Annotated in this window: 206 protein-coding genes, 1 pseudogene and 1 other annotated feature (1 of these 208 cut by a window edge); of the genes and pseudogenes, 46 read left to right on the forward strand and 161 right to left on the reverse strand. The window is 39.7% G+C overall.

Going from position 1 to position 230,686, the window contains the following annotated elements; all coding sequences use genetic code 11:
- From I6N95_RS12675 to I6N95_RS12685, 3 genes are all read right to left on the reverse strand, one after another.
- Window positions 1-393, reverse strand: a 393-nt coding sequence (locus I6N95_RS12675) for a transposase (protein WP_245249483.1), incomplete at its 3' end; no start/stop codon positions are given.
- 152 nt (window positions 394-545) lie between these two features.
- Window positions 546-3,167: an HAD-IC family P-type ATPase gene (locus I6N95_RS12680; protein WP_209528513.1), complete on the reverse strand. Its 2,622-nt coding sequence runs from the start codon at window positions 3,165-3,167 to the stop codon at window positions 546-548.
- Between the two features lie 333 nt (window positions 3,168-3,500).
- Window positions 3,501-4,382 (reverse strand): SPL family radical SAM protein, encoded by an 882-nt coding sequence (locus I6N95_RS12685; protein WP_209528516.1) that lies wholly within the window; start codon window positions 4,380-4,382, stop codon window positions 3,501-3,503.
- A gap of 376 nt (window positions 4,383-4,758) precedes the next feature.
- Between I6N95_RS12685 and I6N95_RS12690 the strand changes: the two genes are divergently transcribed.
- Complete coding sequence (locus I6N95_RS12690; RefSeq protein ID WP_209528518.1) at window positions 4,759-5,463, forward strand: TIGR00266 family protein; 705 nt, start codon at window positions 4,759-4,761, stop codon at window positions 5,461-5,463.
- Between the two features lie 40 nt (window positions 5,464-5,503).
- On the opposite strand, the gene I6N95_RS12695 is transcribed toward I6N95_RS12690, so the two are convergent.
- The 4 genes from I6N95_RS12695 to guaD form a co-directional block, all read right to left on the reverse strand.
- On the reverse strand, window positions 5,504-6,562 hold the full coding sequence (locus I6N95_RS12695; protein WP_430727539.1) for a bifunctional transcriptional activator/DNA repair enzyme AdaA: 1,059 nt from the start codon (window positions 6,560-6,562) through the stop codon (window positions 5,504-5,506).
- Entirely contained in the window at window positions 6,555-7,316 is a 762-nt protein-coding gene (locus tag I6N95_RS12700) for an isocitrate lyase/PEP mutase family protein (RefSeq protein ID WP_209528520.1), read from the reverse strand. The genes I6N95_RS12695 and I6N95_RS12700 overlap by 8 nt, the downstream gene beginning before the upstream one ends.
- A 133-nt stretch (window positions 7,317-7,449) precedes the next feature.
- Complete coding sequence (locus I6N95_RS12705; protein WP_430727542.1) at window positions 7,450-8,790, reverse strand: uracil-xanthine permease family protein; 1,341 nt, start codon at window positions 8,788-8,790, stop codon at window positions 7,450-7,452.
- The gene (gene guaD / locus I6N95_RS12710) at window positions 8,786-10,174 is read right to left on the reverse strand and encodes a guanine deaminase (RefSeq protein ID WP_430727540.1); all 1,389 of its coding nucleotides are present in this window, start codon (window positions 10,172-10,174) and stop codon (window positions 8,786-8,788) included. The genes I6N95_RS12705 and guaD overlap by 5 nt, the downstream gene beginning before the upstream one ends.
- Window positions 10,175-10,382: 208 nt before the next feature.
- Between guaD and I6N95_RS12715 the strand changes: the two genes are divergently transcribed.
- Entirely contained in the window at window positions 10,383-10,634 is a 252-nt protein-coding gene (locus I6N95_RS12715) for a DUF3977 family protein (protein ID WP_209528526.1), read from the forward strand.
- Between the two features lie 25 nt (window positions 10,635-10,659).
- Here the strand turns inward: I6N95_RS12715 and I6N95_RS12720 are convergent, their stop codons facing one another.
- From I6N95_RS12720 to I6N95_RS12740, 5 genes are all read right to left on the reverse strand, one after another.
- Window positions 10,660-12,255, reverse strand: a complete 1,596-nt coding sequence (locus I6N95_RS12720; RefSeq protein WP_209528528.1) for an amidohydrolase — start codon at window positions 12,253-12,255, stop codon at window positions 10,660-10,662.
- A gap of 13 nt (window positions 12,256-12,268) precedes the next feature.
- On the reverse strand, window positions 12,269-13,345 hold the full coding sequence (locus I6N95_RS12725) for an ABC transporter substrate-binding protein (protein WP_209528530.1): 1,077 nt from the start codon (window positions 13,343-13,345) through the stop codon (window positions 12,269-12,271).
- 342 nt (window positions 13,346-13,687) lie between these two features.
- On the reverse strand, window positions 13,688-13,954 hold the full coding sequence (locus I6N95_RS12730) for a hypothetical protein (RefSeq protein ID WP_209528532.1): 267 nt from the start codon (window positions 13,952-13,954) through the stop codon (window positions 13,688-13,690).
- Between the two features lies 1 nt (window position 13,955).
- Window positions 13,956-15,101, reverse strand: a complete 1,146-nt coding sequence (locus I6N95_RS12735; RefSeq protein WP_209528534.1) for a hypothetical protein — start codon at window positions 15,099-15,101, stop codon at window positions 13,956-13,958.
- A 39-nt stretch (window positions 15,102-15,140) separates the two neighbouring features.
- Entirely contained in the window at window positions 15,141-15,641 is a 501-nt protein-coding gene (locus I6N95_RS12740; RefSeq protein ID WP_209528536.1) for an RNA polymerase sigma factor, read from the reverse strand.
- Between the two features lie 159 nt (window positions 15,642-15,800).
- Between I6N95_RS12740 and I6N95_RS27425 the strand changes: the two genes are divergently transcribed.
- Window positions 15,801-16,430: a DNA glycosylase AlkZ-like family protein gene (locus I6N95_RS27425; RefSeq protein ID WP_209528538.1), complete on the forward strand. Its 630-nt coding sequence runs from the start codon at window positions 15,801-15,803 to the stop codon at window positions 16,428-16,430.
- Window positions 16,431-16,450: 20 nt separating this feature from the next.
- Window positions 16,451-16,984, forward strand: coding sequence for a DNA glycosylase AlkZ-like family protein (locus I6N95_RS27430; protein WP_347340557.1), 534 nt, complete (start codon window positions 16,451-16,453; stop codon window positions 16,982-16,984).
- A 209-nt stretch (window positions 16,985-17,193) separates the two neighbouring features.
- On the opposite strand, the gene I6N95_RS12755 is transcribed toward I6N95_RS27430, so the two are convergent.
- Window positions 17,194-18,159 carry a ribose-phosphate diphosphokinase gene (locus I6N95_RS12755; RefSeq protein WP_209528540.1) on the reverse strand — a complete coding sequence of 322 codons (966 nt, stop codon included), beginning with the start codon at window positions 18,157-18,159 and terminating at the stop codon, window positions 17,194-17,196.
- Window positions 18,160-18,380: 221 nt separating this feature from the next.
- Between I6N95_RS12755 and I6N95_RS12760 the strand changes: the two genes are divergently transcribed.
- The 6 genes from I6N95_RS12760 to I6N95_RS12785 all read left to right on the forward strand — a co-directional run bounded on the left by I6N95_RS12760 (window position 18,381) and on the right by I6N95_RS12785 (window position 25,488).
- A complete protein-coding gene (locus tag I6N95_RS12760; RefSeq protein WP_209528542.1) occupies window positions 18,381-18,902 on the forward strand; it encodes a DNA-3-methyladenine glycosylase I in 522 nt (173 codons plus the stop codon).
- Between the two features lie 133 nt (window positions 18,903-19,035).
- Complete coding sequence (locus I6N95_RS12765) at window positions 19,036-20,238, forward strand: argininosuccinate synthase (RefSeq protein WP_209528544.1); 1,203 nt, start codon at window positions 19,036-19,038, stop codon at window positions 20,236-20,238.
- Between the two features lie 4 nt (window positions 20,239-20,242).
- Window positions 20,243-21,619, forward strand: a complete 1,377-nt coding sequence (gene argH, locus I6N95_RS12770; RefSeq protein ID WP_209528546.1) for an argininosuccinate lyase — start codon at window positions 20,243-20,245, stop codon at window positions 21,617-21,619.
- 124 nt (window positions 21,620-21,743) lie between these two features.
- The gene (locus tag I6N95_RS12775) at window positions 21,744-23,192 is read left to right on the forward strand and encodes an ABC transporter substrate-binding protein/permease (RefSeq protein WP_209528548.1); all 1,449 of its coding nucleotides are present in this window, start codon (window positions 21,744-21,746) and stop codon (window positions 23,190-23,192) included.
- 135 nt (window positions 23,193-23,327) lie between these two features.
- The gene (locus I6N95_RS12780) at window positions 23,328-24,773 is read left to right on the forward strand and encodes an ABC transporter substrate-binding protein/permease (protein ID WP_209528550.1); all 1,446 of its coding nucleotides are present in this window, start codon (window positions 23,328-23,330) and stop codon (window positions 24,771-24,773) included.
- Window positions 24,766-25,488 (forward strand): amino acid ABC transporter ATP-binding protein, encoded by a 723-nt coding sequence (locus I6N95_RS12785; protein ID WP_209528553.1) that lies wholly within the window; start codon window positions 24,766-24,768, stop codon window positions 25,486-25,488. The genes I6N95_RS12780 and I6N95_RS12785 overlap by 8 nt, the downstream gene beginning before the upstream one ends.
- Before the next feature lie 176 nt (window positions 25,489-25,664).
- Here I6N95_RS12785 and I6N95_RS12790 read toward each other — a convergent pair whose 3' ends face one another.
- Entirely contained in the window at window positions 25,665-26,750 is a 1,086-nt protein-coding gene (locus tag I6N95_RS12790; RefSeq protein WP_209528555.1) for an iron-containing alcohol dehydrogenase family protein, read from the reverse strand.
- Between the two features lie 230 nt (window positions 26,751-26,980).
- Here I6N95_RS12790 and I6N95_RS12795 point away from each other — a divergent pair, with 230 nt between their 5' ends.
- The 4 genes from I6N95_RS12795 (at window position 26,981) to I6N95_RS12810 (ending at window position 31,391) form a co-directional block, all read left to right on the forward strand.
- Window positions 26,981-28,438: an ABC transporter substrate-binding protein/permease gene (locus I6N95_RS12795; protein WP_209528557.1), complete on the forward strand. Its 1,458-nt coding sequence runs from the start codon at window positions 26,981-26,983 to the stop codon at window positions 28,436-28,438.
- A gap of 118 nt (window positions 28,439-28,556) precedes the next feature.
- Complete coding sequence (locus I6N95_RS12800) at window positions 28,557-29,702, forward strand: pyridoxal phosphate-dependent aminotransferase (protein ID WP_209528559.1); 1,146 nt, start codon at window positions 28,557-28,559, stop codon at window positions 29,700-29,702.
- A gap of 186 nt (window positions 29,703-29,888) precedes the next feature.
- The gene (ypfJ, locus tag I6N95_RS12805; RefSeq protein WP_209528561.1) at window positions 29,889-30,776 is read left to right on the forward strand and encodes a KPN_02809 family neutral zinc metallopeptidase; all 888 of its coding nucleotides are present in this window, start codon (window positions 29,889-29,891) and stop codon (window positions 30,774-30,776) included.
- A 336-nt stretch (window positions 30,777-31,112) separates the two neighbouring features.
- Entirely contained in the window at window positions 31,113-31,391 is a 279-nt protein-coding gene (locus I6N95_RS12810; RefSeq protein ID WP_209528564.1) for a helix-turn-helix domain-containing protein, read from the forward strand.
- Between the two features lie 77 nt (window positions 31,392-31,468).
- Here the strand turns inward: I6N95_RS12810 and tnpB are convergent, their stop codons facing one another.
- Both tnpB and tnpA read right to left on the reverse strand, forming a co-directional pair.
- The gene (gene tnpB, locus I6N95_RS12815; protein ID WP_209528566.1) at window positions 31,469-32,599 is read right to left on the reverse strand and encodes an IS200/IS605 family element RNA-guided endonuclease TnpB; all 1,131 of its coding nucleotides are present in this window, start codon (window positions 32,597-32,599) and stop codon (window positions 31,469-31,471) included.
- 161 nt (window positions 32,600-32,760) lie between these two features.
- On the reverse strand, window positions 32,761-33,162 hold the full coding sequence (gene tnpA / locus I6N95_RS12820; RefSeq protein WP_209528568.1) for an IS200/IS605 family transposase: 402 nt from the start codon (window positions 33,160-33,162) through the stop codon (window positions 32,761-32,763).
- Window positions 33,163-33,501: 339 nt separating this feature from the next.
- Here tnpA and I6N95_RS27825 point away from each other — a divergent pair.
- The 3 genes and pseudogenes from I6N95_RS27825 to I6N95_RS12835 form a co-directional block, all read left to right on the forward strand.
- A pseudogene (locus tag I6N95_RS27825) lies at window positions 33,502-33,903 on the forward strand (Rgg family transcriptional regulator); the annotation flags it as partial.
- Window positions 33,904-34,040: 137 nt separating this feature from the next.
- The gene (locus I6N95_RS12830; RefSeq protein ID WP_209528573.1) at window positions 34,041-34,874 is read left to right on the forward strand and encodes a helix-turn-helix domain-containing protein; all 834 of its coding nucleotides are present in this window, start codon (window positions 34,041-34,043) and stop codon (window positions 34,872-34,874) included.
- 30 nt (window positions 34,875-34,904) lie between these two features.
- Window positions 34,905-35,318 (forward strand): VOC family protein, encoded by a 414-nt coding sequence (locus tag I6N95_RS12835; RefSeq protein WP_209528575.1) that lies wholly within the window; start codon window positions 34,905-34,907, stop codon window positions 35,316-35,318.
- 95 nt (window positions 35,319-35,413) lie between these two features.
- On the opposite strand, the gene I6N95_RS12840 is transcribed toward I6N95_RS12835, so the two are convergent.
- The 7 genes from I6N95_RS12840 to I6N95_RS12870 form a co-directional block, all read right to left on the reverse strand.
- The gene (locus I6N95_RS12840) at window positions 35,414-38,584 is read right to left on the reverse strand and encodes a family 78 glycoside hydrolase catalytic domain (protein ID WP_209528577.1); all 3,171 of its coding nucleotides are present in this window, start codon (window positions 38,582-38,584) and stop codon (window positions 35,414-35,416) included.
- Window positions 38,585-38,604: 20 nt separating this feature from the next.
- The gene (locus I6N95_RS12845; protein WP_209528580.1) at window positions 38,605-41,130 is read right to left on the reverse strand and encodes a hypothetical protein; all 2,526 of its coding nucleotides are present in this window, start codon (window positions 41,128-41,130) and stop codon (window positions 38,605-38,607) included.
- Window positions 41,127-43,637 carry an alpha-L-rhamnosidase gene (locus tag I6N95_RS12850; RefSeq protein ID WP_209528582.1) on the reverse strand — a complete coding sequence of 837 codons (2,511 nt, stop codon included), beginning with the start codon at window positions 43,635-43,637 and terminating at the stop codon, window positions 41,127-41,129. The genes I6N95_RS12845 and I6N95_RS12850 overlap by 4 nt, the downstream gene beginning before the upstream one ends.
- A gap of 16 nt (window positions 43,638-43,653) precedes the next feature.
- Entirely contained in the window at window positions 43,654-44,259 is a 606-nt protein-coding gene (locus I6N95_RS12855; protein ID WP_209528584.1) for a YesL family protein, read from the reverse strand.
- Window positions 44,260-44,264: 5 nt separating this feature from the next.
- Window positions 44,265-45,152 carry a carbohydrate ABC transporter permease gene (locus I6N95_RS12860; RefSeq protein ID WP_209528586.1) on the reverse strand — a complete coding sequence of 296 codons (888 nt, stop codon included), beginning with the start codon at window positions 45,150-45,152 and terminating at the stop codon, window positions 44,265-44,267.
- Between the two features lie 11 nt (window positions 45,153-45,163).
- Entirely contained in the window at window positions 45,164-46,099 is a 936-nt protein-coding gene (locus tag I6N95_RS12865; protein WP_245249485.1) for an ABC transporter permease, read from the reverse strand.
- Window positions 46,100-46,245: 146 nt separating this feature from the next.
- On the reverse strand, window positions 46,246-47,886 hold the full coding sequence (locus tag I6N95_RS12870; protein ID WP_209528588.1) for an extracellular solute-binding protein: 1,641 nt from the start codon (window positions 47,884-47,886) through the stop codon (window positions 46,246-46,248).
- Between the two features lie 341 nt (window positions 47,887-48,227).
- On the opposite strand from I6N95_RS12870, the gene I6N95_RS12875 reads away from it, so the two are divergent.
- Entirely contained in the window at window positions 48,228-49,925 is a 1,698-nt protein-coding gene (locus tag I6N95_RS12875) for a sensor histidine kinase (RefSeq protein WP_209528590.1), read from the forward strand.
- Window positions 49,926-49,972: 47 nt separating this feature from the next.
- Complete coding sequence (locus tag I6N95_RS12880) at window positions 49,973-51,514, forward strand: response regulator transcription factor (RefSeq protein ID WP_209528592.1); 1,542 nt, start codon at window positions 49,973-49,975, stop codon at window positions 51,512-51,514.
- Window positions 51,515-51,772: 258 nt separating this feature from the next.
- Here the strand turns inward: I6N95_RS12880 and I6N95_RS12885 are convergent, their stop codons facing one another.
- On the reverse strand, window positions 51,773-53,677 hold the full coding sequence (locus I6N95_RS12885) for an endonuclease MutS2 (RefSeq protein WP_209528594.1): 1,905 nt from the start codon (window positions 53,675-53,677) through the stop codon (window positions 51,773-51,775).
- A gap of 502 nt (window positions 53,678-54,179) precedes the next feature.
- On the opposite strand from I6N95_RS12885, the gene I6N95_RS12890 reads away from it, so the two are divergent.
- Complete coding sequence (locus tag I6N95_RS12890) at window positions 54,180-54,440, forward strand: hypothetical protein (RefSeq protein ID WP_209528596.1); 261 nt, start codon at window positions 54,180-54,182, stop codon at window positions 54,438-54,440.
- Between the two features lie 1,716 nt (window positions 54,441-56,156).
- On the opposite strand, the gene I6N95_RS12895 is transcribed toward I6N95_RS12890, so the two are convergent.
- The 6 genes from I6N95_RS12895 to I6N95_RS12920 form a co-directional block, all read right to left on the reverse strand.
- On the reverse strand, window positions 56,157-56,678 hold the full coding sequence (locus tag I6N95_RS12895; RefSeq protein WP_430727541.1) for a YehS family protein: 522 nt from the start codon (window positions 56,676-56,678) through the stop codon (window positions 56,157-56,159).
- A 120-nt stretch (window positions 56,679-56,798) separates the two neighbouring features.
- Window positions 56,799-57,800, reverse strand: a complete 1,002-nt coding sequence (locus tag I6N95_RS12900; protein ID WP_209528598.1) for an LLM class flavin-dependent oxidoreductase — start codon at window positions 57,798-57,800, stop codon at window positions 56,799-56,801.
- Between the two features lie 134 nt (window positions 57,801-57,934).
- Complete coding sequence (locus I6N95_RS12905; protein WP_209528600.1) at window positions 57,935-58,423, reverse strand: GNAT family N-acetyltransferase; 489 nt, start codon at window positions 58,421-58,423, stop codon at window positions 57,935-57,937.
- 289 nt (window positions 58,424-58,712) lie between these two features.
- The gene (locus tag I6N95_RS12910; protein ID WP_209528602.1) at window positions 58,713-59,546 is read right to left on the reverse strand and encodes a Cof-type HAD-IIB family hydrolase; all 834 of its coding nucleotides are present in this window, start codon (window positions 59,544-59,546) and stop codon (window positions 58,713-58,715) included.
- 133 nt (window positions 59,547-59,679) lie between these two features.
- A complete protein-coding gene (locus tag I6N95_RS12915; protein ID WP_209528604.1) occupies window positions 59,680-60,531 on the reverse strand; it encodes a MurR/RpiR family transcriptional regulator in 852 nt (283 codons plus the stop codon).
- Window positions 60,532-60,601: 70 nt separating this feature from the next.
- On the reverse strand, window positions 60,602-61,432 hold the full coding sequence (locus tag I6N95_RS12920) for a MerR family transcriptional regulator (protein WP_209528605.1): 831 nt from the start codon (window positions 61,430-61,432) through the stop codon (window positions 60,602-60,604).
- 83 nt (window positions 61,433-61,515) lie between these two features.
- On the opposite strand from I6N95_RS12920, the gene I6N95_RS12925 reads away from it, so the two are divergent.
- Entirely contained in the window at window positions 61,516-62,547 is a 1,032-nt protein-coding gene (locus tag I6N95_RS12925) for an NAD(P)H-dependent amine dehydrogenase family protein (protein WP_209528607.1), read from the forward strand.
- Between the two features lie 50 nt (window positions 62,548-62,597).
- Here the strand turns inward: I6N95_RS12925 and I6N95_RS12930 are convergent, their stop codons facing one another.
- From I6N95_RS12930 to I6N95_RS12950, 5 genes are all read right to left on the reverse strand, one after another.
- A complete protein-coding gene (locus I6N95_RS12930; RefSeq protein ID WP_209528609.1) occupies window positions 62,598-64,883 on the reverse strand; it encodes a glycoside hydrolase family 65 protein in 2,286 nt (761 codons plus the stop codon).
- A gap of 106 nt (window positions 64,884-64,989) precedes the next feature.
- A complete protein-coding gene (locus I6N95_RS12935) occupies window positions 64,990-66,012 on the reverse strand; it encodes a LacI family DNA-binding transcriptional regulator (protein ID WP_209528611.1) in 1,023 nt (340 codons plus the stop codon).
- Window positions 66,013-66,094: 82 nt separating this feature from the next.
- Window positions 66,095-66,910 carry a carbohydrate ABC transporter permease gene (locus I6N95_RS12940; RefSeq protein WP_209528613.1) on the reverse strand — a complete coding sequence of 272 codons (816 nt, stop codon included), beginning with the start codon at window positions 66,908-66,910 and terminating at the stop codon, window positions 66,095-66,097.
- Complete coding sequence (locus I6N95_RS12945; RefSeq protein ID WP_245249487.1) at window positions 66,911-67,783, reverse strand: carbohydrate ABC transporter permease; 873 nt, start codon at window positions 67,781-67,783, stop codon at window positions 66,911-66,913. It abuts the gene before it with no gap.
- Window positions 67,784-67,912: 129 nt separating this feature from the next.
- Complete coding sequence (locus tag I6N95_RS12950) at window positions 67,913-69,295, reverse strand: extracellular solute-binding protein (protein WP_209528615.1); 1,383 nt, start codon at window positions 69,293-69,295, stop codon at window positions 67,913-67,915.
- 305 nt (window positions 69,296-69,600) lie between these two features.
- Between I6N95_RS12950 and I6N95_RS12955 the strand changes: the two genes are divergently transcribed.
- Window positions 69,601-70,131 (forward strand): GNAT family N-acetyltransferase, encoded by a 531-nt coding sequence (locus tag I6N95_RS12955; protein ID WP_209528618.1) that lies wholly within the window; start codon window positions 69,601-69,603, stop codon window positions 70,129-70,131.
- Between the two features lie 73 nt (window positions 70,132-70,204).
- Here I6N95_RS12955 and I6N95_RS12960 read toward each other — a convergent pair whose 3' ends face one another.
- From I6N95_RS12960 to fabT, 12 genes are all read right to left on the reverse strand, one after another.
- Entirely contained in the window at window positions 70,205-71,005 is an 801-nt protein-coding gene (locus tag I6N95_RS12960; RefSeq protein ID WP_209528619.1) for an acetyl-CoA carboxylase carboxyl transferase subunit alpha, read from the reverse strand.
- On the reverse strand, window positions 70,992-71,876 hold the full coding sequence (gene accD / locus I6N95_RS12965; protein WP_209528621.1) for an acetyl-CoA carboxylase, carboxyltransferase subunit beta: 885 nt from the start codon (window positions 71,874-71,876) through the stop codon (window positions 70,992-70,994). The genes I6N95_RS12960 and accD overlap by 14 nt, the downstream gene beginning before the upstream one ends.
- A gap of 272 nt (window positions 71,877-72,148) precedes the next feature.
- The gene (locus tag I6N95_RS12970; protein WP_209528623.1) at window positions 72,149-73,519 is read right to left on the reverse strand and encodes an acetyl-CoA carboxylase biotin carboxylase subunit; all 1,371 of its coding nucleotides are present in this window, start codon (window positions 73,517-73,519) and stop codon (window positions 72,149-72,151) included.
- Between the two features lie 3 nt (window positions 73,520-73,522).
- Window positions 73,523-73,951: a 3-hydroxyacyl-ACP dehydratase FabZ gene (fabZ, locus tag I6N95_RS12975; RefSeq protein ID WP_209528625.1), complete on the reverse strand. Its 429-nt coding sequence runs from the start codon at window positions 73,949-73,951 to the stop codon at window positions 73,523-73,525.
- A 45-nt stretch (window positions 73,952-73,996) separates the two neighbouring features.
- Window positions 73,997-74,455: an acetyl-CoA carboxylase biotin carboxyl carrier protein gene (accB, locus tag I6N95_RS12980; protein ID WP_209528628.1), complete on the reverse strand. Its 459-nt coding sequence runs from the start codon at window positions 74,453-74,455 to the stop codon at window positions 73,997-73,999.
- A 3-nt stretch (window positions 74,456-74,458) separates the two neighbouring features.
- Window positions 74,459-75,697 carry a beta-ketoacyl-ACP synthase II gene (gene fabF / locus I6N95_RS12985; RefSeq protein WP_209528630.1) on the reverse strand — a complete coding sequence of 413 codons (1,239 nt, stop codon included), beginning with the start codon at window positions 75,695-75,697 and terminating at the stop codon, window positions 74,459-74,461.
- Between the two features lie 30 nt (window positions 75,698-75,727).
- The gene (gene fabG / locus I6N95_RS12990; protein ID WP_209528632.1) at window positions 75,728-76,462 is read right to left on the reverse strand and encodes a 3-oxoacyl-[acyl-carrier-protein] reductase; all 735 of its coding nucleotides are present in this window, start codon (window positions 76,460-76,462) and stop codon (window positions 75,728-75,730) included.
- A gap of 29 nt (window positions 76,463-76,491) precedes the next feature.
- Complete coding sequence (gene fabD, locus I6N95_RS12995) at window positions 76,492-77,424, reverse strand: ACP S-malonyltransferase (protein ID WP_209528635.1); 933 nt, start codon at window positions 77,422-77,424, stop codon at window positions 76,492-76,494.
- Window positions 77,425-77,467: 43 nt separating this feature from the next.
- Window positions 77,468-78,433 (reverse strand): enoyl-[acyl-carrier-protein] reductase FabK, encoded by a 966-nt coding sequence (gene fabK / locus I6N95_RS13000; RefSeq protein WP_209528637.1) that lies wholly within the window; start codon window positions 78,431-78,433, stop codon window positions 77,468-77,470.
- Between the two features lie 291 nt (window positions 78,434-78,724).
- On the reverse strand, window positions 78,725-78,958 hold the full coding sequence (locus tag I6N95_RS13005) for an acyl carrier protein (protein ID WP_209528639.1): 234 nt from the start codon (window positions 78,956-78,958) through the stop codon (window positions 78,725-78,727).
- A 55-nt stretch (window positions 78,959-79,013) separates the two neighbouring features.
- Window positions 79,014-79,994, reverse strand: coding sequence for a beta-ketoacyl-ACP synthase III (locus tag I6N95_RS13010; protein ID WP_209528641.1), 981 nt, complete (start codon window positions 79,992-79,994; stop codon window positions 79,014-79,016).
- Between the two features lie 27 nt (window positions 79,995-80,021).
- On the reverse strand, window positions 80,022-80,462 hold the full coding sequence (gene fabT, locus I6N95_RS13015) for a fatty acid biosynthesis transcriptional regulator FabT (RefSeq protein WP_209528643.1): 441 nt from the start codon (window positions 80,460-80,462) through the stop codon (window positions 80,022-80,024).
- 277 nt (window positions 80,463-80,739) lie between these two features.
- Here fabT and I6N95_RS13020 point away from each other — a divergent pair, with 277 nt between their 5' ends.
- From I6N95_RS13020 to I6N95_RS13040, 5 genes are all read left to right on the forward strand, one after another.
- Window positions 80,740-81,492, forward strand: a complete 753-nt coding sequence (locus I6N95_RS13020; protein WP_209528645.1) for a DeoR/GlpR family DNA-binding transcription regulator — start codon at window positions 80,740-80,742, stop codon at window positions 81,490-81,492.
- Complete coding sequence (pfkB, locus tag I6N95_RS13025) at window positions 81,489-82,403, forward strand: 1-phosphofructokinase (RefSeq protein WP_209528646.1); 915 nt, start codon at window positions 81,489-81,491, stop codon at window positions 82,401-82,403. The genes I6N95_RS13020 and pfkB overlap by 4 nt, the downstream gene beginning before the upstream one ends.
- Window positions 82,404-82,414: 11 nt before the next feature.
- Complete coding sequence (locus tag I6N95_RS13030; RefSeq protein WP_209528648.1) at window positions 82,415-84,316, forward strand: PTS fructose transporter subunit IIABC; 1,902 nt, start codon at window positions 82,415-82,417, stop codon at window positions 84,314-84,316.
- A gap of 117 nt (window positions 84,317-84,433) precedes the next feature.
- A complete protein-coding gene (locus I6N95_RS13035) occupies window positions 84,434-84,769 on the forward strand; it encodes a PadR family transcriptional regulator (RefSeq protein ID WP_209528650.1) in 336 nt (111 codons plus the stop codon).
- 1 nt (window position 84,770) lies between these two features.
- On the forward strand, window positions 84,771-85,811 hold the full coding sequence (locus I6N95_RS13040) for a hypothetical protein (protein WP_209528652.1): 1,041 nt from the start codon (window positions 84,771-84,773) through the stop codon (window positions 85,809-85,811).
- A 179-nt stretch (window positions 85,812-85,990) separates the two neighbouring features.
- Here I6N95_RS13040 and I6N95_RS13045 read toward each other — a convergent pair whose 3' ends face one another.
- The 6 genes from I6N95_RS13045 to argC all read right to left on the reverse strand — a co-directional run bounded on the left by I6N95_RS13045 (window position 85,991) and on the right by argC (window position 91,871).
- Window positions 85,991-86,638: a restriction endonuclease gene (locus tag I6N95_RS13045; RefSeq protein WP_209528654.1), complete on the reverse strand. Its 648-nt coding sequence runs from the start codon at window positions 86,636-86,638 to the stop codon at window positions 85,991-85,993.
- A gap of 82 nt (window positions 86,639-86,720) precedes the next feature.
- Window positions 86,721-87,686, reverse strand: coding sequence for an ornithine carbamoyltransferase (argF, locus tag I6N95_RS13050; RefSeq protein ID WP_245249489.1), 966 nt, complete (start codon window positions 87,684-87,686; stop codon window positions 86,721-86,723).
- Window positions 87,679-88,821, reverse strand: a complete 1,143-nt coding sequence (gene argD, locus I6N95_RS13055; protein WP_209528656.1) for an acetylornithine transaminase — start codon at window positions 88,819-88,821, stop codon at window positions 87,679-87,681. Before argD ends, argF begins: the two co-directional genes overlap by 8 nt.
- A complete protein-coding gene (argB, locus tag I6N95_RS13060) occupies window positions 88,818-89,573 on the reverse strand; it encodes an acetylglutamate kinase (protein WP_209528658.1) in 756 nt (251 codons plus the stop codon). The genes argD and argB overlap by 4 nt, the downstream gene beginning before the upstream one ends.
- Before the next feature lie 20 nt (window positions 89,574-89,593).
- Window positions 89,594-90,790 (reverse strand): bifunctional ornithine acetyltransferase/N-acetylglutamate synthase, encoded by a 1,197-nt coding sequence (gene argJ / locus I6N95_RS13065; protein WP_209528660.1) that lies wholly within the window; start codon window positions 90,788-90,790, stop codon window positions 89,594-89,596.
- A gap of 49 nt (window positions 90,791-90,839) precedes the next feature.
- Window positions 90,840-91,871, reverse strand: coding sequence for an N-acetyl-gamma-glutamyl-phosphate reductase (gene argC, locus I6N95_RS13070; RefSeq protein ID WP_209528662.1), 1,032 nt, complete (start codon window positions 91,869-91,871; stop codon window positions 90,840-90,842).
- 359 nt (window positions 91,872-92,230) lie between these two features.
- Here argC and I6N95_RS13075 point away from each other — a divergent pair, with 359 nt between their 5' ends.
- Window positions 92,231-93,340 carry an NAD(P)/FAD-dependent oxidoreductase gene (locus I6N95_RS13075; protein ID WP_209528665.1) on the forward strand — a complete coding sequence of 370 codons (1,110 nt, stop codon included), beginning with the start codon at window positions 92,231-92,233 and terminating at the stop codon, window positions 93,338-93,340.
- Window positions 93,341-93,511: 171 nt separating this feature from the next.
- Here the strand turns inward: I6N95_RS13075 and I6N95_RS13080 are convergent, their stop codons facing one another.
- Window positions 93,512-94,906: a hypothetical protein gene (locus I6N95_RS13080; RefSeq protein ID WP_209528667.1), complete on the reverse strand. Its 1,395-nt coding sequence runs from the start codon at window positions 94,904-94,906 to the stop codon at window positions 93,512-93,514.
- A 186-nt stretch (window positions 94,907-95,092) separates the two neighbouring features.
- On the opposite strand from I6N95_RS13080, the gene I6N95_RS13085 reads away from it, so the two are divergent.
- On the forward strand, window positions 95,093-95,263 hold the full coding sequence (locus tag I6N95_RS13085; RefSeq protein ID WP_209528670.1) for an SPJ_0845 family protein: 171 nt from the start codon (window positions 95,093-95,095) through the stop codon (window positions 95,261-95,263).
- A gap of 209 nt (window positions 95,264-95,472) precedes the next feature.
- Here the strand turns inward: I6N95_RS13085 and I6N95_RS13090 are convergent, their stop codons facing one another.
- The 6 genes from I6N95_RS13090 to I6N95_RS13115 form a co-directional block, all read right to left on the reverse strand.
- Entirely contained in the window at window positions 95,473-95,913 is a 441-nt protein-coding gene (locus tag I6N95_RS13090) for a threonine/serine exporter family protein (protein WP_209528672.1), read from the reverse strand.
- Between the two features lie 45 nt (window positions 95,914-95,958).
- On the reverse strand, window positions 95,959-96,705 hold the full coding sequence (locus tag I6N95_RS13095; protein ID WP_347340559.1) for a threonine/serine exporter family protein: 747 nt from the start codon (window positions 96,703-96,705) through the stop codon (window positions 95,959-95,961).
- A gap of 176 nt (window positions 96,706-96,881) precedes the next feature.
- Window positions 96,882-98,207 (reverse strand): 6-phospho-alpha-glucosidase, encoded by a 1,326-nt coding sequence (locus tag I6N95_RS13100; RefSeq protein ID WP_209528674.1) that lies wholly within the window; start codon window positions 98,205-98,207, stop codon window positions 96,882-96,884.
- 24 nt (window positions 98,208-98,231) lie between these two features.
- On the reverse strand, window positions 98,232-99,812 hold the full coding sequence (locus I6N95_RS13105; protein ID WP_209528676.1) for a PTS transporter subunit EIIC: 1,581 nt from the start codon (window positions 99,810-99,812) through the stop codon (window positions 98,232-98,234).
- A gap of 91 nt (window positions 99,813-99,903) precedes the next feature.
- Entirely contained in the window at window positions 99,904-100,683 is a 780-nt protein-coding gene (locus I6N95_RS13110) for a MurR/RpiR family transcriptional regulator (protein WP_209528678.1), read from the reverse strand.
- Between the two features lie 7 nt (window positions 100,684-100,690).
- Window positions 100,691-101,548 (reverse strand): MurR/RpiR family transcriptional regulator, encoded by an 858-nt coding sequence (locus I6N95_RS13115; RefSeq protein WP_209528680.1) that lies wholly within the window; start codon window positions 101,546-101,548, stop codon window positions 100,691-100,693.
- Window positions 101,549-101,720: 172 nt separating this feature from the next.
- Between I6N95_RS13115 and gnd the strand changes: the two genes are divergently transcribed.
- From gnd to I6N95_RS13140, 5 genes are all read left to right on the forward strand, one after another.
- Window positions 101,721-102,623, forward strand: a complete 903-nt coding sequence (gnd, locus tag I6N95_RS13120) for a phosphogluconate dehydrogenase (NAD(+)-dependent, decarboxylating) (protein WP_209528682.1) — start codon at window positions 101,721-101,723, stop codon at window positions 102,621-102,623.
- A 13-nt stretch (window positions 102,624-102,636) separates the two neighbouring features.
- Window positions 102,637-104,136: a gluconokinase gene (locus I6N95_RS13125; protein ID WP_209528684.1), complete on the forward strand. Its 1,500-nt coding sequence runs from the start codon at window positions 102,637-102,639 to the stop codon at window positions 104,134-104,136.
- 97 nt (window positions 104,137-104,233) lie between these two features.
- Window positions 104,234-105,793: an ATP-binding cassette domain-containing protein gene (locus I6N95_RS13130; protein ID WP_209528686.1), complete on the forward strand. Its 1,560-nt coding sequence runs from the start codon at window positions 104,234-104,236 to the stop codon at window positions 105,791-105,793.
- A 47-nt stretch (window positions 105,794-105,840) separates the two neighbouring features.
- Window positions 105,841-106,305: a helix-turn-helix domain-containing protein gene (locus I6N95_RS13135; RefSeq protein ID WP_209528688.1), complete on the forward strand. Its 465-nt coding sequence runs from the start codon at window positions 105,841-105,843 to the stop codon at window positions 106,303-106,305.
- Between the two features lies 1 nt (window position 106,306).
- Window positions 106,307-106,852: a GNAT family N-acetyltransferase gene (locus I6N95_RS13140; protein WP_209528690.1), complete on the forward strand. Its 546-nt coding sequence runs from the start codon at window positions 106,307-106,309 to the stop codon at window positions 106,850-106,852.
- A 21-nt stretch (window positions 106,853-106,873) separates the two neighbouring features.
- Here the strand turns inward: I6N95_RS13140 and I6N95_RS13145 are convergent, their stop codons facing one another.
- From I6N95_RS13145 to I6N95_RS13155, 3 genes are all read right to left on the reverse strand, one after another.
- Entirely contained in the window at window positions 106,874-109,243 is a 2,370-nt protein-coding gene (locus tag I6N95_RS13145) for a hypothetical protein (RefSeq protein ID WP_209528692.1), read from the reverse strand.
- Between the two features lie 131 nt (window positions 109,244-109,374).
- A complete protein-coding gene (locus I6N95_RS13150) occupies window positions 109,375-110,334 on the reverse strand; it encodes a hypothetical protein (protein WP_209528693.1) in 960 nt (319 codons plus the stop codon).
- 308 nt (window positions 110,335-110,642) lie between these two features.
- Window positions 110,643-112,649: a beta-galactosidase gene (locus tag I6N95_RS13155; RefSeq protein ID WP_209528695.1), complete on the reverse strand. Its 2,007-nt coding sequence runs from the start codon at window positions 112,647-112,649 to the stop codon at window positions 110,643-110,645.
- Window positions 112,650-112,783: 134 nt separating this feature from the next.
- On the opposite strand from I6N95_RS13155, the gene I6N95_RS13160 reads away from it, so the two are divergent.
- The gene (locus I6N95_RS13160) at window positions 112,784-113,596 is read left to right on the forward strand and encodes a helix-turn-helix transcriptional regulator (RefSeq protein WP_209528697.1); all 813 of its coding nucleotides are present in this window, start codon (window positions 112,784-112,786) and stop codon (window positions 113,594-113,596) included.
- Between the two features lie 38 nt (window positions 113,597-113,634).
- Here I6N95_RS13160 and nifJ read toward each other — a convergent pair whose 3' ends face one another.
- The 24 genes from nifJ to ssnA form a co-directional block, all read right to left on the reverse strand.
- The gene (gene nifJ / locus I6N95_RS13165; RefSeq protein WP_209528699.1) at window positions 113,635-117,168 is read right to left on the reverse strand and encodes a pyruvate:ferredoxin (flavodoxin) oxidoreductase; all 3,534 of its coding nucleotides are present in this window, start codon (window positions 117,166-117,168) and stop codon (window positions 113,635-113,637) included.
- 120 nt (window positions 117,169-117,288) lie between these two features.
- On the reverse strand, window positions 117,289-118,704 hold the full coding sequence (gene gltA, locus I6N95_RS13170; RefSeq protein ID WP_209528701.1) for an NADPH-dependent glutamate synthase: 1,416 nt from the start codon (window positions 118,702-118,704) through the stop codon (window positions 117,289-117,291).
- A complete protein-coding gene (locus tag I6N95_RS13175) occupies window positions 118,688-119,533 on the reverse strand; it encodes a sulfide/dihydroorotate dehydrogenase-like FAD/NAD-binding protein (protein WP_209528702.1) in 846 nt (281 codons plus the stop codon). The genes gltA and I6N95_RS13175 overlap by 17 nt, the downstream gene beginning before the upstream one ends.
- 89 nt (window positions 119,534-119,622) lie before the next feature.
- On the reverse strand, window positions 119,623-120,066 hold the full coding sequence (locus tag I6N95_RS13180; RefSeq protein ID WP_209528704.1) for a flavodoxin: 444 nt from the start codon (window positions 120,064-120,066) through the stop codon (window positions 119,623-119,625).
- A 439-nt stretch (window positions 120,067-120,505) separates the two neighbouring features.
- Window positions 120,506-121,327: a selenium-dependent molybdenum cofactor biosynthesis protein YqeB gene (yqeB, locus tag I6N95_RS13185; RefSeq protein WP_209528706.1), complete on the reverse strand. Its 822-nt coding sequence runs from the start codon at window positions 121,325-121,327 to the stop codon at window positions 120,506-120,508.
- The gene (gene yqeC, locus I6N95_RS13190) at window positions 121,312-122,043 is read right to left on the reverse strand and encodes a selenium cofactor biosynthesis protein YqeC (protein ID WP_209528707.1); all 732 of its coding nucleotides are present in this window, start codon (window positions 122,041-122,043) and stop codon (window positions 121,312-121,314) included. The genes yqeB and yqeC overlap by 16 nt, the downstream gene beginning before the upstream one ends.
- Before the next feature lie 65 nt (window positions 122,044-122,108).
- Window positions 122,109-122,669, reverse strand: a complete 561-nt coding sequence (locus tag I6N95_RS13195; protein WP_209528709.1) for a nucleotidyltransferase family protein — start codon at window positions 122,667-122,669, stop codon at window positions 122,109-122,111.
- 17 nt (window positions 122,670-122,686) lie between these two features.
- On the reverse strand, window positions 122,687-125,263 hold the full coding sequence (xdh, locus tag I6N95_RS13200; protein ID WP_209528711.1) for a selenium-dependent xanthine dehydrogenase: 2,577 nt from the start codon (window positions 125,261-125,263) through the stop codon (window positions 122,687-122,689).
- 231 nt (window positions 125,264-125,494) lie between these two features.
- Entirely contained in the window at window positions 125,495-126,598 is a 1,104-nt protein-coding gene (locus I6N95_RS13205; protein WP_245249491.1) for an ABC transporter substrate-binding protein, read from the reverse strand.
- A complete protein-coding gene (locus I6N95_RS13210) occupies window positions 126,585-127,331 on the reverse strand; it encodes a Rossmann-like domain-containing protein (protein ID WP_209528713.1) in 747 nt (248 codons plus the stop codon). The genes I6N95_RS13205 and I6N95_RS13210 overlap by 14 nt, the downstream gene beginning before the upstream one ends.
- Window positions 127,331-128,110: an ABC transporter ATP-binding protein gene (locus I6N95_RS13215; protein ID WP_209528715.1), complete on the reverse strand. Its 780-nt coding sequence runs from the start codon at window positions 128,108-128,110 to the stop codon at window positions 127,331-127,333. The genes I6N95_RS13210 and I6N95_RS13215 overlap by 1 nt, the downstream gene beginning before the upstream one ends.
- A 26-nt stretch (window positions 128,111-128,136) precedes the next feature.
- Complete coding sequence (locus tag I6N95_RS13220; protein ID WP_209528716.1) at window positions 128,137-129,153, reverse strand: FecCD family ABC transporter permease; 1,017 nt, start codon at window positions 129,151-129,153, stop codon at window positions 128,137-128,139.
- A 21-nt stretch (window positions 129,154-129,174) separates the two neighbouring features.
- Window positions 129,175-130,176 carry an XdhC family protein gene (locus I6N95_RS13225; RefSeq protein ID WP_209528719.1) on the reverse strand — a complete coding sequence of 334 codons (1,002 nt, stop codon included), beginning with the start codon at window positions 130,174-130,176 and terminating at the stop codon, window positions 129,175-129,177.
- The gene (locus I6N95_RS13230) at window positions 130,160-130,540 is read right to left on the reverse strand and encodes a winged helix-turn-helix domain-containing protein (RefSeq protein ID WP_347340560.1); all 381 of its coding nucleotides are present in this window, start codon (window positions 130,538-130,540) and stop codon (window positions 130,160-130,162) included. Before I6N95_RS13230 ends, I6N95_RS13225 begins: the two co-directional genes overlap by 17 nt.
- Window positions 130,541-130,602: 62 nt before the next feature.
- Complete coding sequence (locus tag I6N95_RS13235) at window positions 130,603-131,175, reverse strand: nucleoside-triphosphatase (protein WP_209528721.1); 573 nt, start codon at window positions 131,173-131,175, stop codon at window positions 130,603-130,605.
- A gap of 148 nt (window positions 131,176-131,323) precedes the next feature.
- A complete protein-coding gene (locus I6N95_RS13240) occupies window positions 131,324-132,643 on the reverse strand; it encodes a nucleobase:cation symporter-2 family protein (protein ID WP_209528723.1) in 1,320 nt (439 codons plus the stop codon).
- A gap of 112 nt (window positions 132,644-132,755) precedes the next feature.
- Entirely contained in the window at window positions 132,756-133,133 is a 378-nt protein-coding gene (locus I6N95_RS13245; protein ID WP_209528725.1) for a Rid family detoxifying hydrolase, read from the reverse strand.
- Window positions 133,134-133,211: 78 nt separating this feature from the next.
- Complete coding sequence (arcC, locus tag I6N95_RS13250) at window positions 133,212-134,150, reverse strand: carbamate kinase (protein ID WP_209528726.1); 939 nt, start codon at window positions 134,148-134,150, stop codon at window positions 133,212-133,214.
- Between the two features lie 129 nt (window positions 134,151-134,279).
- Window positions 134,280-135,479 carry a knotted carbamoyltransferase YgeW gene (gene ygeW / locus I6N95_RS13255; RefSeq protein ID WP_209528728.1) on the reverse strand — a complete coding sequence of 400 codons (1,200 nt, stop codon included), beginning with the start codon at window positions 135,477-135,479 and terminating at the stop codon, window positions 134,280-134,282.
- 109 nt (window positions 135,480-135,588) lie between these two features.
- On the reverse strand, window positions 135,589-136,908 hold the full coding sequence (locus I6N95_RS13260) for a YgeY family selenium metabolism-linked hydrolase (protein ID WP_209528730.1): 1,320 nt from the start codon (window positions 136,906-136,908) through the stop codon (window positions 135,589-135,591).
- 4 nt (window positions 136,909-136,912) lie between these two features.
- Window positions 136,913-138,106 (reverse strand): diaminopropionate ammonia-lyase, encoded by a 1,194-nt coding sequence (dpaL, locus tag I6N95_RS13265; RefSeq protein ID WP_209528731.1) that lies wholly within the window; start codon window positions 138,104-138,106, stop codon window positions 136,913-136,915.
- Between the two features lie 90 nt (window positions 138,107-138,196).
- Window positions 138,197-139,579 (reverse strand): dihydropyrimidinase, encoded by a 1,383-nt coding sequence (gene hydA / locus I6N95_RS13270; protein WP_209528733.1) that lies wholly within the window; start codon window positions 139,577-139,579, stop codon window positions 138,197-138,199.
- Between the two features lie 71 nt (window positions 139,580-139,650).
- The gene (gene ygfK, locus I6N95_RS13275) at window positions 139,651-142,644 is read right to left on the reverse strand and encodes a putative selenate reductase subunit YgfK (RefSeq protein ID WP_209528735.1); all 2,994 of its coding nucleotides are present in this window, start codon (window positions 142,642-142,644) and stop codon (window positions 139,651-139,653) included.
- A 36-nt stretch (window positions 142,645-142,680) separates the two neighbouring features.
- Complete coding sequence (gene ssnA, locus I6N95_RS13280; protein WP_209528737.1) at window positions 142,681-144,015, reverse strand: putative aminohydrolase SsnA; 1,335 nt, start codon at window positions 144,013-144,015, stop codon at window positions 142,681-142,683.
- Between the two features lie 322 nt (window positions 144,016-144,337).
- On the opposite strand from ssnA, the gene I6N95_RS13285 reads away from it, so the two are divergent.
- Window positions 144,338-144,976: a helix-turn-helix transcriptional regulator gene (locus I6N95_RS13285; RefSeq protein ID WP_209528739.1), complete on the forward strand. Its 639-nt coding sequence runs from the start codon at window positions 144,338-144,340 to the stop codon at window positions 144,974-144,976.
- A gap of 120 nt (window positions 144,977-145,096) precedes the next feature.
- Here I6N95_RS13285 and I6N95_RS13290 read toward each other — a convergent pair whose 3' ends face one another.
- From I6N95_RS13290 to I6N95_RS13310, 5 genes are all read right to left on the reverse strand, one after another.
- Window positions 145,097-145,354, reverse strand: coding sequence for a hypothetical protein (locus I6N95_RS13290; RefSeq protein ID WP_209528741.1), 258 nt, complete (start codon window positions 145,352-145,354; stop codon window positions 145,097-145,099).
- On the reverse strand, window positions 145,348-145,713 hold the full coding sequence (locus tag I6N95_RS13295) for a hypothetical protein (RefSeq protein ID WP_209528743.1): 366 nt from the start codon (window positions 145,711-145,713) through the stop codon (window positions 145,348-145,350). Before I6N95_RS13295 ends, I6N95_RS13290 begins: the two co-directional genes overlap by 7 nt.
- The gene (locus I6N95_RS13300) at window positions 145,710-146,936 is read right to left on the reverse strand and encodes a hypothetical protein (protein WP_209528745.1); all 1,227 of its coding nucleotides are present in this window, start codon (window positions 146,934-146,936) and stop codon (window positions 145,710-145,712) included. The genes I6N95_RS13295 and I6N95_RS13300 overlap by 4 nt, the downstream gene beginning before the upstream one ends.
- A gap of 515 nt (window positions 146,937-147,451) precedes the next feature.
- Window positions 147,452-149,680 (reverse strand): InlB B-repeat-containing protein, encoded by a 2,229-nt coding sequence (locus I6N95_RS13305; RefSeq protein WP_209528747.1) that lies wholly within the window; start codon window positions 149,678-149,680, stop codon window positions 147,452-147,454.
- Window positions 149,681-150,208: 528 nt separating this feature from the next.
- Window positions 150,209-151,570 carry a C40 family peptidase gene (locus I6N95_RS13310; RefSeq protein WP_347340561.1) on the reverse strand — a complete coding sequence of 454 codons (1,362 nt, stop codon included), beginning with the start codon at window positions 151,568-151,570 and terminating at the stop codon, window positions 150,209-150,211.
- Between the two features lie 503 nt (window positions 151,571-152,073).
- Between I6N95_RS13310 and I6N95_RS13315 the strand changes: the two genes are divergently transcribed.
- The gene (locus tag I6N95_RS13315; protein WP_209528749.1) at window positions 152,074-153,171 is read left to right on the forward strand and encodes a DNA alkylation repair protein; all 1,098 of its coding nucleotides are present in this window, start codon (window positions 152,074-152,076) and stop codon (window positions 153,169-153,171) included.
- Window positions 153,172-153,524: 353 nt separating this feature from the next.
- On the opposite strand, the gene I6N95_RS13320 is transcribed toward I6N95_RS13315, so the two are convergent.
- From I6N95_RS13320 to I6N95_RS13330, 3 genes are all read right to left on the reverse strand, one after another.
- Window positions 153,525-155,306 (reverse strand): ABC transporter ATP-binding protein, encoded by a 1,782-nt coding sequence (locus I6N95_RS13320; RefSeq protein ID WP_209528751.1) that lies wholly within the window; start codon window positions 155,304-155,306, stop codon window positions 153,525-153,527.
- 139 nt (window positions 155,307-155,445) lie between these two features.
- Complete coding sequence (locus tag I6N95_RS13325; protein WP_209528752.1) at window positions 155,446-157,173, reverse strand: ABC transporter ATP-binding protein; 1,728 nt, start codon at window positions 157,171-157,173, stop codon at window positions 155,446-155,448.
- Between the two features lie 574 nt (window positions 157,174-157,747).
- On the reverse strand, window positions 157,748-158,473 hold the full coding sequence (locus I6N95_RS13330) for a TraX family protein (protein ID WP_209528755.1): 726 nt from the start codon (window positions 158,471-158,473) through the stop codon (window positions 157,748-157,750).
- Window positions 158,474-158,664: 191 nt separating this feature from the next.
- Here I6N95_RS13330 and I6N95_RS13335 point away from each other — a divergent pair, with 191 nt between their 5' ends.
- Window positions 158,665-159,504 (forward strand): helix-turn-helix domain-containing protein, encoded by an 840-nt coding sequence (locus I6N95_RS13335; RefSeq protein ID WP_209528757.1) that lies wholly within the window; start codon window positions 158,665-158,667, stop codon window positions 159,502-159,504.
- A 541-nt stretch (window positions 159,505-160,045) separates the two neighbouring features.
- The gene (locus I6N95_RS13340; protein WP_209528758.1) at window positions 160,046-161,089 is read left to right on the forward strand and encodes a glycosyltransferase family 4 protein; all 1,044 of its coding nucleotides are present in this window, start codon (window positions 160,046-160,048) and stop codon (window positions 161,087-161,089) included.
- A 19-nt stretch (window positions 161,090-161,108) separates the two neighbouring features.
- Here I6N95_RS13340 and I6N95_RS13345 read toward each other — a convergent pair whose 3' ends face one another.
- The 7 genes from I6N95_RS13345 to I6N95_RS27435 form a co-directional block, all read right to left on the reverse strand.
- Window positions 161,109-161,585, reverse strand: a complete 477-nt coding sequence (locus I6N95_RS13345; protein ID WP_209528761.1) for a GNAT family N-acetyltransferase — start codon at window positions 161,583-161,585, stop codon at window positions 161,109-161,111.
- Window positions 161,586-161,683: 98 nt separating this feature from the next.
- Window positions 161,684-162,505, reverse strand: a complete 822-nt coding sequence (locus tag I6N95_RS13350; RefSeq protein WP_209528763.1) for a C39 family peptidase — start codon at window positions 162,503-162,505, stop codon at window positions 161,684-161,686.
- 50 nt (window positions 162,506-162,555) lie between these two features.
- Entirely contained in the window at window positions 162,556-162,918 is a 363-nt protein-coding gene (gene fliS / locus I6N95_RS13355; protein WP_209528765.1) for a flagellar export chaperone FliS, read from the reverse strand.
- A gap of 36 nt (window positions 162,919-162,954) precedes the next feature.
- Window positions 162,955-163,287 carry a hypothetical protein gene (locus I6N95_RS13360; protein WP_209528767.1) on the reverse strand — a complete coding sequence of 111 codons (333 nt, stop codon included), beginning with the start codon at window positions 163,285-163,287 and terminating at the stop codon, window positions 162,955-162,957.
- A gap of 14 nt (window positions 163,288-163,301) precedes the next feature.
- Window positions 163,302-164,756 carry a flagellar filament capping protein FliD gene (fliD, locus tag I6N95_RS13365; protein ID WP_209528769.1) on the reverse strand — a complete coding sequence of 485 codons (1,455 nt, stop codon included), beginning with the start codon at window positions 164,754-164,756 and terminating at the stop codon, window positions 163,302-163,304.
- A 4-nt stretch (window positions 164,757-164,760) separates the two neighbouring features.
- Window positions 164,761-165,144 carry a flagellar protein FlaG gene (locus I6N95_RS13370; RefSeq protein ID WP_209528771.1) on the reverse strand — a complete coding sequence of 128 codons (384 nt, stop codon included), beginning with the start codon at window positions 165,142-165,144 and terminating at the stop codon, window positions 164,761-164,763.
- Between the two features lie 62 nt (window positions 165,145-165,206).
- Window positions 165,207-166,346 carry a flagellin N-terminal helical domain-containing protein gene (locus I6N95_RS27435; protein WP_209528773.1) on the reverse strand — a complete coding sequence of 380 codons (1,140 nt, stop codon included), beginning with the start codon at window positions 166,344-166,346 and terminating at the stop codon, window positions 165,207-165,209.
- 189 nt (window positions 166,347-166,535) lie between these two features.
- Between I6N95_RS27435 and I6N95_RS13380 the strand changes: the two genes are divergently transcribed.
- Entirely contained in the window at window positions 166,536-167,102 is a 567-nt protein-coding gene (locus I6N95_RS13380; RefSeq protein WP_209528775.1) for a YrrS family protein, read from the forward strand.
- A 47-nt stretch (window positions 167,103-167,149) separates the two neighbouring features.
- Here the strand turns inward: I6N95_RS13380 and I6N95_RS13385 are convergent, their stop codons facing one another.
- The 4 genes from I6N95_RS13385 to tyrP form a co-directional block, all read right to left on the reverse strand.
- On the reverse strand, window positions 167,150-167,485 hold the full coding sequence (locus I6N95_RS13385; protein WP_209528777.1) for a YerC/YecD family TrpR-related protein: 336 nt from the start codon (window positions 167,483-167,485) through the stop codon (window positions 167,150-167,152).
- Between the two features lie 154 nt (window positions 167,486-167,639).
- Window positions 167,640-169,043: a Na+/H+ antiporter NhaC gene (gene nhaC, locus I6N95_RS13390; protein ID WP_209528779.1), complete on the reverse strand. Its 1,404-nt coding sequence runs from the start codon at window positions 169,041-169,043 to the stop codon at window positions 167,640-167,642.
- 129 nt (window positions 169,044-169,172) lie between these two features.
- Window positions 169,173-171,032: a tyrosine decarboxylase gene (gene tdc, locus I6N95_RS13395; protein WP_209528781.1), complete on the reverse strand. Its 1,860-nt coding sequence runs from the start codon at window positions 171,030-171,032 to the stop codon at window positions 169,173-169,175.
- A 23-nt stretch (window positions 171,033-171,055) separates the two neighbouring features.
- Complete coding sequence (tyrP, locus tag I6N95_RS13400) at window positions 171,056-172,468, reverse strand: tyrosine-tyramine antiporter (RefSeq protein WP_209528783.1); 1,413 nt, start codon at window positions 172,466-172,468, stop codon at window positions 171,056-171,058.
- Between the two features lie 696 nt (window positions 172,469-173,164).
- Window positions 173,165-173,368 (forward strand) — a binding site (T-box leader).
- A gap of 59 nt (window positions 173,369-173,427) precedes the next feature.
- On the opposite strand from tyrP, the gene tyrS reads away from it, so the two are divergent.
- The gene (gene tyrS, locus I6N95_RS13405; RefSeq protein WP_209528785.1) at window positions 173,428-174,687 is read left to right on the forward strand and encodes a tyrosine--tRNA ligase; all 1,260 of its coding nucleotides are present in this window, start codon (window positions 173,428-173,430) and stop codon (window positions 174,685-174,687) included.
- A gap of 507 nt (window positions 174,688-175,194) precedes the next feature.
- Here the strand turns inward: tyrS and I6N95_RS13410 are convergent.
- From I6N95_RS13410 to flgB, 39 genes are all read right to left on the reverse strand, one after another.
- Window positions 175,195-176,154, reverse strand: coding sequence for a flagellin N-terminal helical domain-containing protein (locus tag I6N95_RS13410; protein WP_209528787.1), 960 nt, complete (start codon window positions 176,152-176,154; stop codon window positions 175,195-175,197).
- Between the two features lie 2 nt (window positions 176,155-176,156).
- Window positions 176,157-177,677: a flagellar hook-associated protein FlgK gene (gene flgK / locus I6N95_RS13415; RefSeq protein WP_209528789.1), complete on the reverse strand. Its 1,521-nt coding sequence runs from the start codon at window positions 177,675-177,677 to the stop codon at window positions 176,157-176,159.
- Between the two features lie 63 nt (window positions 177,678-177,740).
- Window positions 177,741-178,103 (reverse strand): flagellar protein FlgN, encoded by a 363-nt coding sequence (locus I6N95_RS13420; RefSeq protein ID WP_209528790.1) that lies wholly within the window; start codon window positions 178,101-178,103, stop codon window positions 177,741-177,743.
- Window positions 178,104-178,107: 4 nt separating this feature from the next.
- The gene (flgM, locus tag I6N95_RS13425) at window positions 178,108-178,380 is read right to left on the reverse strand and encodes a flagellar biosynthesis anti-sigma factor FlgM (RefSeq protein WP_209528792.1); all 273 of its coding nucleotides are present in this window, start codon (window positions 178,378-178,380) and stop codon (window positions 178,108-178,110) included.
- Between the two features lie 355 nt (window positions 178,381-178,735).
- Window positions 178,736-179,782: a flagellar motor switch phosphatase FliY gene (gene fliY / locus I6N95_RS13430; RefSeq protein WP_209528794.1), complete on the reverse strand. Its 1,047-nt coding sequence runs from the start codon at window positions 179,780-179,782 to the stop codon at window positions 178,736-178,738.
- Complete coding sequence (gene fliM, locus I6N95_RS13435) at window positions 179,779-180,780, reverse strand: flagellar motor switch protein FliM (protein WP_209528796.1); 1,002 nt, start codon at window positions 180,778-180,780, stop codon at window positions 179,779-179,781. Before fliM ends, fliY begins: the two co-directional genes overlap by 4 nt.
- Complete coding sequence (locus I6N95_RS13440) at window positions 180,777-181,187, reverse strand: chemotaxis protein CheW (RefSeq protein ID WP_209528798.1); 411 nt, start codon at window positions 181,185-181,187, stop codon at window positions 180,777-180,779. Before I6N95_RS13440 ends, fliM begins: the two co-directional genes overlap by 4 nt.
- Before the next feature lie 38 nt (window positions 181,188-181,225).
- Window positions 181,226-181,588 carry a response regulator gene (locus I6N95_RS13445; RefSeq protein ID WP_209528800.1) on the reverse strand — a complete coding sequence of 121 codons (363 nt, stop codon included), beginning with the start codon at window positions 181,586-181,588 and terminating at the stop codon, window positions 181,226-181,228.
- Between the two features lie 11 nt (window positions 181,589-181,599).
- A complete protein-coding gene (locus tag I6N95_RS13450; RefSeq protein WP_209528801.1) occupies window positions 181,600-182,196 on the reverse strand; it encodes a chemotaxis protein CheC in 597 nt (198 codons plus the stop codon).
- Window positions 182,189-184,186, reverse strand: a complete 1,998-nt coding sequence (locus I6N95_RS13455) for a chemotaxis protein CheA (RefSeq protein WP_209528803.1) — start codon at window positions 184,184-184,186, stop codon at window positions 182,189-182,191. Before I6N95_RS13455 ends, I6N95_RS13450 begins: the two co-directional genes overlap by 8 nt.
- Window positions 184,187-184,209: 23 nt before the next feature.
- The gene (locus I6N95_RS13460) at window positions 184,210-184,983 is read right to left on the reverse strand and encodes a CheR family methyltransferase (protein ID WP_209528973.1); all 774 of its coding nucleotides are present in this window, start codon (window positions 184,981-184,983) and stop codon (window positions 184,210-184,212) included.
- Window positions 184,974-185,987, reverse strand: coding sequence for a protein-glutamate methylesterase/protein-glutamine glutaminase (locus I6N95_RS13465; RefSeq protein WP_209528805.1), 1,014 nt, complete (start codon window positions 185,985-185,987; stop codon window positions 184,974-184,976). The genes I6N95_RS13460 and I6N95_RS13465 overlap by 10 nt, the downstream gene beginning before the upstream one ends.
- An 11-nt stretch (window positions 185,988-185,998) precedes the next feature.
- Complete coding sequence (locus tag I6N95_RS13470; protein WP_209528808.1) at window positions 185,999-186,481, reverse strand: chemotaxis protein CheD; 483 nt, start codon at window positions 186,479-186,481, stop codon at window positions 185,999-186,001.
- Entirely contained in the window at window positions 186,481-186,972 is a 492-nt protein-coding gene (locus I6N95_RS13475; protein ID WP_209528811.1) for a chemotaxis protein CheW, read from the reverse strand. Before I6N95_RS13475 ends, I6N95_RS13470 begins: the two co-directional genes overlap by 1 nt.
- A gap of 68 nt (window positions 186,973-187,040) precedes the next feature.
- Entirely contained in the window at window positions 187,041-189,101 is a 2,061-nt protein-coding gene (locus tag I6N95_RS13480; RefSeq protein ID WP_209528812.1) for a methyl-accepting chemotaxis protein, read from the reverse strand.
- A gap of 166 nt (window positions 189,102-189,267) precedes the next feature.
- Complete coding sequence (locus I6N95_RS13485) at window positions 189,268-189,978, reverse strand: cell division ATP-binding protein FtsE (protein ID WP_209528814.1); 711 nt, start codon at window positions 189,976-189,978, stop codon at window positions 189,268-189,270.
- Between the two features lie 93 nt (window positions 189,979-190,071).
- On the reverse strand, window positions 190,072-190,833 hold the full coding sequence (locus I6N95_RS13490; RefSeq protein WP_209528816.1) for a flagellar hook-basal body protein: 762 nt from the start codon (window positions 190,831-190,833) through the stop codon (window positions 190,072-190,074).
- Between the two features lie 9 nt (window positions 190,834-190,842).
- Entirely contained in the window at window positions 190,843-191,553 is a 711-nt protein-coding gene (locus tag I6N95_RS13495) for a flagellar hook-basal body protein (RefSeq protein WP_209528819.1), read from the reverse strand.
- A complete protein-coding gene (locus tag I6N95_RS13500; RefSeq protein ID WP_209528821.1) occupies window positions 191,550-192,260 on the reverse strand; it encodes a sigma-70 family RNA polymerase sigma factor in 711 nt (236 codons plus the stop codon). The genes I6N95_RS13495 and I6N95_RS13500 overlap by 4 nt, the downstream gene beginning before the upstream one ends.
- A 33-nt stretch (window positions 192,261-192,293) precedes the next feature.
- Window positions 192,294-194,384, reverse strand: a complete 2,091-nt coding sequence (gene flhA / locus I6N95_RS13505; RefSeq protein WP_209528823.1) for a flagellar biosynthesis protein FlhA — start codon at window positions 194,382-194,384, stop codon at window positions 192,294-192,296.
- A 60-nt stretch (window positions 194,385-194,444) separates the two neighbouring features.
- Complete coding sequence (gene flhB / locus I6N95_RS13510) at window positions 194,445-195,512, reverse strand: flagellar biosynthesis protein FlhB (protein WP_209528825.1); 1,068 nt, start codon at window positions 195,510-195,512, stop codon at window positions 194,445-194,447.
- A 10-nt stretch (window positions 195,513-195,522) separates the two neighbouring features.
- A complete protein-coding gene (fliR, locus tag I6N95_RS13515; protein WP_209528843.1) occupies window positions 195,523-196,281 on the reverse strand; it encodes a flagellar biosynthetic protein FliR in 759 nt (252 codons plus the stop codon).
- 36 nt (window positions 196,282-196,317) lie between these two features.
- Window positions 196,318-196,581: a flagellar biosynthesis protein FliQ gene (gene fliQ / locus I6N95_RS13520; protein ID WP_209528845.1), complete on the reverse strand. Its 264-nt coding sequence runs from the start codon at window positions 196,579-196,581 to the stop codon at window positions 196,318-196,320.
- Between the two features lie 56 nt (window positions 196,582-196,637).
- Window positions 196,638-197,384 (reverse strand): flagellar type III secretion system pore protein FliP, encoded by a 747-nt coding sequence (gene fliP / locus I6N95_RS13525; protein WP_209528847.1) that lies wholly within the window; start codon window positions 197,382-197,384, stop codon window positions 196,638-196,640.
- Window positions 197,381-197,755, reverse strand: a complete 375-nt coding sequence (locus tag I6N95_RS13530; RefSeq protein ID WP_209528849.1) for a flagellar biosynthetic protein FliO — start codon at window positions 197,753-197,755, stop codon at window positions 197,381-197,383. The genes fliP and I6N95_RS13530 overlap by 4 nt, the downstream gene beginning before the upstream one ends.
- 92 nt (window positions 197,756-197,847) lie before the next feature.
- Window positions 197,848-198,345: a flagellar basal body-associated FliL family protein gene (locus I6N95_RS13535; protein WP_209528851.1), complete on the reverse strand. Its 498-nt coding sequence runs from the start codon at window positions 198,343-198,345 to the stop codon at window positions 197,848-197,850.
- 18 nt (window positions 198,346-198,363) lie between these two features.
- Window positions 198,364-198,600 (reverse strand): flagellar FlbD family protein, encoded by a 237-nt coding sequence (locus I6N95_RS13540; protein WP_209528853.1) that lies wholly within the window; start codon window positions 198,598-198,600, stop codon window positions 198,364-198,366.
- A 34-nt stretch (window positions 198,601-198,634) separates the two neighbouring features.
- Window positions 198,635-199,537 (reverse strand): flagellar hook-basal body complex protein, encoded by a 903-nt coding sequence (locus I6N95_RS13545; RefSeq protein WP_209528855.1) that lies wholly within the window; start codon window positions 199,535-199,537, stop codon window positions 198,635-198,637.
- Window positions 199,538-199,627: 90 nt separating this feature from the next.
- On the reverse strand, window positions 199,628-199,798 hold the full coding sequence (locus I6N95_RS13550; protein WP_209528857.1) for a hypothetical protein: 171 nt from the start codon (window positions 199,796-199,798) through the stop codon (window positions 199,628-199,630).
- 232 nt (window positions 199,799-200,030) lie between these two features.
- Window positions 200,031-200,453, reverse strand: coding sequence for a flagellar hook capping FlgD N-terminal domain-containing protein (locus tag I6N95_RS13555; RefSeq protein WP_209528859.1), 423 nt, complete (start codon window positions 200,451-200,453; stop codon window positions 200,031-200,033).
- A gap of 24 nt (window positions 200,454-200,477) precedes the next feature.
- Entirely contained in the window at window positions 200,478-201,896 is a 1,419-nt protein-coding gene (locus tag I6N95_RS13560; protein ID WP_209528861.1) for a flagellar hook-length control protein FliK, read from the reverse strand.
- A gap of 26 nt (window positions 201,897-201,922) precedes the next feature.
- Complete coding sequence (gene fliJ, locus I6N95_RS13565) at window positions 201,923-202,357, reverse strand: flagellar export protein FliJ (protein WP_209528863.1); 435 nt, start codon at window positions 202,355-202,357, stop codon at window positions 201,923-201,925.
- A gap of 23 nt (window positions 202,358-202,380) precedes the next feature.
- Window positions 202,381-203,703 (reverse strand): flagellar protein export ATPase FliI, encoded by a 1,323-nt coding sequence (gene fliI / locus I6N95_RS13570; protein ID WP_209528865.1) that lies wholly within the window; start codon window positions 203,701-203,703, stop codon window positions 202,381-202,383.
- A gap of 12 nt (window positions 203,704-203,715) precedes the next feature.
- Window positions 203,716-204,534 (reverse strand): FliH/SctL family protein, encoded by an 819-nt coding sequence (locus I6N95_RS13575; RefSeq protein WP_209528867.1) that lies wholly within the window; start codon window positions 204,532-204,534, stop codon window positions 203,716-203,718.
- Window positions 204,518-205,522 (reverse strand): flagellar motor switch protein FliG, encoded by a 1,005-nt coding sequence (gene fliG / locus I6N95_RS13580; RefSeq protein WP_209528869.1) that lies wholly within the window; start codon window positions 205,520-205,522, stop codon window positions 204,518-204,520. Before fliG ends, I6N95_RS13575 begins: the two co-directional genes overlap by 17 nt.
- A gap of 8 nt (window positions 205,523-205,530) precedes the next feature.
- Window positions 205,531-207,165 carry a flagellar basal-body MS-ring/collar protein FliF gene (gene fliF / locus I6N95_RS13585; RefSeq protein WP_209528871.1) on the reverse strand — a complete coding sequence of 545 codons (1,635 nt, stop codon included), beginning with the start codon at window positions 207,163-207,165 and terminating at the stop codon, window positions 205,531-205,533.
- Window positions 207,166-207,189: 24 nt separating this feature from the next.
- Complete coding sequence (gene fliE, locus I6N95_RS13590) at window positions 207,190-207,519, reverse strand: flagellar hook-basal body complex protein FliE (RefSeq protein ID WP_209528873.1); 330 nt, start codon at window positions 207,517-207,519, stop codon at window positions 207,190-207,192.
- Between the two features lie 20 nt (window positions 207,520-207,539).
- Window positions 207,540-207,974: a flagellar basal body rod protein FlgC gene (flgC, locus tag I6N95_RS13595; protein WP_209528875.1), complete on the reverse strand. Its 435-nt coding sequence runs from the start codon at window positions 207,972-207,974 to the stop codon at window positions 207,540-207,542.
- A gap of 17 nt (window positions 207,975-207,991) precedes the next feature.
- Complete coding sequence (gene flgB / locus I6N95_RS13600) at window positions 207,992-208,384, reverse strand: flagellar basal body rod protein FlgB (RefSeq protein ID WP_209528877.1); 393 nt, start codon at window positions 208,382-208,384, stop codon at window positions 207,992-207,994.
- A gap of 444 nt (window positions 208,385-208,828) precedes the next feature.
- Here flgB and motA point away from each other — a divergent pair, with 444 nt between their 5' ends.
- Together motA and I6N95_RS13610 are read left to right on the forward strand one after the other, a co-directional pair.
- Window positions 208,829-209,599: a flagellar motor stator protein MotA gene (motA, locus tag I6N95_RS13605; RefSeq protein ID WP_209528879.1), complete on the forward strand. Its 771-nt coding sequence runs from the start codon at window positions 208,829-208,831 to the stop codon at window positions 209,597-209,599.
- A 14-nt stretch (window positions 209,600-209,613) separates the two neighbouring features.
- Window positions 209,614-210,336: an OmpA family protein gene (locus tag I6N95_RS13610; protein WP_209528881.1), complete on the forward strand. Its 723-nt coding sequence runs from the start codon at window positions 209,614-209,616 to the stop codon at window positions 210,334-210,336.
- A gap of 627 nt (window positions 210,337-210,963) precedes the next feature.
- Here I6N95_RS13610 and I6N95_RS13615 read toward each other — a convergent pair.
- From I6N95_RS13615 to murA, 3 genes are all read right to left on the reverse strand, one after another.
- The gene (locus I6N95_RS13615; RefSeq protein ID WP_209528883.1) at window positions 210,964-211,227 is read right to left on the reverse strand and encodes a type B 50S ribosomal protein L31; all 264 of its coding nucleotides are present in this window, start codon (window positions 211,225-211,227) and stop codon (window positions 210,964-210,966) included.
- A gap of 98 nt (window positions 211,228-211,325) precedes the next feature.
- Entirely contained in the window at window positions 211,326-212,618 is a 1,293-nt protein-coding gene (gene rho / locus I6N95_RS13620; protein WP_209528885.1) for a transcription termination factor Rho, read from the reverse strand.
- 102 nt (window positions 212,619-212,720) lie between these two features.
- On the reverse strand, window positions 212,721-213,983 hold the full coding sequence (gene murA / locus I6N95_RS13625; protein WP_209528887.1) for a UDP-N-acetylglucosamine 1-carboxyvinyltransferase: 1,263 nt from the start codon (window positions 213,981-213,983) through the stop codon (window positions 212,721-212,723).
- 586 nt (window positions 213,984-214,569) lie between these two features.
- Here murA and I6N95_RS13630 point away from each other — a divergent pair.
- Both I6N95_RS13630 and I6N95_RS13635 read left to right on the forward strand, forming a co-directional pair.
- Window positions 214,570-215,466, forward strand: coding sequence for an ROK family protein (locus I6N95_RS13630; RefSeq protein WP_209528888.1), 897 nt, complete (start codon window positions 214,570-214,572; stop codon window positions 215,464-215,466).
- A gap of 158 nt (window positions 215,467-215,624) precedes the next feature.
- Window positions 215,625-217,061: a glycoside hydrolase family 1 protein gene (locus I6N95_RS13635; RefSeq protein ID WP_209528890.1), complete on the forward strand. Its 1,437-nt coding sequence runs from the start codon at window positions 215,625-215,627 to the stop codon at window positions 217,059-217,061.
- Between the two features lie 38 nt (window positions 217,062-217,099).
- Here I6N95_RS13635 and I6N95_RS13640 read toward each other — a convergent pair whose 3' ends face one another.
- The 3 genes from I6N95_RS13640 to I6N95_RS13650 all read right to left on the reverse strand — a co-directional run bounded on the left by I6N95_RS13640 (window position 217,100) and on the right by I6N95_RS13650 (window position 219,418).
- Window positions 217,100-217,804: a DUF5105 domain-containing protein gene (locus tag I6N95_RS13640; RefSeq protein ID WP_209528892.1), complete on the reverse strand. Its 705-nt coding sequence runs from the start codon at window positions 217,802-217,804 to the stop codon at window positions 217,100-217,102.
- 111 nt (window positions 217,805-217,915) lie between these two features.
- Window positions 217,916-218,374 (reverse strand): hypothetical protein, encoded by a 459-nt coding sequence (locus I6N95_RS13645; protein WP_209528894.1) that lies wholly within the window; start codon window positions 218,372-218,374, stop codon window positions 217,916-217,918.
- Between the two features lie 168 nt (window positions 218,375-218,542).
- Window positions 218,543-219,418, reverse strand: a complete 876-nt coding sequence (locus I6N95_RS13650) for a VOC family protein (RefSeq protein WP_209528896.1) — start codon at window positions 219,416-219,418, stop codon at window positions 218,543-218,545.
- Between the two features lie 390 nt (window positions 219,419-219,808).
- Here I6N95_RS13650 and brnQ point away from each other — a divergent pair, with 390 nt between their 5' ends.
- Window positions 219,809-221,167, forward strand: a complete 1,359-nt coding sequence (gene brnQ / locus I6N95_RS13655; protein ID WP_209528898.1) for a branched-chain amino acid transport system II carrier protein — start codon at window positions 219,809-219,811, stop codon at window positions 221,165-221,167.
- An 11-nt stretch (window positions 221,168-221,178) separates the two neighbouring features.
- Here brnQ and I6N95_RS13660 read toward each other — a convergent pair whose 3' ends face one another.
- From I6N95_RS13660 to I6N95_RS13705, 10 genes are all read right to left on the reverse strand, one after another.
- Window positions 221,179-222,612 carry an APC family permease gene (locus tag I6N95_RS13660; protein WP_209528900.1) on the reverse strand — a complete coding sequence of 478 codons (1,434 nt, stop codon included), beginning with the start codon at window positions 222,610-222,612 and terminating at the stop codon, window positions 221,179-221,181.
- Window positions 222,613-222,858: 246 nt separating this feature from the next.
- A complete protein-coding gene (locus tag I6N95_RS13665) occupies window positions 222,859-223,869 on the reverse strand; it encodes a sugar kinase (RefSeq protein ID WP_209528901.1) in 1,011 nt (336 codons plus the stop codon).
- Between the two features lie 14 nt (window positions 223,870-223,883).
- Window positions 223,884-224,624, reverse strand: a complete 741-nt coding sequence (gene dagF / locus I6N95_RS13670) for a 2-dehydro-3-deoxy-phosphogluconate aldolase (RefSeq protein WP_209528903.1) — start codon at window positions 224,622-224,624, stop codon at window positions 223,884-223,886.
- A gap of 22 nt (window positions 224,625-224,646) precedes the next feature.
- Window positions 224,647-225,744 (reverse strand): DgaE family pyridoxal phosphate-dependent ammonia lyase, encoded by a 1,098-nt coding sequence (locus I6N95_RS13675; RefSeq protein WP_209528905.1) that lies wholly within the window; start codon window positions 225,742-225,744, stop codon window positions 224,647-224,649.
- Window positions 225,731-226,840, reverse strand: coding sequence for an amidohydrolase/deacetylase family metallohydrolase (locus I6N95_RS13680; protein WP_209528907.1), 1,110 nt, complete (start codon window positions 226,838-226,840; stop codon window positions 225,731-225,733). Before I6N95_RS13680 ends, I6N95_RS13675 begins: the two co-directional genes overlap by 14 nt.
- A 13-nt stretch (window positions 226,841-226,853) precedes the next feature.
- Window positions 226,854-227,936, reverse strand: a complete 1,083-nt coding sequence (locus tag I6N95_RS13685) for a DUF871 domain-containing protein (RefSeq protein WP_209528909.1) — start codon at window positions 227,934-227,936, stop codon at window positions 226,854-226,856.
- Window positions 227,933-228,208, reverse strand: coding sequence for a hypothetical protein (locus tag I6N95_RS13690; RefSeq protein ID WP_209528912.1), 276 nt, complete (start codon window positions 228,206-228,208; stop codon window positions 227,933-227,935). The genes I6N95_RS13685 and I6N95_RS13690 overlap by 4 nt, the downstream gene beginning before the upstream one ends.
- Window positions 228,209-228,289: 81 nt before the next feature.
- A complete protein-coding gene (locus I6N95_RS13695) occupies window positions 228,290-229,597 on the reverse strand; it encodes a PTS sugar transporter subunit IIC (protein WP_209528914.1) in 1,308 nt (435 codons plus the stop codon).
- Window positions 229,598-229,711: 114 nt separating this feature from the next.
- On the reverse strand, window positions 229,712-230,413 hold the full coding sequence (locus I6N95_RS13700) for a GntR family transcriptional regulator (protein WP_209528916.1): 702 nt from the start codon (window positions 230,411-230,413) through the stop codon (window positions 229,712-229,714).
- A 95-nt stretch (window positions 230,414-230,508) separates the two neighbouring features.
- A protein-coding gene (locus I6N95_RS13705; protein WP_209528918.1) for a hypothetical protein crosses the window boundary here: on the reverse strand, window positions 230,509-230,686 show its 3' end. The gene runs 1,328 nt beyond the window's last position; only the last 178 of its 1,506 coding nucleotides appear in the window; its start codon lies off the right edge, out of view; its stop codon occupies window positions 230,509-230,511.

A 230,686-nucleotide genomic window follows, 5' to 3' on the forward strand; every position in this document is an offset into this window, starting at 1 on the left:
TTCAATGGATTTCGAAATAAGCTGATCTAAAAAGTCCTCATTCTTTAAACGTAGGCGCCGAAATTTCGTGAGTGTGGTGGGGTGAATAACGTTGTCTTCCGGAGCCAAACCAAGAAAATATTTGAATGATAAGTCTGTAAATGCGCGAGAAACTAAATCACGGTCGGACAAATCATAAATGACTTTCAGTAGTAGATATTTAAATAATTGAACGGGATCAATCGCATTGCGTCCATCGTCTAAACAATAGTTATCTTTAACTTCATTGACAATAAATGAAAAATCCACAAGATTAGTTAACTTTCTAAGTAAATGATCTTCCTTTACCAAAATATCATACAAGCCTGAAAATGGGCTCACATCTAACTCATTTTGAAAGTTTAGCACAACCATCCCACCCTTTATTTTTTCTACCTATATTATCTCAAATTGAACGGAAAAAGTCTGTAAAATCAAAAAAAAGTTGTATAAAACAGCTATCATTTTATACAACTTTAATTATTTAACTTTTTCAGCAGCCTCCCCTTCGAGGAATCACTGTTTTTTTAGGCTATATCTGAGGCTTCCCTCAATTGACTAATTTTGCCCATCAACCATTTAGTGGTGGCTTTCTCAAGTTCAACTGTGATGAAGATAATTAAACCAATCGCTATGACTAGACCGTGTTGTTCCATCGTTAGTGCCGTTGTACCAATAATCTGCTGGGCCATTGGCACATAGATCACAATCATCTGTAAGCCCCCTAAGATCCCCAGAGACAACCAGATCGAACGATTTGTGAGCAACCCTTTATTCAAAGAGAAGTCAGATAACTCACGGCAGTTGATCATATAAAAGGCTTGTGAAATCGCAATACTCTGTAACAAGATCGTTTGTTGCACAGCTGCTGAGTCAAACTGATACATCAGCACAAAACCAAGGCCTGTGATCATTAAGGAGACATAGAAAATTCGAAAGACAGCATAAGCTGATAAGATATTCTCTTGAGGATTCCGTGGTGATCGATTCATCGTGTCCTTGTGAGCTGGCTCAAATCCTAAAGCATATGACAGCGTAATGGTCGTCACCATGTTTAGCCACAAGATCTGAATGGGACTTAATGGTAGTGGATGATTCGTTAGCAAAGCGACAATCACCACTAAGCCTTGAGCAACGGCTGTCGGTAAAAAGAAGTTGATCGTCTTTTTCAAATTATCAAAGACTCGCCGGCCCTCTTTAACAGCTTTAGAAATTGTGGCAAAATTATCATCGGCTAAGACCATATCGGCGGACTGCTTACTAACTTCGCTGCCCTTTATGCCCATAGCCACTCCGATGTCAGCCTTCTTCAAAGCAGGCGCATCATTCACACCATCACCCGTCATGCCTACGACCTCGCCGTTGGCTTGCAGTGCTGTTACAATTCGCAGTTTATGAGCTGGTGTCGTGCGAGCAAAAATGTCATGTGTTCTGACTTGTCGCTGGAGCTCATCATCGCTCATGGCATCGATTTGATACCCTTCCAAGCCGTTTTTCACATGTTTCAACCCAATTTGCTGACCAATTGCTGAAGCCGTGTCGATGTGGTCACCAGTAATCATTTTAACTTGGATACCAGCAGCCAAACACTCAGATACTGCTTGAATGGCGGAAGCCTTAGGTGGGTCAATAATTCCAGCAATCCCGACAATGGTCAGCTCTTTTTCAATGCTTTCATGAGTTAACTCACCACAGTCTGGCGTCAGTTTGCGATACCCAAAAGCCAGTACCCGTTGTCCCTGCTTCGCTAACTCACTGGCAGACTCCTGCCAAAATGCTTGACGGAAAGGCTTCGCTTGACCTGTTTCAGCATTTTCTTCTGAAGTAGCGAACCGAAAGAGAACATCCGGTGCGCCTTTAACAAATAACAGCTTTTCTCCTGCGGTTTGATGAACAGTGGCCATATACTTATGCTTGGAATCAAAAGGAAACTTGTTAAGCGTTGGCAGATGAGGCACTTGGTATTCCTTGGAAAAGTGCAACAATGCCATTTCCGTTGGATTTCCATTAACTGACTCCAGATCCTGCCCCTCATCCAATGTATCTTGACAATTCTCCATAATACTTAATAAACGGCCGTGATTCTGCAAGCGATTGTCTCGAACTTTCAGATTCTCAGTTGCAGTTATCACCGAGACTACCGACATTTCATTTTGGGTCAACGTTCCTGTTTTATCAGAACAAATCACCGTCATTGAGCCTAAGGTTTCGACTGCAGGCATACTTTTAACAATTGCTTGTTCCTTGGCCATCCGATTGACCCCCATTGATAAAATCATTGAGAGAACTGCCGGCAACCCCTCTGGGACAACTGCCACTATTAAAGCGATGACTGCTGAAACTAATAGATTCAGCTCCATGCCATAACGAAATGTGGTGAAGAAAATCAAGAAGACACTTAGAAAGAGCAGCCCTTTAAAAATTTGCTTATTTAACGTGTTCATCTTGCGCAACAAAGGTGTTTCCTGTTTCGGCACAGCTTGTAAGGCTTGATTAATTTGCCCGATTTCTGTCCCATCACCTGTTGCCACAACAATTCCGATACCTGTTCCTGATTGGATTTGCGTGCCAGAAAAGGCCATATTAACTTGATCGCCAGTCGTCGCCTCTTTTTCCAATCGTTGATGGCTTTTCTCAACTGGCAAAGACTCACCTGTCAAAATTGCTTCTTCAATTACTAACTGATGGCACTCGACTAAGCGGACATCCGCTGGCACAATATCACCAGATTTTAAGACGATTAGATCCCCTACTACAAGTTCTTCAGAGGTGATCGTTAACCGTTGCCCTTCAGATAAAACTGTCGCTTCTGCGCCTAAGAGCTGACTAATCCCATTAAGGGACTCCTCAGCCTTTTTCTCCTGCCAGTAACCAATCAAAGCATTGATAACAACCACCGTGAAGATGATGATCATCTCCGCATAATCACCTGTGATCGCCTTTAAAACACCTGCTACCATCAAAATGACCATCAATAAGTCTTTAAAATGCTTGGCAATTTTTTGCCACTCTTTAATGTCTTGTTTACCTGTTAATTTATTGTCACCGTTGGCGATTAATCGCTGCTCTCGCTCACTTCTAGTTAATCCTGTTGCAGAGCTGTTCAGCTTTTGATAAACCTCATTTACTTTCACTTGATACCACTTCATTTAATCCACTCCTCTTCTTAATGGTCCGTCGTCCCCTATGTCTAAATTGCCAAAGCAACTAGAATAATGGCTTTCTTTCCAACATACGCTTTTCGAGTCATCGTAGCTCTTATAGAAAAACAGAAAAGTTGAGGTGATCATCACGTCAATTTTTATCTTTTTCTGAAGAGCTAGCCTCCAAAGGTTGTTTTGATTACTTACTCAGTATAGTCTGGATTTTAAAATCATACGTTGCAACTTTTTCATACAGCTCTGCAAATTTTCAGGTTTTTATCATTCAGCTAACAAAAACTCACCCACGCCTTTAACCTCTCAATCAAAAAAAGAACAGCTTTAAAATAACTGTCCTTGTTCTACGTGATATTGACGTTGATAACCACTAATAATACTGGACATCGTCACAGACAAGCCTAATTCGTGACATAATTCCTTTAGCTTTATTGACAGTTCTTGATGATTCGGGCTGTCACAATAATACTGATTGCCATAAACCTTTTGATATAAACTTAATTTTTCTGGGTAATACGTTGCCAAAAAGGCATAGTAGTGATCCCGCTGGCGATCTCGTAACGTCATGCCAAACATTGGATAGACATATTTAGCGCCAGATTGAGATGCTTTCACAATGACTTCTTTAATACTTTGCCAGTTGTCCGTGATAAAAGGCAAGACAGGCATCAGCATAACCCCTGTATAGATGCCGGCTTTTGCTAGTTTTTCTAAGGCCGCTAGTCGATTTGAAGGAAGACTAACATGACGCTCAAGCTGTTTCCCCAAATGATCGTCTACCGTACAAAAAGACAAACTAATATTGACTGGCGAATGAGCCTGAATGGCTTGAAATAACTCTATGTCCCTGGTAACTAATTCACTTTTGGTTGCAAGTGACATCCCAAAGCCATGATGATGACACAGCTCTAGAGACTTTCTTGTCAATAATTCGCGCTTTTCACAATAATTATAAGGATCTGACATCGATCCCGCTCCGATCACGCCTTTTTCTCGTTTACTTTGAAGCTCCTGATTTAATAATTCACTGGCAAACCCTTTGCCCCGAACTTTATCGAACTCATCAATTTGATAACAATCACTTCGAGAGTCACAATAGACACAACCGTGATGACACCCTTTATATAAATTCATCGTATAATCCGTTCCGAACCAGTCTCTTGTCCTAGTCTTCATTAAAATTGATTTTGTTGGTATATAATCCATCTGATTCACCTCATCATTATCGTACACCCTCACACTGTGGTAGAGTCAATCATTCCAATGGTGATTCCCCCACCTGTTAATCGTTTTAACGATGGCAGACTCTTTGAGCAGTTTCCACAATCATTAACTCCGTGTCTTGCAACACTATTACGGTAGCCATAAAAACCGGCCACAACACCGCCTATTTAATATTCTAAGTGATTTAGGTCCGCTCTACTAGTCCGATAGAATAATTAGTCTTTTTTTAATGATAATACCTAAGACCGATTGTCATCCCCTTGAAGTATTGTTAAACTTACAATAAGCATTTGAAAGTTAAATAATGAGATGGATGCGTCTGAAAATAACCTTTCAGACAAGAAAGTGAGGCGTTAGGATGAAATACGAATTAACAGCAGGAACAGCATTTCCCTTAGTTGAAATCATGTTGGATCGCGGTGAAAAAATTAAACTAGAACGAGGAGCCATGGTTTATCACAATGGGCAAATTCATCTAGAAGGAAAGATGAACAGTAATGGTAAAGCAGGCATTGGCGGCGTGTTAAGCGCTCTAGGCCGTTCCATGACTAGTGGTGAAAGTTTTTTTATCTCCCAAGCTAGCGGTTTGGACGATCATGCCAAAATCGCTATCGCACCGCCATCAGTTGGCTCGATTCGTGAACTGGAAGTTGGCAATATTCACTGGCGTTTAAATACTGGCGTTTTCTTAGCTTGTGATGACAGTGTGACCTATAATATGAAGAAACAAAAATTAAGTGGCGCTTTATTTGGCGGAACTGGTGGCTTTTTCGTGATGGAAACCGCTGGCCGCGGTTCTCTTTTAGTCTCGAGCTTTGGTGATTTGGTTGAGTTAAACTTAGACGGTCAAATCCCCTTTATCATTGACAATGAACATGTTGTCGCTTGGGAAGATTCTCTTGATTACGATATTCGCGTCGCTTCTGGTACCTTTGGTTTTACTACTGGTGAAGGATTAGTTAATGAATTTCACGGTCGTGGTAAAGTCCTAATACAAACCCGGAATTTGCAAGGGTTAGCTGGTGCGCTAGCTAAATTCATTCCCTCATCAAGTGGCAGCTAATTCAAACACCTTCTGAGCTTTTCGCTCAGAAGGTGTTTTATTATGGTTTAATCATTTGTTTTTCCATCTTCAGCAACCATTCTTTTCGTTTTAAGCCACCACCATAACCGCCTAGTTGCCCATTGCTGTTGATAACTCGATGACAAGGAATCAGCAACGACAATTGATTGCCGCCATTCGCTCGAGCAACAGCTCGGCTGGCATTAGGATCTCCCATTCGAAGAGCCAATTCCTTATAACTAATAGTTTGCCCTATGGGGATTCGACATAACTCGGCCCAGACTCGTTGTTGATAGGCTGTGCCAAAGAATGTCAGCATAGGCGTTTTAAATTCTTTTAAGTTTCCCTCAAAATACCGCTCCAACTCTTCGGTTAGCTCCTCGATAATCGGGTTACTTCCCGGTACGATTGCCGCTTTTAATTTCTGACGAAGATTAGCGACTTCCTTTTCCAATCCTCGACGATCAACAAATTCCAACAAATAGACACCTTCATCGTCTGCTACTACCGTCATTGGCCCTAAAATGGTTTCAATCCAAGCCATGGTCAACACTTTAATCTGCCCGTTTTCCTTGGGCACTACACCCATAAAACTTGAAAAAGCATCACGAAAACCATTACCTGAATCAAACCCTGCTTCCAATTGCGTTTCAATGAGGGGTTTGCCATTGCGGATCTGCTTAAAGGCCAGCCCTAACCGGCGTGCTCGGGAATACTCGATAAAAGTCATGCCAAAATATTTTTTAAACTGGCGACGAGCAGTGTTCGCGCTAATTGCCAACTCGTCAAAATCACGATCGGTCCACTTCCGTTGCGGATTGGCTTCAATCGCCTGAATTAATTGCTTAACTTCTGGCGATAAGCTAGTTGGTGCGCTCAGGGGCTGACACCTTTTACATGGTCTGAAGCCAGACAAGGCTGCCTCTTGTGCTGTCTCAAAAAACTGACAATTTTCTTTTTTCGGTTTTTTGGCGGGACACGTCGGTCGACAAAAGACCCCTGTCGTCTTAACACCGACATAAAAGATTCCCTCATAAGCAGAATTTTTTTCAATCAGCATTTGGTAATAATCATCGATGAGGATTTTTTCGTTAATCAATTGACATCACCTCTGTTAGATTTTTTGCTAGGCGTTCCTGATTTGCTAGGTAAGTATGAGGGCCTGTACTCATGCGCTTCACCCCAATTTCACACCATTTTTTGCGAGCCACGGCGTCACCATCAATCATAATATTAACTGGCAAGGGAACCTCATTCACCACTCTTCGGACAATCTCTGAATCTAAGGTACCGGGAATAAAGAAACCATCAGCTCCCGCTTTAGCGTAGGCTCGCCCTCGTGCTATGGCTTCTACAACTGCTTGCTGGTGGTTGCGACTCTGAAAAAAAACATCCGTCCGAGTATTCAAAAAAATAGCCACATTCATTTTAGCGGCCACCTCTTTAATGAGGCGAATCCGTTGAACTTGTTCCTCAAGGGACCACCGCGTCACAGCCCCTGCTTTCACTAACTGATCTTCAAAATTAAAACCGCTAATACCGGTTTGTATCAGGCGCTCAGCATGGTTGCTAAGAGTCTCCAAACGCTGGGCATAAAGTCCTTCGGCATCAATAGTTACTGGCAAACTAGTAGCAGCTACTAAGCGTTCTGACAACACAATCAAGTCACTAAAAGGAACTGATTCTCCATCATTATACCCTAGTGTTTCAGCAAAGGCATAACTACTTGTCCCAATAACCGTCGCTCCTTTACTCTCCATGAGCTTCGCAGAGCCCACATCCCAACAGTTATAGATAAGAAGTGGCTTTTTTTGCTCATGATATTCTTTTAAACGATTAAACTGGTTTTCCATTACATTCCCTCATTTCCATTAGTCTAAGATGATCTTACTAAATTTCAGCGAGAGAAAAACCAAGAAAATTAACACCGATCTAAAAAAAGAGTACCGGGTGGAGATTCCCTCCACTCAATACTCAGTCACTATACTATTGAGCCACTTTTTCATTCGGCAAGACTTTATTCAGTAAAATAGCGGCAATTGAAGCAGTCGCCACCGGTGAACTTAAAAGATACTGTAAAAACTGAGGCAAGCTTGACACATAGTCCTTTGGTATAAAAGTCAATGCTAAGGTGATGATGATCGGAATCGCAATCACATAGGTCTCTTTCTCACCTAGGTCGATCGCCTTCATCACTTGAAAACCGCTAATGGCAATAATCCCGCAAACGACGACAAAAACTCCGCCAATTACTGCAGATGGGATAACGGAAATTAAGGCCGATAACTTACCAGAAAACCCAAACACGATAAACCAGACACCGGCTGCGGCAAATACTTTCCGACTAGCAACCCCCGTAATCGAAATGATACCAGCATTAGTTGAATAACCGGTAACAGGTGTTGACCCCAATAAACTGGCAATTAAACAACCTATGCCTTCACCAATAACCCCTCGATTCAATTGTTTATCTGTCAATTCTTCGTCACAGACATTACTGACAGCAAACCAAGTTCCGGTCGTTTCTGCCATTAGCACAACATAAATAATCAACATCGTAAAGATCGCAGAGGGGTTAAAGCTAAAACTAAAATCTTTAAAGGGAAGATGAATGAGCGAAAACCAACTAGCATTGCCCACTGCAGACAAATCCAGCATCCCCATAAAACTGGCCGTAATTGAGCCGATAATTAAAGCCAAGATGACGGAAGCAATTTTTATCAAGCGTCCTTGCTTGGGAAAGATCGAAGCCGCTAGAGAACAGACTACTAATACAACAGCAGATAAACTGGCTAAAATCAGATTCTGATTAATCGTTCCGCCGGCACCATTAAAAATATTATCATTTAGCGCCACAGGCATTAATGACAAACCGACAATAAAAATGATCGTTCCTCCGACAATTGGTGGTACAAATTGACGGATAATTTTATTAAAAACACCCGTAAACCCCAGCAAGGTAACCGCGACTGCACCGACTAAAGAAGCACCCAAAACACTAGACCAACCGGCAGCACCACTGCCATTCGCAAAATAAATACCGGCAACAGCCCCAATCGGAATAAAAGAGGGCCCTTGTGCCACTGGCAACTTCATACAAAAATAGGACTGAATGATCGTCGCAATCCCCGCAGATAAAAAGGTCGCTTGAATTAATGCTGAGGTATCCTTTGCACTCAATCCGATGATCGAAGCAATGATAAAGGGCACGACATAAACATCCATCGCCAACACGTGTTGAATCCCTAATAAAATGGCTTGAGGAGTGGAAACTGCCTCATTCGGTCCGACCGTTAGTCGGGAATTAGTCGTACTTGCTTCTTTAATTGTGGTTTCCATTAGTTTCTCCTTTAGTGTGCACAAGTTGACCTTGTACCCAAACTTTTCGTATATTTGCTCCTTGGCTCATGTAGATTAATTTTTGGAAAATATCCGTTAGCTCTTCCTTTTGATCAAAAATCGGTAGCCTTGCTTCAGGCACATCTGTTTTAAGAACCAACGCATCCCACGCATACCCTTTGACCAATTTGCCAATCGGCAATGACAATGCCTGACCGCCACCGGCTGTCGCGTGATAAAAAGCTTCGTTTAAGGTAATGCGTGATTTTGGAACACCTCGTTCGTGACTTGCTAGACGGGTATCAACCCCATCTTCCAAGATCCGTGAAGAGATAACTGCCTGTTTAATATTATCAAAAATACTCTTGGAGAACCCCCCACTAATATCTGTTCCTAAGCCAATCTCCACCTGGTAATCCGTTGCATACTCCTGCAAAGGGATGACACCATTAGCAAAATAAGCATTGGAAATTGGACAATGAGCAATCGCAGTCCCTGTATCTGCAAAAAGTTGAGCGTCTTCCTTTGTTAAGTGATTACAGTGAGCCATCACGGCTTTATCTGCCAACAAACCAAAGTCGTCTAAGGCAAAGGCGTCATTTTTACCAAAACGCTCTTTGACATATCCGTGTTCCCAATCACTTTCACTGCAATGGGATTGGATATGAACATCATATTTAGCCGCCAGTTCACCTAAACCTGCCAAAGCATCGTCTGTGCAACTTGGAATAAATCGTGGCGTCACCACAGGGTAAACCCCTTGTCTTGTCCGTTTATGTAAGTCTTGCACCCGTTGAATAAATGTCTCGGTTTCAGCTAAAGCCGCTGCTGTTGAAGCATCACGGTAATACTCAGGATTTTGCTGGGGATCGTCCATGACAACTTTACCGACTAAACCACGTTGACCTTTTGTCGCACAAATTTCCGCCAAGCGATAACTGGCTTCCTGATGAACCGTCGCAAAATATAAGGCGGTGGTTGTACCAACACTTAACAATTGTGAGACTAGGTCAGAGTACACGCGATTAGCGTACTCTAAATCGCTGTACTTGGCCTCTAGGGGAAAGGTATAAGTGTTTAGCCAATCCGCTAGGGGAATATCTAAAGCCGTTCCTGATTGAGCCCACTGTGGTGCATGAATGTGTAAGTCAACCATACCAGGCAATAAGTATTCTGTTTCACTTAATGCCTGGTAGTTTTCGGATTGTTCGTATTTTGCCAACATATCCTGATATGATGAATCACTACTTTCGATGACTTCAGCAATCACTCCTCGATCATCAATAAAAAAGAGGGCCTCTTCCAAAATTGCGACCTTTTCTCTGTTATAACTAGTAAATCCTGTTCCTTTAACTATTAATGAATAGCTCAACTTAACGGCTCCTTTGTTGTTCGAATTATGACTTGTAGTGCTCATTATACGACAAGACAAAACTAAAAATCAAGACTAAATACGTAAATACCACAACTAAAAGTAACTAACGTTCGCCTTTCGCTTAAAAGAAGTAAATTTAATAACATGACTGCTAATCTTATGGTAATATTTATTTAAGACAATTCACTTCAGAAAGGATATTAACTTGAAATACATCGAATTTGGTATCGGTAATACTTGGTTAGTGAGGACAGAATTTGAAGATGATGAGGGCAATGAATATGAGGTTCCAGGTATTTCAGGTTCCGTTTACCCTGTTGGTTATTATTTTCGGATTTGGATCGGCAAAAGGGTGCTGATTCTCAGCACAAATAACGGCGTTAAACTGACTAAGAAAAACCGCCGCACAATTAAACTCCTTTTTGGCATTCAATCCACCTTAAAGAGGGGCAATTAGTCTTTTCAACTAATCGCCCCTCTTTTTAAGTTACTTTTTGACCACCAACATAGGTGGCAATAATTCTGGTCTTCTCTAAAGCATCTGGGCCATCGTCTAAAATATTATGATCCAAAATCACAAAATCAGCTAATTTGCCGACACCTAATTGACCAATATCAGTGCGACTCATTGCTTTAGCAGCTCCCAGAGTGTGTGCCGTTAAGGCTTGAGGAATCGTCAACGCTTCCTGATAATTAACCCCTTCAACAGGTAAGCCATCCATCCCTTTACGAAAAACCGCATAATAAATACTTTCAAGGGGTGTGACATCCAAGACTACTGGTGTGTCAGTACCAAACCCTAAAATAGCATGGTTTTCGATAAAGCTTTTAAAGGCAAACATATAAGGCAAGCGTTCCGGCCCTACTTCAGCCACCAAGCTTTCATAGCCAACTAAGACGTGACTTGGTTGCACGGATAACACCAGTTGAGGCTGCCCCAACCGACTAAAATCAGTTGGGTAAACACATTCCAAGTGCTCTAAAGTGTTATACTTCCCCTCTGAAAGCGGGTGCCGTTGATAACTTTCTGCATAGTAATCCAAAGCCAAATGGGTCGCTCGGTCTCCCACAACGTGGATTCGCATTGGTAAATCCAAGCGATTGGCTTCTAAAATATAGTCTCTCAGCCGTTCTATCGGGATTAAAGACTGGCCAATTTCTCCTGGAAAATTAGGATCAGGATAATCTGCCATCATCAAAGCCGTTCGGGTACTCGTCACCCCATCAAAAAACTGCTTGACTCCGCCTAAAGTTACAAAATTACCAGTCAAGGTTTCTTTCATTGCTAAAATCCGCCTCGTATCTTCTCGCATGGCTGGGTACAAACTGACTCTCATGGTTGGTCTGGCTTTCACTTGGAGCTGCTGATAAATCTCTGGATAAATTAAATCATCCCCACTATCTCCAGTTAACGCAATGTCCGTACAGCTCGTAATACCAAATTGGTTTAAATAGCTCATATAAGAACGGTAGTCCTGAACGCTATCATGACGATAATCAGCTAAAATCTGGCCTAAATAATAAATAGCCAGCGCCTCAAAAAAAACACCTGTCAATTGCCCATTTTCCACGACTGCCTCACCGCCGATATCAGTGGGAATGGTTGCTGGCCCAATAGCTAATTTGTCCATTGCAGCAGAGTTTAACCACAAGGTATGGGCATCCCCTGATACCATCGCACAAGGTCGCTTGTCAAAATAATGATCCAAAGTGGCTTTGGTCGGCAACTGATCAACTTCCCAGTCGCTGCTATACCAACCGATCGCCACTGTCCAACCTCGGTAAGCTGAAAAACGACTCGCTTCTTCTGCATAATCATTTTCAGAGGCAGTAACTAATGGCCAAATCTTTTTTTGATGAATCAGAGCTGATAGAAAAAAATGAGTGTGGGCATCGATAAACCCCGGTACGATCATTTGTTGACTGTAATCTAACAACTTAGCTCCATTCGCAATAGCTAGCTGAGCCGCTCGTTCCGATAAAATAGCGGTAATTCGCTCACCCTCAACTTTTAAGTATCCTGAAAAGGTCGTTCCCGCGAGACTGTCAAAAATATGATGACTTTTTAGAATAAGCATATTGTCCTCCCTCCTATTGAGCCATCTTCAGTGTTAAAAATAACTCATTGTAACGTTCTAATGTTGGCTGATCTAATAAATTGTAGTGTTCCATTTTGACGAGTTGCTCATGAGGCAAATACATCCCTTGATCTGCTGTTAATTCTTTTGGTAAAAGCATACGGCCGGCTTCATTTGGTGTGGCATAGCCGACGTATAACGAATTACGAGCAGCATGATCCGGCTCCAGCATAAAATTAATAAAGGCATAAGCCGCTTCTGGATTACGACTACTTTTAGGAATCACCAAGTTATCCGTCCAAATATTACTTTGGTTATGTGGAATCACATAACGAACATCGGGATTTTCGGCCATGACCGCCCCGGCATCGCCTGAATAAGCGACAGCCAGATTAGCTTCATTGATTTTCATATAAGTTTTAATTTCATCTGTTAAAATCGCTTTAACGTTTGGCAATAACTGTTTTAATTTTTCATAGGCAGCTTGAAGCTCTTTTTCATCCGTGGTATTACTTGAATAGCCCAAAGTCTGTAAGGCGATGCCAAAAGTTTCTCTAGCCCCATCAGAGAGCAACAACTGATTGTTGAACTCAGGATTCCATAGATCTTCCCATGTCTTGAGTTTAGCGCCATCAATTTCTTTAGCGTTATATAAAATTCCAAAGCTCCCCCAAAAATAAGGAATAGAGTAGGTGTTTTCAGGGTCAAAATCACCGTCTAACAAATAACTGGAAACTGTCTCAAGTCCTTTTATCCGACTGTGATCCAAAGGCAATAATAATTCTTCTTTGGCTAATTTTTCCACCATAAACTCACTGGGAACAGTAATATCGTATTGCGTCCCCCCTTGTTTCAACTTGGCTTCCATGGCTTCATTTGAATCAAAGGTTTCATAGATCACGCGATACCCTGTCTGCTCTTCAAATTCTTTAATTAACGCCGGATCGATATAATCTCCCCAGTTAAACATCACCAATTTGGTTTTTGGATCACTTGACTGAGGTGCCGCGGCATTTAATAATTGATTACTACCAAATAAAATAACAATAATCACACTAATACTTCCTAGAAAGATGGTTAATTGCTTCACTGTCGTTCCCCTTTGCTAAATAGATTGGTATTGCAAAAAAACAATACACGTAATCTTAATAATTTTTCAGTAAAAATGCAATAGGAATGCCGAAAAAATATCACGATATAGTCCCTATCTAGTTCCCATTAAATAATCATCCTTTCCCGTTAAACTTTCAGCCAGAAAAAAGCTGAAAGTACCACTCTTGGCGGATGATTATGCGCATTATCCAATGGAACTATCTGTTTGATTATTTAACAGGATGTATATATTAATAATCCAAAGAAACGATCAGTCTGATTAAACAACACGCTGTCTATTATTTGCCATTTTTGAAACAGCAGTAATTGCCAGGCTTCATTATACCAGTGAGGCGAGATACAACAACAAGACAACGACTGGAAAAGCCGCACTCCATAGAAGTGATGAGCTTTGCTTTTTTATCCCTAAATAAAGATGCCCTCCTGTCAATGTAAGCAACATAACCGGTAAAACCACCTGATAACCAACGCTATAATAACGATCAATTGCGTTGGTTCCAACAATCACTGATTGAAGATACACCAACACACCAATGCTGATTAATTTAGACCCCCAACTAAACCCACTGATTAGTCTTCGACTCATTTTATTCACTCCCTATGGTTGCGTAATTCCAGTTAGTCATTTCCTGAATTTCAACCCGCATAATGTCATTTTTGTTCGCCGTTAACCACTTGCTTAGCTCTACGCCAGTACCTGTAAGGGTCACTGAGTTATAAGTAATCCCATTTTTTTGCAGATAGGTAAGTTGCTCAGCGAAATAAGCAGTGTCACGGGGCAACCCTTCTTCAATTGTATAAAAATCAAAAGGACTATCTGCCAGCTGAAATAAAGCACCACCATATTCTTGCTGATTAGTCACTTTTTCTTTAATTTGCTCAGCAGACGGTTGCTTTAAGTTTTTAGGGTTGTCCAACAACAATTCACCAAAGTCTTCATAATGATCGCTTAAATACGTGAGACGATCCAGAAAGACCTCTTCGGAAATCTGTTCGTATCCCTGATAGTTGTGTTCATAGGCTGGATAACCAAAACTCATCATTGCTGAGGAGCTTCCAATCCCTGAGACACCGTACCGCAATAACTCCAGCTCCCCTTTTCCCGGCCCCCAACTGTTTTTAGCCAAATCAAAATAGCTATCGATTGTTTCACGACTTTTTGCTACTTTAAACAATACCTGAACATTGATAACCGTGTATTCCCCCTGTCCCTTTATCACTGCAATTAAGTCATCCAAGGAGATACCAGTCAGCGGCCTGTTCATATTTAAAAGACGGGCCAATTGATTATCTTCATTTTCATAATTGTCAATCTCAATTGACCGTAATTGACCGAACACATAATGTTCTGTCACCTCTGCCACCTTCATATTTTGAGCACCAACTTGTTTACTTACCAAATAAGATGATTCTTTCCCAAAAGGGGCCATTTTTTCTTGATTCATGATTGGGCTATAACGCTTATTAGTTTGTGTCACTTCAAACCAGTACTTGCGATATTTTTCACGCTTAGAATAAGACACTAATCCTTCTTCCGAATAATCTGGCACCTTGTCTTTTTCGACAATCAACCTTTCGCCATCCATTTTAGCATAATAAAAATGAGGCGCAACATAACTAAAAACATAACCTGCCAACAAGATGAATAGTACCAGATAAACCACACTTGCATATAAATTAACTTTGGAACGGCGTGCGGCCTTTTGAATGTGTAAATACTCCTTTTTATCCATATGATTTTCCTCCTTAATACTTAGTCGCTCCGAGTTATCTTATGAGATTTGACCATCCGACCTAGCATTTTTCCACTGCTTTAAACTTTCCCTGCCCCGTCGAACTTGAGATTTGAGTGTATTGACAGGGATGTCTAACATCTCACTCACCTCTTCATATGGAAATCCTCTAATATGAACAAGAGCAATCGCCTTCTGCTGTTGACTTGGTAAACGCTTTAACATTTTTACCGTTGCCATACTCAGTTCAAGTTGGTCCAATCTTTCCAAAGACGCGACAAATGGTTGTCTTTCAAAAAATTCAGCTTCTTTAATGACAATTCGTTTTTGCTTTTTATAGTGATCGTACATCGTATATTTGGCAATCGTCATTAACCACGCTTCAAGGTTATCAGGAATGTTAGTCTGTATTGCCAAAAAGGCTTTTAAAAATGTTTCCTGTAATAAATCTTCTGCCGTGTAATGATCACCTGTGTGTAAAAGTAGGTACCGATACAACCCTTGACTGTGTTTCATAATATAGCTTTCTAACTCATCCATCCCTTCACCTCCAAGACCCTAACACTAAGTAGACGATCTTCTCTAAAAATAGTTGCCTATGATGGTTACTTTTTTTATCCTTTACACGAACGCTAGTTCCCTGTACAATTAAAGCAGATAAGCCATCATCTTAATTATCAAACTAAAAGGAGAACTATCATGACTCTTTCGTATCACCTGACTAACCAACAAGCGCGCCATCTAATCTTACTTCGACAGGGGTTAATCGGACCAAAAGACTATCAGGGGAAAACAGGAACCCTGAATTTTATTCGTGAGATTGGTTCATTGCAATTTGACCCCATCGATATTTGTGGGCGCAATGCGGATCTCACTTTGTTGAGCCGTATCGCAGGATATCGCAAATCTGATTTAGAAGAACTCCTTTATACCGATCGTCGGCTAATCGATTATTTTGACAAAAATCTAGGAATATTTCCAATCACAGAGTTTCAATCCTTTTATTACCACAAAAAGTGGTTTCAAGAGCGCTCACATAGTATTGACGATATTGACACTATTCGCGCGCTTATCACCGCTGCCATCAAAGAAAAAACATACGTCGCCGCTAATGATTTTGATATGAATCAAAAAGTTGATTGGGATTGGGGGCAAAATAAATTATCCCGAGCTGCCTTGGAATACTTGTACCATAGCGGAGAATTGTTGATTCATCACAAAGATAATACTCGTAAATACTATACGCTGCCCGAAATGGTACTATCTGATCTTGAATTAGTCGCCCTCAAAATCCATTCCCATCGCAACGAGCGTCTTACACTTGGTTAGTTCAACGCCGAATCTCCAATGTGGGACTTCTTTGGAATAAAGCGTCTGATGCTTGGTTAGGAATTCCTGCTTTTACAGCAAAAGATCGCAAGGCGAGTTTTGCGGAGTTAGTGGCGCAGAATTTGTTAATTGAAGTGATCGTTGAAGGTCTGACTGTTCCTCTTTATTTGCTGACAAAAGATCAACACTTTCTCGACGCCGTCTTGACCACTGAGCATTTTAAACCAAGACTTGAATTTATCGCCCCATTAGATCCGTTATTATGGGATCGGCAATTAGTTAGAGAGCTGTTTGATTTTGACTATAAATGGGAAATTTATACGCCTGTCAACCAACGGCGATTCGGTCATTATGTATTGCCAATTCTCTATGGCACTCAATTCATCGGTAGAATCGAGTTAAAAAACAAACGACAAGAAGGCCATTTAGAACTAACAAATTACTGGTTGGAAGCTGGCATAAACCTAACGGCTGCACTTAAGGGTGAACTAAATTCGACGCTGAAACAAATGGCCGAATTTAATGGTTGTTTAACTTGGGATTCTTTTAATTGACACTAAGAAAAGGAAACGGGCAACGGGCCAAATCTTTAAAAGGTTTTTCCTCCAATTAGTTTGGCACAGACAGGGGCCATTAGCGCAATCGCGGCTAACACTCCCAAGATATTAACGAATCTATTAAAATCACTTCAGGCAAGAATAGGACCCTAAAAAAAACGATTGCCAGAGGGGTTCTCCAGCAATCGTCTTGTATGATGACTTATTTAAGCGCGGTAACCAAATAACGGGCTCATCGGTGTGTTTTCATGGATGCGTTTTAGCGCATCTCCCATTAATTCCGAACAAGTGATAATATCCAAATTAGGCAATTTAGCCGCTTCTGGTATATCAACCGAGTCAGTCACGCAAATTTTCTTAAATGGAATAGCGCCCAACAACTCCGCTGCATTAGCAGAAAAGACACCATGGGAAGCACAGGCATAAACTTCTTTTGCCCCAGCTTCTAATAAAACATTGGCGGCTATTCCCAGCGTTTCGCCAGTGTTGATGATGTCGTCAACTAAGATACAAGTTTTGCCGGTTACATCGCCGATCACATAGCCACTGCGAATCTCAGCTTCGCGATCTGTTTGATCCACGATGGCTAAGGAAGCGTCCAAGTACTTACTCAAAACCCGGGCTCGCGCAACGCCACTATTTTTCGGTGAGACAACTACGATGTCTTCCCCCTGCAACTGACAGTCTTGATAGTGCTTAGCAAACAAAGGCATCGTAAATAAATTATCAACGGGAATGTCGAAGAAACCTTGTAGTTGAACGGTATGCAGATCAAGTGTTAAGACTCTCGTCGCACCAGCCTTTTCTAAAAGATCAGCTACTAGCTTAGCCGTAATCGGTTCTCTCGGTTTAGCTGTCCGATCCTGACGGGCGTAGCCATAGTATGGCATGACAATATTAATCGTCTTAGCACTTGCCCGTTTTAAGGCATCAATCATAATCAATAATTCTAGTAAATGGTCATTGACTGGGTAACTAGTCCCTTGAATGACGTAGACCTCATCGCCACGGATGCTTTCTTCAATGTTAATGGTCATTTCGCCATCACTAAATTTTTGGACACTACTCTTTCCTAATTCTACTCCCACAACTGCCGCTATTTTTTCCGCAAGTGGCTTGTTTGAGTTCAAACTAAAAATCTTTAAACATGGATCTTCATAAGATTCTGGCATAACGTCCTCCATTTAACTATTTTAGGGTATTTACCCAACTTTATCCTTAATCTCTTCTATTCTAACAAAGTTTTTGTGAAATTACATCTAGAATTGCTTTCAATTGGGAAATATCGGCAGATTGCCCATAACATTGCTTAGGTTTGGTGATTTTTTATCATCAAACTGTGATATATTAGAAGAAATCAACTTCAATTAAAAAGTGAAAGGATGACCGTTTGATGTCAAAAGAAACACCTAAAAAAACCGCTTGGTATTCCGCTCAGTGGGGCACTCCTACTTATGATGACAACCGCTTATTTGAACTTTTAACTGTCGGCACTTTTCAAGCTGGCCTTAGCTGGAAGGTGGTTGTCGGGAAACGTCCTGTTTTTCTGCGGAATTTCGCTAACTTTGATCCTAAGATAGTCGCAGGCTTTATGCCTGATGATTTAGAACGAATCATCAATGATCCGGAAATGATCCGCAACCCTCGTAAAATTGAAGCGACGATTAACAATGCCCAAGCGATTACCAAAATTCAAACAGAATATGGTAGTTTTGCTAATTTTTTATGGGACTTCGTGGGGAATCGTCCACTTCAATTTGAATACATAGAAGCTGGCGATGTTCCAAACCACAGTGCTCTTTCGGCCAAGTTAGCTAAAGAATTAAAAAAGCGGGGCTTTAAATTTGTGGGTCCCATCATCACTTACATGTTTATGAAAGCCAGTGGTCTTGTCCAGGATATCGTTTTAGAATAACACTTGTTAGTATCTTTCAGATTTTGAAAGATGCTTTTTTTTTGCACTAAAGTGAATATTTATTCTTTCAAAACTTGTTTTTATGAATATTTAGTGATAATATAGATTGAAATTGCATATGGAGGGAAAGTTTATGAAAGAAAAAATAATTTTAGCTTATTCAGGTGGTTTAGATACATCAGTGTCAGTACAGTGGTTAGTTGAAAAAGGATATGATGTGATCGCCTGTTGTTTAGATGTTGGCGAAGGTAAAAACTTGGAGGCTGTCAAACAAAAAGCCTTGACCGTCGGCGCTAGTCAATCTTTTACCATTGATGCCAAAGAAGAGTTTGCCCATGATTTTGCCTTAGTCTCACTACAAGCTCACACCATGTATGAAAATAAATACCCATTAGTCTCTGCTTTATCTCGCCCGTTAATCGCTAAGAAATTAGTGGAACTAGCTCATGAAGTTGGTGCTACAACAATCGCTCACGGCTGTACAGGTAAAGGAAATGATCAAGTTCGTTTTGAAGTAGCTATCGCAACGCTTGACCCAAACTTAAAAATCATTGCCCCAGTAAGAGAATGGAAATGGTCACGGGAAGAAGAAATTAACTATGCTAAAGAAAAAGGCATTCCGATTCCGATCGATTTAGACAGCCCCTACTCTGTTGACCAAAATTTGTGGGGACGAGCCAATGAATGTGGGATTTTAGAAGACCCTTGGGCGACTCCTCCTGAAGATGCTTATGACTTAACCGTCAGCTTGGAGGCAGCACCGGATACAGCGGATTACGTTGAAATTGCCTTTGAACAAGGGATTCCCGTCTCCTTAAATGGCGAAGCTTTAAGTCTGGCTAACTTGATTTTAACTTTAAACAGCCTGGCTGGTAAACATGGCGTTGGACGAATTGACCATGTGGAAAATCGTTTAGTTGGCATTAAATCACGTGAAGTTTATGAATGTCCAGCTGCCATCACGTTATTAACAGCACATAAGGAACTAGAAGATCTGACGTTGGTAAGGGAATTAGCCCACTTTAAGCCAATTGTTGAACATCAATTAAGTCAAGTGATCTATAACGGGTTGTGGTTTAATCCATTAACTGACGCCTTAATCGCTTTTATAAAATCCACTCAGGTTTATGTCAATGGCAAAGTTCGTGTCAAACTATTCAAAGGACATGCCATTGTTGAGGGACGGACATCGCCTAATAGCTTGTACAATGAGAATTTAGCGACTTACACATCTGCTGATACCTTCGATCAAGATGCCGCCATTGGTTTTATCAAGCTTTGGGGCTTACCATCACAAGTTCACGCAGAGGTTCAAGCTTCACTGGAAGGGAACTAATCCCATGGAAAAATTATGGAGTGGTCGTTTTCAGGCCCAAAGTGAAGAGTGGGTCAATGGCTTTGGCGCCTCAATTCCTTTTGATTATCAATTAGCCCATCAAGATATCGCCGGCAGCATCGCCCATGTGACGATGCTTGCTACATGTGGCATCATCGCTCATGAAGAAAAAGATCAGATTATTGCGGGTTTGCAAACCATTGAACAGCAAATAGAACAAGGTCAATTCGCTTTTTCATTGGCTCATGAAGATATCCACTTGAATATTGAAAAAGCCCTACATGATCAAATCGGTCCAGTAGCTGGAAAACTGCATACGGCACGTAGTCGAAACGATCAAGTCGCTACGGATATGCATCTCTATTTAAAACAACAAGTCAACCTGATACTCGAAAAGCTAGTCAACTTGCAAAAAGTTTTAGTGGCTAAAGCCAATGAGCATGTCGAGACGTTAATGCCTGGCTACACTCATTTACAGCACGCTCAACCGATTTCTTTTGCCCACCATCTGTTGGCTTACTACAACATGTTAAGCCGCGATGAGGCACGTTTGCTAGAAAGTATCAAACGTATCGATATTTCACCTCTGGGCTGTGCCGCTTTAGCGGGCACAACCTTTCCGATTGACCGCCAACAAACAGCTGACTTGCTCGGTTTTTCCGCTATTTACGATAATAGCTTGGATGGTGTCAGTGATCGTGATTTTATCATTGAGTTTTTAAGCAATAGTTCTCTGATCATGATGCACCTCTCCCGCCTTTGCGAAGAGTTAATTCTTTGGAGCTCCTTCGAGTTTCAGTTTATTGAAATGGCTGATCAATATGCCACCGGTAGCTCGATTATGCCTCAGAAAAAAAACCCTGATTATGCGGAACTAATCCGCGGCAAAACAGGTCGCGTATATGGCAATTTATTTGGCTTACTCACTGTTTTGAAGGGCACACCACTAACCTACAATAAAGACTTGCAAGAAGACAAAGAAGGCATGTTTGATGCCGTTAAAACTGTTTCAGTTAGCCTAGATGTCATGGCTGGCATGATTGAGACAATGGTTGTTAAAGTGGAGACGATGGAAAGATCGACTGAAAAAGACTTTTCGAATGCCACGGAATTAGCTGATTACTTAGCCAATCAAGGGATTCCCTTTAGAGAGGCCCATGAAATCGTTGGTAAACTTGTCTACAACTGTATTCAGAAAGGTATTTTTTTACAAGAGGTTAGTTTAAGCGATTATCAGGCAATCTCTCCAACCATCAATGCTGATATTTATGAGGTATTGGCTTCACGAACTGCCATGAATCGCCGAAATTCTTATGGCGGAACTGGCACTCAACAAGTCAAAGAGGCGATTCAACGAGCTCAATCAGCCTTAGAGAAATAACACTGCTAACCAAAAACGAAAGATTTCCCCTTCGTTTTTGGTGTTTTATTTTCACACACATTAACGTGAACTTAATAAATTATTTGAGGAGTTGTCTCAATCTAAATCCTATTGGAGGAGAATTATGTTAATCAAAAAAATGAATGTTGTGATCGTTTGTCTATTGTTATTTGCCTTTTCAACAACCACAGTCGCCGCTGTTGAAAGCGATCCTTACCATGACAAAGTGATGGATAGCGGGGAGTTAGTGGTAGGACTCTCTGCTGGCTATGCCCCTTACGAATTTCACGCCACAGTCAATGGCAAAGACACCATCGTAGGGTTTGATATTTCGATTGCCGAAAAAATCGCCAAAGATCTAGGCGTTAAACTACGAATTGTGGAACTGAATTTCGATGCCTTATTAGGTGCCTTAAAAACTGGCAAAATCGATGTGATTATCTCAGGTATGTCCCCTACCCCAGAGCGATTAAAAGAAGTTAACTTTTCCCATTCCTATATGGAGGTGGAGCAAAAGGTCCTGATCCGCAAAAAAGATCAAGCTACCTTTAAAAGTGTCGATGATTTTGATCAAATCAAAGTCGGTGTCCAAAAACAATCCACCCAAGAGGCTTTAGCTGAAAAAGAATTGATCGGCAGTCAATTGGTCTCCTTAGCCAAGGGAGCCGACGTGGTGCTTAACTTGCAAAACCAAAAAGTCGATGCTGCCGTTTTGGAAAGCGTTGTGGCGGAGGCATATGCCTCTCAAGATTCCAGCTTACTGGTTTCAGATATCGCCTTTGCAGACGGTCAAAAAGAAACTGCCATCGCCATCCCTAAAGAAGCCCCCGTCCTAGAGGCTAAAATTAATGCGTCCATCGATCAGATCATCTCTGAAAATTTATTGCCTGGCTATCAAAAAGAAGCCAATCAACTGATGTTCCAAAGCGAAAGCTTTTTTAAGAAGTACTACTCTTACTTTTTAAAAGGGACTCTGACAACAATTTTGTTAGCACTTTTTGGGGTACTAGTCGGTTCAGTTCTGGGTTCACTTTTGGCTATTATGAAATTAGCTAAAAATATAGTCCTTCGCGGCATCGCCAATGTTTACATTGAATTTGTCAGAGGCACACCATTGTTAGCTCAGATTTTCTTAGTGTATTTTGGCTCAACAGTCTTCGGCTTGGAACTAAGTGCCTTCACGGCTAGTTGCGTCGCCTTGGCTCTCAACAGCGGCGCTTACGTGGCCGAGATCATTCGAGCTGGCTTGAATTCCGTCAATAAAGGTCAAACCGAAGCCGCTCGCTCATTAGGAATGGATAGTAAGCAAACCTTACGCTTTATTTTATTCCCACAAGCGGTCAAAAATATTTTACCTGCTTTAGGAAATGAGTTTGTGACGATCATTAAAGAATCTTCGGTTGTTTCAGTGATTGGTGTTTCCGAATTAATGTTCCAAGCAGGGGTAGTTCAAGGGGCAAGTTTTAAACCCTTCTTGCCAATCTTATGTATCTCTTTAATTTATTTTGTGTTAACCTTTACCCTATCTCGCTTGATCGGTCTCTTTGAAAAAAAATTGGCTTTAAGTGATTAACCCTCTCTGCTCTGTTCAATTCTTCGGCTAATGACTAACGCAGCAGAATGACCAAACGTCTGAGAATATCTTGCATATTTTTTCATTTCGTCATATAATACCTTATATTTAAACATTTTAGATAGGGGTATACGAATGAAAACAAAATTAGTTAGCTTCATGCTAACACTGGCGATAATTGCCTTTGGTGGGACTACTGTCTCAGCAGCTGAAAGCGATCCAGTATTAGATCGAATTAAAGAAACTGGCAAGTTAACCATCGGATTGTCAGCTGATTATCCGCCATACGAGTTTCACGCGACCGTTAATGGTAAAGACCAAGTCGTTGGTGCTGATATTTCCATGGGTCAAAAGATTGCCGATGATTTAGGCGTTGATTTGGCCATTGAAGAACTCGGGTTCGACGCCCTCTTAGGCGCCTTAAAAACTGGCAAGATTGACTTGATTATTTCTGGAATGTCGCCTACGCCAGAACGTCAACAAGAAGTCAATTTCTCAGACTCCTATATCACCATCAATCAAAAAGTGGTCGTACGTAAAGCAGACAAAGATAAATTTACGACTGTCACTGATTTTGACGGCTTAAAAGTGGCTGCTCAAAAACAAACCACCCAAGAAGAACTGGCCAAAACAGAATTAACAGGGGCCAAGGTGGTTTCTCTGCAAAAAGTAACAGACATTGTCTTGAATCTCCAAAATAAAAAAGTTGACGGTGCTGTCATTGAAGGTCCGGTTGCCGAAGCTTATGTTTCTCAAAATCCAAGTTTAGCTTTAACTGACATTACTTTTGAAAATGGACAAGCTGATATGGCCATTGCCGTGTCTAAAGAAGCCCCTGTCCTCCTACAACGAGTCAATGAAACCGTCCAAGTGATTCAAGACGAAAAGTTAATGGACGAGTATAAAAAAGAAGCCGGTAAATTGATGTTTAGTGACGAAAGCTTTTTCAAGAAATATGGTGGCAACTATCTAAAAGGGGCCGGTTATACCATTTTCTTAGCGTTTGTTGGCGTTTTAGCAGGTGCTCTGATCGGTGCTGCTCTAGCTTTAATGAAGTTATCTAAAACCAAACTATTTAAATGGGTCGCTGTGATCTACATAGAATATGTGCGTGGTACCCCCTTGTTAGTCCAAATTTTCTTGGTTTATTTTGGTTCAACTGCCTTAAATTTAAACATCAATGCCTTAACAGCTGGTTGTATCGCCTTAGCACTCAATAGTGGCGCCTATGTAGCAGAAATTATTCGCGCTGGGATTAATGCTGTTAATAAAGGGCAGTTAGAAGCCGCCCGCTCGCTGGGAATGAATCAGATGGAAGCCATGCGCTTTATCATCATGCCACAAGCCATCAAAAATATTTTACCTGCCTTGGGAAATGAATTTGTGACAGTGATCAAAGAATCTTCGGTTGTATCCGTGATCGGTGTGTCAGAATTAATGTTCCAAGCAGGTGTGGTTCAAGGCGCTAGTTTCAAGCCATTTTTACCGATTGTTCTCGTATCAATGGTCTACTTTGTGTTAACATTTACCCTCTCGCGTTTAGTTGGGGTAGCTGAAAGGAGAATGAGTACAAGTGATTAAAATTTCTAATTTACATAAAAGCTTTGATAAAAATGAGGTGCTAAAAGGCATTGACTTAACGGTTAATGCTGGTGAAGTAGTGGTTATCATCGGCCCTTCTGGTAGTGGTAAAAGTACGTTCTTACGTTGCTTGAACTTGTTGGAAGAGCCAACAAGTGGCACAATTGAATTTGAAGGACAAAACTTAACGGATAAAAAGACCGATATTAACCAATTACGCCAAAAAATGGGCATGGTCTTCCAAAGTTTTAATCTTTTCCCTCATAAAACGGTCTTGGACAATTTGACAATTAGTCCGATTCAAGTCAAAAAACAAACGAAAGAAGCCGCTGAAAAAAAAGCGACTGACTTGCTGGCAAAAGTTGGCTTACAAGACAAAGCCGCTAGTTTCCCAAGCAGCTTATCCGGTGGACAACAACAACGGGTGGCCATTGCCCGAGCTTTAGCGATGGATCCTGATGTGATGTTATTCGATGAACCAACTTCTGCTCTCGATCCCGAAATGGTCGGTGAAGTATTGGCGGTTATGAAGTCACTTGCTGAATCCGGTATGACTATGGCGATTGTCACCCATGAAATGGGCTTTGCCAAGGAAGTGGCTGACCGAGTGATTTTTATGGATGCAGGCATTATTCAAGAAGAAGGCACACCAGAAGAAATCTTCGGTAACCCGCAAAACCCTCGAACACAAGATTTCTTAAGTAAAGTCTTATAAAAAAGTCAGTGAGTCGCTAACTTCAAGCGCGACTCACTGACTTTTTATTCTATATAGTTCCCTTTAAATAATCATCCAATGGAACTATCTGTTTGATTATTTAACAGGATGTATAATATGAAAGTAGCAAACTTTCTGTTTGGCTCTTGTTTCACCTCTCGTTCAACTTTTCCTATTTAACCAGCTCTAAATTTTTCCAAACCATAAATCGCTTCACTGACGACCTCTGGCGTTATTTCTTCTTTCATAAAATGGATGGGTTCACCAATTTCAGCAGTCTTCTGGCTCACTAATTCAACTTCTTCAATCGTTAAATCCAAACCAAGTTCATGGAGTGACGTTGGCAAGCCTAACTCTTCATAAAATGGGATTAACTCTTCTAACTCATCCCATTTACCTTGAATCAACAATTGAACGAGAATACCATAGGCCACCTTCTTACCGTGTAATTGTTTGCTCGACTCTGGAAGATAGGTCAAAGCATCATGAATCGAATGAGCACCAGAAGAACGGCCATACTCATCGCCAAAGCCACCAACCATCCCGGCTACCATGATAATCGTTTCAATAACATCTACAAAAGCTTTATTTAATGTTTGTTTTTCTAAAGCCTCAACTGCCTCACGACCTTTAGCCAATAATACATGTTGACATTTTTTGGCAGCAAAGTGGGCTACTTCAACCTCTAGAGGCAAATTTCTACGATGATTAATAATAGCATCAGCTTCGTACCATTTAGCTAAAGTATCGCCGATCCCTGCTACCAACAACTCCTTCGGGGAATCCAAAATCACTTCTGGAGCAACTAATGTCAAGGCAATCCCCCGGTTATAATAATCCATTCGTTTTAAACTACCCTCTTCGTCATAAATCACACTTAAAGGAGTGTACGCAGCACAAGTTGAGGCTAAGGTTGGTAACATGATGACTGGCAATAATAATTTAAAGGCCACCCCTTTTGCTAAGTCAGAGACTTTGCCACCCCCAACAGCCAAGATACCATCTACCTTTTGAGCGGTCGCAATTCCTTCAAAATACGCAATATTTTCATCTGTACATTTTTTACGGTAATCGTAAAACACAAATTCAACGGTTGAGTCCATAGGAAAATATTTTTTTGCCACTTCCCAGGAGGCTTGTCCATGTAAGACCAGCACTTTTTTTAATTGTCTTTTAGTCAATTCTTCTGTTAATATTTGCCACACACCTACTCCACAAATAAATTCTTGTGGGCCGCTTTTAACACTTAAATAATCTTTCATATACCTGTGACCTCCGCCTTCATCTATTTCCAATTTATTCATTTAATACTTATCAAATTATATTATACCGTTTATTCTACTATTTTTCATTAATTTCGCAACGTTTTTTTATTCATATCGTAAATACTTGTTGAATATTTATACAAAATGAGATACAATCAGTTTTATAGTTAATTGGTACCTCACTTATTAGAATTAGGTATCAGCCAATGGAAAAGGAGATTCACTTTATGAAAAAGAATGCATATAAATTTTTATCAATTATTATCTTCGCTATTATCTTATTTATCAGTTCAGGCTCTGTGCAAGGTGCTGAATCAGATGCCTATTACGATAGTATTCAAAAGAAAGGCGAGTTAGTCGTTGGCTTATCTGCTGACTATCCTCCATATGAATTTCACGCAACTGTCGATGGCAAAGATACGGTGGTCGGGTTTGATATTGCCATCGCCAAAAAAATCGCCGATGACTTAGGTGTCAAATTAAAAATCCAAGAACTTGGGTTTGATGCCTTACTTGGTTCTCTCCAAACTGGTAAAATAGACATTATCATCTCTGGTATGTCACCTACTCCTGAGCGTTTGAAAGAGGTCAATTTCTCTGACACCTACATGTATGTCCAGCAGAAAGTGGTCATTCGAAAAGAAGATAGTGATAAATTCAAAACGACAGCAGACTTTTCTGGAGTTGGTGTAGCCGCCCAAAAGCAAACGACTCAAGAAGAACTGGCCCAAACAGAATTAACAGGTTCAAAAGTAACGTCCTTACAAAAAGTGCCAGAAATGATTTTAAGTTTACAAAATAAAAAAGTCGATGCTCTAGTCTTAGAAGGTCCAGTTGCTGAAGCCTATCTGCTACAAGATAAAAATCTAGTGGCCAGTGATGTTGAATTCGAAAATGGCAATAAAGAAACGGCTATTGCCTTGCCTAAAAATGCTCCTGTTCTGGAAGGAAAAATCAACGATACCTTAGCTGATATCGAGAAACAAGATTTAATGCCTGGCTACATCGAAGAAGCCAGCAATCTGATGTTTAACGAGGAGAGTTTTTTCCAGAAATACGGCTCCTATTATGTCAAAGGCGCAGGTTTCACCATTTTAATTGCCTTTATTGGCGTACTATTCGGATCAATCGTCGGCGGCTTTTTAGCCCTTCTAAAACTTTCTAAAAATAAAGTGTTGCGCTTTATCGCCATGGCATACATCGAGTATGTCCGGGGAACTCCCCTTTTGGTCCAAATTTTCTTGGTTTATTTTGGCTCAACGGTCATTGGCCTTGAACTGAATGCCATTATCTCAGGTTGTGTTGCCATGGCCCTTAACAGCGGCGCTTATGTAGCCGAAATTATCCGTGCTGGGATTAATGGTGTCCCCAAAGGACAAGTCGAAGCGTCACGTAGTTTGGGAATGAATCAGCGACAAGCTATGCAATTTATCATCTTACCCCAAGCTATTAAAAATATTTTACCTGCCTTGGGGAACGAATTTGTCACCATTATCAAAGAATCCTCTGTGATGTCGGTAATCGGAGTATCTGAATTAATGTTCCAATCAGGAGTGGTTCAAGGTGCCAGCTTTAAGCCCTTCCTACCGATTGTCATTGCTTCACTGATTTACTTTGTCTTAACCTTTAGTCTCTCACGTTTATTAAATGTCTTTGAGAAAAAAATGAGCGCTAGTGATGCTTAAGGCCAACTTGCTGATTGAATAGAGAAAGATCAACTTGCTCCAAATCATTCAGCTCCCGCCTCACGATTTGCGACACTTTTTTTATTATTTAACAGGATGTACAGAAAGGATTTTTATTATGTTTATCGAAGTTGCCAAAAAATTTCAAGAACCAGAACAAAATTTATTAATGGAAATTGCCACCTTGGCAAAAGCAACCCCCAATTTGATTGACTTGTCACTTGGAGATCCAGATATCACCACCGATGAAGCAATTATTAACGCCAGTCTGGCTGATGCCAAAGCTGGTCACACTCACTACACAGCGTCTGATGGCAGTCAAGAATTCTTAGAAGCTGTCGTTAATTTTTATCAGAATCACTATGGGCTTGATTTTCACATTGATCAAGTTCGTGGAACAGTTGGGGCCCTTCATGGCATGTATTTAACCATGCAAGCCCTCCTTAATCCAGGAGATGAAGTCATCATTCACGAACCATACTTTTCTCCTTACAAAGATCAGATTGTCCTAGCAGGTGGTCGGCCTATTATCGTGCCTACCTATGAAAAAGATGGCTTTCAATTAGATTTAGCGCTACTGGAAAAAGCGATTACGCCTAAAACAAAGGCGATTATTATTAACACGCCAAACAATCCGACAGGGGCTGTGTTCTCCGATGACATCTTAACAGGTATTGCCGAGTTGGCGATTAAACACGATCTCGTTATTTTGGCGGATGAAGTCTATGAAGCCTTTTGTTATGAACAACCATATAAACCTATGGCCGCATTCGCGCCGGATCATACAATTACCTTTAGCAGTTTCTCAAAAACATTCGCCATGACTGGCTGGCGCATCGGCTATATGATTGCTCCCGTCCATGTCAATCAAGTGTTAAAGCAAATCAATGAAAGTGTCACCTACTCAGCTCCTACCTTGTCTCAACAGGCTGGTATTTATGCCTTAAATCATTATCAGACATTTGCCGAAAAAAACAAACAACTTTTTTCTGAGCGTCTATCTTATATTGAAGAACGCATTAGCTCCATTCCATTTCTTTCATTAACACCTGTTAAAGGCAGTATTTATGCCTTTGTCAACATTGAAAAAAGTGGGTTAACGTCTGTTCCCTTTACAGAAAAATTAATTAAGGATACCCAAGTTTTAGTCATACCTGGTGAAGCTTTTGGTGACTCCGGCAAACACTACGTGCGGATTGCTGCAACTCAAGATTTAAAACAGCTAAAAGAAGCCTTTGATCGCATCTCACAATTGAGCTTTTAACTTACAAGCCACTAACTCCTCGGTTAGTGGCTTTTTTAAGAACACTCTTCTCAATCCAAATTACTACAGTAATAGATCAAACTCTTGTATAATATAACTAATAAGCCCGATAATTATCAATTGGTGAATGATTAGCAATAGATTACTTGGAGATGAAATAGATTAAAGATTGTTGAGGTGTTTGATATGAGATGGCGTGGTGACAAACAAAGTAAAAATATTGATGATCGAACTGGAAGTAGTGGTGGTAGTCTGCCTAGTGGCAATTTAATTAAAGGTGGTGGAATTGGTACCATCATCGTCTTAGCTTTAGTTTTTCTTTTTAGTGGTGGAGACTTGTCTTCCGTTTTAAGTACTCTCTCCCCTTCAAATGACATGCCGACAGTGGCGCAACCCCAATCGGAAGAAATGGTGGAACGAAAAGAATTTGTTTCCGTTGTTTTTGCTCATCTAGAAGATTTTTGGGGAACAGAGTTTGCTGAGGCTGGTAAAAGCTATCAGCAACCGACAATGGTTTTCTTTTCAGGGAATGTTCAAACAGCCTGTGGCCCGGCCACATCAGCAGTAGGCCCTTTCTATTGTCCAGGAGATCAGGATGTTTATCTCGATCTTTCCTTTATGGACGAGCTGGCAACTGACTTTGATGCAAGTGGTGACTTTGCAATGGCCTATGTCGTCGCTCATGAGGTAGGCCATCATGTCCAGCAACAACTTGGCGTCTCAAAACAGGTCCAAGCCTTGCGAAGTAAATTATCGGAAAAAGAATATAATCAGTATCAAGTACGCATGGAATTACAGGCCGATTATTATGCCGGAGCCTGGGCCAAATATATCGAAGGGCAAACATTTGAAGGACAGCCTATTTTAGAAATAGGCGACATTGATGAAGCCTTAGTAGCAGCGAATAGTATCGGCGATGATACCCTTCAAATGAAAGCACAAGGTTACGTCGTGCCAGAAAGATATACCCACGGGACCTCGCAACAACGTAAAAACTGGTTTGCTCGCGGTTATCAATATGGTGACTTTCAGCATGGTGATACCTTTAATGCGCAGGATTTAGATTTAAAATAGACGCAGCAATTTGAAACAAAGATGCTGCACTGGAAGGTGTAGCTGACCATTCGTCAGCTACACCTATTTTCTGTCAAAAAAATGGGAACAGATGACTTTTAGGGAATTGACAAACAAGCCTTGACCTTTTAAAAAGTCAGCTGCTGTGCTGATAAAACTGATCATAATTTAACTAGAAACCGTCACATAATTTCTCTCCATTCTAGCCATGATACTTGATAACACTTTTCTGCCAACAAATTATTTATAACGAACTTTTTTTAAAAGTTTAAAGGAATCATATATGTTCTTTCATGTCGTAAAAATGTATAATATGACATAAAGGAGGAAGTGAAAATGGCTATATCAGAAACCTTACAGTATTTTAGAGAAGGAATGCTACTGTCAAAAAAAGAATTTTGTGAAGGAATTTTATCGTCATCCTATTATTCTAAAGTGGAAAGCGGCCATAGCAACATCTCAGCTGATTTACTATTAGAATTATTAAGAAAAAATAATATCTCTAGCACTGAGTTCTTTTTAAAAGTCAACAACTCCCAAGAAGACCAATTTATTGTTTCTTTTGAACCTCTCATGACTAAAGTCACAAGATTCTTGGGAAGAAAGCATACTTGATAGCGTATTTCTTTACTATCAGCGGTGTCTTTTATTTACCAAGCTATCCCCGCAGTTCCTACGGTTATTGAGTTTATCTAGGCTAATCTTAGACCTTCGGTCAAGATATTGACACTGGCATTAATATCTCGATCGTGATGAGTATGACAAATAGGACACGTCCATTCTCTCATTTCAAGAGATTTCTTGCCGTCTTTATGGCCACATTCTGAACAAATTTGACTAGATGCAAACCATTTGTCTACTTTGATTATTTCACGCCCATACCAGTCAGCCTTGTATTGTAAGTTAGTCACAAAACTGGACCAAGAGACATCGGATATACTTTTGGCTAGCTTATGATTACGCAACATCCCTTTTGTACTTAAGTCTTCAATACAAATAATATCGTGATTTTTGATGATTTCTGTACTCAACTTATTTAGAAAGTCACTGCGTTGATTCATTACTTTTTCAGACAGTCTAGCTACTTTTCGCTTTTGTTTTTGATAATTTTTAGCTTCAAACAACTTAATCCCGTTCTGTTTAGCTAATGATGCCCGTTTTGATAACTTCCGTTGTTCACGCTTTAGTTTCTTTTCCATTTTAGCTGCGAATTTATTGTTAGTGATTTTTTGACCATTAGAAAGAATCGCAAAATCTGTAATACCTAGGTCAATCCCCACTGTTTTGTTTGCTGTTGGGAACTCAGTTATTTCCTCTTCACATTGTAACGATACGAAAAATTTACCACTGGCATTTCTACGGACAGTGGCACTTAAAATACGACCATTAACGTCACGACTCTTAGAAAATTTAACCAATCCTAGCTTAGGTAATTTCACCTTATTGCCTATTATAGCCACATTATTGTTTGTGTTTTTTGTGGTATAACTTTGAACAGGATTTTTCTTGCTTTTAAACTTAGGGGATTGAGTTTGTTTGTTGAAAAACCGATCAAATGATTCAGCTAAATTCTTAATAGATGATTGTAACGCGATACTATCAACTTCTTTTAACCATGATGTCCCTTCTGATTTTTTCATAGAAGGCAACATGGCAGAACACTTGCCATAAGATAAACCTTTACCCGTTTCCTTAAAGGATGTCTTCCAAGCATTTAACATATAATTATAGACAAATCTAGATGACCCGATTGTTTTATTGATTAAGATTTCCTGCTCGACGTTCGGGTACACTCTAAATTTATACGCTTTATGGCGTAACATTGCCATTCACCTCTTTTGCTACTATATAGTTCCCATTAAATAATCATCCTTTACCGTTAAACTTTCAGCCAGAAAAAAGCTGAAAGTACCACTCTTGGCGGATGATTATGCGCATTATCCAATGGAACTATCTGTTTGATTATTTAACAGGATGTATATAGTTATTTCTTTTTTTGATGTTGTATGTAGTGTCTAATTTGCTCGTCTGTATTTTCACTAACTGTCGCGACAAAGTAGCTAGGATTCCAAAGATGACCACCCCACAGACGCTTTTTAAGTTCGGGATACTCTTTCAACAAGAATCGTGCAGACACGCCTTTAAATGCTTTCATTATATTAGGAATATAATGTTGAGGTTTGCATTCAATAAGTAAGTGAATATGGTCTTTATCTGACTCCATTTTAATGATTTGACTATCATTATCCAACGCAATCTGGTTTAATAATTTTTTAACATATGTATCGATATCTCCGTGCAAAATATTATCTCTATACTTCACACACCAAACTAAATGATACTGTATAGAATAGACATACCCACGACCATGATGTACTTCTGACATGAAAAAACCTCCTTGGAAATAGTTTAACATATGTCATCGTTAAATTCCAAAAATATTTTAATAGATATGATATCGGCTGTTCAACATAGCTAAAGCTATGCCACAACTGAAGCCGATTCATCTACACGACTAAAGTCGCGAGTGTTCTCGGCTATTGCATAAAAAAGTTAGACAAGCTTATTACAACGAGGACCTCACAACCTACTTAAATTGAAAGAACAACTAGCGACCAACCGATCTATATAACCCTTTGATCACCTTACTGGTTCAAAAATTTAAAAATAAACCGCTTGATATCACAGAACAGAGAAAACTAAAAAACAGCCTGTTAATCGTTGGAGAGAATATCACCTATTATTGTTCGCGCTTTCAACGACTGTTTTATCTTCAAGGGATTTAATTTTAATTTCTTCCCTCTTATTAAAATCAATTCATGAAACAAGTGCCGATACTATCTATGAAAAAGAGATCGTCTTAGCCATATTGAATATCATTTACGCTTGCTTGGAATCTGATCAAATTGATGAAGCTAGTTATTATTTAATGATCGCGCCGCAGTTTATGAATGAGCCCCTATATCTATACGAAAAAATTGTTTTGGATTTCTATAAAGAATTAATCGCAAGTCGAAAATCCCTAACCATGAAAAAAAACTTTATTAAATGTCATAACATTCTGGACATTTTAAATACCTACGGCTTAGCAAGTACAGTCAACGCTTTAAAGAAACTGTTAGTTTAACACGTTTATTTGTTCATTCAACTGCCTCTTCATTATCATTGAAATGTACCATTACTAGTTTGCTACCTGTAATTCTAAAAACTAGCTATTGATAAATAAAAAACAGCCGTCAGCCGATTGAAGAAAGGAGCTTTTTAATGTTAGCTAATCAGATTAACGACTATCAAGGAACTGATATCCTTTATCGTGATAAACATAATTTAATCCTTTCGCCTCATGATGCCTTAAGACCCTATATTGCTAATTACACTTTTTCTAATCCGATAAAAATGCCATCTGGGCAAACTATTTTGCCTTCGGCTAGCACAACCCTAGTCTATTCCATTAAAAATAATCGTATTAACAGTGGACTACGAGGCGTTAGTACAAAGTCAACTAGAATCGACAGATACGCCACCCAGTTTGACGCTCTATTTCTGATTGAGTTTCACGCAGGAGGCTTATTTCCTTTTACGTCGATTCCTCAGCATATACTCAAAGATGAAAACTATGCCTTCGACAGCTTAAATACGGTTCTTGATCGAAAAATTATAGAAGCTTACACGTCTGCCCTATCTATTACAGCGTTAAAGAAGGAAATGGATACCCTTTTCCTAAGACAAATCGGCTCATACACTGATAACCAATACGTCCGCTACTCACTGACTAAAATCATCGAACAAAAAGGTGGTGTTCGTGTCTCTGATTTGGCAAAAGATACTTGCTATAGTGATAAACAATTGAACCGTCTCTTTCAACAATACATTGGAACTGGCGTTAAAACATTTTCACGAATAGTACGGATGAAGCATGCCATAGAATTATTACCAGCTGCTAACAACTTGTCATCCTTAATCGAGCAAACAGACCACTACGACTCTGCTCATTTTGTCCACGACTTCCGAAAGCTGTACGGCATCACGCCTAGTCAGTATTTAGCAAACATGTCCCTTTTTTACAATGACAGATTTAAATTAGACTCCTATACTTAAACATAATCAAATGAAAAGGAGAATTAACCAATGATTATGCCATATTTGAGTTTTCAAGGAAATTGTGAAGAAGCCTTCTTGTGGTACCAAAAAATATTTAACGGACAAATTGAACATTTAGCTCGTTACGAAGAGATTGGCAATAGTCTTGAGCTAACAGCTGATCAAAAAAAGCAAATTATGCACGGCCAGTTAAAACTGACTGATACAGGATATATTAGCGGTTCCGATTCTTTTCGGCCAGTCAGTGCAGGTAACACCTTGACCATCCACGTCCACCTGCCAGATGAAAAAAGTGCGAATAATGTTTTTGACGCCCTCGCAACAGAAGGAGTAATTTTAAGTCCCCTGGCCACTAATCCTCCACCTGATAATCATGGGATCAGTGGCAGTGTCACAGATAAATTTGGCTTTACTTGGATTGTGTCAGCTTTAAAAAATTAGTTCTGATTTTAGGGAAATTAATATCTTGAGAAACCCGTCTGTGATAAACATAAAAGAACGAAGCTAGTAAAGAGTCCCGCTCCGTTCTTTTAGCGTTAGACAAGAGGCTCTACACAACTAAACTGATAATCCCCTGCTTCTGCAATGATAATCGTTTCAGAGGCTTCGTAAATAGTCTTTTTCACCCCTTGAATCTCATTTGACAGAGACTTGCCATCCAGTTGAATGGACGTTTCACCAAAGGGGAATACGACCTGAGCAGAGCTGCCAAAAGGAATTGTAATGTGACAAAGTAACTTATTAGTGTCTAAGCGTTGCCAAGCTACCACTAATTTGCCTCTAACAGTGTCGATTTCACAGGTAACATGCTCTAACGCTATACTAAATTCTGGTTTGATAATCAGCTTCTCGTAGCCATTTTTGATTTGTTGAATTCCTGCTAAATGACTATAAAACCACTCATCATATGTTCCCAAAAAGTAATGATCATATGAACGCGTCGTTTTCTCCCACATCTCCCATGTTGAACTTGCCCCATTGGCCACCCAATATCCCCAACTAGGATACGTTTGCTTATTGGCAATTCGATAAGCTAATTCTGAGTAGCCGTAGTTACTTAAAACAGGTAACAAATAACGAGTTCCCACACACCCTGTATCAAGATGCTCCCCTTTTTCTTGAATATCTGCCACTAAATGAGCGACAACCCTTGAGCGATGGTTCTCTGGAACCAAATCAAATGCAAGTGCCACCAAATTATCACTTTGGCGATAGCGAGTTCTCCTACCAATTTGATTCCAAGTATTCGTCTGGTAACGCCCTAAATCAGCTTTGTAGTATGCCTGTTGAAAGGCTTGATATATTTTCCGACGAATATCTCGATAGTAATTCATGTCTCCAACCAAATTCATCTTTTCTGCTAGCTGTTCCATATAACCGATCACACCATAAATCATAGCTGTTCCTGTAATTCCAGAACCCTCAGAGGTATTTTCATTATAAGCTACTGCTGGGTCACTCCCACCAATTGGAGCAACCCAATCTCCCAATTCATCCGCTGGCCATATCCAGTCATTTTTTCTTAAGACATCGATTTGCCCCAGTGTATACCGACTCATCACTGGGTATTGCCGTATCACATAATCTGATACGCCATAATGCTTTTCTAAATATTGAACACCGTACACAAAGAGAGAATTCCACACAACGTAATTTTCAATCCCCCAATTGGCAGTAGGAGCAACTAGTGGCACAATGCCATATTTATCAAAACCATCAGCCATGGTTTCCAACCACCCTATTAGAGAGCCCCGCATATCGTAATTAAACATCAAACAGTCTAAGGAAACGTTGGCATCACCCGTCCAGCCAATTTTTTCAATCACTGGATCACAATGATCCCCATGAAAATTATTAGCCATGGCCCGTTTCATCATCTGGTGTAAGTGATTAAATAACTCATTCGATGAATCAAAATAAGATATCGTCGCAATATCATTTGTTGTTCGGAAAATTGTGATGTTTTCTTCGGTCAACTCAGTTGTTAGCCCCTCTATTTGAATATATTGATGTCCTTTATAACTGTATTTAGGCTTAAACTGTTCTTTTCCACCACCTTTACAAATATACTTATCTTGTTGGAGATATCTGTGAGGCCACCAAAAAGCTATTTCACCATCAGCTCCTCCATAACGTTTAACGGTGCCATCTTCATTTAATGATTGCCCATAAGTTATGGTAATCTCCGTTCCAGCCACCTCATCAATTTGGCTAAGCTCCAGCCATCCTGCTACCATTTCCTGTCCGCTAATAAGGTATGATTTGTCTGCCAATCTTTGAATAGCCTTTGGCTTAAAGCTCTCCATTTCTCTGACAGGCGCTTTAAGCTGAGCTCTTAATGGAGCTGGTTCTTTTACGGCTTTAGCAAAATGCCATTTTGAATCATCATAGGAAGCGTTATTCCAATCCCTTTGCTCCTTTCTGGCATCATATATTTCGCCATAGTAATAACTATTATCAGTTATTGGACCATCAGTGGAAACTTTCCACGACTCATCTGTTGCCACCGTTTCAGAACTACCATCACTGTAATAAAGCTCCAGATTTAAACGAGCCTTCGGATTATCGCGCCATGAAGCTGTCGCCCAATTCCAAACACCGCCAATTTCGTTGTAAAAACCATTTCCCAATTCAATCCCAATGGCATTTTCACCCTTTTGAACGAGATTGCCGACGTCAAATGTTCGATACAAGACCCGGCGATCAAACTGACTATTAAACGGGTTCATCACTGAGTTGTCAACTTGTTGACCGTTAATAGTCAAATCGAAAAATCCTAATCCGCAAATAGAGACATAGGCCGCATTGAGCTCTTTTGTTGTATGAAACACCTTACGTAAACGAACGGCTGCTCGATTTCCCTCAGATTCTAAACTGATATTATCGCCCCATTCACCTTCACCAAAAAGTCCAAGCTGTGTTGCCCTTTGCCACTCTCCAGCTTTTTCAACAAAACTAAGTTCTTGCCAGTCGTCAACACATTTGTTAGAGACTTGCCAACTGTCGTCACTGACTAATGTTGACATCGTCCCATCACTATATTCAATTTTGACTTTCACAATCACCCCGTCTGGTCTTGCAGGCGTCCTTTGAGCTAAAATGGCAATAAGATTCTCTTCTGAATTGAGCAATTTCGTCACATCGTATTGAACTCCCGTATAACGGTAAGCTTGAGTTCCCAAGATTGTCCCATTGACGTACAAGGTTACTGTATCATTTCCTTTAAGACCAATGGTCAATCGTTTGATGGCTTTATCCGCAACGGGAAGTCTCTTCCGAAAATAAGAAGTTTCAGCTCCTGATGACATGCCAATCCAATTTGCACCAGCTAATGATAGGACATTTCGTTCTTTTTCACCTATCCAAACACCTTCCCATTCATCTTGTCTAAAAATACCCGTTCGAAATGATTCAACCTGACTCTTTTGAACCCGCTCACCACAGTACACAATCACCTGCCAAAAATAGTTGGTTTTTGAGCGCAAAGGCTTACCACCATAAGGCACTTCTGTAAACACTGAGGAAAGCACTACTCCTGAATCCCAAACATCTCCTTCTTCAGCTAAAACTAGTTCATCTGTTGATGAAATGATTAAGCGATAAGCAGATTGCGCATCTCCTCGTTTTTCAATCGTTGGAATCCAACTAAAAACTGGCGGAATATCAATCCCTAATGGAACATTCATATGGCACACACTTGTTTGCATGACGCCCTCACAACTCCTTTTCATTTTAATAGCATAACCTTCCCAAGTAATCCTGATGGCTCTTGGGGCCAATACCGGTCATAAATATTAGTGTGGTTTGCTTTAACCAACGTATTGGTGACCTCAATAACTAATTCATTTTTCCCGTCTAGTTGTTTTTCTGAAGGAAGGACTACTTCGTAAGGCGGACAAATCAGACGAGAAATCTCCTGACCATTCAACAGCACGCGTACAACCTCATAAACACGTCCCATATCTAACAGTAACTCACTTCGCCTCTCATTAGTGAAATGCGTTTTATAGCGGATTGTTCCAGAAAAATCGGGATACCAATCAGGCGCTGAAAAATTTCGTAGCTTTGTTTCCGCCAGTGAACTAAAGGTTGTCTCATCAAATGATTTTAACGAAATCTCCCACTGATCCAGCTCGATAAATGGCGCCACCTTGCGTTCTTTCACTTGTTCTAAGTCTTTTTTTTCAGAAAACATGATAAACATGCTTTGATAAGGTTTTAAGCTAACAGCAATTTTACGCTTCCCAGCGGTCACTGTCTCTTTAGGCGAAAAACTCACATTATTTAACGGATCGTAGAGATAACAAGGACCTTTTTGCTCAACCGTTAACCAACCATTAACCTGGCAATCACGCTGTTCATTCACTAAAAAATAGCAATGTTGATCATCTTTCAGATAGTGCCGATAAGAAAGTCCTTGCAGCTTTCCTTCGCCTGTTATATCAGCCAGATTTGTTAAAACACTTGGCAACTCCTCTAGTAAAACCCGTTTAAACCCTGTTTTATCAAAGGGATAGCCGCCGTATAATCGAACTGGATACTCTTGGCAAAAGTAAACTGGTATCCCTGCCTCTGCAATTTTCTTAAGCTTGTCTACTAGGTCTTTAGGCAAATACTCCGAATAAGGAATGACAATCGCCCTAAAAACCATCTCATTAATCATCACCGTCTGCTTTTTTATTACTGATTGATGAATAAGATGGTCACAAGAAATGACGGTACTATCAATCAAATTTTCCATTAACGCTTTGACGACGGCTTCAAAAGGCTGGGCCTGCCCTCCCCATTGCGCTTCTGCATGGTAGAGAACCGCAATTGGAGTAATCGCTCGCCCTTCTGACAAATTCTCACACACTCGATTGGCATAATTAGACCAAATATCAAAAAACGGCCATTGAGGATTCATACCTCGAGCATAAAAATGAGGAGGACAGTCTAAATCCGGATACTCTTTAGGTGAAAAGGCATGTGGCGTAATAATAGTGATGCCCCTTACGCATAAAACATCTGTGATCCATTTCATGGTTTTCAATCCTTCACTCCAACCATAAGCGCCAAAAGCTTCGCATAATGCACGACCTTTTTTGTTTTTATCTAAACTGGCTACTGAACTGGTCAATTTAGCAAGTCCCCAATGATTAAAAGTTCCATCAAAATAATTAAAATGTGTCTTATAATGCCCTTCTCTTTGACCTGGATACAGGTTACAGACATTATCCATTCCTGCTATATCAAAACCTGACATTCCGCGGAAGAAATGACCTGGCCCGTAACCCAAACGGCTATGGGCGCCATTTTCCTCAATGAGATGACCGATTAATTCAACTTGCCGTTCGTGGCACCAATCTTGAATTTGGTTAATAAAACATTCTGAAAATAATTTACTAACCAGATCCATATACAAATAGCGAACATCTGGCGTCGTTTGATCTCCTTGATACCAGAGAAGGGGGAGTTTCGTTAAGAGGGAAACGCCCTTAAGAGATTGCTTGTTTAGTCCTTGAAAAACCTCTTCAGACCATGGTAACACCCTCGATTCATCACCTAGTTCAAACTCATAGCTAACGGCATTTCCAAAACGCGGCTCATCTGAGAAAAATCCCGCAATCGTTTGACCAAAATCATCTTTAAAATAACGGTAATGAGGTTCGTAAATAAATTCAATAAACTTACTGACGGCCTTCATCGAAACTGGGTTAACATAACTTCTCGTATGTGGTTCACCGCCATCACGAGTATTAACGAGAATAAACAAACGCCAACGACCCTCTGGCACCTCCCAATACAAACGGCCATTTTGTATCATCGATGTAATATCTTGGAGCGTTTCCTCCTCAATAATTTCCGTCGAGCCTACTCGTTTACCTGCAATAACAGAAACTAGTTCTTCGCCTTCATAAACCCAATCGCCAATAAGAAAACTAGCATCCAACAATGGGCCGTGGGCATCTAAAGGTCGAACTGCTAAATATCGTTTACAGTGTTCTGGACAGCTCGCTTCAATTAATCCATTGGCATAACCACTGGGGTAATCCGAATCATCAAAAAGCCACACTTTCATCTCACGCTTTTTAGCTTGATCAATGATAATAGTTAAGTCTTCCCACCAACCAGCTGCTAAATAATCAGGATGAGGTCGAGCTTCAACAATAAATGAATCGATCCCAACTGATTTCATCTTATCAATTTCCTCACGTAATACCTCTGCTGATTCGTGGTGTTGCCAAAATAATGGTGTCAAATAACTGTTCATATTAACTCCTTCTCTAGCTCAAAAATATGACGACCAGATGTCAAGGAATACTCCCTTGTACCATCATAGCTACGATACCCTTGCGGAATGATAAATGATGCTTCGATATTTGCGGGAATATTTAGTTGAACTGTTTTAGTGGTGCCACCATCAATGCTCACTTCAATCACCCCTTGAGGCGTTTCTTGAACGACTGAAATAGTATCCAATTCATCAATGAACGCTGGCAATATCTTGACACTGCTATACCCAGCAGATGTCAATTGAACTCCTGCAATATATTTAAACAAATAGTCAGAAACACTGCTGAACATATGATGATTACGGGAATGAAAACCGCGCCAAGTCTCCCACATTGTCGTGGCACCCATCTTTTGCCAATACCCATATCCTGGATATTCAGGTTGAGTTAACAAGTGAAACGCAAGAGCGGCCTGATTATTTTCAAAAAGAACAGGGAATAAATATTTTGTGCCTAAAATACCACAATCAATCCGCTTTTGATTGTGTTGAATCACCGTGACTAAGTTTTCCAACGCCTGCGGTTGTTCACTTTTTTCAAACAACTGAAAATACAAGGCAGTCGCATAGGCTGTTTGTGTATCACTTTTGATAGTTAAATCTTTCAGATTAATAAAAGCCTTGCGAAATGCCTGTTTAACAGTTGCCCCTAATTGCACATAATCTCGCTGACTTTTTTGACCGAGAATATCATAGATTTTCGCCATCTTAAGACAACAGTCATATAAAATTGCCGTACTCGTAATAGCAGTTGGACAGCGATATTCGTCTTCATTTCCCGAGAAATTTGGCGCACACCAGTCCCCCAAACCATAATCAACAAGGCCACTGTCACTTCTACCAAGCAAATAGGTCATATAACGTTCCATTGCCGGGAGTAATTGTCGCAGCATGGCTTTCCCCCCTTTATGACGATACATCTCATAAGGCAAATTAATAATCACACTATCCCAAGCTGGGCCCACACTGTATCCCCAACCAGTTGTCGGCACAATTCCAGGAAGTTCACCACTTGGTCGCTGAGCATCTTGAAGATCGTTCAGCCACTTGGCTAAGGCTTGTTCGCTATCAAAATTCCGTAACATCTGCTCACATGACAGATTCACATCACCGGTCCAACCATTTTTCTCTCGTTGAGGGCAATCAGTTGGAATACTGTGATAATTACCTAAGGTTGACGCAACTGCTACCTCCTGAATCCATTTTAACGTCGTGTTTGTCGTGTTAATCTGTGTCAATTGAGGTAAGTCCGTATGAATAAACCACCCTTGCACCATTTCCTCTGTCAAGGTAGCCACACCTGTTACTTCCACATATTGAAACCCATGATAAACAAAGTATGGATGCCATTTCCCCCCATGACCTGCTGTTTGCAATTTATCGGTTTGGAACTCCCCACTAAACAAAAATTTAGCAATGTCTCGTTGATCCAACATTCCTTCTTCACTTAATTTTTCACCGTAACGTAATGTAATTTCCGTGGGAGTATGCTTATCTGGTAAAGTTAACTCACACCATCCTGAGATAATCCGACCAAAATCGACTAAAAAACGTTTATCCCAGATTTTTTTTATTGAAACAGGCGCTAGCTTCGTATCCAGTCGAATGGGTGGTAGTTGATTCAACTTCAGATAACCTCCCGGCGGATCGACAATACTAACCGTATCACTCAATAGCTTATCTTCAATAGCTGGCCACTGAAAGGCTGGATCAGTGCCATCCACGTGTTCTCCATTACGCAACCCATCAAAGCGAATGGCACTTTTCCCTGTTAAACACTCACTATCTGATTGATAACAATCCTCCGTCCCATCTTCATAACGTAATACTAACTCAAACAATAGTTTAGGCGGCTTTTTCCAAGCAACTGTATCAAAATTCCAAGCATCTTTTGCAAATGAATTGTACCAACCATTACCTAACAGAACATCTAATTTATTTTCACCGATTGTCAGATAATCTGTCACTGTCCACGCATCAAACAGAGTCGTTTTATCATACTGCGTAAAGGCTTGATTTAATAAGCTATGGCTAAAATTTTGATTATTTATCCGACATTCATAAAATCCCAACCCACTAATAAATAAAACGGCTTCGACGAAAGGTTTCTCCACCAACAGCTTTTTCCGAAACATCGGTGCCGGTAGAGGATTAGTTTGAGTCGTCCCCCCTTGAGGATGACCAAGCCACTTTCCTTGCCAATCGCGATAGCTACCACGAACAATCGTTTCTTCGACTTCAACCTCACCAGTTTCCAATACTTTTGAGACTTGAAAAACATAACGGGTATCGGTTTGTAACGCCTCTTCAATTTCAACCTCTTGCCACAATTGAGCTCCCTCGTAGGCTTGATTCACCAGTAGAGCAGTCGGTTGATTTTCTTGCCAGACTTTTATGTCTGCCCTTAATTGTCGCTGATTAGCCTCCCAGCTAACTTTTACAGGTTGCGAAATGCAGGTTGGTGTCGCGTATCCATTTAATTTCATACAATCTTCCTTTACATTATTTTTTCTTTGCCTTTACCTTAGCCAGCGCACGATTCAACTGGTGATAAACAAAATTAAGATAAAGGCTTACCAGACAAGTTCCTACTAAAAATGGCAATACATAACCTAAATAACTAAAAGCAAAAAGAAGAATCACAGCTTTCAATGTCGTCCACGGAGAAAACAGTAGGAGATAACTCATGTTCTGTCGGACTTCTTTCCCCTTTATGCCATATCGTTCATACAAAAATGATTGAACCATCACCATCACTAAATTAATCATCAACATCCCAATTAATACCGGGCGATACTGATTAAAATCTGTGGTGTGGCTCCATTGAATTACCAATAACGTGTACACCATCAACACAGACAATAGGATATTGTATAAACAAATCCGATTGATGGTAATAAAGTTTTCTTTAAAGCTCTTCACTTGAACCTTAACAGCCTCTACGAAATTCAACTCCTGCTCACTAACCGCAACCGTCGCGACCATTAGCGGACCCACGCCAAAAATGCCTAAGGTTATGACTAACTCGATAATCGCCAGCATATTTAAGACCACAATTTTTAGAATTTTATCTGAGAGACTATTCAATCCTTTCAGTGACCATGTCATTGTCATTACCCCTTCACACTTCCAACTGTAATTCCCTTAGCAAAATATTTTTGCAAAAAAGGATAGACGCATAAGATTGGCAATGCACCTAAAAAAATTTGCGCTGACTGCATTGTCTTATTGCCAATTGCTGACAACTGCTTAATTAATTCTGGATCAGTGGCATCTTTGATTAAAGAAGATGCTTGGATCATATTTTGTAAATAAGTCGCTAAAGGGTAATTAGCAGTGTCGTTCATGTATAATAGTGGCGCAAACCAATCATTCCAATGCCCCACCATAGTAAACAGTGTAATCGTTGCAATTGAAGCGGTGCTTAACGGGAGATAGACTTTAAACAATATCGTCCAATGACTGGCCCCGTCAATCAGGGCTGCTTCCTCTAAAGCTTTTGGAATCCCTCTAAAAAAATTAAGCATCAAAATAATATTTCCTGTTGCAACAGCCCCTGGAATGACCAATGCCCAAATCGTATCAATAAAGCCTACCTGCTTAACAACCAAATAAGTTGGAATTAAACCACCGTTGAACAACATGGCAAAAATAAAAATCCAAACATAGTATTTGCGTGCTTTAAAGTCATTGTTTTCTTTTGATAGCGGATAGGCACATAAAATGGTGGTTCCCACGCCAATAATTGACCCCAGTATCACCCGTTTAACACTGACCAGTAATGACTGCAAAAATTCAGACTTGGCTGCTAAATATTTATACGCTTCAAACGACAACTCTTTTGGAAAAAAAGTTACAGCTCCACTGTTTGCCGCTGCGTCTGAACTAAGAGAAATCGCCAAGACATGGACAAATGGTAAAATACAAATTAAAGCGACCAAGGTCAGAAACAGATAATTAAAAACTTCAAACACTCGAAATGACTTACTTACTTTCTTCATACTGTTCCCTCCTAAAAAATTCTGAAATCACTAAACTTATATGCAAACCAGTATGACAATGAGGTCAAGGCCAAAGAGATAACTGATTTAAACAGCCCAATTGCTGTTGAAAAACTATATTGAGCCTGCTGGAACCCTAGTCGATAAACAAAGGTGTCTAAAATATCACCAGTCTTGTAGACAGAAGGATTGTATAAGTTAAAAATTTGATCAAACCCTGCGTTAAGAATATTACCTAAGCTAAGGATCGTCATGACAACCACAATTGGCATAATTCCCGGCAAGGTAATATGCTTAATCTGCTTCCACTTATTTGCACCATCTATTTGAGCCGCTTCATACAGCGATCCATCTATGCCTGTCAATGCAGCGAAATAAATAATCGTATTGTAACCAAAATTTTTCCAGACATCCGTCGCAAAGATCGTTCGTCTAAACCACTCATTATCCCCTAGGAAAAAAATAGGTTTATGGCCAAACGCTTTGACGATTTCGTTAATCAATCCTGAAGAAGGTGACAATAAATCGATAAAAACGCCACCTAGAATAACCCAAGAGATAAAATTAGGTAAATAGATAATCGTTTGAACACCTTTTAAAAACCATTTTTTTCGTACTTCATTGATCAATAAAGCAAAGATAACCGGAACAATTAAATTAAGCACAATTTTTACAGCGGCTATATACGTCGTATTAAAGACAATTTGGCCTGTATCAGGAAAATTCATGATATCCCTAAAATTAGCTAAACCAACCCAATCCGATCCCAAAATACCTCTGGCAGGACGGTAATTTTGAAAAGCCATCACAACACCAAACATCGGCAAATAATTAAAAATTAAAAGGATTAACAATCCTGGTAAGATCATCAGATGTAACGGGGTATTTTTATTAAAGAACTTTGCAAAAATCGATTTTTTTTTCTTAGGCAACTCCATTTCCTTCATCTCCTCCTATCCTATAAAAAAAGTTTCGCGAATATAGAGAGAAAGTTTTATACTTTCTTCTATTCTAAGAAAAGACTGTGGAATAGACAGACACCACAGTCTTTTTCTTTGGCCATTCTGTTAGTGATTAACAGGCAAAACCATGATTATTTCAAATTAGGATTGGCTTTAAACCATGTATTTAATTCTTCCACAACTTGATCACCACCATTTTTCTGCCACTCTTTAACATAATTATCAAAGCTATCAATGGGTTGATTGCCAGTAATAATATTCATAAAATTATCCAATTCAATTTTTTCAAGAATACTTTGTTTGATTTTGATCGTTGGTGAACCAAATCCTTGATTGTAATTATAAGCATAATGATCGCCATCGGCATATTTTCCTAAGGCAACACCTGGTCCAGTTGGCGATGTTTCCCACTCATTTAACATTTCCAAAGGCGTTCCTTTGCCTTCCTTGGCAAATTTAAGGGCATTTTGAATCTTCGTTTCTTCCTCTGGATCAACATCCTCAGAATACTCACCCGTCTCTTCATAGTGCTTACGTTGCACTGGCCAGCGCAAGGTCGCTTCGGGAATGCCGCCAATTGGAAAACCGTGAAAACCAGATTGTCCCGTTGGTGAATTATAGTTGTACATCCCAAACTCATCCAAGGTTTTTAAAGAATCCCATTTTTCCAGAGTGAAATTCAATAATTTGAATAAGGCTTCTGGATTTTTAGCACCTTTTTTAACTACCCAAAAATCGCCTGCTGTTGTTGGCATTTCTTGACTGGCAACTGAGCCATCTGACATTTGAATGGGGACTGCAATAAATTTCGCTTCGGGATTACTCGTTAATACTGGCTCGATAACACCTGCGTTAGCTCCCGTTCCACTGAACCAAATACCAGCTTTACCACCCTTTAATTCTTCATTAACTTTTTCGTTGTCCTTAGCAATAAACTCCATGTCAATGACGCCATCTTCAAATTTCTCATTCATCACTGCTAAGGCTTTTTTCATTTCAGGCTGAATACTAGAATATTCTAACTCACCTTTGTCATTGACTTCATAAATATTTCGATGAGCTCCATAAGCCGAAGCAATAGCACCAACTTGACTTAAGGTCTTATCCATCGGAATGCCAATCGTGTTTTCGCCGCCTAATTTATTCTTTTGAAAAGCTTCCGCAATTTCCCAAACTTCTTCGATTGTTTCAGGCGCATCTAACTTCACTTTGTCTAACCAATCTTTACGAATCATCACAACTGTCCGTGACGCCTGCTCGTTCCCCGCAATTGGAACACCATAAATTTTTCCGTCAACCATACTACCTTCTAAAGCCCGTTTTCCATTAGCCTCAGTAAATGTTTTAAGACGATCGGAAGCAAACTTATCGTAAATATCTGTAATATCCGCTAACATATCATCCTCTATCAATTGCTCCAACATATTGTTCGGCACCTTGAATAAGTCAGGTAAGTCATCTGAAGCAATCAACGTATTCAACCGCTCTGGATAGCTAGAAGAAGCAATAACTGCTTTAACGTCCAATACCACATTTAATTCATCCTGATAAGCCTTTCCCCATGCCGTCTCGGTAAAAGGTGTCTTAACTTTTCCGAAAGGGTCAGAGATAACCATCGTTGTCGTAATTGCTTCTTTGTACGGTGCTCCTGGTTCAACACTAACATCTGAGGCTTTAACCGGTTTCTCGTCGTTGCCTTCCTTTGTCCCACATGCAGCTAATGCCACACTACCCAACACTAATAAACACAATAGAAGTCTGCTCTTTTTCATGTCTTTCCTCCTTTGATTGATCACACCCAAAGTATACGTTTTCTTTTTTTGGTACAATAGACTATTTTTTTAAGGTCTTATACAATAATCTTAGATAATTGTCATTATTTTACTTATTTTAACTAATCCGCAATTTCTTAGCCTGTCCTTTATTATAAACATCCTCCACTATTTTTCCAGACTTCCCGTCGATTCGTTCTAGTCGTCATGGAAGCTCTTTTTAATAATCAAGGCAGTTCTTTTCTTTCTGAGATTGACAGACAAAATTTCTATTGCTATGATTTAACTAATTTCAGATGACTGCCAACACTCAATTATAGTGAAAGAAAGGACAAAAATTCATGGAAAATAAAACTTTTTCTCGAATATATGCAGCAATCTTCACTATTTTTGCAGTTGCTATCATTATCGGTACCCTATTATTTTTCAAACAAATATCAAATGCGATTGATAATGAAAAGGAAAGCCTCACCAATGAATTAGAAATACTCAACATTTCAATAAATGATAACTTAGATAAACTGTCCCAATCTGCATTTCTGATTTCTAAAAGTAATTCACTACTTGAATTTGAAATTGATAGCTCCAGATATTCACCCGAACAGGCGTATCAATTATTACTGGCTAAGAATTTTGAAGATGTCCTACAAATACAGAGTTTTTCCATTAAGATGATGAACAATTTTGAAGTCTTTTTTCCAAAGACACAGCAAACACTTGGCACCTCGGCGCCATATAAAAATTTAACAGATAAAAAAGTCATTTTATTTAGAAATTGGTTATATGAAAAAAATCAATCCGGCGCGCTACTTTCCTACTACACAAATAATCTCAATAGTAAAAACTTGGAATCAACAAATAAAACCGATTACATCGTCAGAGTCTCAGTCGACCCCAATCAGTTGCTCGCTCAAAATATGCGTTCTTCCGATGGTGTGGCCTTGATTATTAACAACTCGATTTATACAAATAATCTATTCAACGATGCCAATAAATTTTTTTATGATAAATACGCCAATGGCAATACCGATAAAAACAGTTTTATCACATTTAAACACAATAAAATTTATTTGATGTCTCGTTATCAAGATGATCAAACACCCCTTTTTACACTTGCCAGTGTTAAGGATATTACCCATATCATGCCCAATATCATCTTATCCATTATTGCTTTTTTAACCGTTATCTCCATTCTAACTGCGGTTATCTTCTACGCTCTGTCAGTGATTCGACGAAAAATTCATCAACCCTTAAGAGAAGTTACCTCTGGGCTGTTGGAATTTCAACAAAGTAACTACGATTATCGAATTAATTCGCACGCCGAAAGTGAATATCAATATATCATTAAAAACTTTAATCTCTTAGGCCAAAAAATAACCACACTCATTCAAGACGTCATCGATGAACAAGACCGAACCAAAAGTGCCGAATTAAAGCAATTACAGTTACAGATGAACCCACACTTTTTATACAATTCTCTGTCATTTATTGCCAGTGCCGCTAAACTAAATATGACCGATGACGTGATAGAGATGTGTTACTCATTATCTGATTATTACCGTTATATCCTTTCGAAAAGTAATGGGGATAACACGATCAAAATGGAAATGGATGCGATTCTAACCTACTTACATATCTTTGAAATGCGCTCTCAGCGTCTAAACTATCAGATGGCAATCAATTCTGACCTTTACGACATCAAGTTTCCACCTATGTTGTTGCAACCAATCGTTGAGAATTCCATTAAATTTGGGATTGAAACATCTGAGGATAACTTAGAAATAAACATCAAAGGGTTTATTCAACAAGAGGAACTTATTTTACAAGTGGAAGATAACGGCAAAATCATCACGCCAAAAGAAATCACCTATATTAATCAGGTGATTTTACAAGGTGATGATCAAACTCATATTGGTTTAATTAATATTAAACGTCGCCTGCACTATAATTTCGGCAAAACAACTTCTTTAAAAGTATCGCAGAATACACCACGCGGTCTTGTAGTCACAATAAAAATTCCAGTCGCCTCGTTGGTATAACCAACGCCATTGACCTTTATCTAATATGATTTCAGGAGGAAAAACAGATGAAACTACTTCTTATTGATGATGAACCATTACTGATCAAAAGCATGTTACTAATTGACTGGAGAACTCACGGATTCAGCCAAGTATTCACTGCCAATAAAGCCTCTGTTGCTTTAGATATCGTGCAAAATAATGAAATCGATTTACTGATTTCCGATATAAAAATGCCTGGGCTGACTGGTCTCGACTTGTATGAACAAATCTTAATTCATTTTCCTAATATGTTGTGCATTTATATTTCAGGCTATGAAAAATTTTCTTACGCTAAACAAGCAGTCAAACTTCATGCCGTTGATTTTCTTACGAAACCCGTTAAAGATGACGAGCTATTAGCTGCCGTCGGCCGTGCCACTGAACTTATTCAACAGAGGGAAGACTCTCCTGAGGACCAATTTGCCGAAAGAAAAATCATCAATCGCTTTTTAAATGGCAAGCTGTCAACAGACGAAATTGAGAAAATAGCTTTCTTTAAAGAAGGGGCAACATACTCTGAGTTTCAGTTGATCGCGATTGAATACAGCGAGACAGATATTTCATTAGAAAACCTGATTCGCTCAGTCTCACAATTAATCAAAAAAAGTTCACAAAAATACTTAGAAGCTTACTTTATTTACAACAAAAAAAATTGCCTCTACTATGTGATAAAGAAAAAAAATAAAGTAAAAAAATCATTATGGCACTTGAGTCTCGATAACATTCGCTTAATCATTCATCAAACCTTATTTTTAACTGTCAGAGTTTATTATTCAGCCGAAAAATTGTCGCTTGCTCAATTAGTTCAGCACCTTAGATTTATGAGAGATCAACTTTATAATATGCCGCTATCTCAAAAGTCGGTCATTGAAGTTAGTCCTCAAATAACAGAGGATTCGTTCTCATTTTCCATCCAAGAACTACATAAAAAACCAAGTTTTCAACAATTATTTGAAATTGAGAATTTTGAAGAAATCTATAAAAAATTAACATTAATTGAGGTAGAGGTTTCCAAAAACACCTCAGACTCACACGCCTTACAAGACGAATTACTCTTTACCTTTATCAATAGTTTTTATTATCTCATCAGCATAAAAAATAGCACCATTATAAAAAATATGCGAGACTCGCTTATTCGTCTTAACTTGGAACGAAGCTATTCCTCCTTTTCCGAATTAATTATTTTCCTAAGAACCATGACTCAAGAATTTCAAGAAGAAAGTCAAAAGTTGAATTCATTCTCTTTAATCGATAGAATTAATCATTTGATTTATAAAAATACTGAAAAAAATATTACTGTTTCCTGGATAGCAGAAGCACTCAACTATCATCCGGCATATATTTCTAAAATCTATAAAGAAAAGACAGGCCACAATTTGAAAGATATTATTTTCCAAGAAAAAATGCAATACGCTACTCGTCTTCTGAGGAATCCTGAATTAAGAATTTACGAAATCGCAGAGCTAGTCGGCTTTGCCAATATCTCCTATTTCTCTGCACAATTTAAAAATACCATTGGCATGACCCCTTTGGATTATCGTAATTCCATTCGTAGCCAGTTGATTTAACTCAGAGTTAATAATCAGGCCGATTTCCAAAACCATCGTAACTCTATTTATCACGACAGACTAACATATGTTGACCTCTGTTCAGACTATGCTTTTCATTAATTACAATTTTTCTCTTTCTAGCACATAAGATTAAAGAAAATGCGGAATGAAAGACACACTCTCCATTCATTAGCTTTGTAAAATCACTTATCAGTTCTATTAATCAAGGAACCAAAAAAACAGGAATCTTCTGATAAGAATGATTCCTGTTCGTATTTACAGCTGTTCCCGTCTAGCTCGCATTTCTTTTTGGAGTTTTTTGTGAGCCTTCTTTGAGCCCCGTTCTAAGTCTCGTTTTTCCTTACGATAATGATAAGAAGTAAACAAACTATCTAAGTCGTAATCTGAGGGGTACAACTGTGTCGCTGGTATTTCAAGTTTAAGGCGCTTTTTAGGTACCTCCACGAGCTCCTCGTTCGATAAAATTACCACGGTTTGGCGTTTTTCATCTTCAGCAAAGACAATTGCCTGCTGACCATTTTCCAAATAAAGCACACGATCGCCTTTCGACAGAGGGACCGATTCTTGTACTTCCCTTGCCACAACGACATGTTTCGGCTGTCGTTGAGTTCTTTTTTCTAAATGATACTCACGATTGTCCAGATAGCTCTGAGCTTTCGCCACAACTTGCTCATTAAGTGCCATTTTATTGGCAATCCAAAAGGCATTACTTTCTCCCGTCTCGCCCATAATCAACTGGTAACGTGGCGATAAGGTAGCAGCGTCAAAGGCCATGGCGGCTGTAACAAAATCAGGGTGAAGAGTTGAATACCGTTTAATTTCTCCATAATGAGTTGTCGTTACCACCGTACAACCTTTTTGATAAAATGCTTCCATGATGGCAATGGCTAACGCAGCGCCTTCGTTTGGTTCTGTTCCGCTACCCAATTCATCTAGTAGAATTAAACTGTTAGCCTGAGCTTCTTTCATAATAGCAGAAATATTGCTCATGTGTCCTGAAAAAGTACTCAAGGCATTCTCAATACTCTGTTGATCACCGATATCCACAAAAATTTGATCGTACAAAGCAATTTCAGTCGGTTCGTCTGCCATGATCTCCATGCCAATCATCACTTGTAAGGTGATCAATCCGAGGGTTTTAAGCACCACGGTTTTGCCTCCTGCATTAGGGCCGGTAATCGTTAAGGCATGATGATCTTTACCTAAGGTTAGATTAAGGGGGACCGCTTGTTTCCCTAATAAGGTATGTTTGACATTCACAAAGTGAGTGTAACCTTCTCTATTAACCTGAGGTTCTCTTCCACCAATATCTCGGCTGTATTTACCACGAGCAAAAATTGCGTCATATTCAGCTATGATGTCAATGTTCAACTTAACAGTTGTCATCTGTTCGGCAATCATCCCCGTCAAAGCAGATTGAATTTGATAGACTTCAGCACTCTCCGCTAATTTCAACCCGTATAACTTATCATTCAGTTTTGTCACGCCGGCAGGTTCAATAAAAACCGTTGTTCCTTTACTTGAAGCATCCACGATAGTACCGCTTATTTGATTTTTATATGTTGCCTTAATTGGCACTGTAAATCGTTCATTTTTCTTGACGATAATAAACTCTTGAATTTTACTTTTGTTGCCACTACTTCGTAAAAACTTACTTAGTTTTTCTTCTATCTCACGTTCACATTCTTGAATACTTCTACGAATTTTGCGTAATTCTCGACTAGCTTCAGTGTCGATTTGATTGTTACGAATTGTTCGATAAATATCGTCTTCCACATCGCTAAACGTTTGGATCGCCAAACTATAATTAGCCAACAGCGGCGAGAGACTTTTATTTTTTTCCATAAAGTTTTGAATCAAACGACCGCTGCGCAAAAAGTCAGCATAATCAATCAATTCATGAGGGTCTAAAATGAAGCCTTTCTCCACTTGATTCGTTAAATGCTCAATGTTGCTTAATCCCATAAATGGAACATGGAGATTAGCTAATAATAAAGCCTTTGCTTCAGCAGTTTCTCTCAGTCTATTTTTTACCAGTGCCAGATTGCTACTGGGTGTTAATTCTTCGATGCGTTGTTTTCCATAAGAGCTAATTGCATACCCTTTTAAACGCTCGATTACTTGGATAAATTGTGTTTTTTCAATTGTGTCTTTATTCATGTTGTTCTCCTCAATCATAATGATAGCCTATGTTGCTACATTCTTTATCTCTATCTAGCTGCTACCATCTTACAGTTTTATTTATATTGTCACATTTCTCTAACTAAACAATTCCCCTAGCTAAGATACTCATTTTATTTTGAATGAGCCATTTCGTGATATCAAAAAGAGCCAAGGATAAATTCCCTAGCTCAAATAAACTATTAAAAAAATAGTCCTTTTTATTGAGTAAGTTCAGTATCTTTTGAGGTCACCAAATAAATGTTCTGACGAACAAAATTTATTCAGTCTTTAATTACCTAGTTAGATACTGTTACACTCACAAAAAGCACTCCTGATTGATTTATTTAACATTCAAAATAATAACTCCAACAAAATTATACAATGATTCTTAGCTGACGTCAAATTGAACTGGTTACTTTCACTAACTTTAGCCTCCTAATGCTTATAAAAGCTGATTTTCCCGATTTATGTTATACTAATTTTAAGGAGATGATCAATTATGGCCCGCAAAGAAAGATCGATTGTCAGTATTAAAAATGATATTTTAGCATCTAAGCTATATGTTGAAGACGGTAAACTGATCGTGATTCAAAATAATTCTGAACGAATGGTTTACGAAGGAGTTGATTTTTTCGATCTTACAATTGAAGGAACTACCTTAATCTTAAACTTTTCCGTGTTGGACGAATCAGAAAAATACGACCACTCTCTTGACTTGTCATTTGTGAATAATGTTAATCAAGTGAATGTTCAGATGTAGCAATAACTCAAGGAGACAATGGACTTCCGTCCATTGTCTCCTCTTTGGGCAACTATTCGCTATAAATCTCTGTTGTTTCAATGCTTTCATCTACAGCAAGTTGTTGTTTCGTCATCATTCCATGGCCTTTGCTCTGCCATTTTTCCTCTACATTCTATCTTGAATGATTCTTTTTGTTCTATTACAAACCAGCTGTTGAATCTAGCTTACAGAATCATTAATTAATATTTCAAATTGTTTAAGAATAGAACAGCCATGTCGGGTTTAACCCGACACTCTAAAATCACTTTTTCGTTTTGTTAAACAAGTTAATCAGGTTGCTAAAACACTGTTTTCATCATGAAACCCACTCTTAAAACGTTATTTTCATTAATCCTGTTAAACCCGACATACTGCTCGAAATATTACTCACTTTTGTTATGGATACCCCCTTACTAATGAGGCTATCTGAATCCTCGATGAGTCATTGTCAAAGTTTTATCAGATCGTTATTAAATTTTTCAGAAAAAAAGTGGTCATGTCGGGTTTAACCCGACACTCTAAAATCGCTTTTTTGTTTTGTTAAACAAGTTAATCAGGTTGCTAAAACACTGTTTTCATCATGAAATTCACTATTAAAGTGTTATTTTCATTAATCCTGTTAAACCCGACATACTGCTCGAAATATTATTCACTTTCGTTATGGATACCCCCTTACTAATGAGGCCACCTGAATCCTCGATGAGCAACCGAAAAAATTTCATTAAATCGTTATTTAATTCTTCAGAAAAAAAGTGGTCATGTCGGGTTTAACCCGACACTCTAAAATCGCTTTTTTGTTTTGTTAAACAAGTTATTCAGGTTGCTAAAACACTGTTTTCATCATGAAAGCCACTCTTAAAACGTTATTTTCACTAATCCTGTTAAACCCGACATACTGCTCGAAATATTATTCACTTTTGTTATGGATACCCCCTTACTAATGAGGCCATCTGAATCCTCGATGAGCAATCGAAAGAATTTCATCAAATCGTTATTTAATTCTTCAGAAAAAAAGTGGTCATGTCGGGTTTAACCTGACACTTTAAGATCACTTTTTGTTTGGTTAAACGAGCGAGTCAGGTTGATAAAATATTTTTTCTACTATAAGCACTTTTCTCAAAGCGTTATTTTCACTAATCCTGTTAAACCCGACATACAGTCAAAAGGAGCGGGAAAAATTTTTTATCGCAGTTACCTATAATAAATCTCCCTTTCGTAATACTTGACACTATGCACAATCCGATATCTTGATAAATGGCATGCTTACTCCGATTTATACCACATTCACGCATGATCGTCTAAGTACTAATTTCCTTGAATATCAGTTAATTTTTCAGAAACGAAGCGAATCTTCCAATGTTATTCCGTATTATGAGGAAAATTCTACCACCAAAGAAAAAAAGTGATCCTTTAGTGAAATTAGTGGTAGAAATTGAAAATTAATCACTATACATTAGCCATAACATGACTAATTTTACTACACAATGTCAAACACGGCTTGGGATAATGTTATGCGCTACCTGTTGTGAATTAGATAGGCAACAAAAACACTGACTTTTTCTGTCAGTGTTCATAGAAAAATCTATTATGGCTCAGTTTATAACTAAATTACTAACTCTAATCAGAAACTGGCAATCAGATAATCGGCTTAATAGAGGACGACCAAATTGGTAAGCTATCGATCCTTATCCTTTGTTATTCTTTGCGGTAAGTTAACGCAATTCCCTTAATAAAATTACGGGCAAAATTATCGCCACACATTTGATAGTTACGGTGGCCTTCTTTTCTTAAAATCGCGCCTAATTCACTTTCGGTAACCGTTAGCCCAGCTTTGCCAATAATCTCAACCATCTCTGTGCTAGTTAAGGCCAAAGCAATTTTCAGCTTTTTCATCATGACGTTATTGCCATTTTGATGTGTCATCCCCAATGGTACAGGTTTTTCGACTTCCCCTGGTTTTAAGGGACGCTTCCCTCTCTTAAAAGTAATTAAACCATTATAAAACATCTCCAAGGTCTTATTATCAATTGTCGTTTCATATAAGTTTTCAGGGTACTTCTCTGTTTCTGTCGCCGGATTAGGCACTCGCTTTAAAAACAGTGCCACTTCCTCTTTGGTCAGTTTTAAACCACCTAACTCAAATATTTTGACCAGCTCTGCGTCTTTAATATCAAGGGCATATCTCAACCTGACAAGTTTATCATTGTTATTCATCATCATACCTACCTCATAAAGTATTATCAGTTGCTCTTGCTTTAACCCACTCACGAGCAAACGATTAATTATCTCTGTTTTAGTATAATACGAATGACACAAGAATGCATCTTTAATTACGACCTATAACAATTCTTTTGCTAATAAACGATACGTTTGCAGTCTTTTTGCTTGACTGTGTGTAATACTGACAATCATCGCCTCATCAAACCCAAAAAGTTCTCCCTCTTGGCTGATCTGATCTCCGACGATTTTGGGCGTTCCAACTAAGTGACGATATTTTCGATCTTCTGTTAACTTTATCTTGTCCATCTCCGTCAAACGACGCTTAACATCTTGAGCTCCTTCTGGTGTCAAGAAATCCAGTTTCCCACCTTTTGTTAACATCAGACGATGAATTTCAACAGGACCAGCCTCATAATCAGCCTCTTCTTGAGTTTCGGCGACGGTCGCCATATAGGCCACATTGATAGCCGGTTTCTCAGCGTAGTAAGAAGGCTCAAAAAAGTTGCGATAAGTCTCAAAGATCTCTTTACTCATTCCACCCATAAAAAATTGAGCAAATGAATAATTAATGCCCATCCGGCCGGCTTCCATCGCACTATTGCCACTAGAACCTAAAAGCCAAGCTTCTGGTAACCGAACATTAACTGGTGAGGCCAACGTCTCTCGATAAATGAGGTCAGCGGGACGCTGATCGCGTATCAATTCTAAGGTGGTCAATAATTTACCATACATGTCATCATGCTTCACTTGATTACCAGATGCCAATGCTTTTGCAGACCGCATATCTCCTCCTGGTGCTCGTCCTACGCCAAAATCTATGCGGCCAGGTGCTAAGGCACTCAATGTTTTAAAGACTTCGGCCATTTTCAGTGGCGAGTAATGCATCATCATTGTGCCGCCAGTTCCCAAACGAAGTCTTTTAGTAGCCGCCGCTACATAAGCCGTGATAATTTCAGGTGCCGAACTGGCATAGCTCGCTCCTCCATGATGCTCTGCAAACCACATACGTTCAAATCCTAGCTGATCAGCCAATTGAGCCAATTCGATGGTTTTTTCAATCGCACCAACGGCTGTCTGGCCTTCAGTTACTGGTAATTGATCCAATACACTTAATTTCATCTGATCCTCCTTAAATTTGTTCTTCTACTATTATAACTAATTTAAAGTAAGAAAGATAACAATCAGTTTGAAAAACTCACGGGAAAGCCAAACTAATTGGCAACCTGCTTTAATAACCAGCCTAGAGAATTACCTCAAAAATTCCTAGCTAGCTCAATTTCTACTGAAGTCGTTTGCCATTTTTCTGGTTCTTCAATCTGAATGATGGTGTTATACCCCAATGAAACCCAAAATACTAATCCCAAATAATTGGCACCTGATACTAACAACTCCGATCGACTGATTCCTTTTGCACGATAAATCCTATCAAAAGCCAAGACAGCCGCTTTACCGATGCCTTTTCGTTTAAAATGATTGCCGATATAAAAATGTAAAATGTAATAATAACTAGTCGGCTTTTCCAACAACCAAGCATACCCAGCAATCATCGTGTCCGCATAAATGGTATAACAGATAACTTGCTCTCCTTCAGGTGGGTCACCAATAAGTCCTGTGATATCATCTAAAGGTTTGAGTGGTGGTCTTCCCTCGACTTTCTTAAAATGAGGACAGGCCTCTTGATAAAGCTGATTAAGTCGTGCCCTTTCTCCTTCAACTGATACTGACACTTCAATATTATTCAAATGATCTCCTTTATTATTCAGTCTTTTTATTTATTGGTCCACACTTGTCCATCATTACTGCTGACCTGCTATCGGTGACATTCAAACAATCAACAACATGACCATTTTCCTCTAATAACCCATCCGTTATGACAAACTTCCGCTACAACATACTTGTGACAATTTATCAACAAATCACTTCTAGAGAACAAAAAAAGACGGTTACTGCTGATGTGGACCGTCAACGTTACTCGTCTCTTCTCAGTATTTACAACAATTTTATTAGCATCATGCTAGCAAGAACAGCATATTATAAAAGCTCGTTCAGAATATGGGCAATGCCATCATCATCATTTGATAAGGTAACGTGAGTGGCAATATCCTTTAATTCCTGCACGGCATTTTCCATCGCAATCGAAAATCCCGCGTACTCTAGCATGGATCGATCATTATGACCATCGCCGACCGCCATCATTTCTGCCGGTTCAATTCCCATTGGTTGCAAAACTGTCGCTAAGGCTTGCGCCTTGTCAACATTTTTCGCAGTGAACTCAAAATAAAAATCAGCTGTAAACATCGCATTTAAGGTCTGTTCAAAAGGTGCCATCATTTTTTTGTGATTTTCTGCTAAATAATCTGAATCGGCTGCTGTTAATATTTTGCTTAATTCATGGTCTAAAGACTCAGCCAAATCGGCTTGCTCACAAAGTAAAAAATTGCCCCCACGAGCCTCATATTCAATAATATTAATTTCCGTCCCACGATACATCAGGTGATCGGCGAAGACATTGTTTACGTACATATAATTACCCTTATCAATCATCACCTTGACATCAAATTGTTTTAAGTGTTCCAGTACCGCCTTCCCTTCTGAGACCGTCAAGCCTCGACTGTATAGTTCTGCCATCGTTTGACAATCAATCACCTTGGCACCGTTATAGGAGACTAATAAGCCATGATGTTTTGCCATCTCAAGTTCCTCGGCATGTTGAATCATTCCCGTAGTTGGTCGACCAGAAGCCAACACTAATTTTATGCCCTTTTGTTGCGCGTCAATCAATGTCGCTTTGGTCTTTGGGCTTATGTTCTTTTCACTGTTTAACAAGGTACCATCCAAATCCAAAATTATCGCTTTTATCGTCATACTCTCAGCACTTCCTTCTCTTTATAGGTCTGTCAATCTCATTGTATCATCACCCCCGAAAGAATATGCCTGGTCTAGCAAAGTTGATACTATTTTTTCAGATAGTTGATACCTGTCTGCTATTTTTGAAAAATTATATCAATTTTTTATTCATTTTCTGATAGTTTTCTAATTTATAACTCAAATTTTTATCGTAGTTACGGTTAAAATAAATGGCATAAAGTGTATCAAAGACTGTTAATAACGACAAACGCGTTGAAAATGATGAGACTTTATCATAATGATTTTCAACGGAAGCCAAATAAAGCTTGTGAGTCGCAAATTCGAGCAACGGATTTTCTTGAATTGACGTAATTAGAATAATCGGCACCTCATTTTCCTTCAACAATTTAACTACTTCTCGTGTGGTTTGGCCTCGGCCGCCATACGACACAACGATTGCCACATGACGGTGATCACTATTTGCTGCTGACAGCCTTTGGATATAATCCTCCTCAGGGACATTGATCAATACACCGATTTCTTGCATCTGAAATTTAAAATTTTGAGCAAAAAACAAATTGGCTGACGCGGCATAAACATCAATGGTTGTCGCCTGCAATAATAGTTTTCCAACTTCCACTAACTCATCAGGATTAGCATAGCCAACGGTTTCATCAATGGTATAGGTGTAAATTTTATTTAAATTACTCATGATCTGAAAGGGCGTATCTGACTCGACAATCGGATAATCATAATCAATCCCAGCGTCTTTATCAAGAGTTCTCAAGCTTGATGCTAGCTCAATTTTTAGTTCTGCAAAACCTGCCAAACCTAACTTATTTATCAGTCTATAAATCGTTGATACTGAAACAAATGCCGCAGCTCCTAGCTCAGCCGAACGAAAATTGATGACCTCTCTAGGATGAGCGACAATATAAGTGACCAACGTTTTTTCATTTGCCGTCAACTCTGTTAATTCTGACATTTTAGTAACAATATTCATCATTCATTCTCCTTCAACAACCTTTCATTCTACTATTACCCATTATATCATGAGTCCACCAGAAGCTGATTCAGATAACCGGAACTTGCATTCGAATAAACATATTGCGCTGATTGTCATTTAGCTTGGGCACTTCATAAATCACTTCACAAATATAATCACCCATAACTTGCAACCCTTGGACCTTAATCATTTGATAAAATTGATCTAAACGTTTCAATTCATCCGAAAAGGAATGGCAATAATAAACCGCATAATTTCCAGCAGGCAAACTAATTGTCGGTACCTCGCTGATTTTTTTAGGAACAAACATAAAGAGTTCTTGAGAAAGAAACACCTGTTTGACAAAGTTCTCTCGTTGGATGGTGGAGCCGATGCGATTGAAATCTGCTCGCTGGAAACCTTTTCCAACTAAGTGCTGCTTAAATTCACGTAAATGGTATTCGTATTCCAACTCAGACATTTGATAAATATTTTTCCTTAGGGGGTACGTCAAAATATGCCGCTTTGGAAACTTCTTGATTTCCATACTGTCTTTATTTTGGTTCAGCTGATACTCGAACATATTTTCTTGGAAGCTATCCAATGAATTAATTCGCTTTTCTATCCGTTTTTTTTCTGCGATTAACGCTTGATGTTTTTCCTGAATTAAGGTTTCTAACAAAGATAAGTCATCGGACTCCTCTAGTAAAACTTTTATTTCATTTAATGAAAACTCAAACCCCTTAAGAAATTGAATAATATCAACACTTGCAGATTGATTTAAGTGATAGTAACGGTAATTTGTCTCGGAATCGATATAAGCCGGAACAATTAGACCAACTTTTTCATAATAACGTAACGTCTGGATAGAAATACTGTTCAATTCAGCAAAATCGCCAATTTTCATTTTAGAAAACATTTTCAAAACTCTCCCTTGACTCTCTAGTTACTATAGAGATTATACTATGATTGTGAAATAAAAATCAATTAGGAGGAAAAAAGATGATGAAACAAAAAATTAAAGTTGTCCAGTACGGATGCGGCAAAATGGCTGAGGTGATCATCAGAAACTTGGTCGCACACGGAGCGGAAATCGTCGGTGCAATTGACAGCAACCCGGCTCTTATTGGCATGGATATCGGGGATTTTGCAAAATTAGGCTATAAAACCGGCGTCAAGATATCGCAAGATGCGGAGGAGGTTTTCAAAGAAGCGGATGCTGATATTGCACTGGTTACTATTTTTAGCTATATGCCTGAAACTTATCAATTTTTTGAAACTTGCTTAAAACATGGCGTAAACGTACTGACCACTTGTGAAGAAGCTATCTATCCTTGGAATACGTCACCATCTGAAACAAACCGTCTAGATCGCTTAGCTAAAGACAATCAAGTCACCATCATGGGAACCGGGATGCAAGACATTTATTGGATTAATATGCCGACACTAATGATGGCAGGAACTAATAAGCTCAAAAAGATTAAAGGAGCTGTCAGTTACAATGTGGAGGACTATGGATTAGCACTGGCTGAGGCTCACGGAGCTGGCTACGATTTAGCTAAATTTGATAGAGAAATTGCTCAAGCGGAAAGTTTCCCTTCCTATATGTGGAATGCCGCTGAAGGTATCTGCTCGAAAATGAACTGGACAATTAAATCAATTGCGCAGAAGAGTGTGCCTTTCACCCTTGAAGAGGATGTTTATTCTGAAACACTTGGCCGAACGATTGAAGCTGGTCACGCCATCGGCATGTCTGCAGTCACCACTATTAAAACGCACCAAGGCGTTGAGTTAGAAGTGGAATGTATTGGTAAGGTTTATCGAGAAGTAGATGGTGATATGTGTGACTGGGAAATCACTGGTGAGCCAAATATGCGTTTTTCACTCGAAAAACCCGATACGGTGGCCCATACTTGCGCCACGATTGTTAACCGAATTCCTTCGGTCATACAGGCACCTGCCGGCTTTATTACGGCAGAAAAAGTTCCTAGTTTTGACTATTTAACTTACCCAATGCATACATATTTAACGTAACAATCTCAAAAACCTAGCGAGGAATAATGAGTTTATTCCTCGCTAGGTTATTAAATCATCGGTAATTCCAAAGTCGTCTGATTCACGTGATAGTCTTTTCCATAGAGTTTGATTAAAACGTCCTTGCCATCAATTACTCTAAACTGACTGCTTTCCTGACCAACTAACACTTCAATTAATTGATCTTGATACGTAATCGTAAAGCGATAACTTTGCCATTTGGGTGGGATCATCGGTGCCATCACTAGTCGATCACCGTCTGTTCTAACGCCACCAAAGCCATAAACAATGTTCATCCAAGCCGCTGCAATCGAGGTGGTGTGAAGCCCTTCTCGGGTGTTCCGATTATAATTGTCCAAGTCCATGCGTGTGGCAAATCCAAAAAAGTCATAAGCTTCTTCTTTTTTTCCTAACTCCGCGGCTAAAATAGAGTGAACAGACGGCGACAAAGAGGATTCGTGAATTGTTTTAGGTTCATAAAACTCGTAATTGACTTTTTTTGACTGATCGGAAAAATCTTGATTGTGCAAAAATTGAAACATCAGTACATCTGGTTGTTTAATCATATCATTGCGATAAATACGATCATATGACCAGTGGTTGTACAAAGGAAACTCCTCAACAGGTATTTCATTTATTGCCACATGAGGCAAATCAAAAAAGCCATCGTGTTGTTCAATTAAACCTGCTTCATCCACTATCAGCAACGTGTTTTCAGCACAATTTTGCCAGTTCTGCTGCTCTTCATCACTTAAAGCTAGCTCTTTTTGCAGGGAGCGATATCTTTCCGGTGCAGTCTGCTTAATTTGATTGACCACTTCCAAAGTGTACTCGAAGGTCTTTTTTGCCATGTAATTGGTATAGGCATTATGATTGACCATCATTTGAAACTCATCAGGTCCCATAACACCGTAAAAGCCGAATTGGCCTTTAGGACTCCAGTCACCTCGCGAGGCTAAGAAACGTGAAATTTCAATTAGCATTTCAACACCGTGTTCAAAGACAAAGGCCTGATCTTGAGACACGTTGACATAATGCCAAATCCCGTATGCTACCCCAGTACTCGGTTGAAATTGCAAGCTGGCATGTTGCCATAAAGCACTAGCTTCATTTCCATTGAGGGTCGCAATGGGATAACAAGCTCCTTGACAATCCAACTCTTTAGCCCGTTGACGGGCTTGTTCCAGCGTCGCATAACGAAACTCCAGTAGATTGCGAGCAGCCTTGAGATTTGTTAATAAGTAAAAAGGGAGACAACTGGTTTCCGTATCCCAAAAAGCGTGCCCACCATAGGCTTCGCCTGTCAGACCTTTGGCTCCTATGTTATTCTCAGGATTTTGCCCATGATAGGTTTGCTGCATTTGGAAAATACAGTAGCGAATCCCTTGTTGATTCAAGTCATCTCCAGCAATTTCGATGTCGTATTTCTGCCAAACATCTGACCAATAGCTCTTTTGGAGGGTCACAGCATTGTCATAGCCTTCTGCCAATTGATCTTCGAGGCTCTTTAAACCTCTTTGCCAAAGCAGATCAAGATCTGTTTGCTGCTTATCAACAATATTGGTAATATATTTATGAATATAGACAGTTTTCCCCTCTTCAAGTTTAACGTTTAACTTACGACCGATAAATTTATCCCTTTCGATGATTTCTGATGAAAGGGCTGCTGAGGTTTTGATTTCAAAACCACTAAAAATTTGTTGTTGAGTCGTTAACGTTTTACCGATGATCGCACCGCCACTAGCTGTTGCCTCTTTGATTTCCTCGGTCCAAAAATTGCTCATTTCCGATTGATGAATTGTAGCAAAATCGAGACCAAGTTCCACTTGAATCTCCCCTTGAAAATTCAGCGCTTCAAATTCTAGCTTTTGATAACTGTAATAAACGGACTCCATATGAAGAAAACGCACTAAGCTAATTTTAATGCGCTTCCCGCCAAGGGTTGTCCAAACAAACGATCGCTTCAATTGGCCCGTTTTAAAATCTAGCTCTCGATAGAACTCCGTTATGTTTGCATCGGCAAGATCTAATCGTTCTCCTTCTAGTTCGATTTTTGTTGATAACCAATCAACAGCATTCACCATAAAGTGACTTCGCTTGATAATGCCTTTATATTGGGCTTCGTGCTCTTTTACACTGTTCTCATAAACCCCATTAAAATAACTTCCTAATAAACTAGCGCTGCCATATCCTTCTTCAAAATAACCACGAACCCCTAAATATTCATTGCCTAATGAAAATATCGACTCGGATACTTCATTACGGGATGAATCAAAACCAACTTCGCTGACCTTCCAGGGACTCACTTGGTAATATAAATCTGCTATTTTCGCCATCTACATCTCTCCTACATGAAAGAACCACTGCAGTCATTCCCCCATCAATAGATTGCCCAAACCATTTGGGAACCTCATGGTAGAATCGTCCATGGTTCTATTTCTCTTAATGATGTTGTACAACTGTCTCTCTGACAATCAAACTGCCATATAATTGTGTAATTTGTTGAGGATCTTCTTCCTTATCAATAATATCAGCCAATAACTGCATGGCCTGTTCGCCCTTACTTATTTGATCTAACCGAATAGTTGTTAAAGGTGGATCATTTAAGGCCGCATACTTGATATCATCAAAACTGATAATAGAAACGTCTTCCACTTCATAATGACCTGCTTGCTTAAGAAAATAAATAAACTCCATTGCTAAATAATCAGCTGAAACTAAGACAGCACTATAGTCTTTTCGTTTACTTAACATCTCTTGAAAATCCGACTTGTTAAATATCAGATGTTCTTGCCAGCTTAATTGATTGATTTCCAGCGCTTTTTTATAACCCAAAAAACGTTGTTGGATAACCCCTGGATGACTGTCGTCAAACACATGGGACAAAAAGGCAATTTCTTGATGCCCTTTTTCAATTAAAAAACTAGTTGCCGCATAAGCTGCCTGAAAATCATCTGTATTAATAAAGTATCTTTTCGGATAGTCTTCTATATGGTCATAAACCCGTGCCTCTAAATGAGTATCAATAAAAACAATCGGACTTTGAACCGCCTGATTGATTTCTTCAAACAACTCTTGAGAAAAACCAACAGCGATAAACCCCTCAAATTTCCAATTTTTTTGAACTGCCAAAATATCGTGTTTAGAAATAACATTATGAATCAACGTAAAGAAACCAGCTTCTTTTGTTTTTCGCTCGATCCCTTCTAAAATTTCGGTAACAAAGGGATCGGAAAAGTCTAACCTTGGGGTATCAGAAAAATAAAGTAAACCAATTAAGCGTGAGGAAGACTGAACGAGAGCTCGGGCGTTCATATTAGGCGAATAATCATATTTTTTGATGATTGCCTCAATAATTTGACGCTTTTCCTCAGATACACGATGAGCTTTATGATTAATCACATTTGAAACGGTCGTCAAACTGACACCTGCTTCTTGCGCGATTTGTTTAATTGTTACGTTCATTCCACTCACCTAACCTCTTTCAGATTTTGTCGTTAAGTCGACAGATAGTACTATTATAACAGTATTTTTAAAGGCTTCCTACTTATTTTACAGAGCCGCTCGCAACGCCAGCGATAAATCGTTTTTGGAAAACGAGGTAGATAATAATGACAGGAATAATCGAAATGGAAGTAGCAGCGAATAAGCCACCATAGTCTGTCCCGTATTGCCCGTTAAACATGCGTAGCCCCACTGACAACAGTTGTTTGTTTTCATCGTTAATCATCAAGTATGGCCAGAGGAAATCTTCCCAGCTCCAAAGAAACTGGAAAATGGCCAAACTAGAAATCGTATTCGTTGACATCGGCAAAATAATGCGATGAAAAATGTAAAAATCACTCGCCCCATCTACCCGTGCAGCTTCTAACATTTCATCTGATATTTGACTGATTCCTTGGCGAAACATAAAAATCCCAAACCCACTGACCATCGAGGGAATAATCAAGGCTTTATAAGAATCAAGCCAGCCAAAGTCCACCATCATCTCATATTTTGGAATAATTGTCACTGCCCACGGCAACATCATAGTACTTAAAACGACGCCGAACAACACATTTTTCCCTTTAAAATCAAATTTGGCAAAAACGAAGCCCACTAGCGCACTCGTGTAGATGATAATCGTCGTTGATAAAACGGAAATAAACAAGCTGTTTAAAAACATGCGCATAAAATTAAATTTTTCTTGCACACTGGTGTAATTACTGAATGTCGTTGGCATGGGAAACAGCGACCCGCCAATTTTGACAATGTCACTATTCGGTGCAAAAGACGAAAGCAACATCCAAATAAATGGCACAATGGTCACAAATGCTAAGGCCAACAACATCACAGTCAATACAATTGACTTCGTCCGCTTCATCTACTTCACCTTCCTTTCCCCAGTTACTTTGAACATCAGAACTGTCAGTATACCAATAATCACAAACAAGATAATAGCCATGGCAGATGCCGCGCCAAAATTATACTTGACGAACGCTTCGTCAAAAATCAAATAGGAAATAACATAGGTTGACGTGCCTGGCCCCCCCTCAGTCATAATCAATATTTGAATATAAGCTTGTAAGTAAGTAATCAGTGACGTGATCACTACAAATAACGTCGTTGGCTTTAACAAAGGCAGTGTCACTTTGACAAACTTTTGCCAGCCAGTCGCACCGTCAATATCAGCCGCTTCAAATACCTCCTCGGGCAGACCCATAATACCACCAAGAAAAATAACGGTGGCATATCCGAAATCTTTCCAAATTGTCATAATGATAATGGCTGGTAAAGCCCAAGAACTATCTTTTAGCCAATTGATATCCAAGTTAAAGACCTTGTTGATTAAGCCAAATTGAGGATCAAACATCCACATCCACACAAAGGAAACGGCAACTAATGGTGTAATGGTTGGCATATAAAACAGACCTTGAAAAAACGTTTTGAATCTAGTTAATTTTGAAGATAGTAACATGGCTAAGCCCAAGCCGATTATCAAACGGAAAACAACTGAAAAGAAAGCAAATACAAAGGTGTTTTTCATCGACTGCCAAAAAGCACTACTAGTTAACACATTTTTAAAATTGTCTAACCCAATAAACTCGTATTTATCGATTAAAGGATTCCAATCATGCAAACTACCGGCAAAGGCTTTGTAGATCGGATAAACAAGGAAAATTGAAAAATAAATGATTAACAACAGCACTGTGACATTTCTCAAGTTAAACCAACTACCTGTCCTTTTGATTTGCATAAAGCTCACCTCTTTCATTTTTCTACTTATTGTATCTGGTTTAACCACAACTACTCTCGTTAGCGACTTCAATATATCGGATTTAATAGCTAAAGTTGCCCATCTCTGGAACAACTTTAGCAAAAGGAATTATTTAGCTTCGTCGATAAATTGATAACTGGATTCAACGGAAGTGAAGTCTGAATTTTTCATTTCTTTTTCCATTTTCGCTTGTCCCTCTTTAACAGATGCTGCCAAATCTTTTCCGTTAAACAGAACATCTTCCATCGTTTGAGTCCCTGTAGATTCCACAGTTGCTGGGAATGGTCCAGGCCAAATTAAGCGCTCAACTCGTGGAGCAATCGCACCAAGAACAGGATTAGCTAAAATATCGGCGTCCTCAGCCAGTGATTTTTTAGTTGGGAACGACGCTAAAGCCAAGGCCCCAGTCTTAGAATACTCATCGTTAGCCAAACAATAATTTAAGAAATCCTGAGCCACCGCTTGTTGCTCCGCTGTTTGGTTTTTGTTTATGCCAGGAGTACTTTCGCCATTATAACGATCGTAAGCCATCGGAACTTCGGTTGTCGGTGTTGGTGTTGGGAAAACACCGTAATCAATATCGGGATAATTAGTGTTTAATTCGTTTAAGAACCATCCCCATTTGTAAACCATCCCACTTTGACCATTGCCAAAACTTTGGCTAGATTCAGCACCAAAATCTTTTGACCCTACTTGATCTTTTTCATAAAGGTCAATTAAAAACTGCAGATTTTCTTTTGTTGAAGCGTTGTCAAAATTAACGGTTTTACCATCTTCGGTAAAGAGTCTTTCTCCCTTTTGATAATTCAGTCCTTGATACAGAGCGCTGTATGTTTCACCATTCCAGTTAAAGCCCGCTTGACTGATCTTGTCTCCATCTTTTTTAGTTAATTTCTTGGCTACGTCTCTAAATTCAGCCCACGTCTCAGGAATATCAGCCTCGGTTAACCCTGCTTCTTTCCAAAGAGCTTTATTGTAATAGATATTGCCGGTATTAATCATGCTGTCAATATAATAAACTTTTCCATCAACAATATGAGGATCCACAGAAGTAAAGTCCGCCTGTAAATCAGCCACAGCTAAATCGTATGGAGCAAGATAAGGAGATAAAATATCGTGTTGTGAATTATGAATATTAAAGACCGCTGGGCCATCTTTCCCTTTTAAAGCTAACGGTAATTTGGTCCAGTAATCTTCCCACGGATGGTTAACCACTTTGATCTTAACGTTAGGGTACATTTTTTCATACTCTTTTGCCATGGCAATTGCTGGGTCCCCTTCATTCCATGTCCAATACTGAATATTAATCGGTTTCCCGTCATTAACCAATTTATTCGGGTCAAATTTAACTGCGTCACCAATAACCTCCATCCCTTTGTCCTCTTTTGTATCAGTGGTTCCCTCAGATTTTTTTGCCCCTCCAGATGAACAGGCTGCCAATCCTCCAACTACTAAGACAGACATTAATACAGCTAACAACTTCTTTTTCATAGGGTGTTCCTCCTTTTTAGTTTAACGTTAAACTTCAACTTACAAATACAGTTTAACGTTAAACTTAATTCTTGTCAACGCTTTCTTGTTTTTTTATTACAATATTCCCCATAAATGAAATCGCGTACAGTCAAACTTGTTCTCCTAAACAAGAGTAACTAGCACTTTTTATCCCTACTTACCTGATGCTCATTGATCGTGGTGAGTTTTTCTAAACGATAAGTTATAATAAGACAATCTTACGAGAGAAAATTCATGTTATACTAGTTTAATGAAGTTCAATTATGAAAGGATGGCCGCCTATAATGACTCCCTCTAAAAGAATAATGAAGCTAGACTTAGTAGCTGGCACTTATAAACCAGCAGATCGACAATTTCAAGATATTACCTCAGTCAAGATAACTGATTTAGCCTCCCTGTTTAGCGAATCATTTGCAGGCACCGTTGATGACGAACAGGAAACATTAGAAGAATGGTGTGAGGAAATCAGGGCCTTTTCCCTTAATAAATATGGCCCATTTATCAACGATGCTTCCTTTGTTGTTACCCACGATGATATGCCTATCGCAGCCATTACCTGTTCCCTCTTTAAGAATGTTCCGCTGATAACTTACATTGTGACTCACCCTAATTTTCAGCGCCAATCTTTAGGCAAAGAGCTGTTAAACAAGCTCATTGCCAGCCTTAAAAGCCTTCAATACACAACAGTTTATCTAGTGGCTTCCAATAACAATTTACCTGCCATAAGTCTTTATGAAAGCATGGGCTTTCAGTCTTTCGACTACAATTGGGATGCAGTCTTGAACAACTCTCCACTGAACTTGAAAACTCAGTAATATTTAAAGGTTTTCGAGAACACCTCAATAAAAAAGCCCAACTCGTCAATTTAGATGAGCTGGGCTTTTTGACTTAATATTTTCTAAATCGTTGGTACCGTTTCTCCAATAATTCCTCTAAGGGCAAAGATTGAAGTTCGCGAATTTTCTTGGCTAAGGCCTTTTCCAAGTCGCGATTAATAATCGTTTGATCTAATAATTGACCATCTTTTGTTTCCGGAATAATCCGTTCACAGATCGCCAACTCCTTTAAATCATAGGCCGTTATCTTCATAATTTCAGCAGCTTCTGAGGCTCGACTACTGTCTTTCCATAAAATCGACGCGAAGCCTTCTGGTGATAAAATTGAATAAATACTGTGCTCTAACATCCAGACTTCATCGGCAACACCTAAGGCAATCGCGCCACCACTGCCACCTTCACCTGTGAAAACAGAAATAATTGGCACTTTTAAGTCGCTCATTTCCATTAAATTTCGAGCAATCGCTTCGCCTTCACCACGTTCTTCTGCCTCTGGGCCACAAAAGGCTCCTGGTGTATTAACGAAGGTAATAACAGGCCGCTGAAACTTTTCAGCTTGCTTCATCAAACGAAGGGCTTTACGGTAACCTTCTGGATTTGGAGAGCCAAAATTACGCTCAATATTTTCTTTTAAATCACGGCCTTTTTGAATCCCAATAACAGTAACAGCTATGCCATCAAGATAGGCAATCCCGCCAATAACTGCTTGGTCATCGGCAAAATAACGATCACCGTGAAATTCCATAAATTGATCAAAAACGGTCTCCAGATACTCTAGCGGGGTATAACGTTTCGGATTCCTAGCAAGGGCTAAAATCTCATTAGCAGATCGCTTTGAATTAGTTTCTGACATTTCCGTCACCGCCTTTAACTTGATGAATCTCTAACAGATATGATAACGTGGTGGCTAATTCTTCCCGAGGCACTATTTTATCAATAAAACCATGGGCGAGCAAAAACTCTGCCTTTTGAAATTCATCTGGTAACTTTTGCTTAATCGTTTGCTCAATCACCCGACGGCCAGCAAAACCAATTTGCGCTTGCGGTTCCGCTAAAATAATATCACCTTCCATAGCGAAACTAGCTGTTACACCGCCAGTTGTCGGGTCTGTTAAAACGGCAATATACAAAAGTCCCGCGTTGCTGTGTCGTTTAACTGCGGCTGATATTTTGGCCATTTGCATCAAGGACATAATACCTTCTTGCATGCGCGCACCACCTGAAGCAGTTAACATGATGATTGGCAAATGGCGCTCAGTGGCTTTTTCAAAAGCACGAGTGACTTTCTCGCCAACAACGGTTCCCATACTTCCCATTATAAATTGACTGTCCATTATTCCAATCACCACATCACGGCCACCAATTTGCCCTAAACCGGTTTTTACCGCTTCATGCAAATCAGTTTTTTCTTGAGTTGCCTTGACTTTGTCCAGATAGTTAGGAAAATTAATCGGATCTTCGGTTTCAACATCCGTGTCCCATTCCACAAATGTCCCTTCATCAACTAACGCTTCGATGCGCTCCTTGGAGCCAATTCGAAAACCATAGCTACAGTTAGGGCAGACCTTGTTAACACCTAAATTTTTAGCATAAATGGATTTTTTACAGCTGGGACATTTCTGCCACATATCGTCTGGAACAACGGGCTTTTTAATGTCCGCCTCTTTAACCGTTTCGCGATTAGGATTGATGCGAATGTATTTTTTCTTTTTAAATAAGCCCATACGAACCTCCTGATTGAAAAGCGTTTGACTAAAAAATCTGACGAGCAAAAGAACTGCTCAACAAACAAGTCTTTGTTTTAATAACAATAATTCCTACTAATTTTTTGAATAGTTTGGCGTCTATTAACAAACTATATACATCATGTTAAATAATCAGACATATAGTTCCATTGGATTATTTATTAGGAACTATATAGCTTATTCTAAGATAAAAATCTTAATGAAAAGCTCGCTAAGTTAGGCTAACTTAAACAAGCTTTTCATCTTAAGCACTATTTTTCAACGGTTGGTAACCATTCTGGTAAAAATGTTTCCTGTAAAAAACTCGTGTCGTATTCTCCCGCCACAACTCGCGAATGAGAAATCAAATCAATTTGAAAATCTTGATTGGTGACAACCCCGTCTGTCACTAGTTCAGCTAAGGCCCGTTGCATTTTAACCAGCGCTTCTACCCGGTTTTCACCATGAACGATGATTTTCGCAATCATTGAATCATAAAAAGGCGGAATAGTATAACCATTGTACATGGCACTGTCTACTCTTAAGCCCATCCCCCCTGCTGGTAACAGCAAGTTGGTAATTGTCCCTGGTGATGGGGCGAAATTAAAAGCGGGATTCTCAGCATTAATCCGACATTCAATGGCATGCCCCGTCATTTTAACGTCCTCTTGCTTGATTTCTAAAGGTTGCCCTGCCGCAATTTTCAGCTGTGCTTTGACGATATCGATGCCAGTGACCATTTCCGTCACCGGATGTTCTACTTGAATCCGCGTGTTCATTTCCATAAAATAGAAATCACCACTTAAATCCATTAAGAATTCAATCGTCCCAGCATTTTCATAATTGACAGCTTTAGCGGCTTTAATTCCCGCTTCGCCAATCGCTTGACGCTTTTCAGCCGTTAGGGCCACTGAAGGTGATTCTTCCATCACTTTTTGGTTATTACGCTGTAGCGAGCAATCACGCTCACCTAAATGTATCACATGACCAAAGCTATCGCCAAGGATTTGCACTTCAATGTGACGGGCTGGGTAAACAATTTTTTCAATGTACATTTGACCATCACCAAAAGCGGCTAACGCCTCTTGTTGAGCAGCTTTAAACTGGCTTGGTAACTCTTTGGCCTCGGTAATCTTGCGAATCCCTTTGCCGCCACCGCCAGCTGAGGCTTTTAGCATGATGGGAAAACCGATTTTTTCAGCAATCACCACAGCTTCATCAACGGTGCTAACTTCACCGTCACTGCCGGGAATCACCGGAACCCCCGCCTCAATCATCAAGGCTCGGGCGTTGACTTTATTGCCCATTTCATCAATGGTTTTGGCGTCGGGACCAATAAATTTAATCTGGCATTCCTCACACATGGTGGCAAAGGTGCTGTTTTCAGCTAGGAAACCAAAACCAGGATGAATGGCCTCAGCTCCCGTCACGATTGCCGCGCTTAAAATTTGTTGCATATTTAAATAAGATTCTGTCGCTTTAGCAGGGCCGATGCAAATGGCTTCGTCAGCCAGTTCCGCATGCAAGGCATTGCGGTCTGCTTCTGAATAGACAGCCACGGTTCGAATTCCTAACTCACGACAGGCACGGATGATCCGCACAGCGATTTCGCCTCGATTGGCGATTAAGACTTTCGTAAACATAGGCTACGCTCCGATGATAAATGTCATCAAAGCCTCGCAGACTTTTTTATCTTCAACATAAGCGGCAGCTTTACCAACGCCAATATTGCCTTTTTGTTTAATTATATCCATTTCCATGCGCAAAACATCACCAGGTACTACTTTTTGACGGAATTTCACTTTATCGATACCGCCTAAGTAACCTGTCTTACCTTCAAAATCAGGGCTTTTCAATAATGGAATCGAACCTGTTTGAGCAAGTGCTTCTAAAATCAGAACCCCGGGCATAACTGGCTCACCTGGGAAGTGACCTGGGAAAAAGTGTTCATTGTATGTCACGTTTTTAATGGCAACAACGCGTTTTCCTGGCTCTAATTCGATGACTTTGTCTACCATCATGATTGGGTAACGATTTGGGATAATTTCCATAATTTCTTGTACATTAAGTTGCATTGATATTCCTCCTAATTTTAAAAGCGTGGGACTTATTTTTCTTATCTAGACAATGCGAAATAAAGCTTGGCCGTACTCCACCACGTCTTCATTTTGAATTAATATTTCAGTGACTGTTCCAGCCACGTCGCTGTTGATTTCATTCATAATTTTCATGGCTTCCACGATACACAAGGTATCGCCAATCGCCACCTTGTCACCAACCTGTTTAAAGGCTGCCTCCCCCGGTGCACCGCTTAAATAAGCGACACCGACTAAAGGTGAATCAACTGTTTGACCCGCTTCTACTGCCACTGCCACATCTGCTGGTTGAACAGGTGCCGAAATGACTTCAGCTGTTTCCACTGCAGGTGTTTGACCGACTGCCACGGGAAGGGGTTGAGCACTAACACGTTGCTCATTTTTACTTAAATACAAGTGGAAATCCCCTTTATTTAAATCAAATTCGCGAATAGTACTTTCATCAAATTGAACTAACAATTCTTTTAGATCAGCAAACTCCATTGACTATTGCCCCTCCCATTTCTTGAAGGCACAAACAGCGTTGTGTCCGCCAAAACCCAGTGAGTTACTTAAGGCGTATTTCACTTCGTGATCACGGCCAACTTGTGGCACATAATCCAAGTCACAGCCTTCTTCAGGTGTGACTAACCCGACAGTTGGCGGTACAAAGTTATCTCTTAAAGCCCCTAGACAGACCATGGCTTCAATTGCACCAGCAGCTCCTAATAAATGACCAGTCATACTCTTAGAACTTGAAATCGGCACATTGTAAGCCGCTTCCCCTAACGCGTATTTAATCGCCGTTGTTTCCGCGCCATCATTTGGTGGAGTACTTGTTCCATGAGCGTTGATATAATCGATATCAGCTGGGGTAATCCCCGCTTCTTCCATGGCCATTTCCATACAAATGCCAGCGCCTGAGCCATCAGGATTAGGGCTAGTAATATGATAAGAGTCACTATTAGAACCGTAACCAACTACTTCGCCGTAGATTTTAGCGCCACGTGCCAAAGCGTGTTCCAGTTCTTCTAGCATCAAGACGCCACCACCTTCACCCATCACAAAACCACTGCGGTCTTTATCAAAGGGAATTGACGCTTTTGTAGGATCTGTAGCTGGTGACAAAGCCGTCAAAGCTGCAAAACCAGCAATACCGATTTCACAAACCGTCGCTTCGGCTCCCCCTGCTAAAATCACATCAGAATAACCGTGTTTGATGTTGCGGAAGGCTTCACCAATGGCGTTTGTTCCTGAAGCACAGGCTGTGACGATTGACGTACAAATTCCTTTAGCACCAACTTTAATCGAGATATTTCCAGCAGCCATATTACCGATTGCCATTGGCACGAAAAATGGTGCTACCCGTTTAGGCCCTTTGTCATGCATTTTAATGACTTGATCTTGAATGGTATTCATGCCGCCAATTCCTGAGCTGACAATGACACCAAAACGATTGGGATTAATCGTTTCTACATCTAGCTGACTGTCTTCCATCGCTTGAACTGCCGCGGCAACGCCATAAACAGAATATAAATCCATTCGTTTGGTCGCTTTTTTATCCATATAAAGAGTCGGATCAAAATCTTTTACTTCAGCGGCGACGGTAATTCCCGTTTCACTTGCATCAAATCTGGTGATCGGCGCAATGCCGCTTTTTCCAGCTTTGATACTTTGCCAGAAGTCTTCAGCTGTGTTCCCAACAGGTGTAACAGCTCCTAAACCAGTAATAACGACTCGATTCATCTTAATTTCCTCCGTTCAAATTCTTGTTTTTTACCCGTTCATTACCATGCCACCATCAACATTGAGGACTTGGCCTGTGATGTAGCGATTCGTTGCTAGAAAAACAGCGGCCTCAGCCACGTCTTCAACCGAACCAAAGCGTTTCAAAGGAATCTGACCTTTGGCAGCCTCTTTAACTTTATCACTTAGGACATCGGTCATTTCTGTGTCGATATAGCCTGGGGCAATGGCATTACAGGTGATGCCGCGGGAAGCCAGTTCACGAGCCACTGATTTGGTCAAGCCTATAACCCCGGCTTTACTGGCGGCATAGTTAGCTTGTCCGGCATTACCCGTTAAACCGACCACGCTTGACAAGTTAATGATCGTGCCACTTTTTTGTTTTAACATGATGCTAGAAACGGTTTGAATGGTATTAAAAGTGCCAGTTAAATTAACATTTAGAACATTACTAAAATCTTCCTGACTCATTCGCATCACTAATTTATCGTTGGTGATGCCGGCGTTATTAATTAGAACATCGACACTCCCAAAGGTTGCTTTTGCTTCGTTAATTAGTTTTTGCGCCTCTTCATGATGTTGAACATCCGCTGCCACAAAATGGGCTTTCACCCCAAATCCTTCGATTTCAGCAATTAATGCTTGATCTGCTTCTTTGCGTCCATTTAAGACAATATTTGCCCCTGCTGCGGCGAACCGTAAAGCGATGGCGCGGCCAATGCCGCGAGAACTTCCTGTTACAACAACTGTTTTATCTTTAAGCAAGGTCTTACCTCCTATTTAAACTGTTTCTCTTAGTCAGCACTTAAAATTGCGGTGACTTTTTCTAAGGTTTTTAAATTTTCAACATTCTGAACGGTCACTGTTTTATCGATCTTTTTAATAAAACCAGTCAATGCCTTGCCTGGCCCTACTTCGATAAAGGTATCAACCCCTTCAGCAATCAGAGTTTCCACACAATCCTGCCAATAAACCGGTGACATGACTTGTTTGACTAAGGTTGGGATAATGGCTTCTTCTGAACTGATAACTTGCCCTGTGACATTGGTTACCACGGGAATTTCCATCTGGTTTATTCTAACGTTTTTTAATTCCTCCGCCAATTTCTCAGCTGCTGGTTCCAATAACTTCGTATGAAATGGACCGCTGACATTTAAACGAATAACCCGTCTAGCCCCCATCTCTGTTAATAATTCCTCAGCATAAGCCACGGCTTCAACTTCGCCGGCAATAGCGATTTGCGTAGGCATGTTGTAATTAGCCGCAATGACCAAGCCTTTACTGCTGGCTTTTTCACAGGCTGTTTCAACTTCTTGACGGCTTAAGCCCATAACTGCTGACATGGCGCCAACACCTTGGGGAACCGCTTCTGTCATAAATTTCCCACGTTTTTTTACCAAAGCCACTGCTTCTTTGAAACTCAAGGCACCACTCTCAACTAAGGCACTGTATTCACCTAAGCTAAGCCCCGCCACCATATCAGGTTTATAGCCCAGTTCTTTCAGAACGGCTGATAATGCCACACTCATGGTTAAAATAGCCGGCTGGGTGTATTCCGTTTCATTTAATGCTGTGTCTTCATTAAAACATAATGCCGCCATATCGAAGCCTAATACCTCACTGGCTTCATCAAAGACTTGGCGATAGGTTGGATAGTTATCGTACAATTCCTGACCCATGCCCACATACTGAGCACCTTGACCACTATAGACAAACGCTACTTTCATCGGTTGCCCTCCTGTTTTATCCGTTAGACTAACGTAAGCTGTCTTATTTAGCCCAACGTTGTTGATTTTTATTAATAACGTCATGGCACTCACTGACTAATTCTTCAATGATTTCCTGACAGGTTTGATCTTTTTTAGTGACGAGTCCAGCAATTTGTCCTGACATCATCGAGCTATTTTTAACATCACCATCGACGACGGCACGTTTTAACGCGCCTCGTCCCATTTCTTCCAAACGCTCCCAATTAGGCGTTTCCTGACCGGCTTCATAGCGTTCTACTTTTTCATATTCACGCGTTAATTTGTTGCGTAACCCCCGAACTGGATGACCTGTAGCTAAACCAGTGATTGTCGTATCAATATCTTTGGCTTTTAGGACGGCTCCTTTAAAGTTCTCATGAATGGTTGACTCTTGCGATACCAGGAAGCGTGTGCCTAACTGAACAGCTTCAACACCTAGCATTAACGCCGCTGCCATACCTCTGCCGTCACCGATGCCTCCAGCCGCAATCACGGGGATGCTGACCGCATCCACCACTTGGGGAACTAAGGCCATGGTCGTCGACTTGCCAATATGACCGCCGCCTTCCATTCCTTCCACCACAATGGCATCTGCCCCATCGTTTTCCATGCGGCGAGCCAGTGCGACTGACGCCACAACGGGAATCACAATAATGCCCGCTTCTTTAAATTTTTTCATGTATTTTCCAGGAGAACCTGCGCCTGTGGTAATCACTTTGACACCCTCTTGGCAAACTAAGTCGACAATGTCTTCTACATGAGGAGACATCAACATAATATTAACGCCAAAGGGACGATCCGTCTGACTTTTAGCGCGGTCAATTTGTTCTTTGACCACTTCTTTCGGCGCATGTCCTGAAGCAATAATGCCTAAACCACCTGCATTAGAAACAGCGCTGGCTAAGTTTGCCTCAGCGACCCAAGCCATCGCGCCTTGAAAAATTGGATATTCGATGCCAAGCATCTCACATATTTTTGATTGATTCATTGGTTTCTCCTAAATGGAAAAGCTTTAAGCCTTGGCTAAAGCTAAACACAGAATACGATATGCCACAACTCCATATCTAGAAAAAAGTAGCCGTCAAAGCACAGGCTTTTTGAGCTACTTTTTTATTGTTATCGTCTTTACTCATGAGCGAGAATAACGCCCGCCCTCACACCTTTTTACGGGTTTAGTCTGGCTGGGGCTCGGCAATTTCTGCAAATTCGCTTCATCGACACTTCCGATGTCGCTTATTCGCCTGAGATTGCTCGCCCCAAAGCGCCAGCCCTCACACCTTTATTTCTCAGCTAGTTGTTTTTCTACGAAGTCAACTAGGTCTTTAACTGTGTTAAGGCCTTCGTCTGTTTCGATTTTCACGTCGAATTCGTCTTCGATGTCGTTGATGATTTGGAATAAGTCTAAGCTATCTGCTTCTAATTCTTCACGGAAGTTCGTGGTTAATTGTACTTCTTCTTCTTCTTTACCTAATTGATCTACGATGATTTCTTGAATTTTCTCAAATGCTGCCATGTTTATATTCCTCCAATAAGTTACTATTTTTTTTATTTTTATTATCAACGATTTTTTACAGGGATAACAGGATACTGCCCCATGTTAATCCACCGCCAAAACCGGTTAATACTACTTTTTTGCGACTGCCTAGGGCAATCGTGCCATTCTCAATTGAATCGTGTAATAACAAAGCAACAGATGCTGCTGAGGTATTGCCGTAATACTGAATGTTGCTTAAAAATTTGTCACGCGGGATTTTCGTCCGTTTGGCTATGGCGTCAATGATTTTAATATTTGCCTGATGAGGCAGGAAAAAATCAATGTCGGCTAAGTCAAGGTCATGACGAGCCACCGTATCTGTGATATTTTTTGACACATTTCGCAAGGAGAAGTCGAAAATTTTACGACCATCCATTGTGAGGAAACGTTGGACCTGATGTTCTTCAGTGAAGAACTGACTGTCATTAGCCATCTCGCCACCGGTTAGGGACATCCCTCGTTCGCCGTCTGCCTGTAGGTATTCCCCAATATATTGAGGCTCATCACTGGCTTCTAGTAATACGCCGGCTGCGCCATCTCCGAAGAGGACAGCTGTCCGTCGGTCCGACCAATCAAGCATTTTTGACATGGCTTCTCCGCCAATCACTAATCCTTTTTGATAAGTCCCACTTTTAATAAATTTTTCTGCCGTTGCCAAGGCATAAACAAACCCCGAGCAAGCAGCACTTACATCAAAACACAGGGCGTTCGTTGCCCCTATTTTCGCTTGAACCAAGCAAGCCGTTGAAGGCGTTGAATAGTCCGGCGTCATCGTTGCCACAATAATAAAATCAAGGTCTGTGGCGGAATAATTGCTTTTTTTCAATAACTCAAGTGCCACATTACCACATAGATCTGAGGTGTTCTCAGTTGTGACGACGTAACGTTGTTTAATGCCTGTGCGTGAATAAATCCACTCATCGCTAGTCTCCATAAATTCAGCCAAGTCATCGTTAGTGACAACTCTATCTGGTAGATACTTAGCTGTCTGCGTAATCCGAGCGTTATGTTTCATTTAGACCCTCGCTTCTTTATTCAACAATTAGTACTGTTGTTTTAAAAATCCATGTAAATTTCTCAAACCTCTAATCAACGCTTTTTTCTCGTCTTCGTTCATATCACCTAAGGCTGCCTCAACCATCTTCTTATGAAATAATTGATGAACCCGATAAAAAAGTCGGCCACGGTTAGTTAATTTCAATCTGACTACGCGGCGGTCTGCATCACTGCGGACACGTTCAACATACCCTTTTTTTTCAAGGTTGTTAATCGCCACCGTCAACGTTCCCACGGTTACCGATAATGATTTTGCTACTTCACTTGATGTTCGTTCTTTGTGTAAGCCAATTGCTTCAATCGTGTGCATCTCTTTAATTGAAATATCGTCAAATTGACTTTTCCTAAGTTCGGACTCTTCGATCGTTAGAATATCATTAAAGACAGTTACAAGATAAGCATTAACTTTTTCTAAATTGGAATCCATGGATATCTCCTCAATCGAAATTAGTTTGATTATCAAATCATTTGATGTTCAAAGTATATTACGTACACTGAAAAATTGCAACTTTTTTTTATGAAAAAAGTGTGAACTTTCTAAGACCTACTTTTGTCTTCTATATATAAACGAATTATCGCCCTCCGTTACTTCCTAATATTTTTCTCATTTCTTCACCTTTTTAAATGTTTTTTAATGATTATGACCGTTTTTAGTTGTTTTTATAAAAGAATGATGGTATTATCATGGTGAGGAGCTGATGATAATGCTTACAGAAGAACGACGGAAGTTAATTATGGAGTTGTTGAAGAGCCATGAGATCGTGAAATCTCAAGAACTAATGAAGTTGTTAGACTCATCTGAATCCACGATTAGACGAGATTTACAGGAGATGGAAGCCGAGGGTTTATTGAAGCGAATCCACGGCGGTGCCAAGCGGATTGTCAAACTTGACTATGAACCTGACATGTTAGAAAAATCATCAAAAAACGTTCATGAGAAACAATTAATCGCTGAATATGCCACAAGCTTTATTCATGATGGTGATTTCGTTTATTTGGACGCAGGAACATCCACATACGAAATGATTCCTTTTTTAAAGCAAAAGGACATTAATGTGATCACCAACTCGGTATATCACGCTACGGCCTTAACCGATTTAAAAATCCCAACGATGATTATTGGTGGCAATATTAAATTGACAACCAAAGCCGTGGTCAGTGCTTTCAGCTTGCAACAATTGCAATTATTCCGCTTTGATAAAGCCTTTATGGGCATTAACGGCATTCACCCGAAACATGGCCTTACCACACCTGACTCCGAGGAAGCCACCATGAAAGCAGTGGCTCTTGGACAAGCTGAACAAGTCTATATACTGGCAGACGATTCTAAGTTTAATAAAGTCTCATTTTCAAAAGTGGCGGCTTTAGATGAAGCCACTATTATCACCAACCAGTTATCCAAAGATATCCGGCAACACTTTGAATCACTTACCACTATCAAGGAGGTTATTAAATGATTTATACCGTCACACTTAACCCGTCCATCGATTATATCGTTCAATTAGAGACGCTTGAATTAGGACAGTTAAACCGAATTGCCCAGGACTACAAATTCCCTGGAGGCAAAGGCATTAACGTCTCACGAATTTTACAACGTCTTGGTAAAAAAAATGCGGCTCTGGGATTTTTAGGTGGCTTTACTGGAGACTTCATTCGCAGTTCCCTTGAACAAGAAGGAATCTTAACGGATTTCACAACGATCTCCGACGACACACGGATCAACATTAAATTAAAAGCTCAAGAAGAAACCGAAGTCAACGGTCAAGGACCCACTTTATCCCTTGCTGAAATCGCTGACTTAAAAAGTCGTCTAGCTGCTGTCAGCTCTCAGGATATCGTTATTTTATCTGGTAGTATTCCCCCTTCTTTACCGAGGGATTTTTATTCACAATTGATTGAGTTAATCACAGCTAAGGGAGCTCATTTTATGATTGACACAACGGGTTCAAGTCTGCTTGAAACCTTAGAGGCTCAGCCTTTGCTTGTGAAACCCAATCATCACGAGTTGGCTGAACTATTTGCCACCTCCTTTTCTTCCATCGAAGACATCTTGCCATATGGCCAACTGCTTTTGGAAAAGGGGGCTCAGCACGTGATCGTCTCCCTTGGTGGTGACGGAGCCTTGTTGTTCTCAGGTGATGCTGTTTATCAGGCGGCCCCTTTAAAAGGCACGTTGATTAATTCTGTTGGGGCTGGCGACTCAATGATTGCTGGATTTGTTAGTCAGCTTTCGGCGACACCCGATCTTGAATTAGCATTTCGCTATGGTGTCGCTTGTGGCAGTGCGACTGCTTTTTCAGCAGATTTAGCAACAGCTGCTGCCATTACTGATTTACTGGATCAAATAACCCTTAAAAAGCTCAAATAGGAGGAAATCACATGAATATTAACGACTTATTATTAAAAAATGTCATGATTTTAGACTTACAAGCCACAGACAAAGAAGCGGCAATTACTGAAATGGTCGACAAATTGTTTGCTGAAGGACGAATTTCCGATAAGGAGATCTTCAAAGCTGGCATTTTGGCTCGCGAAGCTCAAACAACGACTGGGTTAGGCGATGGCATTGCCATGCCCCACGCAAAAAACGCAGCAGTCAAAGAAGCAACTGTTTTATTTGCTAAAAGTAAAGCTGGCTTGGATTATCAGTCATTAGACGGCCAGCCCACTCACCTCTTCTTTATGATTGCTGCTCCAGAGGGCGCCAATAACACTCATCTACAAGCTTTAGCGGCTCTCTCTCGATTACTGATTAAGCCAGAATTTGTGGCTCAGTTAAAAGAAGCCAATAGCCCTGACGAGGTTCAACAATTAGTCGCCCAAGCGGAAAAAGAAAGAGAAGCAGCGGAAGTGGTGGAAACACAAACGGTGGCTCCGGCTGACCAACCGCTGATTGTGGCCGTAACAGCTTGCCCAACGGGAATTGCTCACACTTATATGGCAGAAGACGCCTTAAAGGCTAAAGCAGCGGAAATGGGCGTTAGAATTCGTGTAGAGACAAATGGCTCTGATGGGGTTAAACATCGCTTAACCCCTAGTGAAATTGCTGAGGCTAAAGGTGTTATCGTAGCGGCCGATAAAAATGTTGAGATGGCCCGCTTCAATGGCAAACCGTTACTTAATCGCCCCGTTAGTGATGGCATTAAGAAAACAGAGGAATTAATCAATTTAGTCTTGACAGATCAAGCGCCGACCTTCCACACAAACAAAGCAGAGGAGACAGAAGAATCCAGTAGCGGTTCCATTGGGTCACAAATTTACAAACACTTGATGAATGGTGTCAGCAATATGTTGCCTTTTGTAATCGGTGGCGGGATTGTGATCGCTTTAGCCTTTATGATTGATCAGGCCATGGGTGTTCCTCAAGATAAATTGGAATTATTGGGAAGCTACAATCAATTTCCTGCTTACTTAAAATCAATCGGTGGTGCGGCTTTTGGCTTTATGCTGCCAATCTTAGCTGGTTACATCGCCTCTAGTATTGCTGATCGTCCTGGATTAGTGGCTGGTTTCGTTGCTGGTGCTTTGGCAGCTTCTGGCGGTGCTGGCTTCCTGGGGGCTTTACTTGGTGGTTTCTTGGCTGGTTACGTGATGATTTTCTTGAAGAAACTATTTGCTAACTTACCTAAATCCTTAGCAGGGATTCGCACGATTTTATTTTACCCATTCCTAGGGGTGCTGATTACGGGGCTCTTAATGCTGGTAGTGAACATTCCGATGGAAGCTATTAACACTGGTTTGAATAATTTCTTAAACAACTTGTCGGGCGTCAACGCTGCACTGTTAGGTGCGCTTTTGGGTGGCATGATGGCCGTTGACTTAGGTGGTCCGATTAACAAGGCAGCTTACGTCTTTGGTACTGGTACGTTAGCGGCAACTGTCGCAACGGGTGGCAGCACTGTGATGGCTGCTGTCATGGCTGGTGGGATGGTCCCTCCTCTTGCAATTTTTATTGCCACATTGTTATTCAAAACTAAATTTTCGAAAAAAGATCAAGAAGCTGGTCTAACTAACTTAGTCATGGGGGCTTCTTTCATTACCGAAGGGGCAATTCCTTTTGCAGCCGCTGACCCTCTTAGAACACTGCCTGGCTTTATTGTCGGTTCAGCTCTAGCTGGTGGTCTCGTCAGCAGTTTAGCCATTAAAGTAATGGCGCCTCATGGTGGGATCTTCGTTATTTTATTAGTTAATAAACCACTCTTGTATATTGCCTTCATTATCCTTGGCTCATTCGTTAGTGCCCTTATTTTAGGTGCTATGCGCAAACCTGTCGCTCAATAAGCCGACTTAAACAACGACTGCGGTCGTTGTTTTTTTTGCTTACATTTCTCAACAATAATATTATAATATTGACTATAGTGTGTGACATACAGTATAATAAAAGAAAGAGGTGATCCTATGTCAGAAAAAGATATCGTTCAAAGTTATCTGACTGAACTCAGGCGGGGCAGCCTTGTCCTAGCCGTCCTCGGTTGCTTAAGCAAACCCTTCTATGGTTACGGTTTACTTCAGGAACTGCAAGACAAAAATATTCCCATCGAAGCTAACACACTTTACCCATTGTTAAGGCGCTTAGAAAAGCAAGGTCTGTTGACTAGCGACTGGGATACGACTGAAAGCCGTCCGCGAAAATACTATTTGATCAATGAGACTGGCAAACACGTGACAAAGGCACTACGAGATGAATGGTTGGTAATGCAGAGAAGTATTATGACAATATTTGAGGAGGATTAAGATGAATGATTGGGTTGCGCGCTATGTTCAAGGAGTCATCAACCGCTTACCAGAGAAGGAACGTTTTGAAGTAGAGCAAGAATTAACCAGTAATATTTACGACATGCTTTCAGATAATCCTAGCGAAGATGAAATCAAAGAAGTCCTACTTGAAATGGGACCACCTGCCGTTTTGGCTGAAGAATACCGTCAAGAGCCAAAATATTTGATCTCCCCTCGTGTCTATCACGACTACATCCAAGTTCTCAAATATTTAGTGCCAACCGTTGGTGTGGTTGTCGCTATTATCGGTGGGATCATTGGAGGCGTTGAAGGTAGTCAAAAAAGCGCTTCTGCAATATCTTTTGTGCAAGGCGTTCTGCAAAATGGCATTGGCACAGGGCTCTCACTGGGGATTTCAGCCGCATTTCAAGCCTTGTTATGGACAACTATCGGCTTTGTCATCGCTGAGCGATATCACGCATTTGATGCCAACAACAATAAGAAAGAGTGGCGCTTGGAAGATTTGCCACAATTACATCACGGAAAAAAAATAGCGATCTCTGACGCGATTGTTGAAATGGCTCTAACGTTATTTTTTTCTGGAATGCTACTACTAGAAGCTTTTGATCTGTTACCCATTGTCTTTATCACCGAGAAAAATGGGGTCGCGTCAATCCCACTCTTTAGCCCGACCTTCATCTGGAAACTAGTTCCTGTTCTGATTATTGGTATCCTAATGTCAGTCTTAGTTAATGCCATTAAACTAAAAGACCGACGCTGGACGAAGCGGGTTCTTCAATGGACGCTCTTTGAAAGCTTGATTTCTGCTAGTTTATGGATTATTTTGCTACTACAACCGGATCTTTTCAGTTACGAATTTACAGACTTCCTAAAAGACCAGACCTGGGCCAAAATGGATGTCCTCCATTATATTGCCAGTGGCGAGACCCATTTCATATTAGTGATTGTCTGCTCAATTATTGGAATTGTTGCTATAGCTGAATGTGGAAATGCCCTCTATCAGTATTTTAGAAAAGAGGCTCAAATGACAAAAATATAATAAAACAAGCTGGGACATAAAGTCGTTTTGCTCCGAGCAATCTCGAAGAACCCGAACAATCGGCCGTTTCGATTGCTCGGGTTTTGAGAAATTGCCGAGAGAGCAGACTTTTGGAGCGCGTCTATCGCACAATGTTCGTAAAAGTATCGGAGGCTGGGACTATTGTCCCAGCCTCTTTATTATTTTCGGTAAAACATGATTAATTTAGTTAAGGTGTCACGATTCCACAATGTGACATCAGTTTCCTTCGCAAAATCAATGGCTTCATCAGAAAAATAGTCATTAGTGACTGCCACTAGTTTGATTGACTCAAAGTCTCGACTTTTGGCAATTACGTCATGAACAACACTAACAGCTACTGTCTGGTTACTGCTTTGGCAACCAAATAAGTACTGTTCTCCATTCTTTATCCCAAAAATAGCGTCATTCTTCTTTAATTCAACTTGTTCATAGCCACTTTCAATTAAAAAATCAACTAACTGAGTCTTAAATTCCAGATCACATAACTGATCCCACTGTGCTAATTCTGGCGAGCGATCTTGATTACTGAGACTACCGACAGCTTCCACTACTTTCACCGGCACTTCTCGAACCTCTATCGGAGGCATTTCTCGTGGTGCTACGGGCCGATACCCTTTAATGACTCGGCTTTTTAACGTTTCTTTCAAATCTTTTGGCAAAAAAGCATACGCGATACCAAAACAGGTTAACATTGTCAATACAATGATTAAAACTGAAGACTCATCATTTGAAAATGCGCCGAACACGCCAACGACAATAAAAAAAATAGACAAACCAATTCGACTATTTCGCATTAGGTTCCCCACAATATCCCTCCCCAATAATACTAAATTCATCTAAATTGTAGCTCAATTCAGCATAATTGTCTAGGAGTCACTAATTTTGTGACTAATCCCCCATCACTCGCAACATCAGGGCTTTTTGAGCATGAAGACGATTTTCAGCTTCTTGGTAAACAACGGAATGAGTGCCGTCAATAATGTCGGCAGTGACTTCTTCGCCACGATGAGCCGGTAAACAGTGTAAAAACTTATAATCTGCCTGAGCCGCTGAAACCAACTCCTCATTAACTTGATAATGCTCACCAAAAACGGCTAGCCGTTTGTTGTTCTCTTCTTCCCATCCCATGCTAGCCCAAACATCGGTATAAACGATATCCGCCTCTTTAACAGCTTCTTTTGGCTCAACCAGACTTTCAATCTTAGCGCCACTTTCACTGGCTAATCCTTGTGCGATTGTTACGTACTCCTCTTTCGGTTGATAACCAACTGGACTGGCCACTGCCACATCCATGCCGACAATGGCTCCACCGATCATCAATGAATGAGCCATATTATTACCATCGCCTACATAGGCTAGTTTTAGGCCTTCAAATTTACCGTAATGCTCATAAATAGTCATTAAATCGGCTAATACTTGACAAGGATGATGGTCATCGGTCAACCCATTAATGACCGGAACACTGGCTTCAGCCGCTAACTCTTCTACCTTGCTATCCTCAAATGTCCGAATCATAATCCCATCTACATAACTTGACATAACTTTGGCGGTATCCTTAATGGGCTCCCCACGCCCCATTTGTGAATCCCCTGTATTCATTACAATGGCATCACCGCCTAATTGGACGATTCCCGCTTCAAAAGACATTCTCGTCCGAGTTGAAGCTTTTTCAAATACCATGGCTAAGATCTTACCAGATAAACTTTCCTGGTATTTTTTAGGGTCTTTCTTCATGTCAATCGCTAATTTAACTAGTTCAATCACATCCGTTTTCATCAGCTCTTCCAAGGTTAAAATACTTTTCCCGGCTAAATTGTTTCCCATCATTTCCACCATCTCTTCTTTATCATTCATATTTTGCAAGACTTTCTTTTAAAACTGCCACACCTGTTTTTAATTGTTCCACTGTTAGAGTCAAAGGCGGTAACAACCGGACCACATTATGGCCAGCTGTTAAGGCCACCACTCCAGCTTGAGCCATGGTCTCTACCACCTCGCTTGGCGGCAGTGTCACTTCAACGCCGATCATAAATCCGATCCCGCGGACATCGACAACCGTTGCTAAGGGCAATAGCTCTTCTTCCAATAAAGCTTTTAGAACATCTCCCTTGCGCTTGACGCAAGTTAAAAAATCCGATTCATTCAATTGACCTAAGACGGCAGACGCGGCAGACATTGCCACTAAATTTCCGCCAAAAGTTGAACCGTGAGTGCCTGGACCAAAGTCTATGGCCAACTCTTTTTTCGCTAACATAGCTCCAACTGGTAAACCATTTCCCAACCCTTTAGCCAACGTGATAATATCTGGCATCAGTTCATATTGCTCCGATAAATAAAGGGTGCCTGTTCGCCCCATCCCGGTTTGGACTTCATCAACGGCTAGTAAAATGCCTTTTTCCTGACAACTCCTTTGAACAGCTTTTACCCACTCTGGGTCGGCAGGCAGAACACCGCCTTCTCCTTGAATTAATTCCAGCAAAACACCACCAACGGCTTCGTCAAGGGCCGCTTCAAAAACCTCTAAATCATTGTAAGGAAGATAGACAAAACCAGGGACGATCGCACCAAAACCACCGTGAATCTTAGCTTGACCAGTCGCAGACATGCTGCCAAAAGTCCGACCGTGGAAGGAATCGATAAAGGTGATGATTTTAGCTTTACCAGATGCTTTCCGAATTAGTTTTAACGCCGCTTCGTTGGCTTCGGTCCCACTGTTACAGAAAAATGCTTGATAGTTTTTTTCGCCGATTAATTGGGCTGCTACTTGTTCTTGTAAGCTATTTTGATATAAATTAGGGGTGTGCCAAAGCTTTTCCAACTGACCAGTCACAGCAGCCTTAACCCTTGGATGATCATACCCAAGATTTGCCACGCCAATGCCACTAGAAAAATCCAAATACTGCTGACCTTCACTATCAATCAGATAGCCGCCAGCGCCACTAACAAATTCCCGATTTGCTCGCTGATAATTAGGTAATAAGTAACTCATGAAACCAACACCTCCGAATGATGTATCACGGTACCTGCCTGATTGATTTGATTGGTAATGTGCACTTGTTTCACCCCTGCGATAACAGCTGTTACAGCACTGTTTAACTTCGGCAACATCCCGCCCTTAATCACACCAGTCGCTTTTAAATCAGCAACTTCTGCCAATTTGACTGTCTCCAAAAGTCCTGCTTCAGTCTTAATCCCTGGAACATCGGTTAATAAATAAAGTTGATCAGCTTGCAACGATTGTGCAATCGCACAGGCTGTTTGATCGGCATTAACATTTAACCACTGGCTATCATCGGTAATACCTAAGGGAGCAATGACAGGAATTTGTTGATTATTCAACAATTGTGTTAGAAAATCAGTGTTGACTGAGACAACTTCGCCGACATAGCCTAAGCTGGTCTCTTTCAATGAATGAGCGGTTAACAAGCGATCATCCATGGCATTTAAACCGACAGCCGCAAAGCCAGCTTCTTGAAAAATACTGGTAATCGTTGGTTGCACCTGACCGATTAAGACCATCTTAACAATATCCAAGGTTTCTTTCGTCGTCACTCGCATGCCGTTATGAAAGGTACTAACCACATCCAGTCGTTCAAGCATCGTGTTGATATAATGCCCACCACCGTGAACAATCACGACACGTTTTCCAGCTAGTTGCCATTGGCGAATTTTCTCAAAAAACGTCGGCTGCAAATTGTCGCTGGCAACACCACCTAATTTCACTACAATTGTTTCTGTCATTGCTTTTCTCCTACTTTCTCTTACGTATGATAACAGGCGTTAATTTCCACATACTTATACGTCAAATCACAACCCCAAGCGACGCCTGTCGCTTCACCTTGTTTTAAATCGACAACGATTAAAATACTTTCTTTTTCCAAGACTTCTTGAACCTTAGCGGCATCATACTCCTGAGGCTCACCATTTTTCAAGACTTGCTCACTACCTAAAAAGATATCGACATCTCCAGCCTCTAATTCCGGTCCGGCATAACCGGCGGCACAAATGATGCGGCCCCAATTGGGATCTTCACCAAACATGGCAGATTTAACTAAGGAGGAGCCAACAATTTTTTTGGCAATTAATCTGGCAGCCTCTTTCGTCTGGCCATGTTGCACTTGCACTTCAATTAACTTGGTTGCCCCTTCACCATCTTGCGCAACTTTTTTAGCTAAAACCTCGGCCACAAAATGGAATAATTTCTTAAATAAAAGGTAGTCCTCAGTATTGACGATGATTTCCTGATTATCAGCACAACCATTGGCCATCACCAGGACCATATCATTAGTTGATGTGTCGCCATCAACTGTAATTTGATTATAAGTATTGTCGACGGTTTCCTTCAATAACTCTGACAATAACGCCGCATCAATCTTGGCATCTGTTGTAATAAAGGATAACATCGTGGCCATATTCGGATGAATCATGCCCGATCCTTTGGCAACACCAGCCATGGTTACTAGCTGTCCACCGATTTCTGCTGTCACAACGACTTCTTTGGTCCCTGTGTCTGTGGTCAGAATCGCTTCATGAAAAGCCGCTGGCGTCTGGTTGTCTTGACTCAACTGAACAATTCCCTGTTTGACTTCTGTCATCGATAATTGTTTGCCAATCACCCCTGTCGAAGCCACGGCCACCTGATTAGACTTGATGCCAAGCTTAGCTGCAATTAACTGCTGGGTCTCATAAGCAGCGGCCAGCCCTTGTTTGCCAGTACACGCATTAGCAATCCCTGAATTAACAATGACTGCCTGTAACTCTGAATTAGCTAATAAGGCTTCTTTTGTGACCAAAATCGGCGCGGCTTTAACGTGATTTAATGTGTAAACAGCCGCTGCTTGAGCTGGCACTGTTGACACAATCCAACCTAAATCCTTCTTTTCTTTGCGAATCCCACAATGCAAACCATCTGCATAATAGCCTTTTGGGCTGGCAATTGTGCCTTCAATAATGTTCATCCGATCGTCTCCTTCGACTGTCTCAGGACAGCCCCTTCTTTTTTTTTCATTATGGAAAAACTGGACTATTTATCAACCCTAGCTCCTCAGGAAAACCACACATAATATTTAAGTTTTGAACAGCTTGACCAGCCGCTCCTTTGACTAAATTATCCAGTGTACAAACCAAGGTAATCAGTCTCGTCTCAGAATTATACGCTAAGCCGATGTCACAATAATTAGAGCCTTGAACTTGCTTCAAGTCAGGGTAAACACCGACAGGTTGGACACGAACAAAAGCTTTCTCTCGGTAATAACTGGTGTAAAGCTCAACCAAGGCCTCTTCTGTCAATTCTTCATTTACCTTGGCATAAATCGTCAATAAAATCCCCCGCGTCACCGGTATCAAAGATGTCGTAAACTGAATGGCCTCAATATTAGCATTCCACTGTTGCAATTGTTGTAAAATTTCTGGTGTATGCTGGTGTTGATTCATTTTATAAACCGTCATATTCCCCATAACAGAAACTGCGTGACTACTGGTCGAAGGTACCTTTCCGGCACCTGAAAGGCCAGATTTTCCATCAATGATAATTGAATCTGGCTGGATCATTTTCGCTTTAACTAAGGGTGCTAACGACAGTAATGCGCCAGTCGCATAACAGCCTGGATTAGCAATAAAGTTGGCTTGTGAATTTTGACGCTCTTCTCCTAGCCCGTATTCCGCTTTAAGAATACTGTCAATTGGCGCAGCTTCTTTACCATACCACTTTTCATAAGAGCCTTCAGTCTTTAGGCGAAAATCTCCTGATAAATCAATTAAAGGAAAATCAGCTTCAATAAAAGGTTGAGCCAAAGTTGCTGACACGCCCGAAGGTGTCGCTAGAAAAACCAAATCGGTTTCTTCCATGATGGTGGCAGGTTCAATTTCTTTTATCATTAACTCACAGCAATTTTGTAAGTGAGGGTATATATCTGAAATCTTATGATGAACCATTGATTGACTATGAAGCGATTGAATAATTACTTCAGGATGTTGACTCAGCAAACGGATTAACTCTAAACCGCTATAACCGGTCACCCCAATGATTGCTACTTTCATTTGGCACCTCCAACGATGTATTAAAAGAATTATAAAGTTAATTTTTATGCATGTCAAGTGATAATATTGAATATTTTTAACTTTCAAGACGCTGAAAATGTATAATTATTAAAATATGTTGATAAAACATGCAACATACTAGCGCTGTTCAACACTTTTGGCATGCGATTAAATCCTTTGACAATAATTTCATTTAAATCCAATATCTTTCAATTCGACCCTTCTTTTCGTAAAAAATAACAAATTAGGTTATAATAAAAATTGATAAGATGGACATCTTCAACCACATCCATAGAACTTGTTTTTATGATCGATGCCATTAGATCTAGAACGTTAGAAATTAGGAAAGGAGCTACCTGATGAAAATTGCAGTAATCGGTGGTGGAATTGTTGGCGCGACGACTAGTTTTTATCTGGCTCAAGCTGGTGATGACGTCACTCTTTTTGACTATAAGATCGGACAAGCGACCAGTGCTGCCGCAGGCATTATCTCTCCCTGGCTTTCGCAACGCCGCAATCAAGATTGGTACCAATTAGCCAGGGCTGGTGCTAAGTTTTACCCAACACTAATGACAGACTTAAACGTTCCATTAGAATCCAATATTTACCAACAGGTTGGTACTATCCTATTCAAAAATAATCAATCACTCTTAGATAAACTTTACAAAATAGCCCTTAAGCGACGAGAAGAAGCACCAGAAATTGGCGAGATCATCCTGTTAACACCGGCAGAAATCCAGGAAAAATTCCCAGTTTTGACCCCTAACATGAATGGCCTATTTGTCTCTGGTGGTGCCCGCGTTGATGGTCGGCAACTAATTGATCAATTAGTAAAATCTTTTAAGTTACTAGGAGGCAACTACCACGAAACCTTGGTTAGCGACCTTCGCCCTCTTCAATCAGGTTGGCTTGTCAAAACCAAGGGCATAACTAAAGAATATGACAAGATTGTTCTTGGTACTGGTGCTTGGTTACCTAATTTGCTTCATCCCTTAGGTTTTTCCGTAGACGTCCGCGGACAAAAAGGACAGTTAGTTGAAGTGAAGATCGATGCTGACACCGATAATTGGCCAGTGGTCATGCCTCAAGGCGAAAGTGACATTATTCCCTTTGCTAATGGTAAAATTTTAATTGGTGCCACCCATGAAAATGAACAATTTTATGATTTAACCGTCGATACCCAAATCGTGACAGATATGGTCGCCAGTATTAGAGAACTATCGCCAGAATTGGCCAACTCTGAACACCTCAATGTTCGAGTTGGCACTCGAGCTTATACTTCAGATTTTTTACCCTTTTTTGGTGAAATTGCTGAATTACCAGGCCTTTTTGTGGCCAGTGGCTTGGGTTCCTCCGGTTTAACGACTGGACCGATCATCGGGCACACTATGGCCTCCTGGCTTCATAACAAAGAGACGGAACTTAAAGTAGACCGCTATTCACCTACTAACTATATTCGTAAAATCTAAAACAGCCCTCTTAACCAACTGGTATGGTTAAGAGGGCTGTTCGGTTTTATGTTAGGACACTTTGTCAACAGCTGAATAGCTGGTTGATAAATGCTCCTTATTGGTTAACCTTTTGCTGAGGATAAGCCGCGGTTCCAAGGTTAACAGCTAGATTGACCATGTGCTGACAAGTTAACTTAAACGATTAATGCGCTTTTTAAACCAACTATGAACAGCTTGTAGCGGTTGTGTTTTGACTACTTCTTCTGGTGACTCCAATTGCTTAACATCGACAAACTCCACATGTAAATCAACATCTTCCGTTTCAATCTGCAATAAATGCTTTTTGGCATTTCGTTTTTTTACGTTGATATGATTCGAGTCGAGATGCTGAACTAAATTATCAACTGACATCGTTTCAATAGCTTCTTCTGGTAAATAAAAACGTAAGACTGCTCGATAATTTCTGGTTTCTTCATCGCTGATAGCAGCTTTGATGTATTGTTTAATATAAAATTCGAAAGCGTGAATTCCTTGATCCAACATGTAACTCGGATTTAAAATCCAATAAGCCAACATCACTTTCTTAGTGGCATCTCGCCAAGGGAAATAAGCTCGATTATTTAAGGTACCAAAACGTCGCCCTTCTAAATAATGATGATTTTCATAATTATACACTCGTGTTGTGAAATGTCGAGCCGTACTTTTAGTTGTGGGCTGCAAAGACTCATTTTGATACTGAATCATTTGGGTATTAGCACCAATTCGAATAAATTCAGTACAAGGTTCCCGTAACACGCCAACACCATTACTCCACTCCAACTGGTCAAATCCCAGCTGATCACGATAACTAAATTGAAACTCTACGTTATGAGGATGATTCCAGCTTAAAGGGTTTTCGTAAAGTCGGACACGAATGACATCATGTTGAAGTTCTACAATGTCTTCGACTTGTTGAACATCAAGAAACGCTTGTTTGGGAATCACATAATAATAATCAGGAGCATACCACATTTTCCAACATGCCGTAAAACAGAGTCCCTTGAAATAGCTGTCATAACCTGGCAATTGACTACAATCAATGATCACTTCCTGCTGATCATCATACATCTTAGGCAAATCAGCTGGGCCGTCTATCTCTTCTTCTAAACGGTCTCTCATCGATTGAGTATTATTGCTTAAAAATTCATCAATACATCGAATATAGGCATACAAGCCATTTTTTTCCATTCTTTTATCGATGTAGTCGTCAATTACCGACTGATGCTTTTGATACAATGCCTCGTTAATCAATATACGCTCGCGAACTTTTCCTTGGTAAATATGAATCGAAAACTCGCCTTCAACCGCTTTTACTGAAATTAACATATCCTCTTGCTGTGCGACCTCTAATGAATTGATCCGCTTTTTAAGGCCAGCAGAATCAAAATCAAACAGCTGAGTGTCGTCATCAATATAATATTTCTGAGGTGCTACCAAAATTTGACAAAGTGTTAACCAGTCACTAACGGTCGCACGAATCGCCTCATTATTAGCAAACGAACGCAGTTGGGTTACGATGTATAATTGTTGTGGGTCACTGCTCATGGTCAACACCTCCTAAATTAATTATAACTGATAAATCAGTGATAGTATATTTTTCACGTTCTAATAGTTTCATTTTATTTCTGTTTCTCCAACAAAAGATTTTCAGATGACTTTTGACTCAAAAAAGCATATACTACTATTATAAAGAAGTTGCTTAACTAATACCAATTAAAATGGAGGTGCACTATGGCACTAGAACATAAAAAGAATGACAAATTGGAAAAATTATTTGAAGAATTTGCCTTCGATCCCTACCAAGAAGAGCAAGCAGCTCGAGATAAACAAGTCCAAGAAGAAGCTGAAAAATTCTTAAAAAAAGAACAAGAACAACTAGCTAAAAAACAACAAGAAGGTTAAAAAAGGCAATTGAAATTCCTAAATATATACATCCTGTTAAATAATCAAACATATAGTTCCATTGGATAATGCGCATAGTCATCCGCCAAGAGTGGTACTTTCAGCTTTTTTCTGGCTGAAAGTTTAACGGGAAAGGATGATTATTTAATGGGAACTATATAACTCAAAAGATGACCCACTGCCATTAACAAGAACAGCGAGTCATCTTTTTAGCGAATAATTTTATTTCGTAGATTTCGTCGAGCTAGATCAAAAACGATTAAACCACCAGCAATTGCGCCAGCAATCGCTGCCACTCTAATTCCAAAGCCAACCGCTTTACTATACTCTCCAATAATTAAATGATAGGTCATTTGATAGGAGGTACCACCTGGAACCAAGGCAACAATCCCGGGAATGTTATAGAGCGTCGCAGGGGTGTGGCGATGACGGGCAAAATAATAGCTAAGAGCCGCAATCGACAGCGCCCCTAAAAACGTCGATATCGTCACGCTCAACCCGATAAACCCGCTTAACCAATAGACTAACCAGCCACCTGTCCCACTTAACCCGCTATATATTAATGCGTCTTTGGGAACTCGCATAATAATAGCGAATCCCACAGATGTAATAAAGCTCAAAACGACTTGTTCTATAATGGTCAATATCATGTTGTTTCCTCCTTTTAACAAACTTGGATAGATTATTTTTGGCACTCAGCTCATGGCGTTAAATGCCACGGCAATCCCTGCACCAATCATCATGGCGATGATCAACGCCTCGACGCCTCTGGAAATTCCTGAGAGCATATGACCTTCCTGTAAATCACGAACGGTATTTGTAATGGCTACGCCAGGAACAAGTGGCATGATACTGCCGATAATCATATTATCGATAGAAGTGCCGATCTTAAGTTGAATCATTAAAAAAGCCAAAACTCCAATAACAAAAGAAGCTAGAAATTCATCCACATATTTTAGTTTCAAATAAGTCGTACTAATCATATATACAGAATAACCCCCAGCACCGACTAAAAAGGTAGCAAAAAAATTATTCCATTGGCCCCCAAGTAAAATCATCAGAGCAGCACTTAAAATAGCCGCACAGATAATTTTTACGACCGTTTTTTTAGGAGGTTCCTCCTTTAAGACAACTTTTAAGGCCTTAGACAATTCCTGTAAATCAATTTGTTTGGACGAGAACTGCCAAGATAAATCATTTACTTTTGACACTTTACCTAAATTAGTTGTCCGTTCACTAATTCGCTTCATTTGAATACTTTTTGTACTTTCAAGCCCCATTAAAACGATGGTTTGAGTTACGAAACTGATGCCTTCTTCCTGATAGTAATTATCCGCAATGCGGTTCATCGTATCTTCTACGCGGTACATCTCTGCGCCATTTTCAACCATTATTTTACCTGCAAGTACACAGGTTTCCAATAATAACTCTTTTTCTTCCACGAGATGACCTCCTTTTTAATTCGCTTATCATTCAATCACATGCTTTTCTCACACCATAAACAAACCAGTGATCCTATCTATCATAACAAGCAATGAGGAGAAAAGACAACAATTTTATTATACAATTTAACCCAAAAAAAGAAGTTGAATGAGGTTTCAACTTCTTTTTTTCTATTTTAATGCAACTCTGGCCAAAATTCACGATTGACTTCTATCAACTCATCAAGTAGTTCTTTGGCTACTTTAGCACTGGGTACCGTTTTAGATAAGGTTAAAGCCTGCCACATTTTTTGGTAAGATCCTTCCACCCACGCCTCAACAATTAGTTTCTCAACGGCTACTTGTTGTTCCATCATCCCTCGGTGAAAAGTAGGAATAGTTCCTTGGCACAAAGGCTCTGGACCTGAAGATCCGACAATACAAGGCACTTCAACCATGGCATCCGCTCTAAAGTTTGCTATAGCGCCATTATTCTCGACAATTAGCAACATTCTTTCACCCGTGTTAAAGGCGATGGCTCTTGCTAAATCAACAATAAACAGAGCATGATTATCAATATGAAAATCCCCTTCTCTAAAGCTACCTGTTGCGACAATCTTACGTGCCGCATCAAACACTTGCTTTTCTCGTCCTGCCATCACTTCATTGGCACGGGTGTATTCGGGATTGGCATGTTCTACCACATAATCGGGATAGAGATAGTATTTTAAGTACGTATTTGGCAGAAATTCGGGTGCTACTGCTAATAAGTCTTTGGCTTTTTTATGAGTTTCTTGCCAAGATTGATCCATGTGTTGAGTGTCTACTTCGATTTGGGTCAAATAACCATGTTCAGCCACATACTCTCTGATCTCTGATAAGTACTCATGACCTTCAGTATCTCTGACACTGGTCCACCAGCCAAAATGATTCAACCCAAAATAGTTAACAGTTAGCTCCTTTGGCTCCTTATGAATGATTTGAGACATTCGTCGAAGGGTTCCGACAGGCATATCACACATGTTAATCACTTTTGCTTTAGGTCTTAGGACACGACAAGCTTCTGCTACGATAGCTGCTGGATTAGAATAATTGAGCATCCAAGCATTTGGTGAATACTTTTCCATATAATCAATCAACTCGATCATATCCCCAATACTGCGCATACCGTAAGCAATGCCACCAGGTCCACAGGTTTCTTGCCCTAGCACCCCATACTTCAAAGGAATTTTCTCGTCTAACTCCCGCATTCGGTATTGGCCAGTTCGTATATGTGCCATACAAAAATCGATATTTTCAAAGGCCTCTCGTGGGTCTGTTGTGTAGGAAAAGGCGATATCTGGCGCTTTTTCCTTTAAAACCAATTCCAACGCTTTAGCTAAAACGCCTTGGCGTTCGGGATCATTGTCGTATAATTTTAATGTCGCAATCGGAAATTTATCCAAGTTATCCAGTAGCATCATGACAATTCCTGGTGTGTAGGTGCTACCCCCTCCAGCAATAACAATTGATTGTTTTTTCATTCTTAACGCCCTCTTTCTTACTACTTAATTAGTGTTTCCCATAGCTGCATCGACAATTTTACGAACTTTTGTCACTTGCAGTCCATAGACCACTTGAACATTTTCATTTTTTATAATGACACCACTGGCACCTGTCTGATTCTTTAAACTTGCTTCATCCACTAACTCCGTATTTTCAACGGTCAACCGTAAGCGAGTATAACAATTATCCACTGTTTTGATGTTATCTTCCCCACCTAATGCCGAAATAATCTGAGCACCAAGTAACTGATCTGCATCTACTGGCACACCTGCCGCAACTTTATTCTGATAATCTTTTTTAGTGTGAAGTTTTACCTCGTTATTGTCTTCACGCCCCACTGTTTTAAAATTAAATTTAGTAATCAAAAATCTAAAAATTAAGTAATAAGCAACGAAGAATACCAGCCCAACTAAAATATACATCGGCCATCTTGTTTTGCCGATTCCCAAAGGCAAGTTATATAATAAGAAATCGATAAAACCATTTGGACCAATTGCTCTGACACTTAGTACGTTTAAGACAACCATGCTCAAGCCACTTAAAACAGAATGAACTATAAATAGTAACGGTGCCACAAACATAAAAGAGAACTCAATCGGCTCTGTTACACCAGCAATAAAAGATGTGACTGCTGCTGGAATCAAGATAGCTTTCACTTTGGTTTTATTTTCTGGTTTAGCTGTCTGATACATCGCCAAGCAGGCACCGATCAAGCCAAACATCTTAGAGATCCCCCGCGCATCCCAAATGACACTTTGAGATAACACCTTAACAGCCGGATCAGCAATCTCAGCGTAATAGATGTTACGAGCGCCTTCAAAGACTTGCCCGCCAACTTCAGCCACACCTCCTAATGAAGTGTATAAAAACGGCGTGTAAATCAAATGGTGTAGCCCTGTAGGAATGAGCAATCGTTCTAACATACCGTAAATAAAAATTCCGAAGTTGCCACTTTGATTAATGACTGTTCCCAAACTAGTAATGCCACTCTGAACAATTGGCCAAAGATAAGTTAAAATAACAGCCAATAAGACTACTGCTGGAATCAGGACAATAAACACAAAGCGAGAGCCACCATAAATTTGAAAGGCGTTACTAAACTCTGTTTCGCAAAACTTATTATGAACGTAAGCGGTCATAATCCCTAGAATGATTCCCAGAAACACCCCCATGTCCAAAATTTGAACTCCTAATACCATGGTTTGGCCAGTCCCACTTAGACTGTCAGCCTCCACTAAAGTTTCACGCAGGCCCATAAATTTATTCATGGCGTTAATAAAAACTAAAAATCCTAGGACAGCAGTGAAGCCGGCCTCTGCTTTTTTCGTATTAGCTAAGCCAACAGCTAAGCCAACACAGAAGATCAGCCCTAAATTACTTAAAATGGCGACCAGAGAACCTGATAAAATCGTGCCAAACCCTTTGGTGACCGGATTGTCTAAAAACGGCAGTTTTTCCATTAGTAATGGATTGGTAAATAAATTTCCAACTGCTATCAAAATTCCGGCAATCGGTAAAATTAATACTGGAATGAACATTGCCTTGGAAAACCGCTGCAAGCCATTCATGATTCGCTCTTTCATATTCGTCCCTCCAACTGTTGATGGTCTCATCTTACAATGATTCCCCTGCTAATGTAACCCTATTCAAAAAAGAAGAAACAGGTTACTCCAATCAGTAACTTGTTTCCTCTTTTAATTGTTGACTGATCAGTTGATTGTACTCCCAAACAACGACTTCCATCGCCAATAACACATGGGAGAAAAAGCTATTAGCCCCTGAATTGTAGTCATCGTATTTATTTAAGTCCTTAATCTTAATCGTCAACTTCCCAAAAGCTCTTAAGGTATTCTCAATTTCATTGGTGAAGGCAATCACGGGAATATCGTTTTCGGTTGCAGTTCGCACCTTTTCGATAACCTTAAGGGTTTCACCTGATTTTGAGATAGTGATAAACACGCCAATATCATCCAAATTATTCTCAAAAACACCTACCGAGTCATTGCCAGTTGAAAACATGACCCGTTTCCCCAGGACTAATAGTTTTTTATGTAAATATTCAGCAATAATTCCTGAAAAACCGTTGGCGTAGACAAAAACAAATCGTTTATCTACATCGATTAAAGCTTGCGCCACCGCCTCAAAGACCGCTTTGGAATTCAACTCAAAAAGACTGTCATAGGAAAAGATATCAGCATAGGTTCCCTCTTGAATTTGATTTTTATCTTGGATCAATGGCATCAGCTTGTAATTCATGTCCACAAAGCCATTAAACCCTAGTTTCTTTGCCAAACGCATAATCGTTGAAGTAGACGTCAAAGTATTTGCTGCAACTTCGCGGATCCCCATCGTTAAGATAGCATCATGATGACGAACGATATAAGCTAAGACATCTTCTTCTAATGAGCTCAATTTTTTATTTTCAGCTAACTTTTGAACAATTGTATTTCCCATACTCACCCTACTCTTCCTTAGTGGAAATAATAACCTCACGAATCAAATCTAAGCTGGCTTCTGATGCTAATCGATTAGCGTACATCACATTAACAAATAAAGCATCCATGATACTCAATTGAGTAATTCGGGAAGCAAGTGCTTCTGGCCGAAAGGCGATTTCCTTTGATGTAGACAACAAACAAAGGTCAGCTAATTCTGCCAAAGGCGACAGTAAAAAACTAGTGACGACAATCAATTTGGCACCACTTTTTTTGACTTGGCCAGCAATTTGTAAGATGTCACGACTTTGTCCAGAGTGGGAGATTAACACTCCACAATCGTCTTCTGTCATGCGAGCGGCCTTCATTAACTGAATGTGACTATCGGTCTCACAAACAACATTTAATGGGGACCGCAGAAACTTGTGATAGGCATCCATGGCAATGACATTTGACCCACCAACACCAAAAAAAATAATTTGTTGACTCGTTGTTAATAGTCTAACAGCGGCTTCTAAGATCTCCTCTTCGAGTAGTTCCAACGTCTCACTTAATGCCTGTCGATTCGCCTCAAAAACCTTTTTAGCAATGCCTTTAGCTGAATCTGATTCGGAGATTCCTTCGTAAATTTGATGTTCCAAAGGTTTTTCCTGTTTTTTAAAAGTGGCCAAATCAATTTTAAATTCTTTATAGCCTTTGTAACCGAGACGTTGACAAAAACGAAAAACAGTCGATTCTGCCACTCCCAGTTGTCGAGATAAATCACCGATGGATTGATGAATAATCCGCTCTGGGTAATGTAAAATATAATCAGCGATTTGCTGTTCCTTACGACTAATATCCCGATAAATCGATTTTATTTTTAGTTCTATTGGATTTTGCATCTGATAACTCCTCTTGCTTCGTTTAACAAATTATAGCACGAAATCTCATCGGCTTCCTAGATTTCATCACAAAAGTCCGCCTGAAGAAAATAAAATCTTTTCCATCTTGAATAAAATAAAATTTTATTCTATAATGGTGATAATAAAATTAATTTACTTGGAGAGTGACAAGATGAAATTAGGCATTATCGGATTAGGTAAAATGGGATTAAACTTGGCAATCAACTGTCAACGTCAAGGACATGAGGTTATTGGAACAGACATTAGCGCAGCTTGCTTAAGTGCAGCTGCCTCAGAGCAACTAACCACCACCGCCTCTCTCAAACAGCTCATCGACGCCTTGCCAGAACGAAAAATTGTCTGGGTGATGGTACCCAACGGTCAACCATTAACAGATGTGCTAACTCAACTGGAGAGCTTGCTAAAATTGGGTGATATCGTGATTGATGGCGGTAATTCGAACTTCAAAGACTCTCAACTTCGGGGCAAACGCTTTGCTAAAAAAGGCATTGATTTCTTTGACATTGGCACTAGTGGTGGAACAAGCGGGGCCAATCATGGAGCCTGTCTGATGATCGGCGGCGACCAAACTGTTTTTAAAGAAATCGAACCTCTTATTCAGGCTATTTCCCTTGAAGATGGCTATTTGTACACCGGTGAGATTGGCAGTGGCCACTTTTTAAAAATGGTTCATAATGGGATTGAATACGGGATGATGCAAGCTATTGCCGAAGGCTTTGAGGTATTGGAACAGGGTCCCTTTGATTACAACTTAGAAGATGTGGCTCGCGTTTGGAATCACGGGTCTGTCGTACGTTCTTGGTTGATGGAACTGGCCGAGGAAGCCTTTAAAGAGGATGCTAAATTAGCTAATATCAAAGGGATTATGAATTCCTCGGGTGAGGCTAAATGGACCCTCGAAACGGCCTTGGATTATCAAATTCCAACACCCGTTATTGCATTATCACTGATAATGCGTTATCGTTCTTTATATGACGACACATTTACTGGTAAAGTTGTAGCAGCATTGCGCAATGGCTTTGGTGGACATGCTGTCGAAAAACATAACGACTAACTTGGAGGTAAGCATGACTTCTTTAATCATCAGCATCGATATTGGAACGACCAGTACTAAATCAACGATCTTCACAACAACCGGACACGCTTTAGCGTCCTTTTATCAAGGTTATCCTATGACAAAAGATGGCGGCGGCAGAGCAACTCAAGACCCAGAATCTATTTTCCAAGGGGTGCTAACAACCTTAAAAAACGCTTTGGATTTTAACAATACTAGAGAAAAATTAATCGCCGTTACCTTTTCTAGTGCCATGCACAGCCTGATTGGACTAGATGGCAATCATCAGCCACTTACGCCTGTTATTACTTGGGCAGATTCCCGGGCAAACCAATGGGCAGAACAGTTAAAGAACAGCCCTCAAGGCCCAACCTTTTATCAAAAAACCGGAACGCCCCTTCATCCAATGACGCCATTAAGTAAAATCATGTGGCTTAAGCAAGAGGAAAGTGACCTTTATCACCAAATTAAGCTTTTTACCAGTATTAAAGAGTATATCTTATACCGATTGTTCAACACACATCTGGTCGATTATTCAATCGCCTCAGGAACTGGGCTCTTTAACATCCACAGTTTGACTTGGGATCAGGATATTTTAAGTTTTTTGGAATTATCTGAAGAACGTTTACCAAAAGCAGTCCCTCCTACTACTCAACTGACTAAAATAAACAAAGCTTATCAAAAACAACTTGGTTTACCAGACAATATACCTTTTGTAATTGGGGCTAGCGATGGTGCTTTAGCTAATTTAGGAACTAATTGCATTTCATCAGAAAAAGCCAATTTATCAATAGGAACAAGTGCCGCACTCCGCTATACGGTCAGAAGCCCTCTTTTACATCAGACAGGTGAAACCTTTTGCTATTTATTAGATGAAGGCTATTGGGTGATTGGAGGAGCTGCAAACAATGGTGGTATGATTATCGATTGGGCTCGTCAATTAACTGCCAATGATATGAGTTATGATGACTTTATGGCTAAGGTTGAGAAAATCCCAGCTGGCTCCGATAATCTTTTTTTCCACCCCTATTTAAGTGGTGAGCGTGCGCCGATCTGGAGTGGCGATATCCGTGGTTCGTTTACTGGGCTTGCTCTTAGCCATACTGATGCTCATTTAATGCGAGCCATTTTAGAAGGTATTTGCTTCAATATTGCTGATATTTTTCAAGCATTAAATTCACTAACGGCCCAGCCGATAAAAATTTGTGCTTCTGGTGGCTTCTCTCATTCACCTACTTGGAAACAAATGATGGCTGACATTCTGGGGCAACCTATCACCTTCCCCAAAACTCACGAAAGTTCAGGTTTAGGTGCCATGATTTTAGCCCTTAAAAGCTTAGGATTGATTGCAAATTATGAGGAAAGTAATCATTTAGCTGTTTTTCAAGATCATTCAACCGAAGAACTTCTGATGCCAATCAAAACTAATCAACAACTTTATGTCAAACAATTAATAAAATATCAACAACTAAAAGAATTAACTAAATTGCAAACTACTATTTTAACAGACTGAATATCATTCAGTCTGTTTTTTTCTTGACAAAATTCTGACAACCCTTTAATATGACATTATAGGACAACGAACGACAAAATAGGACAAGGAGATTAACATGACATTTATTAAAGGACAGACGCGCTTTATTGTTTTAACCGCTATCCTCACCATTTTTAATGCACTGATTACCTTAATTACCCCACTTCTATTAAGAAACATTTACACCAATCACTATCAACTAAACTACCAGACACTGCGATTGGTTGTCGGTTGTATGATCGGTTCATTCCTCTTTCAATTCATTTTATTAATTTTTCGCGAAAATTTTGCCATCAATTTCAATCTAGAAACGAGTAAAACTCTCTACCGAAAAATGTTTGAGATGACCTATGACAAACTGCTAACATTGGAACCAACCTACTTAGTTAACCGACTATTGGAGGCAGTTATTGTCTTTTATCAATTTGTTACAAGCTCCTTCGTGACCATTTTAGGAAACGGGTTAGTGGTACTGATATCTGTCATCATTTTTAGTACGATTGATTCAGTTTTAGGCGTTCTGATGATCTTAATTCTACCGATAAATTATATTGGATATAAAGTCATTAATCAAAAGCTGCAACAAAAATCGGCCATTATGGCTGACAATAATGCAAGGAGTCTGAAAGAAATCTTAACCGTTTTCAAAAATACCGATTATCTTAAACAAGAAAGTGACTTTACTACCATTGAAACAATCATCACCCCTTCCCTATTAAACATTTACGAAAAGATGGCAGATATCAACAAATTTGCCCGGGGAACTTCTTTATCGATTGAATTACTCAATAGTTTCTTTCAAAATTTACTATTTTTATGGCTCGCCTTAGCCGCTAGCCAGAATGCCAACAATTTACCCAATTTAATCATTGCCAGTGTCCTATTTCCAATCTACTTTAATGCTGTGAAAAGCTTTTCCTCTGTTAATCTGGAATTCAGAAATCTCAAAGTAGCTCACGAGTTTATCAATAACGAGATCATTGGAAATAGCGAACAAAGCGGCCAACAAAGTCTTCAATCCGTTGAAGAAATTAAGATGGAGAATATCCACATTGAGATAGCGCAACAGAGCTTAAACCTCTCTGTTAATCAGACCTTTGTACCTGGTGACGTGGTTTACGTCAATGGTCCTTCTGGCGCGGGGAAAAGCACCTTGATGAAAGCGCTAATCAAATTTAGAAAGTCCAAGGGGATTTCATTTAATGGCATCCCACTTGAAAACATCTCCAATAGTTCTTTAAGAAAAAGGGTGAGTTATCTCTCCCAAGACAACACCTTACTGCCTGCAACCGTTCAAGATAATATTTTATTTGGACGTCTGTCGGTTGACGTCAATTGGCAAAAGTTCAGTCACTCCAGACTTTTATCACCTTTGTTAACAACCAAAGATTTAGATTCTATTCTATATGAAGGCGGTGCTAATCTTTCTGGTGGCGAAAAACAACGAATTGTCATTGCACGTGCTTTAGTTGAACCAGCAGATGTTCTCATCCTTGACGAAGTTACCAGCAATATTGATAAGCAGGCAGCTGACGATATATTAGCTACGATACTCGAGGCAACGGACACGATTACGTTTATCATTTCTCACGACAAAAGTCACCGGCAATTCTGTACAAAAGAAATCATTCTCTAACTTTCGTGTGTTATAATGTAAGGACTAATACGATGAGGGTGAAACCGTTGGAAAAACTTTATACTGTAAATGACATCGCGCAGATGACACAACTTTCGACACGTACCATTCGCCGCTATTTACAAAGTGGTGAGCTTCAGGGCAAAAAAGTGGGACATCAGTGGCGCTTTACCGAAAAGGATCTTGCTCGTTTTATGGATAATAGTACGATCATAACCGCGTTGGACGAAGCTGACGAACTCGTTTTTGAAGATTTTCGTCAAGGAAACATCTTGATTGAGCCCAATCTACCAAAAGCCTATGCCACCGTTATTTATTCTTTCCATAATGACGACGAACTAAAAAAATTCAAAGATGAGTTACTCTCCTTGTACAATGAAAAATACGCAAACCAGCATCATTCACTTAAAATAAGGGTACTAACAAAAAACCAACTACGCTTGACTCTCTTTGGTCCTTTAATTTTTTTAACCAATTATTTAGCTGAGATTAACCAGAAAGAAGGTCAATAATGTGTCGTTATCAATCGAAACAAAACGCTTGAAACTAATGCCAATAAACGAAAGCCACAGTTCAGCTTTGCACCATTTTTGGTCTGACCCAGCAGTGACTCAATTTATGACGATTGACCCCTTCGAAACTATTGAACAAACCACTGAAATGATCGCCTTCCTTGTAAAGAAAATGACCGAAGGCGAGGCCTCACGCTACACCATTCAATTAAAAAATACTGAAGAGATAATTGGAACTTGCGGGCTAAACTATTTGGATTATCAAAATAACCGCACAGAAGTCGCTTATGACTTAGGCTCCGCCTATTGGGGGAAAGGTTACGCTTTTGAGGCTCTCAGCGGTTTTGTTGAGTGGGTTTTACAAGAACAAAAGTTCCATCGACTTGAGGCAAAAATCGATCCAGATAACCTCCCTTCAATCAAACTTATTGAAAAACTTGGGTTTAAAAAAGAAGGCTTGTTACGAGATTATGAGAAAATTGGTCTACATTATTACGACGTCTTCATGTATTCCAAAATAAAAGAGCCAGAAAACGCAAGTCAATAAGCGTTTTCTGGCTCTTTTATCTTATAGCGATACAGCGTCTAGTTTAGGAAGTGATTTTTTTTCGTCTGCCTGCTCCTTTAAGGCTGTTAGTTCTTTAGCGGCATAGTCATCATAAAAAAGTTCTACTACCTCGTCTACGCGACCATAACTGTCTAGTAGTAACACCAGACACAGCTCATCTTCACTGTCGTTCACCAATATGGCAGCTTGCCCCTCAAGTGTTTGGCTCGTCTGATAAGTGCCTTTTTCAAAGTCCAACTCTTCCACAATGCTCAAATCCCATTCAAGGCGATTATAGGCCTGATCAGTAAGATAATCCATAACATAATAAAATTCATCTTCACGTTCATCTACTGGTAACAGAAAATAGCCGACGATTACATTCTCCACTATCTCCTCTACAGTAAACTTCATTTTATTGGTAAGTTCTTCAAACGTTTTAACATCCGTCTCTTGCCATCCCTCACCTACAACAGCTGTTACCCATTCCCAATCTGTCAATTCGACGAGCAAGTACGGTTCTTCATCACGTGTGATTAGATAATAGGCAATGTTATCATCAATTTGTTTGTAGATAATATCATACTCATAAGTTTCATCAGGATCAACATCGTATATATGCTCATTAAAAACATCTGTTGCCTCTGGGCTAACCCATGTTTCAACATACATCTCTCTTTGAGATTCAATATCATCTTCGTAATCCGTCTCTTCAATAAAATAAGCTAAAAAGGCATAACCTGGATCTTCAGTATCCAGCCAATCATCCTCATAATCTGATTCATCATCATAATACTCAGAGTCATCAGCGTAATCACGATCATCATCATTGGAAAAAAAACTGCCTAAGATCGACAATCCGATGACCCCAATAACGACAATTCGTAAAATGGTTCGCCAATCAACAGGTTTAGGATAGGTAGTCGTTCCAGCGTAGACAGGTTTAACCGTTGCACCTTTAAAACCAGCCGAATTCTGTAACCCTTTAACTAAGCCTTGATAGTCATTGGTCAAATTACTAAAATGTTTCGTGGCCTTGACCTGATCCTTGGCTCGATAAAACACCAATCCGACTAATAGTTCCCGCAAGTTATCTTCTAAATAATTGGTTTGGGGGTTTTCAATAAAGAGGCCATCTTCCAAAGAGATTTTTTTCTCTTTCAAACTAGTAAAAATGATTCGCAAAAACTTAGCTGTTTGGTTCTCCACTTGGTTTAATGGTGTATTAGGTGGTAATAAATGATCCGCAATGGCACGATTCGGTTCATTGTTCTGAACTAACTTTTCAAGACCACGCTTAATTTGATAAATTGCTGCTAAATTTTCCACATCTTGATCCGCAATTTGGTGGTCCGCCTGCCATCCATCAGTCGCATAAAAATAAGCAAGCAACCCATCTATCTCAAACGTTCGGCTATGCCAATCGGCTTGCCCAATTACCTGATATAGTTGTAAACGGCGGTCAAAGTAATCAGCCGCTTCTTCCTCTGGTAAATAAAGGGCCTGATCAAAAGAAAAATCGGGTAAAACATCTATTGCCATAAACCAATTAAATTCACTGGTCAGTTCATAAGTCGCTAGATCTAACTCATCGTAAAGATACCACAACACTTTTTTAGGTAAATAAACCAACTGACCCTTTAATACAGGTAAAAAGTTTTCTCTTATCTCAACAAACTCATCGTTTGACCATTGACGACGATAGCGGAAACAACTTTCCCACTCTTTCATGATTATCTTTCGTGGCCACTCAGCAAGTAGTTTATGAAGGTCAGCTAATACACGGCTCGGTACGGCTGCTTTTGCCGTCAGTTGATTAACTGAAGGGGCATTACTTTTCTCTTTTGCTTGAGGTTTTTCCCCCTTGATAACGGCCTCCTTTTTACTCGTCAGCTTTGTTGTTTCTTGCTTTTCATGTCTTTGTTGACGTCCCTGATTTCGCTGTTTGGCTGCTTCTTTAGCCTTTACCCAACGTTGCTGAACATCAGTCGCCGTATCTTTTGGCTCGCTTTTCTTCGCTAAAGCAGCTTCTTCAACTGGTTTCTCAACATGAACTGGAACCTCTTTTTTTAATTCAACCGATGATTCTTTTTCAATTAGTGGTTCACTTTGCTTAGCAGGCTTCACAACACGTTGCACACTCTCAACAGTTGTTTCGATTTGCTCGTCGACATCTCTTGTTCGATGTTCAAAGATCTGTTGAGGCCCTTGTTCTTCTATAAATGCAATAGCTTGCTTTTCAGCTAAAGCCAATTGATCATAAACAGCTTGTGATACTTCTTCTTTGGTTTCCTTATTTTTAAAGCGACGTACTTCACTGACATAGGCTTTCTTAATTTTTCCTATATCTTTTGTTGCTTCGATACCAAGTACTTCCCAAAACCATTCCATCGTCCTCACCTCATTTTTTAACTTAACTCGTATGCTCATTATACCGTGTTTCCTTTAGAAATACTTCCTATAAATAAAAAACCTTCAATAGTCAGAGGATCTTTGACACGCATAAATATCTGCATCTCAATCTAAGAAGCGCTTAGTATTAACTGCCTCGGTTCGGCGTGTTCCTTTAGATAGGCTAATGCTTCTTCAGGGTATTCATCATGCTCTAAGATCACGACAGTCATAACCCGTCCTAAATCATCTAGTATTAACAATAATTTTAACTCCATTTGTTTGTCACTAAAAAGGATTACTTGTCGCTTTTCGATCGTTTGGCTAAATTGATAAAAGCCAGATTCAAACTCATAAGACGCGATTGCATCCCTTTCTATCCCAAAACGTGCCTCTGCCTTAGTCCATAAAACGTCTTTATTAGCATCCAAATCTACTGACCAATTGTTAGTCTTTGGCAACAAAAAATCATTGATTATCTTCTTTATCAGTCGCTCTCTCGGTATGGTATAGAGGCTTGCTAGACCATCAATAGCTTCCTGATTTGCCTCCTGCCAGCCAGCTCCCATAACACTGCTAACCATGCTATACTCATCAATACCTAACTGTAAATAGGGCGTCCCATCACGTAAAATAAAATAACTGACGCTGGAATTGTTAAAAATCGTCAACAAGCTATCATACTCATGACGTTCAGGCTCGGCTAGGTTCTCATTTTTAGCATGCGTTCTAAATAACTCCACTAAATTTGAGTTAACACGCTCATCAATAAATTTTTTTCTTTGAGAAAATGTAACAGAGTTAGCTTTTGAATTTGGTAAAAAAAGGCGTTGGAAAGCCAAAAAAGTATTGGTTGATTCTCGTAGCAAATGACCTTCAGGTTCCTCAGTCGATGAATCAGTCCTCTCCGTTACGACAACTGATTCTACTTCTGGTTCCGGCTCCCCAAAAATTGAATAAATCAGACTAGAGAGACTGAATATTCCAATTGTACCAGCTAGTATCACCTTTCCCCAGTTTATCTTATTGCTCGCTTTTTTTGGAAGATTGACGTCATTTTTATGTTTAGTTTCGATGGCTTGTCCTTTCATTGCCTTAGAACCAGTCTAGGCAAGTTGTTAATCACTACTTTTCACTCAAATTGTGGTATCTTTGCAAGCTCTCATGTCGCTTCAAGCCACCAGCTGAATGAATCCAATCGTTCAATCAGACGATGTTACTCATTATTATACCGTTTTACCATCTAATAAGGAACGTTTTTTTAATAAAACTATCCTCATAAACTTATTTCTTTCGCTTATCAAAGTCGATTAACGTCAAAAAGTAGTTACGATTTTCATCGCAACTACTTCCGCCCCTTAGATCTAATCTTTTTCTCAGTGATTCAAGAGGAATCTTTCTATTTCAAGATAACAACGTCAAAACTAGCTAAACTCGTTTCCTTTGTCAGCATTTCACCTGATAACAGGTCTGTTTTCCCGATAAATTCAACTGGCAAATCTTGTGCTTTTTCTTGGAAATTTAAGATAAAAGTGAAAGTTTCCCCTGCCTTTTCGCGAGTAGTTATTTCTAGCCCACTGTCCTCCTTAGTCAACGATTTAATGTGAGCGGCCTCGGCGAGTTGTTCCACTATATGAGCAATCCCCGCCGGCTCTAATTGACTTCCGACATACCAGGCTTGACCTTGGCCAAACTGATTGTTTGTGACAACAGAGGTGCCAGCGTAAAAATCTGATTGGTAACTTGCCAATGAGTGGGCGCCTTCTAAATGAAGAATATCGCAAAGTAAATTGTTTTTAAAGACTGACCCGTCAGCAAAAACACTGTGGTTAAACTGTTCAGGTGCTAGTGCGTCAATTTCTTCCACCCAAATGCCCAACATGTTACGTAGCGGACCAGGGTAGCCTCCAAGATAAACATTATCTGATTCATTGACAATACCACTCATGAATGTTGTTAAGAATTGTCCTCCCTGTTGAACGAAGGCTTCCAATCGCTCAGCAAGCCCAGCTTTCACCAGATAGAGGACAGGGGCTACAACGACATCATACTGGCTAAAATCACTGTCCACAGAAATCATGTCTACCGCAATCTGCTTATCATAAAAAGCTTGATAGTACTGATGAATCTGATCCACATAAGTCAAATCTTTATTTGGTCCGCTGGTGTATTCCAACGCCCAATAGTTATCCCAATCAAAAATAATCCCTACCCGGCTCTTAGTTCGTGAGTCTAATAGTTGATCGCCAAGATTTGCCAATTCATGGCCGAGATCAGCCACTTCCTTAAACACGCGAGTATTTTCATGACCAGCATGGGCGATTACAGCACCATGAAATTTTTCACAGGCTCCAACAGAGCGTTTTAATTGAAAAAATTGGACCGTATCCGAGCCATGAGCCACTGCTTGATAACTCTGAGCCCGCATTTTCCCAGGACGTTTTAACGAATTATACGGCTGCCAGTTTTGTTGACTTGGTGTTTGCTCCATCAACATAAAAGGTTGTCCCTCTTTTAAGCCTCGCATCAAATCATGACACATAGCCGAATAACTTGGGGGTGTATCATAGCTTGGGTAGTTGTCCCAAGACACGATGTCCATCTCCTTAGCCCATTTGAAATAATCCAAGTTCTTATAGGTACCCATTAAATTAGTAGTGATCAGCGTCTCTTGATCAAACGCGCGAATCGCATCTCTTTCCATCTTGTAGTTTTCCAACATACTGTCAGAATTAAAACGACGATAGTCCAAAGAAATACCAGCAAAAGCTGTATCATCGTAGCCGATCCCCTCACTTAAAGCATTGGGTAACACAATCTCGTCCCATTCGTAAACCCGATGTCCCCAAAAGTCCATATTCCACGCCTCATTTAACGCTTCAATCGTTCCATATCGCGACTGTAGCCAAACTCGAAAAGCCTTCTCGCAGTTCTCACAAAAACACTCACCACCGTACTCATTATTGACATGCCAACACGTAACATTGCCATTATCACCATAACGTTCGGCCAATTTACTGGCTATTCTTCGGGCAAATTTTTGATAAACCAAACTATTAGGGCAAGCATTATGTCGTTGGCCAAATTTATGTTGGCGACCTTCATAATCCGTTCGGCCTACTTCAGGATATTTTTTAAACATCCATGCTGGTAATGCTGCCGTAGCAGTTGCCAAAACAATGTCATAGTTATCAGCAGTCAACATCGCTATAATTTTATCTAATTCACTAAAATCATACACTTCCTCTGAAGGCTGAATTTTGGCCCATGAAAAAATATTGACACTGGCTGAATTTATCGCCGCCTTTTTAAAAATTCGTAGATCCTCCGACCAGGTTTCCTCCGGCCATTGATTAGGATTATAATCGCCGCCATATAGCATTCTTTGAAACTTTTTCTGTGTCATAGATTTTACCTCCATAAATTTGTTATACTCTTATTATATAAGCTTTTGAATACTTTTGTATAAATAGCCACTACACTTTATGCAAGAATCCGAAACTAATAAAAGGCTTACACTAATTTAAAAGGAGACTTTAGATGGCAATACTTTTTAATATTATGGATACCTCACTCCCGTTAGCTATTGAAACCATTGGCCACGATTGGGAACAAGAACCCGTTGAACGATCAGCTGGCTATCATTATTATCACTGGCTACAAACCAGTCAAGGCAGCGGCAAAGTCGTCATTCAAAAGCAAGAATTTATACTTGAGCCCGGCATGGGAATACTGATTTTCCCTTTTGTCGAACACCATTATTATCAAGTGTCAACTGAAACTTGGCGAACCAATTTTATCACCTTAGGCGGTACGATCGCCTCAACGATTCCAACAATCCTAAACGTTGATCATTTTTGTTTGGCTAGCAATAATCCCCAGTTTTCTTTTGCCCAGTGGACCGCACAACTTTATGAACAGTTAACCAAATCTCAACCCCTATCACCTTTGGACTACTCGATTGAAGCTTATCGATTTTTGGCAAAAATTAAAGAGCATCACTATCAAGAGCAGGTTGTCACTGATGAACGTTACTTAAAATACATTCAACCTGTTCTGCAATGGATTGACAAACATTTTATGTTGGATTGCTCCACTCAAGAGATGGCTCAATTGGTCTATATCAGTCCCCAATATTTATCTCGCCTATTTCAGCGCTTTATGAAATTGTCTCCCTATGACTATTTGACTGCAGTCCGTATACAAAAAGCAAAAGAACGCCTATTAACTTTGCCTAATGAAAAAATTAAGGACGTAGCCAGCCATGTTGGATTTAATGATGCCAGCCATTTTATTGCCACCTTTAAAAAGGCCACACATTATACGCCTGTGGCCTTTCGTAAACTCTATTAAAATAGCTGGAGAACTATTTAAGTTCTCCAGCTATTTGGTTATTTTCCAGATAAAGTTTTGTACTCAGCCGCTCTCAATTTCGCATCAATTACGGTTTTAGCTAGTAATTCTTCTGCCAAATCCGACTCTTTATGCAGGTTGTGCAATGCTGAAAAGCGCGCTTGCTTCGCTAAGAAAGCTGGTAATTTTTCAAAGTCTGTCTTACGATAGTCAATGACCATTGGTTCTTTTCCTTTTTCTTCCAATAGAGGGTTATACCGATAGAGAGCCCAATATCCTGACTCAACTGCTTCTTTTGCTTCATTAAGTGACTGACTCATACCACCCTTCAAGCCGTGATTAATACAAGGTGTATAGCCAATAATCAATGATGGGCCAGGGTATTTCTCTGCTTCGTCAATGGCTTTTAATGTCTGCATCGAATTGGCCCCTAAAGCAATCTGAGCAACATAGACATTACCGTACGTCATTGCAATCAAGCCGAGATCTTTCTTCGACGTTCGCTTACCACCTGCTGAAAACTTAGCAATCGCAGCAGCTGGAGTTGCTTTAGACGTTTGTCCTCCAGTGTTAGAATAGACCTCGTTATCCATCACAAAGATATTAACATCTTCGCCACTGGCCAAGACGTGGTCGATTCCACCGAAACCAATGTCATAGGCCCAACCATCACCACCAAAAATCCATTGGCTTGGTTTCACCAGTAACTCATGCTGTTGATACAACTCAGCTAACGCATCACTATCTGACATTTCAGCTGCTAAAGCCGCTGTTAGTTTCATGGCCCGCTGTTGTGACCCTTCACCTTGATCCATATGAGCCAACCAATCTGCCATTAATTGTTGTAGCTCCTCTGATCCTTCACCAGCTACTATAGCCCGATCAACTTGATTGGCTAAGTGCTGCCGTTTAGTCTTATTAGCCAAGTGCATTCCAAAGCCGTATTCTGCATTGTCTTCAAAAAGTGAATTACTCCAAGCAGGCCCTTGTCCACAACTGTTTGTCGTATAAGGTGTGGCTGGCGAGGAAGCTCCCCAAATTGAAGAACAACCAGTGGCATTCGCAATCATCATTCGATCGCCATATAATTGAGTTAGTAACTTGATATACGGCGTTTCGCCACACCCTTCACAAGCGCCTGAAAATTCCATTAACGGTTGCTCAAACTGTGAGCCTTTGACCGATAATTTTTTAACTGGATTAGCTTTTTGTTTTAATGTCATGGCGAAAGCCCAATTCATCGCTTGTTCTTTTTGCTCTTCATATGGCTTCATGATTAACGCTTTTTCACGAGCAGGACAAGCTTCTACACAAAGACCGCAACCAGTACAGTCTTCAAGAGACACTTGAATCCGATACAGTAAGCCGTCTGCACCACGCATTTCTCGGCTGGTAAAACCAGCTGGCGCTTCAGCCATCTCTTCACTATCTGCTAAAAATGGTCGAATCGCGGCATGAGGGCAGACAAAGGCACACTCGTTACACATTGTACATGCATCCATCTGCCATTCAGGTACTTCCAAGGCAATGCCACGTTTTTCATAGGCTGCAGATCCCATTGGCATTGTGCCGTCAGTCATGCCATTATCAACCAAATCTTTAACTGATAAAGAATTGCCTTCTTGTCGATTGATCGGTTCTAAAATATTGCGAATATAACTTGGTTTCGTCATATCAACTGGTTCATCGACAACTTCTAAATCAGCCCACTCTGGTAATACTTGAATCTTTTTCAAAGCGCCAAAGGTTTCATCAATCGCCTGATAGTTGCGTTCCACAATCTCGGCTGATTTTTTCCCATAGGCACTGTTAACTTCTGCTTTCAGGAGAGGCAGGTAAGCCTCACGACTCATAATGCCTGTCAATTCGAAGAAAGCGGTGGACATCACCATGTTGATTCGACGTCCTAGTCCGACTTTTCGCGCAATCTCACCACCGTTTACCACATAAAAATTGATGTTATGCGCTGCGATGTATTTTTTCAAACGAGTAGGAAGCAATTGCTGAACCTTCTGTTCATCCCAAATCGTATTTAATAAGAAGGTTCCCCCGTCTTTTAAGCCATTTAGCAAATCGTATTTGTGAATATACGAAGCATTGTGACAACCAATAAAATCAGCTTGCTCAATTAAATAAGTTGAAGTCACCGGCTCCTCACCAAAACGTAAATGAGAAACTGTTAAGCCACCGGACTTTTTGGAATCATAGCTAAAGTAAGCCTGAGCATAAAGATCTGTATTGTCGCCAATAATCTTGATGGCTTGTTTGTTGGCACCGACTGTCCCGTCGGAGCCAAAGCCCCAAAACTTCGCCTGATAAGTCTTAGCAGGTGTTAAGTCTAAGGCTGCTCCAGCCGGCAAGGACAAGTAAGTCATGTCATCCGTAATGCCAATTGTAAAGCGCTGTTTCATCTCACTGACTGGCAATAATAAGTGATCATATACCGCTTTAATTTGATTAGGTGTCACATCTTTTGAGCCAAGTCCATAGCGACCACCAATCACGATAGGACGATTTTCATGAGCGTAAAGCACACTTTGAATTTCCAATAATAACGGCTCACCATCTGCACCTGGTTCCTTCGTCCGATCCAAAACAGCTATTTTTTCAACGGATTTCGGCAAATTAGCCAAGATATTTTCCGTTGGGAAGGGCCGATATAAATGAATATTTAAATGTCCCACTTTACGACCTTGGTCATTTAAATAGGCAACTGTTTGTTGGATTACTGGTGATACTGATCCCATGGAAATAATGACTTCCGTGGCTTCTGGATCACCGTAATAGTTGGTCAAATCATAGTTTGTGCCACGGACGGCATTTACTTTATCCATGTAACGCTTAACGATTCCAGGTACCTTTTCGTAATGTGAGTTGACCGTTTCTCGTTGTTGGAAATGAATATCGGGATTTTGAGCTGTCCCTGACACGGTTGGACGATTAGGGTTCATTCCCCGCTTGCGAAAATTCTCTACGGCTTTTTCATTTAACATATCTCGCAAATCATCATAATCCAATACTTCAATCTTTTGCAGTTCATGACTGGTTCTAAAACCATCAAAAAAACTGATGAATGGTAAACTACCTTCCAATGTTGCTAGATGGGCTACTGCAGATAAGTCCATCACTTCTTGAACGCTACTTTCAGCCAGCATACAGAAACCAGTTTGACGAGTCGCCATCACATCACCGTGGTCGCCAAAAATATTTAAGGCATTTGTGGTCACAGCACGGCTTGCCACATGGAAAACCGTTGGCAACAGTTCACCAGCTATCTTGTACATGTTGGGAATCATCAGTAATAAGCCTTGCGACGCTGTATACGTTGAGGTTAGAGCCCCTGTCTTTAAGGAACCATGAACCGCACCGGCAGCACCAGCCTCTGATTGCATTTCAATCACTTCTAGTTTTTCACCAAATAAATTTTTTTTACCACCAACCGCCCACTCGTCAACTACTTCTGCCATCGTTGAACTGGGTGTAATCGGATAAATGGCAGCCACTTCTGTAAAAGCGTAAGATATGTAAGCAGCTGCTGTGTTTCCGTCCATTGTTTTCGTTGTTTTCTTCATAATTATTAAGGAGATCTGTGACCAAAAGTAGCCAGGAATGGTATTAGCGATCAACAACCTAATGCGATAAAACTAACACAACTCAATCCCCTTATTTTCACATCCTTTACTTTGATTAAGTTAAGATACTGGCGAAAACTGCTTCTTTTCTTTAACATACTCAGCCATGGATTTAGCAGCAACTTTGCCTGCTCCCATTGCTAAAATAACTGTCGCAGCCCCTGTGACGATATCTCCACCAGCGAAGACACCTGGCACACTAGTTGCACCGGTTGCGGAGTCCGCTTCCACATAGCCCCACTTATTTAAAGTCAGTTCAGGAAAAGTTGACAACAACACTTGATTAGACCCCTGACCAATCGCTTCAATTACCGTGTCAGCCTCAATTGTAAACTCACTACCTGGAATCACCACCGGTCGGCGACGACCAGATTCATCAGGTTCACCAAGGGCCATTTTGACACATTTAACCCCAGAAAGCTCTCCCTTACCATTGCTGAGATATTCAACTGGATTGGTTAGCCAATTATATTGAATATCTTCTTCTACTGAATGGTGGTACTCTTCGATTCGAGCCGGTAACTCTTCTAATGAGCGGCGATAAACGACGGACACTTCATCTGCTCCTAGTCGCTTAGCAGAGCGGGCTGCATCCATGGCGACATTTCCACCACCAATAACCACCACCTTTTTAGAGTGCTTAGTCGGTGTATCATAACGAGGAAATTGATAGCCATGCATTAAATTTATCCGGGTCAAATATTCACTAGACGAGTAAACGCCATTCAGCGAGGTGCCTGGAATCCCCATAAAATTAGGAGCGCCTGCCCCTACCGATAAATAGCAAGCATCAAATTCCGCCATAATTTCATCCATGGTAATTGTTTTGCCAATAACTGCATTAGTTTCAATTGTGACACCTAATTTTTCAATAGACGCTATTTCCTTTTGAACAATTCGTTTTGGTAAACGAAATTCTGGGATGCCATAAGTTAAGACACCGCCTGGCGCATGCAACGCTTCATAGACAGTGACATCAAATCCTTCTTTTGCTAAATCACCGGCTACGGTTAAACCAGACGGTCCTGATCCAATAACCGCTACTTTTCCGATTACAGGTTCAGTTCGCTTGGCCACGGCCTGTTCATTTTCCAAGGCCCAATCGGCAACTAAACGTTCCAATTTTCCAATAGCTACTGGTTCAAAGTTTTTAGCCAATCCCAATTTACATACAGATTCACATTGCTTTTCCTGTGGACAGACTCGTCCGCAGATAGCCGGCAAATTGGTATACTTACTCAACACTTCAGAAGCTTCCGCCATATCACCATCGCGAATGGCCAAAATAAATCCTGGAATATCGATCATGACTGGACACTTTTCGATACAAGGAGCATTTTTACACTGTAAACAACGAGCTGCTTCCAATTGCCCTTCTTCCAAGTTATAGCCTAGACAAACTTCTTCAAAATTTGTCTTGCGAATGCTCGGCTCTTGCTCTCTGATTGCGGTTTGTTCTCTACTTCGTCTCGCCATGGGCCATCTGCTCCTTTTGATACATTGTTAAAGAGTCGGTCTCTTCTGTCTGGTATTGCTTCATTCGCTGAATAAATTCGTCCCAATTTACTTCAGTGCCCAAAAACTCAGGTCCATCGACACAAGCAAATTTAATTGAATCAGCCACTGTTACGCGACAGCCACCACACATACCAGTCCCATCAATCATGATCGGATTTAACGACACAAACACTGGAACGTCGTGATCACTGGCCACTGCTGTACAGAACTTCATCATCATGCTCGGTCCGATTGCCCAGGTTTGATCAATCGTTTCACGAGTGTATACCTCTTCCATGGCATTCGTAACCAAACCTTTTCTTCCCAACGTACCATCGTCTGTCATGATAATCAATTCATCTGAAACTGCTCGACACTCATCTTGCAAAATAACCAACTCAGCTGTTTTCGCCCCTAAAATTGTTATGACTCGATTCCCTGCTTCTTTGAGCCCTTTAACAATTGGGTACAGCGCTGCTATGCCAACACCACCACCAACTAATAAAACAGTCCCGTACTGTTTTATATCAGCTGCCACACCTAAAGGTCCTGACACATCTGCAATCGTATCACCCGCTTGAAGCGTGGCCAGTTTGGCCGTTGATTTTCCAATTACTTGAAAAATTAATTGAATCGTGCCCTCTTTTTTATTTGTATCTACAATAGTTAAAGGAATGCGTTCACTAAATTCATCGGCTCGAACAATTAAAAACTGCCCTGGTAAGCCTTTATTCGCGATTCGCGGAGCTTCAACCCAAATATCAAATTCATTTTCAGATAACTGTTGACATTTAGTTATTTTATTCACAATATTCTCTCCTACTTTCCTAACTGCTTTCTTCTAAACAGATAGCCCTCACATTTTTTTACCGTTTGGTTGTTTTACTTGCAGCTGGATTATATTTTATTCATTAATTCACTAACAAATTTTTTCAATGCAGCCACATCATCATCTTCTGCATTATTTTCGATACGAACCGTCTCTGCCCCCTTAGCGGCACCTGTCTTTTCAAATTGCTCGACAAAATCATCAGCCGATTTACAATAGAATTCACCATATTCCAGATCACCAGAACCAACAACGCCATATATTTTTCCAGCTAAATCCTGATCGGGTAACTCATCGAAAAAATCCTCAAATTCAAAAGGTAAATCTCCTTCTCCATATGTATACGTTGCAATAATACAAAGGTCTGCATCATCGAAAAAATCAACATCTGTATCAGATACTTCTTCTCTTTCAACAGTCGCCCCAGCTTCTGTCAAGGCGTCTTCAATAATCTCTGAAATCTCCTCTGTATTACCTGTCATACTTGCATATACAATCTTTGCTAATGCCATTTGTCTTCCATCCTTCCATCACTTTATAATTTTTTCACCTATTTCTTATTCAGAAATAGGAATTACACACTCATCTTTATCGAATTAGTTGATTGCCTAAAAACGATCAAATAACCCCACTCATTATCGGCGATGAACACATCCCCAATCAAGTTGAAAACCGTTTCAACACTCCCTCTATACTATAACATAACCTGAAGAAAACACAATATTTTTTAGGTGTAAATAATTTTTTTTAGGTAAAAATTATCTTTATCATGTGATGTCACGCACATGATAAAAAGGAGCAATAAAAGAAACAATTCCCACACGGCATTTCAGTCGATCAGCAACATCTCTCAACTAATACCATAGTTAGGTATCATTTTACCCTTATGATAGCATACAAATCAAGCGCTTTTTCCCGTTTATGCAATTTTTTCGCCGATTTATTGGGAACTTAAAACACCTCTTTTTCTTTCCCGACTAATAACACCGCTTCAAGAACGGCTCCTCCAAGCGCTCTAGCCTTATCAGAAATCGTGTGGCAATCGACTTCATCAACTGGACGAGGATCGACATCTGCACATTTTAAGCCTTTTCTGATGATTTGATTTTGGCTAATCAGCCCTCTTAAAGTTCCCTTTAAAGGAGAATAGACAGGCACTTCATCGACATAAAAAAGCAATTGGCCTTTTTCGACTTGTTGACCTAAAGTTGCCACATGTTGAACAATGCCATCGCAGGGAGCGTGAACAACCCGTTCAGTACTTTTCCCTCCTAAAACACCCGGTATTCCTGTATTAACTTGAGGACGTCCATTTCGAATCAATTGTCCTAGATAATGGCCACGCAGCGTTTCGATAACAACATCGACATCCTCCGGCGCTTTAAAACCTGGTCCAAGTGCAATGACAACTGGTGCCATCTCCTTAAATGTGCCAATATTGCGCTTGGCAATAATCGCATCAACTACCACATCAGGCTTTAGTCTTTCAATAGATAACGCAGATCCATCAACTAATACCGGAATCCGCCCTGATTGCCACACTGTCTCGCATTCCTCTGTGGTAGAGATTTTTACTGCCGTTAGATCCTCCACCTGGCATTCTCCATTTCTAACCGCCTCACTAAGTGCGACTGTTCGTCGAATCGTTAAAGGTCTTGCTATTTCCAAAATTAACACCTTAAAACCAACTCGCCATAATTTTTGAACAACTCCCGTGGCCAAATCCCCCCCACTGCGGACGATTACCAGAGTTTCACTTATTTTTTTTGCCATAAGCGCACTCCCAACTGTTCCTTCACACTTCCTGCAATCACCGTTTCCAAAGTCGCTTTCATCTCCTCCGGCACTTGCTTTAAGACCGCCGTGGCTTGCGCTAATTCTTTCGGATCTTCAACTTGGTTTATCAGCAAACAACGACGCCCCTTTCCCTTGTGCCAAAGACCTTGAGGATGGCTAATGATCTTTGCTAAACTTGCCTCATCAATCGTATCTCCTTCGGTTAATCCCGTCAAAACAGTAAATAATGGTAAGCGGTGGACGGTCTCCGCTGAAACAACTTGTCCAATTACCTTAATCGGAATAATGCCTATCGTCAAACTGGTTTCTGGTAAAATCACCGGCTCAAAATCAGCCCACCCCTTTAATGGTCGTTGCTTAGAACCATCAGATTCAAAAAAAGCTTTATCATAAAACGGCAGCATCAAACTTAACACGTCTAAAGAAGCACTGGCTATTTTACCAAATGTGCCCATATTACCAATTACACTAACCCCTGGCATTCCTTGTTGATCTAATGGGTAGTCATCCAAAAACAAACGGTCATAAGCATGATTATTGGGTAACCCAATCTTGGTTGTTGGCCCAACTAGAACTTTTTGGTGCCGAAAATTTTCTGCTAAATACCACAATAAACGACTCTTCCCCCCGCTGCCGATGATTGAAACACACTCTTTTTCGTTGATTGTCAGTAACGTACTCAACGTTTCCATCCTAACACTCCCTTAAAAAGTTATTGCCCATCAAAAAGCTTTTGATGCGCAATAACTTTAGTTGTTTATTGAATTAAGCGCAAATAATCTTCTTGTGTATCTATGTCCTGAAGTATCTCTTCTGTAATAGCGACTTTAAGCCAATGATCAGAGTGAGCATCCCGCACTGAACGCCCGCCAGTCTCACCTTTAACCCCTATAAGCTCTCTTCGATACCGCTGACCGAAATAAACTGGACTGCTTACACTTCCCTTGTATTCTGGCATTACAATATTTGTCGAGCTGGCTTTTTCTATAATAGTCTCCAACACTGTCACCGTTAGCAATGGTTGGTCAATCGGCAAAAAAAGATAACCGGTTCCCTTTGCTGCTTTCGTTCCTAAGGAAACACTGTGACTCTGACCTTTTTCAGGTTGATTGTTGATGACTATCTTCATGTTATCAGGTATCGTCAGGCGTTGAATATCAGCAGAATTTATGACTAAAATCCGTTCTTCCACCGTTACACTTAAGGCCAAACTTAAAGCACGCTCAATAAAAGTCTGACCATCGTAGTTTAAAAATAATTTATTTTGATTCATTCGGCGAGAACGACCAGCTGCCATGATAATCAGACTAACTGCCATGATTTACCCCTCTTTTCTTATCTTTTTTTCTTCTGGTAAAAGGTGTCTACCATCGGTAAAGTCGATCTTAATTGTTTATCCAAGGCATAATAGGCGCCGGATATGGCAGGGGCCGTGGGAATCGTCGCTAATTCACCAACGCCTTTAATGCCATAAGCTAACCCTTCGTGAACGTTATCTGCCTTGACTAAAACGATCTCAATCGGCGGAACATCCACTGCACGTAATAAACCTAGAGTAGCATATTTAGCTTTGACATACCCATCCTCCATGGCGAACTTTTCGGTTAAGGCGTAGCCCATCCCCATGACAATCCCACCTTCAATTTGGCCTTCTGCGGCTTTAGGATTAACGACCTGTCCCATATCATAAGCCGCAACAATTCGTTCAATTTTGCCGTCATCAGCTAAAATAACTACCTCTGCCGCATATCCATATCCAGCATGGCTGACTGGATTCTTTTTATTGCTGTTCATTGGATCGGTCTTAGCCGAATATTCACCATAAAATTCTTCCCCTTCCATCGCTGCCAATGTTCGACCCATATCCAGCTCATACCGCAATTGCATGGCAGCTCGGCGGGTGGCTTCGCCGGTAAATAAGGATTGCCTTGATGCTGTTGTCGTGCCCGAATTTGGGGTACGCTTTGTATCAGGCGCTTCCGCAATAATCAATTCTGGTGGCAAATTTAACGTTTCACACGCGATTTGCGTGGTAACTGTCGCCATCCCTTGACCAATACAAGCAGCACTTGTTCTGACATGGACTTTTCCTGACTCAACTGAGACAATACAACGGCCGACATCAGGTAAACCGACGCCAATCCCACTATTTTTAAAGAAACAAGAAATCCCAGCAATTTTAGCACTATCATAGGACTCCTTGACTGCCTCTAAACATTTTTTTAAGGCGGCATTACTTGAGACAATTTGCCCGTTTGGTAAAGCATCACCAGGTTCAACCGCATTTTTATAACGAATTTCCCAATCTGAGATCCCGACTTTTTCCGCTAATAGATTCAAATTATTTTCAATCGCAAAGGCTGATTGACAGACGCCAAAACCGCGGAATGCTCCTGCCGGCGGGTTATTCGTATGGACTGCATATCCAGCAATGTCTATATCTTGATATTTGTACGCTCCTGCTGCATGAGTACAGGCACGCTGCAGCACTGGTCCTCCTAATGACGCATAAGCACCAGTATCAGAATAAATAACTGCCTTCATCGCCGTTAAGTTTCCTTCAGCGTCACACCCCGTAGTAAAGTCCATTTCCATTCCATGACGTTTAGGATGAACCATTAAACTTTCCTGTCGGCTCAGTAAGACTTTGACTGGGGCTTTAACAATCCAAGCAGCTAACGCCGCATGATGTTGGACACTCATGTCTTCTTTTCCGCCAAACCCACCACCTACTAATTTGCCTTGGACATGAATCTGATCTTTTTCTACCCCTAACATCCGGGCGACTTCCCGTTGTTCGTCATAAATACTTTGACCAGCCGTATAAAGTAATAAACCGTCCTCACCTTCAGGCATAGCAATGGCGCATTCCGGTTCCATAAACGCGTGCTCATTGATCGGTACTGAATAATGTTCTGTTACCACAAAGGCCGAATCAGCTAACATTTTATCAGCTTCGCCTCTAACTAAATGCTCACTGGCTAAGATGTTACCTTTTTCATGAATTTTAGGAGCATCGTCAGCTAGAGCTGCTTCAATGGTTGTGATGGCTGCTAGCTCTTCATAGCTCACTTTTACTAAGTCCTTAATTTCAGTTAGGGAGTCTTTATTCTTAGAAACAACCAACGCGACCGAATCACCGACATAACGCGTGATATCATTCACATGAATCAAGACATCCCAATCAGAAATAAATTCCAAGTGACCAATCTTATTATTGCCTGGTACCTGGTCAGCAGTGATGACCGCTAAGCAATCTTCATGTGCCAAGGCCGCTGTTTTATCAACCGCTAACAGTTTCGCTCGTGGATATGGGCTACGAACAGCTGAAGCATGAACCATTCCTTCCACTACAATATCGTCAACATAAAGACCTGTTCCCAATGTTTTTTCAATAGCATCCACACGGTGAAAATCCACACCTAATTTGGCTGAGGATAGTTGTTGAGGAATGACTGCCTCTTCCCTAAACAACTGCGCTGCTAACCTAATAGCGTCAATTATCTTGACATAACCGGTACAGCGACAAATATTGCCACGTATTGCTTTTCTAATCTCAGCATCACTTGGATCAGGCTTTTTATTGATTAACCCTTGAGCAGCTAGGACCATCCCAGGAATACAAAAGCCACATTGAACTGCACCAGTCTCTGCAAAAGCATAAGCATAGACGTCTTGTTGTCGCTGATTTAGACCTTCAATCGTTAAAACCTCTTTGCCATCGACTTTTTGTAGATTAAAAATACAGGCGTTGGAAACCCTTCCATTCACAAGCACTGAACACGCCCCACAAGAACCTGAAGCACAACCATCTTTTGTGCCAACCAAACCTAAATCTTCTCGTAAAAAATCCATCAATGACTTATTTTCTTCCGACGTTTCTACTTTTCCGTTTACGGTAATTGAATACATTTCACACGCTCCTATCTGTTTTTACCGATATTTACTTCTTTCATTATAACACAAAATACTTGATTCTTTAAAATTTTTTTTAGTTATCATGATTATTTTTAAGGTTTTTAACTTACCATAAACGGATGACTCATTTTTCAATTAAAACTCAGAAAGCGCTAAGAGCAAATGATCTCCCTAGCACTTTCCGAGACTGACCTGATGGCTTAGTTCCTTTGATTATATCCTCGCTTAGGAAGCATTGGTTAAAATTTCTTTGACTTGTTCAGGTGTTACCTTTACATGATAAAACAATTGATAAAATTCACTGGTCACCTGATTCAAATCTAATTGATACTCTTCGGGATAAACCAAATTCCCCAACCATTGAATCCCCATTAGGCGATTGACTGATGGAGGAAATCCCATAAAATTATAGGGAGCTGTTGGTATTTTGTATACCCGCTTTTCCTTCACAGCTGTTAAGGTTGCCCAAGTGGGATCCTTAAGAATTAAGTTATACACATCAGGACTTTCCGTGATAATATAATCCGGTTGCCACTGCATGATTTGTTCCATACTGACTGTCGTACCTGAACCTGATGAGGCAACATCAACTCCAGTGGCAGCATTTTTGGCTCCAATGGTCTCAATCACCTGAGCATGAAATGAGCCTTCTGCATTCGTATCTAAACCAACTGTTCCTGAGGCCAGATAAACACTTTTTCGTTGTTCTTCCAAAATCTCCTGTTTAACGGTCAATGCCTGATCAATCACTTTTTGGCTATAAATAGCTAATGGCTCTGTTGCCGTTGTGTCGCCAATCAACTCCCCAAGTTGCTCATAGGTACTACTCATGTTTTCTAGATTAGCTTCAATAAAAATAACGGGAATATTCAACTGTGCTTGCAGATTATCCATGTCCTCTTTCACTGTTTTTTTCGATTCACCAATATCAATGATAACATCAGGTGCTGCGGCACTCAAAGCTTCCATATTTAAACTAGAATTTTTGCCATAAAACTGACCAAACTCAGGTAAGTCCCAATACTGGGAATCAACGTAAACCTTCGCCTCTTCTGAAAAGGGACTGGCCAAACCAACCAATAATTCTGGAAAACTCGTATACAATACTATTTGACTTAATGTGCCTGAAGGGGCTATTTTTTTTATCGTCGCAGGAATTGTCACGTCGCGTCCGGCCGAATCAACAAACTGACGAGTCTCGACACTTTGGCTCAACTGACTTGAGTTAGCCGTCGCCTGATCCGTTGCTTCCTGCTTGCCACAACCTGTCATAACGCCAACGAGAGCCAATAAAATAACAAGCCCTTTCATTCTGTTAACTTGTTTCATTTTTCCATTCCTTCTTTCGCAGTATAATGGGGATTCCTTTTTTACTAAGTGATAATTGACTTTTATCTAGTGGTTCAATTTCTTTTAATAAATCCAGTTCGTATAAACTCGCGGCAATTTGATCGACACCATGGTCAAAAAGAAGCGGACTCATTGGGCAAGAGGGGCCAACCAAAATCCTTTGACTATTGGTACTCAGTTCTAATAAACGCGGTAAAGTCTTATTAACCAAAGTAGACCCCGTAATAAACACCACGTCCATTTCTGGCAATAAAAACTCACTGGCAACAGCTGGATAATCACCAGCTAAAGGATTTAGTTCAAAGACATGCAAGTCATGAGGTAAATCAGGGTAACGCTTTAAACAGTGAAAGTGACCAATCGTGGCAATTTTCAACTTAGTAGGCAGCTTATACAATTGCTGAAAGACATCCTTGTCACCGGTTACTTGAAACTGATCCGCTCTTTGAAACTGATTAAAAAAACTATTAATGGCAGCCATCCCAACAGCAGCCAGTTGGAAATTCCATGATTTAACCAATTGAGCGACTTCTGCTAAAGGTTGACCAACAAATGTTTGTAAATCAGGCGTCACTTCATTGCTGGGATAATGCATGGCCACTCCTAAAGTCTGACCATTGGAAATCAAGATCCGGTGACGCGTTTTAACAATCACCTCTACTCGGATATCATCTGGAATTTCTGCAATTAATTGATCGTATAACTGCCACATTAGCTAACCTCCTTATCTTGCTGACTAGGCAGACAAACTTTTCGTCGATCTGCCAAGGCGTGAACTTCAATCGGAACTTGATACAACTCACTTAAATTTTTGCTAGTTAAGACCACTTCAGGATGGTCATTCGCCGTTAAGGTTCCCTCTTGTAAGAGCAAAACATGATCGGCATACTGTAAGGCGTGATTGGGATCGTGTGTTGCTTGAATAATCAAGTATCCCTCAGCCACTAAACGACGAATCATCTTTAAAACCATTAACTGATTACTATAATCCAAATTGGCACACGGTTCATCCATAATAAACACGCGGCTTTCTTGAGCAACTGATCGGGCGATAATGACTAGTTGCTGTTCCCCTCCACTGAGATCACAAAACAAACGCTGGCGGAGTCTGCCTATAGATAATAACTCCAAAGCCTGCTCGACAACTTGATAATCGGCTTTCCCCGGCTGTCGAACTGCCTGAAAGTTTGCCGTTCTTCCCATTAAAACCATCTCAAAAACAGTGAATTGATGTGTGCTTTTTTGTGTTTGCGGAATATATGAAATCATGGCGGCAATTTCTTTACGAGACATCTTGGAAACATCCCTTCCCTCTAAAAAAACACACCCTACCGACGGTTTTATTCCTAATAATAATTTAAACAAGGTACTTTTTCCAACACCATTTTTTCCGAGTAAACAAACCGATTGGCTAGCTGCTAATTCAAATGAAATATCTCTTAAAATCGGTGTATCTCCATAAGAAAAATTAAGATGACTTACTCGTAACATGACAAACGCCTTCTTTCTAACCATATTTACGGTCGATTATTTTTAGCTATTAGCAAAATGAAAATCGGTGCGCCAATAAATGATGTTAATATGCCAAGTGGTATTTCACTGGTGGTTAAAAGCCGAGCAACGTCATCTACGACAACTAAAAATGTGGCGCCAATCAAAGCCGTTCCTGGAATCCCCCACCGATGGTCACTACCTAAAATAAGACGTGAAAAATGGGGCACTACTAATCCTACCCAGCCAATTAGACCACTTACTGAAACAGCTGTTGCCGTAATTAAAGTAGCACAACTAATCAAAATCAGTCGTAAGACGTAAATGTTTACTCCTAAACTCTGAGCCACATCATCTCCCAAAGAAATCACATTCAGACGCCAACGCAAAAGAAAAATTGGCACCATTCCACCTAGAATCAAAGGTGCTGCAAAAGAGACATTTTCCATTTTAATTGCCGATAAACTCCCCATTAGCCAATATGTAATGGCGGGTAAGGTATTGGTTGGGTCACCTATTAATTTTAAATAAGAGACGGCAGAAGAAAAAAGGGAACCGATCATCATGCCTACTAATACAAAGTTGAGTATTGAATGAGCCCTTAAGACACGACAAAGACTTAAAACCACCACTACTGCCAACAACCCAAAGATAAATGAGGAAGTAATAACCATTCGATAACTTGCAGAAAAAAACAAAGCCAGAGCCGCACCGAAAGCAGCTCCTTGAGATGCCCCTAAAATATCTTGAGAGACCATCGGATTTTGAAATAAGGCTTGATACGTTGCCCCGGCCACAGATATTCCCCCGCCGATCAACGCTGCCATCATAATTCGTGGCAGTCTGATGTTAAATAGAATCGTATCAATTTGATTGTCACTAGTAGCTTGTGGTGATTGGAAATGATTCATGACAGCCCTACAAAACTCAGTCACTCCGATCGGAAATCTCCCTAAAAAGAAGGACCCGCTAAAGACACATAAAAACAAGCAGAATAATCCAACTAACAGCCATCTTTTTTTATTGCTTGCCGCCACTGTCATCTCGCCACCCTCCTTTTAGAGCTAGTCATCCTGAGCTCTTTCCATGATTAATTGCCCGGCAATACTTATGGCTAATTCAGCAGGGGTTTCAGCTTTAATAGCTAAACCAATAGGCATCGTAATTCGTTGGATTTGGTCTTTTGAAAAACCGGCAGCCTGTAATTTCTCAATTTGAACCGCAATCTTACGTCGACTTCCCATCACACCAATGTAGCGAGCAGGGCTCTGCAATAATTGTTCCTGCAAGATATAATCAAAAAGGTGCCCTCTGGTCATGACCAATGCATAGTCATCTGCCCCAATCGTCAAACTGCTGGTTATATCCGTCAAATCAGCGGTGATTAACTCACTGGCACTTGGAAATAAATCAACGGTTAAAAACTCTTGTCGATCTTCAACCACAACACAATGGAAATCAAGCGTTCCCAACACGGGAACAAGTGCTTGTGATACGTGCCCTCCCCCAAAAACAAAGACTTTGCCTTTATTAACTAATGGTTCAATAAAATAGTTTTGTCCGCTTATCTCAATTTGTTTCTGTCCTTTTCGGATTAACTCTTGGGGAATCTCTCCATACTCATCTCCCAGCCAGCCCTTTTCACTATAAACACTCAACCCGACAGTCCTGTTAAGTTCGGCTACTAACCAAGCAGGTTCCTTTTTGGTAATCAATGACAAGACCTCATGACAAAGGTTTAACATCAGATGATTGGCCGGCACATACTGAAATAGCACATGGGCGTTGCCACCACAAATCATTCCTAAATCAGCAACATCATTAGGAGCTAGAATAAAGTGCTCCAACTGCCCTTGCTGACCAGTCAACACCTGCTTAGCCAGTTGTTGACACCGAAATTCAATGGCTCCTCCCCCAATCGTTCCCACATTTTCTCCCGACTGAGTGACTAGCATGCGCGCTCCCGCCCCTCGTGGCGTCGAACCAGAACTAGCAACAACGGTTACTAGTACTGCGGCTTCCCCTTTATCCAAGGTCCCCCTTAACTTCTCAAATAGTTCCCTCATCGTTTCCCGACCCTCCTTCTATGAAAACGTCAAAAATATCGTTAAAGTGTTTATCCGCTTCCTTGTACATAATCTTTTGAAATCTTAAAAACTTTTCCATAAACTGCTTGCCCGCTGGGGTCACAATTGTGCCTCCCCCATTGCTGCCTCCTACATTTTTCTCAACTAAATTAAATCCCAACTCTTTCTCAGCTTGATTTAAAATTCGCCATGCTTTATTGTATGACATCCCCATTTGTTTGGCCGCTCTATTGATTGACTCCGTTTCAACAATTCCTGCTAATAAGTGGTACACCCCTGGTCCAAAAAAAATCTTTTCACGTTTCAATTTTAAATTTAAGGAATATCTCAACCCATTACTCACTTAATTCCACTCCTTTCGCAACGTTATCTTACAAAAGATAACGCCTATAAAAAAAATAGTTGTCAGATACTGCCATTTAAGTAGTCAGAAACCTTGGCTGTTGTGCGATCTAAATGGTCGTCTACAGTTAAACAAGACCCATGGATAAGTCTTTCAATCTCACGCCGTTGAGCTGTCACCTTGACTCTTTGTCTCCTTGCTAATTGTTGATAGTTTTCAAACGATTTATACACACCTATTATTTTTTGGGAACTGTTTAACAACTGAAGCAAAGGCCGATAAAAATCAGGGACTTGTAGCTCTAAGCCACCAATTTCATCCAACAAGATTACATCAAAAGACTGATTAACTGCTTGTTCCAACAAGTGTCGCCCAACATTTTCAAAAACCTTTAAGTCAGGAACCATTTGCCCGTTCACTCGTCTTAAAAAACAAGCTTCTTCAGTCCATTCATAACTCGACGTCTTTAATAGTAACGATTCGGCAGAGCGTAACTGAAATCCCATGACTTGGTCATTCTCTGATAACAATCGTTGAACATAAAAACCTCCTACACGGTAATCGGTCATTAAAAGTTGTTCTCTTATCAGTGTGGATTTACCAATCAGTTTTGGCCCTTCTAAAAAAAACTTCATCACACCATCTGCTTTCCTATCTGTTTTTATGAAGGCAACCCACAGACCTGATACTTGGAATGTTCTATCAATTGTATGGACACAATTTTTGAGATCATGTGGGATTGCCATATGTTAAACTTCCAACCTGTTTAGAAGCCAAACAACTTTATGATGTTTCTTTCTTTTTGTGGTAATTTAATATCAAATTCAATAGTACCGCTACAAGAGTTGTCAAAATGACTTCTGAATTGCCAAAAATAGTTGTCACCCAATCTGGAAAGCCACTTAAGCTACCTGTTGAAAGTGCTGTTCCCACGCCAAAAGCCAGAGACAACCCAACAACACCAGTGTTAGTCGGCGATAATTCTTGAGAACAAATCATGCGGATTCCCGTCATGGAAATCGTCGCGAAAACAGAAATCGTCGCCCCACCAATCACCGCATAAGGAATCGTTGTTAAGACTGCCGCGATTTTCGGCACAAAGCCTGCTACTAATAACAAAACAGAAGCAAAAACCATGACATATTTATTGATAACTTTTGTCACAGACACCAATCCCACATTTTGACCAAAAGTGGCTACTGGCACTGAGCCGAAGAAACTGCCTAAAAAGTTCGTAGTACCACTCCCGATAATCCCGCCAGACAACTCTTTGTCCGTCGGTTCACGGTCCATCGCCCCAACCGTTGTCGCCGTAAATTGGCCAATCGCTTGAACCGAATCGACGATAAACATCACGACTAATGTCAAAATTGGCACCACTTTAAATTCCATGCCAAAGTGTAAGGGGGTAATCATTTGAAAAATTGAGGCATCTTTAATCGGTTGAAAATCAACCATCTTCAAAATTAATGATAAAATGTAACCCACTACCATACCATTCAAAATTGAAGATAGTTTCAAAAAACCTTTTGAAAAGTAGTTAAAGAAAAAGACGCAGCCAAAGGTAATTAAGGCCACTACCCAATTTTGAACCGAACCAAAGTCGTCATTGCCTACTCCACCAGCCATATACTTGATCGCTACTGGAAAAAGGGACAATCCAATACTTAAAATAACTGTTCCCGTCACCAATGGCGGAAATAAAACGCGAATTTTTTTAATTAGTAAGCCAACTACGATCACCACGACACTGCCGACAAGCTGTGCCCCAAAAATAGCGGCAATTCCAAAGTCCGCGCCAATTGCCATCAAGATCGGCACATAAGCGAAACTAGCCCCCATCATCACTGGCAAGCGTGACCCAATTTTCCCAAATAACTGAAACAATTGAATCAATGTCGCGATTGCTGAAAAAATTAACGATGTTTGTATCATTAAGGTTGTATCACTGGGACTTAAATTACACACCTTGGCAATCATAATTCCCGGTGTAACAATCCCGACTACTGCTGCCACAACATGTTGCAACCCCATTGGCACAATCTGTGAAAGCTGAGGTTTGGCGTCATATTGAAACAATGCATCTTCTTTTTTTTCGCTCATCTTTTGTTTACTCCTTATCCAAATTTAAACCAGTTGTTCATTTTGACTTGATCGAATCATAAACTATGACGCGATCTCGTTGTAAACCGGCATCAGATAATGTCGTATCCGCTTATTGTTTGACCGCAACTGCTTCAATTTCAACTAAACCAGCTTTCGGTAAAGCCCCAACTTGCACACATGAACGCGCTGGTGGCGTTGCCTCAAAATAGCGGCCGTAACTATCATTGACAGTGGCAAAATCACCCATATTTGTTACAAAAATAGTTGTTTTCACAATATCATTATAGGAAAAGCCTGCTGTCTTTAAAATTTCTCCTAAATTAATTAAGGCTTGATCCGTTTGTTCAGCCACCGTCTCTCCCATGTCACCATTCGGATTCAGTCCTAATTGACCTGAAACATACAAGGTTTTATCGGCTAAGACCGAATGTGAATAAGGTCCAACAGCGGCTGGAGCTTGATCTGCGTTAATAATGGTATTTGTCATCGTCTGATACTCCTTTATCTTTTACTGACTTTCATTCTTTCTCATTCCAACTTAATTTTTTTCCCAATTACCTCTGATTTACAATTGAACCGTCGTACCTGTTTTACCTACAATTCCCTCATGAGCCTTCTCTAATAGGGTAATCAAAGTTTTACGTCCAGGCTTTGATTTGGCAAAAGCAATCGCAGCTTCTACTTTTGGTAACATCGAACCGGGTGCAAAATGACCTGCTTCAGCTAGGGCCTCCATTTCAGCAACACTGATGTCACTTAATTCTTCTTGATCCGGTTGTCCATAGTTAATACACACCTTCTCAACAGCTGTTAAGATGATTAACAAATCCGCATCAACCGCTTCCGCCAAGACTTCACTACAGAAATCTTTATCGATTACCGCCGCCACACCTTTCAATTGGTTTCCTTCCTTGACAATTGGAATACCACCGCCACCACAGGCAATCACCGTCTGACCACCCTTAACTAATGTTTGAATCGTTTCAACCTCAATAATCTCTTGAGGTTTTGGTGACGCCACGACTTGACGATACCCACGACCAGCATCTTCCATAATTTGGATCCCCTTTGCAGCAGCTAGTGCTTCTGCCTCCGCTTGATCCATAAAGCGACCAATTGGTTTAGTTGGTGTCTTAAATGCCGGATCGGCTGGATCTACTGCAACTTGGGTGATGACTGTCGCTACTGGTTGAACCAGTCCACGATTTAACAGTTCTTCACGTAAAGCATTTTGTAAATCATAGCCAACATAACTCTGGCTCATGGCAACGCATACAGATAAAGGAACTGTCGGATACTTTTCTGAGTCTGTCATACTTAACCCTTCCATAGCTAGCTGAATCATGCCTACCTGCGGACCATTACCATGAGATAAAATCACTTCGTAACCTGCCTCAATCAAATCTACAATCGCTTTAGAGGTCTCTTTAACCGCCTTCATTTGTTCCACTAAGTTGTTACCTAAGGCATTTCCACCTAAGGCAACCACAACACGTTTAACCAAACTATCAACTCCTTATGTTCTTCTGACACCATCATTCTTACCAATTAGTCATCATGGCGTTACTTCATGTCCAAATAATCGCCAACCGTGGCTATTTTTTTCACTGCAGTCAACGCCATGATCACAAGATTATTCTTTTTCTAGTTCGCGAGGTGTTTTGGCTTCAGCTAATTTTGTTAAGACCTCTTGAGGTTTTTTAACTTTGCTTAAAAAGATCATCGCAGCAATAATATATGGTTTATAGCTAGCTTCTTTGTATAATTCTGTCCGATAACGATCAAAGACTGACGCTTCTACTTCACCTTCTTCACAACTCACCCCGGTAATATCTGCAGGTAAACAGTGCATGTAAAGAGCCTTGCCATCCTTCGTTGTTTTCATCAACTCTTCTGTACATTCCCAATCTTTATGATCTTGGTTTTGTTTAAGCAATTCTTTTTCTAATGCGTCAATCCCAGCCTGATCGCCATCACCGTATAATTCAGTCCGTTTTTCCATCGCCGCAAAAGGTGCCCAACTCTTGGGATAAACGATATCAGCATCAGCAAAGGCTTCTGCCATCGAGTTAGTTTTAGTGAATTTACCACCAGATTCAGCCGCATTTTGACGCGCAACTTCTTCAACTTCTGGCATTACTTCATAGCCTTCTGGATGAGCCAATACAACGTCCATACCAAGACGGGTCATCAAGCCAATAATACCTTGAGGCACAGACAATGGTTTACCATAAGAAGGTGAATAAGCCCATGTCATGGCAATTTTTTTACCTTTTAAGTTTTCCAAGCCACCAAACTCTTGAATTAAATGCATGGCATCTGCCATTGCTTGAGTTGGATGATCGATATCGCATTGTAAGTTGACTAAAGTTGGCCGTTGTTCAAGCACCCCTTCTTTATTCCCATCTTGAACCGCTTCTGATACTTCACGCATATAAGTATTCCCTTTGCCAATATACATGTCATCACGAATACCGATAACATCTGCCATAAAGGAAATCATGTTGGCTGTTTCCCGAACGGTTTCACCGTGAGAAATTTGGCTCTTGCCTTCATCTAAATCTTGAACTTCTAAACCTAATAGGTTGCAAGCTGATGCGAAACTAAAACGAGTTCGCGTAGAATTATCGCGGAATAGCGAAATGCCTAAGCCACTGTCAAAAATTTTAGTTGAGACATTGTTTTCCCGCAGATGACGTAACGTATCGGCAATCGTAAAGACCGCTTCTAGTTCGTCTGGACTTTTCTCCCAGGTTAATAGAAAATCCTCGTTATACATCTTGTCAAAATCTAATGAATTCAGTTTATCAATAAATGGTTTTAAATCTGTCATTGGTTAAGCTCCTAACAATTAGTTTAATTTGTTCTCTCTTACTATTTTCAGGAAAGCATTTCCAACTTGTTAATCGCTAGAAATACATTCCTCTTTTATCAACTATTGTTTATTTATTATTTTTCAGATAAATACTTGGTAAAGCAGCATAGACAGCTGCACAACGAACTAAGTCTTCCTTCCAAGTCCGTTCGTTTGGCGCATGTGCTTGGGCTTCTGCCCCAGGTCCAAAGCCAATACATGGAATACCGTTACGTCCCATAATAGAGACACCGTTCGTTGAGAATGTCCACTTATCAAGTAATGGACGCGCTTTTCGCATCTCAACCGTTGTCTTAGACCCCATGCGCTCTTCACCATACAACCCGTGGTGAACTTCCATTAAGGCTTTAGAGACATCATGCTCCTCTGGAATTACCCATGTTGGGAAGTAACACTCGATTGGGTAAACACATCCAGTGTATGATGGGCGATCGTATTGATACATTGACACGACCACATCTTCACCATATTTTTGAACCGCAGGCAATTGACGAATCTCTTCTAAGCAGCTTTCCCAAGTTTCGCCAGCTGTCATCCGACGGTCTAATGACACGCGACAACCATCAGCAACAGCACAACGACTTGGTGATGAGTGGAAAATTTGGGAAGCAGTCACTGTTCCACGGCCTAAGAAACGCGCTTCTTGCCATTCAGGATTGTATTCTTTTTCTAGCATGCGAGCCAACCCTCTGATAGAGGTGCTTTCTTTCCAATCATTGTTATTTAACGCACGAACATCCTGTAAAATATCCGCCATCTTATAAATGGCATTGTCGCCACGTTCTGGTGCAGAGCCATGACAAGACACGCCTTTGACTTCAACACAGATTTCCATCCGACCACGTTGACCACGGTAAATCCCGCCATCTGTTGGTTCAGTTGAGACAACAAATTCTGGACGAATGCCATCTTCTTTGATGATATACTCCCAACATAAGCCGTCACAGTCTTCTTCTTGAACTGTTACCGTCACAAGGGCAGTGTATTCATCACTCAGTAACCCTAAGTCTTTCATGATTTTCGCGCCATAAATGGCTGAAACAATCCCACCTTCTTGGTCAGATGTGCCTCGTCCACCAATTTCTTCATCGGTTTCATAGCCATCGTAAGGATCGAATTCCCAGTTTTTCATTTCGCCAATTCCGACCGTGTCAATATGGCCATCAAAAGCGATTAGTTTCTTACCTGTTCCCATATAACCTAATAAATTTCCTTGAGGGTCAACCTCAATTTTATCGAAACCTAGTTTTTCCATTTCAGCTTGTGCCCGAGCCATTTTATTGCCCTCTTCAGCACTTTCGCCAGGAATCTTAACTAACTCTCGTAAAAACTGGGTCATCTCTTTCTCATAATTCACTGCTGCTTCGTTAATTGCTTTGAAATCCATTCCTTTACCTCCACATAATTTTTTTATAGTTATCAGGATCAGTATCGCCTTCTGTTGAAAACATCAAAACATTAGAATGCTGATCGAGTTTTAACGCTGTTTTTAAATCGGCATAAGCAGGGTCTTCCATGGCAGCTGACATCAAGCCCATGGCCACGGCACCAGATTCACCAGAAATAACTTGTGGATCCCCTTTAATTGGTGCGCCTAACATTCGCATACCTTTTTCCGATACCCAGTCTGGACAAGACACAAACACGCCAGTATGATTGGCTAAAATATCAAAAGAAATCGTATTTGGTTCGCCACAAGCTAAACCAGCCATAATCGTTTGTAAATCACCTTCTACAAAGCGCATCTGACCATCTTTAGCCACGGCTGATTGATACAAACAATCAGCGGCTTCTGCTTCGACCACCACCATCATCGGTGGGTTATCAGGATACAAATTCGCAAAATAACCAACTACAGCACCAGCTAAACTACCAACGCCCGCTTGAACAAAAACATGGGTTGGTCGATCACATCCAGCTGCAACTAATTCTTTTGAGGCTTCTAAAGCCATCGTGCCATACCCTTGCATGATCCATGTGGGAATTTTTTCGTATCCCTCCCAGGCTGTATCTTGAACCATGACACCATTCGGGGTGTTTTCCGCCATTTCATTGGCCATTCTAACGCACTCATCATAGTTAACTTCTTCGATTGTAACAGTTGCGCCTTCTTTTTGAATATTTTCCAAGCGGGTTTGAGTGGTTCCCTTCGGCATTAAAACAACGGCTTTTTGACCAAGCTTATTAGCTGCCCAAGCAACCCCCCGGCCATGGTTACCGTCTGTTGCCGTAAAGAAGGTTGCCTGACCAAATTCATCTCGCAAACTATCTGACGTTAACACATCATAGGTTAATTCAGACACATCTTTTCCTAGTTTTTCAGCGATATAATTGGCCATAGCAAAAGAGCCACCTAATACTTTGAAGGCATTTAAGCCAAAACGATAAGACTCGTCTTTAACAAACACTGATGCTAAACCTAAGTGCTCTGCTAAATGGTCTAACTTGGCTAAAGGTGTTTCTGTATACTGTGGAAAGCTTTGGTGAAATTCCAAGGCTTTTTCAATTTTTTCGCTCGCCATTAATGACAGATGTTGATCGTCTGTTTTTGGCATTTGATTGTCAATCCACTTAATTTTTTCCAACTAGTTCTTCCTCCAACTTCTATATTGTTCAACTGATAACAAGTATCAAGCTGTTTAAAAATCAATAAGGACTTATCTAAATCAGTCCAGTTAACACGTCCAGTCACTTGTGCCTCGATGAATAAAACGCCCTTGATTGCCTAAAATAACTTTGCCATTTTCAGCCACTAACTGACCTCGCAAATAGACTTGTCGAGGAGAGCCGACCGTTTCCATTCCCTCAAAGGGTGTGTAGTCCACTGCTTGCTCTTGCGTTTTAGCCGAAATAACCCCTTTACCTTGCGGATTCCAAACCACAATATCAGCTTGACTCCCGACTTGGAGGATGCCTTTTTGCGGAAACATCCCAAATTGACGGGCAATTTTTTCAGATAATAACGCCACCATTTTTTCTAAGGTTATTCGCCCAGTCGCAACACCGTATGAATACATCAAAATTGGACGAGTCTCCACACCAGGCAAGCCATTGGGAATTTTGCTAAAATCAAGTAACCCTAGTTCTTTCTGACCCTTAAAATTAAAACTACAATGGTCTGTGGAAATAGTATCAATCTCCCCTGAGATGACGTTATCCCATAGATAGGCTTGATCTGCTTTACTCCTTAACGGTGGGGAGCAAACGTACTTGCCACCTTCAAACCCGGGACCGTCGTATAACTGATCATCAAGAACCAAATAATGTGGACAGGTTTCCACAAAAACCTTTTGCCCTCGATCTCTAGCGCGCTTCACTGATTCCAATGAACGCTGAGTACTCAGATGAACGATATTCACCGGTAAACCAGCTAAATCCGCCATCATCAGATAGCGTTCAACTGCCTCTGCTTCGACAGAATCTGGTCGCGATAAGGGATGATAATGAGTGCTTACATGACCTTCTCCCACTAATTTTTTGATCAGCTCATTCACCATGTCACCATTCTCACAATGAATACCTAACATGCCATGTTCCTTCCGAATGGCCAACATCGCTTCAAAAATCGCGCCGTCTGAGGTTCGCAAATTATCATAGGCCATGTACATCTTAAAAGAACTAATGCCTTCCTCAATCATCAGCGGAACTTCACTGGCAATCTGCTGATTCCATTCGATAAGTGACATGTGATAACTATAATCACAAGAGGTTTTCCTCTCCGCCATTTGATGCCATTCAGCCAAACAGTCACGCAACGTACCGCCTCGTTCCGGTGTTGCAAAATCAATGATTGACGTTGTCCCACCAACAATCGCTCCGCGACTGCTCGTCGTGAAATTATCCGCTGTATCTGTCACCCCGTTATTTAGTTCAAAATGAGTATGGGCATCAATAAATCCCGGTAAAAGAAATTGCCCCTGAACATCTATCACCTGATCACCAGGATTAGCAGCGAGGTCGCTGCCAATCTCCTGAATAATCTCTGCTTCCATTCGTAAATCAAGTTGACGCCGACCACTTGCTGAAACAATCGTGCCACCTTTTAATAGTATTGCCATTTTTCTAGCCTCCCAAAAACGTCTCCTGACCGACTTCCATCAGCCGATCAATCCCAGTGGCTCTGCCTTCGCTATACAGATAACGCGAAGGTATAGTCTGCTAGAATTGTTTCAATTAATGCCACAATATCCGCTGGTAAATCAACCGCTTGTCGTAAATCAACATCCTTAACAGCGCCCAATAAACGAACCCGAAGATTCTTAGGATTATCTAAAATCACAAAACCAGAATTCGTACTGTCTTCAAAATCTGCTACGGTATTAAAGACAGTAAACTTGTCTTTGTAAGGAGCACTATTATATGGACAGAACGTCGCACAGTTGCCACACTCATTACACATCCGATCAATGTGGATAATTTGTGGGGCTCCTTTTACCATCACCATCATATTGGCACGATTAGGACAAACGTCCACACAGGCCTCACAGACAGTTGAACATTCCAAGCAATTACTAGCTTGATTTACAGAACAATTCGGCACTGCTAAAACACCACGTTTAGCACGAACTGCTACAGGATCAGGATTAATATTATTTGCTACATAATGTTGGTTGTGAACCTCACAAATTTGGTTCGCAACCGTCGTCGCATCAGCAATTGCTTCAACAATCGTAGCTGGTCCTCGGTAAGCATCCCCAATAACATAGACATCTTTCAAGTTAGTCGCAAGCGTCGTTGTCTCAGCTTCAACATACCCCCATTGGTTTGTCTTAATCCCAAGTTCTTGGTAAAACTCGCTGTCAACTTTCTCACCAACAGCTGCAATAACCGTATCAGCCGTAATCGACGTATAATCGCCAGTTCCTTCTGGTTTGCGCCGGCCAGAAGCATCTCGCTCCCCTAAACGCATCTTTTCACAAATCAACTGACGGTCTTCCAATTTAATCGGTGCTAGCAGCTCACAAAACTCAACGCCGTCTTCTAAAGTTAGGTACAGCTCTTCTTCATCCGCTGGCATATTGCGTTTATCACGACGGTATACCACTGACACCTTTTTAATATTCGGTAAACGAGAAGCCGCTCTGGCACAGTCCATCGCTGTATTTCCGCCACCAATTACGACAATCTCTTCACCATAAGGATTAACCTCTGGGTTTTCCCGATTAGCCTTCAAGAATTCTAAAGAATTCAAACTTGTACCAGATTCTAAGCGAAGGACACCGTGTTTCCACGCACCAATCGCATAAATAACCTTCTCATACCCTTGGGCCCGCAATTCCGTTAAACTTGGTGCCGCTTGCCCCGTTTTAAATTCTGCCCCCATAAATTTCGCTAGTTCAACATCTCGCTGAACGGATTCCATGGAAATCCGGAATTCTGGTACAATTTGGCTACAGACGCCACCAATCGTATCAGCCTTCTCAAAAACTGTCACAGGCATGCCTTCTCGAGCCAATAAGAACCCCGCTGAAATCCCTGCTGGTCCACCACCTACAACCGCAGTTTTGGGTGCATCTGTTTTAACAGTCGGTTTTGTTAATGACGCTAGATACTCATCATAAGCATGCTCCGCTGCTTCCAACTTGGCTTGACGAATGTGAATCGACCCTTCATAAAATTGACGACTACACTTTGTCATACATGGATGGGCACAAATAGTACCGGTAATAAATGGCAGTGGGTTTTTATCAACAATCACTTGTAGAGCTTCAAAATACTTGCCTTCCCCAACCAAACGTAAATAGGCTGGAATATCTTGAGATATTGGGCAACCACCCTGACAAGGAGCAGTAAAACAATTAATCAGTGGGACTTGTTCGGTCAATTTAGGATTAGCTGCCAATTTTATCGACTTACGATAACGGGGATGGGTTTTCGCTTTCTCCACTACTTGGTCTAACTTCGCCAAATCAACACGAACTTCTGTTGGATACTCACAATCTGTTAAGACATTGGCAACTTGCTGAATCCGCTGATACCCACCTGGCTTTAACAACGTCGTCGCCATGGTAATCGGCCAAATTCCTGCCTCAAAAATATCTTGACTATTAAAAATATCAGCCCCACCTGAATAAGAAATTTGTAATTTACCATCAAATTCACGGGAAAGTTGTTGCGCGACTGAAATGCTTAAAGGAAATAAAGAACGACCAGACATATACATTTCGTCGCCCGGTAACTCATCCTCAGCAATTTCCACAGGGAACGTATTGGTAATCTTCACACCAAAACTTAAATCTTGATTTTCAGCCAATGTTTGTAATCGCTCAATCATCGGAATCGCTTCACTAAACTGCAAGTCTTCTTCAAAATGATGAGCATCAAAAACCATGTAATCAAACCCTAAATCATCTAACGTCTTGCGAGCATAATCGTAACCTAATAAGGTGGGATTACATTTAATAAAGGTATTTAATCCTTTATCTTTTAACAAATAAGTCGCAATTCGTTCAATTTCGTCTGGCGGACAGCCATGTAAAGTCGATAAGGTAATAGAGCGACAAACTTTGGGACTAATGCTGTCAATAAATGCTTGATCCACATGCTGAAACTGATCCAAATAAGACATGGCAGCCTCACGGCACTCTTGCCAAACAGCAGTTACTGCAACATCTTGCATTTCTGTAATATAGCGATCAATCTTAGCAGATTGAATGCCTGCCAAATCGTAACCGACACTCATATTAAAGATAAACCCATCTTTATCACCTAGTCCCAGTTCACGACTCAAAATATTTAACGCAAACCAGCCCTTTACATATTCATCTAAAGCCTGAGGGACTCTTAATTCCGTTGACCACTCCACATTATAAGCTTCATCCGCAGCTGTGATGCAAGGTTTAGCCACAGGAACATCTTCTCCATCTAACTCTTGGACTGTTTTAACTTCGAAAAAACGTGAGCCAGTCAAATAAGAAGCAATGATATTTTGGGCCAGTTGAGTATGTGGGCCTGCTGCTGGACCACAAGGGTTTTCCATCTTTTCACCAAATAAAGGAATTGATTTAGCTGAATCCGCCTGATAAAACTTACGAATTCCGAAAATTGTACCTTCTTGCTTGTATTCTGTCATTATCCAATTCAATAAACCATTCATTGATATCGGATGCATAATATCGCTCATTCATTTCACCTCTTACCTATTATTTTATTCCGTTGTTTAACTGTTAATTCGTTGCCATAAATCTTGCCCCTGAGCTTGCCCCTCAGCCCAAATCTTCGCCTCATCAACGCCTACCAATTCGCGATTACGCATGCGTATTTGACCATTGATAATTGTATCAGTGACACAACGTCCCGTCATTCCAAATAAAATATGAGAATTAATATTGGCTTCTGTTAGTGGCGTCGGTGCTTGATAATCCAACACAATCACATCAGCTGCTGCCCCTGCTTTTAAAACCCCTAACGGTTTTTCAAAGTAGCGGTTAGCCATTTTCGGATTGTTATCAAAGAGCATTTGCGGCACTTCACTCCAAGCAGCATTTGGATCGCCCAAATGATGTTTATGAATGATATTGGCTACTTTATACGTTTCTGTCATATCCTGGGTATAACCATCCGTTCCTAGCCCCATCATAATTTTATACTCATTAAACATGTGCATTGCTGGTGGACAGCCGACTGCATTGCCCATATTGGACTCAGGATTCGTCACCACCATCGTATTGGTTTCTTTAATTAATTCCATTTCCCGGGGACTAATATAGATACAGTGACCAGCCATTGACTTCTCACCTAAAATCCCAAAATCAAACAAGCGATTAACTACTGGCTTGCCATATTTTTCCAATGAATCATGAACATCTGCCATGCCTTCAGCAATATGAATATGATAGCCCACATCTGCCGGTTTATTTGCCGCACACAACTCTAATGACGCGTCTGATAGTGTAAAGGAAGCATGTAGCCCCATCATCGCTTTTTGCATGTCATCTGTTCGTTTACTTGCAGTCTTAATAAAGTCTGCATTTTCTTTAACTGCAGCTTTCATCTGCGCTTCACCATTTCGGTCAGATACTTCGTAGCAAAGGCACGTTCTTACCCCTAGTTCGTCAGCTGCTTGTGACAACATCCCAAGACTGCCCGCCACTTCACCGTAACTGGCATGATGATCAAATACGGTGGTCACACCATTTTTAATACAATCGACATAAGCAGTCGTCGCACTGTGATAACTATCTTGAAGAGTTAAAGTACCGTCTATTCGCCACCACTGGTCTCTTAGAATATCCATAAAATTTTGCGGATGATACCCATTGATACTCAAGCCACGGGCAAAGGTACTATAGATATGATTATGCATATTGACAAAGCCTGGCATAATGACCTTTCCTTTGACATCTATAAACTCGGCTTCAGGATATTTTTGCTTCATCTCCTCTGTCGTTCCTACTTGCTCAATTTGATCATCAGTAATCGCCACACAGCCATTTTCAAGATAGAGATTGTCACTATCTCGACTTATTACTCTTCCATTTCCAATCAGTAGCATCTTTCATCCTCCTATTAAATTAGTGTCAGCAATCGAAATCGCTTACAGATTATTTTTTGAATTGTAAATTTAGAAGACCAAGACAACTCTTTTTAGCAATCGAATGATAAGGCTTACAAACTCTGTTAAAAAAAAGTACTTGTTCCTCTTCTCACAATGATTATATCACCTTAGCTAAAAAAAAACAAGGTAACCTAAAAATTATTTTTTAGTAGGTATTCCTATTATTCTTGTGTAATTGAAAAGTTCGTGATATTATGGCAACGTAGAAGCTTTGAGCGGCTTTTTAGTTATGCTCTGTAATAAAGAAGGGGGTAAAACGATGCTTTCTGATGATAAAATAGCGTTCCTAACGCAAATTGCCAAGGCTTTAGCGGGACAATTTGGAACTAACTGCGAAATAGTCTTACATAAAATTAGTGGTGAAAATATTGAAAATACGATTGTTTCAATAGAAAATGGTCATGTATCTTCACGAAAAATTGGTGATGGACCTTCACAGGTTGTCTTAGAGGCAATCAAAAAGAAGCCTGCTGAGTTAGAAGACCATGTTAATTATTTAACGCGAACTCATGATGGCAAAATTTTAAAATCCAGTACAGTTTATTTCAAAAATGATGATGGTTCCTTAGATTGTATTTTTGCCATTAACTACGACATTACCTCATTAATTGCAGCTGAAACAACTATCGCTTCTTTTATCTCAACTAAAGAAGCTGAAGTAGAATCTGAACCAGGGTATATCCCCCAAAATATTAATGAGCTGCTAGCTGATTTGATTGATGAATCGGTTAAACTAGTTGGTAAACCTGTCGCTCTCATGACGAAAGAAGACAAAATTCGCTGTGTTCAATTCTTAAACGACAAAGGAGCATTTTTAGTAACAAAGTCAGGAGATAAAATCGCTAACTTCTTTAACATCTCCAAGTATACCTTATATAATTATATTGATGCTAAGTAGTTACTGATTCCTCAGTATCAACTTTCGCCATAAAATTATCCCCCCTTAACTATCACTTGAAAAACGATAATTAAGGAGGGATCTTTAATAACACCACATTACATTCCCTTAAACCAATAGCTAAAATTGCTCCATGGAACGATTATTTTCTTCCAATATTTGTTGAACCTGACTAACCCATTGACCTTTTAACGAGTCTTCAAGGGCATAGCCCACTCTTTCAGTCCCTTTACGAGTGTCCTTTGCGATTACACTTGTACCATTTTTAGTTTTTTGTTTAATAGATTCCGTTTTGATCAAGGCAGAACTAGCAATTACTGAACTGATGATTGATTTTTCGGCATTCTTTGTTATCTCTGACAGTACTTCCGTTAGCATGAAGCCTCATTTCCGATATCCAACAGCTCCCGCTCATATCTAAATCGATTTTTTTGACATTCCTGATCAATTACTTCAATTCGTCGATCTAGCTCAAATTGTTCTTGTTGACAAGCAGATAAAACCTCGTCCTTAGTTGCCTCAATCATCTGAAAAGTTTGATGCAAGTCACTAGGATCTTCAAAAAACTCTCTCAGATAATAATTTGCTTTATCAGCTAATTCATCTAAATAGCTCAATGACTGCTTTTTTTGTCTAAACACTTCGTCCTCACTTTCCATCACAAGGCGTTTTTCCCGCAAAAGTGCTTCCTCTTCCAACTCGTACCTCATTTCAATTCCCTTTAGCTTGCTTTTCACCCTCTCAACTCCTCACTTAACGACTGATCCAAGTCTTCAATCTCATTAATAATACTCTTTATATGAACGATCAGTTTTTCATACTTGCCTTGTATCCTCTTAGCTTTAGCAATCATCATTTCAAAATAAATAATCGGAATATCAACCATGCTTGTTTTAGTAGCGCCACCTTCGGCCAAAGCCATCATGACTTCGTCTTCACTTAAACTTGAGCCAAATAATTGAGCCACTTTTTTGGTCTCTGCCCAATGTGCCTCGACTTCCAAAATAGCTTCTGTATAGAGGTTAATAATTTCTAAAAAACCAACTTCAACCAATCTAGCTATTCCTTCAAGGATGATTAACGCCTCGCTACTGTTTATATACAGTTCCTCCGAAGTGGATAACTTTCTACTATTAGTCTGGAATTTGCTGACACCTAAAGCTAATCTATTTAATTTTTCGCCAATTCCCCATTCAGTCTGAGCCATCTTCACCTCCAAACGTATAGTTGTTGGAGCGATGATGTTCCCATTACAATCAAATTGATAGCCACCCCACATATGTTGAGCGATACCAACTTTCTTCGAGTGAATTCGAATGACAATACCAACTGCTTTGCCATCACCATAACCAATAGCAATTAAATCATGCTCATCAATATAGTTGTAAATTCGTCTTCTCAATCGGTCGGCCGTTAGTTGCTGCCTCTCATTTAAAAAAGGATAGGTATTTTGCCCCTCATATAAAAAGGCAGAACGAATTCGTTCAGGGTAAAAACTATCTGAAATAGCATACTGACCATTCATAGATCCCAAAGAATGGCCATAGATATCAAATTGAGCATTGTGATAACGTTCCATTACAGTTTTTAACGTCTGAGAGGCTGATCGGAGTTGACGCATTAATTTATTGCTATTTCGATCTTGGGCTCGACCACTAGTGGTATCCTCATCTTCAAACCACTCACTTGTCCAACGGGTTCCTCCAAAAGGCTCTTCCGAACTTCGAAATAAAACCGTTACATCAGTCACTCCCGCTATCTCACTCTCTTTCGGATTGGACGAAAGTTTCTCAGAAGTTAAAATGTAAGCATGCTTACCTGTTTCATGATGATGAATCACCTCAGCAACATAGCCAATTTTTATTGTCTCATTTTCGATTGTGACGATGCTACCAACTTCATATTCGGCATATTGTTGTTTAGCTATTTCCACTCGTTGTTTATCTGAAAAATCGGTCATTATATATAATACCCTCCATTATTACTGATCAATTCATCAAGTTTAGAGGAGTCACTGCCACTACCACCTGAAAGCTCACCTGTTAAACGATCCATCTCCAACATATCTTAACATAAAGTATCATGCTTATTGATGCTATTGTGCATAACACCTCCCATAGGGTGATGTTTTCTCTTTATAATTAATCACATATGATTGTATTATACCATTTTATTGAAAGGCTTTCGAATCAATATTACATATATTTACTTTCAAAATCACTAGGGTTCTTGTACACTTAGTAATTTTCACTCCTCTAAGCGCTATCATTTTTATCATTCTCTCATGTATCAATAAAATCAATCCTTGAGCTCTAATAAGATGCAATTTAACGCTGATCTACTGCCTAGATGTTAAAACTACCTCTCCCCTTTATATTTTGTCTTTTACGAGATTTCCAGCCGTTCAATCTTAGCATAAAATCATTAAAAGTCCCCCACTATCTGAAAGTGGAGGACTTTTAACTCTTAATTTATTTACAATGTGTCTTTTTGTTTTTTATCATTGACATAATATAAAACAAAATAAATACCTACTATGATCAGACCGACTTGATAGAATATAGCAGTCATTTTTTCTCCTGTTTTTGGCAAACTTGATGAGCTTTTACTATTCGATGTTATTTTAGGTGAACTAGTTCCTTTGTTGATAGTTGTGACATTGGGCTTCGTCACTGTTTCCCACTTCGCATAAAGTGTCAACGGATCAGACACAGTTTGATTAAAATCCCTAAGTGTTGTTAACTCTTTATCACTATACCAACCTAAAAACTTAAAGCCCTCTTTTGTTGGGTCAGCAGGTTTAACAACCGGCGTTGATTCAACTACTTGTTGTGAAACAACAACCGTTCCACCGTTACTTTCGAAATTTACATGAACCATTTTTTGCCACTTCGCATAAAAGACCGTGTCAGCTTCAATTGGTTTTGAAAAATCAGCTTCAATTGTGGTTGTCGAGTCTTCATACCACCCGATGAATTCATAACCATCCTTTGTAGGGTTTGTTGCTGGCTTAGTCGCAACTGTCAAATCGTTGACAATTTGCGAATCAATGAGCGTTCCGCCATGACTTTCAAAGTTTACATTGTGTACTTTTTGCCACTTCGCATAAAAGGTCATATCCGTTACAATTGGTGCTAAAAAATCAGCTGTGGTTGTTGTTATAAAATCCTCATACCACCCAAGGAAAATATGCCCTTCTTTGACAGGAACATCTGGTTCAATTGCTAAAGAAAATTCATCAACTTGTTGTGAATTAATGGCTGTTCCACCATTACTTTCAAAATTAACCTGATAAATTTTTTGCCATTTCGCGTAATAAATCGCCTCTTCAACAATTGGTTTTGAAAAATCAGCAATGCTTATCATTTCAGGCTCTTCGTACCAGCCTAAGAATACATGACTTGCTTTTGTCGGGGAAGTCGGCTCGCTTGCTAAGGCTGTATCATTCACTTCCTGAGGAGCAATAGGTGTTCCTCCGTTAGTTTCAAAATTTACCTGATGAACCTTTTGCCACTTGGCGTAAAAAGTTTTATCCGCCATGATTGCAGTTGAAAAATCAGCCAAAGTAGTCGTTGTAGCGTCTTCAAACCAGCCTAAGAATTTATAACCAGCCATTGTAGGCGATATTGCTGGTTCATTTGCGAAATTACCATATTCTACCCTTTGAGACTCAACTGCTGAGCCACCTGTTGTATCAAAATTAACAGTGAAGTCTTTAATATTTCCCAACTTGGTGTGGAACGTCCACTTTCCATTCCCAGCGCTGAATTGAGAAGCTATCTCACCGGCAGGAATCGTCAACACTTTGGATATTTGATCATAACCAGGATGATTTTTCTTTTCAAAGACACTGATTAAAGCTGGAGAAATGACTGCCGTCAAATCCACTGATTTAGAACCATCGGGATTAAGGGTATAAAAACCGTCCAAATCAATCACGATATTACCAGTATGTTCTGGTATCTTGTCACATCCAATATAATTAGTCATCCCAGCAGAGATATAGACTGTCTCATTGTTCACAGAGTGAAAAGCCACAGCTAAATTGGCGCAATTTCTTAAATCGATATTTTCTGTCGGGTTTCCATTATAATATACTGATTGCAAGCTTGACATACCTGACAGATCTATCTCAGTCAAATTATTAAAAGTTATGCTTAGGCTGATCAAACTAGTAAAGTGTTTTATACCCGTTAAATCACTAATTGATTTACTACCAATAAAAAGGTCTGTGACTCGACTAATTTCATCAGCTGACAAGTAACCGTCACTGTCTCTATCTAAGTATCGCAAAATATAAGCACGGAAATTCCCGTCTGGAAAGTTAATACTATCAATAGCTACCCCTCCTCTGGGTTGCACTTTAGCTTCTTCCGTAGCCATTACCTGAGTTGGTTCAGCTGAAATAGTTTGCTCTATCTCACTTGATGCTGTTGACTCTATCGCTTGCTCCTCTTCAACTACGGGCAGTTCTTCTGATGAAGTCAGTGACTCTGCCGTTTCCACTTGCACTTCGCTTGATTCTAAACTCTCACCTTCGATCGTTTCATTTTCTTTTCGAACGTTTTCTGAACTAAACAGTTGCTCTTGGCCCTCCAACTCATTTGCCAAAACAACCCCTGATGTCAGCATTGGGTTTAATCCCAAAGACATTATCGATAACATTGTTAACACTTTTAGAATATTTTTATTCATTTTTTTCATTCTTTCACCTCTTTTTAATCACTTCTATGTGATCGATTAATATAAATTATAACAAAAAATAACTAAAAATCAACAAAACGATCATTTATTGAACAAAAAATAATTTCACTTTGTACAATTTTACGAAAGTTATTAAAAATCGCCAATATTAAGCCCATTCTGACAACGATCATCCCCTTCGTCTGGTTCACGACTATCATGTAACGAGGTATTCAAAAAGTCCCCTCTCTCTCTCAATTAGTTTTGTGATTATTTTAACAACATTATTTACGAATTGTTTATCTCTAATTTTGGTTTGTTAGCATAACACGATCACTACTTGTAACTATTTTCAATACGCCTCTCACAACTGCCCTCCTATCGTGACAATGAACGTCCCAAATTTTTGCTTCCAGCTGTCCACCATATAAAAAGAAACAAGCAACATGCGACGCTCTATTAACCTTATACATACAGAAAAGTAAAGAGACTTTTTAGGCAAAACTCAAAAAAGCGAACCCTTAAGAGGATTCGCTCAAATTGATAAAATTACATTCTTACTGCAAAGTCTGGTGCAAAGTAAGCAGATGAACCATAAGTAACATTTTGACCAGGAGCTGGTGCATGGATGTAGTTACCTCCACCAGTAGAGATCGCTACATGGTAAGTACCACCTCTGCTACCCCAGAATAACAAATCGCCTGCTACTGCTTGAGAAACAGAGATTTGTGTTCCAGCACTTTCTTGTGGAACCGTCCAACCACCGATTTCGCGGCCAGCTGCTACACGATAGACATAAGATGTAAAACCAGAACAGTCAAATGAATCTGGTCCCTTGGCACCCCATACATATGGCTTACCAATGTGCTTCGCTGCTTCAGCTAAAATCGCTGCCCCAGTACCACTTGATGCTGGTGGTGTTGTTGGTGTCGGCGTTGGTGCTGGCGCCGGCGTTGGTGTCGGTGCTGGCGTTGGTGTCGGCGTCGGTACTACCGGAGTTGGTGTTGGCGTTACTGGCTGAGTTTCCTCACCATTATCGCCAGAATCTATCTCCGGTGTCGTTTCTGGTGTCACTGGTGTTGTTTCTGGTGTTTCATTATTTATTGTTGGTTGGGTTTCTGATTGAACCTTAGCATCTGCTTCTGCTTGAGCCGCTGCTTGTTCTTCAGCTAATTTAGCTGCTGCAGCTTGTTCTTCAGCAAGTTTAGCTAAACGAGCTTGTTCAGCGCGAGCTGCTTCAGCCGCTGCTTTTTCTTGTAAGAAACCAGCTTTTTTATCTTCTTCAGTTGTACGTTCCGCAGCAATTTGGCTAACTAAGGCTTGTTGTTGGTACTCTTGATCAATTAATTGACCTTTTTGACCTTCTAGTTCAGCAGCTGTTTCATTAAGCTCTTTTACTTTAGATTCAGTCTCAACTTTTTTAGATTCAACAGCTTTTTTGTCTTTTTCTTGTTGCTTCATTAAGTCATTACTAGCATTAACAAGTTTTGTTGCGTTCATCACACGAGTAACCGCTGAAGAAATAGAATCTGCAGATAGGATAGCATCGATGTAATTATTGGCTTTACTGTCCACTTGGGCTGAACGAGCTTGTTCTTTTATGGAAGCATCACGTTTCTCAATTTTTACATTTAATTTATCGATTTCAGTTCCTAACTTTGTAATCGATTCATTTAACTTTGCTTGCTGTGCTTGTAATTCAGCCGCTTGGGCTTTAATACCTTCTATATTCGCTCTAACAGTTTCCAATTGTGCAGACGCTGCTGCTTCTTGACCGTTTAATTCACTAATTTTATTTTCAGATTGTTGAATTTTTGTATCGAACTCATCTGCCAATGCGGCTGCCGGCAAAGCGACTGATCCTAACAAAATTGTGCTTACCAATAACGCTGATATGATGCTTTTTTTCACTGGTCATTCCCCCGACTCTTTTTTAATAGTTTAGTTTTAGTTCTTCTCTAAGTCACTGAATGAATTGTATCACACAAACATGTCAAAGAGATAATAGGCATATTACAAAAATAATTCATCCGTGTCTTATCATCTAAACCCTCGTCAAAAGATTAATACATCAACTTTTTGTAAGAGTCAAAGAGAGATGGATTACCTGTATTATTGTACCATATATCATTTCATTTGCCCACTTTGATCTCATCATTATTACAAAAAAGAATCTGATGAGTTGTTAAAACCTGCCTCAACTACTCAGTATTTAAATTAATATAACCTGATTCTCACCAGGCATACCTAACTCTAGCCTCAATTTTTGAAATTTTTCCGATTTAATCAAAACGATCTTCTCTTTACATATCCTAAAACAGCCTTGTGATAAACAGCATACCCAAATAGACAAAACACCTTTACAAACAGAACGTATATTCGTATAATTAACTAAAAAGGAGCAGTGACATTTCATGACTGAGGCATTAAAAGATATATACAGTGAACAATTTTTAGACGATTTCTGCCAACAGATTATAGAACAAGACATTAAATTTGAGGCGAAACCGTTTATTCAAGAATTATTAACAAAGGAGTGGCCTGCTTTAACTGTTCGGCAAAGAATGAAAAAAATTGCCCAGCTTTTAGGGAAGTTTCTATCAGGGACTTATGAAGATCACTTACCACTTTTATTGGCTCTTCATCAGCAAAATAGAGGTTTTGCCTATTTATTCTTTCCCGATTATATCGGCATTTACGGATTAGCAGCCAAAGATTTTGACTTATCTTTATCCTATCTTAAACAAATGACAGCTTATTCTTCGTCTGAGTTCGCTATTAGAGAATTTATTGCTGTAGAGCCTGAACGAGTGCTGAAATTGCTTCTAACATGGAGCGAAGACCCTGACGATCATGTGAGGCGCTTAGCCTCTGAAGGTTGCCGCCCTCTTTTACCATGGGGTTCTCACTTGGACTATTTGATTTCCCGACCAGAATTGGCCCTCCCTATTTTAACAAATCTTAAGGCCGATCCTTCATTATATGTCAGAAAAAGCGTGGCCAATCATCTCAATGATATGTCTAAAAATCATCAAAAATTAGTCATTGACACTTGTCGCCATTGGTATGGCAAAGACGAGCGCACGGACTGGATTGTCAAAAAAGCTTGTCGAACACTTGTCAAAAATGCCGATCCAGACGCCTTAAAACTATTTGGTTATGAAATTCCTGGACAGTCATTTGATGTTCTTTCAGCAAGTATTAACATGGCCGAACAACAAGTGACAATCGGTGAAAAGAGTCATTTTTCCTACAGCATTGCTACCACAATATCGAACCAGACTCCCATTCGCTTGGAGTATGGCATCGACTATGTCAAAGCGAATGGGAAAACTTCTATGAAGAAATTTTATCTGACAGATTCATTGACAAGTAAAGATCACTTTGATGGAAAAAAAACTATTAGTTTTAAAAATTTATCTACACGAATTCACTATCCTGGTGAACATAGCCTAACCCTTTTTTTAAACGGACAGACGATTGCTCAAACTAGCTTTAGCGTTATTCAATAGACCAAAAAGACAAGAAAACCCATTCATTGACAATGAGTTTTTCTTGTCTTTAATTGTTAATTTGTTGTGTCAATTTCTTGATTTTTTCTTTGTATGTACCTGACTGATGATCGAATAGAGCAGCAGTTCCCACAACATACAAATCTGCTCCACTATGGACTTGACTGCCTTAGATTGTCCCTTTCAATATTAGCGTGATCCTAAAAACAAACCTGTAACTAATGACCTGATCTCGTTTATCCCTTTATAGAGTTTTTGATTAAAATCCACTTTACTTTTATCATATAAGAATTCATTTCCACTAAAAAAACTACCTAAGATTGACTTTCGTCCTTAAGTAGTTTCATTCAAATTTAGTCGACTTTCAATAAATCATACTGTGATTGATAAAGATGATGATACAACCCACGTTTGGCCATCAGTTGCTCGTGGGTGCCTGATTCCACAACCTTTCCTCGATCGATATAAAAAATCCGATTACTATTTTTTATAGTGGACAAGCGATGAGCAATAATAAATGACGTTCGGCCTTTTAAGAGTTCTTGCAAACCAACCTGAAGAAGTTCTTCTGTTTTTGTGTCAATACTTGAAGTGGCCTCATCTAAAATCAGGATTTTGGGGTCAGCTAGCAAGGCTCGCGCAAAGGAAATCAACTGGCGTTGACCAGCCGAAAGCGTGCTACCTCGTTCCTCTACCACAGTGTAATACCCCTCTTTTAATTCGCTAATAAAATCATGAGCTCGTACTACTTTTGCCGCAGCGATTATTTCGTCCTCAGTCGCATCGAGTTTTCCATATCGAATATTTTCAATGATCGTTCCCGAAAAGACAAACGTATCTTGCAACATGACACCCATTTGAGACCGCAATGATTCCAGCGTAACATCACGAACGTCAATGCCATCGACTTTAACACTGCCTTCATTAACATCGTAAAAGCGACTTAATAAATTTATCACCGTTGTTTTACCAGCTCCTGTCGGGCCTACTAGGGCGATACTTTCTCCTTGCTTAACAGAAAAATTAATGCCATCTAAAATATTACGGCCTTCTTCATAACGAAAGACAACATTCTCAAAATCGACTTGCCCTTTAATGGTTGGCATCTCGATTGCACCTGGTTTGTCTTTAATGTCCGGCTCTACATCCATCGTTTCAAAAATCCGCTCCAGATAAGCCGTAGCCGTAATCAGTGAATTATAGAAATTCCCAATATTGATAACTGGATTCCAAAAATTATTAATATAACCAATAAATGCAATTAGAGTTCCAGTGGTAACATTAACACCAATCCCTTGAATTCCAACAAAATAAATCAAGCAAGTGGTAATCACTGAAATATTTTGAACTCCTGGCCATAGTAAAAACTGAATTTTGACAGCTTTCATATAAGAAACCCGGTAGTCATTGCTGATATCTAAAAAGGTTTGATAACTCTCTTCTTCGCGAGCAAAAGATTGGGTAACTTTGATCCCTGATATACTCTCATGAATGTAGGCATTCATATTGGATTGTTTATTGCTTAACTCTTGATATGCCTTTCTTTGGGCCTTTTTGATGACCATCACTAAGGCAAATAAGACCGGCAACAAAACTAAACTGTATAAAGTTAATTTGAAATCGATCATCATCATTACCACTAAGGTAATAACCACACTGAAGATATCAGAAATCAAATTGATTAACCCATTACTTAACAGGTCACTTAAGGTATTGATATAGTTCACCACACGAATCAATATTTTGCCGTGAGGCCGATTGTCAAAATAAGAAAAAGGTAATTTTTGCAGATGCTCAAAAATAGCTGAACGCATGTCTTTTAAAACATCTTGTCCGACTTCAGTAATCGAATGTATTCGATAACGCATGCTATAACCAATAACGAGTAATGAAAGTAAAAAAATGACACCGAGAATAGCTAACATTTTATAATCTTTATTAGGGATGACGTCGTCAATTGCTAGTTTGGTAAAGTATGGCCCTAACATGCCAGCCATATTCGCAATAATAATGACAATTAATGTTTTTAATAACGGCTTTTTGTATGGCAAAATGTAAGTGCCCATACGCTTATAATAACTCCAGTTAAATTCCTGGGACAGTTCTTCATCTTGATCAAAGGTATTTCTAGCCATTAGACTTCCTCCTTTATGTTTAATGGTCCGATCTACTAGTTTTAAGACTTGCTTTGTCACTCCTTTACTTTCATATAGCAAATTAACCGCATGTGACCACTAGTATGATGTACATCGTATTTTCCCACCAAAATAACTGCTATTCATCGCCTAATTGTTTTTGGTAAATTGAAAAATATTCTCCACCTTTGGCGACCAACTCTTGATGAGTTCCTTGCTCAACAACGATACCTTTATCTAGTACGAGTATCAAATCAGCTTCTCTTACTGATGAAATTCGATGAGCGATGATAAACGTTGTTTTTTCTCGGGTAATTTTCCCCAATTCATTTTGGATTTTTGATTCAGTTTCCATATCGACAGCTGATGTTGTATCGTCTAAGATTAAGATTGATGGATCTTTGGCTAAAGCTCTGGCAAGTGAAATACGTTGTTTTTGTCCGCCAGACAAGCCTACTCCCCTTTCACCGACGATTGTGTCATACCCTTGAGGCATGCCTTCGATAAAAGCATTAGCATCTGCTATTTCTGCAACTTGGCGGATATACCCTTGATCCACATAAGGATTCCCAAAAGCAATATTATCTTCAATCGTATTAGAAAATAAGAAAACATCTTGCATAACCATGGCAATATGCTCGCGCAAATTACGGATTGGCCACTTACGGGCATCGACCCCATCTATTAGAACTTGGCCAGCAGTTGGATCATAGAATCGGGAAATTAAATTAACCAGCGTCGTTTTACCTGAGCCCGTTTCCCCTAAAATCCCAATCGTTTGACCAGGTTCCGCCTTAAAGGAAACATGGGACAAAACCATACTGTCAGGATCATCAGAAAAATGAAAGCTGACATCTTTAAACTCGACATACCCTTTCATAACCTGCTCTTCTTCTCCACGTTTAACGGCAATACTCGAACGAGTGCTTAACATTTCACGAATTTTGATGCATGAAGCAGAAAAACGCTGAGTATCGTTGATTAGCCAACCACTCATTCGCATCGGCATATTGAGCATCCAAAGGAAACCATTAAACGCAACTAATTCACCGATTGTCATCCGGCCTTGAATAACAAACAGGCCACCTATTACCAGAGCAATTAGACCTAAACTGCCGGCCAATCCATCTAGCCAAGGCAAGTACGTCATCGAAACAGCAGCAGATTCCATGTTTCGCTTCTTGTAATCTTCATTGCGATCATTAAACTTTTCAATTTCAAATGGTTCACGAGAAAAAGCCTTCACTACGCGATTTCCACTAATATTCTCCTCAACCATGGAATTCAAGCGAGAAAAACTTTCCCTAATCTCAAAAAACACTGGGTGCGCCTCTTTTGCCATGCGTTGAGTCAAAATAAATATTAAAGGTGTGACAGCGACTAAACACAGCATTAACTGCCAGTTAATCATCCCCATAACTACCACCGCAGAGACAAACCAAAACACACATTCCACGATGTTATAAATAACCCAACAAACAAAATGACGAATGGCCTCAGTGTCGCCTGTCATGCGTGCCATGATATCTCCCACTCGAGTATGATTAAAGAAATCAAAATCCAACTCTGTCAACTTAGAAAACATGTTTTCACGAATACCAAAGATAGCATTTTGTCCAATTCGCTCAAAGGTGATTTGATATAAATAACGCAAAATAGTCCTTAGAATGGTAATGCCAATCATAATTAGTAGTATCGGCACCAGTTTGTCATGTCTTCCTTTAGTTAAGACATCATCAACAATTACGCCGCTTAATAACGGGTTAATGATAATTAATAATGAACTGGCAATTAATAGAATAATACCCCAGGTAACTTTATTAAAATCTTGTTTAATGTACTTCCAAATCCATTGAAAATTATTCATTTTAGGAACCTCCTTAATTTTCGGTAAAAAAGATCAGCGATGTGTGTCAGCCTCTCATTGATCTAATCGCCATCCTCCTGTTTACTTGTATTAGAGTAAGCCATTACAAAATGGAATAGAATGTAGTATTTTGTTTATAATGATGGAGAATGTTGATTTTTAACTATTACTTTTTGAGGATAGCTAAACTGCTCTAAAAAAGACTGATAGACAGCCTTTTCATCGGTCTAACAAAATTAAAGATGCCACTTTAATTATTTTGGGCAAATAGCCAATTTATTTCGGCAATTCCTCTTGAACAACACTGAGAACCATCTCTAATCTCACCATAAGACAATCTATTATAACGACCGCTGCTCTTAGTATGCCTCTCTCCCTAACTCAAATAGCGAAAAAGAAATAGATTAATATTAGAGTCATATACATCCCATCAAATAATCCGAACCGATAGTTCCATCGGCGTATCACCATAACGACTGATCGGGATTATTTATTAGGAACTATTTATTAAGCTCTTACTGATTTTTTTCTCGTTGTCTTTCTTCAACAAAGTTTTATTTAGATCTTTGTCTGCCTATCCTAATGCTAGTTTTATTAAATATAAAAGAAACAAATGACTTGGATAGAAAGCATAGTACCCCCACTTTACCCAGTTAGGAGAATAGCCACGTTGACCATTGTAACGAAACAAGACTGGAATGGTCAGCAATAACCCTAAAATCGGAGAGGCAGCAAGAACACCTTCTAAACCTCTATTACCAAGCCCAACTGAGATCAAAAAAGTCGGGATGGCTACATAGAGAGGTGGTGAGATAATCTTTCTCTTAGGGTCTGTTATTTGATAATAGCCAAATATGATCAAAATCCCCACTAAACTCCAATCGGAAGTAATTGTCATACTCATCGATCCCAACACAATTAGCAAGCGTAAGACAGAATTAGTGGTTTTTTCATATAAAACCATCATGATGAGCCCCACTAATAATGTGAACAAAATGTTATTAAACAGATCGAGCCAGCTAAAGTTCCAATTGTTGTAAAAAGCCACATGAAATGGAATAATCGAAAGTAACCAAAAAACAGCTAAACGCAGTCCATAACGAAGCCGATTACCAGTATAATGAAACCCTTGAACTAAGAGATACGCCATAATAGGAAAGGTCAACTTGCCAATTGTTTCGGTTAGCCAATAAACAGCTGGATAATCTTCCCCAAGCTGAAAAACACTCCCAATATGATTTAGTAGCATGGCAATAATCGCTATTAATTTTAATTGAAATCCATCTAATTCTTTTGTCATTCCCCGTTCGCCTCCAATAATTTAACTATCGTCTCACTTTTTTTTATTAATAGCCATTATTTTAACATAGGTCTCAAGCTTTCCCAAACTAACGTTAATTTTCTTAAATTATCATCGAATAACTTGCACTTTTTATAGAAAAATGTTGTACAATAATAAGAAGATAATAAAGTTTTGTTAGGAGTTTGCCTATGCTACAAATAGATAGTAAAACCTTTAATCCAGAGATACTATACGTCTTTGATTGTTGGGGAAAAGAACCAGTCATCGGAAAAAAACATGCCCACGGTTTCGCTGAAATCTCAGTGATTCTTGAAGGCGAAGCTCATTATACAATAGAAGATCAGACCTTCACAGCCCAAGCAGGTACGGTGATGCTGTTTAATCCAGGTGTATATCACCAAGACACACAACTCGAAAATACTCAAAGCCACCAGCTTCATATCGGCATTAAAAACATCGTATTAGAGGGATATAAACGAGACTATTTTCCATTCACCTCTTCGATTATCCATTTGGGAGACCGTCATCCTGAATTTATTAACCGTTGTTGGCGCCTAATAGAAGAAAAATCCAAGCGTGATATCGGCTACGATTTAATGATTAAAACCCTGATCATGGAGATTATTGTCCTAATATTAAGGAGTGAAAGTAGTAAGCATATTGAAGTTTCTTCTTTAAATGTGAAAGAGACCGACAAAGAAAAACAAGCGATTGTCAATAATATCATTTATTATTTAGAAAACCATCACAGTGAAGAAATAAGTCTGGACACCTTATCAGATACGATGTATATCAGTTCAACTTATATTTCCAAAGTTTTTAAAGAAGAAACCGGAGATTCACCTATTAATTATTTGATCAAACTTCGCTTAAACCGAGCAAAACAATTGTTAGAAACGCAAAACATTACAGTTAAAGAAGCTGCAGAAACAGTTGGTTATCAGGATGCCTATCACTTCAGTAAACTTTTTAAAAAGCATTATGGTAAATCACCTTCTGAATTAATCAATAAAGCCACAAAACATTAAAAGCTATGCCCTTCGGCCTAGCTTTTTCACTTGTGAAACAGCCTTGATTTAGTCTTTATTAACTCACTACTTAAGACCTTTTCTCCGCCTTAAGCCCCCTACCTTTTGTGATCGCCTTATGTTATACTTTATTATCAAGCAACCTGCTAAAAGACAGGAAATTTTAAGAGGTTACAGTATGATGTTAAAGTTTTAGCCCTATTCGCGACTATCATAAACTGACAGTATTTCCATCTAACCTTGCTAGTCTTAGATTGCGGGTCAGCCGACCTTTCAAAACTATTTTTGAAGAAAGAAAAATTTTATCGACATCTATAGTCATTCGGTTCAAGGTGTACCTAGTAAGCAATCACCTGTTCTAAATTGTAGCGAGCAGACGATGAATGATAATCATCCGCGAACTAATAAAAATTTCAGTTTTTACTAAGATTAGGGACGAGCTTTGACTATGCAGCCTAACTTTTGTAAAGTTAGATTCAAGCAAATACCCCATTCGTCCATATTTTTGTATAACGAAAGAACTATATTAAGGAAGTGACTTATGTTACGCATTACCATGTTTTCAACAGCTGATAAAATTAAAGGACAAGGTGTAGGCAGTGCTTATGGTGAACTCCTCTCCCTTTTAGATAATTATTTTCCTAATGAATTTAGCATTAAAACAAATGATTATTCTCCCTCAGATATCTCTCATTACCATACAATTAATTTGCTATTCTTTTTTTCTACCTTCTTTAAAAAAAGCCGTGGCGTAAAAGTTGGTTATGTTCACTTTTTACCTGAAACCCTAAAAGGGAGCATTCGCCTTTTTTCACCTTTTCAAAAAATTTTTAATCGTTATGTCGTTCAGTTCTACCGACGGATGGACCAATTGATTGTTGTTAATCCCAGTTTTATTGAAAAATTAACTGATCTTGGTTGCGACAAAGATCGGATTACCTACATACCTAATGTTGTCTCTGAAGACTTATTTTTCGAGAAAAAGGATATCTCAAAAGCTGAATTAAAACAACAATTGGGATTTGAAAAGTCATCCTTCACTGTCTTAGGTGTTGGGCAGGTTCAAGAACGCAAAGGAATCGATGACTTTGTCCGCCTGGCTGAAAAAAATCCAACCATACAATTTGTCTGGGTTGGCGGTTTTTCTTTTGGTAAATTAACTGATGGATACGAAAAATACAAGAATCTCATGACAAATGGGCCTAAAAATCTGACATTTACCGATATCATTCCCCGTTCTCAATTAGTGAATTATTACAACATGGCTGATTTATTTTTACTTCCTTCTTACAGTGAATTATTTCCTATGAGCATCTTAGAGGCCTTTAATTGTGCAACACCAGTCTTGCTAAGAGATCTTGACTTGTATGAAGCAGTGATTGATGGCTACTTTTTAAAAGGTAAAGACCTTGAAGATATGGATGCTGTCATCAAAACAGCTAGCCAAACGCCAGCACTGTTGCAGGACTACAAAGAAAAATCAAGACAAGCAGCTTCTGTTTACTCTGAAGACGCTGTAAGTAAATTATGGTATCGATATTACTCAAATTTAGTCACCATAGAAAAACGCCAAACTCAAGTTTAATTGTGAGTTTGGCGCTTTTTTATAACTTCCGTATGTACCACAAATCCATTGTCTCATGTTCTGAGCCAGCTAAAGGCTGATCTAAAGCGAGAAAACCATACTTTTGATAAAGCAGGTTAGCCACTGCTAATTTCCTGGTAGTCTCTAAGTATATGTGACGATAATCTACTTTGGCTGTCTCTAAAATTAAGTTCATTAACAGCTTTGACAGACCTTTCCCTTGAGCGCTCTCTGCAACGTATAATTTTTGTAACTCACAAATAGTCGAATCACCACTAAAAGGACCATATCCTCCACAAGCCACAATCTCACCAGTATTTGATTCAACCACCCAGTACGCACCTGCTGATTCAGCTTCATAATATTCTGTTAAATTAGCTAGTTGTGGATCAAAGTATGCCGTCCCCGGAACATCCAAATCAAAGCTTTTCAATGAAGTTTGTATCAATCTTTTAACTGCCTGATTGTCTCGACTCTCAATCGCCCTTACTTTCATTCCCATCCCCCCTGTTTAATTACCACTATATCATTTTTAATCGCTGAAAATCAAAAAAAGCCGCGACTGTGTGTCAAAACGGCTATCATGTTTCATTTCTATGACAGATCTTTTCCCTCAATGTAAATTCCCTGTTTCCCCATCCCCTGATAAATCTGTTCAAATTGATGACGTTCAACCGTTACCTGCTTCCCATAAGCATCATTTAGATAGATAGCTTCTTTGTCATACCCAGTTATAATCGCGGCGTGGTGCTTAAATGTCACTTGCACTGGCCCCTGCCTTGTTTGCCACATATGAAAATCTGATTCTAGAGGAATCTGATAATCAATTGTGACAGCGACCCAAACAGGTTTCCCCTCTTTTACCTGTGTCAATAAGGTGTCTAATTCACTACCCGTGGCATCAATCACTTGATAACGTGACGCCACGATCTTTTGAGCTAATTGTGCAACGGGCTCGTGATTAACCCCTGTTCCTGGATTTTCACCTGTGGCATCTCCAACAAATCCGATATTTGGATTCCCCATTAAGCCAAATTCATCGATATATGGTACTTTTTCAATCGCTTCTTGTAATCGATTTTTATCGCCGTCAAAGCCATAATAAGCCAATAACATACCTAAAGCCGTTACTTCACATCCCCATTTTAAAGCTGGCTCTGATAACTGATTGTATAGAGGAACGTCTAAATGATAACTGTCTGCATCTTCAGTTGTAGGTGGCTCAAACTTAACGCCTCGAAGTAAATCAGTTTTCGGCAAAGCCAACTGTTGTTCCTTCGTAGCTGCGTCTACAGTGGTTCTTTTGGTTTCTTGGTTGCATGTATAAAACAAATAACCAAGAGTCACAACAAGTATCAGAATCAGACTGCCAACTGTCAAGTAGCTATTGATCCGTTGAAAAAAACTCCGCCTCACGACTGTTCTCCTCCATGTTCTGCTCTACTTCTCAACATTTCATCCCTTGGCTAAATTGACGCCCAAGTTTCTTTTAATTCTTCCAACATACTTCTTACCAACTGAATGGTTTTGCGGTTTTTTTCAAGGTTCCCCTCAACCAGTCGACCAAACATAAAATCGTACATGTCATTAAGTTGTTGTGGTATATCTCCTTCAACTTCTGAGTTAATCGATTGTTTTAATTCTAGAATAATGTCTTCAGCTTTCATGATATGAGTATTAACACCATTAAACTCATTTTTTTCTAGTAAAAGCTCGGCAATCTTTAAATTCTTAATCGCGCCTTCATAAAGGAGTTCAATCAGCCGCTTTGGTGACGCAGTTAAAATTTGATTATTTTTATAAATATCGTTACCATTCCTAATTGCCATCTGCCAATCCTCCAAAAGTTGAGACCCTTGTCTCGTTTAAAAATCTCTATCGATAAAAACTGATTCTTTATGTTGTATCAAATACCCGTCGATTATTTTATCGGTCTTAGTTATCTGATTAATTTCATTTAATACGACTTGTCGTTTGCTCTTAAGACATTGCTGGATTTCCTTAGTGGATTGAATCAACAGTGCCAGCTTGTTAGACTTATTATCGAACAGGCCTGTCTCGAGTTGCCCTTGATAAGGTGCCATTAATTTTTGATTATTCTGAATGACTACCATGCCATCTTCAGCTGTTTGATCCCACCTGCTGATATTTTCAAGCATCTTGTCGAGAAGGTCTTCAACCTGATTCTGCTCATTCATCCTAATAATTCTCCTTACTTAGCGCTAAATGAATCCATCTGGCTTTGTAAATAAGCCATTTGCGATTCTGCTTGCATCATCACTTGATCCAGGCGACTAAAGGTTTTGACATAATAATCACGCTTTTTATCAATTCGTTCAGTAAATAACTCAATTCGCGAATCCAACTCTTTTAAATTTTGTGATAACGTTTCTGTGCGAGTAGTAAACACACTTTTCTGACCTTTTTCATCGCTTAAGTAGGTGTTCATTAATTCTTTTAATTTTTTTGTGTAACCAATGTCCACTTTTTCAGTGGTGATTACTTTATTTCCCTCTTTATCGACACTTTCAACTTCTTGAGGGACTTTGTTGTAGAAAAAGTTCTTAACTGCTTCTGGGTCTTTTTTTAATGCTTCCCTAAATATTGTTTCATCAAATTTAACAGTTGACGTCTTATCTTTGCTATCAATACCAATTTCAGCAGATTTCAATATAGAGGTTGTGCCATTTTCTCCAGGGGCTCCTGTCATTAACATTCGCAAACTTGATTGCAGCCGAATCAATGAACTGTCACCCGCAAGTGCACCCGTTTTATTATCTTTTTTGCTCGGATCACCGACCGCTAATTTCTCTGCAATAAAGTCCATCACTGAATTGTATTGATCAACTAACTCTTTCACAGCAACTACTAATTTATCATCATCATTGGTCATGCCAATGGTCACAGGTTCTTTGGTTTCAGCTTTTAACGTAATGGTCACATTTTCAACTACATCACTAATGATATTGGTAGGGCGGGTCACTTTCATACCATCTATGGTAAATTCAGCATTTTGCCCTTTGGTGTACGTGGCTTCAGAGGCTGAAAACCCTAAGTCACCTGCCAAATCCCCACCGATTTGAATGTTCTTTTCACCGGTTTCCACACTGGCGACTACTAGACGATTATTAACAATCGATGCTTTAATCCCTGACTCTTTTGTCGTAGCATTGATTTTATTCGTGATTTCTTTTAAACTATCCTCATCTGTCACCTCAATCATTGATACTTTCCCATCATGATTGGTGATCTCAAGATTGCCCGTTTTAGCTAGTTTTTCATAAATCGTTTTCCCTGCTAATCCGGGAATATCACCTGACACTTGTTTAGAGGCTGTCGCTAATTTATCAACGGTCAATTGATAATCCTGAATATCCGCCCCATCAGTTGCAGACATAGTAACTTTATCTTTATTAGAACTGGTAATCACTCTCGTATTAAAGGTAGAGTTTTTCTGTAAGTTTTCTATTTTAGTAAAAAGCGTATTTAAACGTAATTTAACGTCTTTCCAGGCGTTTTGCTGGTCGGTAATCTGCGTTTTACGATTAGTTAATTTTAGTAAAGGAACGGATTCCGCTTCAATCAATTTGTCAATATCTTGAGAGGTAATACCTGAATAGGTTCCTAAAGTTGAACTAATGCCCGTTGAACTTGTTACACCTGCCATTTTCTCACCCCATTTTATCTACTAGTATGCCTGCCATTTCCCATAGGTTAGCAATTGCGTCAAGAAATTTTTGTGGCGGAATTTCTCTGACCACTTCTTCCGTTTCAATGTCAACTAATTTGACGACTGTTCGCCCAGTCCCTTCGTGGACAGAATATGAAAATTTAGTATTCTTGCCAACTAAAAAACGATTGGCATCGTCGATCGCTTTACTAATCTGCCCCTTGCTGTAATTCGAAAGGGTTCCTGGTTCATACTCTTCCCCATTAACATCTGTCAATTTACTGGTGGAACTGCTGATAACTATGCCTGTTAATTGATCTTCCTTATCGGTCACATTTTTAACGGATTTGACCTGACTGGTTTGATTGATTGAGCCAACATCCAACACAAACACCCCCATCTTCTAAAGAAAAGCCGACAAATTTCTCAGTCGGCTTTCATCAATGATTATTGTAATAGAGATAACACACTTTGTGGCATAGAGTTAGCCTGAGCCAACATTGAAGTTGCTGCTTGAGCTAAGATGTTATTTTTAGTAAATGACATCATTTCTTCAGCCATGTCAACGTCTCTAATACGTGAATTAGCTTCTGTTAAGTTTTCTTGAGTGGTGTTTAAATTGTTGATTGTGTGAGTCAGGCGATTTTGAATCGCCCCCAAATCAGAACGAGTGCTTGAAACAGACGCTTTAGCATCATCTAACAAGTCAATCGCTGCATCAGCATCTTTAGCGTCAGCCAGGCTTAATTTGTTTAAACCTAATGATTCAGCATCCATTTTACCAATGCTTACACTAATTTTTTGACCAGAGTTAGCACCGACGTGGAAGTCTAAGCTCTTAGTTTTATCACCAGCTGTTTTCGTTACATCTGAAGTTGTTGCTGTAATCACTCCAGTAGTTGTGTCAGCCAATTGTGCTTCAGCTTCAGCAGTCAATTTAACGTTTCCGATCACTTTATCATCCGCATCTTTAATTTCATACGTCCCATCAGTTCCTTTTGTTAACGTATCGGCACCAAATTTAACAGTTCCTGCTGCGCCAGCAGCTTTTTCAATCACAAGAGTACTTTTACCGTCTGCCAAACCTTTAGCATCTGTAATAGTTACCGATTGAATCGTTGCTTTATCAGCTGTAGCAATCGTTGTCGCCACTTTATCACCAGCATCAAATGAGCCATCTAATAATGTTTTTTTATTAAAGTTAGTTGTTGTAGAAATACGATCCACTTCATCTTTTAGAGCCATAAACTCTTTGTTGATTTCTGTACGGTCATCGTCACCTAATGTGCCACTAGCTCCTTGAGTAGCTAAGTCGCGCATACGGTTTAAGATTTCATGAGTTTCGTTTAAAGCCCCTTCAGCCGTTTGGATTAGCGATACACCATCTTGAGCGTTACGTGTTGCTTGTTTTAATCCACTGATTTGGCCTTTCATTTTTTCTGAAATAGCTAATCCAGCCGCGTCATCTCCAGCGCGGTTGATACGTAACCCTGAAGATAGTTTTGCTAATGAGTTGCTTTTTGAAGCATTTGCTGACGTTAAACGTGAATAAGTGTTTAAGGCAGATACGTTAGTGTTAATTCTCATTGTCTTTCCTCCTGAAATAAAGTCTTTTAGTTTTTTTGAGGTCACCCTCTGCTATATATATCGGTTCTTCTCAGACTAGTTTAATCGCAAAAAAATGTTTTTTTATTTTTTTAAATATTAATCTTCAATTGGTTTTATTCTATTCATGTGCTAAGATTGTAATAAAATAAATATAAAGGTGTTATTTAAATGAATGATAAAACAGTTGTTACAAAAAAAAGAGGGTGGTATCAACGCCCTTATCTTAACGTCGGGTTAAGCCTATTACTTTTAACCTTGGTTTATAAGTTTCTTAATCCGAATAAAGATACTAGTGAAAACACCCTTGATATTGGTGGGCCTAAAGTCGAATTAAAACAAAACCACTCCAAAAGCGACATAACATCTCAGTCAGCTGCATCAATTAGTCAATCAATTGAAGCGATTTCAGTCGCTGATCCCAATGTTATTGAAGCCTACCGTGATTCCAGCTGGAAGGTAATACCAACAACTCAAATGACTCCCCACAGAATAAATTTTGATGACAATTCGACTGATCGATTAGAAATTCGGCAAGCGATTAATCAAGTAACTGATATTCCTAATAATCAACTTGAAGAATGGTGGGTTGGCACAGCTGGTCCTGAGAGCATTACGGCCACTGTTTCTAATATCAATACAGAACAAGTTTATCGGATTCACTTACAGTGGTTAGAGAATCAAGGTTGGCAAGTAACCATGGTTGAAAGACTAAAACAACTTCCAGAATCCTTTTAATCACAAATTAAAACAGGGCGAGATTACCTCTCGCCCTGTTTCTATGATCAACTCTTTTTTTCATCAATTAACATCGGGTTTCTAACTTCTTTTTCATCTGCCAAACGTGTCATCATCATCTCATAAGTATGATTCCCCTCTTCAAGGGAACGTTTTACACGTGAAATAATCGCTGTACTCGCCTGTGTTTCTGTTTCAATCTCTTGGTAAGTTTTATGCGCTAATAAAGACTCGGCCACCCGAAAGCGTTGTAATAGTGTTTTCATCTCTTTTAATGTCATCAAGTCATCAAAATAAGCGTAGCATTCATCAAGGTTATCTAATTCTAGTATCGTTCGGAAAAAGTCATCTGTGTGTTCATCTCTGATTTGTTCAATTCTCATCGTCTTCACTTCCTCATTTTTTCTGATAAGTCTAACAATTCACGACATTCTCGATTAAATCGATTCCAAACATCCGTTATAGATATATAACATCTTCAATCGATTTTAGAATACCACAAACTAAGAAAAAAGGCTATTGTTTTCAAGAAATTTTCTATACTTTTTTCATCTCTTTAGGCGAGATTAGTGTTAGTCGTGGAAGTCGGTGATTAGCAAGAATACCTAACCCTACAGTCATCAATGGTAATAAATAACAAAAAATTGCATATGGCCAATACTGACTAGTTGGAATGCCGAGTGTCCCAGTGATAAAGACACCACTAACACTCCAAGGAATCAATGGGTTAATACTGGCGCCTGCATCTGAGAGTATTCGTGATAGATAAGATTTAGGAACACCTAAACGGTCAAACGTTTGTTGAAATGCTTTTCCAGGTAAAATAATCGCTAAATATTGTTCACCTATCAGGAGGTTTATCCCGATACAACTGAGCGTTGTTAGGATAATTAATCTACTTGGTCGATTCATCCACTTTTGGCTGTTTTCTAAGATCGTTTCTATTAATTGCAGTCGAATCAACAAACCACCTAAAGCCAAAGCTAACAAAATCAATGAAACTGACCACATCATACTTTGAATCCCGCCACGAGTTAACAACCTGTCTACTTGTTGATTGCCAGTTGTCGCAACATAACCATTTTGTACCCAGGATCCTAGTTGACTAATTGTTGTCTCAGGGTAAAAAATAAAACGAATTCCTAATGAAAGGATAATATTAACCAACAAAGTCGGAATAGCAGGTATTTTTTTTAACCCGCAGATAAATAATAAAAGGATCGGTAGCAAAGCGACTAACGACACGGCAAAATTTCCTTTCAAACAGGCGATGATATCAATCATTGCTCCAGTCTCAGCCACAGAGACTTTCCCTTTCCCAAAAGCAAAGAAAAATAAACTCGAGATAATTGCTGCTGGTAGAACCGTTTTCACCATTTGCTTGATGTGCTCAAATAAATCAACCTCTGCTATGGCTGCTGCCAGATTTGCGGTATCAGATAAAGGCGACAGGGAATTGCCTAAAAAAGCACCAGAAACTATTGCTCCCGCAATCCAGCCAGGGGCAAAACCAAGCAATTGTCCCATGCCATAAAAAGCAATGCCAATCGTCGAAATTGTGGTAAATGAGCTGCCTACAGCTGCGCCGACAAGTCCGCAAATTAAAAAGATCATTGGTAAAAAATAAGTAGGTGACAAAAATGAAAAGCCGTAAACCATTAAGGTGGGAATGGTTCCAGAGGCTATCCAGGTGCTAATGAGAGCACCAATCAAAAGAAAGATCAGGATGGGAATCAGACCAGGGCTAATCCCTGAAATAAACGCTTGGTGGATATCCTCCCATGATAAGCCTTTAAACTTAGCAAAGGCAATCAACAAAATTAAAGCAAAAAGCAACGCCACATGGGCCGCTAGATGAAACATAATAATACTTGTTCCTATAATTGTTAACAAAACAATCAAAATTGATAAAGCCTGTTTGATCGATACATGTTGTTTCACGATAATCCCCCTTCTTTTTTTTACAGAATTGCTCATATATTTCCGAGATTTATTGAAAAAAATACTCGACCATCACAAGCTTAGGTGCATGGCAAATGCCATACACCTAAGTCTAATTGATAAAATTGCTTATTCAGCGTAGATTGCCGTCAGTTTTTCTTCCATGGCTTGTGCCATTTTAGCCGCATAACAAGCAAATGTTTGTTCGTCATAGGCGTAAGGTGACATAGCAGAAGCTCTTAAAATGGTAACTTTCCCTTCCTGCTCCCAATCTTCACGAGAAAATCCAAGGCTCTTAACAAATGGATATGGACTATGCCCGTAATCAGGAATAGCAAAATCCGTATGAGAGGTAATAAACTCATTGTGATAAGTGCCACCTTTTCCATATGAAGCGTATTGATAAAATTCTTCATTTAAGGCATTCATTTTAGCTAAATCTGTATTCCCTTTTTCGTTGAAAACATAATCCACCATATTAAAATCTGGTCTAGTTAAGGCGTGAATCTCTATCGTTTTATCACCAATTTGAAATTCTCTTCCCTCTATAAAATGATAAAAATGGAAAGCCCCTTCGATACTTGCTCCCATTAACTTACCAAATCCCGTCACATTCAATGGCAAAATTTTATGTGCCGTCCAGACCGCAGCCGCCGTTGCACCAGCCTTTGAACCTTCCAAAATATATGCCCCCAATAAAGCAGGAATATCAGCGCCTTTTTTAAAAACGTAAGTTGCAAAATAAGAAATCACATCACGCATCCGAACATCTTTAATCACAACGCCTCCAGCAGAATATGGAATGTATCCCATTTTATGAGGATCAATTGTCACAGATTCACATTCGGAAATAGCTTTAAATGAAGCGTGGATTTCTGGTGTTAACCAGTTATTTGCCCCTTGGAAAATATGATGTTTATCATAAACATCTGCAATCTTATCAAATTCGATAAACTCATCATGCTCGTCTAAAAATATGGATCGCGCATAACCTCCGTATGCAGCATCCACATGGATATAGAAATAGATGCCTTCCTTCAGCAATTTTTCTCTCAAGGCAACAATTTGGTCAACCCGATCGATTTGTCCTTCCTCAGTTGACCCGACAACTGCAACCACGCCTAGGGTAGGAATCCCTTGACTAGCCAGATCGCGGATCGTTTGTTCCAGATGATTTATGTCCATTCGGTAGTCATGATTCACGTCACAAGCAATGACCTGATCCAAACCAATCCCAATAATATCAGCGGCTTTTAACCATGAATAATGCTTCGTTTGTGGCACTATCCACTTTCCTAATTTTTCCAATTGTTTGCCACTACGTGCTGAATGATCTTTAATCTCGTCCATACGGTCTTGAAACTGATCCAACAATTCCAAGATGGTTACAGTAGACATATTTAAAAGCTCCCATTCACTTTTACCAGCCACAGCTTCTGGCACAACATCGCGAATTGCTAAGGGCAATGATTTAAAATTACGAGCATACCAAAGGCCTTCAAGATTTGCTATCGAACCATCAGCAGCCAAATGCCCCCAACCGTTCGGATAACTCATTAACGTAGCTAGCTCAAGACCAACCTCTTCTTCCATTTTTGATGTGGCAGGAGAAGACTCATAAGCCACATTATTCCCATTCCAAAGCATCGCTGACGTATAAGCAATAATGGCAGGCATTAAGGTTTCAGCATTCATATGCCCCCAAAAACGACCAGCTGAATGCCAAGGCAATGAATCAGTCCGCAGTTTAGAACTTAAAACATTAAAAACTTGGTTCATATTATCGACCGTTGCTTGATAGCTTTCTGAACGACGATCTTGAGGTGTAATAACAGGTAAGTCTTGTGGCATATAGTTTTGACGCCAACCAACATGCTCGTCAATCATCCGGTTTAAAATATCTTTAAAGACATCGACATTTTCACCTTTATCCCCTAAAAATAAAGCTTTTAAATTGGTTTCTTCTGGATTGATAATTTGATTAGTCATACTATTCTCTTCTTTCTTTTAAGTTAATTGAGTTGCTTTTTCCAACTAGGTTTCTTAAAGCGATTAATCAATAAGGCGATTCCCACCATGATAATAGTCGCAGAAACTTGGTATATCACATAGGCAAGGTGTTGGGTTTGACCGACAGATGACGGCGGGATTAAACTAACCAAAATGGTCACAATCACACTAACCATGGCAATAATTGACACAAACCACATTAAGCCATTGCCTTTTGCCCCAAGGCGAAATGGTCTGACCGCATCTGGCATAGCATAACGAAGACGGATCGCAGAAATGGAAATCAACAAATACACAACACAGTATAAAATCGTAGTCGTAATGGTGATAACTAAAAAGGCTTCGCTCACATCAGGGATGACCACGTACAAAAATGACACTAATGAAATAACAACGGCTTGAACTAATACAATATTAATCGGGATCCCACGCTGATTCCTTTTTTGGAAAAATGAAGGTAAATTCCCCTCATCTGCTACTTTAATCATTGATTTACTAGGCCCTAAAACCCAAGCACTGAGTTGAACCAAAACACCTATTAAAATCATCAATGAAATAATATTGTTAAAGATAGCAGGAACTCCCAAATCTTCCGTCATGATGACAAATGGTTGCGTAATATTAGCCAAATTCATTTGGTCCATAGGAACAGCATTTGCCACACTTAAACCAGCAATTAAGTTAAAAACAACTAATACTAGCACAGAAACGATCACCGCTATCGGGTAGTTCCGTTTTGGGTTATCAATATTATTGGCATGAACCGAAGAAATCTCCACACCAGCAAAGATAAAAATAATTCCTGTTAAGGTGGGTAAACTGCCTAAATCACTTAAATCTGGCAGTAATTTATCAACTGAAAAATCTGCTAGATAACCGGTTGTCGTAATACCATTTTTGGCAAAATAAGCAATACCTAAGATTACTAAGGCTAAAAAAGGAATGTAGACACCGATAATAGCGCCCCAATCTCCAGCAATCTTAACCATATCAAATTTCAGATTTAATAAAGTAATCAGCCAATAAGAAATGAGGATACAAGCAAAAATAAATAAGCTGTTACTCCCCAATTCAGGTTGATCGATGACATATCCTAATAAAACACCAACAGTTGATGCGACCATCACCATACCGAAAAACATTTGTACCCACAATAGCCATGAAGTAACAAATCCCCACTTCTCACCCAAAGCATTCCGAACCCACACTTGAGGTCCCCCCTCTTGAGGCCATGTTGTGGATAATTCTGCTGACATTAACGCAATTGGTAAAGCGAACATACATGCAGCAATTAACATATAAACGATTTGTGTCCAACCAGTTGAAGCTAATGTTGGAACACTTCTAACGGTGCCAAAAAAGGCCATCGTGATTCCAATTAATCCAAACAAAGAAAGTTTTTTACTTTTCTCCATCTTAATTCCCCCTTTGAATAATAGTGTTATTTTTCCATAAATAACTTCACTACCGAAAACGAATAAACATTCAAAACAGCCTAAACTATTACTTGATGCTTCTTTTGATTTCCTGTCCTTCAGGCCTGAAATGAAAAATGAGTCAAAAATCAATAAAGTCATCTGAACAACCGTAGTATAGACTTGTAAAACCCCTTTGTCAAAGGGGTTTCCTGGGGGTTTATGAGAGTTTCATGAGGATTTCCATGGCCTGATTTAACTCTTTCACGCTATGTCGCATCAGCGCGTTAAAGCGATAAATTATAAATACTATTGAATTTTTATAAATTTTATATTCAGTATTTATGTTATTCAATTCCAACTAAACAGTCAATTTACCTGCAACAATTGTGATTTAATTCTCTATCTTACAAAAACATATTGTAAAGTTTGATATTTTTTTCACTTTTCTTTTTCAAACACCAGCTGACACGCCTTAGCAATAGCAAAAAAAATAACTAAGTTTGCGGATAAGTCTTTAAAAAAATTCTCATTAAATTATTAATAACTTTTTTTGCCGTTTCTCAAGGCAACTGTTTTTTTCAGTTAGGTACTACTAACTCACAACTCCTCACCCTATTTTCCTCCCCTTTTGCAAAAGACTACTCAATAAAAGGTGTTGACAAATAAAAATAACTGTCTTATACTTGCTTTAAATTACAAACGTTGATTGAGCGAAGTAACAGACTGTCCCTGTTTTAGAGAGCTAGTGTTTGGTGAAAACTAGTACAAACATCCCTGTGAATTACACTCATGAGTTTCCTTGTTTAATCGCAAGCGTCCCGTCTTCGTTACAGATGATAGAGTGGCATATGAACAATATGCAATTTGGGTGGTAACACGGATAATTTCGTCCCGACAATTTGACTTAGGTCATGTTGTCGGGACTTTTTTATATAATAAAAGAAGGAGTGTTGAAGATGAATATTATCGATGAATTAACTTGGCGTGACGCCATTAACCAGCAAACAGATGCGGAAGGGCTTCGTGACTATGTTGAGCACAACAGCATTTCTTTATACTGCGGTGTCGATCCGACAGGTGATAGCATGCACATCGGTCACTTAATTCCTTTTATGATGATGAAACGATTCCAATCATTTGGACATCATCCTCACATTTTAATCGGTGGTGCAACGGGAACAATTGGCGACCCAAGTGGACGGACTTCAGAACGACAATTGCAAACCATGGAACAAGTCCAAGCAAACGTCGACGCCTTAACAGCTCAAATGAAACAATTATTTGACTTTGAAGCAAATTCTGACTTAACAATGGTTAATAACTACCAATGGACAAAGGACCTGACTTTACTCGATTTTTTAAGGGATTACGGCAAAAATTTTAATATCAATACGATGTTGGCCAAAGATATTGTCTCTAGTCGTTTAGAAACAGGGATTTCTTTTACTGAATTCACGTACCAAATTCTGCAATCAATGGACTTCTTGCATCTTTTCCGCCACCACGATGTTCGCTTGCAAATTGGCGGTGCCGATCAGTGGGGAAATATTACTGCTGGTTTAGACTTGATCCGTAAAAAAGAAGGCGCAGAAGCAAAAGCCTTTGGTCTAACCATTCCTTTGATGCTAAAAGCTGATGGTACTAAGTTTGGTAAAACTGCTGGTGGTGCTATCTGGTTAGATCCTGATAAAACATCGCCATTTGAATTCTACCAGTTCTGGTTAAATCAGGATGACCGTGATGTCATCAAATACTTGAAATTCTTTACCTTCTTAACCAAAGTTGAAATTGAAGCCTTAGCTGAAAAAGTGGCAACTGAACCTCATAAACGCGAAGCCCAAAAAACTTTAGCCAGTGAAATGACCAAATTCGTTCATGGCCAACAGGCTTTAGATGAGGCCCTTAAAATCACAGCGGCGCTCTTCTCAGGTGACATTGCCAGCCTTAACGCTCATGAAATCGAAGCTGGTTTCCAAAACATGCCGAATGTTGAATGGGCAGAAGACTCTCAAGTAATTGTTGAGTTTTTGGTCGATCTTGGAATTGAGCCTTCTAAGCGTCAAGCTCGTGAAGATTTAACGAATGGTGCTATCTCCTTAAATGGTGAAAAAGTCTTAACTACTGACTTCCTAATCACTCGTGAAACATCTTTTGAAGGCAAGTTTATCATCATTCGTAAAGGAAAGAAGAATTACACCTTAGTCCGCATCGTCTAAGGAAACATCTGGTTGAACTTAGCACACCTAAAACAACCATCAATTCGTTTGAATTGATGGTTGTTTTACTTATTAGGAAAGGACGAAACTTTCTCTATACCCTAAATCGAATCTCATATCCCACTGAAACATGCCGCTCTTATTACATTGTGCTCCCTTATCTGCTAAACGAATAAACTCACAAAAATAACAGCAGCCGCTAGAGACCAGTAACAGCGAAATACAGGTCGAAGAACCTATCAAACTTGTTGAACCTTCCATCGTAATATCTAAAAGAATGTCATCGATGTAGCACTACCTCGTAAAGTGAGATCCATGGAACGATTTAGTGGAGGTGATGGTTTCCAATAAAATACCAATAACACTAAGAACTGGCCAATTGATGACAAGCTCTTAGTGCCTTTATACCAACAACTTAAATGAATAAAACGAACCTAGCATCCCTCTATTAAGCTAATGACGCTTACTTCTCCAAACAACCTATTACTACTTCTAATTAATTCTTATTTAGATATAATCAAGGATACTTATTTGCATTATCTTTGTCCCCATCGATAGAGATGCCTGATAAGCAAGCATCTGATTAGAGTACTCCATATACTTTTGAATCACATCAACATCCTGTTTCTCCGACAAAACCTCTTTTAAATTAGTGTTTTCACTCTCATTTCGCTCCTTAGCTGCTTCGAAACGGTTCGTAACAGTTCCAATCCGAGAACGAACATTGACGAAGTTCTCCGTATGAACATCAATTTTAGCCAATAATTTCCCTGACAAAGCCTCTTTATCATCACTGTTAATTGCGGTCATAATATCTGAAAAAAAGGTACTAAGATTCTCAGGATCCGTTTCTGTTCCCTCTTCATTCATAAATAAACGACCATCGCTAATCAAATCAACAGAAACACCTGTGGCGATTTCACGGCTTAGATTGCCATCTTTGGCAATGACACTGCCATCAGCCCCAATTTGATCTTTGGTTCCATGGTACTTAATTTCGCTAATATTACCGTCGGTATCTTTAACGATTTCAAATGGGGCTGTTTTAGTGTTCTTACCACCAAAAATATAACGACCATCAAAGTTAGTATTCAGCGAATCAACAATGCCTTCGATTTCTGAAATGATTTCGTTTTTATTCGCTAGCATCTCTTCTTTACCTTGTGTTCCAGTGGCACTTGACTCAATGAGTTGTCGAATTCGATGAAGAGAATCTGTCGCACTAGCTAAGGCAGAGTCCTGGGTTTTCCCCCAAGCCATGGAATCACCAATGGTTGAATTGTAATTAACATTTTGAGCTATTGAATCATTAATATTAATTATCTTAGCAAACATAAGGGGATTATCTGAAGACTTACTGTACTCTGTCAATGAATTTAATTGATTTTGATACTTCTGTAATCGGTTCTGATTAATCGCCATATTACGGTTAAATTCCCGATAAGTCGTTGAATTAGAAACTCTCATGTTTAAACTCCTGTTCGATTAATTAATGTATCCAGCATTTCAGATATCACGGAAATAACTCTGGAATTCGCCTGAAATGCTCGCTGGAAGCGCATAACATCGGAAACTTCTTCATTGATGTTAACACCTGAAATAGAATCTCGTCGTTGTTCCAGTTGACTTAATAGATAGTCTTGGGAGGCTACCGTATTATCGGCTTGTTGTTTAGAGATACCATTTTTGGTTACAATGTCAACGAACGCGCCTAAAAACGTTAAACCACCTTCTTCATTTTTAATGGTCATCGTCGCTTGATCATATTTCCCAGTTAAGTCAATTGGATATTTCAACTTCAGATCCTTCAGTTTAGCAATTGCTGCCGCTCGCGAACCATCTCCCACTTCATGGTTAGCTAGATCTTGGCCAGTGTTAATTTTACTAGGATCTTTTTTAATGTCCCCATTAACCTTTATATTTATGGCAAAATTATCATCCGTTCCTAACTCAAAGAAATCAATTCCCTTACCATTATCGGAATGAATCATATTGACAGATTTTGCTAAACCAAAAGCAAGGTTATTGAGTTCAGACATCCGTTGCTTTAATTCCCCCATCGCTTCCTGAAGTCCTTTGGCTGCTCCAGAAGTCATCTCTAAAGCCTGATATTCCTCGGCCGTTTGATTATCGGAAATCAAAATTTGACCTATCTCAAGTGGCTGATCAATAACGTCTCGTGGTTTTAGTGAATCGCCACCATTTGATACTAAGGCTTTGCCATCAGTATCTTTGCCAACAACTACGCTAATTGTTTTCAAACTATTGTGGGTCAGCACTTCTTGTCCACTAATAGACACAGACACGCGACCATATTGATCAAATGAGGTCGCCAGTTTAGTAAAGTCTGATAACCCCTCTAAGATAGCATCCCGTTGATCGAGTAAATCATTTGGGACACTGCCGTCATTAGCTACTTTATAAATCTGACGATTAAGCGTATCTAACTGTTGCATCTTTCCATTAAAATCTAAGGTGCTTTTTTCTAAATTAGAGAGAGAATTAGCAGAGAGCTCAGCTATTTGTTTTGCCATATGATTAATGGTGTCAGTCAAAATATTACCATCTTCCAAGACAATTGTTTTAGCATTATCTAGTTCTGGATTGGTTCCTAACTTGGACCATGCATCAAAATAAGTTGCCAAGTCGGATGATAGCCCTTTACTAAATGGCGTTTCATTAAAAATGGTTTCAAGTTGTCCTAAAACATCCGCTTTTTGAGAATAATAATTATAAGCAGAATTTTCTGTGCGAATATTACCAATAACAAAATCATCTACTACCCGAATAATCGAGTTAATTTTGACGCCTGTCCCCACCTGACCAATCCCAGTGACGTTATAAGGACTGTCTGCCTGCATGTTCACTCGCTGACGTGAGTAACCTGGCGTGTTAGCATTGGCGATGTTATGTCCAGTTGTTTCCAATGCCTTTTGTTGTGCATTTAAGCCTTTATTGGCTGTGCCTAACGTCCCAAATAATCCTACCAAAATCTTTCACCTCTTCACGTTTTATCAGCTTCGTACTCATCACAACTTCTATCAAAATTCAAGCTAAAAAGACTGATTGATCAAGCTAACATCCTCTTGCTCACTTAGATTTCCATAGCGTGAATAAGTCGAGTTAGCCTTTTTTAACCCCTGAGTGACTGCTGAAAGAAAGGTATCGTGATAACTTAATGCTTGTTCAGTCAGCAACAAATTATCAGCTTGTAAATCGCGAATTTTTAAGACTAAATCCCGTATCTCAGGATTTCCTGTCGGTTCAAAGCCCCCTAAAAGTTCCACGAAGCTTTCTTTTTCTTTTACCAATTGGCTAACTCGTGGGCCATCATTTTTAATCAACGCCTGCTTTTCTTTTTTTAATAAGCTGATAAATTTTCTTAATAGTTGTTGTAATTGTCTATCTTGCTCCACTTGCTTACTTCCTTTGTTGTTTTAACGTATCAAATAGCTTGCTGCTTAACTTTTCGGTTGACACTTTATATGCCCCTTGATCAATGGCCTGCTTAATTTCTGCCACACGCTCATTTTTGGTTTCACCTAACTCTTTTGACCGGATATGTTGACTAGTTGTTGAGATATCAAATTTAACTGATTCAGCTTTTTGACTAGTTACTTCCTTAACATCATGGGTCTGACTGACAGGTTGATGATGATCTAGATATGGGTGATATTCATTACCTATTTTCATGATAACTCGCTCCCTCTTGGTTAATTTTGGCTTAGCACTCTCAACCAATCCTTCTTATATACTAATTATCGGTCGTATCTTCTTAATTTTAAGAGCTAAGTCAGACTTTTCAAAAAGAAATTGGTAGGCATCGTTAATCAAAACTTAAGATAGTCGGTCAGCATTACAAACAAAATAGCTCATTGTGTACGGAGAATGCTAGGCTCGTTCTACTCATTTAAACTATTTTCTGACTCACTAACTGATTGCTAGAGACTTCTTTTATCATCACCGTTTAACATATCCCGCTAGCAAAATTAGGCAAAATAAAAACTAGGTGCTGAAACAGAACGTTCCAGGGAACCTAGACAAACAATTAATGCAAATTAGTTAATCGTTGTTTTTGAGATAAGATATTCGTAATGCGGACACCAAAATTTTCATTGATTACGACGACTTCACCATGAGCAATCAATTTCCCATTAACATAGACTTCCAGTGGCTCATCCGTTAACTTATCCAGTTCTACCACCGAACCAACACCTAATGAAAGGATTTCTTTGATCGATTTACGGCTATTTCCTAAGACCACACTAAAATCCAGAGGAACATCCATAATCAAATCCAAATTATCGATGGTCGAATCATTTTTTTTATTTTCTAATGGTTGAAATTCAGGCGTTTGGATCGTCACCTTCTTTTCCGGTTTAGCATTACTTGATTCCGTCACACTTGGCTCTGGCTGATATCTGTCTGCCAAGACCTCTCCTGTATCAGCCAACATCATATCCGAAATTTCCTGAACCATTTGCTGAGTGTAGATCTGCATAATTTCACTTTCTATTACACCTTCAACTGAAAGGTCAAATGAAATTTTACAGACAATTGTATCAGCATCCAAGCCTTTATAGGAGACTTGTTTCTGATCATTCCACAAATTAACATCTGGTGGTAAAATATCAACTTTTTTACCAATCATAGTTGCCATTGACGTTGAAGCTGACCCAATCATCTGATTCATGGCTTCGCCAACAGCACTCAATTCCAACTCTGTAAATTCAGTGTTAGTAGTTGTTCCATCACCGCCAATCATCAAATCAGCAATAATGATCGCGTCTTCAACGTTCAGCAATAACAGGTTACTGCCTTCCAAACTTTCCTTAAATTCCACGACAGTTGATACCTTAGGAGTAACCAATTCATCCAAAATCTGTTGAAACTTGACATAGGTTACTCGTGGGGTAGTGATTAATACCCGGCGATTCAATATTGAAGACAAGGTTGTAGCTGCTTGAGACATTGAAATATTGCCTACTTCACCGATAATATCGGTAATCGTTTGGTCAAACAACTCCTCGACAACCGCTTCTTGATCTGTATTCATTAACGCATCAATTTCTGCTTGGGTTAAACTACCGCTCATTCTTCCCCATCTCCTTCCGCAAACTCCAATATTTCAACTGCTAAATGCTCATCTCGCTGGCCTGGTTTAACCATCCCGAACAGATTTTTTTCTATGTACATTTCTAATGGTTCGGAGATTTTTTGATCTAAACTAATCATATCTCCCACTTCTAATTGTGAAAAATCAGCAAGGGTCATAGTTGTTTTTCCAAGTAACGTTTCCAAGGCTAAATCAACCGTTTCAATATTTTTACGTAAATGCTGATTATCTTCTTGATTAAAACCTTTGGCATCATCAAACCAGTTTCTAAAACTCAATTTATCTACTATCCCTTCAAAAAAAACATAAGGCACACATAAATTGATAAAGGTGTTCTTTTTAAAAATCGTGACCCGTAAAGTTACTAAGACAACAGGTTCATTTGGCGACATGTTTTGCAATAACTGCGGGTTCGTATCTAAACTATCCAACTTACTTTCAATTTCAGTAATATCCTGCCAAGCGTGTTCAAATGCATTAACAAAGGTCTTAAAAATTTCTTCTAAGATGGACATTTCAATATCAGTAAAACTTTTCTTACTGCCTTCTTCCCCTAAGTTGACTTGAGCTTCCGTTCCACCACATAACAGTTCAACGATTAGCATACATAACTGGGGATTGATCTCGACCATTTGAATGCCATTTAACGGAGCCGAATGAAACAGTCCTAACAGCGTAAACTTAGGAATCGAATGAACAAATTCATCGTAACTAATTTGTTCGATTGACGCTAATTTCAAACTGACGTTAGTTCGAATTTGGGTGCTCAATTGATTACCGGCATACTTGGAAAAATCTTCAAATATCATAAAGAGAGTGTTAACATACTCTTTTGACAATTTAGTCGGCCGTCTAAAATCATAGGCTTTAGCCTGTGGCAGCTCTTTTTCTTCCATTAATAACTCATCGTCAATTTCCCCGTTATTCATGGCATTCAATAGTGCATCAATTTCTTGTTGGGTTAAGACTTGTTTCAAATAGATCCCTCATTTTCAGAGAATATGGTCATGATGTTGATAATATTTGCCAGCTTATCCTCGATGGGTACCAAACCTTCAATATTGGCATCACGGCCCTGTTCAAGGATTTGAATTTCCTGCTCATCGACAGTATACACGCCGACAATTCCTTCAACTAAAATACCAAGTTTCTCATCTTTATTGGTAATGATAATGATGTTACGATGATCATCACTATCCGATTCATGTAAAAATTTTGAAAAATTAACTAAAGTGACAATCGTCCCTCGCAAATTAATTAGACCCTCTACCCATAGTGGAGATTTTGGCACATTAAAACACGTCGTATTTTTAATGATCTCCCCGACATTTTCAGTATGGACCGCATAGTACTTTTCTTGTTTTGTAAAGACAATTAGTTGCATAGGCTCCTCCTTATTCAGGGGCTCGCCCCTTCCTCACTCTATAGACTAACTTTGTCCAACGCTTTGATGACCCGATCACTATCAAAGGGTTTGACAATAAAATCAACTGCTCCTGCACGAATGGCATCCATCACCATTCCTTGTTGCCCCATGGCACTACACATCAGGACTTTAGCATTGGCATCAAATGTTTTAATTTGCTTCAAGGCCTCTACGCCATCCATCTCAGGCATCGTAATGTCCATCGTCACCAAATCAGGAGTTGTCGCTTTATACTTTTCTATCGCTTCTAAGCCATTTGCGGCCTCATCAACTACCTCATAACCATTTTTTTCTAAAATATCACGCAACTTCATTCTCATAAAAACTGCATCATCCACGATTAATACTTTTTTTCCCATTTTTATCTCTCCTACACACCAATAGATTTGAATAATTTCTCTAAAACGCCCGCTTTGGGAATAAAATACAAAGAGGCTTCCATTTTATCGCCTAAGTAAAAAAACTCATTTTTTATTATCATTACTTGTTCATCGTACTGATCAAACGCCATATATAGACTACTGATCACTGCCCCAAACATATCAATGGTTAATAATGGAACAGATGAAACTAAATTAACGTCTAACACTTTGCTTGTAGCATTTAAAAAAGAATTAACCATGATATTAACCAATTCTTTGGTTGCTGACTCCTTCAATACCTCTGTTTTCACAACTGATTCTGGCATCATCATATCGGTCATGGCTTCTGTCGAATCATCAGATAAAGCAAACAAAAAGACACCACCAGCATCCCCATAAATTTGACTCATAACAGCATACACCAGCTGATCTTCTGCCATTATTTTAGCGTATAACTCCTGGTAATCCATAATTTCAATCATGGGAACAAGCATGTTAACAGGCTTGTCAATCAACTGAGAAATACTGGTTGCAGCATGCCCACCACCGATATTAATAAGTTCCTTTAAAACGTCTAGCTGTATGTCAGTAAAATGATTATCCATAAATACCGCCTACTTCATGACACAGCGCATTGATATCCAAAATCAAGGTAATATCCCCATTTCCTTGAATTGTTGCGCCTAAGTATTTATTAATTTCCATTAATTCACGGCCTAGTTTTTTTATAACGATCTCTTGTTGGCCAATTAATTCATCCACTAATAAGGCGTAATACTGTTTTCCCAGCAAAACCATAATTAAGTGAGGATGTTGATTATTTGCTTTAGCCGAAATAGCCAGGGCTTCGTTAACCCGAATCACAGGAGTGGCTGTCCCTCGATAAACGTAAATTTCCTGATGATGAACTTGCACAATATCTCTTGGCGCAATTTCAATGACTTTTTCAATCACGCCTAAAGGCATAGCAAAGGTCTCTTCTCCCACTTTAATCATTAGTGACTGAATAATCGATAAGGTTAAAGGCAAGTTGATTGTAAACGTAGTCCCTTGATCCACTTCACTCACCAATTCAATGGTGCCTCCCAAACTGGCAATTTTAGAATGGACCACATCCATCCCAACACCACGTCCTGATACGTTTGTCACTTCTTTAGCTGTCGAAAATCCCGGATGAAAAATTAAATTCAAGATTTCTTTTTCACTTAATCCTACCGTGCTGACCCCCTTGCGTTCTGCACTTTCAGAAATCAATTCAGGATCTAATCCCTTTCCATCATCAGAGACCGTTATCATGACCCGATTCCCTTGCTGATAAGCGGTCAGTTTAATCAGTCCAACAGGTGGTTTACTCAGTTCCCGGCGACGCTCAGCTGATTCAATTCCATGATCGGCCGAGTTACGAATTAAGTGAATCAACGGCTCACTCAGTTCTGACACTACGGTTCGATCCAATTCAGTATCTTCACCTTCAATCTGAATGTCCATTTCCTTGTTCAATTCGCGAGCTAGATCTCTTACGACACGGGGAAATCGATTCATGACAACACTGACTTGTTGCATTCTAATTTTTAACACTAAATCCTGCAATTCCGACGTAATCCGCGCCACTTGTTCTAATGGTTCCTTAATGTCAGTTCCTTTAGTTTGAGCACTTACATTTTCTAATCGTGTTCGATACACGACTAATTCAGAAACCAAATTCATAAAGGAATCTAATTTACTTAATTCCACTCGAATTGATTGGTTATGCTGATCGTTTTTAGTGATTTTTTTGGCCTCAGTCTCCTTTGTCTCTTCGACTGTAACTTCAGCCACAACCGGCGCCACCCCTAACTGTTCAATGTCAGCTAAACTAAGATTATTAACGATGATCGCTTCAATTTCACTGTTGCTTAAAATTAACGCCTCTACTTTGGCAATAGGTTCCTGACTGAGATAAAGCATCATAAAGATCTGATCAAATTCACCGTTTTCTAAGCTTTCAGCAGTCGGCTCCGTATGAATGACCTCTCCATGCTGCTCCAACTTATCCATAATCAAAAAGACGCGAGGCCCTTTTAAGATGCAATCACCTTCTAACTTCACCCCAATCCCGTAAGCGAAGTAACCTCTAGCAATGGCTTCTGCTCCAATCTCGCGGTCTGAATTGGACAGATGATCAAATCGCAATTGAAATGTCTGATTAGAACGACCTCTTTCCTCAAGTATTTCACCACCCTCTACAGCCGTTAAGCGATGTAACAAGTCAGTAATTATCCCCTCATCAATTGACACGTCATCTCTTAAAAATTCAACGATTTCCGCTAATTTATCCAAACAATCAAAAATCAAGGTAATTGTTTCCCCATTAATAGCTAGCGATCCATTTTTAAACAGTTGGAACAAATTTTCCATCTTGTGAGTAAGTTGAGCCATAGTCTCGTAGCCCATGGTTGCCGCCATCCCTTTTAAGGTATGAGCAGAACGAAAAATACGATCCAGCAGTTCTTCACTAGGATTATTTTCCAAATCAAGGACACTGGCGTTCAAATTTTCTAAATGCTCATCGGTTTCTTCAAAAAAGAGTTCGCGATACTTGCTATTATCATCCAATTAACTCACCTCTTTTCCTTTTGTTATTGTTTCTGATAAATAAACGTGGATATTTTTTTAAAACCAATGGATTCGGGATTATTGATTGTTTCTGTCGCCCCAGTAAAAAACAAACCCCCTGGGACCAAAGCATCATGAAACTTGCGATATAAATTATCTCTAGCATCATTTTTAAAATAGATGGTTACATTTCGACAGATAATAGCATGAAATTCGCTGTCAAAAGGACTTTGAAGTAAATCATGCTGTTTAAATAAAACGTTTTGCTTAATTTGCGGAGCCAAGTGATAAACGTCCTCTTTCACTTTAAAGTAAGCAAGTCGATCGGCTGCAGAAACATTTTTTAGTTCACTTTCCTTGTAAATTCCTGCTTTTGCTTTCCCTAAAATGGGGTGATCGATGTCTGTCGCCAAGATGCGTTCTTTGAGTTTTATCTGACGTTTATCAACTAAGATAGCCAGACTATATGGCTCTGCACCAACCGAACACGCAGCACTCCAAATTTTCAAACGACCAAATTGTGGTGACAATTGCTCAACTAATTGATTTTCAAACTCTCTAAATAAATCAGGATTGCGAAAAAATTCCGTAACATTAATCGTAATATAATCTAGAAACTCACTTTTAATCTGAGGCTGATGACTGATCATAGTTGTATAGTCCAACAGTGTCTTAGCACCCGAATTCCGCATAACACTTAAGATCCGTCGTTGTAACTGTTTTTCTTTGTAAGCAGCTAACTCAATTCCCAAATTATCTTTTACCCACTGATAAAATTCGTCAAAGTTTACATCCATTGTTTCACCTTTATCATCCAATTTAATCGTTCCCCAATTTCATTTAAACTTGCTACTTCGTCTATCACATTGGCCTCGATCGCTCGTCTTGGCATCCCAAACACGACTGAACTAGCTTGATCCTGTGCAATAGTATAACCACCCATCTCTTTAATAACAGCCATCCCTTCCGCACCATCGTTGCCCATACCAGTCAAAATAATCCCGACTAATTCCTGGCGATAAAATGGCGCTGCCGACTCAAAAAGATAATCAACAGCTGGACGGACACCATGAATTTTACTTTCCTTAGATAGACTAAGCTGATCATCTTTTATTCTTAAGTGACAGTCTCCCGGAGCTAAATATACAGTTCCACCGGTAATGACCGCCCCATCTTCCGCTTCTACCACTGTAACGGCCGCTTCTTGATTCAACCGCTTGGCAAAAGATCGGGTAAATCCTGCTGGCATATGTTGCACGATAAAAATCGGAATGCTCAGTCCCGCTGGAATCCGTCTAATTAACGTCATCAAGGCCCGAGGTCCACCTGTTGATGCCCCAATAACAATAGCTTTAACTCGGGTTGGAAATTGACGATCTTTTTGGACGCGACCTACTACTGGTTGAGCTACGCCACTTTCGACAATCGAGCGCAGTTTTCTAGCCAACTCAACTGCAAAATCCCCCTCAACCTTCATCAAGTTTTGCGGTTTTTCAATAAAATCCATCGCCCCGAGTTCCAACGCTTCGATAGTGATGTCTTCACCAGCATGGGAGCTTAGCATGATGACAGGAATGTCATAATCTTTTTTTATTAACCTGAGCGTTTCCAAGCCATTTAACCCTGGCATTTCAATGTCTAAGGTAATTACATCGGGTTGATATTTGGGGATTAACCGTAAAGCCTCCTCACCACTGCGAGCAATCCCACAAACTTCTATCCCACTAAGAGGGGTGATTTGGTCCACGATAATCTTGCGCATAAATGCTGAATCATCGACTACTAAAACGTTAATCGTCATTGCCATCCCCCTTATAAATCAATCATCTCTCGATTGACCATTTTTACAGTCACAGCTAGTGAAGTTAAATCCATAAAAAATGATCGCCCCATGTTACCTCCAGTATGACTTGCTAAAATAGGAATCTTTAGTTCACTTAAAATTGCTTCAACGGCTTCCACATTGCGTTCCCCAATATGACGGTTCTTGGTATCCGTAAAATTAAACATGCTGGCACCACCCGCAATTTTAGCTACTAAGCGCGCCCTGGGGCACTTTGCCTTTAACTCAGACACCATCAATGGTAGGGCTAAATCAGCAAATTTCTCTTTTTTTATTTCAGGTCGCCCAATAAATAATTGACTATCGGGCAACATGATATGACTTAACCCACCAATTTGCTGTCTTTCATCATAGACCGCAATTGCGATACAGGAGCCTAGTCCTAAGGTCATCAATTTATTTGGAGCTTCACTAATTTTATAATCTGAAATGCCAACCTTAATTTCTTGCATCACTCCGCCGCCACTTCTTCTGAGGTAGCGGCCCCCTCTATTAATTCAACGCCTTGACTAATTTTAGCCAACATCAAATTATCAGCAAACAGCCGTTCCACTTCCAATTGAATGATAATATCATGATTGGTTTTAATGAAACTATCGATGTAAGCTTTATCAATGGTCAACTCACTGTCAACATATTCAAATTGCTGGGTGTCAAAGTCTTCAATCCCTGTAATTAGTTCCACCAACACACCTATCAATTGATTTTGCCATTGCACCACAATTAATTTAGCCATGTCATTAATAATCGTTGGCTTATCGTATAAACGCCACCCTAAATCAATAACAGGTAAAATCTGCTCACTGTACTGAATCATTCCCAAGACAAACTTTGCTGTTTCAGGTACTGGAATCGGTTGTTCCCATTGAATGATTTTCTCTATTTTTTCAATGGGTAAACTAAAACGTTGCTTATGACTTGCAAAAACAATCTGTTTCTCCATTTGTTTCCTCCATCTATCTATATCCCCTCGACCATGAAGCAGAAGTTTCATGGTCGCAAACAGTCTGACTACTTCGTTTTGAAGGCATTTGCCTGGAAACGTAACAATTCAGCTATTTTTTCCAACTCACTGATATTTGTTGAGAATTCCTCCATGGTTGCTAAAATCTCCTCTGCATTGGCAGAAACTTCTTCCGTTCCAGCTGAATTTTCTTGGGTGGAAGCTGAGATATTTTCAACAGAGAACATAACTCCGTCTTTTTGTTTTTTTACTTCTTGACTTAACATATCGACCGCTTGAATTTCTTGAATCAATTGTTCAAACTTATCCGATACTTTATTGGCCGAATCAATCGCGTCATTAATCGCTCGCGTTTGTTTTTCGCCGCCCTCATAAGAATCAGTCACTTGCCCAACCATGCCACTTGATTTAAGTTGAATTTCTTCAATGATGCCTTCAATATCTTTGGTTGATGCGGAACTTTGTTCTGCCAACTTGCGAACCTCTTCCGCCACAACGGCAAAACCTTTACCAGCCTCACCAGCTCTAGCCGCTTCAATCGAGGCATTTAAAGCTAATAAGTTAGTTTGAGACGAGATGTTTGTTATCACTTGGATAATTTTATTGATATCTTGAATATCTGCATTCATGCTACTCATGTTCGTTACTAATGTCCCTAATTTCTCACGCTCAATTTCCCAACTCTCATGAACATGGAACATTAACTCTGAGTTACGCATGTTAATTTCTGTGGCTTTTTTAGCATCGCTATTCATGTCAACTGCACTTTGATGAATCACTTCAATGACCTCGCCTAATTGGTTCATCTCTGTCACCGTCCGCTCAGCATCTACTGCTTGAGAACTGGTCGCTTGGGCAATCCCAGTGATGGTGTCTGACACTTCTTCCGTTGCAGAACTGGTCTGCTTTGAAATCTCTGCCAAAGAAATGGACATATCAGCAATATTAATGCTTTCTTCTTGAATTCCTTGTACCAAGCCAGCAAAACCAGTCAACATATCGTTGTAGGCATTGGCAATTTGATCCACTTCGGTTCCATTTTCCTTGATCTCACCCGTGCCGAAAATTTTCTTCATCCAAGGGTGTCTTTCCGCCTTTTGTTGATCGCTAGCCGTCATCCGAATATTGGTAATTTTCGCAGTTAAGTCACCTTCACTTGCTCGCTTGAATGAATTCACTAAGACTCTAGCGGCTTGAATGATTACCTTTGATAACATCAACGCGATCAGCGAGCCGATTATTCCCCACCCCACTACAACAATAGCAGCTGATTTAATAAATGAATTGCGTTCATTATTCAGCTCTTGCTTTTGGACACCTGCAAAAGTCACTAAGCCCGTTTTCGTTTTAGCGTAATAAGATTGACCCGTGTTAGTTTTGACGTGCCCTTGATCACCCGTCATTTTTTGAAAATATGGTGCTTTGGCCAAAGACGTTCCTATTTCTTTTTCTATACCAGAACCAAGCACTAAGCCATCCTTCGTCGTTAGCACCATCCGTCCGGTATTTCCTACTTTGGTTTTTTCAATGATCCGACCAATTTCAGCAAAGTTGACATCAACCCCAATCACCCCAACTTGCTTGCCACTTTTCTCAACCGTCATCGATAAAGTCATCACAATTCGCCCTGTGTTACGATCAGCAAGTGGCTCACTCCAAACCATTTTACCTGGAGCACCAGTCGCTGCTTTATACCAAGGTCGTGTTAAAAACTTACTTTCCGCATCATCCATGCGCACACTTGAAATCAATGTTTTACCTTGAGGGACATAATAAATATCCTCAATATTAACATCCGCCTCTTTTACCAAAGCTAACACACGGCGAAGATTCTCTTGTTCCGTAAAATTTGTGACAGGATTTAACACTTCTGGTTGAGTCACGATGGTTTGTAAAATGTTTTCAACTCCTGTTTGAATCCCATCTAGACGATCCGCAATCCGTTCAGTACTATTTTTTTCCTCAATACTTATCCGACTGCCAATCATGGTCGTCATAATACGCAAATTAAGTAGTAACACAATCAGCACTGGAATTAATCCCATTGCGATTAAAAAGGACACAATCAGCGGTCCCAAAGATTTAGCTCTTTTTTTGCTCTTTTTCATCCAAAAAACTCCTTTAAACTATATTATTCTTTCTCTGAGTTTATCGGCTAATTTTAGGAAAAAGTTAAAGTCTGATTGATATTTTCTGCTTATGACGAGCAATCACCGCGAAACACAATCAACTTGCCAAATGCCATCCTTTAATTCACTAACCTCAGTGACACCCTTAAATAATAAAAATATCTTGTTCATCAGAAGGTAAGCCATAATTACCTGACAATTGATCACGAATAATTTCGCCATTCCTGATTTCAAGTACGCGATAACGAATTGTATTGACGATTGTGCTATTGTGAGTTGCCATCATAATCGTAGTACCTAATTGATTTAATTGATAAAAGATGCGCATGATCTCTATAGAGGACTTAGCATCCAAACTACCCGTCGGTTCATCTGCGATAACAATTTTCGGTCGATTAGCGATGGCTCGAGCAATCACCACCTTTTGCTGCTGACCTTGTGACAAGTCACCTGGCAAAGCATGCTGATAAGCCGTCATTCCAACCAGTTCCAATGCCTCTAGTGCCTTTTGCTTCATACTTTTGCGATTTGCCTCAACAGCTTGCAAACTGTACAGAATATTTTTATAAACACTTAAATTATCAAGAAGCAGTACTTCCTGAGGGACAATGCCTAATTGCCGTCGCAATAACGGAATTCGTTGTTCTTGCAAATGAAGTAGATTGGCGTTACCAATTTGAAGCTCACCTTTTGTCAAGCGTTCTTCACAGGTCAATAATTTAATTAAAGTTGTTTTACCTGCACCACTCGGTCCGACCAAATAGATAAATTCACCTTGCCTGATACTACAAGAAATTCCCTTTAAAGCCCACGTCCCATTGTTGTATTTTTTAAATACATTCGTTAACTTTATCATTGCTTCACAACTTTCCAATTAGTTCTATGAAAGTATGCCCCTTTCCTTAAACGTACCAAGCATCATCAGGACCTCTTCAAAAAACGAACCCTATTATTGTTTAAATTCATTCACTCGCTGCATCATTTCATCTGTTGCTTGCATCACTTTGGCATTCATCGAATAAGCCCGTTGGGTGATAATCATGTCAGACATGGATTCAGCCAAATCAACTGTTGAGCTTTCTAAGTAGCCTTGTTTAATGGTGCCAAAGCCTTGAGAGGACATCTGAGACGTTCGCAGTACTGCCCCATTCACTCCGTATTTATTATTCCCCAATTCTTGTAACTGATTTGGGTTATCAACCGTAAACAATAGAACCTTGCCTACCGCTTGATCCCCCATAAAAATGGTCCCATCTTCCCGAATTGACGGTGAGCCTGCCGGCCATTGGCCTTGAGGTACTAGATAGTCAACTTCCAAACGATCTCCACTACTATTGTGCAAAAGACCAGTTTGATCTATGCCAAAACCGCCATCACGAGTTAAAACCAACTGATTATCAGCACCTCTCACACCAAAAAAACCTTGCCCAGAAATCGCTAAATCGTATAAACCCTTGCTACTAACAAGTCCTCCTTGAGAGACATTCACACGACTTTGACTTACCTGAACACCACGATTAATGCCGATATCATTGGCGTTAGCACTTACGTCCACTGTCCCTGTAACATCATTTAACAATAATTCCTGAAAAACAGTATCCTTTTTTTTATAGCCAGTAGTATTCACATTGGCCACGTTGTTAGAAACACTGTCTAACTGTTGCTGTAATCCTTTTAAACCGGTTAAACTAATTGACAATGAGTTATTCATCATTACCTCCTATACTTTTCCGAGTTCATTGACCGCTCGACGAAGGGTCTCATCTGACGCGTGAAGTGCCTTTTGATTCGTCTCAAATTGGCGAGCTGTCTCGATTAATTGCGTCATTTCATCAACCATATCGACATTGGAACTCTCTAAATACTTCGACTGAACAACTGTCTGATTGTCCGGCTGACCATTGACACCAATAAAAACAGTTTGTCCTCGACTTGTTAAATCCGTTGAATCATTAAAACGAGTTAATTGAAAATCAGGTAGAGTTTCCCCCTGGTTGACTGTAATCCCCTGACCATTCGCCCCTATTACCAGATAACCTTCCTGAGTGACTAATTGGTTCCCGTCGTTTAAATTGAAATTACCATTGCGCGTATAAGCTGTTTGACCATTTGCGAGGCGAATATTAAAGTAGCCATCACCAATTAAACCAAAATCAGTCTCGCGACTTGTGGCTTTCATAGCCCCTTGGCTCATATTTTGACTAACACCAGCGAGTTGATTGCCAAAAATAAAATCCCCAATCTCGTTTCGTTGGTCTAAATTAGGCCCATTTAAATGATTAAACATCGGCACAGCTGGTCTAGTAGTTTGCAGCAATTGCTTAGATTTATAACCATATGTATTGGAATTGGCAACATTGGCGCTAAGGTTTTCCTGTTTTTTTTGGAGAATATTCAAATTGCGCTGAAGCGTATCCATGCTTCTAATCATTCCAGCTCACCTTCAATTAGTTCTTTTAACTTAAGCAAAATTTTACCGTGAAGTTGAGAGACTCTAGGTATCGAAATATCTAATATCTCGGCTATTTCTTTCAATGTTAATTCCTCCACGTAATATAAATTTAAGATGATTTGTTCCCGTTCAGCCAGTTGTTTAACCGCACAATTGAGAGCGCCTTTCCGCTCCTCATCCAATAACAAGTCATCAAAAGGTAGCATTTGATCATCTTCGATGACATCTTTTAATTCCAAAACCTCACCTTGGTTATTAAAGATGGTGTCTTCTAATGAAATATTTGCTAGGTAGTGAACTGTCTCATGAATTTTTGACAACTGTTTATCGGTAATTCCCAATTCCTCACAAATCTCCTGATCAGTCGCCGCAGCCATCTTTCTTTTTTCAACCGCTTCTTTTCCCCGATAAAATGCCTCTAGATTCGTCATTCGGGTCCGTGAGACCCGGGATGTCTTGCGAACCTCGTCAATAATAGCTCCGCGAATACGAATATACGCGTAACTTTCAAAGGGAACTTTCTTGGTCACATCGAATTTTTTTAACGCATCCATCAAACCGATCACTCCAATATTAAACAAATCATCCTTATCATACTCTCGGTTTTTAATATCAATTCGGTTAACAACACGCTCAACAAAGGGTAAATATTTGACAATCTCCTGTTCATAATCTATTTCATACACGACACTAGCCCCTCCATCTTCTATTCATTACAGTTATTCATCTTGATCTAAAGAGACCATCCCCACGGTTTCTATTGCCACTTCGTTAGGAATCTCATTGAGAGACAACACAGCTAAATCTGGAAAATTATACGAAATTAGCTTTCTAAAAATTAAGCGCATATTGGGTGAAGCTAAGATCACATGTGTCACATTTTCTCCAACTAATTGGTGATGCGAGCGACTTAAACTATCAAAAATTTTGGTGATGATCTCTGGTTTCAATATTGGAATGGAGCCTGTGGTGGTTTTCTGAATACTTTTCGATACTAGCTCCTCTACCTCTGGATGCAGAGTGATCACTCGTAATGTATGGTCATTCCCTAAGTACTGTTTGACTATTGTTCGTTTCAGTGATTGGCGAACGTGTTCTGTCAAAACTTCTGAATCTTTTGTGGTAGTGCCAAAATCGGCTAAGGTTTCCAAAATAGTCACCAAATCATTGATGGGAATCTGTTCTTTCAATAAGTTTTGCAAAACTTTTTGAACCTCCCCTAATCGCATAATCTCAGGAATCAGTTCATCGATCACCACATTATATTTATCTTTAATACCTTCCAGTAAATGTTTGACTTCTTGACGTCCTAAAAGTTCAGCGGTGTTGCTGTAGATGACTTCTTTGAGATGGGTTGCAATCACCGTGACAGGTTCAACCAGTGTGGCTCCTTGTAAATCAGCTAACTCACGATCCTGTTCATCTATCCACAAAGCATCCAAACCGAAGGCTGGTTCTTTCGTTGGAATCCCATTAAAGGCCAACTGCTCGTTCTCAGGGTTAATGATCATATATTTCTGAGGATAGATATCCCCTCTCCCCACTTCATTTCCTTTTATTTTGATGCAATAATCGTTGGGATTTAGTTGCAAATTATCGCGAATTCGAATTGGTGTTAACAGGACGCCTAATTCATGAGCACACTGTTTCCGAATATTAATAATTTGTTTCATCAAACTGTTATCCAAACTCTCATCCGTCATAGAGATCAAGGCATAACCAATTTCAATCGAAATTGGCTCAACTTGGAAGGACGACACACTGTCTTCCTCCTCCAACTCTTTCTCCTTTTGCATCAAGGTTAAGGCTTGACGTTGTTCAATTAAACGCTGCTCTTCATTTTTTTCTTGGGCTTTCATGCGGTAACCAATCGTCCCAAAGACGGCTGACACAATAAAAAAGGGCAATTTAGGAAACCCTGGCACTAAGGAAATCATGAGCAGTACTGTGGCGACAATATAAGAAATCATTGGACTGCGGAACAAATCAGTTTTAATTGCATCACCAAAGGTATTATTATCATCGGAACGAGTGACGATGATCCCAGAAGAAACGGAAATCAACAAAGAAGGGATCTGACTAACTAAACCATCGCCGATCGACAGCTTGCCAAATTTGTCCAAAGCCTCAACGACGCCCATCCCTTGACCCATTGAAAAAATTAATATGCCGCCAATTAAATTGATCAGCGTAATAATGATGCCAGCAATGGCATCCCCTTTAACAAATTTACTGGCACCATCCATCGCGCCAAAAAAACTGGCTTCCCGCTGAAGATCTTTTCGACGTTTTTTCGCCTCTTCTTCGCTGATAATCCCAGCGTTTAAATCCGCATCAATAGCCATCTGCTTACCAGGCATGGCATCCAAAGTAAAACGGGCGGATACTTCTGATACCCGACTGGCACCATTGGTAACAACGACAATTTGTACGATTGTAATAATCACGAAAATCACCGCACCCACGATATAATTATTTCCCGCGACCACATTAGCAAAGGCATCAATCACGTGTCCAGCTGAGCCCTTCGTCAAAACCAGGCGAGTAGAGGAAATATTCAACCCTAATCGGAACATCGTTGTAATTAATAACAGTGTGGGAAAGGTGGAAAATTCCAACACATTTTTCGTAAACAACGTAATCAGTAATACGTTAATGCCGATAGTAATATTGACAATCAGCAAAAAATCCAAGATACTGCTAGGCAAAGGGATGATAATTAATCCGATCACCGCAACGACGATAAATGAGACAATAACATCTGAATAATTAATCGATTTTGCTTTATTTTTAGAAAAAACACTTCCCATGTTACCCCTCTTTACGTCAATAGTTAACAATCATCGACAATTGACCGATTGAATAACTAGCTATATTTTATGTTTACTTGCCTCATTCATTTGATAAACGAGGGCCAAAATTTCAGCCATCGTTTCATACATTTCAATCGGTATCGGGTCCCCTACATTGGTCGCCTTATAAAGTGCCCTAGCAACAGGTTTATTCTCAATCAATGGAATCCTGTGACCTTTAGCTTCTTCGCGAATCTTTTGAGCGAGAAAGTCGGCACCTTTTGCAATCACAACCGGCGCACTATCACGGCTTTTTTCATAGCGAATTGCGACTGCTAAATGAGTGGGATTGGTTAAGACAACGGTGGCATCTTTAACATTTGCCATCATGCCGCTTACCATCTGCTGGTACATCCCCCTGCGCTGTGATTTAACATGAGGATCCCCTTCTTGCTCCTTATACTCGTCTTTAATATCTTGTTTAGACATTCGCAAATTTTTGCGGAACATAAATCGCTGATAGATGTAATCAATAATCCCTAACACAGATAAAACAAACGCAATTTTCAAACTCAAGGTTCGAATAAAGGCTAAAATGAATGGCAATAAACGTTCAACTCCGTAATTCCCAATATTGAGAAACTCTGTCAGAACTTCTGTAATCTCATTTAACGTCAAATAAAAAATAATCACTAATTTGCAGATATTTTTTACTAGACCAAACATCGCTTTTGAGCTAAAAATATTTTTAAATCCACTGATCGGATTCAATCGCTTAAAATCTGGTTTTAAAGGTTTGCCCGTCAACAAGAACCCTACTTGGCCAAGACTCACCAGCCAAGCACTGAGGAATCCTATAACCAGAAAAGGCGCGATCATTAGGAGCAAGGCTAACATACTCTGAAGACCTATTGCACCTAAGTTATTTTCTAGTTTTAGCAGATCATAACCTTTAGAAAAATGACTCTCCAAAAGCTTAAAAGATTGCTTGGTCACGAATTCCCACAAAGGGACGATCATCACCGCAAAGACCACAAAAGTAACTGCTGAAGTTAGTTCCGGACTTTTGGTTAACTCCCCTTTTTGCCTAGCATCCCGCAAACGTTTTGGGGTGGGCTTTTCGGTTTTGCCATCTTTATCCGCCACTTACCACACCTCACTTAATCAGAGATTCAACAAATTCATGTAAATACTCGCCAATTTTTGGCATCATATGAGTAATTGATTGGACAACATTAGGTAACAACATCATCATAAAAAAGAAACTAACTAAAATTTTTAATGGCATCCCTAACATCAAAACATTAATTTGTGGGACACTGCGAGAAATAATTCCCAAGACAATATCAACAATTAACGCCACTACAATCATCGGTGCTCCTAAAACTAAACCTATTCGAAAAACCTCCGAAAATAAATGAACAACTCCCTCCACACTCATGCCGGTCAGTGTTGCTGTACCGATTGGAATTAACTTAAACGAGTCAAGCAAACCTTGGATTACCATATGGTGCATATCAGTAAAAAAGAAAATACTCAGCGCCAGCCAATAATAAAGACGACCATAATTTGACGCATGAACCCCAGTAGCAGGATCATAAATTGACCCCATAGAAAATCCTACTTGAAAATCAATTAACTGTCCGGCAATCTCAATTCCAGTAAAAATCAACTGTGTTACAAATCCCATTGCTAAGCCGATCAAGACTTCTCTAATCACATAAAAAAGTAACACATATAAATTTTCTACCATCACCACTTGTTCACTTAAGCCGTTGACTGACATTGTAAACGCCACTGCTAACATGACTTTCGCTATAGTTGGCATACTTTTAAAAGAAAAACCCGGTGAAACAACTATAAAGGCCGTTATCCGACTAAATATCAGCAATAAGTCAATTAATTTTTCTGACACTAAACCACCTTCTTCAAACGCTAATTTCTCAATTCACTATAACGTGGCAATCAATTTAAAAATTGACTTAGTAAATTCTACTAGGGTATTCAGCATAAAATTTCCGACAAAAATTAAAGTTAAAAACACCGCAATTAATTTGGGGACAAAACTCAATGTTTGTTCCTGAATCTGAGTAGTCGCTTGCAAAATACTAACCAGCAAACCAACAACCATGGCAACTGCTAACACTGGTCCGGCTATCATAATGATCTTTAAAAATGCCTCACCAATTACATCTAAGACTATTTGTACTGTCATCTGTTTCCCCTCTTACAGTGTTTGATTTTATTAACATAGCTTTAAGATCATTGTGGTTAATGAAACCCTCTTACTAAGGATTCAACCACAAGATACCAACCATCTACCAACACAAATAGCAATAATTTGAAAGGTAAAGAGATCATCACCGGGGATAACATAAACATTCCCATAGACATCAAAATGCTGGAAACCGCCATGTCAATAATTAAAAAAGGAATAAAAATTAAAAAACCAATACTAAAGGCCGTCCGCAACTCACTGATCAAAAAAGCCGGAATAATTACTGTTAATGCCAGATCCTCTGGTTCCTTGACTTGATCTTTGCCGGAATTTTTCAAAAACAACTCTAAATCTTTTTCTCTGGTCTCTTTTAACATAAATGTTTTCATCGGTTTTTCAGCAAGCCCTATAGCTTGAGATTGGCTAATCTCATCCTTCATTAAAGGCTGTATTGCCACATTGTTAATCTCAGTATATACAGGTTGCATGATAAAAAAGGTTAGAAACAAAGCAATGCCAATCAGTACCTGATTCGGCGGCGTCTGCTGTGTTCCCAGGGAACTTCTTACAAAAGATAAAACCATAATAATACGGGTAAAGGAGGTAGTTAAAATTAACAACGTGGGAATTAATGTTAAAACGGTCATTAAAACAAACATCTTAATTGTATCTGGACTGCTGTTATTACCAGCTAATTTAGTCACTGTATCTGTTATTTCATCCACATCTACTGCTAAAACTTGCTGCCCCCACCCTAATAACCCCAGAATCAAAAGCAGACCACTTAACTTTAACTTCACAGTTTTTTCCTCTTCCCTGACGATGTTATCACCTTGAGAAGTTTGTGACTTAACTGTTGATACTCGTCACTCTTTTCCAGTTGAAGTGCCCGCTCCTCAGCTTGTCTTACTTGAATCTCACGGGTATCTGCTTCGCTGAGCTCTTTAATAATTTCATTTTTATCATGGGTAAAACTCATCAAGTAGTAACTGCCACAAATACAGACAATACTAAGGGATGAGTCCTTATTAATCGGCATTTTTTCAATGACCTGAATATTCTTACTATTTTTTGTCACATAACGATTTAGATACTTCAATACATAATTCGCTAGTAAGATGATGGCAAAAAGAAAGAAAATACTTTTTATTAAATAGATCAAACCACTCATTCCAGCGACCTCCTTAACTGTTGCGCCTCGATATGTACAAGCTGGCAAATTACCAGGCTAACTAATGTTACACCACTCTGCCCAGTATCCTCCTACTGGATAACCAAATTCGTAATAAACACCTCACGAACTAAAGCTGAGCCATAATCTTTGTTAACCTGTTCTTTAATCTCCTGTTTCAAATTATCAACCCCATTTTTTTCGTGAAGAATACTTTCCGCCTCTTTTTGGCGAAGGGTGTTAATAATGCTGTCTCGGATTAAATCTTTACTTGTGGCAATGACTTCTGCATTTTTTTCACTTGAGACCATCAGCGAAAGCTGAACCTTAATGTAAGGCATCTCATTGTTTTTGCTTTTAGCCAAGTTCACCAAAAATTCGTCTAAAGGCACTGACACCTCATGTTCACTAAACTTTTGATCTACCTCTTCTGGCACTTCTTTCCCATGCACTTGATTAGAAAAATAATTGCCAATAAAAGTTCCCACTGCACCGCCACCAATCGCAATAATCAAAACTGCGATCACGAGTAACATCGTTTTATTACGCTTTTTAGGTTTATCATGTTGTTCATCGATTTTTTCAGCCATTTACTTGCACCTCCCAGTTCAATTGCTTTCATTTTCTCCCTGATTAGCTTTACTGATTAACGCTCTTGGCGGGTTGCTATGAACCGCTTGTTGAAAAGTTAACACTAACTCAACCACCCGTTCAGGCGTCTCTCGAACCATAAGTGTTTTCCCATCAACTAGCGTAATCACAGTATCTGGAGATGCTTCTATTCGATAAATCAGGGTGCTATTTAAGAAAAAAACTTGTTGGTTCATGGTCGTTAATTTAATCATCTCAGCCACTCCCTTTTTTAGCGTTTCTACTTAACTATCGTTTTAAATTAATCAATTCTTGTAGCATTTCATCTGAAGTGGAAATGCTTCTTGAATTTGCCTGATAAGCCCGGCTGGCAATAATCATCTCCGTAAACTCATTTGCTAAATCTACATTAGAACCTTCCAATGACCCTTGAACCAACCTTCCTGAACCTTCTGTTCCAGCAGTGACAACAACTGGTTCACCTGAATTAGCTGTTTGTGCATAATTATTACCACCCATTTTTTCTAAACCATCAGCATTTGAAAATGTCGCCACTGAAATCTGACCAATCACATAGGAATTATCATCACTGTACTTTCCTGTCACTAGGCCAGTCGAATCAATACTGTAATTTACCAAATCTAATTCTTTGCCGTTTACGGTCAGTTTATTCTTAATTTCAATCGGACCTATCTGATCATTATTAGTTAAATCAGTATTCGGATCAAAGTCTTTATCATTTTCAACTGGATTACCCCCTACTGTTCCACGCCCCATCACCTTATAACCGTCAGCGTTTGTTAAGGTACCATTATTATCAAGAACAAATCCGCCATCTCGAGTGTAGTATTTGGTTTGATCATCGCCACCTTTTTGTAAGATAAAAAAGCCACTGCCGTCTAAGGCAAAATCTAAGGCACGACCTGTCGGTTGAGGTGTCCCATTTTCCATCATTGTATCGATTGACCCCACTTTAACCCCTAGACCAACTTGTCGAGCATTAACCCCGCCCATTCCATTTGCTGTTGGTCCCTGAGCATTTGCCGCCGTTTGACTCATTAAATCCTGAAAGCGAACTCGGCCGGCCTTAAAGCCGACAGTATTAACGTTGGCAATATTATTTGAAACAACATCCATCTTTGTCTGCAGGCTTTTCATCCCACTAACTCCTGAATAAAGTGATTTAAGCATTTTTTTCCTCCTGATTTAACTTTTTTATTTTCTGTCATTGGTTCTGCTTCAGTCATTCCACAGAATCACAGCCTCTTGTCAGTCCAGCTGCTAGCTAAAGAAATTGATACTGTCAATATTGGTGACATCCTTTAATTCCAAATGATCCACAACCGTCACAATGGTTCGTTGCATCAAGCTCGTAATAAATCCTGTTTCCTTATAAACTATCAAACAATCACGACTACCTTTTAAGATCATCTCAGTGATAACTTGAGACAATGTCTTTTTATCTCTTTCACCTATATAGTTCCTATTAAATAATCCAATGGAACTATCTGTCTGATTATTTAACATGATGTATCTAACTGGATATTTCGTTCAAACATAGGTCTTTTAGCAGGTTAGGAAATGGTGTGGAACACTCTTCCCAACCTCTCCCCTCACCAATTGCTTCTGAGGTAATTGACAGACAATCATCCTGTCACATAGGATACCGCTGATCCTTCGCGGTTTACATGCCTAATTCTAAAATATTACTCATCAAGTAATCCTTGCCATTAACTTCGATAGTCGCAAAACCTGTGGCAAATTTCACTTTATCAATCTTACCAGAGACTGTCTTATCACCATCCATAACTTTGACTTCCTTGCCAATCATGCTGATTGCTTGTTGTTGCTGAGTCATCATCATCGTGTATTCGACATTGGAACTCAAGGTTTGAATCTGCTCTAAAGTAGTAAATTGGACCAATTGAGAAATATAATCCGTTCCCCCGCTACTACCGCCACTTTCCCCTCCTAATGAAGGATTGCTCATCGATGCCGCTAAGATTTTTAAAAAGTCATTCATATCAATACCACTGGAATTTTGGCTTTTTGCACTTGACGATACGCTGCTTCTTCCCATAGGCATTTGGGAACTTATTTCGGTCATCTGACCCCTCCTATCTGATTTAGCTTAAACTAAAATGTCAACTCGATCTGCTAAATCATTCACCACCTCAAGTTGCTTTGCTTCATAGTGAGAGCTTTGCCGAATTGATTTACCACGTTGCTGATGGGCGTGCTGCTGTTGTTCAAAATGACCATTAAAATCAAAGGTGTTGGAATTTGTGTTTTGTAAGGCAACATCAACCTTATTCACTACTATCTGCTGCTTGGCCAAGTTTTGCTCCAACAGAGGCAAACAGGTTTCAACTAACTCCCTAACGCCCTCACTTCCGACTAAAAATTTTGCTGAAATTTTCCCTTCTTCAAATTTGACTAAAATCTCTAGCTGTCCCAATTTTTCAGGCTGCAATGTCAATTTGAAAACTTCTTGACCACTCTTACCTAATTGAGTCAAGGTCTCGGCTAGTCTTGGCATATTTTGATCCTGGAAATCCTTAACTACTTCAGGCGACGGCGTTTGAGACATTTTCTGAGCTAACAACGGTTGATCAGTCGCTTTGCTTGTTGTTAGTGACTGGCCCACCGCTGAGGGAACTGGTTCTGTTGTGATATCTAAATTGTTATTGGTCACAACTGGCTCTGCTTCTAATGGGAGCGTCGGTTTCACTTCAACCGAAGGCTCAGCCACTTGAAACAGCTCCCCCTCGACTTGTTCCATTTCAACGAAATCAACTTCTCGAGATATTGACTGCTTATTTCTCAATTTATTCTGATCGACGCCGTTGTTTTTTTCTTCAGTCACAACGTCTTCCGTTGGTCTCATAACTCCTTTTACAATATCGCCGAACTCTGACTTTTCAGCGGGCATTTCAACGGGCATTTCATCGACCAATAAAGCCGTTGGTTCCTTCTCCTGAACGTTAAGATCAGTCTGAAAAAACGTAACAGTCCCATCACGAACATGTCGAATTGACTCTAGCCCATCACTTTGCTCCCTCAGGCTGGCATTCATGCCAAGTGAAACCTCTGCTAACTGAGATTGGTTAGCGGGTCTAATCTTTTCCTCAACTGCATTTTGAACCACGATCTCTTCCGGTATAGCTATCAGATCGCTAACCGTTCCTTCACTTTCAATTGTCGGCGAAACTGAAGTCCCCTTACTTGTCGCAGATAAAGCTGTCGTAACTTGCTCCGGTAATTGATTTCCCCCCAGATTAAGCGTGTACGGAAGTATCATTAACTCACTGGCTTCATCCTTGTTTTCTTTATATTTTGGTAGGGTCGATTCAGCTATTTCCGGCTGCTCTGATTCTTCCCCGACACACTCCTCAACAAGTCCGCTTGACTCATGAATATCTTCCCTTGTTTCACTCACTGCATGTCCTTTTATCGCTGAAATCAATGATGACTCAAATTGTTGTTGATCCACTTGGACCTTTTCAGCAATCGAGACGTCTACAACCGCTTCAATTCCTTGAACTTCCATTTTTCACCACCTTTCACAGACAGTCCTTAACTCACTGACGATTGAAAACGCAAAGTTCCCATCTCATCAAGATCCTTCTGTTCCTGACGCTTTTCTTCTTTGGCATAAGCTTCATATTGCCGTTCTTTTAACTTCTCTAATATTTTCCGATCTTGTTGAGCGCCGATTAAGACTTGTCGTTCCGCCTCAGTTTCATGATTGACTTTTTCAAGTGCCCGCTTTTGCAAGACGATTTGTTCATCCAAATAATTTTTATACAGATGCTGTTGTCTCAAAGTATTGACGTTTATAAAATTAGTAGTTGACACTTTCAACTCCCGACTAGCCGCGACTATCTCTGCTAAAATGGCTTCCTGTTCCATCTGTTCAAATCGTTTTTGCATAAAGTTCTTCTTGGCAAATTCTTCTTGAGCTTCACGCCAATTAAGAACTTTTGCCATGCTAAATTGATACTTGCCCACTACTTTCCCTCATTTCCAATTCCCTACCACTTATCTTCAAAAAGTTGTTCTAAGCGTATAACCGTTTCACTAAAAGTGGTCGGTTCATCAACTTTCTGTCGTAAAAACCCTTTAATCCCTTCATGTAAATCCAACGAGCGATCAATATTTGGGTTACTGCCCAGCTTATAAGCACCGATATCAATCAAATCCTTTGCTTCAGCATAAATGGCCATATTTTCTTTTAGTTCACCTGCTTGCTGATGGTGCTCTTGACTTACAATGCCTTTCATCAAACGACTAAGACTTTGTTGAATATCAATTGCCGGATAATGATTTTCCGACGCAATTTTCCGTGATAAAATAATATGCCCATCAAGAATCCCACGAACAGCATCTGCAATCGGCTCATTCATATCATCCCCTTCAACAAGAACCGTATAGAAAGCGGTGATGGAGCCAGTTTGAGCCATCCCACTACGTTCTAACAACTTAGGTAACATCGTGAAAACAGAAGGTGTATACCCTTTTGTGGTCGGTGGTTCGCCAGTCGCCAACCCAATTTCACGCTGAGCCATGGCAAAACGTGTCACAGAATCCATCATCAAAATAACTTTTTTACCTTGATCGCGAAAATATTCAGCAATTGCCGTCGCCACAAAAGCACCTTTTAAACGAACTAAGGGAGGCTGATCAGACGTAGCACAAACTATCACTGATTTTTTATATCCTTCCATCCCCAGATCATTCTCAATAAATTCCATCACTTCTCGACCGCGTTCCCCGATCAACCCAATCACAATCACATCAGCTTCACAATAACGGGCTAACATACCTAACAACGTGCTTTTCCCAACACCACTACCGGCAAAAATCCCCATTCGTTGGCCTTCGCCCACCGTCAGAACCCCATCAATAGCTCGCACACCGGTGCTCATCACGGTTTCAATTTTTCGTCGAGTAAAGGGATCTGGTGACATTCGATTCACATCGTAAAATTCACCCTCAACAGCCTGATCCGAAGTCAACACGCGACCTAGTCCATCAAGTGTTTGGCCTAATAATTTGTCACTGATCTCAATCTTTAGCGAACGTCCAGTCGGTTTAACCAAGCAACCTGGACCAATCCCAACTAACTCATCCATAGGCATCAACAAGACCGTCTTGTCAATAAAACCGACCACTTCAGTCAACACCGTTTTATTGGTTTTTGCAATTTCGATTTCACACACTTCACCAACAAAAACACTTAACCCTTCCACTTTAATAATCAGTCCGACCACTTGGGTCACCTTACCAAACTTCTGATGATAGCTTCGCTTAGCCAGTTTCTCTTGATAGTCGGCAAACGATAAATTTAGTTCCATCTTATTAGCTCCTTAAAAATCACGAATCATGGCTTCCAACTGTTGTTGAATTCCTAGATCAAGAACTTCATAATCCGTTTCAATGACACATCCATCTAAAGGCAAGCTTTCATCCACTAAAACAGCATACTTCATCACGGGTTGTTCTTTTCGCAATTCTTCCATTTTCTGTTGAACAACTTCCTGACGATTTTTTCCAACAAAAATCGTAATAAAATTATCCATTTTATTAATTTGATTCAGCAAAGGTCCTAATAACAGATACAACTGATCAGAAGACTGAGCAATTTCTTGATGAATAATATTTTTAGCCATTGAAACAGCCAGTTGCAACAGTTCGCTTTGTTTCTCTTTTTGATACTCAAAAACAGACTGCTCCGCCGCTTTAAAAAGGCTGATAGCTTGTTCTTTTAATTGAGCAACTGATTCTATTCCCGCTTGATATCCCGACTCGTAGCCCGATTGGTAGCCATCTTCTTGGCCAATTCGCAAGCCTTCCTCATGTGCTAGTTGCTTTAACCCTTCACCATCGACTTGAGCTTGATCCAAGACTCGTCTTTTCAACGTGTTTAATTCTGTTAAAAATGACAATTTCTCTTGCTCTAATTCCTTGGTAAACTGCTCTCGCCGATCGTCTTCTTCTTGAGCCAGTCTCTCTACTTGTTGAGCTTGTTGCTGAAAGAAATCATGCTCCAACCGTTTCATCTCAGAAGTTGACGGAATCCCGCTAATTTTAGATTCCCTAGGAGGATGATAATCAGTGACTATCACCTTATTCTCACATGACTGATCAACTTCGGAACCTTTATAAAGACTACGAGATAACCGCATCCTGATCGCCTCTTCCGATATAGATTTCACCTTCTTCATCCAAGCGACGAATCACCGCTACAATATTTTGTTGCGCTTCTTCAACCGCCGACAAACGAGCAGGTCCCAAGAATTGTAAATCTTCTTTCAACATCTCCACCGAACGAGAACTTTGGTTGCTATAGATGAACTCCTTGATCCCCTCAGACGCACCTTTAAGCGCTAAAACTAAGACATCATGCTGGACATCACGCAAGACTTTTTGGACATCAGATTTTTCAAGTCCAACAATATCTTCAAAGGTAAAGAGATTGGCCTTAATTTCTTCTGATAATTCTGGCTGTCTTTTTTCTAAATCATTGATGATGTTTTTCTCAGTACTTCGACCAACAGAATTGAGAATCTCTACCAGAGTATTAACACCTCCGACATTCTCTGTGTCGTTTTCAACAAAGTTAGAAAATTTATTTTCTATCACCTTCTCGATTTTCTCGATAATAATCGGTGAAGTACTTGAAATAGTCCCAATTTTTTCAGCTATTTCCGCCTGACGATTATCAGGAAATTGGGCTAATATCTGAGCAGCTTTATCTGGTTGCATGTAACATAAAATCAAGGCGACTGTTTGCGGATGCTCCCCTAATAATAAATTAGTCAACTGCTGAGTATCAGCTTTACGAGCAATATTAAACGGTCGCTCACGCAGTTGAATCTGATTGAGAACACCGATCACCTCTTTAGCCTTTTGAGCTCCTAAAGCTTTGTTTAACAAGTCAATAGCATAGTCTATCCCACCATCAATCACATGTTTACGAGCAGTCGACATCTGGACAAATTCATTGATGACTTCTTCTCGATCATCGGGATGAACATAATCAATATTCGCTATTTCATAACTCACTTTTTGAATGTATTTCTCAGGTAATAATTTCATGATCTGAGCAGCCGTTTCTGAACCAAGTGAAATCAATAAAAGTGCTGCTTTTCTAACGCCGTCTACATTTTCCATTGATTCACCTACTTATCTTTCATCCAAACTTTGATTAATTCAGCTGCTAAATCTGGATTATCTTTTGCATATTTCTTGGCTTGTTGTTCTTTTTCATCGCTGATTCGAGACAATCGCTGAGCTTCAAAATCGACTTCCTGATTAGCAAGAGACTGACGTGTTTCAATCTCTTTTACCACTTGCTTAATCCCCTCATTTTCCGCAGGTTCCATTTGATCGTGTGGCTGGTTATCTTTGATTGGTTCAGCCATCATTTGCTCCACATCAAGTTGCTCCTCAAGTTTGTCACGTCGACGCTTTCTCAATAAGCTCACTACTACTATCCCAGTAAGTAACAGGCCTAAAATTAGCGCCAACCAAATAAGGTTATCTTTTATCGATTGGAAGATCGACCGACTAAGTTTGTCAGTTGCCGTTATCTCTTCCGGTACAGACTCACTAGCAAATTTCATTCCTTGAATCGCAATGGCGTCTCCCCTCGTTTCTTCAAATCCAATAGCCGATTTGACCAAAGCATCTAATTGAGTGCTTTCTACTGGTGTTAAGTTTTCATTGATTAACACTGACGCACTGACTTTCTTGATGACTCCTGGAGCATTTAATACTTTGGTAGTTTCAGTGTCCACCTCATTGTTCACACTGCGATTAAAGCTCTTACTGTTCTGATCGGCATTATCTCCAACGACATTTGTCACATTGTCCGTCACATTGCCTCCTTGAACTTGCTCCTGATTAATCGTGCCACCAGTCGCTTGAACATTTTCACTCCGGATTTTAGTATCACCATATGTCACAGTTGTCTTCTCAATCGAATCAAAATCCAATTCAACATTTATGATCAATTTGACTTTGCCAGGTTCAAAAACAGTTTCTAAGAGACTCGTCGTTTTCTCTTCCAAATTACGCTCGAACGCTTGCTTCAATACTTGATATTTACTCGCTAAATCAGTGACGTTAACGCCATTTTCTTGATCAAGAAAAGCAGATAAGACTGTCCCTTGTTCATCGACAATTTTGATATTTTTCACAGGTAAATTTTCAACAGCCCCAGATGTTAGCGAGGCGATGCCTTGAATAGTGGATTCTGATGGCTGCTGATTCGTTTTTAATGTTAGAACGATGGAAGCACTCGCTTCTTTTGTCTTATTTTCGAAAATACTCTTATCTGGAATGACCAACATAACTTTCGCTTTTCCCACTGAGTCTAAGGCCTCTATCGCTCTCTGCAACTCACCAGTTACCGCTCGTTGATACATGATTTTTCGATCTTCGTCCGTTGCCATCATATTTTTTTCATCAAATATTTCAAAACCAGTCGATTTATTTGGTAACTTATTGTCGACAGCCAAATCAATTCTAAATTTATCCAGATGAGTTTCGTCAATCAACACTTTCGTCCCATTATTTTCCAGTTTGTACTTGATTGCCTTGTCATCCAAATCTTGGACAATCACTCCAGACTCTGCCTCTGTAAGATCAGAAAAAAGCACAACATAATTTGTCTTTTTCGCCATATATGTTGTCAATAAAATAACGATGATAACGCTGAGAGTCACCAATATCAGCCCGATTTTTTTGACAGTATTCAGGTTTTTCCAACCACCGACTGCTCGTTCTTGAAGCTCTCGTAGCTTATCTATCATTTTCACCTAACTCCTCTGACTGCTTTAAAATTGCATATTTTTAACGTCATTGTATGCTTCAACCACTTTATTTCTAACTTGAACGGCACTTTGCACCGTCAATTGAGCTTCAGTCATGTCAATCATCATCGTATGTAAATTATCTAAATCTCCTGTAATAAGATCAGGAATATTGGCGCTAGATTTAGTCATCGTCGTCTCAATTTTATCCAACGCATTTGTAAAAACCGTCTCAAAAGAAGTGGACTCCCCCTGACTGTCGACTTCTTTATTGCCTGATTCTGGACCTGTAACCAATTGCAATTGATTTTGGTAGTCCGTTAACATTTGGGCGTAATTTGTGGTAATATCCATTTCTTTCCCCTTTTCTCACATCAATCTTTAGTAATTTCCAAGGCTTTTTTCATCATGCTTTTACTGCTTTCAAAAGCTGATACATTTGCTTCATAAGTTCTAACCGTGTTCATCATGTCGATCATTTCATCACTTAAATTAACATTCGATCCTTCTACATAACCATCGACATCGGCATCTGGATGAGTAGGGTTATACGACCAGTTATTAGACGTCTGGTCGTCTTCCAAACCGACTACTTTCACCCCAAAACTCTTTTGAGCGCCCATCGTTGTTAATTGATCTTGGCTGGTTTTTAAACTTTCTTCAAATACCACTGTTTTTTTCCGGTATGGTCCGCCTTCGGCTGTGCGGGTTGTATTAACATTAGCAATATTCGTTGAAATAGTATCTAGCTTTAGCCGTTCCAATGCCAAGCCACTAGCATTGATATTAAAAGAATCAAAAATCGTCATTATCGTCCCTCCCTATTTTAGTGACTAATCACATAATTAAGCAATGAAAGCTCGCCGTTCATTTGACGAGTTAACGTATTATAATAAAGCTCATTAACCGCTTTTTCAGACATCTCTAACTCAATATCTACGTTATTCCCATTTTCCTTAATGGAGGTATCCGTTCTTTTTTGAACAGTTGGTTCAATGGCACCAGCCACCTCTCCTGATGCAGTTAAATGTTTATCATTTGTCCGCTCCAACTTAAGCTCATTCATTGACAAGGCATCCTTTAATTTATCTTCAAACACCACACGCTCAACTTTATAACCTGCTGTATTTACATTAGCGATATTGTTCGAAATGGTTCGTTGTCGTGTGCTTGCCGCATCCATCGCTTTTTGTAACAAGTCTAAATTATTTTGACTCATTTTCTTCCCTCCTAGTGAATTCAAACACAAAATAAAACGCATCCACTATGCGCTATGTCTTAGGAACCCCTTTAATTATTTTCTCATTTTGCTGCTGTTTTACTTTAAGTTTTCAGGATAAAATAACAAGTGAAAATATAAACAAAAATCCAATATCTAACTTAAATTAAACACAGAGTGGATTATAGCTTAATAAATAGGCATTTGTTTCTTCAAGAATTGCTTATCGATACGCAACAATTATCAAATAAAAAGCAATATCGTTGACATCATCAACTTTTTTTGTCTAAAACCATAAACGTTTTTTTCTCATCAAATTCTAATCTGAAATCACTTAAACTATTCCTTAAACTTGCCGATAACTTAATATGTGAAGGAATTTTGTCTAACATCTAGACAGTAGAGAAATCGTTAAATAATACACAGAAATTAGGGGAAGTACAAATGGATTTATTTTTATTTTTAGGCGTCATAATGGGATTTGTATCGGTTATTGTCGGAATGATTGTTAAAGGAGCCGATGCGATGGTGTTACTCAATCCTGCCGCTGCAATTATCATCGGCGCAGGCACACTAGCAGCACTGATGAATTCTTTTCCAGCCAGAGATATTAAGCGATTGCCTAAGATTTTTGGCATCTTACTAAAAAATAAAAACAATTCTGAAACGACTGAATTGGTCAATACGATAATGGGATTAGCTCAAAAAGCTCGGCAAGAGGGAATTCTGTCCTTAGAATCTACCGTCGATAATTTAGAACAACCTTTTTTAAAGAATGGCATGGAGATGGTAGTAGATGGCGTCAGCGCCGATCAAATTCAAGAAATTCTTGAAAATGAGATTGCTTCGTTGGAAGAACGACATCGTGTTGGAGCCTCAATGTTTAAAACAGCCGGTTCATCAGCACCGACTTTAGGTGTTCTTGGCGCAGTTATTGGCTTGATTGGTGCCTTAGGCAATTTGAATGACATCGATGCACTCGGACACATGATCTCAGCCGCATTTGTCGCAACCCTATATGGAATTTTCTTCGGTTATGTGCTCTTTATTCCATTTGGAACACGCTTAACACGAAAGTCCGAAGATGAGGTTAAAAATATGTTAATTGCCCTAGAAGGTATTCTGGCTATTCAAGCTGGACACAACCCTAACACTATTGAGCGAAAATTATTAGGCATGCTTGACCCTGTAGAACGAACTGAAAAGAAAAAATAAGGACTGACGTATAGATGAAACGAAAACATAAACATGAAGAACATGTAGATGAAGGCTGGCTTTTACCCTACGCAGACATGCTAACCTTGTTGTTAGCCCTTTTTATTGTCATGTTTGCCATGGCAAAAGTGGATGATACACGTTTAGATGCTCTAAGTGATCAATTTAACATCATCCTCTCTGGTGAACATAGTGGTGGAAACGGTGGAATTTTGCCTGCTCATCCTAAACAACAATCTGCTAGTCCTACCTCCTCTCAGACCGATGAAGATAAGATGGTCTCGGCTGGCGATGCTATTAAAGAAGATCTAACAGAAGCTGGTCATGCTAACGATGTGGATATTGCCTTAGAAAAAGACGGTTTGCGAATTGCCATTAAAAGTGGGCTTCTTTTTTCATCTGGCAGTGCAGAAATTCCAGCTGATATCGAAAGCTTGGTAAGCAAAATATCAGACTCCTTGAAAACGTTGGACAATGACCTCATCATTGCGGGCTATACAGATAATGTCCCTAACCAAACTGAAAAATACGCATCCAATTGGGAGCTAAGTGCAGCTAGAGCAATTAAAGTGATGGACTTTCTAGTAAAAAACAACGCTGTTAAAGAAGATCAGATTTCCATTCAAGCATATGGCGAATTTAATCCAAAAGTACCTAACAATAATGCTGAGAACCGCGCAAAAAATCGTAGAGTTGAAATCTTCGTGGTCAGAAAAGATCAATCACGTTCAAATTAACAATAAAAAAAGAAATAAAGTGACAGGTAGTTGTCACTTTATTTCTCGTTATATAATAGAAGTTATTTAATTAAAACAAAATACAGAGATGCGAGATTTGCCACTTCCCATTCAAAAAAAGTCTTTTTCCTGACTTGCGTATGATCACAGCTTTTTTCATACTTATGGCGAATAAACAGCTCATAAATACCTCCTATCACTAGGCATTTAGCTTAAATTACGACATGCTTTTTCGCCCTCATTACTGAAATCTCAGAATGTCAATCAATCTATTTAATTGCGTCCTTATTCATTAATAACTCAATAAAAATACAACCATTTACGTTCTCCCCTCGTCATTTAGATGAGGAGAATACTGCCATTGTCTTTCAATCAGAGACTGTTGGATAGGCTACGGTTCTTCTTCCAAGGGCTTCTATGGTGTTTCCCAGAGTTCCTAAGGTCAAGGTCGCTTTGACCTCTCGAACGGTTCCTTAAGCTCACTTGATTTAATAATACAGTCAAGCAGTGAACCGCTTGATTCGTGACCCTTTACTAAATTCAATTTAACAAGTGCTCGATGACTATTTATAGCCAAAACAGCTTATACAAAAAAAAGCATCGCCAATGCGATGCTTTTCATATTGCTTATTTTTCGGCGTTTTCGTCTGCCAAACCATATTTTTTGTTGAAACGATCCACACGGCCGTCTGCTTGTGTAAACTTTTGACGTCCAGTATAAAATGGATGAGAATCAGAACTGATTTCAACACGGATTAATGGATAAGTGTTACCATCTTCCCATTCAACTGTTTCTTGTGTTTTTTTAGTAGAACCAGATAGGAATTTGAATCCTGTTGTTGAATCCATAAAAACGACTGGCTGGTAATCTGGATGAATATTTTCTTTCATGTTTAGGTCTCTCCTTTGCCCTGAATCATTTGCTGAGTCAGAGTTGATTTTAAGTTTTGCAACATTTCTATATTATCACAGTTTTACCTCAGTGACAATCATCTTTTTGTTCTTTGTTGATTATTTTTTCCAAAAGAAACGTCTCTAAAAGCCTCAAATAGTTGTTTATTATTATCTGTACGACGTAAGAAATTTAATAATTGCTCGGTATACTCTAAAGAATCGCCTTTCATATTACGACGCAATTTCCATATTTCATCTAATTGAGCAGAATCCATCAACAAGTCCTCTTTACGTGTCCCTGATTTTTTAACATCAATAGCTGGGAAAATACGGCGCTCTGAAAGTTCCCGAGATAAATGTAACTCCATATTTCCTGTTCCTTTAAATTCCTCGTAGATCACATCGTCCATTCGACTTCCAGTATCAACTAAAGCAGTGGCCAGTATGGTGAGACTTCCACCCTCTTCAATATTACGAGCCGCCCCAAAAAACCGTTTAGGTTTGTAAAAAGCAGCTGGATCAATTCCGCCACTCAGTGTTCGGCCACTTGGTGGAATAACTAAGTTATAGGCCCGAGCCAGCCGGGTAATACTGTCCATTAAAATAACAACATCACGCTTATCTTCTACTAGACGCATCGCACGTTCCAAAACGAGCTCTGATACTCTTGTATGATTTTGCGGCTGTAGATCGAACGTGGAGGACACTACATCCGCTTTTACGCTACGTTCAATGTCCGTCACCTCTTCTGGACGCTCATCGATTAGCAAGACGATTAGTTCCACCTCAGGGTGATTTTCAGTGATTCCATTGGCAATTTCTTTTAGCACAGTCGTTTTCCCTGCTTTAGGTGGTGCTACAATCAATCCCCGCTGTCCAAAACCAACAGGAGAAAAGATGTCAATCATGCGAGTGCTTAGGCGCCCTTTAGATGTAGCCAATGTCAGTTGACGATCAGGGTACAAAGCCGTCATAGCAGGGAAATGCGGACGCTCCTTCGCTTCTTCTGGATTTTTACCATTCACTGATTCTACGTGCATTAATCCATAATAACGTTCTGATTCCTTTGGAGGGCGGGCCTTTCCAGCCACTTTATCACCATTACGCAATCCAAAACGACGAATTTGAGAAGAAGAAATATAAATGTCTTCTTGACTAGCTGAATAATTGATTGGCCGTAAAAAGCCGTAACCTTCAGACGAAATAATGTCCAAAACACCTTCCATCATAAAAAAGCCTTGCTTCTCAGCTTGAGCCCGTATAATAGCTAAGGACAATTCCTTTTTGTTCATCTGACTGTAATAAGGAATTTTAAAATTTTTGGCATAGGTATAAATTTCTTTTAGAGTACTGTTTTCCAGTTCTCCCATTGTTAAATAATCTTTCATCAATTTATTGCCTCACTTCCTGAATAAAAAAAGTTATCTCCATTTAAATACCATGACACTTCTAAATTTGAATTGAGTCGCTCAAAACATCTAAATTGATCATTAATCTTCTTCTACCATATAAATATCTGCACCCAGAGCCCTTAATTTTTCAATAATTGAATCATAACCCCGTAAGATATATTCAACATTGGTAATTTTAGTTTGACCTTCTGCCATCAAACCAGCCGTCACCAAACACGCACCCGCTCTCAAATCACTCGCGGCAACCTCTGCACCTTGCAACTTATTTGGCCCCTTTAAAAGAATCATATTGCCTTCAATTCGGGCATCTGCTCCCATACGAGCCAATTCTGGAATATGATTCACCCTTTTTTGATAAATGCTGTCCATAACCACACTTTCCCCTTGGGCCAACAATAATAGTGGCGTCAAAGGCTGTTGTAGATCCGTCGCAAACCCTGGATAAGGATAGGTTTTAACGTCCACTGGTTTTAACGCTTTAACAGGATGAACAAAAACGGAATCTTCTCCAATCTCCAAATCCACACCCATTTCTTCAAGCTTTGAAATAAAACTTTCGATATGCTCATGAATCACGTTTTTCACTAGAACCCCTTGGCCAACTGCCGCTGCCATTGAAATATAAGTACCAGCTTCAATTCGATCAGGGATAATCGAATGGCGACAGCCATGTAGTTCCTTAACACCATCAATCCGAATTTCATCTGTACCAGCTCCACGAATTTTAGCTCCCATATTATTTAGCAACGTTGCCACATCGATAATTTCAGGTTCTCTAGCAGCATTTTCGATCACTGTTCGACCTTCTGCTTTAACCGCTGCAAGCATCACATTAATCGTTGCACCGATTGATACCATGTCCATAAAAATACGAGTCCCTTTTAAACCAGTTTCACTTGTATGTAAATAAGTTGCACCATGTTCTGTTTTTACGTTTGCACCAAGTGCTTCAAATCCTTTGACGTGCAGATCGATTGGTCTCGGCCCTAAGAAACACCCACCCGGTAACCCAACAACCCCTTCGCCAAATTTACCCAACAATGCCCCCATAAAATAATAAGATGCCCGCAAGCTATTGATTTTACCATTGGGCATCGGCACAGAAACCATTTCAGTTGGATCAATCACCATCTGATTATCAGCAAAAGTGACTTTCACTCCCATTATTTCAAGAATTTCTTTCAATGAATACACATCATTAATATCGGGAACTCCCTCTAAGATAACTGGGGAATCGGCAAGAATTGCAGCGGGGATTAAAGCAACGGCACTATTTTTAGCACCATTTATTGTGACTTCACCACTAAGGGGACGGCCACCATTAATAACAAATTTTTTCATTAATACTTTCACTCATTCCTTAAAAAAGCCACTGAAAAGCAGCTTGTACTATTTATTATCTAATTTGAGGTATTTCATTTTAATCCTCATCATTTTACCACAGTTTCCTCAAATTAAAAAGGATTGCTTTAACTTATTGCGTTTCCTCACCATAACCTCTCACCATGAAACACTTTGTTTCACACAAGAAATAGTATTCTAAACACTTATAAGGCGTGACAATGATGATAGTTAACCGTTATGATGGATATATTCCCTGATAATGGTCTATAATTAAGGTAAGAATTTTTCTAGCCTAATGATGCTAACTAAGTAGTACAGCTTAGAAACGACAACTTGCTTTCACAGTTATTTCAAAAAGGTCTCGCTCGTTTTTGTTACTAGATAGCTCCTATTAAATAATCCTTCTTTACCGTTAAACGTTCAGCTAGAAAAAAGCTGAAAGTGCCACGCTTGGCGAATGATTATGCGAATCATCCAATGGAACTATACGTCTGATTATTTAACAGGATGTATACAGCAACCTCCTGTTACGCTTCCTCAATTTTCCAACAGCTAACTCATAAAGAAAAGGAGATCTTCACACATGACACACTACATCGGAATTGACATTGGCGGTTCTGCCATCAAACACGCTCTTCTGGACGAAAATGGCACCATCAAAGAAACAGGCAAGCTCCCTACGCCACAAAATCTGCCAGATTTTATCAAGAGTCTGAGCGATATTCAAACTACCTACAGCAACGTAACAACAGCCGGCATGGCTATCAGCATGCCTGGTTTAATCGACGCTGCAACTGGTCATGCGATTCACGGTGGAGCATTGACATTCATTCAGGATCTAAATGTTCGTTCACTCATTCAAAAGGCCTGCAAAGTACCCGTTCAAATCGAAAATGACGGCAAGTGCGCCGCTTTAGGAGAACATTGGGTCGGAAACTTAGTAGGGGTTGAGAACGGTATCGCCTTGGTCATTGGTACTGGCATTGCTGGTGGAATCATTGTTAATAACCAATTAGTCCGAGGTCACCATTTAACAGCTGGCGAATTTTCTTACATGCGCACCAATAGCGACTCCGACGATTTTCAACATTTATTTGCCATGGAAGGCAGTTCTATCGCTTTAAGTAATACTTACGCAGATCTCAAAGGCCTTAACAACGATCAAATGGATGGGAAACAATTTTTTGCCAACGTTGCTCTTCAAGAAACAGACGCAGTCGCATTATTAGAGAGCTATAGTAACAAATTGGTCGTTCAAATCATGAACTTACAGACCATTCTCGACCCAGAAATCATCACGATTGGCGGAGGGATCAGCAGACAAACACTATTGTTTGAAGCCATTGACCGTCACATCGACAGGCTTATCGCTAATTTTCCTCTACCACTCGTCAGACCTAACGTCAAACAATCCACATTAGGTAACAACGCCAATTTAATTGGCGCTCTAAAAAACTTCCTTGACAAAGAAGAGCATTAAGCTGAGCTGATGACTGACTCCCAACAAAAAAACAGGTTATTTTCAAAAAAATCCTCAGCTATGTCTTCCTCATTCAATAGTCGTTATAATAAGGAAGTAATGAGTGAAATAATTTTACTCAATCAATATACAGATAAAACAATAAGGAGTGAAGGTAAATGAGTAATGGATTCAAAGAAGGATTTTTATGGGGTGGCGCAACAGCGGCCAATCAACTAGAAGGAGCTTACAATATTGACGGCAAAGGATTAACAATTGCTGATATTTCTCCTGGTGGTAAACAACGAATGAAGCTTTTAGCATCTGGTGAGTTCCCACTCGAAATTGATCACAGCAAGTATATCTACCCTAACCACGATGGCATTGATTTCTATCATTTGTACAAAGAAGACATTGCCATGTTTGCTGAAATGGGCTTTAAAACCTTTAGAATGTCAATCTCTTGGGCTCGTATTTTTCCAAATGGTAACGATGCTGAACCAAATGAAGCAGGCTTAGCTTATTATGAAAATGTAATTGACGAGTTATTGCGTCATCATATCGAACCAACCATTACCATGTCGCATTATGAAACACCCTTAAACTTAGTCAAAGAATATGGTGGCTGGAAAAACCGCAAGCTTATTGGTCTATTTGAAAAATATGCGCAGACAATTCTAGAACGTTTCCACACAAAGGTCAAATATTGGATGACTTTCAATGAAATCAATACAGGCGTTTTTGGCTCATTCTTTTCAACAGCAATGAGAGGCGCTACTCCACAAGATAATTTTCAAGCATTACACAATCAGTTTGTTGCCAGTTCCTTAGCTACTAAAATTGCCCATGAACTTAACCCTGAACTACAAGTAGGTTGTATGAGTATCTATGCTACCATGTACGCTTATGATTCTGATCCAAAGAATATTATGGCTATGGAAGAAAAGAGTCGGATGTTTAACTATTTCTGTAATGACGTCCAAGTCCGTGGCGAATACCCAACTTACGCCCTACAATTTTTCAAACAACAAGGGATCAAACTTGATATTGCTGAAGGTGAATTAGACTTACTAAAAGCCTATACAGTTGACTACTTGTCATTTAGTTATTACATGTCAGCCACCGTATCTGTTAATCCAGAACATCAGGGAGATACTAGCCAAGGGAATTTCTTTGGTGGGGTTAAAAATCCTTTCCTTAAAGCAAGTGAATGGGGCTGGGAAATTGATCCCGTGGGCTTACGTTTAGCTTTATGCAATTTGTATGCACGTTACGGTGTTCCTCTTTACATCTCTGAAAATGGTTTAGGCGCAATTGATACCCCAGATGCTGATTTTAATATTGATGATAGCTATCGGATTGATTACTTACGTCAGCACATCGCAGAAATGGAAAAAGCGGTCACCATTGATGGCGTTGATCTATTTGCCTATACTCCTTGGGGTTGTATTGATCTTGTCAGCGCCTCAACAGGGGAAATGTCTAAACGTTACGGGTTCATCTATGTCGATTTAGATGACGAAGGTCATGGCACCATGAATCGTTATAAGAAAAAATCATTTGACTGGTATAAACAAGTAATTGCCACAAATGGTACCAATTTAAGTGATATCTAAACAAAATCCCCTGCTTGTCATTTCAAGCAGGGGATTTTTTAATAGGGCATAACGAGAATATGGGTAATTTCATTAATGACCCTTTGTTCATCGTTGACTTCCCAATATTTTTTTCGTTCTTTATTTGTTTCCAAAACTAAGGTGACAACCTTCGGCTCACTGGCCATCTCCATGTCTGCAATAGCTTGAACCATGATTTCGTTAATGTTTTTAGGGTCCTCATGAAACTCATCAACGACTTGTTTGGCCTTATCGAGATCAGCTTTAGATGTAAGATTACGCAAATCTTCCTCTGTTTTGACATTTTCAATGCCTGCACTCGTGACCAGTTCGATAATTTTTTCAATCGATAAGCGCTGTAACTCTGCCTCAAACTTATCTGTTGCTAGCCCTTTGATGGTTAATTCGATCGTCGCCTCATCTTGAGTTTCTTTGACAACCTTTACCTGATAACTAGTTCTTTCTTGCAAAACTGTAAACATAGCGTCTGCCGCTTTTTTTGACTCATCCTCTTCAAGTCCTAACTCAGCTAACTGCACAGCCAGCTGCTCAGTCATCGCAGTATCATCACTTTCAACAATTTTCTTGCCAAAACTTTTTTCATACTGATCGAAGTCTTTCAAATAGAACTCGGCATTCATAAAAGCTTCAGCAGATACCTTGGCTGCCTCTTTTTTGTTGCAAGCCCCTAAAAAAACAATGGCGGTGACCATTAAAAACGCCCATATCACCTTTTTTTTCATCCAGCTTCACTCCCACACTATCCCATACTTATTTTCATTACGCACTTAAATAGACCACTTCTTCAAAGGTAACATACTTTTACAAACAAAAAAAGGACTTAAATTTATCATTTATTCCTCATCGGCTTGAATCGCCCCGAGAACTTCTAGCATCGACAATGCTCTTTCAATAGGTAAGACAAGTTTCGTTATACGCGACACGTCCATCTCAACAGGTTCTGTTTGACTGACCAGCGTCTGAAACATCTCTCTTTTTATTTTTTTACTCCTTTGAGCTAATTCGCTTTCCTGAACCATCCGTTCTTTCAACGAGCGCTTAACGGTCAGAGCTTTCGTTCGTACTCGTCGTCCGTCACTGGTTCGTAAAATATCCCGATTGCCATCAATGGTCTCCAAGATCCCTCTTAGTTCTTCAGTTGAACATTTTTCTTTTACTTCAATACACGCCACCTTTTTCTTCTTTCGGCGGTGTTTACGCTTATTTGACTCCCCAAAAGCAGCCAACTCCAACTCAAGAAGCGGTGCCAAATTACCATTAATGTACAATTGCTTTTTCTGTATTTTTTGCAACTGACTTCCTCTCCTCTGTCATTTATTCGTCTGCTTAAACCTCTTTAAAAATGAACGTTAAACATAACTTTTTATATTATAACATGTTTTGTTAAAATTGGCGGTCTTAATTTCCCACAAAAAAATAAACGAATTTAGACATCTAAACTCGCTTATTTCAACTAACCTTTACTTCTTTACGTCTTTCACATGAAACCAAACATGGATACCATTAGGATCATCAATTTCTAGAATTTGCTTGCCTTTATTATAAAAGAAATGCTGATTCAACTGAATCAAGTGCTCCTGTAAAGCCACTAATTCCGTTTCCGTCGCGAGCTTGAAAGACAAATAGTCCAATCCAAAATTTTCATCATCTTGATCTTCAACATTAATTTGATTAAACGTATTGATAGCAATGTGATGATGATAGTCCCCTGCTGCTAAGTATCGTAAACTCGGAAAAGCCGCGCTAGTCAACTTAAATCCTAACACATCAGTATAAAACTGTTGACTTGCCTCTAAATCAGCTACATTTAAATGCACATGCCCCAGTCCTGCTTCAAGAGGTAATTTGCTAAACGACTCCGTTGCTTCAGTCAATAAACTTTGAGTGTCCAATCTACCTAAAACACTATCCATCGTACCTTCCGTGTGATAATCCCATTCCTCTTTTGGCTTATCCCAAGATATCTTAATACCGTTAAATTCTGGGTCTTTCAAATAAATAACCTCGCTATGGCCTAAATCACTCATGCCAACAATCGGGTAGTCCATTTTTAACAAATGTTGATATAATGCACTTAAGTCGCGCCTTTCAGGTAACAAAATCCCGAAATGGTACAACCCATTGTGACTAGTTTCACTTGGCATACCATCTTCTTTTTCCAATAAACAAATGAACGTCCTTTTGGCTTCTTTAACGCCTAAAAAGGCCATCCCATTTTCTTCACGCATAACATCTAGCCCCAAGATCGACTTAAAAAAGTCCACTTCTTTGTCAATATCCTTTACCTTCAAGGCAACCAGAGCCAACTTTGTTTCTTCATTGAGTTTATAACTCATCGTTTCACTTCTCCTTACTCAAAACTATGACTTTATATTATCTATAATTATCCTACCATTTTTTTTAGAAAAAGGATACTTTTTTGATGTAAGCCCCCTTAGTTTGTTATTTTTCGATGCATTTTTGCATAAAAAAAAAACTTGTCTTAGTATGTCATTCTCTTTATCGGAACTTCTCGTCTCTTTATTAAGGAAACGAACCAAATTTGTCTCAAACAACATTCTGAATGATTAGTGACCAGCTAAATATTCTTTAAGATAACGTCTTCATTCTCACTGACTGATCTTCATCAGAATAAACTTGAAAAGGTTAAGAAAACATAGTATGCTCAATAAGTAATTATTCACTGGCATGACGGGTGCGTCATGCTATTTATTAAGGAGATTTATATGTCAAAAAAATTACCCTTTTCTGCCTATTTAACAATCGGTTCCATGCTTTTCGGCTTATTCTTTGGGGCTGGGAATCTGATTTTTCCAGTTCATATGGGGCAACTTGCTGGAAATCAGACCCCTGTTGCAACGCTCGGTTTCATTTTAACAGGAGTCGGTTTGCCTTTTTTAGGCGTCTTAGCAATTGGATTCTCCCAAAGTAATGGACTCTATGATTTAGCTAGTCGCGTCCATCCAGCTTTCGGTTTATTTTTCACGATGGCACTGTACTTAACCATCGGACCTTTTTTCGCATTGCCTAGGACTGCTACCGTTTCTTACGAAGTTGGTCTTGCGCCTTATATTCCTGAAAATCACCAATTTTTAGCTCTGTTAATCTTTTCTCTTGCTTTTTTTGTCTTAGCTTGGCTCTTTTCACTACGACCAGCAAAAATCATGATTTGGGTAGGCAAAATATTAAACCCTTTATTCTTAATTTTTCTCGCCTTGCTAATTTTCAAAGCATTTACGCAACCGATGGGAACCATCGCTGAACAGATTTCCCAAGAAACTTACCAAACAAATTCATTTTTCACGGGATTCATAGAAGGGTACAACACGATGGACGTTCTCGCTTCGCTAGCTTTTGGCATTATCGTTGTGAACAGCATTAAATCCTTAGGTGTCACAAAGCCGAGTGAAATTGCCAAAGACACGCTTAAATCAGGTTTCGTCACCTTGATTTTAATGGCTGTCATCTATGGCAGCTTGGCCTATATGGGGGCTACAAGCGTTAGCCGTTTCCCTTTATCTGAAAATGGCGGAATAGCATTAAATCAAATTTCCCATCATTACTTCGGCTCTTTCGGTAGTCTCTTATTAGCAATCATTGTCACCTTAGCCTGTTTAAAAACTGCAATTGGTCTTATTACAGCTTGTAGCGAAACGTTTGTGGAGTTATTTCCTCAGATTTCATATCGACATTACGTTCATCTTTTTAGCATTGCAGGATGCGCCATTGCCAATGTTGGCTTAACCTCCATAATTAAATTATCGATTCCTGTTTTGATGTTTTTATATCCACTGGCAATTGTTTTAGTACTATTAGCTTTTTTGTCTCCTCTTTTTAACCACCGACCGATTGTTTATCAAATAACCATTGGGGTGACATTCATTATTAGCATTGTGGAAGGCCTAAAAGCTGGCTCAGCTTCCTTTAAAGCCTTACCTGGTATTCATCAGATCATAAATTTCTTTGATGCGGTCTTGCCTTTTTCCGCTGTTAATATGGGCTGGATTCTTCCAGCTCTGATTGCTTTGGCTATTGGCTGGGGAATAAGTTTACAGTCAACTAGACAAAAAACTGACCTCAAGTGAGGTCAGTTTTTTTAGTCTAGTTTTGGGTTAACCCTTCTCGCAATCAGTGGTAAAATCAACCCTAGAGCAACAAAGATAATCGGCGTCATAATGTTTAAAAACAATTGGAAAATCCACGCTTTAGGATCAGCTGCATACTCTAATTTAGGCACCATCCCTAAAATACAAGCAAAAGCTGTGAAAAAGAAACACCAGGCCCCGACAACAAACCCAATTTTAGGGTTCTTGATGAATTTATAGTCTGAAACAAACCGTTTTGAATACTTATTAATCAACATATAGGCTAAAAAGACCCAAAGATAACGCAATGGCATCACAACTGAATTCAAGTTAAGCAACCAGCGATATAATTCACTCATATTGCCAATCCCTAAAGATGGCACAATAATTAAGATACTTACCAATACTCCTGTCATAATATACCCATTAATCGGCGTTCCTTTTTTATTTAACTTCGCTAAAGAATTCGGAACAAATTCCGGATCAGCATCAGCTAATAAAATTTTAAGTGGGGCATCAATTGAAAATGCTAAGGCTGAGATTTGTGCCAAAGCATTCGCAATCGCATATAAAATCATGAAAACATTTCCGACACCATAAAAATTCCCCAATCTCTGGAAGGCTTCATAAGCCCCATTTACCATCAAATCATCGGGAATATTATTGGCATCAAAGAGCATCCCCATGGCGATCGAACCTAATAAGGCGCACAAAGCAACCATTCCAGCAAGAAAAATCATACCTTTAGGAAATTCTTTCGAAGGATTTTTAGTATTATTTACATAGGGCGAGATCTTTTCACAACCTCCTACAGCAAAAACCAACATAGAAATAGTCGTCAAGTAACCAAAATTAAATTTGGGAATATATGTGGCAACCGACGTCATATTGGGTGTCGCTACCTGAGCGCCTGTCATAGCTGGCGCCGAAACCGCCAGAATAATAAAGAGGATCGACATGACAAACATCGCAGTTCCAGCCATATTTCCGATCATTTTAAGCGTGGTTAAGCCTTTCGATGCAATCCATAAGAATAGTAAAAAAATAGCTAAACAAATCATCGAAATTTTGAAGGCACCTACAGTTGTCACAAAAGACCCATTTCCTTTAAATAACCAGCTTAGAGCGACTAATATCCCTTGTGGCTTTTGTGCCAAATAAGGCACATGGACCACCCAATAAGTCCAAGCCGCAAAAAATGCCAACTTCTTCGTAGACGTCTCTTTGATCCATGAAGCGACACCACCATTCGACTCTTTAAAAGTCGAACCTAACTGTCCCACACTCAACGCATAAGGAACAAAATAAAGAATCATGATTAGAATCCATGAGACCACAACCGTTAATCCTTGTTGAGCGTAGTTATTAACAACATTACCTAGCCCCCAAACTGAGACAAAGGCCATTAAGGCGATGTTGTACCAACGCAATTGCTTTTCGTTCATCTTTCTCTCCTTCTAGTTATCCAAAAAATGAAAAGATAACTTTTTAATTAAAACTCATACTCTTCCAAAGAATACTCCTATTTGCAAAGGATGGTCAACTGTTGAAATGTCTTTTTAATTAATGTCTCATTCAATTAGCCTTGAGTTCTAATATAAATGTATCATAACTATCATTGTTAACTGATAAATAATGTCAATTTCCACAAAATAAAAAAGAGACGTCAATTTCTGACCTCTCTTTTCCGTTCAACGCATAATATCGATGGTTTGATTTTCAATAAAAAGCTCTACTTGTTTACGGGTAACCATTGGACTATCTCCTAAAGTCGTGTGAGCTAATACACTACTGGCCGTGGCAAACTCAACCATCTTAGCAATCGGCCACCCCTCCAGAACAGCCACAATAATGCCAGCTGCAAAGGCATCCCCTGTTCCCACACGATCAAAAATATAAACCGGATATTCAGCCGAATAGACGAGCTGTTCATGAGAATAAACCAACCCTCTGATATATCGTTGATTATCTTGTCGGCTCCGTTCCGTTCCTACAAAGTAATCGATCTGATAAGTCTTAGTAAAAAAATGACATAGCTCTTCAAAATTATCTGAGCCAACTTCTTGATCTAGTCTCAACAACTCAATCAAATCACGTTTAGAGCCAATCACAATATCGGTAAAAGGTAATATTCGCTGATACTGCTCTCGAAGCCACTGATTGTCATGTTCCGTGTTTAAACTTGGGCGGTAATTAAAATCAAAGCAAACTAACTTACCAGATGTCTTTGCCTGTTCTGCTATCCGAAACGCCGCTTCCCTTGTTTCTTCAGTTAAGATAAGCGAAATCCCGCAAATATGAACCAGATCATGATTTTCTAATCCATCCTCAATTTCCAAGTCCGACCATCGGCTTATTCCGAAGGAACTGTGAATCCGATCCAGATACGTCACTTCAGCTGGTCGATTACCAAACCCTTGTTCTAAAATATAAATGCCCATGTGATGACCCGCTTGTTTTACTAAATCATCTGCAATGCCTAATTTACGCATCTCCGCCTTTGCCGCTTCCCCAAGCCGATTGTCCGGCAACTGTGTTAACAAGCTTGTTTTATGGCCAAAATGACTAACACCACTGAGAACATTCAAGCCAGTGCCAGTGAAATTAAGTCGCGCATCCTTGGTTTGTTCCAATAGTTGATAATTATCCATGGCGATACGCAACATCACTTCACCAAACGCTAAAACTCTTTTTTTTGTCATCCTGATCGATCCTTTTAACCTAAGATTTTTTTGACTGTAGCATATAAGGTGACAACATCCTCTGGTCGTGTATCTCCTGTTGTTGAATCAATAATCGAGCTGTAAACATGTGGAATAATTTTTTTGACACCTGCATCAACAGCAATTTGGACAATCTCTTCAAAATTTTCCAAATCGATACCACCAGTAGGCTCCAAATAAAAATCATACTTAGCACATGCTTCCGCTACCGCCTTATATTCTTCTTTATGAGCCAACCCTTTCATTGGAAAGTATTTGATTGAACTACCGCCCATGTCCTTCAACATCGCAATAGCCGTTTCGATTGGCACTTCGGCCGCTGGCGTTTGGCTGCTTAAAGGTCCCGTTGCAATATTAACATAACCAACTTTACCCGTTGGAGAAACTAAGCCATTCACAATTGTTTCACTTTGACCAAGCAGTGCCCGCGAAGGTCCGACTCCCGTAAAAACCTGATTGACATGTTGCGGCTGTAAAACACCGGCAAGACGGGTGACCATATTGCTTTGATTGGGATCTCCAGCCCCTAAACCAACTGACAAAGCATTGTCAGTTGCTTCCTGATACAATTTCATATCGGCAATGGCCGCTTCATCCGTAGGGTAATTTTTTGATAACACCCCTAAAATCACATGACCTTCTGCTGCTTGATAACAAGCAGCAGCATTTTCCACAGAGTTGGCTAAAACATTTAAACTAATACGATCCTTAACATAATTGGGTGTTTTTTTCATAATTGCTTCCTTCTTTCATAGGTTAGACTAAAATTTCGCCTAATCGCGTCACAATTTGTGTCATTTCTTTTTCATTAACAGAACGAATATCAAATTCTATAATGCCATTATTGGCACGATATTCGCGAGTATAAACCGCTGGACTCGTCGCTTTCAATTGACGAATAACTTCTTTAGCAGACAGCTCCCCTGAAACCATTACCTCAGCTCGATAAATATCTCTACCAGCCCCATCTTGAACTTCTTTGGCATCAATGTTAGGTAACTCATTTAAAGCTTTTAAAAAGGGCGCCAAGCGATGCCTCATCGCTTCGCCTGTTTCTGAACCAAATGCAAGATAATCTTCAATCGCTTGAGTAAAGCCTAAAATATTTTCTTTGCCTATTTTCATCGATCGGCCTAAACCTTTACTTTGCAACCGAACCCAATCAATATAGTCCTTTTTCCCTACAACTAACCCTGAACTAGGTCCTTCAATAGCTTTGGCACCACTGTAGATGACCAGATCAGCGCCCAATTGACTGTAGCTTTTCAAATCTTCCTCGGCCGCCGCATCCACAATCAACGGTAATTGATGCTTACGAGCCACGGCCACGGCTTCGGCTACGGTCAACATGCTCTTTTGAACTGTATGATGACTCTTGATGTAGAGGATGGCAGCGGTTTGCTCCGTCACCATCATCTCGATATGCTCCGCTGAACACATATTGGCATAACCAGCCTCGACAAGTCGGCCACCACCTTGAGCCACCATCACATCTACACCCGTTCCATAATCCACATTATGTCCCTTAGGTAAGATGATTTCGCGCTTCTCTCCCCGCTCAACATATGGGTGATAGAGATGATACAAGTCGCCACGACCAATCACACCTGCCACACTTTGAGCAATACCTGCTGAAGCACTTGACACAATCACCGCGTCTTCAACTTCTAACAAATCAGCGATATAAGCCCCAGTTTTTTCAATTAGATCACCCATTTCGTAAAAACGTTCACCAGCTAATCGCTGAGCTTCTTGAACCCTTTCCGACACTTTTGAGACCCCTAAAACAGTCATCTTACCTGAAGCATTGATCACTTCTTTTAAATCGTATTTTTCGTAACTACTCAACGTCATAAACGATTCCTCCTACAATTGTTTGCTGCGGTTTGATTTGAGTGTGAGTCACTCGTTGATTCCCATTAGAATCAGTCAGCTCTTTGTCTTGCTCCTCAACGCTAAACACAGTCAAATCACCATCAAATCCAGGAGCCAGTTGGCCCTTTTTACTTAGATGGAAAAACTCCGCAGGCTTAGCTGTCACTTTATCAATCAAGTCTGGTAACTGATACCCTACTTCTAATAATTTTTCTAGCGTTGTGGCCAAATCATAAACAGGTCCATCCTCTCGATTGCGATGATAGATATCTGTGCTGATCGTCGCCGCTGTCATATTTGCAGCCAAGGCCACTTCGGCAACATGAAAATTAAAACTATCCGTCCCGTGACCAATATCAAAAATAACACCTTTACGATAGGCATCCCAAACAAATTCTTTGATGTGGTCATCGCTAGCCAAAATGCCATTTTCTTTACCATTAAAACAATGAGTGACAATATCCCCTTTTTCCAAGCGACTTAATATTTCAGATAATTCTGGCGGAGCTGATCCAATATGTACCATCAAAGGCAGAGGCCCATCCTCACGTTGCATCTTTTTCGCCAGTTCTAAAGGGATAATGCCATTATTTCCAACCACGGTTTTGCTCATGCGCGCTTTTAAGCCGACAATAAAATCGGGATATAACGCCAGTGCCTCGCGAACTAAGGTCTGATTGATTTTTGTCAAATCAGCCAGTTCATCTTGAGCCACTATTCCCCACTCCGAGATATTAACCAAAGCCAACACATTGGTTTTAGCTAGCTTAGCCAATTGGTAAAAATCACCAATATTTTTGGGGCCTGTCGATCCCGCATCAATAATCGTAGTCACGCCTTTACTGATCCCGATCTCATCTGGAAAATCATAATACAAACTCATCTTTTCGTAACAGTGAACGTGACCATCAATCCAGCCAGGCGAAACATAGCTTTCCCCTTTTAAATCTAAAATTTCCTGTGCTTCTCCAGCTAACTGACTAGCAACAGCGACAATCTTGCCCTTTTCTATTCCGATCTCAATTCGAGAATTATCGATTAATTTGCCATTTTTCACGAGTAAATCAAAAACCATCTAATCACTCCTTTTATTTTAGACGGAATTTACTCCAAGGCAAGATAAAATCTAACATCACTAACTCGTCTTCCGTAATTGTTCCAACTAAATTTTTCCGTTTATCTGTGTGTGACGCCAATACAATTTGCAACTCATTCTTATATTTACCGAAATCATCATTACCAATCACCACATCGCCCCGTTTGAATGCCACTAAATTATCGTGGGGAGGATTGGCCGCTCTAGCAAACCGTTTGCGAACTTCAGTTGAGCGAATAACCTGACTGGTAATATCCCCTCGCCGAAAGTGTTGGCAAGTTTCTACTATCTCTTTTTCAACCTCATTTACCTTTGGCACGTAATCAACTGTTAATTCTAGCTGATAAGGATTGACCCCTGCCATGGCGGCCAGCTCTTCATCCGAAGCATAAGCATTGCCAATCACCACATCATCAATTAACCCTGTGGCAAACAAATGATTGGTTTGAATCTCAATTGGCAGATGACGGTGCATTTCCAAAGTTGGCAAGCCATCATTAATATTCCACGGGCCAATTTTCCCTGTTTGAGAATTAACAAATGCAGCCGTCTTTAATCCTTGTTGTTTAAATCGCTCACTACATCTTACAAAAAAATCATAAGGCAAAGCAGTTCCTTCTTGAGGATAAAAATTATGACAGCCATATAAAAAGGGCTTATTAGCTTGATAGGTCAAAATATTGTCCAAATAAGCCACATCATTACTCATATTTAATTCAATTGCTAGCCCAAAAGGATTAAACGTTAACATGGCCTCTTTACTGCCGTCAAAGCCAACATCCAGACGAATGCCATCTGCACCCAATTCGTGGAAAAAACTTAAGTCATCATAAGAAATCTCAAGTTCCTCAAAAATAGCCGGAGCAATATCCAAAATCGTTTCATAACCTAATGATTTGGCTAGATTAATAATCCGCTGAAACTTTTGTCTCACTGCCTCTTTGCCATCAGTTACTTCCAGCATACTCATAAAAATACGGGAAAAACCCAGTTTTGCCGCTTTTTCCAAGTAGCGTTTATCCGCTTCAAACTCACTATGATCTGGATAAATTGAAACACCAATACGTCTTTTCATCCCTTCATTCTCCTGTCTATGGCTTGGCGATAACGAAACACCAAGTAACTGGCAATGAAAATAGTGCCAGCCCCACTAATAAATTTTACCATCGGAAGTACAATGCCTATTATCGCTAAAACAGCTATCAAAAAAATACTAATTAACATGACGAAAGGATAGCGTTTCTGATCCAGCATTTCCAAAGCTCTTATGTGAAAGGGTCGCTTCTCCAACCAATAAAGACTGCCTCCAAAAATGACGATTAGCAAAATAAAACTTCCATATGTCATTGTTTGCCTCCTATTTACATTTACCTAATTATCACAATAGGCCACCATATTATCTATTATACACTAAAACATTATAATTTTTTACTGAGCATTCGAAATCGTTGCTGCTTCTAGCTCAATCGCTATTTGTTGTTTTTCAAAAGCTTTAAAGAATGGATAATAAATAGCCAAACTAATAAAGAAATTGACAACCACCAAGATAGCAGCTGGAATACTAAAGTCCGTACTCATCCATGCCGCAATTGGTGAAGGAATGGTGAAAGGCATCCGATTAACCATCATCGGCACAATGTTCGTAATCGTTAAGAAATAAGATAAGGTTGTCGTAACCAGAGGAGCCACAATAAACGGAATTCCCAAAATCGGATTCATGACAATTGGCGCTCCAAAAATAACCGGCTCATTAATATTAAACAATCCTGGTAAAAATGATAAACGACCCAGACTTCTTAGAGAATCGGATTTAGAAAACATCATTAATACGACTAAAGCCAAAGTCATTCCGGCTCCACCAATCCAAACGTACCATTGCAAAAATTGTTCTGTAAAAATATTTGGCATGCTGTGAGCATTGGCCCCATCAGCAAAGGCTTCGATATTCTCAGCAATCGAAATATCCCAAAATGGACGAATAACTGGCCCCATAATAGCTGGACCATGAATCCCTAAAACCCAAAAGAACGTAATCAGGAAGACCGTCAGTAACCCACCGAACAAGCTATTGCCAGCCAAGATGTCTTTTGCAGGCATTAACAAGGTACTCAAAAATGAACTGATGTCAAAATTCAAGACATAACGAACGAACCAGAAGAATAGAATAACCACAGCAGTTGGTAATAAGGCAATAAATGAATTAGACACTTCTGGTGGTACACCTGGCGGCATCTTAATCGTAATGTTTCGTTTCTTCATAAAATTAAATATCTCGACAGCAATAATTGCCGACACCATAGCGCCAAACAAGCCAGCTGCGCTTAAATTAGCGATATTCATATAACGACCCGCCCCAATGACATCAGGCACTTCTTCCAACACTTGGATCGGCTTAACCGAAGAAATCAGAAAGGCTAACACTGCTAAAAAGCCACTAGACATAGCATCTAAGCTATAACTATTTGCCAAATTTGTGGCAATTCCATATGTGGCGTATAACGACATAATGCCGACAGTATAACGAAAAGGCGTATCTAACAACGGTTTATACGGTTCGATCATCGCGGCAATCGAAGGTATTGGAAAGTTAAGAAATATCGTAAAAAACGACCCGACAATAATCAAGGGCATCGTGGCAATCAACCCTTTTCTAATTGCCATCATATGCCTTTGTGACCCAATCACATTTGCAATTGGCATCACTTTTTCCTCTAAAAAATTCATCAATTTGTTCATATTTTCTCTCCTTATGTCATATTGTAACTTTTTCACAACATCTTGATATTCATAATAACATTATAATGTTTAAAAGTAAAATAAAAAAAGCAAAAAGTTTACTTTTCGCTTTTTTTAAATTTCAAATTCTATTTCATAAGGATGGATCTCTGTATTATATAACGAAACTGATACTTCAATCACCTGATTATCCTCATTATACGACGTTCTAACCCGCTTCATTACATGACTCGTCTCTGTTTCTAGAAGCTCCTTTTCCTCGGCACCCAAAATACTAACTGAAAATTGATCCTCAAAATGATCCACTAAATAATCATTTTCAGCTAAAATGCGATACATAGAAGCCTTTTCTATTTTGTCTTTCATCGCCTTGGTGACTTTACCAGGTAAATAGTGATTAAAAATAATATAGGGCACTTGATTAATTAAATACATTCTCGTCACTTTTGTTGCACGATTGCCAAAAAAAGCAAACAACTTATGCTCACTGTCTAACGTCAGTTTCTCAATTTTGACAATTCGCTTTTCCAAAGACAAGCCTTTTTTTTCTAAAATTGAAGAAAAAGAATCCCCTTTCGACAACTTATTAAACAAGCGGTTACTAATAACGGTTGTTCCTTTGCCACTTTTCTTTTCCACATAACCTTGTAATGCCAAAACTTCGATCGCCTTGCGGATCGTAATCTTACTGACTTCAAATAAGTTTTCAAAATCATTTTCAGTCGGCAGCATCGTGCCAACAGGGTAAATATTATTTTGAATGTCATTTTTGATTTGCTCAGCAATATCAATATAAAGTACACTTTTACGTTTCATCTTTTAACCTCGTATCATCAATTTTCTGCTACAATGCCAGATCTCATCTCCTATTATACAAAAAAAGAGAGAAATAATCTCTCTAAATTAACTATTTAATCAAATGATTCAGTGGATTCCACATGATCTTCGATAATGCGCTCCAGAATTTGATTCTCAGACTGGATGACGTCAAAATAAGCAGCTTTTTCCACAAGATTTTCGTAATCAGCTGTCATAATCGTCACTCTAGGCTTCATCCATAAAAAGCCTTGGCGGACTTTCACACGCTCA

It is taken from the genome of Vagococcus allomyrinae (genome assembly GCF_017829975.1).
Classification (GTDB): Bacteria; Bacillota; Bacilli; order Lactobacillales; family Vagococcaceae; genus Vagococcus_D; species Vagococcus_D allomyrinae.

Excerpts from the sequence above, each read along its gene's own strand:
- I6N95_RS12680 (WP_209528513.1), bottom strand. The coding sequence starts at position 3,167 with ATGAAGTGGTATCAAGTGAAAGTAAATGAGGTTTATCAAAAGCTGAAC.
- I6N95_RS12685 (WP_209528516.1), bottom strand. The coding sequence starts at position 4,382 with ATGGATTATATACCAACAAAATCAATTTTAATGAAGACTAGGACAAGA.
- I6N95_RS12690 (WP_209528518.1), top strand. The coding sequence starts at position 4,759 with ATGAAATACGAATTAACAGCAGGAACAGCATTTCCCTTAGTTGAAATC.
- I6N95_RS12700 (WP_209528520.1), bottom strand. The coding sequence starts at position 7,316 with ATGGAAAACCAGTTTAATCGTTTAAAAGAATATCATGAGCAAAAAAAG.
- I6N95_RS12720 (WP_209528528.1), bottom strand. The coding sequence starts at position 12,255 with ATGCTTATTCTAAAAAGTCATCATATTTTTGACAGTCTCGCGGGAACG.
- I6N95_RS12730 (WP_209528532.1), bottom strand. The coding sequence starts at position 13,954 with ATGAGTCGAAGACTAATCAGTGGGTTTAGTTGGGGGTCTAAATTAATC.
- I6N95_RS12735 (WP_209528534.1), bottom strand. The coding sequence starts at position 15,101 with ATGGATAAAAAGGAGTATTTACACATTCAAAAGGCCGCACGCCGTTCC.
- I6N95_RS12740 (WP_209528536.1), bottom strand. The coding sequence starts at position 15,641 with ATGGATGAGTTAGAAAGCTATATTATGAAACACAGTCAAGGGTTGTAT.
- I6N95_RS27425 (WP_209528538.1), top strand. The coding sequence starts at position 15,801 with ATGACTCTTTCGTATCACCTGACTAACCAACAAGCGCGCCATCTAATC.
- I6N95_RS12755 (WP_209528540.1), bottom strand. The coding sequence starts at position 18,159 with ATGCCAGAATCTTATGAAGATCCATGTTTAAAGATTTTTAGTTTGAAC.
- I6N95_RS12760 (WP_209528542.1), top strand. The coding sequence starts at position 18,381 with ATGTCAAAAGAAACACCTAAAAAAACCGCTTGGTATTCCGCTCAGTGG.
- I6N95_RS12765 (WP_209528544.1), top strand. The coding sequence starts at position 19,036 with ATGAAAGAAAAAATAATTTTAGCTTATTCAGGTGGTTTAGATACATCA.
- argH (WP_209528546.1), top strand. The coding sequence starts at position 20,243 with ATGGAAAAATTATGGAGTGGTCGTTTTCAGGCCCAAAGTGAAGAGTGG.
- I6N95_RS12775 (WP_209528548.1), top strand. The coding sequence starts at position 21,744 with ATGTTAATCAAAAAAATGAATGTTGTGATCGTTTGTCTATTGTTATTT.
- I6N95_RS12780 (WP_209528550.1), top strand. The coding sequence starts at position 23,328 with ATGAAAACAAAATTAGTTAGCTTCATGCTAACACTGGCGATAATTGCC.
- I6N95_RS12790 (WP_209528555.1), bottom strand. The coding sequence starts at position 26,750 with ATGAAAGATTATTTAAGTGTTAAAAGCGGCCCACAAGAATTTATTTGT.
- I6N95_RS12795 (WP_209528557.1), top strand. The coding sequence starts at position 26,981 with ATGAAAAAGAATGCATATAAATTTTTATCAATTATTATCTTCGCTATT.
- I6N95_RS12800 (WP_209528559.1), top strand. The coding sequence starts at position 28,557 with ATGTTTATCGAAGTTGCCAAAAAATTTCAAGAACCAGAACAAAATTTA.
- ypfJ (WP_209528561.1), top strand. The coding sequence starts at position 29,889 with ATGAGATGGCGTGGTGACAAACAAAGTAAAAATATTGATGATCGAACT.
- I6N95_RS12810 (WP_209528564.1), top strand. The coding sequence starts at position 31,113 with ATGGCTATATCAGAAACCTTACAGTATTTTAGAGAAGGAATGCTACTG.
- tnpB (WP_209528566.1), bottom strand. The coding sequence starts at position 32,599 with ATGTTACGCCATAAAGCGTATAAATTTAGAGTGTACCCGAACGTCGAG.
- tnpA (WP_209528568.1), bottom strand. The coding sequence starts at position 33,162 with ATGTCAGAAGTACATCATGGTCGTGGGTATGTCTATTCTATACAGTAT.
- I6N95_RS12830 (WP_209528573.1), top strand. The coding sequence starts at position 34,041 with ATGTTAGCTAATCAGATTAACGACTATCAAGGAACTGATATCCTTTAT.
- I6N95_RS12835 (WP_209528575.1), top strand. The coding sequence starts at position 34,905 with ATGATTATGCCATATTTGAGTTTTCAAGGAAATTGTGAAGAAGCCTTC.
- I6N95_RS12840 (WP_209528577.1), bottom strand. The coding sequence starts at position 38,584 with ATGCAAACAAGTGTGTGCCATATGAATGTTCCATTAGGGATTGATATT.
- I6N95_RS12845 (WP_209528580.1), bottom strand. The coding sequence starts at position 41,130 with ATGAACAGTTATTTGACACCATTATTTTGGCAACACCACGAATCAGCA.
- I6N95_RS12850 (WP_209528582.1), bottom strand. The coding sequence starts at position 43,637 with ATGAAATTAAATGGATACGCGACACCAACCTGCATTTCGCAACCTGTA.
- I6N95_RS12855 (WP_209528584.1), bottom strand. The coding sequence starts at position 44,259 with ATGACATGGTCACTGAAAGGATTGAATAGTCTCTCAGATAAAATTCTA.
- I6N95_RS12860 (WP_209528586.1), bottom strand. The coding sequence starts at position 45,152 with ATGAAGAAAGTAAGTAAGTCATTTCGAGTGTTTGAAGTTTTTAATTAT.
- I6N95_RS12865 (WP_245249485.1), bottom strand. The coding sequence starts at position 46,099 with ATGAAGGAAATGGAGTTGCCTAAGAAAAAAAAATCGATTTTTGCAAAG.
- I6N95_RS12870 (WP_209528588.1), bottom strand. The coding sequence starts at position 47,886 with ATGAAAAAGAGCAGACTTCTATTGTGTTTATTAGTGTTGGGTAGTGTG.
- I6N95_RS12875 (WP_209528590.1), top strand. The coding sequence starts at position 48,228 with ATGGAAAATAAAACTTTTTCTCGAATATATGCAGCAATCTTCACTATT.
- I6N95_RS12880 (WP_209528592.1), top strand. The coding sequence starts at position 49,973 with ATGAAACTACTTCTTATTGATGATGAACCATTACTGATCAAAAGCATG.
- I6N95_RS12885 (WP_209528594.1), bottom strand. The coding sequence starts at position 53,677 with ATGAATAAAGACACAATTGAAAAAACACAATTTATCCAAGTAATCGAG.
- I6N95_RS12890 (WP_209528596.1), top strand. The coding sequence starts at position 54,180 with ATGGCCCGCAAAGAAAGATCGATTGTCAGTATTAAAAATGATATTTTA.
- I6N95_RS12895 (WP_430727541.1), bottom strand. The coding sequence starts at position 56,678 with ATGATGAATAACAATGATAAACTTGTCAGGTTGAGATATGCCCTTGAT.
- I6N95_RS12900 (WP_209528598.1), bottom strand. The coding sequence starts at position 57,800 with ATGAAATTAAGTGTATTGGATCAATTACCAGTAACTGAAGGCCAGACA.
- I6N95_RS12910 (WP_209528602.1), bottom strand. The coding sequence starts at position 59,546 with ATGACGATAAAAGCGATAATTTTGGATTTGGATGGTACCTTGTTAAAC.
- I6N95_RS12915 (WP_209528604.1), bottom strand. The coding sequence starts at position 60,531 with ATGAATATTGTTACTAAAATGTCAGAATTAACAGAGTTGACGGCAAAT.
- I6N95_RS12920 (WP_209528605.1), bottom strand. The coding sequence starts at position 61,432 with ATGTTTTCTAAAATGAAAATTGGCGATTTTGCTGAATTGAACAGTATT.
- I6N95_RS12925 (WP_209528607.1), top strand. The coding sequence starts at position 61,516 with ATGATGAAACAAAAAATTAAAGTTGTCCAGTACGGATGCGGCAAAATG.
- I6N95_RS12930 (WP_209528609.1), bottom strand. The coding sequence starts at position 64,883 with ATGGCGAAAATAGCAGATTTATATTACCAAGTGAGTCCCTGGAAGGTC.
- I6N95_RS12935 (WP_209528611.1), bottom strand. The coding sequence starts at position 66,012 with ATGAACGTAACAATTAAACAAATCGCGCAAGAAGCAGGTGTCAGTTTG.
- I6N95_RS12940 (WP_209528613.1), bottom strand. The coding sequence starts at position 66,910 with ATGAAGCGGACGAAGTCAATTGTATTGACTGTGATGTTGTTGGCCTTA.
- I6N95_RS12945 (WP_245249487.1), bottom strand. The coding sequence starts at position 67,783 with ATGCAAATCAAAAGGACAGGTAGTTGGTTTAACTTGAGAAATGTCACA.
- I6N95_RS12950 (WP_209528615.1), bottom strand. The coding sequence starts at position 69,295 with ATGAAAAAGAAGTTGTTAGCTGTATTAATGTCTGTCTTAGTAGTTGGA.
- I6N95_RS12955 (WP_209528618.1), top strand. The coding sequence starts at position 69,601 with ATGACTCCCTCTAAAAGAATAATGAAGCTAGACTTAGTAGCTGGCACT.
- I6N95_RS12960 (WP_209528619.1), bottom strand. The coding sequence starts at position 71,005 with ATGTCAGAAACTAATTCAAAGCGATCTGCTAATGAGATTTTAGCCCTT.
- accD (WP_209528621.1), bottom strand. The coding sequence starts at position 71,876 with ATGGGCTTATTTAAAAAGAAAAAATACATTCGCATCAATCCTAATCGC.
- I6N95_RS12970 (WP_209528623.1), bottom strand. The coding sequence starts at position 73,519 with ATGTTTACGAAAGTCTTAATCGCCAATCGAGGCGAAATCGCTGTGCGG.
- fabZ (WP_209528625.1), bottom strand. The coding sequence starts at position 73,951 with ATGCAACTTAATGTACAAGAAATTATGGAAATTATCCCAAATCGTTAC.
- accB (WP_209528628.1), bottom strand. The coding sequence starts at position 74,455 with ATGGAGTTTGCTGATCTAAAAGAATTGTTAGTTCAATTTGATGAAAGT.
- fabF (WP_209528630.1), bottom strand. The coding sequence starts at position 75,697 with ATGAATCGAGTCGTTATTACTGGTTTAGGAGCTGTTACACCTGTTGGG.
- fabD (WP_209528635.1), bottom strand. The coding sequence starts at position 77,424 with ATGAAAGTAGCGTTTGTCTATAGTGGTCAAGGTGCTCAGTATGTGGGC.
- fabK (WP_209528637.1), bottom strand. The coding sequence starts at position 78,433 with ATGAATCAATCAAAAATATGTGAGATGCTTGGCATCGAATATCCAATT.
- I6N95_RS13005 (WP_209528639.1), bottom strand. The coding sequence starts at position 78,958 with ATGGCAGCATTTGAGAAAATTCAAGAAATCATCGTAGATCAATTAGGT.
- I6N95_RS13010 (WP_209528641.1), bottom strand. The coding sequence starts at position 79,994 with ATGAAACATAACGCTCGGATTACGCAGACAGCTAAGTATCTACCAGAT.
- fabT (WP_209528643.1), bottom strand. The coding sequence starts at position 80,462 with ATGGATTCCAATTTAGAAAAAGTTAATGCTTATCTTGTAACTGTCTTT.
- I6N95_RS13020 (WP_209528645.1), top strand. The coding sequence starts at position 80,740 with ATGCTTACAGAAGAACGACGGAAGTTAATTATGGAGTTGTTGAAGAGC.
- pfkB (WP_209528646.1), top strand. The coding sequence starts at position 81,489 with ATGATTTATACCGTCACACTTAACCCGTCCATCGATTATATCGTTCAA.
- I6N95_RS13030 (WP_209528648.1), top strand. The coding sequence starts at position 82,415 with ATGAATATTAACGACTTATTATTAAAAAATGTCATGATTTTAGACTTA.
- I6N95_RS13035 (WP_209528650.1), top strand. The coding sequence starts at position 84,434 with ATGTCAGAAAAAGATATCGTTCAAAGTTATCTGACTGAACTCAGGCGG.
- I6N95_RS13040 (WP_209528652.1), top strand. The coding sequence starts at position 84,771 with ATGAATGATTGGGTTGCGCGCTATGTTCAAGGAGTCATCAACCGCTTA.
- argF (WP_245249489.1), bottom strand. The coding sequence starts at position 87,686 with ATGAATGATAAAGAAGAGATGGTGGAAATGATGGGAAACAATTTAGCC.
- argD (WP_209528656.1), bottom strand. The coding sequence starts at position 88,821 with ATGAGTTACTTATTACCTAATTATCAGCGAGCAAATCGGGAATTTGTT.
- argB (WP_209528658.1), bottom strand. The coding sequence starts at position 89,573 with ATGACAGAAACAATTGTAGTGAAATTAGGTGGTGTTGCCAGCGACAAT.
- argJ (WP_209528660.1), bottom strand. The coding sequence starts at position 90,790 with ATGAACATTATTGAAGGCACAATTGCCAGCCCAAAAGGCTATTATGCA.
- argC (WP_209528662.1), bottom strand. The coding sequence starts at position 91,871 with ATGAAAGTAGCAATCATTGGGGTGACCGGTTATAGCGGTTTAGAGTTA.
- I6N95_RS13075 (WP_209528665.1), top strand. The coding sequence starts at position 92,231 with ATGAAAATTGCAGTAATCGGTGGTGGAATTGTTGGCGCGACGACTAGT.
- I6N95_RS13080 (WP_209528667.1), bottom strand. The coding sequence starts at position 94,906 with ATGAGCAGTGACCCACAACAATTATACATCGTAACCCAACTGCGTTCG.
- I6N95_RS13085 (WP_209528670.1), top strand. The coding sequence starts at position 95,093 with ATGGCACTAGAACATAAAAAGAATGACAAATTGGAAAAATTATTTGAA.
- I6N95_RS13090 (WP_209528672.1), bottom strand. The coding sequence starts at position 95,913 with ATGATATTGACCATTATAGAACAAGTCGTTTTGAGCTTTATTACATCT.
- I6N95_RS13100 (WP_209528674.1), bottom strand. The coding sequence starts at position 98,207 with ATGAAAAAACAATCAATTGTTATTGCTGGAGGGGGTAGCACCTACACA.
- I6N95_RS13105 (WP_209528676.1), bottom strand. The coding sequence starts at position 99,812 with ATGAAAGAGCGAATCATGAATGGCTTGCAGCGGTTTTCCAAGGCAATG.
- I6N95_RS13110 (WP_209528678.1), bottom strand. The coding sequence starts at position 100,683 with ATGGGAAATACAATTGTTCAAAAGTTAGCTGAAAATAAAAAATTGAGC.
- I6N95_RS13115 (WP_209528680.1), bottom strand. The coding sequence starts at position 101,548 with ATGCAAAATCCAATAGAACTAAAAATAAAATCGATTTATCGGGATATT.
- gnd (WP_209528682.1), top strand. The coding sequence starts at position 101,721 with ATGAAATTAGGCATTATCGGATTAGGTAAAATGGGATTAAACTTGGCA.
- I6N95_RS13125 (WP_209528684.1), top strand. The coding sequence starts at position 102,637 with ATGACTTCTTTAATCATCAGCATCGATATTGGAACGACCAGTACTAAA.
- I6N95_RS13130 (WP_209528686.1), top strand. The coding sequence starts at position 104,234 with ATGACATTTATTAAAGGACAGACGCGCTTTATTGTTTTAACCGCTATC.
- I6N95_RS13145 (WP_209528692.1), bottom strand. The coding sequence starts at position 109,243 with ATGGAATGGTTTTGGGAAGTACTTGGTATCGAAGCAACAAAAGATATA.
- I6N95_RS13150 (WP_209528693.1), bottom strand. The coding sequence starts at position 110,334 with ATGAAAGGACAAGCCATCGAAACTAAACATAAAAATGACGTCAATCTT.
- I6N95_RS13155 (WP_209528695.1), bottom strand. The coding sequence starts at position 112,649 with ATGACACAGAAAAAGTTTCAAAGAATGCTATATGGCGGCGATTATAAT.
- I6N95_RS13160 (WP_209528697.1), top strand. The coding sequence starts at position 112,784 with ATGGCAATACTTTTTAATATTATGGATACCTCACTCCCGTTAGCTATT.
- nifJ (WP_209528699.1), bottom strand. The coding sequence starts at position 117,168 with ATGAAGAAAACAACGAAAACAATGGACGGAAACACAGCAGCTGCTTAC.
- gltA (WP_209528701.1), bottom strand. The coding sequence starts at position 118,704 with ATGGCGAGACGAAGTAGAGAACAAACCGCAATCAGAGAGCAAGAGCCG.
- I6N95_RS13180 (WP_209528704.1), bottom strand. The coding sequence starts at position 120,066 with ATGGCATTAGCAAAGATTGTATATGCAAGTATGACAGGTAATACAGAG.
- yqeB (WP_209528706.1), bottom strand. The coding sequence starts at position 121,327 with ATGGCAAAAAAAATAAGTGAAACTCTGGTAATCGTCCGCAGTGGGGGG.
- yqeC (WP_209528707.1), bottom strand. The coding sequence starts at position 122,043 with ATGGAAACGTTGAGTACGTTACTGACAATCAACGAAAAAGAGTGTGTT.
- I6N95_RS13195 (WP_209528709.1), bottom strand. The coding sequence starts at position 122,669 with ATGGCAGTTAGTCTGATTATCATGGCAGCTGGTCGTTCTCGCCGAATG.
- xdh (WP_209528711.1), bottom strand. The coding sequence starts at position 125,263 with ATGTATTCAATTACCGTAAACGGAAAAGTAGAAACGTCGGAAGAAAAT.
- I6N95_RS13205 (WP_245249491.1), bottom strand. The coding sequence starts at position 126,598 with ATGAAACAAGTTAACAGAATGAAAGGGCTTGTTATTTTATTGGCTCTC.
- I6N95_RS13210 (WP_209528713.1), bottom strand. The coding sequence starts at position 127,331 with ATGTGGCAGTTATACGATCAATTAATTGCAGAAATTCCAGATGATATC.
- I6N95_RS13215 (WP_209528715.1), bottom strand. The coding sequence starts at position 128,110 with ATGTTACGAGTAAGTCATCTTAATTTTTCTTATGGAGATACACCGATT.
- I6N95_RS13220 (WP_209528716.1), bottom strand. The coding sequence starts at position 129,153 with ATGACAGTGGCGGCAAGCAATAAAAAAAGATGGCTGTTAGTTGGATTA.
- I6N95_RS13225 (WP_209528719.1), bottom strand. The coding sequence starts at position 130,176 with ATGAGGGAACTATTTGAGAAGTTAAGGGGGACCTTGGATAAAGGGGAA.
- I6N95_RS13235 (WP_209528721.1), bottom strand. The coding sequence starts at position 131,175 with ATGAAGTTTTTTTTAGAAGGGCCAAAACTGATTGGTAAATCCACACTG.
- I6N95_RS13240 (WP_209528723.1), bottom strand. The coding sequence starts at position 132,643 with ATGAGCGAAAAAAAAGAAGATGCATTGTTTCAATATGACGCCAAACCT.
- I6N95_RS13245 (WP_209528725.1), bottom strand. The coding sequence starts at position 133,133 with ATGACAAATACCATTATTAACGCAGATCAAGCTCCAGCCGCTGTTGGA.
- ygeW (WP_209528728.1), bottom strand. The coding sequence starts at position 135,479 with ATGACAGATTTAAAACCATTTATTGATAAACTGAATTCATTAGATTTT.
- I6N95_RS13260 (WP_209528730.1), bottom strand. The coding sequence starts at position 136,908 with ATGGATTTCAAAGCAATTAACGAAGCAGCAGTGAATTATGAGAAAGAG.
- hydA (WP_209528733.1), bottom strand. The coding sequence starts at position 139,579 with ATGGCAATACTATTAAAAGGTGGCACGATTGTTTCAGCAAGTGGTCGG.
- ygfK (WP_209528735.1), bottom strand. The coding sequence starts at position 142,644 with ATGAGCGATATTATGCATCCGATATCAATGAATGGTTTATTGAATTGG.
- ssnA (WP_209528737.1), bottom strand. The coding sequence starts at position 144,015 with ATGCTACTGATTGGAAATGGAAGAGTAATAAGTCGAGATAGTGACAAT.
- I6N95_RS13285 (WP_209528739.1), top strand. The coding sequence starts at position 144,338 with ATGCTTTCTGATGATAAAATAGCGTTCCTAACGCAAATTGCCAAGGCT.
- I6N95_RS13290 (WP_209528741.1), bottom strand. The coding sequence starts at position 145,354 with ATGCTAACGGAAGTACTGTCAGAGATAACAAAGAATGCCGAAAAATCA.
- I6N95_RS13300 (WP_209528745.1), bottom strand. The coding sequence starts at position 146,936 with ATGACCGATTTTTCAGATAAACAACGAGTGGAAATAGCTAAACAACAA.
- I6N95_RS13305 (WP_209528747.1), bottom strand. The coding sequence starts at position 149,680 with ATGAAAAAAATGAATAAAAATATTCTAAAAGTGTTAACAATGTTATCG.
- I6N95_RS13315 (WP_209528749.1), top strand. The coding sequence starts at position 152,074 with ATGACTGAGGCATTAAAAGATATATACAGTGAACAATTTTTAGACGAT.
- I6N95_RS13320 (WP_209528751.1), bottom strand. The coding sequence starts at position 155,306 with ATGGCTAGAAATACCTTTGATCAAGATGAAGAACTGTCCCAGGAATTT.
- I6N95_RS13325 (WP_209528752.1), bottom strand. The coding sequence starts at position 157,173 with ATGAATAATTTTCAATGGATTTGGAAGTACATTAAACAAGATTTTAAT.
- I6N95_RS13330 (WP_209528755.1), bottom strand. The coding sequence starts at position 158,473 with ATGACAAAAGAATTAGATGGATTTCAATTAAAATTAATAGCGATTATT.
- I6N95_RS13335 (WP_209528757.1), top strand. The coding sequence starts at position 158,665 with ATGCTACAAATAGATAGTAAAACCTTTAATCCAGAGATACTATACGTC.
- I6N95_RS13340 (WP_209528758.1), top strand. The coding sequence starts at position 160,046 with ATGTTACGCATTACCATGTTTTCAACAGCTGATAAAATTAAAGGACAA.
- I6N95_RS13345 (WP_209528761.1), bottom strand. The coding sequence starts at position 161,585 with ATGAAAGTAAGGGCGATTGAGAGTCGAGACAATCAGGCAGTTAAAAGA.
- fliS (WP_209528765.1), bottom strand. The coding sequence starts at position 162,918 with ATGGCAATTAGGAATGGTAACGATATTTATAAAAATAATCAAATTTTA.
- I6N95_RS13360 (WP_209528767.1), bottom strand. The coding sequence starts at position 163,287 with ATGAATGAGCAGAATCAGGTTGAAGACCTTCTCGACAAGATGCTTGAA.
- fliD (WP_209528769.1), bottom strand. The coding sequence starts at position 164,756 with ATGGCAGGTGTAACAAGTTCAACGGGCATTAGTTCAACTTTAGGAACC.
- I6N95_RS27435 (WP_209528773.1), bottom strand. The coding sequence starts at position 166,346 with ATGAGAATTAACACTAACGTATCTGCCTTAAACACTTATTCACGTTTA.
- I6N95_RS13380 (WP_209528775.1), top strand. The coding sequence starts at position 166,536 with ATGAATGATAAAACAGTTGTTACAAAAAAAAGAGGGTGGTATCAACGC.
- I6N95_RS13385 (WP_209528777.1), bottom strand. The coding sequence starts at position 167,485 with ATGAGAATTGAACAAATCAGAGATGAACACACAGATGACTTTTTCCGA.
- tdc (WP_209528781.1), bottom strand. The coding sequence starts at position 171,032 with ATGACTAATCAAATTATCAATCCAGAAGAAACCAATTTAAAAGCTTTA.
- tyrP (WP_209528783.1), bottom strand. The coding sequence starts at position 172,468 with ATGGAGAAAAGTAAAAAACTTTCTTTGTTTGGATTAATTGGAATCACG.
- tyrS (WP_209528785.1), top strand. The coding sequence starts at position 173,428 with ATGAATATTATCGATGAATTAACTTGGCGTGACGCCATTAACCAGCAA.
- I6N95_RS13410 (WP_209528787.1), bottom strand. The coding sequence starts at position 176,154 with ATGAGAGTTTCTAATTCAACGACTTATCGGGAATTTAACCGTAATATG.
- flgM (WP_209528792.1), bottom strand. The coding sequence starts at position 178,380 with ATGAAAATAGGTAATGAATATCACCCATATCTAGATCATCATCAACCT.
- fliY (WP_209528794.1), bottom strand. The coding sequence starts at position 179,782 with ATGAGCGGTAGTTTAACCCAAGCAGAAATTGATGCGTTAATGAATACA.
- I6N95_RS13440 (WP_209528798.1), bottom strand. The coding sequence starts at position 181,187 with ATGCAACTAATTGTCTTTACAAAACAAGAAAAGTACTATGCGGTCCAT.
- I6N95_RS13445 (WP_209528800.1), bottom strand. The coding sequence starts at position 181,588 with ATGGGAAAAAAAGTATTAATCGTGGATGATGCAGTTTTTATGAGAATG.
- I6N95_RS13450 (WP_209528801.1), bottom strand. The coding sequence starts at position 182,196 with ATGGATAATCATTTTACTGACATACAGCTAGACGTTTTAAAGGAACTT.
- I6N95_RS13460 (WP_209528973.1), bottom strand. The coding sequence starts at position 184,983 with ATGGATGTAAACTTTGACGAATTTTATCAGTGGGTAAAAGATAATTTG.
- I6N95_RS13465 (WP_209528805.1), bottom strand. The coding sequence starts at position 185,987 with ATGACGATTAACGTTTTAGTAGTCGATGATTCAGCATTTATGCGCAAG.
- I6N95_RS13470 (WP_209528808.1), bottom strand. The coding sequence starts at position 186,481 with ATGCAAGAAATTAAGGTTGGCATTTCAGATTATAAAATTAGTGAAGCT.
- I6N95_RS13475 (WP_209528811.1), bottom strand. The coding sequence starts at position 186,972 with ATGGAGAAACAGATTGTTTTTGCAAGTCATAAGCAACGTTTTAGTTTA.
- I6N95_RS13480 (WP_209528812.1), bottom strand. The coding sequence starts at position 189,101 with ATGAAAAAGAGCAAAAAAAGAGCTAAATCTTTGGGACCGCTGATTGTG.
- I6N95_RS13485 (WP_209528814.1), bottom strand. The coding sequence starts at position 189,978 with ATGATAAAGTTAACGAATGTATTTAAAAAATACAACAATGGGACGTGG.
- I6N95_RS13490 (WP_209528816.1), bottom strand. The coding sequence starts at position 190,833 with ATGAATAACTCATTGTCAATTAGTTTAACCGGTTTAAAAGGATTACAG.
- I6N95_RS13495 (WP_209528819.1), bottom strand. The coding sequence starts at position 191,553 with ATGATTAGAAGCATGGATACGCTTCAGCGCAATTTGAATATTCTCCAA.
- flhA (WP_209528823.1), bottom strand. The coding sequence starts at position 194,384 with ATGGGAAGTGTTTTTTCTAAAAATAAAGCAAAATCGATTAATTATTCA.
- fliQ (WP_209528845.1), bottom strand. The coding sequence starts at position 196,581 with ATGACAGTACAAATAGTCTTAGATGTAATTGGTGAGGCATTTTTAAAG.
- I6N95_RS13530 (WP_209528849.1), bottom strand. The coding sequence starts at position 197,755 with ATGAGTGGTTTGATCTATTTAATAAAAAGTATTTTCTTTCTTTTTGCC.
- I6N95_RS13535 (WP_209528851.1), bottom strand. The coding sequence starts at position 198,345 with ATGGCTGAAAAAATCGATGAACAACATGATAAACCTAAAAAGCGTAAT.
- I6N95_RS13540 (WP_209528853.1), bottom strand. The coding sequence starts at position 198,600 with ATGATTAAATTAACGACCATGAACCAACAAGTTTTTTTCTTAAATAGC.
- I6N95_RS13545 (WP_209528855.1), bottom strand. The coding sequence starts at position 199,537 with ATGCTTAAATCACTTTATTCAGGAGTTAGTGGGATGAAAAGCCTGCAG.
- I6N95_RS13555 (WP_209528859.1), bottom strand. The coding sequence starts at position 200,453 with ATGACCGAAATAAGTTCCCAAATGCCTATGGGAAGAAGCAGCGTATCG.
- I6N95_RS13560 (WP_209528861.1), bottom strand. The coding sequence starts at position 201,896 with ATGGAAGTTCAAGGAATTGAAGCGGTTGTAGACGTCTCGATTGCTGAA.
- fliI (WP_209528865.1), bottom strand. The coding sequence starts at position 203,703 with ATGGAACTAAATTTATCGTTTGCCGACTATCAAGAGAAACTGGCTAAG.
- I6N95_RS13575 (WP_209528867.1), bottom strand. The coding sequence starts at position 204,534 with ATGCGGTTATCTCGTAGTCTTTATAAAGGTTCCGAAGTTGATCAGTCA.
- fliG (WP_209528869.1), bottom strand. The coding sequence starts at position 205,522 with ATGGAAAATGTAGACGGCGTTAGAAAAGCAGCACTTTTATTGATTTCA.
- fliF (WP_209528871.1), bottom strand. The coding sequence starts at position 207,165 with ATGATAGATAAGCTACGAGAGCTTCAAGAACGAGCAGTCGGTGGTTGG.
- fliE (WP_209528873.1), bottom strand. The coding sequence starts at position 207,519 with ATGGATATTACCACAAATTACGCCCAAATGTTAACGGACTACCAAAAT.
- flgC (WP_209528875.1), bottom strand. The coding sequence starts at position 207,974 with ATGACGATTTTTGATTCTTTTAATATCAATGCTAGTGGCTTGGCATTG.
- flgB (WP_209528877.1), bottom strand. The coding sequence starts at position 208,384 with ATGAGTCAAAATAATTTAGACTTGTTACAAAAAGCGATGGATGCGGCA.
- motA (WP_209528879.1), top strand. The coding sequence starts at position 208,829 with ATGGATTTATTTTTATTTTTAGGCGTCATAATGGGATTTGTATCGGTT.
- I6N95_RS13610 (WP_209528881.1), top strand. The coding sequence starts at position 209,614 with ATGAAACGAAAACATAAACATGAAGAACATGTAGATGAAGGCTGGCTT.
- I6N95_RS13615 (WP_209528883.1), bottom strand. The coding sequence starts at position 211,227 with ATGAAAGAAAATATTCATCCAGATTACCAGCCAGTCGTTTTTATGGAT.
- rho (WP_209528885.1), bottom strand. The coding sequence starts at position 212,618 with ATGAAAGATTATTTAACAATGGGAGAACTGGAAAACAGTACTCTAAAA.
- murA (WP_209528887.1), bottom strand. The coding sequence starts at position 213,983 with ATGAAAAAATTTGTTATTAATGGTGGCCGTCCCCTTAGTGGTGAAGTC.
- I6N95_RS13630 (WP_209528888.1), top strand. The coding sequence starts at position 214,570 with ATGACACACTACATCGGAATTGACATTGGCGGTTCTGCCATCAAACAC.
- I6N95_RS13635 (WP_209528890.1), top strand. The coding sequence starts at position 215,625 with ATGAGTAATGGATTCAAAGAAGGATTTTTATGGGGTGGCGCAACAGCG.
- I6N95_RS13640 (WP_209528892.1), bottom strand. The coding sequence starts at position 217,804 with ATGAAAAAAAAGGTGATATGGGCGTTTTTAATGGTCACCGCCATTGTT.
- I6N95_RS13650 (WP_209528896.1), bottom strand. The coding sequence starts at position 219,418 with ATGAGTTATAAACTCAATGAAGAAACAAAGTTGGCTCTGGTTGCCTTG.
- brnQ (WP_209528898.1), top strand. The coding sequence starts at position 219,809 with ATGTCAAAAAAATTACCCTTTTCTGCCTATTTAACAATCGGTTCCATG.
- I6N95_RS13660 (WP_209528900.1), bottom strand. The coding sequence starts at position 222,612 with ATGAACGAAAAGCAATTGCGTTGGTACAACATCGCCTTAATGGCCTTT.
- I6N95_RS13665 (WP_209528901.1), bottom strand. The coding sequence starts at position 223,869 with ATGACAAAAAAAAGAGTTTTAGCGTTTGGTGAAGTGATGTTGCGTATC.
- dagF (WP_209528903.1), bottom strand. The coding sequence starts at position 224,624 with ATGAAAAAAACACCCAATTATGTTAAGGATCGTATTAGTTTAAATGTT.
- I6N95_RS13675 (WP_209528905.1), bottom strand. The coding sequence starts at position 225,744 with ATGACGTTGAGTAGTTACGAAAAATACGATTTAAAAGAAGTGATCAAT.
- I6N95_RS13680 (WP_209528907.1), bottom strand. The coding sequence starts at position 226,840 with ATGGTTTTTGATTTACTCGTGAAAAATGGCAAATTAATCGATAATTCT.
- I6N95_RS13685 (WP_209528909.1), bottom strand. The coding sequence starts at position 227,936 with ATGAAAAGACGTATTGGTGTTTCAATTTATCCAGATCATAGTGAGTTT.
- I6N95_RS13690 (WP_209528912.1), bottom strand. The coding sequence starts at position 228,208 with ATGACATATGGAAGTTTTATTTTGCTAATCGTCATTTTTGGAGGCAGT.
- I6N95_RS13695 (WP_209528914.1), bottom strand. The coding sequence starts at position 229,597 with ATGAACAAATTGATGAATTTTTTAGAGGAAAAAGTGATGCCAATTGCA.
- I6N95_RS13700 (WP_209528916.1), bottom strand. The coding sequence starts at position 230,413 with ATGAAACGTAAAAGTGTACTTTATATTGATATTGCTGAGCAAATCAAA.